At 35.0% G+C, this 230,686-nt stretch carries 176 protein-coding genes, 1 tRNA gene and 1 pseudogene (1 of these 178 running past the window's edge); 88 read left to right on the forward strand and 90 right to left on the reverse strand.

Annotation, left to right across the window (positions count from 1 at the left end; genetic code table 11):
- The 6 genes from ACNQGH_RS00305 to ACNQGH_RS00330 form a co-directional block, all read right to left on the reverse strand.
- On the reverse strand, window positions 1–1,821 hold the 5' portion of the coding sequence (locus ACNQGH_RS00305) for a TonB-dependent receptor (protein WP_417953990.1). It extends 321 nt beyond the left edge of the window; 1,821 of the gene's 2,142 nt are visible here — the first part of the coding sequence; its start codon is at window positions 1,819–1,821; the stop codon falls past the left edge of the window.
- A gap of 268 nt (window positions 1,822–2,089) precedes the next feature.
- A complete protein-coding gene (gene arfB, locus ACNQGH_RS00310; protein WP_417953991.1) occupies window positions 2,090–2,494 on the reverse strand; it encodes an alternative ribosome rescue aminoacyl-tRNA hydrolase ArfB in 405 nt (134 codons plus the stop codon).
- Window positions 2,495–2,496: 2 nt separating this feature from the next.
- Entirely contained in the window at window positions 2,497–4,623 is a 2,127-nt protein-coding gene (locus ACNQGH_RS00315; RefSeq protein ID WP_417953992.1) for a DUF4301 family protein, read from the reverse strand.
- Window positions 4,572–5,207 carry a nicotinamide riboside transporter PnuC gene (gene pnuC / locus ACNQGH_RS00320; protein WP_417953993.1) on the reverse strand — a complete coding sequence of 212 codons (636 nt, stop codon included), beginning with the start codon at window positions 5,205–5,207 and terminating at the stop codon, window positions 4,572–4,574. The genes ACNQGH_RS00315 and pnuC overlap by 52 nt, the downstream gene beginning before the upstream one ends.
- Before the next feature lie 14 nt (window positions 5,208–5,221).
- Window positions 5,222–5,938, reverse strand: coding sequence for a phosphoglycerol geranylgeranyltransferase (locus tag ACNQGH_RS00325; RefSeq protein WP_417953994.1), 717 nt, complete (start codon window positions 5,936–5,938; stop codon window positions 5,222–5,224).
- Between the two features lie 37 nt (window positions 5,939–5,975).
- Window positions 5,976–6,608: a 4'-phosphopantetheinyl transferase family protein gene (locus tag ACNQGH_RS00330; RefSeq protein WP_417954401.1), complete on the reverse strand. Its 633-nt coding sequence runs from the start codon at window positions 6,606–6,608 to the stop codon at window positions 5,976–5,978.
- Window positions 6,609–6,839: 231 nt separating this feature from the next.
- Here ACNQGH_RS00330 and ahcY point away from each other — a divergent pair, with 231 nt between their 5' ends.
- The 3 genes from ahcY (at window position 6,840) to ACNQGH_RS00345 (ending at window position 9,395) form a co-directional block, all read left to right on the forward strand.
- Entirely contained in the window at window positions 6,840–8,156 is a 1,317-nt protein-coding gene (ahcY, locus tag ACNQGH_RS00335) for an adenosylhomocysteinase (RefSeq protein WP_417953995.1), read from the forward strand.
- Between the two features lie 220 nt (window positions 8,157–8,376).
- The gene (locus tag ACNQGH_RS00340) at window positions 8,377–8,847 is read left to right on the forward strand and encodes an RNA polymerase sigma factor (RefSeq protein ID WP_417953996.1); all 471 of its coding nucleotides are present in this window, start codon (window positions 8,377–8,379) and stop codon (window positions 8,845–8,847) included.
- 2 nt (window positions 8,848–8,849) lie between these two features.
- Window positions 8,850–9,395 carry a hypothetical protein gene (locus ACNQGH_RS00345; protein ID WP_417953997.1) on the forward strand — a complete coding sequence of 182 codons (546 nt, stop codon included), beginning with the start codon at window positions 8,850–8,852 and terminating at the stop codon, window positions 9,393–9,395.
- A 102-nt stretch (window positions 9,396–9,497) separates the two neighbouring features.
- Here the strand turns inward: ACNQGH_RS00345 and rpmA are convergent, their stop codons facing one another.
- The gene (gene rpmA / locus ACNQGH_RS00350) at window positions 9,498–9,764 is read right to left on the reverse strand and encodes a 50S ribosomal protein L27 (RefSeq protein WP_026709571.1); all 267 of its coding nucleotides are present in this window, start codon (window positions 9,762–9,764) and stop codon (window positions 9,498–9,500) included.
- Window positions 9,765–9,787: 23 nt separating this feature from the next.
- Window positions 9,788–10,210, reverse strand: a complete 423-nt coding sequence (rplU, locus tag ACNQGH_RS00355; RefSeq protein WP_291248821.1) for a 50S ribosomal protein L21 — start codon at window positions 10,208–10,210, stop codon at window positions 9,788–9,790.
- 255 nt (window positions 10,211–10,465) lie between these two features.
- Here rplU and ACNQGH_RS00360 point away from each other — a divergent pair, with 255 nt between their 5' ends.
- Both ACNQGH_RS00360 and ACNQGH_RS00365 read left to right on the forward strand, forming a co-directional pair.
- Window positions 10,466–11,791, forward strand: coding sequence for a M16 family metallopeptidase (locus ACNQGH_RS00360; RefSeq protein ID WP_417953998.1), 1,326 nt, complete (start codon window positions 10,466–10,468; stop codon window positions 11,789–11,791).
- A 13-nt stretch (window positions 11,792–11,804) separates the two neighbouring features.
- Window positions 11,805–13,220, forward strand: a complete 1,416-nt coding sequence (locus tag ACNQGH_RS00365) for a M16 family metallopeptidase (protein WP_417953999.1) — start codon at window positions 11,805–11,807, stop codon at window positions 13,218–13,220.
- A 97-nt stretch (window positions 13,221–13,317) separates the two neighbouring features.
- Here ACNQGH_RS00365 and ACNQGH_RS00370 read toward each other — a convergent pair whose 3' ends face one another.
- Window positions 13,318–14,184 carry a DMT family transporter gene (locus ACNQGH_RS00370; protein ID WP_417954000.1) on the reverse strand — a complete coding sequence of 289 codons (867 nt, stop codon included), beginning with the start codon at window positions 14,182–14,184 and terminating at the stop codon, window positions 13,318–13,320.
- Between the two features lie 107 nt (window positions 14,185–14,291).
- Between ACNQGH_RS00370 and ACNQGH_RS00375 the strand changes: the two genes are divergently transcribed.
- The gene (locus ACNQGH_RS00375) at window positions 14,292–14,678 is read left to right on the forward strand and encodes a heavy-metal-associated domain-containing protein (protein ID WP_417954001.1); all 387 of its coding nucleotides are present in this window, start codon (window positions 14,292–14,294) and stop codon (window positions 14,676–14,678) included.
- Window positions 14,679–14,770: 92 nt separating this feature from the next.
- Here ACNQGH_RS00375 and gldD read toward each other — a convergent pair whose 3' ends face one another.
- The 4 genes from gldD to mutY are packed head-to-tail and all read right to left on the reverse strand — an operon-like array spanning window position 14,771 to window position 18,178.
- Entirely contained in the window at window positions 14,771–15,331 is a 561-nt protein-coding gene (gldD, locus tag ACNQGH_RS00380) for a gliding motility lipoprotein GldD (protein ID WP_417954002.1), read from the reverse strand.
- A gap of 6 nt (window positions 15,332–15,337) precedes the next feature.
- A complete protein-coding gene (locus ACNQGH_RS00385; RefSeq protein ID WP_417954003.1) occupies window positions 15,338–16,630 on the reverse strand; it encodes a gliding motility-associated protein GldE in 1,293 nt (430 codons plus the stop codon).
- Between the two features lie 23 nt (window positions 16,631–16,653).
- On the reverse strand, window positions 16,654–17,094 hold the full coding sequence (locus ACNQGH_RS00390; RefSeq protein ID WP_417954004.1) for a single-stranded DNA-binding protein: 441 nt from the start codon (window positions 17,092–17,094) through the stop codon (window positions 16,654–16,656).
- Window positions 17,095–17,140: 46 nt separating this feature from the next.
- On the reverse strand, window positions 17,141–18,178 hold the full coding sequence (gene mutY, locus ACNQGH_RS00395) for an A/G-specific adenine glycosylase (RefSeq protein ID WP_417954005.1): 1,038 nt from the start codon (window positions 18,176–18,178) through the stop codon (window positions 17,141–17,143).
- Between the two features lie 133 nt (window positions 18,179–18,311).
- Between mutY and ACNQGH_RS00400 the strand changes: the two genes are divergently transcribed.
- The 5 genes from ACNQGH_RS00400 (at window position 18,312) to ACNQGH_RS00420 (ending at window position 23,397) form a co-directional block, all read left to right on the forward strand.
- Window positions 18,312–18,602 (forward strand): HU family DNA-binding protein, encoded by a 291-nt coding sequence (locus tag ACNQGH_RS00400; RefSeq protein WP_016989051.1) that lies wholly within the window; start codon window positions 18,312–18,314, stop codon window positions 18,600–18,602.
- 311 nt (window positions 18,603–18,913) lie between these two features.
- The gene (locus ACNQGH_RS00405; protein ID WP_417954006.1) at window positions 18,914–20,458 is read left to right on the forward strand and encodes an Rne/Rng family ribonuclease; all 1,545 of its coding nucleotides are present in this window, start codon (window positions 18,914–18,916) and stop codon (window positions 20,456–20,458) included.
- A 312-nt stretch (window positions 20,459–20,770) separates the two neighbouring features.
- The gene (locus ACNQGH_RS00410) at window positions 20,771–21,484 is read left to right on the forward strand and encodes a phosphatase PAP2 family protein (RefSeq protein WP_417954007.1); all 714 of its coding nucleotides are present in this window, start codon (window positions 20,771–20,773) and stop codon (window positions 21,482–21,484) included.
- Entirely contained in the window at window positions 21,485–21,862 is a 378-nt protein-coding gene (locus ACNQGH_RS00415) for a GtrA family protein (protein WP_417954008.1), read from the forward strand.
- The gene (locus ACNQGH_RS00420; RefSeq protein WP_417954009.1) at window positions 21,862–23,397 is read left to right on the forward strand and encodes an ArnT family glycosyltransferase; all 1,536 of its coding nucleotides are present in this window, start codon (window positions 21,862–21,864) and stop codon (window positions 23,395–23,397) included. The genes ACNQGH_RS00415 and ACNQGH_RS00420 overlap by 1 nt, the downstream gene beginning before the upstream one ends.
- Before the next feature lie 16 nt (window positions 23,398–23,413).
- On the opposite strand, the gene ACNQGH_RS00425 is transcribed toward ACNQGH_RS00420, so the two are convergent.
- Window positions 23,414–23,857, reverse strand: coding sequence for a nucleoside deaminase (locus tag ACNQGH_RS00425; RefSeq protein ID WP_417954010.1), 444 nt, complete (start codon window positions 23,855–23,857; stop codon window positions 23,414–23,416).
- A gap of 38 nt (window positions 23,858–23,895) precedes the next feature.
- Here ACNQGH_RS00425 and ACNQGH_RS00430 point away from each other — a divergent pair, with 38 nt between their 5' ends.
- Window positions 23,896–25,677: a 1-deoxy-D-xylulose-5-phosphate synthase gene (locus ACNQGH_RS00430; RefSeq protein ID WP_417954011.1), complete on the forward strand. Its 1,782-nt coding sequence runs from the start codon at window positions 23,896–23,898 to the stop codon at window positions 25,675–25,677.
- A 36-nt stretch (window positions 25,678–25,713) separates the two neighbouring features.
- Window positions 25,714–26,754 carry a DUF3078 domain-containing protein gene (locus ACNQGH_RS00435; protein ID WP_417954012.1) on the forward strand — a complete coding sequence of 347 codons (1,041 nt, stop codon included), beginning with the start codon at window positions 25,714–25,716 and terminating at the stop codon, window positions 26,752–26,754.
- Window positions 26,755–26,758: 4 nt separating this feature from the next.
- Here the strand turns inward: ACNQGH_RS00435 and dgt are convergent, their stop codons facing one another.
- Window positions 26,759–28,105, reverse strand: a complete 1,347-nt coding sequence (dgt, locus tag ACNQGH_RS00440; protein WP_417954013.1) for a dGTP triphosphohydrolase — start codon at window positions 28,103–28,105, stop codon at window positions 26,759–26,761.
- Window positions 28,106–28,304: 199 nt separating this feature from the next.
- On the reverse strand, window positions 28,305–28,766 hold the full coding sequence (locus ACNQGH_RS00445; RefSeq protein ID WP_417954014.1) for an Lrp/AsnC family transcriptional regulator: 462 nt from the start codon (window positions 28,764–28,766) through the stop codon (window positions 28,305–28,307).
- A gap of 155 nt (window positions 28,767–28,921) precedes the next feature.
- On the opposite strand from ACNQGH_RS00445, the gene metE reads away from it, so the two are divergent.
- The gene (gene metE / locus ACNQGH_RS00450; protein ID WP_417954015.1) at window positions 28,922–31,246 is read left to right on the forward strand and encodes a 5-methyltetrahydropteroyltriglutamate--homocysteine S-methyltransferase; all 2,325 of its coding nucleotides are present in this window, start codon (window positions 28,922–28,924) and stop codon (window positions 31,244–31,246) included.
- A gap of 63 nt (window positions 31,247–31,309) precedes the next feature.
- Here the strand turns inward: metE and ACNQGH_RS00455 are convergent, their stop codons facing one another.
- From ACNQGH_RS00455 to ACNQGH_RS00470, 4 genes are all read right to left on the reverse strand, one after another.
- Window positions 31,310–31,804 carry an RDD family protein gene (locus ACNQGH_RS00455; RefSeq protein ID WP_417954016.1) on the reverse strand — a complete coding sequence of 165 codons (495 nt, stop codon included), beginning with the start codon at window positions 31,802–31,804 and terminating at the stop codon, window positions 31,310–31,312.
- Between the two features lie 243 nt (window positions 31,805–32,047).
- On the reverse strand, window positions 32,048–34,462 hold the full coding sequence (locus ACNQGH_RS00460; RefSeq protein WP_417954017.1) for a ribonucleoside-diphosphate reductase subunit alpha: 2,415 nt from the start codon (window positions 34,460–34,462) through the stop codon (window positions 32,048–32,050).
- A 207-nt stretch (window positions 34,463–34,669) separates the two neighbouring features.
- The gene (locus tag ACNQGH_RS00465; RefSeq protein WP_417954018.1) at window positions 34,670–35,647 is read right to left on the reverse strand and encodes a ribonucleotide-diphosphate reductase subunit beta; all 978 of its coding nucleotides are present in this window, start codon (window positions 35,645–35,647) and stop codon (window positions 34,670–34,672) included.
- A gap of 263 nt (window positions 35,648–35,910) precedes the next feature.
- Window positions 35,911–36,477 (reverse strand): DUF3109 family protein, encoded by a 567-nt coding sequence (locus ACNQGH_RS00470; protein ID WP_417954019.1) that lies wholly within the window; start codon window positions 36,475–36,477, stop codon window positions 35,911–35,913.
- A gap of 258 nt (window positions 36,478–36,735) precedes the next feature.
- Here ACNQGH_RS00470 and ACNQGH_RS00475 point away from each other — a divergent pair, with 258 nt between their 5' ends.
- On the forward strand, window positions 36,736–37,314 hold the full coding sequence (locus ACNQGH_RS00475) for a MarC family protein (protein ID WP_417954020.1): 579 nt from the start codon (window positions 36,736–36,738) through the stop codon (window positions 37,312–37,314).
- 323 nt (window positions 37,315–37,637) lie between these two features.
- A complete protein-coding gene (locus tag ACNQGH_RS00480) occupies window positions 37,638–38,243 on the forward strand; it encodes an FAD-dependent oxidoreductase (RefSeq protein ID WP_417954402.1) in 606 nt (201 codons plus the stop codon).
- A 20-nt stretch (window positions 38,244–38,263) separates the two neighbouring features.
- Here ACNQGH_RS00480 and ACNQGH_RS00485 read toward each other — a convergent pair whose 3' ends face one another.
- From ACNQGH_RS00485 to ACNQGH_RS00495, 3 genes are read right to left on the reverse strand one after another with little or no spacing between them, the layout of a single operon-like run.
- The gene (locus ACNQGH_RS00485; protein WP_417954021.1) at window positions 38,264–39,838 is read right to left on the reverse strand and encodes a S41 family peptidase; all 1,575 of its coding nucleotides are present in this window, start codon (window positions 39,836–39,838) and stop codon (window positions 38,264–38,266) included.
- A gap of 1 nt (window position 39,839) precedes the next feature.
- Window positions 39,840–40,271: a deoxycytidylate deaminase gene (locus tag ACNQGH_RS00490; protein WP_417954403.1), complete on the reverse strand. Its 432-nt coding sequence runs from the start codon at window positions 40,269–40,271 to the stop codon at window positions 39,840–39,842.
- Between the two features lie 4 nt (window positions 40,272–40,275).
- Window positions 40,276–40,869: a HupE/UreJ family protein gene (locus ACNQGH_RS00495; RefSeq protein WP_417954022.1), complete on the reverse strand. Its 594-nt coding sequence runs from the start codon at window positions 40,867–40,869 to the stop codon at window positions 40,276–40,278.
- A 189-nt stretch (window positions 40,870–41,058) separates the two neighbouring features.
- On the opposite strand from ACNQGH_RS00495, the gene ACNQGH_RS00500 reads away from it, so the two are divergent.
- The gene (locus ACNQGH_RS00500) at window positions 41,059–41,490 is read left to right on the forward strand and encodes a TerB family tellurite resistance protein (RefSeq protein ID WP_417954023.1); all 432 of its coding nucleotides are present in this window, start codon (window positions 41,059–41,061) and stop codon (window positions 41,488–41,490) included.
- A gap of 51 nt (window positions 41,491–41,541) precedes the next feature.
- On the opposite strand, the gene fbp is transcribed toward ACNQGH_RS00500, so the two are convergent.
- On the reverse strand, window positions 41,542–42,561 hold the full coding sequence (gene fbp / locus ACNQGH_RS00505; protein ID WP_291247646.1) for a class 1 fructose-bisphosphatase: 1,020 nt from the start codon (window positions 42,559–42,561) through the stop codon (window positions 41,542–41,544).
- 170 nt (window positions 42,562–42,731) lie between these two features.
- Between fbp and ACNQGH_RS00510 the strand changes: the two genes are divergently transcribed.
- From ACNQGH_RS00510 to ACNQGH_RS00530, 5 genes are all read left to right on the forward strand, one after another.
- Window positions 42,732–43,211 carry a GNAT family N-acetyltransferase gene (locus ACNQGH_RS00510; RefSeq protein WP_417954024.1) on the forward strand — a complete coding sequence of 160 codons (480 nt, stop codon included), beginning with the start codon at window positions 42,732–42,734 and terminating at the stop codon, window positions 43,209–43,211.
- A gap of 28 nt (window positions 43,212–43,239) precedes the next feature.
- Window positions 43,240–44,496, forward strand: a complete 1,257-nt coding sequence (locus ACNQGH_RS00515; protein WP_417954025.1) for an aspartate kinase — start codon at window positions 43,240–43,242, stop codon at window positions 44,494–44,496.
- An 83-nt stretch (window positions 44,497–44,579) separates the two neighbouring features.
- Complete coding sequence (locus tag ACNQGH_RS00520; RefSeq protein ID WP_417954026.1) at window positions 44,580–48,008, forward strand: hypothetical protein; 3,429 nt, start codon at window positions 44,580–44,582, stop codon at window positions 48,006–48,008.
- Window positions 48,009–48,094: 86 nt separating this feature from the next.
- Window positions 48,095–48,766 carry a hypothetical protein gene (locus tag ACNQGH_RS00525; protein ID WP_417954027.1) on the forward strand — a complete coding sequence of 224 codons (672 nt, stop codon included), beginning with the start codon at window positions 48,095–48,097 and terminating at the stop codon, window positions 48,764–48,766.
- Between the two features lie 176 nt (window positions 48,767–48,942).
- Window positions 48,943–50,004: a glycosyltransferase gene (locus tag ACNQGH_RS00530; RefSeq protein ID WP_417954028.1), complete on the forward strand. Its 1,062-nt coding sequence runs from the start codon at window positions 48,943–48,945 to the stop codon at window positions 50,002–50,004.
- 132 nt (window positions 50,005–50,136) lie between these two features.
- Here ACNQGH_RS00530 and phoU read toward each other — a convergent pair whose 3' ends face one another.
- The 9 genes from phoU to ACNQGH_RS00575 all read right to left on the reverse strand — a co-directional run bounded on the left by phoU (window position 50,137) and on the right by ACNQGH_RS00575 (window position 59,081).
- Complete coding sequence (gene phoU, locus ACNQGH_RS00535; RefSeq protein ID WP_417954029.1) at window positions 50,137–50,799, reverse strand: phosphate signaling complex protein PhoU; 663 nt, start codon at window positions 50,797–50,799, stop codon at window positions 50,137–50,139.
- Window positions 50,800–50,882: 83 nt separating this feature from the next.
- Complete coding sequence (pstB, locus tag ACNQGH_RS00540) at window positions 50,883–51,641, reverse strand: phosphate ABC transporter ATP-binding protein PstB (protein WP_417954030.1); 759 nt, start codon at window positions 51,639–51,641, stop codon at window positions 50,883–50,885.
- A 48-nt stretch (window positions 51,642–51,689) separates the two neighbouring features.
- Window positions 51,690–52,634, reverse strand: coding sequence for a phosphate ABC transporter permease PstA (pstA, locus tag ACNQGH_RS00545; protein WP_417954031.1), 945 nt, complete (start codon window positions 52,632–52,634; stop codon window positions 51,690–51,692).
- A gap of 3 nt (window positions 52,635–52,637) precedes the next feature.
- A complete protein-coding gene (pstC, locus tag ACNQGH_RS00550) occupies window positions 52,638–53,846 on the reverse strand; it encodes a phosphate ABC transporter permease subunit PstC (protein ID WP_417954032.1) in 1,209 nt (402 codons plus the stop codon).
- 83 nt (window positions 53,847–53,929) lie between these two features.
- Window positions 53,930–54,763 carry a phosphate ABC transporter substrate-binding protein gene (locus ACNQGH_RS00555; RefSeq protein WP_417954033.1) on the reverse strand — a complete coding sequence of 278 codons (834 nt, stop codon included), beginning with the start codon at window positions 54,761–54,763 and terminating at the stop codon, window positions 53,930–53,932.
- Between the two features lie 77 nt (window positions 54,764–54,840).
- Window positions 54,841–55,674: a phosphate ABC transporter substrate-binding protein gene (locus ACNQGH_RS00560; RefSeq protein WP_417954034.1), complete on the reverse strand. Its 834-nt coding sequence runs from the start codon at window positions 55,672–55,674 to the stop codon at window positions 54,841–54,843.
- A 31-nt stretch (window positions 55,675–55,705) separates the two neighbouring features.
- Window positions 55,706–57,058, reverse strand: a complete 1,353-nt coding sequence (locus tag ACNQGH_RS00565) for a hypothetical protein (RefSeq protein WP_417954035.1) — start codon at window positions 57,056–57,058, stop codon at window positions 55,706–55,708.
- Window positions 57,059–57,200: 142 nt separating this feature from the next.
- The gene (locus ACNQGH_RS00570; RefSeq protein ID WP_417954036.1) at window positions 57,201–58,328 is read right to left on the reverse strand and encodes an ATP-binding protein; all 1,128 of its coding nucleotides are present in this window, start codon (window positions 58,326–58,328) and stop codon (window positions 57,201–57,203) included.
- A 69-nt stretch (window positions 58,329–58,397) separates the two neighbouring features.
- The gene (locus ACNQGH_RS00575) at window positions 58,398–59,081 is read right to left on the reverse strand and encodes a response regulator transcription factor (RefSeq protein ID WP_417954037.1); all 684 of its coding nucleotides are present in this window, start codon (window positions 59,079–59,081) and stop codon (window positions 58,398–58,400) included.
- 227 nt (window positions 59,082–59,308) lie between these two features.
- On the opposite strand from ACNQGH_RS00575, the gene ACNQGH_RS00580 reads away from it, so the two are divergent.
- From ACNQGH_RS00580 to ACNQGH_RS00595, 4 genes are all read left to right on the forward strand, one after another.
- The gene (locus ACNQGH_RS00580) at window positions 59,309–62,110 is read left to right on the forward strand and encodes a TonB-dependent receptor (protein WP_417954038.1); all 2,802 of its coding nucleotides are present in this window, start codon (window positions 59,309–59,311) and stop codon (window positions 62,108–62,110) included.
- 195 nt (window positions 62,111–62,305) lie between these two features.
- Window positions 62,306–63,496 (forward strand): hypothetical protein, encoded by a 1,191-nt coding sequence (locus ACNQGH_RS00585; protein WP_417954039.1) that lies wholly within the window; start codon window positions 62,306–62,308, stop codon window positions 63,494–63,496.
- Between the two features lie 117 nt (window positions 63,497–63,613).
- Window positions 63,614–63,952: a T9SS type A sorting domain-containing protein gene (locus ACNQGH_RS00590; protein WP_417954040.1), complete on the forward strand. Its 339-nt coding sequence runs from the start codon at window positions 63,614–63,616 to the stop codon at window positions 63,950–63,952.
- A gap of 159 nt (window positions 63,953–64,111) precedes the next feature.
- Window positions 64,112–65,092, forward strand: coding sequence for a LuxE/PaaK family acyltransferase (locus ACNQGH_RS00595; protein ID WP_417954041.1), 981 nt, complete (start codon window positions 64,112–64,114; stop codon window positions 65,090–65,092).
- 33 nt (window positions 65,093–65,125) lie between these two features.
- On the opposite strand, the gene ACNQGH_RS00600 is transcribed toward ACNQGH_RS00595, so the two are convergent.
- The 6 genes from ACNQGH_RS00600 to tyrS form a co-directional block, all read right to left on the reverse strand.
- Entirely contained in the window at window positions 65,126–67,471 is a 2,346-nt protein-coding gene (locus ACNQGH_RS00600) for a glycoside hydrolase family 2 TIM barrel-domain containing protein (protein WP_417954042.1), read from the reverse strand.
- Window positions 67,472–67,489: 18 nt separating this feature from the next.
- Window positions 67,490–68,563, reverse strand: a complete 1,074-nt coding sequence (locus ACNQGH_RS00605) for a glycoside hydrolase family 53 protein (protein ID WP_417954043.1) — start codon at window positions 68,561–68,563, stop codon at window positions 67,490–67,492.
- Between the two features lie 191 nt (window positions 68,564–68,754).
- The gene (locus ACNQGH_RS00610; RefSeq protein WP_417954044.1) at window positions 68,755–70,209 is read right to left on the reverse strand and encodes a RagB/SusD family nutrient uptake outer membrane protein; all 1,455 of its coding nucleotides are present in this window, start codon (window positions 70,207–70,209) and stop codon (window positions 68,755–68,757) included.
- Between the two features lie 18 nt (window positions 70,210–70,227).
- On the reverse strand, window positions 70,228–73,362 hold the full coding sequence (locus ACNQGH_RS00615; RefSeq protein ID WP_417954045.1) for a SusC/RagA family TonB-linked outer membrane protein: 3,135 nt from the start codon (window positions 73,360–73,362) through the stop codon (window positions 70,228–70,230).
- Between the two features lie 557 nt (window positions 73,363–73,919).
- Entirely contained in the window at window positions 73,920–77,993 is a 4,074-nt protein-coding gene (locus tag ACNQGH_RS00620) for a hybrid sensor histidine kinase/response regulator transcription factor (protein ID WP_417954046.1), read from the reverse strand.
- Window positions 77,994–78,288: 295 nt separating this feature from the next.
- Entirely contained in the window at window positions 78,289–79,584 is a 1,296-nt protein-coding gene (tyrS, locus tag ACNQGH_RS00625) for a tyrosine--tRNA ligase (protein ID WP_417954047.1), read from the reverse strand.
- A 91-nt stretch (window positions 79,585–79,675) separates the two neighbouring features.
- On the opposite strand from tyrS, the gene ACNQGH_RS00630 reads away from it, so the two are divergent.
- Window positions 79,676–80,665: an NAD-dependent epimerase/dehydratase family protein gene (locus tag ACNQGH_RS00630; protein ID WP_417954048.1), complete on the forward strand. Its 990-nt coding sequence runs from the start codon at window positions 79,676–79,678 to the stop codon at window positions 80,663–80,665.
- Here the strand turns inward: ACNQGH_RS00630 and ACNQGH_RS00635 are convergent, their stop codons facing one another.
- The 3 genes from ACNQGH_RS00635 to ACNQGH_RS00645 are packed head-to-tail and all read right to left on the reverse strand — an operon-like array spanning window position 80,666 to window position 83,204.
- Window positions 80,666–81,115: a DUF4296 domain-containing protein gene (locus ACNQGH_RS00635; protein ID WP_417954049.1), complete on the reverse strand. Its 450-nt coding sequence runs from the start codon at window positions 81,113–81,115 to the stop codon at window positions 80,666–80,668.
- 10 nt (window positions 81,116–81,125) lie between these two features.
- A complete protein-coding gene (locus ACNQGH_RS00640) occupies window positions 81,126–82,466 on the reverse strand; it encodes a dihydroorotase (RefSeq protein ID WP_417954050.1) in 1,341 nt (446 codons plus the stop codon).
- Window positions 82,467–82,478: 12 nt separating this feature from the next.
- Window positions 82,479–83,204 carry a polyprenol monophosphomannose synthase gene (locus ACNQGH_RS00645; RefSeq protein WP_417954051.1) on the reverse strand — a complete coding sequence of 242 codons (726 nt, stop codon included), beginning with the start codon at window positions 83,202–83,204 and terminating at the stop codon, window positions 82,479–82,481.
- A 105-nt stretch (window positions 83,205–83,309) separates the two neighbouring features.
- On the opposite strand from ACNQGH_RS00645, the gene ACNQGH_RS00650 reads away from it, so the two are divergent.
- The 3 genes from ACNQGH_RS00650 (at window position 83,310) to ACNQGH_RS00660 (ending at window position 85,384) form a co-directional block, all read left to right on the forward strand.
- On the forward strand, window positions 83,310–83,981 hold the full coding sequence (locus ACNQGH_RS00650; RefSeq protein ID WP_417954052.1) for a DUF4271 domain-containing protein: 672 nt from the start codon (window positions 83,310–83,312) through the stop codon (window positions 83,979–83,981).
- A 13-nt stretch (window positions 83,982–83,994) separates the two neighbouring features.
- Window positions 83,995–84,744, forward strand: a complete 750-nt coding sequence (locus ACNQGH_RS00655; RefSeq protein ID WP_417954053.1) for a uroporphyrinogen-III synthase — start codon at window positions 83,995–83,997, stop codon at window positions 84,742–84,744.
- Between the two features lie 169 nt (window positions 84,745–84,913).
- Window positions 84,914–85,384, forward strand: a complete 471-nt coding sequence (locus ACNQGH_RS00660) for an Lrp/AsnC ligand binding domain-containing protein (protein ID WP_417954054.1) — start codon at window positions 84,914–84,916, stop codon at window positions 85,382–85,384.
- A 101-nt stretch (window positions 85,385–85,485) separates the two neighbouring features.
- Here the strand turns inward: ACNQGH_RS00660 and ACNQGH_RS00665 are convergent, their stop codons facing one another.
- Both ACNQGH_RS00665 and leuS read right to left on the reverse strand, forming a co-directional pair.
- Complete coding sequence (locus ACNQGH_RS00665; protein WP_417954055.1) at window positions 85,486–86,175, reverse strand: zinc metallopeptidase; 690 nt, start codon at window positions 86,173–86,175, stop codon at window positions 85,486–85,488.
- A gap of 194 nt (window positions 86,176–86,369) precedes the next feature.
- Window positions 86,370–89,234, reverse strand: coding sequence for a leucine--tRNA ligase (gene leuS, locus ACNQGH_RS00670; RefSeq protein WP_417954056.1), 2,865 nt, complete (start codon window positions 89,232–89,234; stop codon window positions 86,370–86,372).
- A 326-nt stretch (window positions 89,235–89,560) separates the two neighbouring features.
- Between leuS and modA the strand changes: the two genes are divergently transcribed.
- From modA to truB, 10 genes are all read left to right on the forward strand, one after another.
- The gene (gene modA, locus ACNQGH_RS00675; protein WP_417954057.1) at window positions 89,561–90,334 is read left to right on the forward strand and encodes a molybdate ABC transporter substrate-binding protein; all 774 of its coding nucleotides are present in this window, start codon (window positions 89,561–89,563) and stop codon (window positions 90,332–90,334) included.
- Window positions 90,331–90,735, forward strand: a complete 405-nt coding sequence (locus tag ACNQGH_RS00680; RefSeq protein ID WP_417954058.1) for a TOBE domain-containing protein — start codon at window positions 90,331–90,333, stop codon at window positions 90,733–90,735. Before modA ends, ACNQGH_RS00680 begins: the two co-directional genes overlap by 4 nt.
- Entirely contained in the window at window positions 90,728–91,402 is a 675-nt protein-coding gene (gene modB, locus ACNQGH_RS00685) for a molybdate ABC transporter permease subunit (RefSeq protein WP_417954059.1), read from the forward strand. The genes ACNQGH_RS00680 and modB overlap by 8 nt, the downstream gene beginning before the upstream one ends.
- Window positions 91,402–92,277 carry an ABC transporter ATP-binding protein gene (locus ACNQGH_RS00690; RefSeq protein WP_417954060.1) on the forward strand — a complete coding sequence of 292 codons (876 nt, stop codon included), beginning with the start codon at window positions 91,402–91,404 and terminating at the stop codon, window positions 92,275–92,277. Before modB ends, ACNQGH_RS00690 begins: the two co-directional genes overlap by 1 nt.
- A 224-nt stretch (window positions 92,278–92,501) precedes the next feature.
- Window positions 92,502–92,849 carry a winged helix-turn-helix domain-containing protein gene (locus tag ACNQGH_RS00695; RefSeq protein WP_417954061.1) on the forward strand — a complete coding sequence of 116 codons (348 nt, stop codon included), beginning with the start codon at window positions 92,502–92,504 and terminating at the stop codon, window positions 92,847–92,849.
- 139 nt (window positions 92,850–92,988) lie between these two features.
- Entirely contained in the window at window positions 92,989–95,556 is a 2,568-nt protein-coding gene (locus tag ACNQGH_RS00700) for a TonB-dependent receptor (protein WP_417954062.1), read from the forward strand.
- Window positions 95,557–95,686: 130 nt separating this feature from the next.
- Complete coding sequence (locus tag ACNQGH_RS00705) at window positions 95,687–96,562, forward strand: cell division protein FtsX (RefSeq protein WP_417954063.1); 876 nt, start codon at window positions 95,687–95,689, stop codon at window positions 96,560–96,562.
- A gap of 22 nt (window positions 96,563–96,584) precedes the next feature.
- On the forward strand, window positions 96,585–96,827 hold the full coding sequence (locus tag ACNQGH_RS00710; RefSeq protein ID WP_417954064.1) for a DUF3098 domain-containing protein: 243 nt from the start codon (window positions 96,585–96,587) through the stop codon (window positions 96,825–96,827).
- Complete coding sequence (locus ACNQGH_RS00715) at window positions 96,828–97,628, forward strand: undecaprenyl-diphosphate phosphatase (RefSeq protein ID WP_417954065.1); 801 nt, start codon at window positions 96,828–96,830, stop codon at window positions 97,626–97,628.
- Window positions 97,628–98,326 carry a tRNA pseudouridine(55) synthase TruB gene (truB, locus tag ACNQGH_RS00720; RefSeq protein WP_417954066.1) on the forward strand — a complete coding sequence of 233 codons (699 nt, stop codon included), beginning with the start codon at window positions 97,628–97,630 and terminating at the stop codon, window positions 98,324–98,326. Before ACNQGH_RS00715 ends, truB begins: the two co-directional genes overlap by 1 nt.
- A 358-nt stretch (window positions 98,327–98,684) precedes the next feature.
- Here the strand turns inward: truB and ACNQGH_RS00725 are convergent, their stop codons facing one another.
- Entirely contained in the window at window positions 98,685–99,287 is a 603-nt protein-coding gene (locus ACNQGH_RS00725) for a thioredoxin family protein (protein ID WP_417954067.1), read from the reverse strand.
- Between the two features lie 105 nt (window positions 99,288–99,392).
- On the opposite strand from ACNQGH_RS00725, the gene ACNQGH_RS00730 reads away from it, so the two are divergent.
- The 3 genes from ACNQGH_RS00730 (at window position 99,393) to frr (ending at window position 101,581) form a co-directional block, all read left to right on the forward strand.
- On the forward strand, window positions 99,393–100,172 hold the full coding sequence (locus ACNQGH_RS00730) for a patatin-like phospholipase family protein (RefSeq protein WP_417954068.1): 780 nt from the start codon (window positions 99,393–99,395) through the stop codon (window positions 100,170–100,172).
- A 68-nt stretch (window positions 100,173–100,240) separates the two neighbouring features.
- Window positions 100,241–100,948, forward strand: coding sequence for a UMP kinase (pyrH, locus tag ACNQGH_RS00735; protein WP_417954069.1), 708 nt, complete (start codon window positions 100,241–100,243; stop codon window positions 100,946–100,948).
- Between the two features lie 69 nt (window positions 100,949–101,017).
- A complete protein-coding gene (gene frr, locus ACNQGH_RS00740) occupies window positions 101,018–101,581 on the forward strand; it encodes a ribosome recycling factor (RefSeq protein ID WP_143387583.1) in 564 nt (187 codons plus the stop codon).
- 126 nt (window positions 101,582–101,707) lie between these two features.
- Here the strand turns inward: frr and xylA are convergent, their stop codons facing one another.
- From xylA to ACNQGH_RS00790, 10 genes are all read right to left on the reverse strand, one after another.
- Window positions 101,708–103,033: a xylose isomerase gene (gene xylA / locus ACNQGH_RS00745; protein ID WP_417954070.1), complete on the reverse strand. Its 1,326-nt coding sequence runs from the start codon at window positions 103,031–103,033 to the stop codon at window positions 101,708–101,710.
- Window positions 103,034–103,037: 4 nt separating this feature from the next.
- A complete protein-coding gene (locus tag ACNQGH_RS00750) occupies window positions 103,038–104,525 on the reverse strand; it encodes a xylulokinase (protein WP_417954071.1) in 1,488 nt (495 codons plus the stop codon).
- Between the two features lie 3 nt (window positions 104,526–104,528).
- Window positions 104,529–105,530, reverse strand: a complete 1,002-nt coding sequence (locus ACNQGH_RS00755; RefSeq protein ID WP_417954072.1) for a GntR family transcriptional regulator — start codon at window positions 105,528–105,530, stop codon at window positions 104,529–104,531.
- A 245-nt stretch (window positions 105,531–105,775) separates the two neighbouring features.
- The gene (locus ACNQGH_RS00760; RefSeq protein WP_417954073.1) at window positions 105,776–107,524 is read right to left on the reverse strand and encodes a RagB/SusD family nutrient uptake outer membrane protein; all 1,749 of its coding nucleotides are present in this window, start codon (window positions 107,522–107,524) and stop codon (window positions 105,776–105,778) included.
- Between the two features lie 28 nt (window positions 107,525–107,552).
- The gene (locus ACNQGH_RS00765) at window positions 107,553–110,744 is read right to left on the reverse strand and encodes a SusC/RagA family TonB-linked outer membrane protein (RefSeq protein WP_417954074.1); all 3,192 of its coding nucleotides are present in this window, start codon (window positions 110,742–110,744) and stop codon (window positions 107,553–107,555) included.
- Window positions 110,745–110,763: 19 nt separating this feature from the next.
- Entirely contained in the window at window positions 110,764–112,236 is a 1,473-nt protein-coding gene (locus ACNQGH_RS00770) for a fasciclin domain-containing protein (protein WP_417954075.1), read from the reverse strand.
- A 40-nt stretch (window positions 112,237–112,276) separates the two neighbouring features.
- Window positions 112,277–114,076, reverse strand: a complete 1,800-nt coding sequence (locus ACNQGH_RS00775) for a fasciclin domain-containing protein (RefSeq protein WP_417954076.1) — start codon at window positions 114,074–114,076, stop codon at window positions 112,277–112,279.
- 11 nt (window positions 114,077–114,087) lie between these two features.
- On the reverse strand, window positions 114,088–115,599 hold the full coding sequence (locus ACNQGH_RS00780) for a RagB/SusD family nutrient uptake outer membrane protein (protein WP_417954077.1): 1,512 nt from the start codon (window positions 115,597–115,599) through the stop codon (window positions 114,088–114,090).
- A gap of 18 nt (window positions 115,600–115,617) precedes the next feature.
- Window positions 115,618–118,902: a SusC/RagA family TonB-linked outer membrane protein gene (locus ACNQGH_RS00785; protein WP_417954078.1), complete on the reverse strand. Its 3,285-nt coding sequence runs from the start codon at window positions 118,900–118,902 to the stop codon at window positions 115,618–115,620.
- Between the two features lies 1 nt (window position 118,903).
- On the reverse strand, window positions 118,904–121,117 hold the full coding sequence (locus ACNQGH_RS00790; protein WP_417954079.1) for a fasciclin domain-containing protein: 2,214 nt from the start codon (window positions 121,115–121,117) through the stop codon (window positions 118,904–118,906).
- 1,197 nt (window positions 121,118–122,314) lie between these two features.
- On the opposite strand from ACNQGH_RS00790, the gene ACNQGH_RS00795 reads away from it, so the two are divergent.
- The 12 genes from ACNQGH_RS00795 to ACNQGH_RS00850 all read left to right on the forward strand — a co-directional run bounded on the left by ACNQGH_RS00795 (window position 122,315) and on the right by ACNQGH_RS00850 (window position 148,500).
- Window positions 122,315–122,935 carry an RNA polymerase sigma factor gene (locus ACNQGH_RS00795; RefSeq protein ID WP_417954080.1) on the forward strand — a complete coding sequence of 207 codons (621 nt, stop codon included), beginning with the start codon at window positions 122,315–122,317 and terminating at the stop codon, window positions 122,933–122,935.
- A gap of 73 nt (window positions 122,936–123,008) precedes the next feature.
- Complete coding sequence (locus ACNQGH_RS00800) at window positions 123,009–124,124, forward strand: FecR family protein (protein ID WP_417954081.1); 1,116 nt, start codon at window positions 123,009–123,011, stop codon at window positions 124,122–124,124.
- A 154-nt stretch (window positions 124,125–124,278) separates the two neighbouring features.
- The gene (locus tag ACNQGH_RS00805; protein ID WP_417954082.1) at window positions 124,279–127,653 is read left to right on the forward strand and encodes a TonB-dependent receptor; all 3,375 of its coding nucleotides are present in this window, start codon (window positions 124,279–124,281) and stop codon (window positions 127,651–127,653) included.
- Between the two features lie 12 nt (window positions 127,654–127,665).
- The gene (locus ACNQGH_RS00810) at window positions 127,666–129,303 is read left to right on the forward strand and encodes a RagB/SusD family nutrient uptake outer membrane protein (protein ID WP_417954083.1); all 1,638 of its coding nucleotides are present in this window, start codon (window positions 127,666–127,668) and stop codon (window positions 129,301–129,303) included.
- Window positions 129,304–129,509: 206 nt separating this feature from the next.
- Entirely contained in the window at window positions 129,510–132,881 is a 3,372-nt protein-coding gene (locus tag ACNQGH_RS00815; protein WP_417954084.1) for a VCBS repeat-containing protein, read from the forward strand.
- Between the two features lie 730 nt (window positions 132,882–133,611).
- On the forward strand, window positions 133,612–134,643 hold the full coding sequence (locus tag ACNQGH_RS00820) for a glycoside hydrolase family 43 protein (protein WP_417954085.1): 1,032 nt from the start codon (window positions 133,612–133,614) through the stop codon (window positions 134,641–134,643).
- Between the two features lie 110 nt (window positions 134,644–134,753).
- Window positions 134,754–137,090, forward strand: coding sequence for a beta-galactosidase (locus tag ACNQGH_RS00825; RefSeq protein WP_417954086.1), 2,337 nt, complete (start codon window positions 134,754–134,756; stop codon window positions 137,088–137,090).
- A gap of 389 nt (window positions 137,091–137,479) precedes the next feature.
- Window positions 137,480–139,321 (forward strand): NPCBM/NEW2 domain-containing protein, encoded by a 1,842-nt coding sequence (locus ACNQGH_RS00830; protein WP_417954087.1) that lies wholly within the window; start codon window positions 137,480–137,482, stop codon window positions 139,319–139,321.
- A gap of 23 nt (window positions 139,322–139,344) precedes the next feature.
- Window positions 139,345–141,561, forward strand: coding sequence for a glycoside hydrolase family 43 protein (locus ACNQGH_RS00835; RefSeq protein WP_417954088.1), 2,217 nt, complete (start codon window positions 139,345–139,347; stop codon window positions 141,559–141,561).
- 7 nt (window positions 141,562–141,568) lie between these two features.
- The gene (locus ACNQGH_RS00840; RefSeq protein ID WP_417954089.1) at window positions 141,569–144,181 is read left to right on the forward strand and encodes an alpha-L-arabinofuranosidase C-terminal domain-containing protein; all 2,613 of its coding nucleotides are present in this window, start codon (window positions 141,569–141,571) and stop codon (window positions 144,179–144,181) included.
- Window positions 144,182–144,273: 92 nt separating this feature from the next.
- Window positions 144,274–146,646 carry a beta-L-arabinofuranosidase domain-containing protein gene (locus tag ACNQGH_RS00845; RefSeq protein ID WP_417954090.1) on the forward strand — a complete coding sequence of 791 codons (2,373 nt, stop codon included), beginning with the start codon at window positions 144,274–144,276 and terminating at the stop codon, window positions 146,644–146,646.
- 150 nt (window positions 146,647–146,796) lie between these two features.
- A complete protein-coding gene (locus tag ACNQGH_RS00850) occupies window positions 146,797–148,500 on the forward strand; it encodes a GH39 family glycosyl hydrolase (RefSeq protein ID WP_417954091.1) in 1,704 nt (567 codons plus the stop codon).
- A gap of 73 nt (window positions 148,501–148,573) precedes the next feature.
- Here ACNQGH_RS00850 and ACNQGH_RS00855 read toward each other — a convergent pair whose 3' ends face one another.
- Entirely contained in the window at window positions 148,574–149,446 is an 873-nt protein-coding gene (locus tag ACNQGH_RS00855; RefSeq protein ID WP_417954092.1) for an AraC family transcriptional regulator, read from the reverse strand.
- Window positions 149,447–149,636: 190 nt separating this feature from the next.
- Here ACNQGH_RS00855 and ACNQGH_RS00860 point away from each other — a divergent pair, with 190 nt between their 5' ends.
- Window positions 149,637–150,236 (forward strand): hypothetical protein, encoded by a 600-nt coding sequence (locus tag ACNQGH_RS00860; RefSeq protein WP_417954093.1) that lies wholly within the window; start codon window positions 149,637–149,639, stop codon window positions 150,234–150,236.
- Between the two features lie 68 nt (window positions 150,237–150,304).
- Here ACNQGH_RS00860 and ACNQGH_RS00865 read toward each other — a convergent pair whose 3' ends face one another.
- Window positions 150,305–151,306, reverse strand: a complete 1,002-nt coding sequence (locus tag ACNQGH_RS00865) for a Gfo/Idh/MocA family protein (RefSeq protein WP_417954094.1) — start codon at window positions 151,304–151,306, stop codon at window positions 150,305–150,307.
- 507 nt (window positions 151,307–151,813) lie between these two features.
- On the opposite strand from ACNQGH_RS00865, the gene ACNQGH_RS00870 reads away from it, so the two are divergent.
- On the forward strand, window positions 151,814–152,551 hold the full coding sequence (locus ACNQGH_RS00870; RefSeq protein ID WP_417954095.1) for a hypothetical protein: 738 nt from the start codon (window positions 151,814–151,816) through the stop codon (window positions 152,549–152,551).
- Between the two features lie 120 nt (window positions 152,552–152,671).
- Here ACNQGH_RS00870 and ACNQGH_RS00875 read toward each other — a convergent pair whose 3' ends face one another.
- The 19 genes and pseudogenes from ACNQGH_RS00875 to ACNQGH_RS00965 all read right to left on the reverse strand — a co-directional run.
- Window positions 152,672–153,388 (reverse strand): DsbA family oxidoreductase, encoded by a 717-nt coding sequence (locus ACNQGH_RS00875; protein WP_417954096.1) that lies wholly within the window; start codon window positions 153,386–153,388, stop codon window positions 152,672–152,674.
- Between the two features lie 180 nt (window positions 153,389–153,568).
- The gene (locus ACNQGH_RS00880) at window positions 153,569–154,939 is read right to left on the reverse strand and encodes an NADH-quinone oxidoreductase subunit N (protein ID WP_417954097.1); all 1,371 of its coding nucleotides are present in this window, start codon (window positions 154,937–154,939) and stop codon (window positions 153,569–153,571) included.
- Window positions 154,940–154,951: 12 nt separating this feature from the next.
- A complete protein-coding gene (locus ACNQGH_RS00885) occupies window positions 154,952–156,394 on the reverse strand; it encodes a complex I subunit 4 family protein (RefSeq protein ID WP_417954098.1) in 1,443 nt (480 codons plus the stop codon).
- Between the two features lie 9 nt (window positions 156,395–156,403).
- Complete coding sequence (nuoL, locus tag ACNQGH_RS00890) at window positions 156,404–158,299, reverse strand: NADH-quinone oxidoreductase subunit L (RefSeq protein WP_417954099.1); 1,896 nt, start codon at window positions 158,297–158,299, stop codon at window positions 156,404–156,406.
- Between the two features lie 6 nt (window positions 158,300–158,305).
- Window positions 158,306–158,626 carry an NADH-quinone oxidoreductase subunit NuoK gene (nuoK, locus tag ACNQGH_RS00895; protein WP_035668725.1) on the reverse strand — a complete coding sequence of 107 codons (321 nt, stop codon included), beginning with the start codon at window positions 158,624–158,626 and terminating at the stop codon, window positions 158,306–158,308.
- 1 nt (window position 158,627) lies between these two features.
- Window positions 158,628–159,167 carry an NADH-quinone oxidoreductase subunit J family protein gene (locus tag ACNQGH_RS00900; RefSeq protein ID WP_417954100.1) on the reverse strand — a complete coding sequence of 180 codons (540 nt, stop codon included), beginning with the start codon at window positions 159,165–159,167 and terminating at the stop codon, window positions 158,628–158,630.
- Window positions 159,167–159,712, reverse strand: a complete 546-nt coding sequence (locus ACNQGH_RS00905) for a NuoI/complex I 23 kDa subunit family protein (protein ID WP_417954101.1) — start codon at window positions 159,710–159,712, stop codon at window positions 159,167–159,169. Before ACNQGH_RS00905 ends, ACNQGH_RS00900 begins: the two co-directional genes overlap by 1 nt.
- 107 nt (window positions 159,713–159,819) lie before the next feature.
- Window positions 159,820–160,872 (reverse strand): NADH-quinone oxidoreductase subunit NuoH, encoded by a 1,053-nt coding sequence (gene nuoH / locus ACNQGH_RS00910; protein ID WP_417954102.1) that lies wholly within the window; start codon window positions 160,870–160,872, stop codon window positions 159,820–159,822.
- A complete protein-coding gene (locus ACNQGH_RS00915) occupies window positions 160,865–161,914 on the reverse strand; it encodes an NADH-quinone oxidoreductase subunit G (RefSeq protein ID WP_417954103.1) in 1,050 nt (349 codons plus the stop codon). Before ACNQGH_RS00915 ends, nuoH begins: the two co-directional genes overlap by 8 nt.
- Before the next feature lie 18 nt (window positions 161,915–161,932).
- Window positions 161,933–163,300, reverse strand: a complete 1,368-nt coding sequence (gene nuoF / locus ACNQGH_RS00920; protein WP_035668736.1) for an NADH-quinone oxidoreductase subunit NuoF — start codon at window positions 163,298–163,300, stop codon at window positions 161,933–161,935.
- 1 nt (window position 163,301) lies between these two features.
- Window positions 163,302–163,832: a complex I 24 kDa subunit family protein gene (locus ACNQGH_RS00925; protein ID WP_417954104.1), complete on the reverse strand. Its 531-nt coding sequence runs from the start codon at window positions 163,830–163,832 to the stop codon at window positions 163,302–163,304.
- A 75-nt stretch (window positions 163,833–163,907) separates the two neighbouring features.
- On the reverse strand, window positions 163,908–165,146 hold the full coding sequence (locus tag ACNQGH_RS00930) for an NADH-quinone oxidoreductase subunit D (RefSeq protein WP_417954105.1): 1,239 nt from the start codon (window positions 165,144–165,146) through the stop codon (window positions 163,908–163,910).
- A 35-nt stretch (window positions 165,147–165,181) separates the two neighbouring features.
- Entirely contained in the window at window positions 165,182–165,703 is a 522-nt protein-coding gene (locus ACNQGH_RS00935; RefSeq protein WP_417954106.1) for an NADH-quinone oxidoreductase subunit C, read from the reverse strand.
- 4 nt (window positions 165,704–165,707) lie between these two features.
- On the reverse strand, window positions 165,708–166,256 hold the full coding sequence (locus tag ACNQGH_RS00940) for an NADH-quinone oxidoreductase subunit B (RefSeq protein WP_417936640.1): 549 nt from the start codon (window positions 166,254–166,256) through the stop codon (window positions 165,708–165,710).
- A gap of 124 nt (window positions 166,257–166,380) precedes the next feature.
- On the reverse strand, window positions 166,381–166,746 hold the full coding sequence (locus tag ACNQGH_RS00945) for an NADH-quinone oxidoreductase subunit A (RefSeq protein WP_417954107.1): 366 nt from the start codon (window positions 166,744–166,746) through the stop codon (window positions 166,381–166,383).
- 236 nt (window positions 166,747–166,982) lie between these two features.
- Window positions 166,983–167,177 carry a cold-shock protein gene (locus ACNQGH_RS00950; protein WP_007137066.1) on the reverse strand — a complete coding sequence of 65 codons (195 nt, stop codon included), beginning with the start codon at window positions 167,175–167,177 and terminating at the stop codon, window positions 166,983–166,985.
- A gap of 126 nt (window positions 167,178–167,303) precedes the next feature.
- A complete protein-coding gene (aspS, locus tag ACNQGH_RS00955; RefSeq protein WP_417954108.1) occupies window positions 167,304–169,055 on the reverse strand; it encodes an aspartate--tRNA ligase in 1,752 nt (583 codons plus the stop codon).
- A gap of 124 nt (window positions 169,056–169,179) precedes the next feature.
- A complete protein-coding gene (locus ACNQGH_RS00960) occupies window positions 169,180–169,356 on the reverse strand; it encodes a hypothetical protein (RefSeq protein ID WP_417954109.1) in 177 nt (58 codons plus the stop codon).
- A gap of 304 nt (window positions 169,357–169,660) precedes the next feature.
- Window positions 169,661–170,064 (reverse strand): annotated as a pseudogene (locus ACNQGH_RS00965) (aromatic amino acid lyase); the annotation flags it as partial.
- Window positions 170,065–170,167: 103 nt separating this feature from the next.
- Between ACNQGH_RS00965 and ACNQGH_RS00970 the strand changes: the two are divergent.
- Window positions 170,168–171,409 (forward strand): NAD(P)/FAD-dependent oxidoreductase, encoded by a 1,242-nt coding sequence (locus tag ACNQGH_RS00970; RefSeq protein WP_417954110.1) that lies wholly within the window; start codon window positions 170,168–170,170, stop codon window positions 171,407–171,409.
- 277 nt (window positions 171,410–171,686) lie between these two features.
- Window positions 171,687–172,052 (forward strand): toxin-antitoxin system YwqK family antitoxin, encoded by a 366-nt coding sequence (locus ACNQGH_RS00975; protein WP_417954111.1) that lies wholly within the window; start codon window positions 171,687–171,689, stop codon window positions 172,050–172,052.
- Between the two features lie 78 nt (window positions 172,053–172,130).
- On the opposite strand, the gene ACNQGH_RS00980 is transcribed toward ACNQGH_RS00975, so the two are convergent.
- The 9 genes from ACNQGH_RS00980 to ACNQGH_RS01020 form a co-directional block, all read right to left on the reverse strand.
- Window positions 172,131–172,835: an NUDIX hydrolase gene (locus ACNQGH_RS00980; protein ID WP_417954112.1), complete on the reverse strand. Its 705-nt coding sequence runs from the start codon at window positions 172,833–172,835 to the stop codon at window positions 172,131–172,133.
- Window positions 172,836–172,980: 145 nt separating this feature from the next.
- Window positions 172,981–174,666 carry a sodium/sugar symporter gene (locus ACNQGH_RS00985; RefSeq protein ID WP_417954113.1) on the reverse strand — a complete coding sequence of 562 codons (1,686 nt, stop codon included), beginning with the start codon at window positions 174,664–174,666 and terminating at the stop codon, window positions 172,981–172,983.
- A gap of 383 nt (window positions 174,667–175,049) precedes the next feature.
- Complete coding sequence (gene galE, locus ACNQGH_RS00990; protein WP_417954114.1) at window positions 175,050–176,069, reverse strand: UDP-glucose 4-epimerase GalE; 1,020 nt, start codon at window positions 176,067–176,069, stop codon at window positions 175,050–175,052.
- 48 nt (window positions 176,070–176,117) lie between these two features.
- The gene (locus ACNQGH_RS00995; protein WP_417954404.1) at window positions 176,118–178,340 is read right to left on the reverse strand and encodes an alpha-galactosidase; all 2,223 of its coding nucleotides are present in this window, start codon (window positions 178,338–178,340) and stop codon (window positions 176,118–176,120) included.
- Between the two features lie 234 nt (window positions 178,341–178,574).
- Entirely contained in the window at window positions 178,575–180,092 is a 1,518-nt protein-coding gene (locus ACNQGH_RS01000; RefSeq protein ID WP_417954115.1) for a RagB/SusD family nutrient uptake outer membrane protein, read from the reverse strand.
- Between the two features lie 11 nt (window positions 180,093–180,103).
- Window positions 180,104–183,178: a SusC/RagA family TonB-linked outer membrane protein gene (locus ACNQGH_RS01005; RefSeq protein ID WP_417954116.1), complete on the reverse strand. Its 3,075-nt coding sequence runs from the start codon at window positions 183,176–183,178 to the stop codon at window positions 180,104–180,106.
- A gap of 159 nt (window positions 183,179–183,337) precedes the next feature.
- Window positions 183,338–184,390: a UDP-glucose--hexose-1-phosphate uridylyltransferase gene (locus tag ACNQGH_RS01010; protein ID WP_417954117.1), complete on the reverse strand. Its 1,053-nt coding sequence runs from the start codon at window positions 184,388–184,390 to the stop codon at window positions 183,338–183,340.
- A 1-nt stretch (window position 184,391) separates the two neighbouring features.
- The gene (gene galK, locus ACNQGH_RS01015; RefSeq protein WP_417954118.1) at window positions 184,392–185,561 is read right to left on the reverse strand and encodes a galactokinase; all 1,170 of its coding nucleotides are present in this window, start codon (window positions 185,559–185,561) and stop codon (window positions 184,392–184,394) included.
- A 224-nt stretch (window positions 185,562–185,785) separates the two neighbouring features.
- Window positions 185,786–186,811: an aldose epimerase family protein gene (locus ACNQGH_RS01020; protein WP_417954119.1), complete on the reverse strand. Its 1,026-nt coding sequence runs from the start codon at window positions 186,809–186,811 to the stop codon at window positions 185,786–185,788.
- A 131-nt stretch (window positions 186,812–186,942) separates the two neighbouring features.
- On the opposite strand from ACNQGH_RS01020, the gene ACNQGH_RS01025 reads away from it, so the two are divergent.
- From ACNQGH_RS01025 to fsa, 3 genes are all read left to right on the forward strand, one after another.
- The gene (locus ACNQGH_RS01025; protein ID WP_417954120.1) at window positions 186,943–187,941 is read left to right on the forward strand and encodes a GntR family transcriptional regulator; all 999 of its coding nucleotides are present in this window, start codon (window positions 186,943–186,945) and stop codon (window positions 187,939–187,941) included.
- A gap of 412 nt (window positions 187,942–188,353) precedes the next feature.
- Window positions 188,354–190,393 (forward strand): transketolase family protein, encoded by a 2,040-nt coding sequence (locus ACNQGH_RS01030; protein WP_417954121.1) that lies wholly within the window; start codon window positions 188,354–188,356, stop codon window positions 190,391–190,393.
- 33 nt (window positions 190,394–190,426) lie between these two features.
- Entirely contained in the window at window positions 190,427–191,083 is a 657-nt protein-coding gene (gene fsa, locus ACNQGH_RS01035) for a fructose-6-phosphate aldolase (RefSeq protein WP_417954122.1), read from the forward strand.
- 189 nt (window positions 191,084–191,272) lie between these two features.
- Here the strand turns inward: fsa and ACNQGH_RS01040 are convergent, their stop codons facing one another.
- On the reverse strand, window positions 191,273–191,962 hold the full coding sequence (locus tag ACNQGH_RS01040; RefSeq protein ID WP_417954123.1) for an NUDIX hydrolase: 690 nt from the start codon (window positions 191,960–191,962) through the stop codon (window positions 191,273–191,275).
- A gap of 354 nt (window positions 191,963–192,316) precedes the next feature.
- Between ACNQGH_RS01040 and ACNQGH_RS01045 the strand changes: the two genes are divergently transcribed.
- The 17 genes from ACNQGH_RS01045 to ACNQGH_RS01125 all read left to right on the forward strand — a co-directional run bounded on the left by ACNQGH_RS01045 (window position 192,317) and on the right by ACNQGH_RS01125 (window position 215,489).
- Window positions 192,317–194,458: a beta-galactosidase gene (locus tag ACNQGH_RS01045; protein ID WP_417954124.1), complete on the forward strand. Its 2,142-nt coding sequence runs from the start codon at window positions 192,317–192,319 to the stop codon at window positions 194,456–194,458.
- A gap of 503 nt (window positions 194,459–194,961) precedes the next feature.
- Entirely contained in the window at window positions 194,962–198,006 is a 3,045-nt protein-coding gene (locus tag ACNQGH_RS01050) for a SusC/RagA family TonB-linked outer membrane protein (protein WP_417954125.1), read from the forward strand.
- Window positions 198,007–198,036: 30 nt separating this feature from the next.
- Window positions 198,037–199,599: a RagB/SusD family nutrient uptake outer membrane protein gene (locus ACNQGH_RS01055; RefSeq protein ID WP_417954126.1), complete on the forward strand. Its 1,563-nt coding sequence runs from the start codon at window positions 198,037–198,039 to the stop codon at window positions 199,597–199,599.
- Between the two features lie 80 nt (window positions 199,600–199,679).
- A complete protein-coding gene (locus ACNQGH_RS01060) occupies window positions 199,680–201,227 on the forward strand; it encodes an alpha-N-arabinofuranosidase (protein ID WP_417954127.1) in 1,548 nt (515 codons plus the stop codon).
- A gap of 11 nt (window positions 201,228–201,238) precedes the next feature.
- Entirely contained in the window at window positions 201,239–202,849 is a 1,611-nt protein-coding gene (locus ACNQGH_RS01065) for an arabinan endo-1,5-alpha-L-arabinosidase (RefSeq protein WP_417954128.1), read from the forward strand.
- Between the two features lie 85 nt (window positions 202,850–202,934).
- Entirely contained in the window at window positions 202,935–203,930 is a 996-nt protein-coding gene (locus ACNQGH_RS01070) for a glycoside hydrolase family 43 protein (RefSeq protein WP_417954129.1), read from the forward strand.
- Between the two features lie 10 nt (window positions 203,931–203,940).
- A complete protein-coding gene (locus ACNQGH_RS01075) occupies window positions 203,941–204,933 on the forward strand; it encodes an arabinan endo-1,5-alpha-L-arabinosidase (protein ID WP_417954130.1) in 993 nt (330 codons plus the stop codon).
- 72 nt (window positions 204,934–205,005) lie between these two features.
- Window positions 205,006–206,991 carry an alpha-L-arabinofuranosidase C-terminal domain-containing protein gene (locus ACNQGH_RS01080; RefSeq protein ID WP_417954131.1) on the forward strand — a complete coding sequence of 662 codons (1,986 nt, stop codon included), beginning with the start codon at window positions 205,006–205,008 and terminating at the stop codon, window positions 206,989–206,991.
- A 168-nt stretch (window positions 206,992–207,159) separates the two neighbouring features.
- Window positions 207,160–208,851 (forward strand): ribulokinase, encoded by a 1,692-nt coding sequence (locus ACNQGH_RS01085; RefSeq protein WP_417954132.1) that lies wholly within the window; start codon window positions 207,160–207,162, stop codon window positions 208,849–208,851.
- Window positions 208,844–209,539 carry an L-ribulose-5-phosphate 4-epimerase gene (locus ACNQGH_RS01090; RefSeq protein ID WP_417954133.1) on the forward strand — a complete coding sequence of 232 codons (696 nt, stop codon included), beginning with the start codon at window positions 208,844–208,846 and terminating at the stop codon, window positions 209,537–209,539. The genes ACNQGH_RS01085 and ACNQGH_RS01090 overlap by 8 nt, the downstream gene beginning before the upstream one ends.
- Window positions 209,540–209,629: 90 nt before the next feature.
- Complete coding sequence (gene araA, locus ACNQGH_RS01095) at window positions 209,630–211,144, forward strand: L-arabinose isomerase (protein WP_417954134.1); 1,515 nt, start codon at window positions 209,630–209,632, stop codon at window positions 211,142–211,144.
- A gap of 19 nt (window positions 211,145–211,163) precedes the next feature.
- Window positions 211,164–212,345, forward strand: a complete 1,182-nt coding sequence (locus ACNQGH_RS01100; RefSeq protein ID WP_417954135.1) for an aldose epimerase family protein — start codon at window positions 211,164–211,166, stop codon at window positions 212,343–212,345.
- 509 nt (window positions 212,346–212,854) lie between these two features.
- Window positions 212,855–213,265: a helix-turn-helix domain-containing protein gene (locus ACNQGH_RS01105; protein WP_417954136.1), complete on the forward strand. Its 411-nt coding sequence runs from the start codon at window positions 212,855–212,857 to the stop codon at window positions 213,263–213,265.
- Between the two features lie 197 nt (window positions 213,266–213,462).
- The gene (locus ACNQGH_RS01110) at window positions 213,463–213,696 is read left to right on the forward strand and encodes a DUF4062 domain-containing protein (RefSeq protein ID WP_417954137.1); all 234 of its coding nucleotides are present in this window, start codon (window positions 213,463–213,465) and stop codon (window positions 213,694–213,696) included.
- 70 nt (window positions 213,697–213,766) lie between these two features.
- Complete coding sequence (locus ACNQGH_RS01115) at window positions 213,767–214,048, forward strand: hypothetical protein (RefSeq protein WP_417954138.1); 282 nt, start codon at window positions 213,767–213,769, stop codon at window positions 214,046–214,048.
- On the forward strand, window positions 214,041–214,742 hold the full coding sequence (locus tag ACNQGH_RS01120) for an AlbA family DNA-binding domain-containing protein (RefSeq protein ID WP_417954139.1): 702 nt from the start codon (window positions 214,041–214,043) through the stop codon (window positions 214,740–214,742). Before ACNQGH_RS01115 ends, ACNQGH_RS01120 begins: the two co-directional genes overlap by 8 nt.
- Before the next feature lie 150 nt (window positions 214,743–214,892).
- Window positions 214,893–215,489: an ATP-binding protein gene (locus ACNQGH_RS01125; RefSeq protein WP_417954140.1), complete on the forward strand. Its 597-nt coding sequence runs from the start codon at window positions 214,893–214,895 to the stop codon at window positions 215,487–215,489.
- 1,300 nt (window positions 215,490–216,789) lie between these two features.
- On the opposite strand, the gene ACNQGH_RS01130 is transcribed toward ACNQGH_RS01125, so the two are convergent.
- Window positions 216,790–217,512: a CPBP family intramembrane glutamic endopeptidase gene (locus ACNQGH_RS01130; protein WP_417954141.1), complete on the reverse strand. Its 723-nt coding sequence runs from the start codon at window positions 217,510–217,512 to the stop codon at window positions 216,790–216,792.
- 403 nt (window positions 217,513–217,915) lie between these two features.
- On the opposite strand from ACNQGH_RS01130, the gene ACNQGH_RS01135 reads away from it, so the two are divergent.
- Window positions 217,916–218,464, forward strand: coding sequence for a hypothetical protein (locus tag ACNQGH_RS01135; RefSeq protein ID WP_417954142.1), 549 nt, complete (start codon window positions 217,916–217,918; stop codon window positions 218,462–218,464).
- 187 nt (window positions 218,465–218,651) lie between these two features.
- Here ACNQGH_RS01135 and ACNQGH_RS01140 read toward each other — a convergent pair whose 3' ends face one another.
- Window positions 218,652–219,992 carry a hypothetical protein gene (locus ACNQGH_RS01140; protein ID WP_417954143.1) on the reverse strand — a complete coding sequence of 447 codons (1,341 nt, stop codon included), beginning with the start codon at window positions 219,990–219,992 and terminating at the stop codon, window positions 218,652–218,654.
- A gap of 991 nt (window positions 219,993–220,983) precedes the next feature.
- On the opposite strand from ACNQGH_RS01140, the gene ACNQGH_RS01145 reads away from it, so the two are divergent.
- The 4 genes from ACNQGH_RS01145 (at window position 220,984) to ACNQGH_RS01160 (ending at window position 224,032) form a co-directional block, all read left to right on the forward strand.
- Window positions 220,984–221,661, forward strand: coding sequence for a recombinase family protein (locus tag ACNQGH_RS01145; protein WP_417954144.1), 678 nt, complete (start codon window positions 220,984–220,986; stop codon window positions 221,659–221,661).
- Between the two features lie 368 nt (window positions 221,662–222,029).
- Complete coding sequence (locus ACNQGH_RS01150) at window positions 222,030–222,227, forward strand: hypothetical protein (RefSeq protein WP_417954145.1); 198 nt, start codon at window positions 222,030–222,032, stop codon at window positions 222,225–222,227.
- Window positions 222,181–222,477, forward strand: coding sequence for a hypothetical protein (locus ACNQGH_RS01155; protein ID WP_417954146.1), 297 nt, complete (start codon window positions 222,181–222,183; stop codon window positions 222,475–222,477). Before ACNQGH_RS01150 ends, ACNQGH_RS01155 begins: the two co-directional genes overlap by 47 nt.
- Window positions 222,470–224,032 (forward strand): recombinase family protein, encoded by a 1,563-nt coding sequence (locus ACNQGH_RS01160; RefSeq protein ID WP_417954405.1) that lies wholly within the window; start codon window positions 222,470–222,472, stop codon window positions 224,030–224,032. The genes ACNQGH_RS01155 and ACNQGH_RS01160 overlap by 8 nt, the downstream gene beginning before the upstream one ends.
- Here the strand turns inward: ACNQGH_RS01160 and ACNQGH_RS01165 are convergent.
- Window positions 223,986–224,065: transfer RNA gene (locus ACNQGH_RS01165), tRNA-Leu, on the reverse strand. The two genes, ACNQGH_RS01160 and ACNQGH_RS01165, sit on opposite strands and share 47 nt — an antisense overlap.
- Before the next feature lie 220 nt (window positions 224,066–224,285).
- Here ACNQGH_RS01165 and ACNQGH_RS01170 point away from each other — a divergent pair.
- The 3 genes from ACNQGH_RS01170 (at window position 224,286) to pth (ending at window position 226,788) form a co-directional block, all read left to right on the forward strand.
- On the forward strand, window positions 224,286–225,227 hold the full coding sequence (locus ACNQGH_RS01170) for a ribose-phosphate pyrophosphokinase (RefSeq protein ID WP_417954147.1): 942 nt from the start codon (window positions 224,286–224,288) through the stop codon (window positions 225,225–225,227).
- Window positions 225,228–225,315: 88 nt separating this feature from the next.
- Complete coding sequence (locus ACNQGH_RS01175; RefSeq protein WP_417954148.1) at window positions 225,316–225,927, forward strand: 50S ribosomal protein L25/general stress protein Ctc; 612 nt, start codon at window positions 225,316–225,318, stop codon at window positions 225,925–225,927.
- A gap of 234 nt (window positions 225,928–226,161) precedes the next feature.
- Window positions 226,162–226,788, forward strand: a complete 627-nt coding sequence (pth, locus tag ACNQGH_RS01180; RefSeq protein WP_417954149.1) for an aminoacyl-tRNA hydrolase — start codon at window positions 226,162–226,164, stop codon at window positions 226,786–226,788.
- Window positions 226,789–226,837: 49 nt separating this feature from the next.
- On the opposite strand, the gene ACNQGH_RS01185 is transcribed toward pth, so the two are convergent.
- On the reverse strand, window positions 226,838–229,519 hold the full coding sequence (locus ACNQGH_RS01185; protein WP_417954150.1) for a zinc-dependent metalloprotease: 2,682 nt from the start codon (window positions 229,517–229,519) through the stop codon (window positions 226,838–226,840).
- Between the two features lie 207 nt (window positions 229,520–229,726).
- On the opposite strand from ACNQGH_RS01185, the gene ACNQGH_RS01190 reads away from it, so the two are divergent.
- Complete coding sequence (locus tag ACNQGH_RS01190; RefSeq protein ID WP_417954406.1) at window positions 229,727–230,656, forward strand: bifunctional riboflavin kinase/FAD synthetase; 930 nt, start codon at window positions 229,727–229,729, stop codon at window positions 230,654–230,656.
- Window positions 230,657–230,686: the final 30 nt, after the last annotated feature.

Consider the following 230,686-nt stretch of genomic DNA (forward strand, 5'->3'; position numbering starts at 1 on the left):
TGGTGAATATGCAATATCAGTAGTTCCGTAATTTTCACCTTCAACAGCTAAATCAATGTTCTTATTAGCACTTAAAGTAAAATTAGGACGAATGATAAATTGCTGCGATATGGCAATTGTAGCATCAACTTCTAATCCTAAACGATAACTTTTTTCACTGTTAGAACGAATTGGACTTCCTACATCATCCAATTTTCCAGTTAATATCAATTGGTCTTTATAGGCCATGTAATAAATATTGGAATTAAATTTTACTTTGTCAGCAACGTATCTCCAACCCAACTCAAAGTCATTTAACTTTTCTGGCTTAGCGTTTCCGCCTTCATAATCCGTTCTGTTTGGCTCACGATTAGCTCTCGCATATGAAAAGTATAGCTTATTATTAGTATTGATATCAAAATTCAATCCTGCCTTTGGGTTAAAGAAATTAAAATTATCATTTACTGAACCTGTTTCGAAACTATTAGCTTTATAATGCACATTTCTAAGTTGCAGATCTCCAAATAAACTTAATCCCTGTGTTATTTGATAATTTGCTTTTGCAAAAACATTCCCATCGGTTTTGGTTGCAAAATCATCATAATAATGATCTCCCAATTCACTTTGAGAAGCGTAACGAGCCCAAATTACTTTTCCAAAATGATCTCCTTCATATTTGTTATAACCGCCACCAAAAATGACATCCAGTTTTTCAGTTGTATAATTTGCAGAAAATGTAGTTCCATAGAAATCATTATCCAACCATTTTTGACGGATTAAATCTGTTGTTGTTAAAACTCCTATCGGCTGCAATCCATAATCAGAAAAATCAGCGTCCTCTTTATAATTTTCATAATACCCTTTTCCTTTAGTATAATGAAAAGCTAAATTCGTGCTCCAATTATTGGAAACTTTTTCGTTCCAATGCAATTGATAATGATCTTGTTGGTAATTATCTGTTTCGTTATCATAATATCTCGTATTACCGAACTCATCTGTAAAAATCCCTGCTGAATTAAACGTTCTGTCGCTAATTAAAGTAGCTTCATCAATTCCATTCCAGGATTGATATGTTTTTTCTTTTCCTCCAAAAGCCAATGCTTTTATCAAAGTTGTTTTACCAACATACGTTCCTTGAAGAAAATAAGATTTTAAATCCGATGCAGCTCTGTCAATATAACCATCCGATTTCAGCGCAGACAAACGTCCCGCCAGTTCAAAATGATCATTAATTAATCCTGTGCTGAATTTTACAGTATGCTTTCTCGTATTAAAACTTCCAAAAGAGTTTGAAATTTCTCCTGTGGCTTTATCAGAATAGGAATCAGTCAACATATTTAAACTCGCACCAAAAGCACCTGCTCCATTTGTCGAAGTTCCCACACCACGTTGCAGTTGCAGACTCTCCACTGAAGAGGCAAAATCTGGCATATTCACCCAATAGGTCCCATGACTCTCCGAATCATTATAGGGAATTCCATTGATAGTGACATTTACTCTTGTTGCATCGCTACCACGAACGCGGATTCCGGTATACCCCACTCCATTTCCAGCATCGGAAGTAGTGACAACTGACGGCAAATAATTCATCAAAATTGGAATATCCTGTCCCAAGTTTCTAAATTTGATTTCTTTTTTATCCAAATTACTAAAACTAACCGGAGTTTTTGAAGTAACACGAACTGCTGAAACCAAGACTTCATCGAGTTGATTTACTTTGGTTGTGTCTTTGACTTGTGAAAAGGAATAAAAGGACGATAGGAAAAAAACAAAAGACATCAAAAATTTTGAACTTTGTGCCCTTGCGCCTTTGAGGTCAATAAAATAAAATAAAGTGTTCATCCGTAAAAAGATTACGAATAAAAGGGGGAATTATTCTTTTGTTACATTAATAAATGATTGTTGCTACAACAAATAAAACAGTGTCTATACTATTTTATTTATCATTTTTTCCCTTGACAACATTACTTGTCCAGGTTCTTTGGGTATAATCTCAGCTCGTTATTTAGAGCACCCCTTTGAGACGGTACAAATTTAGAAAAGATTTTTAGATATTTAGATTCTTTGACCGTTAGATTTGGAAAAATAATTAGAACCTAAAAAACCCAATTTAATTTAAATCTGGTCTCCTGCGATTTTTCTTAACTTCCGAAATATTCTTTTTATCTTTTATTCGTTTTCGAATGACCGACTTCGGAATTTTGGTAGGCTTGCGCTCCTTGGGAACATGTAAACCATCTTTAATTATCTCCAAAAATCGTTTGATTACAATTTCTTTATTTTTAAGTTGACTTCGATCTTCATCGCAATTCAAAATCAAAACTAAATCCGTTGTTAGTCTCGACGACAATTTGGTTTCCAGCAGCAATTTTTCTTCTTCGGTCAACGCTTGTGAGTTTCTCAAATTAAAAGTTAAAACTACTTTAGAGGAAACTTTGTTTACATTTTGTCCGCCAGCACCACTGCTACGAACGGCTTTGAAACTTAATTCTGATATGATTTTTTCTTTTTCCAATTTTATTGAGGCTGATGTGCCGATTTTAATAAATCATTTACGCTTTTTACCGGATTGAATGTAATTAAAGGTACTTGAACAAATAGTGTAAGCCAGTTTGCCATGGCTCCATTCCATAAACCCGGCAATTCATATGATTTAATAGCTCTCCCTAATGTATTTTTCTCTACTATAAATCCGCTGTTATGATCTACAAACTGTGTTAGGTTAAATTTCTCTTTTTTATAATTTTTAAGTCCACAGACCAAATCAACAGGATTAAAATGAGTAGCACTATCGAGGATTTTCTTTTGACTCTCATTCGATAAATCCACTTGGGAACTTTCAACAATCTGCAATGAAACTGAGTCTTTTTCATCTCTTACCCAGAAAGGTCCCCCACCGGGTTCCCCTTCATTTTTTACCATTCCACAAACTCTGATTGGTTTGTTTAAAATAGCTCTAAGTCTGATCATTTTATTTTCCAAGCTAAGTTTGCAAAAATCTTCCGGAATTCTAATATTTAATTTTTCAGTCAAAAAAAGTAAAATATTATCGCTGGTTTCTTGCTGGTTTTCGTTAGTATCGATGGCACGTAAATAGTTGAATACTTGCTGCTGCACTTCTATTAAAATCCCTGCTAATGCTTTTTTATATAAGGTGATTTTTTGAATGTTATTTTGAATTACGTTGTCAATGTTTTTTATAAAGACAATATCGGCATCCTGATTATTTAAATTATCAATCAAAGCACCATGACCTCCCGGTCTAAAAAACAGCCGCCCGTTTTCATCCCTAAATGGTTTATTTTCAAAATCTACCGATAGGGTATCCGTATTCTTGTTTTGATAGGAATAGCTGACACTTATAGTTGTCTCAGATTGTTTTTCAATTGGGTCTTTTATTGCATCAATTATACTTTCAAATTGATTTTGATGGACTTCAGAAACCGTGAAATGCAAGTGGGAATTATTATTTGAACTGCAGTAGTATGCACATTCATACAAATGTTCTTCTAAAGCTGTGGCAATATGGGTTTTGTATTTATGAAAAGGAAGTACTCCTTTTGGCTTACTCGCAAAATCAAAATAATCTTTAGCTAAAAGCAACTTTATGAAATAATAATTTTTGTAATCTCTATCGAGTGCATCAAAATCAGGAAATTCTTCTCTTAACTTTTTATCAATTAACTTAAAAAATGGAAATTTTTCTAAGCCCACTATAAAAATAGACAACTCTGTATCTTTTTTTCTATTTATATAAGCATTGATCGTCTCATTTTCAATATCAAAATCTTTCAGAAAGGCAATCAAAAACTTAAACATTCTACTTGCGGCCCCTGATGCCGGAACGAATTTTTCCAGTTTTAAATCCGATTTGGTTTTATCAAAAATCGCTGCTTTTTCTTTGAAATCGCTTTCTGATAATTTAAAAATACCATTAAACAAAGTTGCAGGCGCTACTAAATTACTCGTTGCTATTCCATTCCGGAAGAAACCCAATTGTTGTTTGATATTCTCCAATGGGACTCCATGCTCGTAGATTTGCACAAAATCAATAGAAGAGAATCCCACCTTTTTGGCTTCTGTTAAATCATTAAGAATCGAAATGGCTTTGCTTAATCTTCTGTTCTTGTCTCCCGAAAGAGTGATAAACGGTTTTTTATTGTCAATTAAGGATTGTTTAAAAACGGCAAATACGGATTCTCTGTTCTCAGCCATGTCCCTCAAATCATCTTTTTCCCAAGGCACGTCAACATCCGTCAGAAAAAACAAATCGTATTCATGGGCAAGAGCCGCCTGTTCCAATATTGGATCACAATAGTTATAATATATTTCCGAGAAAACCTTGGTCAACATCAAATTAGTATCACAAAAAAGATACTTATTGGCCAGTAATAAATGTTCGTTTTCCAATTTGGTTTGACCATAAGCAATAGGTAACATGTCATCAATACTACAGATGTCCTGAGTTTCATCCCATTTTACCTGAAGATAATCTCGTGCAAATTCAGGAACCCACTCCGTTTTATAATATTCGGAGAGTCCTTTTGCTAATGTAGTTTTGCCTGTACTTTCGGGACCGAAGAGGGCAATTTTTATAATTTCTGTAGTTCCGTTTTTTGAGAACTGTCTAAGGTTTTCTTCCATTCTAAATAACCGTAAACGGCGACAATTGTAAATACTAAATACTGAAAACTTGTAAAAGTAAAACCTTTTATAAAATACAAGGGAATGGAAATAATATCACCAATAATCCAAAATATCCAATTTTCAATTTTCCTTTTTGCCATCAACCACATTCCAATAAAGAAAATACCGGTTATAAAGGTATCAACATAAGCATACCAAGTGGTAAATTTATCAAAATAGAGATAAACCGAAACCACAAATGCAACTGTAAATATAAAGATAATTATGGCAATTCGTTTTTCATAATTAGAAATTACCGAAATGGGAAACGCTACTGTATCTCCTTTTTTCCGTGTCCAATGGTACCACCCATAAATGCTCATTACAAAATAATAGCCATTAATCATCATATCACCCCATAAAGTCCATTTCCACAATAAGTAAACATAAATCGATGTACTTATTAATCCGGTTGGGAATACTAGAATATTATCTTTTTTGGCATACCAGACACTGAATAGCCCAAAAATTACAGCTACAATTTCCAGAACAATGTCGAATGTTGAGTAATCGCTGTATTGAGAAAAAAAATATTCTATCATTAGACCATTGTAAATTACTTATTAAAAAAATTCATATTCTTTTCAAAAGCGGTACCTATGACTACTAAATGAGCACCTGCGTTGTAAGCGTTTTGAATTCCCTGCAAATCTACAATTCCACCACCAACTAGTAATGGAATTTCAATATTTTGAGCAACTTTTTTAATCATTTCAAGAGGAACTGCTAATTTTGCACCACTTCCCGCTTCCAGGTAAATCAATTTATTACCCAGCATTTCACCGGCTTGTGCGGTTTGAATTACATAATCCGTATTATTTCTATCCAATGGTTTGGTCTCACTGACACGTGCTACCGCAGTTTCATTGCCGCTTTCTATCAAAATATATCCAGTGGAAATAATTTCAAGTTGGGTTTGTTTTAATATGGGTGCGGCTTTCACCTGATGTTCGATTAAATAATCGGGGTTTCGCCCTGAAATTAGCGACAGAAACAAAATGGCATCGGCCTCTGTTGATATTTGAGACGGATTTCCGGGAAAAAGGACAATTGGCAATTTTATTTGTTGCTTTAAGCGAATAATTAATTCATCAATTATATTAATTGTAACCAGGCTTCCGCCAATGAAAATATGTGTTGCTGGCGAATGATTGATTTTTGAAATTAAATGATCCAGGTTTTCCAAAACCACTTTATCGGGATCCAGAAGAATGGCAAGTAACTTTTTATTCTCGCTTTTTGCTTTTAAAATGCTGTTATAGATCTCTGTCATACTTTTTTACCGCTACTGCGCTAAGTCGCCGTGTATTTTAATTTTGAAACGCATAAACTAAACTGAAATTTTCAATTTCCTCAAAATGAATTTTAAAATCCTTTACTAAACTATCAAAGTGAAGTTCGGCTATAGTTTGTTTAACTTCTAATTCGAAAGCATTGACTTTGATATGATCTTTGAAACTGATTCCCTTTTCGTTTCTGATTTTAAAAATCGCTTCTTTGGCACCCCAAATCACCGTCAATTTCCGAACGTATCCTTCCTTATTTTCGGATGACAAAAATTGAAACTCTGAGTCACAAAATTTATCAGCGATACGGATAATTTTATCTCTTTGTAATTCGATGTCGATTCCTACTGTTTCATCGCTTATAATAATAGCCGAAAAATCATGCGAATGCGTTATGGAAATGTGTTTCTCCCCTTTGAGATGTGGCTTACCGAATTTGTCATAATACAAATCTAAATCTGTATGACCTGTTTCCTGCAATAATTTGCGAACACTGAGGAAGGCACGTTGATGCATTTCAGATTTCATTCCTTCAAGCCGGATGCGATTGGCATTGTTTAAAACTACTTGGCCCAATAATTCCTCGAAGGTTTCGGTTACTTTCCAAACAAGGATTTGAGTGGTGGAATTAACATGTATGTTTTTACAAAGTGGCATCGTGTTATGGTCTTGTTTTTTTAGTCTCGTTAGTAGCGACATGCTTCTTTCACACTTTTTTACATGGAAAAAGATATAGCGAATAATGGAAAATAGCTCCTAATAAAAATTATTTAGTTAATGTTCAAAAGATTAGAGAATTAAACAATTCATAAATCTTTTAGAAAACAGTAAAATTCTAAAGTTATTACGTAAATTTGCAAAAAATTTACAATTACAAATATACTATAAATGAGTACTACAACTATGCCTTTTGTGGCTTTCAAAGTTAAAGACATTTCTCTAGCGGCTTGGGGAAGAAAAGAAATTGAACTAGCAGAAGCTGAGATGCCAGGTTTAATGGCGCTTCGTGCGGAATACAAAGACGAACAACCACTTGCTGGTGCTCGTATTGCAGGATGTTTGCACATGACAATTCAAACTGCGGTTTTGATTGAAACGCTGATTGCTCTTGGTGCTGAAGTAACTTGGAGTTCTTGTAACATTTTCTCTACTCAAGATCAAGCTGCTGCTGCTATTGCTGCTGCAGGAATTCAGGTTTATGCCTGGAAAGGTTTGAATGAAGTAGATTTTGACTGGTGTATTGAGCAAACATTATTCTTTGGCGAAGACAGAAAGCCATTGAACATGATTCTTGATGATGGTGGAGATTTGACCAATATGGTTATTGACCGTTTCCCAGAATTGGTTGCCGGAATCAAAGGATTATCTGAAGAAACTACAACCGGTGTTCACAGACTTTACGAAAGAGTAAAAGCTGGAACATTACCAATGCCAGCTATCAACGTAAATGACTCGGTTACTAAATCAAAATTTGATAACAAATATGGCTGTAAAGAAAGTGCTGTGGATGCAGTACGTCGTGCAACTGACTTGATGCTAGCCGGAAAAAGAGTAATCGTTTGTGGTTACGGCGATGTAGGTAAAGGAACTGCCGCTTCTTTTAGAGGTGCTGGATCTATTGTTACCGTTACTGAAATTGACCCAATTTGTGCGCTTCAAGCAGCTATGGATGGTTTTGAAGTTAAAAAATTAGATACTGTTATCGCTACAGCTGACATTATCATTACAACTACTGGAAATAAAGATATCGTTTTGGGAAGCCATTTCGAAAAAATGAAAGATAAAACTGTGGTTTGTAACATTGGTCATTTTGATAACGAAATTGACATGGCTTGGTTAAACACGAACCACGGCGCATCAAAAATTGAAATCAAACCACAAGTAGACAAATATACTATTGCTGGAAAAGACATTCTTATTTTGGCTGAAGGTCGTTTGGTAAACCTTGGTTGTGCTACAGGTCACCCAAGTTTTGTGATGAGTAACTCATTTACCAACCAAACGCTAGCTCAAATCGAATTGTGGAAAAACAGCGCGGCATACAACAATGACGTATATATGTTACCAAAACATTTAGATGAAAAAGTGGCTATGTTACACTTGGCTAAATTAGGTGTTGAACTAGAAACGTTACGTGACGACCAAGCAGAATATATTGGAGTTCCAGTTGAAGGTCCATTCAAACCAGAATATTACAGATACTAGAGGATTTTAAATTGTTGCTTGACAATTTATGATTTTAGACTTAAAACCCTTGCAGTGATGCGAGGGTTTTTTATTTCTGTAAATTAGCCTGAATAAAGGGCTGTGCCATTGTTTGTTTTAAATATTAATTTTAAAATAAAAAAGCTACTACTGTAAGTTTTTCATCTTTTTATCAACCAATGGGTAAAATAGAAATTATGAAGAAAGTAAACAATCAATTATGAAAGATCAATTTACAGACGAAATATTCCCCCATCAGGCATTGATTCATAAGATTTGCCGAATGTATAGGGATACTCCCGAAGACCAGGAAGATCTTTTCCAGGAGATAATCTATCAACTTTGGAAATCCTATCCTAAATTTCAAGGCAAGTCTAAAGTATCGACCTGGATGTATCGTATAGGATTAAACACAGCCATGGCATCATTCAGAAAACCCAAAGTCAAACTACTGTATTCTGATGCTCTTCCCGAGAAAAACATCCTCCCGGAAGTCGCAGAACCTTGGCGAGAGGAACTTCTATTTTCGGCCATTCGCCAACTGAGTGAAGACGAAAGAGCACTTATTGCACTTTACCTAGACGATCTAAGCTATGTCGAAATTGCAGAAATCGTTGGGATTTCAGAAAACAACATTGGAGTTCGTTTGAGCAGAATTAAGAAAAAACTAAAAGTAATTTTAAATACATAATTATGGAATTAGAAAACTTAAAATCAGAGTATCAAAATGCAGGGAAAGCACTATTGAGCAAAGAAAACATTCAAAAAATGATTCTTGAAAACAACCATCCTGTATTAAAAGGCATCAGAATACAACTGCTAACAGAAACCGTTCTTTGGGCTATTTTCCTAGCGGTATACTACAATATTTTTGATGGACACTTAAAATCCCCTCTTTGGAACGTCCTGCTTGTGGTATCGGTTATTTTTATACTGGTACATAACGTATTGGGGTTTCAAATCATAAACAATCCGATAAATGGAGAGACCATTCTTGAATCGCTAAAAAATTACCAGATCAAAGTTAAAAACTATGCTGTTATTTCTATAGCTACGCGAGTACTTGCCATTGCAATACTCTTGGGCTACTTTATCTCAACCATAGCATTTACGAAAGAAAAACTGCTCTCCTTAGGATTTATTTCTCTTATTATTCCTGTTCAAATTTACTTATTACATCGGGTTTGGGCAAAAAGAAAAAGTAGAATAAACAACATACTTCAGAAGTTGAAAGAATAAACAGCTCGTTAGAAATCTACACAATAAACAAATTAATTTTCGTACTAATATCAAAAAAACCCGTTTCTTTCGAAACGGGTTTTTTAATAATTAAAAAATCAATTATGCTTCAACTTCAAATGGAAGGATAGAAACGTATGATTTATTATCTCTTTTCTTTTGGAACTTAACAACTCCGTCTACTCTTGCGTGTAGTGTGTGATCTTTACTAATGTAAACGTTTTCACCTGGATTATGTTTTGAACCTCTTTGTCTTACGATGATGTTCCCAGCAATAGCAGCTTGACCACCAAAAATCTTAACACCTAAACGTTTTGATTCTGATTCTCTACCATTCTTAGAACTACCGACACCTTTCTTGTGAGCCATGACGTATTAGTTTTATTTTGTTATTATTCTTGTGTATCTTCTTTTTTAGCTTTAGCTACTTTTTTCTTAGGAGCTTCTACTTCTTCTGTAGTTGCTTCAACTGCTGCTTTCTTAGGAGCTGCTTTCTTAGCACCAACACCAGTAATACCTTCAATTACAATTTGAGTAAGATATTGTCTGTGACCGTTTCTCTTTTTGTATCCTTTTCTTCTTTTCTTTTTGAAAACGATAACTTTATCTCCTTTTAAGTGTTGTAACACTTTAGCTTCTACTGAAGCACCTTCTATAGCTGGGGCGCCTATTGTGATTGTACCGTTATCATCTAACAAATAAACTTTATCGAAAGAAACTTTCGAACCTTCTTCATTTGCCAAACGGTGAACGTAAACCTTTAGGTCTTTGCTTACTTTGAACTGTTGCCCTGCTATCTCTACGATTGCATACATACTGAATTGTTTTAATAATTTTTAAGGTTGCAAATATACAATTAAATATTTATCCTGCAATCCCTCAGGCAAAAAAATACTTTAGCTATTTTAAACTTTGTTTTTCAACAGTTTATCTAATTTCAAAACACCCTTAATTCAACCAAAATCTGTTAAAATTAACCGAAACTTTAAATCATCAGACAATCATGATTAAAAAAAAGTATTTTTGAGGTATAAATATTTTTCGTTTTATCTAGAAATGTATTAATCTGTATGAAAAAATTAATAACAATATTAAGTACTGCGCTTATGCTGGGAGGAATAGCTTCGGCTCAAAAAATAGCTTTCGAAGAATATGATTTAGACAATGGCCTGCATGTGATATTGCATAACGATCCTTCGGCACCAGTTGTTGTGACTTCCGTAATGTATCATGTGGGCTCCAAAGATGAAACACCGGACAGAACAGGATTTGCTCATTTTTTCGAACATCTTTTATTCGAAGGAACTGAAAATATCAAACGCGGGGAATGGTTTAAAATCGTCACTTCAAATGGCGGAATAAATAACGCCAACACTTCGGATGACCGCACCTATTATTATGAAGTATTTCCTTCTAATAATTTAGAATTGGCACTTTGGATGGAATCCGAAAGACTAATGCATCCTGTAATCAATAAAATTGGCGTTGACACTCAAAACGGAGTCATAAAGGAAGAAAAAAGAAGTCGTTACGACAATCAGCCTTATGGCAATATTATAGGAGCTGTAAAAGAAAACATGTTCAAGAACCATCCGTATCGTTGGACTACAATTGGTTCGATGGAACATTTGGATGCAGCCACTTTAGAAGAATTTCAGGCTTTTAATAAGAAGTTTTACATTCCAAACAATGCCGTATTGGTTGTAGCAGGAGATTTCGAAAAAACTAAAGCTAAGGAATGGATTCAGAAATATTTTGGATCAATCCAAAAAGGAAAAGACCTAAAAAAACAAACTTTTGTGGAAGAACCCATTACGCAAACCATAAGAGCAACCTACGAGGATCCAAACATTCAGATTCCAATGATTGTGGCTACCTATAGAACTCCTTCAATGAAAACGAGAGACGCCAGAGTTTTGGATTTGATATCGTCTTATTTAAGTGATGGAAAAAGCTCTAAATTATACAAGAAAATTGTTGATGAAAAAAAAATGGCGCTACAAATAGATGCTGTTGGCTTTAGTCAGGAAGATTATGGTATGTATATTTTATATGGACTACCAATGGGAACGCACACTTCTGCCGATTTAATAAAAGAGGTTGATGAGGAAATTGTAAAAATTCAGACCGAATTGATCTCTGAGAAAGATTTTCAAAAATTGCAAAATACGTTTGACAATCGCTTTGTAAACAAAAATGCTACTTTAGAAGGAATTGCTGAAAACTTAGCTACTTATCATTTGCTGTATGGCGATATCAATTTGATTAACACAGAAATTGATTTATTACATTCAATTACGCGTAAAGAAATTAGAGAAGTGGCTAGGAAATATTTAAATCCAAATCAAAGACTTATTTTGGATTATGTTCCTTCAAAAGCAGAGATTCGAAATTAAGCCATTTTCAATCATGAAAAAAACAACTATTCTATTACTCATTTTGTTTATAACAGGAACCATGCAGGCACAAAATCGTCCACAACCCAAACCTGGAGTTTCTCCGGTAGTCAATATAAAAAAACCACAAACCTTTATTTTGGATAATGGTTTAAAAGTAATGATTGTAGAAAATCACAAATTACCAAGAGTAACTTTCAACCTTGCATTAGACAACGCACCATTTGCAGAAGGCAATAAAAAAGGTGTCGATGAATTATGCAACAACCTGATCGGAAACGGAAGCATAAAAATTGCAAAAGATGCTTTCAATGAAGAAATTGATTTTTTGGGTGCCAGCATCAACTTTAGTTCACAAGGCGCTTATGCCAGTTCTCTTTCTAAATATGCAGGAAGAGTCTTGGAATTAATGGCTTCCGGAGCATTACACCCAAAATTCACACAAGAAGAATTTGACAAAGAAAAAGCTAAATTATTAGAAGGACTCAAAGCTCAGGAAAAAAGTGTCCCTGCAATTGCCAACAGAGTCGTTGACGTGCTTGCCTTTGGAAAAAACCATCCTTCCGGAGAACCCATGACCGAAGAAACACTTAAAAACGTAACACTTGCTGATATAGAATCCAATTATCAAAATTATTTTGTTCCCGAAAACGGATATTTAGTGATTATAGGAGATATTAAATATGACGACGTAAAACCTATTGTCGAAAGACTTTTCGGTTCATGGAAAAAAAGAAGCACACCAAAGTATACGTATGCTGATCCGCAAAATGTACCCTTTACCCAAATCAATTTTATTGACATTCCCAATGCTGTCCAATCAGAGATTTCAGTAGTGAATACCGTGAATTTAAAAATGAAAGACCCTGATTTTTTTCCCGCTGTAATAGCCACTTATATTCTTGGCGGAGATTTCAACAGTTACCTCAATTTGAACTTAAGAGAAAAAAATGGCTGGACTTATGGCGCAAATGCAATCATAGGCTCTGGGAAATACGTCACAAAATTGAGATCGGCCTCCGCTGTAAAAAGTGCCGTTACAGATAGTGCCGTTGTTGAGTTCATCAAAGAAATTAAAAAAATCAGGACCGAAAAAGTCTCCGCAGAAGCACTTAAAAATGTAAAAGCCGGATATATAGGTCGATTTGTAATGCAAGTAGAAAAACCTCAAGCAATAGCACGTTACGCCTTAAACATAGAAACCGAAGATCTCCCTGCTGATTTTTATGAAAATTACATCAAAACCATAAATGCAGTTACTCCAGATGATATTCTTCGTGCGGCCAATAAATATTTTCTTTTGGATAATAGCCGAATTATAATTGCCGGAAAAGGATCGGAAGTGATTCCCGGATTGGAAAAACTAAACATCCCTATATTCTATTTTGACAATTATGGAAATCCGGCAGAAAAACCCGTTTATAAATAAAATCAGTTGTTTTGTTTTAAAAATCAACAAAGGCTATCCTAAAAGATAGTCTTTGTTTTTTTACTAATTACAACAGCGGAGATACGTAATTTGCAAACTACTTTTTTGCCGATAAATAAACTCCAATCAAAATGATAAATGCCCCAAAGAACTGAACAGGGGTCAGCATTTCATTATCTAATAACCCCCAAAAGAAAGCAACTATTGGAATTAAATACGTTACTGAAGTAGCAAAAACAGGCGAAGACATTTGGATTAATTTAAAGAAAAGAATATTCGCGATTCCAGTACCCACAACTCCCAGAATCATGATAAACAGAACCGAATGTTGTACGGTATCGACATGAATCACATCAAAAAAACCAGAAAAAAATAGAATAAGCAGTGTGGGTAACGATAGAAATGCAAAATTTCCGGTAGTAATACTCAACGGACTCAAATCAGACAAATGTTTTTTTAATAAATTGACGTTTATTGCGTAGCAAATAGAAGCGACTATAACCAAAATTGTGTAATAATAATTTTGCTCCGGATGATTTATGGCACCGTTAAAAACTAAAAGTATACTTCCTACAAGACCTATAAAAACACCCCAAACCTGACTTCTTCTGAAATTTATTCCAAAAGCCATTGCTCCCAAAATCAAAGTATTTAAAGGAGTCAAGGAATTAAGAATCGCGGTTATCGAACTATCGATTTCAGTTTCGGCAATAGCGAAAAGATATGCCGGAGTGAACGTCCCAAACAACGAAGTAAGTGCGATATATTTCCATTTTTCTTTTGGAATTTTCGCTAAACTTTTAAAGCCTATGAATAACAGAAAAATGGCAGCAAACAAGATTCGCAAAGAACCTAATTGCAAAGCAGTCAAACCAACCAACCCCTTTTTTATTAAAATAAACGAACTTCCCCAAATCAAGGCAAGAATCATCAAGTAAATCCATTTCAATTGTCTCGCATTCATAAAATCTAATTTTGCCTCAAAATTGTAATAATTTTATGAAATACAGCTTCTTTTTTTTTATTAATTTTGCAGCTGATAATTAGACCTTTAATTTAAATCCAATAAAAATGAATTTCACAAAATCAATAGCAACAGCAGCATTCCTTACAGGTCTTTTATTTGTAAGTTGTAAAAAAAATACCGTAGAAACTACTCCAACTGTGATGACTTCAACAGAAACTACTGCGCCGAAAGTCAAAAAAGAAATCGCAGCCGTTAATTTGCAAACAGCAAGTTTTAAAGTAGAAGGAATGACTTGTGCGATTGGTTGCGCAAAAACTATAGAAAACGAATTATCTGACCTGGATGGCGTACAAAAAGCCACTGTGGATTTTGATAAAAAACTGGCAACTGTAACTTTTGACAAAACCGTTCAAAATCCAGAAAGCCTGACTAAAGTTGTGGAAGCAACGGCTGACGGTAAAACATATAAGGTTTCGAATATGAAATCGTAATCGAAATTATTTCATTTCATAAAAAACTTCTCAACTGAGAAGCTTTTTTTATAGGTCTAACAATACTTCCTCAGTTCTTTTAAGTATTTATCTTATTTCCACTTTAAGGTTTCCATTAATCTTTGCATGTCATTTTTAACGTAACTTGCTGCTGGCATAATAGAATCAAAATTAGGTTTAGCATAGAAATAAATAGAGCCGGTTACAAAATGTTTTATACTGTCCGTTGCATAAAACTGTGAATTAGTCGCCGCATTCCCATCAACCTGATAAAACATACCATACACCTTTTTTTGAGGGTTTAAATATGGCTGTTCTAATATGTCATCTGCCTTTATAACATGCTCATAAGTAAGTTTTTGAGCATCCCGCAACAATTTATTAATATTATTATTCACTGGCTTATAAGTCAGATAAATAGTGGCTTTCATTTTTGGATACGTAATGGTAAATCCACACTCTTTTTCTCCTTTGATAACAGCCTCCGAATTCATCTCGAAAGCAAAGGGACATTCATTTTCGAAATTTACATATTTTGCTTCCGGATAATCCAATCGTAAATAACCTGATGGTTTTGGCACAACATCGTCTTTGCAACTAATGCTTAAAAAGGATAGTAGTATTGTTGAAAAAGTGATTATTTTTTTAAACATTTTTAATTATTCAATCGTTACTTTTATTTGTTTAATTCGTTTTTTATCTACCGCTTCTACCACAAACTGGCAGTTTGCAAATGTTATCTTCTGATCTTTTTTAGGAAAATTCCCTAGAATTTCAAGTATAAATCCAGCTAATGTTTCCGCTTCTCCTTTTTTAATTTCGAATAATTCTTCATCTACAGCAATAATTCTATAGAAATCTTTGAGGTTTATTTTTCCTTCAAAAAGGTAATTTTTATCATCAATTTGAGAAAAATTGATATTCTCATCATCAAATTCGTCACTGATATCACCAACGATTTCTTCAATTACATCTTCCAAAGAAACCAAACCAGAAGTTCCGCCATATTCATCAACTACAATGGCCAAATGACTTTTCATACTTTGAAAATCTTTCAACAAATTGTCCAATTTTTTATTTTCAGGAACAAAAAACGGCTCTCTTAATAATGACTTCCAATCAAATTCACTTGTATTAATGTGCGGGAGTAAATCTTTCACAAACAAAACGCCTTCGATCTGATCGATATTGTCTCTATAAACAGGTATTCTGGAATATCCCTTTTCAATAATTTTTGGACAAATAACTGAAAACGACTCGTCTATTTCCAAAGCAAAAATATCAATTCTGGGACTCATCACCTGTTTCGTATCCGTATTTCCAAAACTCACAATTCCTTCTAATATCTTTTGTTCATCGGAGGAAGTTTCATCCGTTGCTGTGAGTTCTAATGCCTGAGACAATTGATTTACAGAGAAGTTTGTTTTTTGTTTTCCTAGTTTATTATGCAAATACACCGTGGCGGCTCGCATAGGCAAACTTAAAGGGGAAAGCAATTTATCAAGCACTGCAATAGGATATGCAATCAACTTGGCAAACTTAATATTGTTTCTGCTCGCATATACTTTTGGCAAAACCTCTCCAAATAACAACAGTAGAAAAGTAACAACAATTACTTCAAGAATAAATTTTAAAATAGGTGAAGCCACTGCAGCAAACAGGTTTTTTCCAACAAATGAAAACAAGATAACAACTCCAATGTTGATGAAATTATTAGCGACAAGAAGCGTAGCTAAAAGCTTTTTAGGTCTTTCCAAAAGGTCAGAAATAATTTTTCCTTTTGAAATGTTTTCATGCAATGTTTCGTCAATGTCTTTTTGAGACAACGAAAACAATGCGACTTCTGCTCCTGAAACTATTGCGGAACAAAAAAGTAAGGCAAATATCCCAACAAAACCAAACACGAAGTCAGTGTCTATGGCGTAAGCAAAATAACTGGGCTCTGGGTCCAAATTAAAAAAGATTAGTTAAACAATCAAAACGGCAAATCATTGACTGGCAAACCGTTGTTTTGCGCGTCAAAGTTAGTATTTTTTACGGATTCCGGATTTTGAATTTGTTTATTGTTCTCGTTATCCTTCTTCGTAGATAAAAAAGTAAACTCGGTCACTTGAATTTCTGTTGTATATTTAGTAGATCCGTCTTCAGCTTGCCATTGACGTGATTTTAATCGGCCTTCCACATATATCTTATCTCCTTTTGAAAGATACTTTTCACAAAGTTCAGCCGCTTTATTACGCACGACCAAATTATGCCATTCCGTAGAAGTGATCTTTTCATTGGTTGTCTTATTAATATAGATTTCGTTTGTCGCCAGCTGAAATCTACCGATACAATTTCCTCCGTCAAAATAATGCATTTTGACATCATCGCCAAGATGACCAATCAACATAACCTTATTCAACGTCCCATTCATAATAGTAGAATTGTATTTCTATCAAAGATACATTTTTTTAGAAACTTTATAAATCCTTTTCAATAAAATTATGAATCGCAATTGGGAAGGGAAATGCTTTTAAAGTTGCAGCATCTATTCCGTTTTCGATTGCTCCTTTTATAGTTACTTTCCAAAACTTGATATGCAAATGTTGGTGCGATAACTTATGAATGATACTCTTTTCATTACACTCCATTATACTGACAACACCATTATTTGTAAAGAATTCCTTTTGAACACGTTTCGTAATAAAATCAAAACCCTCTACTTTTTCAGTTTCAATCAAAGGGAATTCATACAAATTGTGCCAAATTCCTTTATCAGTTCGCTTTTGAATTATTGTATTTTCATTCTCATCACTGACAACCAAATAATTAAAAAAGCGATTCCTTACTTTCAGTTTCTTAGACTTTACCGGCAACTGATCTACTTTGTTTTTTTGCAAAGCGGCACAACTTTCATTAAAAACACAAATACTGCAATTAGGACTTTTTGGAACACATTGCAAAGCACCAAACTCCATGATGGCCTGATTGAAAATGGCGGGATTGTCTTTCGGTATTAATTCAAAAGCCAAAGCGGCGAATTCCTTTTTGGCGGAAGCAGCACCAATATCTGTTTCGATATCAAAATAACGCGACAAAACCCGAAACACATTTCCATCAACAACAGGAACCACTTCATTGTAAGAAAAAGAAGCAATTGCAGCAGCAGTATATTCTCCAATTCCTTTTAGTTTCAACAAGTCCTTATAAGTAGTAGGAAAAATACCTGACAATTCATCCGCTACATGCTGAGCCGTTTTGTGTAAATTCCGTGCACGAGAATAATATCCCAAACCTTGCCAAAGTTTCAAAACTTGCTCTTCATCGGCTTTCGCCAAATCAAAAACAGTAGGAAACGCGGCTGTAAAAGACAGAAAATAAGGCATCCCTTGGGCGACTCTTGTCTGCTGCAGCATAATTTCCGACAGCCAAATAGGGTACGGATTGGCAGTATTTCGCCAAGGCAAATCGCGCTTGTTTCGTAAATACCATTGTATTAACAAGTTAGAAAAAGTCATGTTTTAATTATTTGTTGGCAAAAGTAAAAGTTTATGTTATTAAAATTTAATGAATTAGCTTGAATAATTGTTTTTTAAATTCCTATATTTGCAAACTCAAAAAAATAGTACAACATAATAAATAGGAAAGAAAATGACGAAAGCAGATATCGTAGCAAAAATTTCAGAAAAATTAGGTCTTGAAAAAGGAGATGTGCAAGCAACTGTAGAGACTTTTATGAATGAAGTAAAAAATTCATTAGAAACTGGAGACAATGTTTATTTAAGAGGTTTTGGAAGTTTTATCGTAAAAACTAGAGCTGAAAAAACAGGTAGAAATATCTCTAAAAATACAACAATAAAAATTCCTGCACACAACATTCCAGCCTTCAAACCTGCAAAGGTTTTTGTTGAAGGAGTGAAAATAAACAACGAAGCAAAATAATATTAATTAATCATAAAATCTTCAAGATATGCCAAGCGGTAAAAAAAGAAAGAGACATAAGGTAGCGACTCACAAACGTAAAAAAAGAGCGAGAGCTAACCGTCACAAAAAGAAAAAGTAGTTTTAAACTACTTTTTTCTTTTTAAACGTTCATTGAAATTTGGAAAATTAGACATCAGACATACGAAGGCAGATTACAGGTTTAACTGCCAACTGAAAACTGCCAGCTAATTCTCCTACCGGGTTCAATACCTGTTAAAATATTGTTTAATCCATTTGTTCGCTTCGGCGAATAGATAAAAATTTACAGCGTGAATAAAGAATTAATCATTAGATCTAGTTCTGATGCAGTAGATTTTGCCTTATTAAAAGATGGAAAACTAATTGAATTACACAAAGAAGAAGAAAAAAGCAACTTCCAAGTTGGTGATATTTTTATTGCCAAAATTAGGAAACCCGTTGCTGGACTTAATGCTGCTTTTGTAAATGTAGGCTTCGAAAAAGATGCTTTTTTACATTATCACGATTTAGGTCCTAATTTATCTTCCCAACTGAAATTCATAAAACTTGTAAGCGCAGGTAAATTAAAAGATTTCTCCCTAAAAAACTTTCAGTTTGAAAAAGAAATAGACAAAGATGGTACTATTACTGATGTATTAAGTGCCAATCAATCTATTTTAGTACAAGTCGTCAAAGAACCAATATCTACTAAAGGTCCAAGAATTAGCGCTGAGCTTTCTCTTGCCGGAAGATTTATAGTTTTAGTTCCGTTTTCTGACCGTGTTTCTATTTCTCAAAAAATAGAAGACAAAAAGGAAAAAGAACGCTTGAAACGATTGGTACAATCCATCAAACCAAAAGGATTTGGTGTTATTGTTCGCACAGTAGCCGAAGGCAAAAATACAGCCGAATTAGAAAAAGATTTGCAGAACCTGCTAAGCAGATGGACTGCAATGTGTAAAAAATTACCAACTGCTCATCATCCGTCCAAGGTATTAGGAGAACTCAACAGAGCATCTTCAATATTAAGAGACGTATTTAATGATACCTTTAGTGGTATTCAAATTGATGATGAAGAGTTGTTCAACCAAACGAAGGATTATCTGCAAGAAATTGCACCTTCAAAACAATCCATTGTTAAGTTTTATCAATCAAATGACACGCCAATTTTTGAGAAATATAACATAGAGAGACAAATCAAAACTTCTTTTGGAAAAACAGTATCCATGAGTAAAGGGGCTTATCTTATTATCGAACATACTGAAGCTTTGCACGTTATAGACGTAAATAGTGGAAACCGTTCTAATAAGGCTACCAACCAGGAAGATACAGCCATGGAAGTTAATATGATTGCTGCTGCTGAAATCGCAAGACAATTGCGTCTTCGTGATATGGGTGGTATCATTGTAGTTGATTTTATCGATATGTCTAATCCAGAAAATCGCAAAGTTTTGTTCGAATTCCTAAGGGAAGAAATGAGCGACGATAAAGCAAAACATAAAATCTTACCTCCGAGCAAATTTGGATTAGTTCAAATTACAAGACAAAGAGTAAGACCAGAAGTAAATATTAAAACTAGAGAAGAAGATCCAAACAATGAACATGGAGAAATTGAAGCTCCAATATTAATCATTGATAAAATTGCTTCCGATTTAGAAAGAGTTTTAAAAAACCACAAAGAAGTTGTCCTTAATGTACATCCATTTGTGGCTGCATACCTTACCAAAGGTTTTCCATCATTACGTTCAAAATGGTTTCTTGAACATAAAAAGTGGGTGAAAATCATACCTCGTGACGCTTACACGTATTTAGAATATCATTTCTACGACAAAAAAGAAAATGTTGTTATAGAATAAATTAAACCGCCTTTCGTAAGATTGGCGGTTTTTTTATGTCTTTTTTTTTAGAAGCATTCAGGTTCTCCGAATCTTCGATATCTAGCTATTCATCTACAAAAACAGACTCCAAAGATCCCAATACATTGAATTTCATTTTTGCGTTTTCTCAATTTACTTATAATCAATCATTTAATAAAAATAAAACAGCTGACTCATCGAAACTATCTCTCCGCTAACATTAGTTTTACGATTTGATTTTATTTTTATAATATTTAATTTCGATTAAGAGTACAGCAACCGGTTAATTTTGCGAAAATATATTTTTTAAAAATGAATGCACTTTTGATCATACTCCATAAAAACAGTCTGTTTTATAAAATTAATTTGCTGTTGACAATAACTATTGCTGTTTCTTTGTGCGTTCTTTCAAGAACTGAAGGTTTTATTTTTTTGAATAGTTTTCACACACAAAATTTAAAAATCTTCTTTCAGAATATCACTTTTTTGGGAGATGGTATGTTCACTTTTTTAGTTAGTTCACTAATCCTTGTTTTTTTTAAAAAGCATAGAAAACTAGCTTTACTTTTAATACTGGCTTACTTAGTCTCCGGTTTCTTTTCCCAAATTTTCAAAACAATTATTACTGCACCTAGGCCAAGTGTATATTTTGCAGCCCATAAATATAAATTTTATTTAGATACTTTTGTGAACAGTAGAGTGGGATTTCGTAGTTTCCCTTCTGGCCATTCCGCTTCTGCTTTTGCAATGGCCACAATTTTTTCCACTTATTTTACAAGTAAACGCATTAGTGTTTTTTCATTGGCCTTTGGGCTTTTAATAGGATATTCCAGAATATATTTAGCCCATCATTTTTTAATAGATGTATTTGGTGGAGCCTTAATAGGGATTTTGTTTGCCTCTTTGTCTGTAGTTTGGTACGATACAATTAGTTTGAAAATTATCAAAATAGTTACTAAACAAAGCCGTTTAATACTAAAGCCTTGGGGCACTACTTTTCCGAACTCTTCAATAACCAACGGATAAATGGATTTCATTATATTTATAAAATTTGGATTGGTTGGTTTCACAGGTCTTGTAATCGATTTCTGCATTACTTGGTTTTGTAAAGAAAAATTGCGACTAAATAAATATGTTGCTAACGCCTTGGGATTTTCATTCGCCGTTGTAAACAATTATATTCTCAACAGATATTTTACTTTTCACAATAACAATAGCCATGTTGCATCTCAGTTTCTTAGTTTTTTAATTATTTCAGTTATAGGTTTTGCATTAAATACAATTTTGCTTTATTTGCTTCAAAAAAACACTAAAATAAATTTTTATGCATGCAAAGTAATCGTTACAATTCTTGTGATTATATGGAATTTTAGCGCAAACAAACTGTATACCTTTAAATTATAATGATAGAAAAGTACAAGCTATTTTTACTGATATTTATCGCCACTGCAGTTAGGGTGATCACTGCAATTACAACAGGGCTAGGCAACGATGAAGTTTATTACCTTACTTATGCCCAACATTTACAATGGAATTATTTCGACCATCCACCTATAGTTGCCTTACTTATCAGATTGACAACATTCAATTTGTTTTTTACAAACGAACTTTTCATTCGTTTAGGTTCGATTATTTTAGCAGGAGTTAACACCTATTTGATTTATACGATTTGCAAAAATATAAAGAATGAAAAAGCAGGTTTTATCGCAGCTTTATTGTTTACTGCTTCTTTTTATTCGAGTATAATTGCAGGTGTTTTTATTATGCCTGATTCCCCCCAATTATTTTTTTGGACGATCGGCATTTCTTTACTTATCAAAATTGTATCCGCTACCAAAACGGATAAAAATCTAAATTATAATCTTTTACTTTTTGGATTAGTTGCTGGCCTGTGTACTATGAGTAAAATACATGGCGTGTTTCTATGGTTCGGTTTTGGATTGTATATTTTATGTTATAAAAGGGCGCTGCTGGCTAATAAACACCTCTATCTTTCGGCATTAATCACTATAATAATTATTTCACCCATATTAATCTGGAATATTAATAATCATTTCATTACCTATACTTTTCATAGTAACAGAGTTTCCATTAACAGAGGTATTAATCCCAGTAGTTTTTTTAGAGAATTTTTTGGAGGTATTTTTTACAACAACCCCATTAATTATTTTTTGTTTATTATAGCACTAATTGCGCTTTGGAAAAACAAAACCAGTATCTCAACGCCAATCAAAAGAATACTTCTTTTATTAAGTATTCCATTAATTTTTTTGCTGCTTTTTATGTCATGGTTCAGAGATACGCTTCCACATTGGTCCGGACCTGCATTTATGGCATTAATCATACTCACGGCTTGTTCCCTTGCTGATGAAGTACAAACTTTAAAAAATAAAAATCTAAGATTACATACATTAGCCCTTTCTTCTTGTATTTTCATACTGGCAATAACAATTTCCGGAATTCTGTTAATCAATTACTTTCCGGGCACCCTTGGGAGTGAAAAAGAAAAATCGTTTGGCAAAGGTGATGTTACACTGGATATGTATGATTGGAATTTCTTTATGAATGAGTTTAAAAAAATATACAAAAAAGACATTCAATCAGAAAAAACGACAACTACTTTTATCATTAACAACAAATGGTTTCCAGGTGCACATATCGATAATTATATTGCACAACCGTTGCATTTAGATTTTATTGCTGTCGGAAAATTAGAGGATATCCATACCTATGAATGGCTAAATAAATACAGAAAGAAACTAAAATATGGCGATGACGCCTATTTTATTACCGTTTCCAATAATTTTAGCGATCCCCGTGAGCAATACAAAATGATGTTTAAAAAAATTAACACGCCTGTAATTATAAGACAATTCAGAAATAAAAAGCATGTCAGAAATATGCTTGTTTATTTGCTTGAAGGATATAAAGTAAAATAACTGTTGTCCTATCTAATCATTCTCTTCTCTTAACAAAAAATCGCTTCATTAAGTCCGAAGCTTCCTCAGCCAAAACTCCCCGAACAACAGTCGTTTTAGGATGCAATTGCGTTCCCATTTTTGTAAAACCTCGGTTTTCATCGGTTGCACCAAAAACAATTTTCGAAATCTGACTCCAGTACAAAGCGCCCGCACACATTTGACAAGGCTCTAATGTCACATAAAGTGTACAACCAATTAAATATTTGCCTCCCAGAAAATTTGCGGCGGCAGTAATAGCCTGCATTTCGGCATGAGCCGTTACGTCAACGAGCATTTCGGTAAGATTATGACCTCTTGCGATCACTTTATTATCAATAACAATAACAGCTCCAACAGGAATTTCATCTTTTTCAAAAGCCATTTCAGCTTCCTGCAAAGCTTTTTTCATAAAATATTCGTCGGTGAAAGGATTTATCATAGGTACAAAAATAAGAATTCAATTCGTACATTTGCTTCATGTCAGATAATTTACTTTCAAACATAAATAACCCAGCCGATTTACGCTTACTCGAGGAAGCCCAACTTCCTCAAGTTGCTCAAGAGTTACGTGATTTCATTATCCATATCGTCTCTGTAAAAGAAGGACATCTCGGCGCAAGTCTCGGAGTTGTAGAATTGACGATTGCATTGCATTATGTTTTTGAAACACCAAACGATTTATTGATCTGGGACGTAGGCCATCAAGCCTACGGACATAAAATACTGACCGGAAGAAGAGAAAGTTTTCATACCAATAGACAATTAGGCGGAATTTCAGGTTTCCCAAAAAGAAGTGAGAGTATTTATGACGCTTTTGGTGTAGGCCATTCCTCTACTTCTATTTCAGCAGCTCTTGGAATGGCAATTGCTTCCAATTTGAAAGGCGATTACAATAAACAGCACATAGCCGTAATCGGAGATGCTTCCATCGCATCAGGAATGGCTTTTGAAGGCCTAAATCACGCGGGAGTGACCGATGCTAATTTGTTGGTAATTCTTAATGACAACGCTATTGGAATTGATCCAAGCGTAGGTGCATTAAAAGAATACCTAACTGCTGTAAAAGAAGGAAAAAACCCGAGACAAAATAACATGATTAAGTCTTTGAATTTTAATTATTCAGGACCAATAGACGGACATGATCTTTCTGCAGTAATCAAGGAATTAAAGCGGTTACAAAAAATTAAAGGCCCAAAATTCCTCCATGTTACTACGACAAAAGGAAAAGGATTGCAACAAGCTGAAGAAAATCAGGTGAAATACCATGCCCCTGGAAAATTTGATGCAAACACAGGTGAAATCCATCTCAAATCCGAAGAAAATTTGCCTCCAAAATACCAAGATGTATTTGGCTTGACGCTATTAGATTTAGCTAAAAAAAACGAAAAAATTATTGGAATCACCCCTGCAATGCCATCAGGAAGCTCCTTGAAATTCATGATGGATGCATTTCCAAAACGTGCTTTTGACGTGGGAATTGCCGAACAGCATGCAGTGACTTTAGCAGCCGGAATGGCAACACAAGGCATGATTGTTTTCTGCAATATTTACTCTACTTTTTTACAAAGAGGTTATGATCAGGTGATTCATGATGTGGCTTTACAGAATCTACCAGTAATTTTTTGTTTAGACAGAGCAGGCTTAGTTGGCGAAGACGGCGCAACACATCACGGTGTTTTCGATTTGGCGTATTTGCGTTGCATCCCAAATATCATTGTTTATGCTCCAAGGAACGAAATAGCATTGCAAAACATTCTATATACTGCACAATTGGGATTAAATCAACCTATTGCCATTCGTTATCCGCGAGGTCGAGGTCTCATACCAGATTGGCAAACTCAATATCTTGGAAAGTACGAAAAAATAGAAATTGGAAAAAGTATTTGCCTTAAAGAAGGTTCGAAAGTAGCCGTTTTATCTAATGGAACAATTGGTAATAATATCACTTTGGCTATAGCCAAAACAAAACATCCAACAACCATTGCACATTATGATTTTTCTTTTGTCAAACCACTAGATGAAAATGAATTACATTCCATTTTCACTACCTTTGCAACTATAGTCACAATAGAAGACGGCGTAATAAAAGGTGGCTTTGGAAGTTCAATCCTTGAATTTGCATCCGAGAATAATTATAATTCAAAAATAACCGTTCTTGGCATTCCTGATGAATTTATCGAACAGGGAACTGTTGCCGAACTACAACAATATTGTAAAATTGACGTTAAAAGTCTTGAAATACTTTTTTCAAGTTATTAAAATAATTATTTTGTACCCTTAAATTAATACTTTTTTATGAAATTACTATCCCAAGTCTTACTCTTCCTTTCGCTAACAATTTCTATAAATAGTTTTTCCCAAGAGATATCAACAACACCAATAACAGCAGGGCTTATACCATCAACAACACTGGTAAAAGTAACTGCGATGGAACCCCTGACAGTTGCACTAAAAATATACCCGCCGATTCCTGTTTATACCGTATCACCGTGGACAAAAAAAAATAGTTTAGGTTTCTACCTCTCCGAAATTGCTTTTGTCAATTGGAGTGCCGGTGGAACAAACTCCATATCTGGATTGCTTAAAGGTGATTTCACAAGAGTTTACGCCAGAAAAAATCGCAAATGGGTAAACGAACTTATTATTCGTTATGGTTTAAACAAACAAGATGGAATCGAAATAAGGAAAACCGAAGATGCAATACGATTTAATTCCTCATTTGGTTATCGAAATGACACTCTTTCTAATTGGTATCACACCGCAAAATTTAACTTCAGCTCACAATTTTCAAATGGTTATTCGTATCCAAATACAGAAATTGCCAAATCAAAACCTTTAGCTCCGGCCTATGCTTTTATGGGGATGGGAGCTGAAAACACGAGTAAAGATAAAAACAGAATATTCTATATTTCACCTTTTACTTTTAAAACGACATTGGTTTTAGATCAAAAATTAGCCAATCAAGGTGCTTTTGGTGTTGAAAAAGCGACTTATGACAGTAATGGAATTTTAATTTCTGAAGGTAAAAAATCAAAAACCGAACTTGGTTTTTTGATGACCAGCTTCTATAAAAAAGAAATTGCCAAAAACATCAATATAGAAAATCGTTTGAGTTTATACTCAGATTATATCAATAAATTCGGCAATGTAGATGTCGATTGCGATTTAACGGTAGACCTGGTAGTAAACCAATATGTAAAAGCAAATATAGGAACGCGACTAGTTTATGATGATGATATAAAAACCAAAAAAGAAATTGATGGAAATCAAGTTACTGAAGGTCCAAAAGCGCAACTAAAACAACTCTTAGGTGTTGGAATAGTATATGTTTTCTAAACAATTACGCTTTTTTTCTCCCATTAATAGTTTCAAATAATTCGAGCGCATTTCCATCGGTTAAAAGCGAAACATAATGACAAATATGGAGTAACCTTCCATAAAGGTTTTCTTTTTCCAAATGATGTTTCTCGGGTAACATTTTCATGATTAAAGCATCATAGTTTGATGCCTCTCCGATGAATTTATTATTGAAAGCCGTGATGAACGTATCCAACAAAGTTTGTATGATTTGATAACCGACGATTTCTTTCTCAATAACTTCACGACTTTGGTAAATATTTTTGACGCTAATTTTAATGATATCATCCATCTGTGCTTTGTACTTGCTTTTATCCATTAAAGCATATGGAAATTTACCTTCCAGAATTAATGCTTCATTTTCGATAAAAACTTTCACTGCATCATTAATTAAGCTGCCGATTGCCAAAGCGCGCAAATAACTAATTCTGTCTTCTTTGGTTTCTAAAGTCTTATATTTAGAAGTATCGATGCTGTCTTTTACCAATTTTATTAAATATTCCAAAGCAAAATCCTCGGAAACTAATCCTAAATTGATTCCGTCTTCAAAATCAATAATGGTATAACAGATATCATCTGCCGCTTCTACTAAATAAGCTAATGGATGCCTTTCAAAACCAATATTATCTCCTGATTTATTTGGCATTAAACCCATATCACAAGCCACATCCTGAAAAAAAGCTTTATCAGTTTGAAAGAAACCATATTTTTTATCGGCTATATCCTTGGTTGGTTTTTTCGGCAAACTTTCCTTTGGATATTTCATAAAAGCGCCAAGAGTCGCATACGAAATTCGCAGTCCCCCTTCTATTCCGGGACGACTGGCAGTCAGTACTGAAAATCCATTCGCATTTCCCTCAAAATCGATTAAATCCTGCCATTCTTTTTCAGTAAGCCGGTCTTTGTATTGCTGCCCTTTTCCAATGGAAAAATATTCTCCGATTGCTTTTTCACCCGAATGTCCAAAAGGAGGATTTCCAATATCATGAGCTAAAGATGCTGCAGCAACTATAGCCCCAAAATCATTCATGTGATACCCGTGAACTTCTTTCAAATGCGGATATTTTTCTATTATTTTTTTACCAACCAATCGTCCTAAAGAACGACCAACAACTGAAACTTCTAAACTATGTGTCAATCTGGTGTGCACAAAGTCAATCTTTGACAACGGAATAACTTGCGTTTTATCCTGTAAACTTCTAAAAGCGGACGAGAAGATAATACGATCATAATCAACCTCAAAACCCAAGCGGGTATCATCTTGTTCTACACGTAATCTTTTGCCCTTGTCGCCTTGTCGTCTTAGTGATAAAAGTTGTTCCCAGTTCATGGTTTTTTTTTAGGATTTGTTTTCAAAGATACAGAAATAGATATATTTTATAAAGAAAAGAAGCTTTGTAATTCCTTCTGATCAAACTCTTATGCTACAGTTTAATTTTGGCTTGGAATTAAAAAAACCAAAGCCAAAAAACAACAGTTAAATTGTTGCTGCCAAACATCCAAAAAAGACGGATCAAGTTTATAAACAATCAAATTGCCAATGCTGTACTATGCTTAATTTCTCCCATCACAAAAACACTATGCGTATTTCCTATATTCTCAATAGTTGATAATTTATTCATCACAAAATCTTGATAACTAGACATATCCTCCACCAAAATCTTCAACATAAAATCATAGTCCCCTGCAATATTATAACATTCTATAATTTCTGAAAGTGCTACAATATCCTTTACAAAATTACTCCCCACATTTCTCGCGTGTTCCTTTAGTCGTACATTACAAAAAACGATCATACCACGATTTAATTTTTTCTTGTCTAACAAAGCAACATACTTCATAATATAACCATCTCGTTCAAGCCTCTTTATACGCTCATAAACCGGCGTGACCGTTAGAAATAATTTACTGGCTAGCTCTTTGGTATTGATATTCGAATTCTCTTGCAGCTGTCTCAAGATCTGTAAATCTATATTGTCTAAATTTTCCATAGTGTATTTTACTGTTAAAAGTCTTTTTCAAAGTATAATTCAGAACTAAAACCTGCCATATATCCATATAATACTTTTATTCACTGAAATAGTGAGCTAATTTAAGTTTAAAAATCCAAAATAATAACTTTGCCTAGTAAAAAATACTATACACAATGAAAACAAACAATCTAGGTTATCCGAGAATTGGTAGCAACAGAGAATTAAAAAAAGCCTGTGAATCGTATTGGGCAGGCAAAACTTCAATAGAAGAACTTTTGGAGACAGGAAAATCCATTCGAAAAGAAAACTGGCAATTGCAAGCAGAAGCCGGAATCGATTTAATCCCTTCTAATGACTTTTCGTTTTACGATCAAGTATTGGATGTATCGCTTACTGTCGGGGCCATTCCAAAACGTTATCAAGAATTGGCCAAAACAAACTCCGCTATCGATTTGTATTTTGCAATGGCGAGAGGTTCGCAAAAAGACGGACAGGATGTAGTTGCCATGGAAATGACAAAATGGTTCGATACCAATTACCACTATATTGTACCGGAATTCACAAAAGATCAAGAATTTAAATTATTCTCCGAAAAAATAATAGATGAATTCAAAGAAGCCAATGCTTTGGGGGTTACGACAAAACCAGTGCTTATCGGACCTGTTACTTATTTACTTCTTGGAAAAGAAAAAGAAGAAGGTTTCCATCGAATTGACCTTATCAATAAGTTACTTCCTGTTTATTTTGAAATTCTTCAAAAACTGGAAAATGAAAATGTAGAATGGATTCAATTTGACGAACCGTTTTTAGCTTTGAATTTGACCGATAAAGAAAGAAGTGCCATCACTTATGTGTATACCGAAATCAACAGACGCTTCCCTAAAATCAAACTACTACTTGCTAACTATTTTGATTGCTTTGGTGAAAATCTTGAGACCGTTCTTGCTTTACCTGTTCATACTTTGCATTTGGATTTGGTACGTTGCCATTCCCAATTGGACGATATTCTCGAATCGGGAAAATTATCAAGCAGTGTAAATCTTTCACTTGGTGTTGTGGATGGGAGAAATATTTGGAAAAATGATTTCAAAAAATCCTTATCTCTTATCAAAAAAGCAACTGATGCACTTGGCAAAAACAGAATCTTAATTGCACCATCATGCTCTCTGATTCACTCGCCATGTGATTTGGAATTAGAAACTAACAATGCGACACTAACTCCGGAAATCAAGCAATGGCTGGCTTTCGCCAAACAAAAAACAGAAGAAATAGTGCTGCTTAAATATTTCGCTTCGAATGAAATAGTCACTGGTAATTCTATTCGTTTTGAAGAAAACACGCTTGCTAATGAAAATAGAAAAACATCAAAATTAATTCATAATGATGCGGTTAAAAATCGCGTTGTCAGTATTACAGCTGGTGATGATCAACGAGAAAATCCATTTTTCATTCGTAGAAAAAAACAAATAGACGTATTAAACCTTCCTTTATTTCCTACCACAACTATTGGCTCTTTCCCGCAAACTACCGAAGTAAGAAATTGGAGAGCGAAGTTCAAAAAAGGCGAATTAAACCAACAACAATACGATGATTTACTCGAAAAAGAAACCGAAGAAACGATTCGTTTTCAAGAAGAAACTGGTATAGATGTATTGGTTCACGGAGAATTTGAACGCAATGACATGGTGGAATATTTTGGGGAGCAACTCGATGGATTTACTTTTACCAAAAACGGTTGGGTACAAAGTTACGGGAGCCGATGTGTGAAACCACCGGTTATTTATGGCGATGTATCCCGTCCGAATCCAATGACTGTGAAATGGGCTGAATTTGCACAATCGCTCACACCAAAATGGGTAAAAGGAATGCTAACTGGTCCTGTAACTATTTTGCAATGGTCCTTTGTGCGTAACGATCAACCGCGCTCGAAAACCTGTACCCAAATTGCATTGGCGATTAGAGATGAAGTAGTCGATTTAGAAAATGCAGGAATTAAGATTATTCAAATTGACGAGCCTGCTATCAGAGAAGGATTGCCTTTACGAAAAGAAGAATGGGCTACCTATTTAGATTGGGCTGTAAAAGCTTTTAGAATTTCAGCAAGTGGCGTAAAGGATGACACACAGATTCACACCCACATGTGCTATAGTGAGTTCAACGATATCATCCAGAATATCGCTGACATGGATGCCGATGTAATCACCATAGAATGTTCACGTTCACAAATGGAACTATTGGATGCTTTTGCCGATTTCAATTATCCAAACGAAATTGGACCAGGCGTTTATGATATTCATTCGCCTCGTGTACCTTCCAGCACTGAAATGGTAAAATTATTAGAGAAAGCATCGGCTGTTATTCCTGTCGACCAACTTTGGGTCAATCCGGATTGCGGTTTAAAAACCCGTCATTGGGACGAAACCAAAAAGGCTTTAATCGAAATGGTGGCCGCGGCTCAACAGATGAGAATTGCAGTAAATAACATTGCAACGGTATAATTCAATCCAAAAAACCTAGTAGATTTAAAAATTTACTAGGTTTCCTTTTTAAACGAAAAACTATTAGACTACAATTTCATCGGATGGATTAAACAATTTCATTTTTGCAATAAACTCATGCTTTTTCACTACATAAGTAACAGATAACGTATCGTGCCACCCTCGTGAATCACCAGTTAAAAATGAAAAAGGCTCAAAAGGAATTAATCTGGATACTGTTCTTATAATAATGCTTTTCATATGGGGTTTTGAACCGTCATGCTTTACAACAGTTGTTTTAGTATAATACTTAGCAAAGGATCTCGAAAAATACATTTCGGTAAGTCCATAGTAAAAAAACAGAATAACAAGTCCAAAAAATAAATTTTCAATTAGAGTCAATGATTTAACCCAATTAGAAGCAGCATAACTATTGGTTACATCTCCAATTATATTTATGGTGGTGCCAATACTGATCCCAATAATATAAATAATCAGTAAATCGATAATGAAATTTAGGAGACGCTGGCTTTTGGAAGCTAATAAATCATCTGTAACGGTAAATTTTTTATTTTCCATAGTAGTTAGTATAAAAAAAACGATTTACTTATAAATGATAACCATCTCAAATATAGTGAATTATTTACAAATTTTAAATGTTAAAGCTTGATATTTTAGCTCCAATTGCAGTGGAAATTCATTTTTCTTGTTTCTTTTTACGAAAAAAAACATTGCAACGAAAAACGCAAAAACACCTCCAAAAAAAAACAGTTATCATTACAATAACTGCTTTTATCTTTTATCAAATTGACAAATTATAATTTACGAGCCGCACATTTCACATTCGTCCGGACCGGCATTTTTCGCTAGTTCAATCATTGCTTTATATTCTTCAGCAGTCATCTCTACTTGTTCCGCTATTACAGGAACGGCCACTGGCTGTTCTTGAATTTCAATTGGCTCTGCTTTTTTATCATTGTTCAATGTAAATTTAATCGCATCTACCGCAGCTTTTGTTCTTAAATAATACATTCCCGTTTTTAATCCCGATTGCCAAGCGTAGAAATGCATTGATGTCAATTTAGAATAATTGGCATTTTGCATGAATAAGTTCAATGATTGTGACTGATCGACAAAATAACCACGTTGACGGGACATATCGATAATGTCTTTCATTGACATTTCCCAAACTGTTTTGTACAATTCTTTCAAATCTTGCGGAATATCCAGGTCCTGAACCGAACCGTTATTTCGCATTAATTCTTGTTTCAATGTTTCGTTCCACAAACCACGTTCCACTAAATCGTGCAATAAGTGTTTATTCACTACAATAAATTCTCCCGAAAGCACCCTTCTGGTGTAAATATTAGAAGTATATGGTTCGAATGCTTCGTTATTACCCAAAATCTGAGACGTCGAAGCAGTTGGCATTGGCGCAACTAACAATGAGTTTCTAACTCCGTGTTCCATCACTTCTTTTCTCAATGAAGCCCAGTCCCAACGACCTGATAATTCCTCATCTTTCATTCCCCACAAATTGTATTGGAATTCTCCTTGAGACATTGGCGAACCTTTGAAAGTAGAATAAGCCCCTTCTTCTTTTGCCATTTCCATTGAAGCGGTAACCGCTGCAAAATATAAAGTTTCGAAAATTTCCTGATTCAATTTTTTAGCTTCATCACTTGTAAATGGCAAACGCAACATAATGAAAGCATCAGCTAATCCCTGCACTCCCAGACCAACTGGTCTGTGACGCATATTTGAGTTTTCAGCTTCTTTTACCGGATAATAATTTCTGTCAATAACTTTATTCAAGTTTCTGGTTACACGTTTCGTAACGGTGAACAACAAGTCATGATTGAATTTTTTGTTTTCCACAAACATTGGCAACGAAAGTGAAGCCAGGTTACAAACCGCGATTTCATCTTTAGAAGTATATTCCATAATCTCCGTACACAAATTCGAAGAACGAATCGTACCCAGATTTTTCTGATTTGATTTTCTATTGGCTGCATCTTTATACAACATGTATGGCGTTCCAGTTTCAATTTGCGATTCTAGAATTTTCTCCCACAATTCATGCGCTTTGATGGTTTTTCTGCCTTTTCCACGTTTCTCGTAATCAATGTACATTGCTTCAAATTCTTCGCCATAAACATCATACAATCCAGGACATTCATTAGGACACATCAACGTCCAATAACTGTCTTCCTGCACTCTTTTCATAAACAAATCTGAAGTCCACATCGCAAAAAACAAATCTCTAGCACGCATTTCTTCTTTTCCTGTATTCTTTTTCAAGTCTAGGAACTCAAAGATATCCGCATGCCAAGTCTCAATATAAATAGCAAAACTTCCTTTACGCTTTCCTCCACCTTGATCTACATAACGTGCCGTATCATTGAAAACACGTAACATTGGAACAATTCCGTTTGACGTTCCGTTAGTTCCACGGATATAAGAACCGGTCGCTCTTACATTGTGAATAGAAAGTCCAATTCCACCTGCTGATTGAGAAATTTTTGCCGTTTGTTTCAACGTGTCATAAATCCCGTCAATGCTATCATCTTGCATTGCCAAAAGGAAACAAGAAGACATTTGGGCTTTTGGAGTTCCAGAGTTGAACAATGTTGGCGTAGCATGTGTAAAGAATTTTTTCGACATTAAGTCGTAGGTCTCTATTACAGATTTTAGATCGTCTAAGTGAATTCCAACAGACACACGCATTAACATATGTTGCGGGCGCTCTACGATTTTACCGTTTATTTTTAGTAAATACGATCTTTCCAAAGTTTTAAAACCAAAATAATCGTAGTTAAAATCTCTATTATATATGATATGTGAATCTAAGAATTCAGAATTTTCCTGAATCACTTTGAATACTTCATCCGAAAGCAATGGCGCATCCTGACCATTTCTTGGATTAACATACAAGTACATGTCTTTCATCGTTTCTGAGAACGATTTTTTAGTATTCGAATGTAAATTGGAGATCGCAATACGAGCAGCTAATTGAGCATAATCCGGATGGGCAATAGTCATCGAAGCAGCAGTTTCGGCAGCAAGATTGTCCAATTCTGATGTAGAAACACCATCATATAGACCTTCAATAACACGCATTGCTACTTTTACAGGATCAACTAATTCGTTCAACCCGTAACATAATTTTTTTATTCTATCCGTAATCTTATCAAACATTACCGGCTCTTTGTGGCCATCTCTTTTTATTACATACATATAAGCTTACATTTTAATTATTATTGAAAAATTCAATCATTGAAACGGGAATTTCAATTCTTAAATCGTTTGTTTTACATTCTGGAGTCAATTCCGCTATCCGTTGCAATCTTTTATTAAAAAAAATAAAAGCATTCCTGTCCTATAGGGGCTGACCTAACTTCGCTATTTTGTTTTTTTAATCTAAAATTCGACTTCTGCTACAAATTAAAAATCAGCGTCAAAGGATATTTTTTGAGCATCACCATCAGTATTCATAACCCCGGCTTTTTGATATTCGGCCACTTTCTTTTCAAAGAAGTTTGTTTTCCCTTGAAGCGAAATCATATCCATAAAATCAAAAGGATTTGAGGTATTATATTCTCTGTCGCAACCTAATTCTACTAATAATCTATCCGCAACAAATTCCAAATACTGCGTCATTAATACCGCGTTCATTCCTATTAAACTCACAGGAAGAGACTCGGTAATAAATTCTCTTTCAATATTCAAAGCATCAACTATAATTTCTCTAATTCTTTGTTTTGGAACTTTATTTACCAAGTGGTGGTTGTGCAAATGGACCGCAAAATCACAATGAACACCTTCATCACGAGAAATCAATTCGTTAGAGAACGTCAATCCTGGCATTAACCCACGTTTTTTCAACCAATAAATAGAACAAAATGCTCCCGAAAAGAAAATTCCTTCCACCGCTGCAAAAGCAATTAATCGCTCCGCAAATGAATCCGATTCAATCCATTTTAAAGCCCAGTCTGCTTTTTTCTTAATAGCCGGAAAAACTTCTAAAGCATTGAACAGTTCATCTTTCTCTGCTTCATCTTTCACATAGGTATCAATCAACAAAGAATACGTTTCACTGTGAATATTTTCCATCATGATCTGAAAACCATAAAAGAATTTCGCCTCGGCATATTGTACTTCGTTGACAAAGTTTTCAGCCAGATTTTCATTTACAATTCCGTCAGAAGCAGCAAAAAAAGCAAGAATATGTTTCACAAAATAACGCTCCTCATCAGAAAGTTTATTATTCCAGTCGTTTAAATCTTGCGACAAATCGATTTCTTCTGCAGTCCAGAAACTAGCCTCCATTTTCTTGTACCATTCCCAAATATCGTGGTGTTTGATAGGAAAAATTACGAAACGATTTTTATTTTCTTGTAAAATTGGTTCAACTTGCGCCATTATAATTATTTATTTTTTTTGAAATTTTAACGAAATTTTATACATTCTGCGGATTACAAAGATTGTGAAATATTGCCGAAATTAAAAGCCAAACTTATTCACAATCAGACCTAGTTTTTAACAAATGAAAAAAAACAGGACATTTTCATACAAACCACAAATGACTAAATATCAGTTATTTAAAATTTAAAAGAGAACGCAAAGCTCCGTAAAATATAGGATTTTTAAAACAGCAAACAAGAAAAATTTATTTTTTTTCGGGTTTATTTTTTCATGTCCAAAGCTACTTTTTCAAGCTCTGCATACCAGTCTTCCCCAAACTTTCTAATCAGCGCTTCTTTAACAAATTTGTAAACAGGAACTTCGAGTTCCTGACCTAAAGAACAGGCTTCATCACAAATATCCCACTTGTCGTAATTGACAGCGGCAAACTCGGTAAAATCTTTTACACGAATAGGATATAAATGACAAGAAACTGGTTTTTTCCAGTCAATTATTCCTTGATTATATGCTTGTTCGATACCACAAAGTGCTGTTTTACCGTCAAAAATCACATAAGCACAATCTTTATTATCAATTAGCGGTGTTTCAAGATCACCATCTGTTCCTGTCACCCAAGTTCCTTGTGCTTCGATAGCGGCAATTCCCTGTTTACGAAGAAACGGTTTTACTTTAGGATAGATCTCTTCTAATATCTTAGTTTCCTCAATGCTCAATGGAGCTCCAGCATCTCCATCTACACAACAAGCCCCTTTACAAGCTGACAAATTGCAAACAAAATCTTTTTCGAGTATGTCTTCTGAGACGATGGTTTTTCCTAATTGAAACATTCTTTTGAGGCTGTGATTATAAAGCGCAAAGATAGTCAAAGTAAATTGTATTTTTTTAGATAAACCCCAACTTTAACTTTATTAGAAAACAGCGTAACAAATCAACAGCAACAAGCTAATAATAAACACAATATAAAAAATACTGATGAAAACAATTGTTCTTTTACAATCAGTAAAAAACTGTTTAAATAAATCGCCAATACCATTCTATTTTATCCAATAATCTGTCGAAAAGTTTAACTTTGTAAATAAAAAGCTATGATCGGATTTGACATTAGAGAAATTATTACCGTAAGTATGGTTCTTTTTGCTGTAATTGATATTATTGGCACTATTCCCATTATCATCGATTTAAGAGCAAAATTTGGACATATTGAATCCGAAAAAGCATCTCTGGCCTCCGGAGCAATTATGATTGTATTTCTTTTTATAGGCGAAGAATTTTTAAATCTGATTGGTATTGATGTTCATTCATTTGCAGTAGCAGGATCCTTTGTCTTATTTTTTTTAGCACTGGAAATGATTTTAGGCATTCGGTTGTATCGTGATGAAGCTGCCAGCTCTGCCTCAATTGTTCCAATCGCTTTCCCACTTGTTGCTGGCGCAGGAACCATGACTACTTTATTATCATTGAAGGCAGAGTTTCAAACCATCAACATTATCATTGCCATCATTTTAAATATCATCCTGGTTTATATCGTTTTAAAATCATCCGCTAAAATCGAACGAATGTTAGGAGAAAATGGCCTCGGAGTCATCCGTAAGACTTTTGGAGTGGTTCTTCTTGCCATCGCTGTTAAATTATTCGCTGCGAATGTTAAAGGTTTGTTTGTCTAAAATAAATTTTCATAAATTTACCCCGTAACACAATAATATAAAATAATTTGATTTTATTTGGACTTAAATTCCCAACAGAAATATTCCTAACCAATTTATTTTTATATTAAAAACAAAAAATCTTATGAAAATCTTTACTAACATTTTGATAGTTTTAGCAGTTGCTTTAATTATCTTTAATATTACACGTCTTGATTTCAACCATCTATTTCAAGGCGAAAGCATGTACGCTCTAATTGGAGTAGCAGCTTCATTTTGTGCCGTTCTAATACTTGTAATCTTTAGAATGTCAAAAGAAATTGAAAAAAAAATGCATGACTGATATCTTTGATGTTCTAATTATTGGCGGCGGCGTTTCTGGAATGTCATGCGCACTCGTTTTGGGCTCCGCAAAAAAGAAATCTTTTGCTACTGATAAGAAAATTGGCATTTTCACCCATCAAAAAGCATCTGCTCTGCAAGACGCATTATTGAATAATGCTTACGGAATCACTACAGGTAAATTAGGATCTGAATTATTGACCGAAAGTGTTCAGCATCTTTCAGAAACCTATCCGGACATTAAACAAATTCCAAATGAAAAAGTAGTGAAAATTGAAGGCATGTTTCCTGAATTTACAGTAACTACAAACAAGAACTCCTACAAAACCAAAACAATCGTCACAGGCATTGGATCCGCAAATACTTTTGCAATCGAGGGACTAATGCAATATGTTGAACCACATCAAAAAGCACTTCCTGAAAAACAAAGAATCCAACTCAAAAATAGCGACCATAAAGTTGCTAATGGGATTTATGTCATAGGAACTTTAGCAGGCTGGAGAAGCCAATTGGCCATTGCTGCCGGAAGTGGTGCTGCTGTCGCTACTGATATTCTAACGTTATGGAACAGCGGCATACAAACGCATTGTCACGATAGTATAAGATAGCACATTTGAGATTTCATCCCCTACTTCTGATTTAAAACCGTTTTAATCATCGCATCTTCTTTCAATACAATTTCATAATAATACTTTTCACCATACAATTGTCTCGCAAATTCAGCGGCAACGTAGCGTTTTACTAATGATTTACTTTTTCCAAATTTCAGATCCAGTCCGTTTTCGAAAATATACTTTTGAAAAGAATTGAAATACTTATCAGTTGCATTGATTTTAATCATGAATTGCTGAAAAGACAATCCTTTAAAAGCATTTCTATTTTTATCTAATTGTTCAAATACAAAATGCCCTACTACTCCTGATTGTAACAAATAAGCGGTGCTTTCATTTCCGTGTTCTACTTCTAGTGGCACAAAAACATCAGGAACAATTCCACCTCCACCGTATACGATTTTACCTTTTTTAGTTTTAAATTTCAAAGAATCCGAAACTTTTATACTGTCTTTTTCATATAATTCCCCATTTTCGAAACGACTATCCGATTCTTTGAAATACGCCTCATTCCCTTTAGAATAAGGCTTTTGAATCGATCGACCCGTTGGCGTGTAATATCTGGCAATCGTTAATCGAACTGCTGAACCATCATCAAAATCCATTTCGCGTTGCACCAATCCTTTTCCAAAAGAACGTCGGCCTACAATTGTCCCTCTGTCGTTATCTTGAATAGCTCCAGCCAGAATTTCACTCGCTGATGCGCTATTTTCATTAATCAATACAAATACATTACCACTTTCGAAACTTCCCTTTTCCGTTGCAAAAATTTTATCCGAGTTTCCTTTTTTGCTTTTAGTAAAAACAATTAATTCCCCATCTTTTAGCAGTTCGTCAGCAATTGCAATTGCTTCCTCCATATAACCGCCACCATTATCCCGAAGATCAATCACTAATGACCGGGCACCTTGTTTTTTCAATCCTGCCAGCCCTTTTTTAAACTCGCCATAAGTGGTTTCGGCAAATCGATTTATTTTTATATAACCCGTATTATTTTTCAAAAGCATGGAAACATCAACGCTTTTCAAAGGAATAACATCCCGTTTTACTATTAATTTAATTTTTTTACGTTCTGATTTTCTGTAAACAGTAAGTTCAATTTCGGAACCTACAGTCCCTTTTAATTTAGAAAACAAACTGTCATTAGGCAATTTACGTCCGAATAATTGGGTTTTATCAGCATATAAAATCCTGTCCCCCGCTTTTATACCAGCTTTTGCCGAAGGTCCATTTTCAACCGGTTTTATTATAGCTACAGAATCATTATACATATAGAAATTTACGCCTATACCTACAAAATCTCCTTTCATGCTTTCAACAACTTCAGCTTGCTCACTTGGAGGAATATATACAGAATGCGGATCCAATTTTGCCAGAATATTATCAACGGTAAGATTTACGATAGAATCGGTATTGACATTATCGACATATTCGCTATCAATAAAATCAATAAGTTTATTGAGTTTATTTTTGGAACTGCTTTTAGAGAAAAAATGATTTTGATTTGAATTATCCAATAACCCACCAAGCACAACTCCTATAGCAAGAGCCACACTGATAATTATAGGCAGGTATTTATTATCCATTTTCATTTTATTCTTCTAATACCGGAATATGTTCTACTTCTACTCCCGCTTTTATCAAAAACTGAATTCCTGAATCATCGCGATATCCATTGTGATACACCACTCTTTTTATCCCAGACTGATGAATTAATTTACTGCATTCTTTGCAAGGCGAAAGCGTAATATATAATGTTGCTCCTTCACAAGACTGCGTTGATCGTGCCACTTTGAGAATTGCATTGGCTTCAGCATGCAACACATCCCAACGTGTTAAACCTGCTTCATCTTCACAACAATTTTCAAATCCAGTTGGCGTCCCATTGTAACCATCGGAAATAATCATTCGGTCCCTTACAATGATAGCACCCACTTGCTTTCTTTTGCAATAAGACAAAAGTCCCCATTCAGTGGCAATTCTAAGATACGCTTTATCGTACTTATTTAACTTTTTTTCGTCCATTATTTTATCTAATCCAGATTTCATTTTCAATAATCATTGGTAAAACTACTCCTATTATAAATGCTGACAGCACCAAAGTCCAATCGCGTTTAGAGAATCTAAAAACAGTTTGAACAATATAAGACAATACCAGCACAACAAAAACCACACTAATTTGAGCTGCTTCTATCCCTAATGCAAATTCACCCAAAGGCAATAGTTTAGAGGTTGCACTTCCTCCCAGAATTGATTTAAAATAGTTTGAAAAACCCAAACCATGAACAATCCCAAAGAAAAGTGTTATAAAAAACACCAAATTTATACTTTCTTTTTTACTGGATTTGCCAGCCGTGAAAAGATTAAACAGCGCTGCGATTAATATCGTTATTGGTATTAGCAACTCAACAACACTCACTTTTATGGCGATAATACCAAAAACGGAAAGTAGTAAAGCCAGCGTATGTCCAATTGTAAAAAGAGTTATTAAGAGTACTATTCGCGGCCAATCCTTGAAAGAAAAAGGAACGGCTAATGCTATTAAAAACAAGACATGGTCATATGCATGAATATCCAAAACGTGTTTTAATCCTATTTGAAAGTAAATCCAAAATTCCGACATAGGTAATTTATTAAATTGATAAGGGGCTGTAAACTTACGATTAATTTTGAAAATGATTGTTTTGAAAATACAAATCATTCCTTAAAAAAAGATTTAAAATTCTTCGATTAACAAATCATAATTTTAAATAAAATTAAAATCAATAATTTAAAAATAGATTTATCTTTGTAAGATAAAAAATTAATAATTATGTCATTTTCAGATTTATTTGATAGCGAATTCAAACAAAGAAATAAGGGTCATTTTTCAGCCATAGTTCGTGTAGCACTTGCCGATGAAAAGTTTGCTCCAGAAGAAAAAATGTTTTTAGATAAACTGGCCGTAAGACTAGAAATTTCTCCAGAAGAATATACAGAAATTTTAGAAAACCCATTAAAGTATCCTATTAATGCTCCTTATTTGCACGAGCAAAGACTGGAACGTTTGTACGACTTAGCCCGAATGGTTCATGTTGATCATCAATTAGGGGACAAACAAGAATTATTGTTAAGGAAAATTGGAGTAGCATTGGGCTTTAACGCCGAAAACGTGAATTACATCATAGCCAAAGCATTATCATTGGTTGATAAAAAAGTGGATTTAGATGCATTCCTTTTCGAAATGCAAAATATGCATAAATAAAAATCATAAAAAAGCTCCCAAAATTTTCGGGAGCTTTTTTTATAGTTGTTTTTAGTACTTGCTCAATTTTGCTTTATGCATGAAATCTTCTGCCTTCTCTACCATATTATAGCTTCCGCAGAAAAAAGGAACACGTTGGTGTAATTCAGTAGGCACAATTTCCATTATACTTCCAAAACCATCAGAGGCTTTACCGCCAGCTTGTTCTACAATGAAAGCCATTGGATTACATTCATACAAGAGACGTAACTTTCCTTTTGGAGCTTTCGAACTTGTTGGATAAATATAAATTCCGCCTTTAATCATATTTCTATGAATATCAGAAACCAAACTTCCTATATAACGTGATGTATAAGGTCTGTCTTCCTCTTCAAGCTGACAATATTTAATATAATCTTTTACTCCTTGCGGAAAATGAACATAGTTTCCTTCATTGATAGAATAAATGTTACCATCTTTAGAAAACTGCATATTTGGATGTGATAAATAAAAGGTTCCAATCGCCGGGTTTAATGTAAATCCATTTACGCCATGCCCGGTAGTATACACCAGCATTGTTGACGTTCCATAAATCACATAACCTGCAGCAACCTGATTGATACCAGGCTGTAAAAAATCTTCAATAGTAACTGGGGTCCCAATTGGTGTAACTCGTCTGTACACTGAAAATATCGTTCCTACAGAAACATTCACATCAATATTTGAAGATCCATCAAGAGGGTCCATCAAAACCACATACTTATTGTTATGACTTTTATCACTTCCTTCTACTGTAATAAAATCATCATTTTCTTCAGAAGCGATTCCGCATACAATTTCACGGTTAATTAAAGTTTGAATAAAAATATCATTGGCATATACATCAAGTTTTTGCTGGTCCTCTCCTTGTATATTTTGTTCCCCAGCAGCACCAATTATATCTACTAGTCCAGCTTTGTTTACTTTATAGTTAACCACCTTTGCGGCCAACCGGATAGAATTGATAATCCGGGATAATTCGCCTGATGAATATTGAAAAGCATTTTGGTTTTCGATGATAAATTCCCCTAGTGTTCTGTTGCGTTCTTCCATTAAGAAATCGTTGTAGTTAGTTTGAAGTCACAAATATCGGATTTTTTGTGAAAATGAATTGAATAATATTTACTTAGTTTGGCAGTATTGTATATTTGCTGATAAAATAGTTGAATAATGTGTAGAAAATGCTTTATTTTGAGCAATTCAACCATTAAAAATAAGAATTTATGAATATCAGAAAAGGAAATCCCGAAGACATGGAAGCGGTATTAGGACTTATTCAAGAGTTAGCAGACTTTGAAAAAGAGCCTGATGCAGTTCTTATCACCGTTGACGATTTGGTTCGCGATGGTTTTGGTACAACTCCTTTATTTCATGTTTTTGTAGCCGAAGTGGAATCAGAAATTGTGGGTATTGCTTTGTATTATTATCGTTATTCTACCTGGAAGGGAAAGATAATCCATCTGGAAGATTTAGTGGTAAAAGATAAAATGCGCGGAACCGGATTGGGCTATGCTTTGTATTCTGAAATCATCAAGCAAGGAAAAAGAGATAATGTTCGAAGAATTGACTGGCATGTCCTTGACTGGAACACTCCTGCTATTGAATTTTATGAAAAATCAGGAGCAAAAGTTCTTAAAGATTGGCATGTGACACAAATGGATGAAGCAGGAATTAACTATTTTGTAGATAATAGATTGAAATAAAATTACAAATTTTTTTGTTTAAGAAAGTATGAGAGTATTCAAATTTGGTGGTGCTTCTGTAAAAGATGCTGCAGGGATAAAAAACGTATATGACGTTTTACAAAAAGTAGGTTATGAGGATGTATTATTGGTTGTTTCTGCAATGGGGAAAACTACGAATGCCCTTGAACTAGTGATAAAAAATTATTTTGATAAGTCGGCTGAATTAAATTCATCTGTTCAGGAAGTAAAAAAATACCACAATCAAATTCTGATGGATTTGTTTGAAGAAGAAAAGAACGAAGTTTTTACTGCGGTAAACAATCAATTTTCTGACCTAGAATACTTTTTAGCACATAATAAATCGCCCAATTATAATTTCGTTTACGATCAAATCGTAAGTTATGGTGAATTGATATCTACCACTATCCTGAGTCATTTTATGAGCTTTATGGGAATAAAAACGCAGTGGCTGGATGTGCGAAATTTTATAAAAACCGATGCTACTTATAGAGATGCGGAAGTAGATTGGGAATTGACACAAAAGAATATTGCCAAAAACGTAAAAAGAAAAATATTAAATATTACTCAAGGGTTTCTGGGTTCTGACGAAAATAACTTTACTACTACTTTAGGTCGTGAAGGTTCCGATTATACTGCTGCAATTTTTGCTTATTGCCTGAATGCGGAAAGTGTAACTATCTGGAAAGATGTTCCTGGAGTTATGAATGCTGACCCTAGATATTTTGAAAATGCAAGTTTACTAAACCAAATTTCGTACCGTGAAGCGATTGAATTAGCTTTTTATGGTGCTACGGTTATCCACCCGAAAACCTTACAGCCTTTACAAAAAAAAGAAATTCCTTTGTTTGTAAAATCATTTATTAATCCTTTATTACCAGGCACTCGTGTTGCCAAAGGTGCCGATTTAGAGCCTTACTTACCTTGTTTTATTGTCAAAAGAAACCAACTCCTGATTTCGCTTTCGTCAATAGATTTCTCTTTCATCATGGAAGAAAATATCAGCGAAATTTTTGCTTTGTTTCACCAATTTAAAATAAAAGTGAATTTGATTCAAAATTCCGCAATTAGCTTCTCCGTTTGCGTTGAGGACAAATTTGAAAATTTTAAAGATTTGAATGCTATTCTTTCGAAAAAATTCAAAGTGGAATTTGACGAAAATGTTACTTTATATACCATTAGGCATTTTAATGATAAAGCCGCAGCAACTGTTGAAGAAAACAAAACTGTTTTACTGAAACAAGTGAGTCGCGAGACCATGCAGATCGTAACAAAAGAAAGTTAGAAAATCTTTTTATTGTAAAGTTTCTACTTGTACTTATTGTTTTACAGAATACACTACTTTTGATCCATAGACGTTATTTATCTATGTTGAAAAAACTAGTGTTTTTGTTTGTAATAATGTGCTTTTCCGGACTACAAGCCCAGGAAACTAACTCATTATACAAAACAAAAAAAATCCCCGTTGCTCGTGATACCATTCATCTTGAAAATGAAAGCCTCAATTCCAGTTTTTTCAAAGTGCTTGATGCCAATAACAACCCTATAGACACTGCATTTTATAAAATAGATTTCCAGAAAGCAATCTTGCTTTTTAAGAAAATCACTCAAACATCAGATTCTATAACGGTTCACTATCTCAAATTTCCTGAAATCCTAACCAAAGAATATCGTTTTTACGACCCCAGCCGAATGGTAAGCAATCAAGCCGCTTCGGGGAATTTATATAAAATTGAAACCAATCCAGTCAAAAAAAACATCCCCTTTGACGGATTAAACACCTCTGGAAGCATCACGCGTGGAGTTACTGTCGGCAACAATCAAAATACCGTTTTAAATTCAAATCTAGATTTACAAATAACAGGAAAATTATCTGAAAAAGTGAGCCTCAGGGCTTCATTGCAAGACAGTAATATCCCGTTGCAAGATGGTGGCTATTCCCAAAAGCTAGATCAATTTGATAACGTTTTTATGGAGCTTTTTAGTGACAAATGGAACATTAGAGCAGGAGATGTCTTTCTTGAAAACAAAAAAACGCAGTTCCTTAATTTCAATAAAAAAGTACAAGGGCTCTCCACAGCTTTTGACTTTGGAACGGAAGACAATAAAACCAATGTTTTTGCATCGGTAGCCTTAGTAAAAGGTCAATATGCCAAAAGTAATTTTGTTGGTCAGGAAGGCAATCAGGGTCCGTATAAATTAAAAGGTCAAAATGGCGAATTGTATGTCCTTGTCATTTCAGGCTCGGAACGGGTTTATGTAAACGGAATTGTATTGAAACGAGGTGAAAATAATGACTACACCATTGATTATAATGCGGGAGAAATTGTATTTACTCCACTTTTTACCATTACTTCCGAAATGCGAATCGCAATCGAATACCAATATTCAGATCGAAATTACTCTCGATTCGTAACTTATGCCGGAGCTTCACATGAAAATGAAAAATGGAGCTTTGGAGGCTATTTGTATTCCGAAAGTGATTTGAAAAATCAACCCTTACAGCAAAACCTTTCTCAAGAACAAGCCCAGATTTTAGTGGGTGCAGGGGACAATCCGGATTTGATGACCGCACCTTCGGCTTATGCGGATTCCTATTCTTACAATAAAATATTGTACAGAAAAACAACAATTAATTCGACAGAAATTTTAGAATATTCAAACAATCCCGAAGACAGATTGTTCAATGTGCGATTTACTTTTGTTGGAACAAACAATGGAAACTACCTCTTAAAAAATGCAGCTGCTAATGGCCGAATTTATGAATATACCCAACCAATTAATGGCATTCCACAAGGAAATTATGAACCAATAATACAATTAGTGGCTCCAACAAAAATTCAGGTGGCCACCTTTTCAGGAAAATACAAACCGACAGAAAAAACATCATTTAATTATGAAATAGGAATCAGCAACAATGACAAAAATATTTTCTCTTCGTTAGATGATTCGGAAAACCAAGGATTGGCAGCTAAAATGAATGCGAAACAACGCCTGCTTTCAAAAAGTTGGAATATTGATGCTTTCGCAAGTTATCAATTTATACAGAAAAATTTCAGATCTGTAGAACGTCTTTACAGCATCGAATTTAATCGAGATTGGAATTTAGGCATTACAGCTACAGGAAATCAAAGCTTATTAGTTTCGGGCTTACATTTCGAGTTAAATCCAAAAGCAAATACCCAAAACAACGGATTGATAAACTATCAATTTGAAAAATTGGATTTTTCAGAAAGTTTTTCGGGAAGCCGCCATTCTATTGACGGAGAATTTAAACTGCGAAACTGGATTGTTCAAAATCATGGTAGTTTCTTAAAAAGTGATGGTGTCGAATCATCTTCAAAATTTTATAGAAACCAAACTCAGACGCGTTATCACTTTAGCAAGAATTGGATTGGCACCAGCCTAAGATTAGAAGACAATCAGGAAAAAATAAAAGCTACAAATCAATTTTCCACTTTAAGCCAAAGATTTACTGAATACAGTTTTTTCGCGGGGCGAGGCGACAGTTCTAAGGTTTTTGTCGAATTAGGTTATTTAAGACGGAAAAATGACAGCTTACAGCATGGATTGCTTCAGCGTGTCAATGCATCCCAAACCTATTTTTTAAAATCGAAACTAATTCAAACAAAGAAAAATGATTTAACCGCTTATGTGAATTACAGAGTATTTGATTTTGCAGATCCAACAAAGAAAAAAGAATCCTCTTTAAATTCTAGAATCGTGTATACGGATCGTTTTTTCAATCAATTGATTCAAAGCACAACGGTCTATGAAACCAACTCAGGAAGTATACCCCAACAGGAATTTACGTACTTGGAAGTTTCGGCAGGACAAGGTGTTTATACGTGGAACGACTATAATGCTAACGGAATTCAGGAATTGCAAGAATTTGAAATTGCTCCTTTTATCGATCAGGCAAAATACATTCGGATATTCTTACCGAACAGAATTTACATAAAAACACATCAAAATAAGTTCTCCCAATCCCTAACTATAAATCCAAATCAATGGCAAAATGAACTTGGCTTAAAAAAATTACTATCTTATTTTTATGATCAGGCCTCCTTTATAACTGATCGAAAAATAAAAAGTGAAGGCAATAATTTCGAATTAAATCCTTTTAGTGCGTCTAAAAAAAATGTCTTAGGATTGAATTCCAGTTTCAGGAATAGTTTGTTTTATAATCGAGGGAAACAAAAACATTCTGTAACCTATACCTATTTGCAAAATCAAACGAAGAATCTGTTATCAATAGGAACTCAAGAAGCAAAAAACAGTTCTCATCAACTACAATATACCAACTTATACAAGAAAAGCTGGCTGTTAAATTTTTTCGCAAAAACAATTCAAACCGCTGTTGAATCTGAAAATTTCCCTGAAAAAAACTATACTATTAACGGATATGAATTGGCTCCAAAAATCAGTTATTTATTCTCCAAAAACACCAGTTGCGACTTATTTTATGAATTACAAAACAAAAAGAATCAGATTGGCATTTTAGAGCAGCTGGTACAAAATCGCTTCGGAACTTCCTTTTCTTATTCCAGCGACAAAAAATTCACCATGAATGGAGAAGTTTCCTTTTATCACAATAAATTCACTGGAAATGAATTCTCTTCTGTAGGATTTCAAATGTTGGAAGGATTGCAAACGGGACAAAACATGACCTGGAGGTTATTGCTACAAAAAAATCTGACACAATTTTTAGATATAAATTTGAATTATCAAGGAAGAAAAAGTGAATCCAGCCAGACCATTCATACTGGAAATGTGCAACTAAGAGCTTATTTTTAAGTTTTTAGCTTAATTATTCAGAAAAAAATTATTAAATTTATTCTAAATAATCTATTGATAACACCAACTTTAAAAACACTAACATCATGAAAAAATTATTGTTCCTATGTTTTGTATTTATTTTATCTGGAAACTTTTACGCACAAGAAACAGCTGCTGAAAAGAAAGCTGCAAAAGCAAAAACCGAAAAAGCAGCAGCTGCAAAGACAAAAAAAGAGGCAAAGGCGAAAGCTGCCAAAACTGAAAAAGTAGCTGAAGCAAAAGCTGCCAAAGCTGAAAAAGCAGCTACAGCGAAAGCTGATAAAGTAAAAAGCGAGTCAAAGTCCAAAGCGGCTAAAACTAAAAGCGATGCAAAGGAGACGGCCTCTAAAACTGAAAAAGCGGCAAAAGACAAAGCCGACAAAGTAAAAAATGAGACAAAATCCAAAGCCACAACAACTAAAAAAGAAGCTAAAGACAAAGCAGAACAAAAGGCAAAAACTTCAAAAGCGACAGCAGACAAATTAGACGCTAAAGTAAAAGAAAAAGCGGCTGTAGGTAAGACTAAAGCTAAGGTTACCGAGACCACCGCCAAAGTAAAAGATGCAGGTAAAAAAACAGAAAAAAAAGCTGTAAAAGTTAAAGAAACCAATGAAAAAGCCCCAAAAGTACCGGATAGGATAACTGGAGAATACAATGGTAAAAAAGTATATACAGGTCCCAGAGGTGGAAAATATTACATCAACAAAAACGGAAACAAAACCTATATCCAAGAATAATATTTTTTAATTGTAAAAAAGAGGCTGTTCCAATAAAATGAGCAGCCTCTTTCTATTTAACAAATTACTGAATACATTTTCCGAAATAAATTAATAGTTTGGTAATGCCTTAGCAATATAAAAAACCGCTTGTTTGAGTAACTTTCAAATTTAAAATAACGAACCAATATCGCTAAATGGATTTGAATACTAATAAGACTATTTTGATTGCTCCATTAAATTGGGGCCTGGGTCACGCTACCCGCTGCATTCCTGTTATTAAGGCTTTACAAGACAATAATTACATCCCAATAATTGCTTCCGATGGTATTGCACTGGAATTATTGCGAAAAGAATTTCCCTATTTGCGAACACTGGAATTACCTTCATACGAAATAGAATATTCTAAAAATGGCAAAAACTTCAAATGGAAATTATTGCAAAATTGCCCAAAAATGATTGAAGCCATTTGGGCTGAAAAAAAATTAGTAAAGAAATGGATTAAGAAATATTCCATTGATGGCGTAATATCTGATAATCGGCTTGGGGTATTTAGCCAAAAAGTACCTTCGGTATTCATGACACATCAATTGAATGTAATGACGGGGAATACCACATGGATTACCAGTATGCTTCATCAGCATATTATAAAAAAATATGCTGAATGTTGGGTTCCGGATTTGGAAGGAACCCCAAATTTGACGGGCAAATTAGGACATATAAAAAAGGCAGATTTTGTAACTAAATACATTGGACCATTAAGCAGATTGCAAAAGAGAGAGAGTCCAAAAAAATATGATTTGATGGTCATTTTATCTGGACCCGAACCTCAACGAGGCATGCTGGAAGATAAATTAAGAACCGAAGTCCTGAAATATAATGGGAAGGTAGTTTTTATAAAAGGGATTATAGAAAAAGACCAAATAAAGGAACAAATTGCCAATATCACCTATTATAATTTTATGAATACAAGACAACTCGAACAAACTTTTAACGAAAGTGATACCGTATTATGCAGGTCTGGGTATACCACAATTATGGACTTGGCAAAACTAGACAAAAAAGCTTTTTTCATTCCTACTCCCGGCCAATATGAGCAAGAATATCTGGCAAAAAAATTAAAAAAAGAAGGCTTGGTTCCTTATGCGGAACAAAACGATTTTACAATCGAAAACCTTGAAGAAATTGAGTTATACAAAGGTCTGCCACAATTGGAAACAGCATTACACTGGAAAACCTTGTTTCAGATTTTTGAATAGAATCAATAATTGCATTTTTTTACAATGAAAAAACACACTAATTAAAATACTTTCAAAGTATATAATTAGTGTGTTTTAAAAAAATAGCTGAATTAACGCTGATTATCTGTATCGGATCAATCCTCCAATTTCTTATCTCCAAATTTTTTCGTGTTTGATAATTTTGGCATTAATCATGAAATAAACATACTCTGCAATATTGGTACAATGCTCAGAAATACGCTCTAAATGTTTTAAAACAATCACAAGATTTGTTCCTGAAACTACCGTCTTAGAATTTGACTTCATTTCATTGATGATATTATGTATTGCATCGTCACATTCATTTTTTATGGTATTATTCAAAACGAAGATCTCACCAATCGTGTTTTCATCACGCGTCAGAAAACATTCATTCGTTTTTATTGTGATCACCTCAACGTGTCTAGCTATATCCGTAATATTAAACTTAACAATTAGGTCATGTTTATCTTTAATGTTCTTAGATTTTTTTATGATGCTTATCGCCAAATCGCCTATTCTTTCTATCTCATTGCTGATTTGCATCGCCGACATAATAAAACGTAAATCAGAAGCGACCGGCTGTTGCAAAGCAAAAATACTTTGACAAATCTCATCAATCTTAACATCTAATTTGTCTATCTTATTTTCTGTTTTTTTTACTTCTTTACCTTCAACAATAGGTTCTGACAGCAACGCATTTACCGAGCCTCCTACCTGATTTTCTGCAAGTTTCCCAATTTTTATGATTACATTCTTTAGTTTTTCTAATTCTATTTCGAAGTGTGACGCCATATTTTTTTATTTAAAATTAAAGATTTATAAAATTTACAAAACCAGATCAAGACTAAAAAATCCTGTTCCAATTTGCGCACTTTTTATCCAAATCTTCCTGTGATATAATCTTCCGTTTGTTTTTGCTCTGGTTTAGTAAATATAGCATTAGTTTTACCAATTTCGATCAATTCCCCTAAGTAAAAAAAGGCAGTGTAATCACTAGTTCTCGCCGCTTGTTGCATGTTATGGGTAACAATAATTATGGTGTACTGCTCTTTTAATTCATGAACCAACTCCTCGATTTTCGAGGTAGATATTGGATCCAAAGCACTTGCAGGCTCATCCATAAGAATAATGTCTGGGCTTACAGCCAATGTTCTTGCAATACAGAGTCTTTGTTGTTGTCCTCCTGAAAGTCCTAAAGCTGAATCTCCTAGTCTGTCCTTTACTTCCTCCCAAATAGCAGCTTGTTTCAAAGAAGTTTCTACTATTTCGTCTAATTGGGTTTTGTCTTTTATCCCATTAATTTTCGGACCATACGCAACATTCTCATAAATGGATTTTGGAAATGGATTTGATTTTTGAAAAACCATTCCAATTTTTTTCCTGATATTAACAACATCAACGTCTTTATTATAAATATCAACGCCTTCCACAAGCATATTTCCAGTTATTCTCACATCCGGAATAAGGTCATTCATTCTGTTGATACATCTAAGAAAAGTAGATTTCCCACAACCGGAAGGACCAATCAAAGCAGTTACTTTGTTAGCCGGAATTTGCATTGAAATCTCCTTTAATGCTTTTTTTTCTCCATAGTACAATGACAAATCATTTACTTGAATTTTTATGTCTTTCATGTCTTTTTTATTATGTCTAAAATATAATTTATTCGGTAGATTCCAAAATTATTTTGCCCTTCTTCTAATTCTAGATCTAATAATTACTGCAATTACGTTTAAGGATAAAGTAAGGATTAACAGTACTAATGTTGTAGCAAACTGTATCGGCATTGTTTTTTCCACATCAGATGATTGCGTTGCCATAATATAAATATGGTATCCCAAATTCATAAATTGATCGCTCAAAGAGCCTGGTAAAGTTGCCAGATAGTAAGCTGCTCCGGTAAATAAAATAGGAGCTACTTCACCCGCACCTCTGCTTACTGCCAGAATTGTCCCTGTCATAATCCCAGAAATAGATCCCGGAAGCACCACATTTTTTATTGTTTGCCATTTTGTCGCGCCTAATGCCAAACTTGCCTCACGCAATTCGCGAGGAATAGTTTTCAGCGCTTCTTCTACAGAAACAATAATAACTGGTAAAGTAAGTAATGCCATGGTTAAACTAGCCCAAAGAATATTGGGTTGTCCCCAATGTAATTCCCCTCCATTAAAAGCTTTATCAACTCCACCTCCTACAAACTGGATAAAAAATCCAAGACCAAAAAGACCAAATATTATCGAAGGCACAACGGCTAATGTTCGTACAGAAAACCGAACTGCTGCCGCAAATTTTGAATTTTCTTTTGCATATTCTGTCAAATAAATAGCAGTAATCGTCCCGAAAGGAACTGCAGCAATCGACATGACGACAACCAATATGAAAGTACCTATCAAAGCGGGAAATATCCCTCCTTCAGTCATACCATTCGTTGGAAACGAACTGATAAATTCCCATGAAAATCTTTCACGTCCTTCATAGATTATAATCCCCAGTATAATAAAAAGAATAGTAATAATAGTGATAACTGCAAGTTGAGTAATCCCAATAATTAATTTCCCTTTTATGTCCGAACCCTTTTTCTTAGTTGAGAAAAAAGAATTTTCTGTTTCGTTTATAGTTGTGTTCATGATTTATTTACCTTGGAATTTTTTAATTAATTTCCCTTTTACATAGAACTCTGCAACGGCATTTAAAGCAAAAGAAAAAATGAAAAGTAATGAGCCAATAAAAAACAGAACGCTATAGTGGGTTTCACCAAAAACAGTTTCGGCCATTTCAGCTCCAATTGTTGCAGCAAAAGTTCGCACACTTTCAAAAGGATTTGAAGACAATAAAGCTGCATTTCCTGTAGCCATTAATGCAATCATAGTTTCCCCAAAAACCCTGCCTACTCCCAAGAGTAACGCGGCAAAAATTCCTGGTGTAGCAGCTGGCAATATGACAAAAAAAGCAGTTTGCCATTTACTGGCACCTAATGCTAAACTTGCCTCAGTAAATGTTTTTGGTACTGCAGAAAGTGCATCTTCAGAAATGGTATAAATGATTGGTATTGCAGCTAATGCCATAGCAACTCCACCTACAAAAGCGTTTAATCTTGATTCGTAACCAAAGACGTCCTGAAAGAAAGTTGCCAAAACCATCAAAGCGAAAAATCCAATAACCACCGATGGAAAAGCGGCAAGCATTTCTATGATAGGCTTAATGATTTCCTTTGTTCTTTTAGATGCAAAGCAAGAAGTGTAAAGTGCAGCCAGGACCGATATAGGGCCCGCAATAAGCATTGCGATTATCGTAACTTTTAAAGTTCCTATAAGCAAACCTAAAAGACCAAATCTTGGATGCTCGGAAACAGGAACCCATTCCGTTGTAAAAAACGTACTCCAAGTCTTATCAGCTCCATCATTATCCGCTGTAACCGTGTCCGGTTTTTCTTCCGAGGATGCAATAGCAGGATCTGCTTTTACATCGCCATAGCTCTCCGGCTTTAAGTCCTCCTGAGTTGCCGGCTCTGAACCGTAGGTTTCTGGTTTTAATTCCTCTGTAGGTGCAGCACCATAAGATTCCGGTTTTAATTCTTCAGCGGGTGCAGCACCATAGGATTCTGGTTTTGAACCTGAATCAGAAGCTGTTCCTATTTCCGTTTTTACGGTCTTGTCTTTCCCAAAATTAAAAATTGGCAGGGACTCTTTAAAAACAAAAATGAAGATTAAAAAAATTATTGCAATAGATAAAAAAGCAATCGAAGATATAATTTTTTCGGCTAGAAACTCAGAAAGCCTGAATTGCTTTTTCAAACTCTCTTTTGTGAAACTTTGATTTCTTGGAAATTGGGAATTCATTTGATTTATTTAGTAATTCATATGTATTTTTAATACAAATATCTCCCATTAAACATTGCAGAAAATGAGAGATATTTTAAATACTATTTTAACGGATAGTACCCTACACTTACAATAATTTTTTGTCCCTCAGGGCCAAGAATCCAATCCAGAAAAGCTTTCGTTTCTCCGGTTGGTTTTGCTTTCAGATACATATACAAATACCTTGAAATTGGGTATGTCTTGTTTTTTATGGTAGCGGCAGTTGGCAAAAAACCTTTACTTTTAGCATCTTTTTTTACTTTACAATCTTTAACCCCTTCTGCATAAGCAGCTCCTCCATATCCAATACTGTACTTATCTTTCTTAACTGAATTCACAATGGCAGCGGTCCCAGGCAAAGTTTGACATGTTGGAGAAAAATCAGTTTTCACAACATGTTCTTTGAAGAATTCAAAAGTCCCTGAACTGCTCTCTCTTCCATATAATCTAATTTTCGCATCCGCTCCCCCTACTTGTTTCCAGTTTGTTATCTTTCCAGAAAAAATATCTCCTAACTGCTGTATTGTCAGTTCCGAAACACTATTTCCCTTATTAAGAAACACAGACAAACCATCTTTAGCACAGGCAATCTCAACACCGCTTGTTTTGTATTTGGACTTTAATTTTGCTACTTCCGATGATTTTATAGGACGACTCGCATTGGCAATATCCGTAGAACCATTTATAAGAGCCGCTAATCCCACTCCTGATCCTCCCCCAGTTACCTGGACGATTGCACCGGGATGTTTTTTCATATAAATTTCCGCCCATTTTTGGGACAAAATCACCATTGTATCTGAACCTTTTACCGTAATCTTATTCAAACTCGTAAAAGAAAAACCTAAAGCCATTACTAACAATAAGGCAACTACTAATTTTAATTTTGCTGATTTCATTTTTGCGTTTTTAGGTATTTAAGACCAAAAAATATCCCTTGCCTGAAATAGCCTGACAAGGGATAAAAATTTAAATGTTATTTTAGAGGAAAATAACCAACAGAGGTAATTATTTTTTGTCCTTCTGGACTTAAAATCCAATCAATAAAAGCTTTAGTTTCTCCTGTTGGTCTTGATTTCAAATACATGTACAAGTACCTTGTGATTGGATACGTTTTGTTTTTTATAGTTTCAGCGGTTGGATAAATCCCTGGGCTTTTATCGTCCTTCTTAACTTTACAATCTTTAACGCCTTCTGCATAGGCAGCTCCACCATAACCTATTCCGTATTTATCTTTTTTTACCGCATTTACAATTGCCGCAGTACCTGGTAAAGTTTGACAGTTTGGAGAAAAATCAGTTTTTACCACATTGTCTTTAAAAAATCCAAAAGTTCCTGAGCTATTCTCTCTACCGTATAATTTTATTCCGGCATCTGCACCACCTACTTCTTTCCAGTTTGTAATTTTACCGGAAAAAATTTGACCAATTTGTTTTAGGGTAAGTTCCGAAACACCGTTAGCTTTATTCAAATAAACTGACAATCCGTCTTTTGCACAAGGAATCTCAACACCTAATGTGCTGTATCTTGCTTTTAACTTTTCCACTTCAGAAGCTTTGATAGGACGACTTGAATTTGCAATATCAGTTGATCCATTTATCAACGCTGCAAGACCTACTCCGGATCCACCACCAGTAACTTGAATCGTTGTTCCCGGATGTTTTTGCATGTATACTTCAGCCCATTTTTGTGATAAAATAACCATGGTATCAGAACCTTTAACTGTTATTTTATTTAATGAAGTAAAAGAAAATCCTACTGCCATAACAACCAATAAAATAGCTGCTAATTTAATTTTTGTTGTTTTCATTTTATTTTTTTTATTGTATTAAAATCTTGAATTAAAATCCAGCTTGAATTCTAATTGTAAATGTGTTATCTAATTTATCTTTTATATAATCACCACCAACTGTGGTACTTTTTTCATTAATTGGCAAACTATAACCTGCCACAATTTTCACATTATCATCGTAAAAATATTGCCAAGAAAATGACCAGTTATCATACTTCAAATCTTCTTTAATAGTCACTGTATTTCCTGCTAAATGTCTGTTTGGATCCCAGCTATCATATCGAATAGCGACTTGATTGCTTTTTCCAATATTTTTCACCAAAGTTGCATAGTAACCTGAAAAATCCCGGATACCATTAAAATTAAAACTAGGATTACTGTTAGCAACTGGCAATGCTGTAGTTGATTTTTCTCCTGATATTATTCCAGAAATATATTCTCCTTTAAGAGACATTCCTCCAAGAAAATCATAGTAAACTCTCATTTCGCCACCAAACCATCTTTTTTGGAAACTATCCCCTACTTTAGCCGTGAAATCCTTATTATTTGCATCACTAAAGGTTCCGGCTTGTAAAACAGTTGTATTACCTAAATACGTATGAGCTCCTAAATCAATTCCCAAACCTTTAGAAGGAAACTTAAAAGAATAAACCCCTCTGATCATGACGTCTTTCTTGTTATCTACGTCTCTAAGATTATTTGTCAAAGAACCTTCTCCATAATTTCCGTTAAAAACTGCTAACTGAAACTTAAATGGAATCTCATATTTAGTTTCTAAATCCATTTCGATTTTTGCCCCTAAATCTCTTTCCTGCGGATACAAAATTCCTGACATTCTGCTTCTTTCCAACAATTCTCTTGAGCGAGAAGAAAACTCTACTTCATAACTCGTTCTGTTGAACTGTCCTAAAAATAATTTGAATGTTTGCATCCATCGATCATTTAACTGAACATAAGCATCTCTTAAAGTAACTTTATCAAAAGCATAATCCGGTTGAATTACAAATACCGCACCAGTAACTGGCTCATAGGTTAATTTTACGCGTGCTCTTCTGATAAAAAAAGTGTTTTTTATCGGCACAGCAGTTGTAGATGGTCCTGGTCCAATATTGTCTTGATAATTATACATTTCGTACTGCGCCTGTAAGTATCCAGAAAATTTAATTTTGGTTAATTTTCCCAAATCACTATCCATAAGCGAAAGTCTTTCGTCTAAACCTGAAAATTTCATGGAATGTTCATCGATAGATTCCTTTAAAGATTCTATGGTTACTGTTTTAACTGAATCAATACTGGTCTCTAAAGAATCGACTGTTACTGCTTTAATAGTATCACTCTTAACATCTTGTGCATTAGCCAACACTGAAGTCATAACTAAAACTGCAAATAAAATTTTTTTCATCGTTGTTATATGATTAATTTTTTTGCAAAGGTGATACAGTTATGTTACGCTAATGTTAACAAATTATTATGTTGGTGATAAATTATCGTTTCGTTAATGTTTCCAATCCCTATTTGTAGGATTTCTTTATAGTAATTCAGATTTACTGCTTTTTTAGTTTATTAATTTTAAGTGCTTTACTTAGAATTTGATCTGGTTCAGGCTCTATTTTTTTTAATCTTGCCTTCTCAATGGTAAAGGAAAATTCAGAGCCAATTCCAAACTCACTTTCTACATATATTTTTTCTTTATGCGCTTCTATAATGTGTTTTACAATTGCCAACCCTAAACCTGAACCTCCCTCTGAACGTGACCCACTTTTGTCTACTCTGTAAAAACGTTCAAAAAGCCTTGGGATATTTTGTTTCTCAATTCCTTCTCCATTATCGGTTATTCGAACCAAAATCTTTTTCTTGGTTAAATTGACAACGGCAACTTCAGTAAAACCACCCTCTTTACCATACTTTATGGAATTTACAATTAGGTTTTCAACGACTTGTTGTATCTTGTCTTTATCCCCATGCACGAAAATAGGCTGTATGTGATAATTCTCGAAAGCCAGCGTAATTTTCTTTTTATCGGCTTTCATTTCCAACAAATCAAAAACGTTTTGTATCAATTCCACAATATCAAATTCAGAAAAGTCCAGATTCAAATCACCCGATTCCAGTTTGGTAATCATATCCAAATCTTCCACGATATAAATTAATCGCTCTACTCCTTTTTCGGCACGTTTTAAATATTTTTTCCGAACCGCTTTATCATCCATTGCTCCGTCAAGAAGAGTAGACAAATAGCCCTGAACCATAAACAAAGGGGTCTTAAGTTCATGCGAAACATTCCCAAGAAATTCTCTTCGGTATTCTTCCCGAATCTGCAGCATTTCGATTTCCAGCTTTTTATCGGTGGCAAACTTCTTAACTTCTCGCGTCAGGGTTTCCATATCAGTAGTAATAGGCTGATTTATAAAAGTACTGGATTCCAATAACGAAACATCATCATATATTTTTTTTACGCGTCTGTAAATAAACCGTTCGACACGATATTGCAAAACCAAAAAAGAAAACAAATAAATGATCAGAAGACAAACAATTCCAAATAACGATAAATTATTTACTTTCGAGCCAAAGAATAGTAGTACCATTAGCATAACAAATCCAGTAGCAAAAAGGCTAATGAATAAAGCAGACTTTAGAGCAAACTTATAGGTTTTCTTAAAATTTATTTTCATCGATTTCACATCTCGCTTTGAAAGCGATCAGAATTTTGCAATTTATTTTTCTTATAAAAGTAGGTGTAATTACACTTCAAATTTATATCCTACTCCTTTAATGGTTTTGAATAAATCTTCCCCTATTTTCTCTCGTAATTTTCTGATGTGAACATCTATGGTTCTTCCGCCGACTACGACTTCATTCCCCCAGACTTTATCTAAAATTTCATCGCGTTTGAAAACTTTTCCAGGCTTTGAAGCCAACAAGTAAAACAATTCAAATTCTTTTCGAGGCAAGGCAATCTCCACATTGTCTTTTCTTATTTTATATTCTTCCCGATTGATCTCGATTCCTCCTACGTTAAGCGTCTCACTGTTTTGCTCTTGTTCTTTCACGCGTCTTAACAATGCTTTTACCTTGCTGACCAGTAGTTTTGGCTTTATAGGTTTTGTAATATAATCATCGGCACCAGCATCAAAACCAGCCACTTGAGAATAGTCTTCACTTCTTGCCGTAAGGAAAGTAATAATCACATTATTCAGTTCCGGTATTTTTCTAATATTTTCACAGGCTTCCATTCCATCCATCTCCGGCATCATTACATCCATGATGATCAGGTCCGGCAATTCTTTTTTGGCTTTTATAATAGCTTCTTTTCCGTTTGCTGCCGTAAATATCTGATATCCCTCCTGAGTAAGATTATACCCTACAATTTCTAAAATATCCGGCTCATCATCAACTAGCAAAATCTTTGTGTTTCTTTTTTTCATAAATAGAAAAATTATATTAATCTGATGGAATCTACCCCTGAAGATGTTCAGTGATTTTTGATTCCGATTGTAAATATAACAATAAAAGAATCGTTTAAAAATCACATTAACCGTAATTTAATATGTTAACGATTTAATAATACACACGAAACTAAATGGTAATAATCAAGTAACTTTTACTTTACAAAGCGGACATTACTTTGCATAAAAATAAAACATACAAAAAAATGAAATTTAGAATATTGTTTATAGCATTATTAATTACAACTTTTTCTTATTCACAGTATAAAGGTACCATTTCCGGAATCCTAACTGACAAAGATGCTAACAATCAATCATTGCCATTTGCAAACGTACTTATAAAAGGAACCAATATAGGAACTAATACCGATGTTGATGGTAAATATACTATCGCTATGGTAGCGGGAAATTATACTGTTCAATTCAGTTTCTTAGGTTACGAATCTGTAGAAATTCCCGTAACTGTAGTAGCAAATGAAACTGCAACAGTAAATCAAGCTATTGGCTCAGGAAGCTATAAATTAGACGACGTTGTTATAAAATCTAATGTAAGCAGAGAAAAAGAAACTGCATTGCTGCTTGACCAAAAGAAGGCAGTTGTAATAAAACAAAGCATTGGTGCCCAAGAAATGGCTCGCAAAGGAGTTAGCGATGTAGAGGAAGGCCTTACAAAAATAACAGGAATTACAAAAGTAGGCTCAAGAGGTTTATTTGTACGTGGACTGGAAGACCGCTACAATAACTTACTGATAAATGATTTAGCTGCACCGACCAACAATCCTTTCAAAAAAATAATCCCATTAGACTTATTTTCTACTGATATCGTAGGTGTTATTGAAGTATACAAAACTTTTAACCCAAATATTTATGGTGATTTTGCCGGAGGAACTTTTAACATTCAAACCTCTAAAGGTTCAAAAAGCATAACTAAATTGAATGTTGGAATTGGCTACACTGTAAATAACAATTTAGAAAAGTTTTTAATTTCTAAAGATGCCAATTCCACAAAAGGATTCTTTGGTCTGACCGGAAACGACAGAAAACTTCCAGCATTACTGGGAAACACCCCTTCAAGCTACACGCTTACTGCTGATCAATCTTTAAGGTCTTTTAAAAGTGGATTTGATGTTTCAAAAATTAACAGTCCTTTAAATTCAAGTATTGGTTTTCTTCATTCAGAAAAATTCAACCTGAAAGACGACAAAACTTTTTCTTATTTACTTTCCATCAATTTCGACAACAATTATTCTATTAGAAACGGAGTGGAAAGAACGTTCACCAACAATCCTTCCGGATTTACGTATAGAAACGACTTCGACAATACAGAATACCGATACAAAACATCATTGTCTTCTTTGGTAGGATTGAATTATACTACAGACAGATTAAAACTTTCTTACAATACGCTTTTTATCAGAACCACTGAGAATTTAATTAAAGATCAATTTGGAGTTGCTGATTCAAACTCAAGCAACAATAACACTTTAATTAGAACCAATCAATTAGATGAATCTAATTATTTAAACAACCAGTTATTGGGTGAATATGCTTTGAATGAAGATAAAAGTCAAAATATAAAAGCGGCAGTTTCGTATGCGGTTACTAAATATGCACAACCCGACAGAAAATTCTTTTCAGGAACAAGATCAGGAACAGACGACATATTAGTTTCTGTTGCCGGAAATAATTTCATCAAACAGTACTTGGATATTTCTGGTGATTCCTATTTTTCAGGATTGGGAGAATACACTTTGAAATTTGGCAAAACTGAAAAAAATAATATTTTAACAGCTGGATATAATGGAAACATGTCTGATATGACCTCATCATATCGTTTTATAACACCAATAAACAATAGTGCTCCAAACAGCTTCAGCACACCATTGAATACGGTAGACACTCAATTGAATAACTACATTACTTCAAATGCTGTTAGTTTTAGAGAAAGTTCCAATGCAACGTATCAGGCAAAACTAAAGGAAACTGCTAATGCCGGTTATGCTAACTTACTTTACAAATTTGGAGAAAAATGGGAATTGAATGGCGGAATCCGTTTAGAAAGTACCCTGAGAGAAACAAAGTACAGAACTCAAGGTTCTTTCTCAGACCCATTTAAAACTTTAAAATACGACAACTTGTATATTTTACCCGCTTTAAATGTGAAATACGGTTTGAACGAAAATTCGAATCTGCGTTTTGCCACTGGAAAAACATATACAAGACCGGTAGTAATGGAATCTTATCCTATCGAGTATATCAATGCTGACGGAACATCAACAAAAGGAAATCCATTTTTAAAAAATAGCAACAACTACAATGTTGATTTAAAATATGAATTATTCCCAACATCAAAAGAAGTTTTTGTACTTGGATTGTTTGGTAAAAAAATCGATCAGCCTATCGAAAGAACATTCATATCTAATGCTGCAAATTCAACCATCACGACTTATTTAAATTCTGACAATGCGGTTTTGTACGGAGCAGAAATTGAACTTCTATTCGATTTTGCAAGAATAAACGAAAGTCTATCCGATTTCTCTTTTGGGTTCAACACTTCTTTAATGCACACGAAAGTAGATGTGAAGCCAACAACTACTGATAGTGACGGCAATGTGACAACATCAATTGAAACTTTTAAAACGAGAGAACTTCAAGGAGCCTCAAAATGGTTAATCAACTCCGATTTAAAATACCAATTCGACTTAAGTGAATCTTGGAGTAACACCGTTTCATTAGTTTATTCAGTATTTGGAAAAAGAATTTATGCTGTGGGAACGGGAGGACTGGATCATATTTACGAACTGCCGGTTCAACAGTTGGATTTTATTTGGAGTAGCAAATTATCAGATCATTTTGATTTAAAATTTAGTGCTGATAATCTACTTGATCCTATGCGAAAATCCGAACAAGGAAATAATGGAACTTCAATTATAGTTGAAAATTCGAACATAACAAACAGCTATAAAAAAGGAAGAGGGTTTTCTATAAATTTAGGATATACTTTTTAACATAATAACACATAACACCAAAAGCTCTATTTATTAGGGCTTTTTTTATGTTTAAAACTCACATAACACCCTTAACATTCCCTTCACATTCTGGTGGTTTTTTAGTAACCGTATTGTAATATTCCCCTAACACCTTTTATGAAGCTATTCCATAATTTTGACAAAAATATAAAACAATAAATAATACAATAAACTATGAAAACTAAATTTTTTGCTTTAGCACTTGCTACAGGGTTATTTCTAAATTCTTGCTCAAGTAGTGATGATCCAACTCCTGTTACACCACCAGCAACAGGCGAAATCACAGGTACAATAACTGCAAATAAAACTTTTGCATACGGAAATTATACTTTAAAAGGTATTGTTAAAGTTGCTTCAGGAGTAACCGTAACTTTCGATGCCGGTTCTACAATTACAGCTAATAAAACTACTGGAGACAACGCATTAGTTGTTTTAAACGGAGGAAAATTAAACATCAACGGTACAGCTGACAAACCAGTTGTATTTACAGAGGCATCTGCAATTCCAGGTTCTTGGGGAGGAATCATCATATATGGTGACGCTCCAATCAAAGCTATTGGTGGTGTGACTACTTCTACTTCAGAAGATGGAAATGCTTTACCATACGGAGGAACAAATGCTGCCCACAACGGAGGTTCATTAAATTATGCTAGAGTTGAATATGCGGGAGCAAAACTAGCTGACGGAACAAAAGAAAATAATGGATTTACATTTTATTCAGTAGGTTCAGGAACAACATTAGACCACTTAGTTTCTTACAAAGGTGCAGATGATGGATATGAATTTTTTGGAGGGACTGTAAGTATGACAAACGCCATTTCTTATGGTAACTACGATGATGCTTTTGACTGGCAAGATGGATGGCAAGGTCAAAACAACAGTAACTGGTATGCTTACCAAACGGGTAAAGGGAATTTCGGAATGGAAGTTGAATGTTCTAACAACAACAATGCATTCTTTCCAAAAGTAACTAATATCACTTTAAAAAGAGAAGCAGGGTGTGTGCCAGAAGTTGCTGGTGATGTTCAAGTTGATGCTTTCCAATTCAAAAAAGAAGGAAATGGAGATTACAGCAACATCATTATTTCAGGATATGGAAATTACACTGAAGGAACAACTGTTTACAACGGTGCTGCAGTAAAAATCCAAGATGCTACTACAAACACAAATCAAGTTAATGGATCAAAATTAAAATTAACTAATGTGACTATCTCTTCAACTACACAAGTTGTACCTGTAGGAGCAACTTCAGCGATTGTAGTTAATTTCCCAGTTGGTAATTTTACATCAACTACATCTGCAACAGGTGCTTCATTGACTGCTGGCACATGGGCATCAGTTGGTGGCACTAGCTTGATTAAATAATTTGAACTAAAATATAATGTAATATAATAGCTAAACACCTCTTTTTCTGAGAGGTGTTTTTTTTTGTGGTACAATATTTGAAATATTTTTTATATATTTACATAACAAATTTTTATCATGGCAAAAAACTACTTTTATATTACTATCTTATTGGTTTTTTTCTTTTCCATGAGCCTCTCCGCTCAAGAGAATAAGCAACAGCCAAGAACACAAGAAACTGCTTCGATAGAGGGTCTAAGCTTGTACCCAAATCCCGTAAGCAATGGTAAGGTTTACATTTCTTCAAAAAACGACTCAGATAAAGAAATAATTATCTTTGATGTTTTAGGAAAAAAAGTACTCCAAACAATAATTAGTTCAAGAGAACTAAATGTCTCAAATCTTACTTCAGGTGTTTATATCATCAAAATCAATGAAAATGATGCATCTGCTACGAGAAAATTAATTGTACGATAATATATAATACAGCACTGACTAATTTAAAAGTTCCAATTCCATTGGGGCTTTTTTTATACTAAACAATACTGGCTTTTATCAATGAGAGTAAAGCGCTTGTAAAGACTTTGAGTGTCTAAGCGCATATCTATTTTTTACTTACTTTTGTAAAAAAAATTCTTGATTACAACTACCGATATATTTGCCCTTTCGAATCAAAAACAATTTGAAAAAACAGCCTTAAAAGTGTTTCGTTTTCAATATGAAAACAACTTGGTCTATCAAGAATTTTGCGATTTTCTAAAAACAGATACTCACAAAGTAAAATCATTATCTCAAATTCCCTTTTTACCTATTCAGTTTTTCAAGAGCCACCAAGTAGTTTCTAATACAGACGCAATTGAAGAAACATTTACCAGTAGCGGAACGACCGGAATGCTTACCAGTAAGCATTTAGTAACTGACGCTTCCCTATATGAGGAAAGTTACCGCAAAGGATTTTCTCAGTTTTACGGAAACATCGAAGATTATGCTGTTTTGGCTTTACTACCTTCTTATCTTGAAAGAGAAGGTTCTTCGTTGATTTATATGGTGGAAGATTTAATTGCACTTTCCAATCACCCGGAAAGTGGTTTTTACCTGCACAATCATGACGAACTTATAGCGAAACTAATTGCATTAAATGAGGCAGGACAAAATGTCATTTTAATTGGTGTCACTTACGCTTTATTGGATTTGATTGAAAAACATCGTTTTCAACTGCAGCATACCATAATCATGGAAACGGGTGGAATGAAAGGCAAACGAAAAGAAATGATTCGGGAAGAATTACACGAGCAATTGTGTAAAGGATTTGGCGTTTCGGCAATTCATTCTGAATATGGAATGACCGAATTACTATCGCAGGCCTATTCTTTAGGAAATGGCGTATTTGAATGCCCTTCCTGGATGCAAATTCTCATTCGCGATACCGAAGATGCTTTAACCTACATTCCAGACGGAAAAACAGGAGGAATCAACGTAATCGATTTGGCTAATATCAATTCCTGTTCTTTTATCGCCACTCAGGATTTAGGCAAAAAAAATCCCAACAACTCTTTCGAGGTATTGGGACGTTTTGATAATTCTGATATTCGAGGTTGTAATTTGATGGTGCTTTAAGATCTATTATAACAGTTCCATAATATTCCTACCTTAATCAATTTTTACAGTATCAGGTTCCAAATTTGTTCCAGATATTGTTATTGCAATCGGTTTTTTTAGATTCTTTGTTTTAAGAATAACCGTCGCAATTCCTGCTTCGGCCTTTACCGGATTTTCACCAATTAATTCTGCATTTTCTCCGCTTAAAGCAAAAGTTACTTCGTCCGTTGCCGTTCGAACAATGGTTCCATTCCTATCGGTGATCTTAGCATACACAAAAACCATGTCTGGAGAATTCGTATTGATTACTTTTGACGAAACATCATAACTCAATTCCATTTTCGCAGCACTTTCTGGAGTTTTTACAACATTTGAAACCACTTTTACTCCTTTAATAAACCCTTCGGCACGCAAGGTTCCGGGAACAAATTTATCCAGTTTGAAAATAAATGGAGGATGGGGCAATGCATCACTGTTACCATTTAGAAATGGTTTTTCTTTGGTTACCAAAACATCATTTAAATACAATGCCACTTCATCACAATTACTATAAACAGTCACATTCAACGGAGAATTCGCTGTCCAATAATTCGCTATTTGTACCATTGGTCCAGATACTAATTTAGTATCCAAAGTTATGGCTGCATTGCGCTGACTTTGGTAAAAAGAACAAGCAAATTTTGGAATTCTGAAAATATCGCTTATTCCTGAACTCTCCAAATCATTGGCGTATCCGCGATTGTAATCAAACATCACCCAGTTTGCTTCTCCAATAGTCTGCGTTCCTTTTCTATTCGAATTGGCTGCTTCCTGAAAATTATAGGCTTGCTGCAACAATCTTTTTTCTCCATTGCTACGCAACTGACGGGAAGTTCTTTCGTCTACTTTCAAATTTGAAAATTCCTTTTGATTGAATCCTGCATTCTGTGCATAGTATTCCCAATCACCATATTCAGCTATGAATATTTTTCTATTTCCTTTGCTATATTTTGTCCAATAATCAGGTGCCTTTGCATGTTGACGCGCAGGAATAAACAAGTCGTAATTATCGTTGTCAATCCAACTAGCACTGTAATTATGGGGAAAAGGCAATTCTTCTTTTAAGGCTTTCGTTGCTTCTTTCATAAAATTTTCACTCATTGCCGTTTCATTCAGAGAGGCTTCCCAAAAAATAATACACGGATGATTCCTGTCTCTTCTTGCCATATCCCGAATATCCTTGATCGCATTTTTTTGAAAGGTTTCATTCCCGAAAAACTGCCAGCCTGTTAAACTGTTCATCACTAAAATTCCCAATTCATCACAAGCATCCAGGAAGGCTTCAGCATGCGGATAATGAGATAATCGAACAAAATCAAAACCAGCATTTTTAATTTTTACCGCATCACGATACTGCGCTTCATCAGAAATAGCGTAACCTAAATAAGGGTATTCCTGATGTTCGTTTGTCCCTGTGATATATAACTTCTCATCGTTCAGATAATAACCGTCGTCCTTTATTTCGGATTTTCGGATTCCCACTTTTTCTGAATAACTGTCAATTATTTTGTTATTTGAAATTACCTGAACTTCTAAACTGTATAAATTGGGATTTGAAACAGACCATAATTTAGGGTTATCCACCACAATACTCTGCGTGATTGCTTTATCTGAATTGGCTTTTATCGCAACTATTTTTGATTTAAATTCCAGTTTTCCTCGTTCTTTATTGGTCAGAATAAATCGCAGCGAAATATCGGTTGCCACAGCGAATTCATTTTTTAGATGAACCTGAACTGTTCCTAAAGCCCTGTTTTTACTTATATTGTCAAAGTTCACATAAATTCCGCCACTTGCTTTTTTATCAGCCTGAACCGAATTAGTGATGTATACTTTCGCTGTTGAAATAAGATACACATTTCTGTAAATTCCACCATAGTAATTAAAATCCAAATCCTTTAATGGTTTCCCCGGAAGGAATTCTGGATTATCTTCATTGTTGACTTTGACTTTAATCAGATTGTCTTTTTTCGAATTTAAATAAGCTGTGATATCAACCGTAAATGGCAAATACCCACCTTTATGATTAATTACTTTTTGGTCGTTTATCCAAACATCGGCTTCCTGCATTACTCCTTCAAAATAAAGGAAAATTTTCTTGTTTTTGAAATCCCCGACTTTAAACTTTTTTTGATACCAGGACGTCCCCTGGAACTGATTATTTACCACCAATGGCTCAATTTTATCAGTGTGCGGAATTGTTATTTTCTCCCAATTGGAAGCTGTTTTTTCTTCTCTTCTGAACTCCCAATCCGAACCAAAATTGATTTTTGTTCTTGACTGAGAACTGGCTTTTTCAATAGAAAAAACCAAGAGAATGATCAGTGAAAAAATAATTTTTTTATTGATTATATTCATAGGTTTGAGTAATTATATTTATTTAAAAGCATCTAAAGCCGACGATGGTTTTCCATCAGATTGCCATGCATTTAACTGATAGCCGCTCCAGCTTTTCTCTCCTTCAGGTTCCCAATAAATTACTCCCAGGCCTTTATTAGCTGGCACCTTTTTTACTGCGTCAATAGCGGCAACTAACATATCACGTGTGTTTTGGACTAAAGTATAATCTCCCCCAACCTCAACTATCATAACCTCTTTATTGTATCTGGAAACCATATCATTCAGATTATTGGCTAAATCTGTAATGGTTTTTGTATAATCACTTTTTATCCAATACGGATAATAGGACAAACCAATCACATCATACTTTACGTTATTGACTTTTGCATTATCAAAAAAGGTTCTAAATCTGGCATTGTTGTTTCCTTCATCAAGATGAACAATAACTTTGATCGCTGGATTGATTGCTTTTGTTGCTTCATATCCTTTATTGAGTAATTGTGCCAATTGAGTCCAATTTGTGGTGCTCCCCTCTGGCCATAACATTCCTCCTGGAATTTCATTACCAACCTGCACCCATTCTGGAGTTACCCCCACTGATTTTAGTGCATACAACACATCAAAAGTATGCTGATAAACATCGTTTAATAATTCTAAAAAACTATGCTTGGTCCAAGCAGCCGGTTTGGTTTGTTTTCCGGGATCAGCCCAAGAATCACTGTAATGAAAATCAATCATAATGCGCATTCCCATTTTTTGGGCACGCACAGCCATAGTTACAGTTTCTGCTGCACTACAATGTCCACTAACTTTATCATTTGATGGATTTACCCAGACCCTAAGACGAATCGTGTTGACTCCCCTGTCTTTTAACAGTTGCAAACAGTCTTTTTCTGAGCCATCAGCATCATAAAATTTATATCCTGTAGCTTCCATTTGCGGAAGCCAGCCTACATCAGCCCCTTTTGAAAAGGCAAAAGTTGTTGGATTCATTGGCACTGTTGGCACCGTAAGAGTTATTTCTGAATTTTGCGCATTACTACAGGAAAAAGTTGCCAACGTCATTAATGCTATGAAAGTCAATCTTAATCGTACAAGTATTTTTTTCATATCTATTTATTAAAAGCCTTCATTACATTTACTATTTTTATTACTAAAATCATAAAAACTTGATTTTAAAAAAAGCATACTACTTTTCAAATATTAAAACCCAAGAAATTGGGTCCGCTACATTAAAAACCTGCAAAGCTACTTTGCAGGAATCTAACTACTAACCAAAAAATAAAATTTAAATTAAAGCATTAATATCCTTCATTTTGTTCAAGCCCTTCCGTTAACTGAACTTGTAAAGCCGGTTTTGGAAGCCATTTGTTTTTTTCAGAAACATTTGGATATAAAGCAGCATTCACTTCTACTACCATTTTCTTTCTAACTAAATCAAACCATCTCTTATTTTCAAAAGCCAATTCCCATGCTCTTTCTGCAATGACAGCCTTATCAAAATTGGTTTTGCTCATTCCTGAAGGTAAATCAATACCTACATTCGGTACATTAGGATCTAAATGATTTGCTCTTCTTCTAACCATATTGATGGCTTTTAGTGCATCTGCAGAAGGCCCGTTTTCAGACATATTTGCGGCTTCGCCATAAATCAATAAAACTTCCGCATAACGATACATCATGACTGCACCCTCCCCGTCGTTTCCAACTCCGTCTCCGCCATCTCTATACTTAGCAATGAAGGGCTGTTTTGGATTATTATCTAACCAGGTAGATCCATCCGTAAATTGAGTATGAAACGAGATGTTTTTTCTATACCCATTCGGGAAAGCGTTATAAAATCGGGCTTCTGAATGAAAGTCACCCCAACCCCATTCAACAGATGGCCTAGTAGCAACATGCAAGTGACTTGCAGGAATCCATCCGCCACTTGATATCCCATAGAATGCAAAAATAGATTCTTTATTAGTGAATTTTTTAGATACCTTCCATAAATCCGCAAAATCAGGTTCTAAACTATACACCCCCATATCCATAACTTCTTTGGCTTTGGCTTTAGCCAATGCATACATAGCCGGATCCTCAATTGGCCAACAAGCCATAGTCAAATATACTTCTGCCAAAAGGGTTTTGGCGGCTCCTTTGGTTGCTCTACCCTTGTCTGGGAATGAAACAGGCAAACTTTCTTCAGCAAATTTAAGATCTTCAATGATGAGAGCATAAATATCTGCTACAGGAGATTGTCCTACTTTATCTGCTTTCCCTTGATTTTCGAAAGTAATCAGAGGCACTTCTCCAAAATATTGAGTTAAATGAAAATAATCAAAGGCTCTTAAAAATCGCGCCTGGCCCTCAAATTCATCTATTTTTGCCTGTGGTATTCCAGAAGCTTTTCCTGCATTACCAATAATACTGTTGGCATTTGTTATCGACTTATAAAACATAGCCCACAATTTGTTGTTCACATCATTGGACGTAGTTTCGGTAAAATTATCGTATTGCTGCCATCTGGGAGCACTTGCACCAATGTCATCTGCACCAGCTCCACCACATAAGGGATCTCCAAAATCAAATCCTGAATAAGCACCAAAAAGGGGTTGGTAAACACCTATAACTGCTGACTCGAAATCTTTTTCACTACTAAAAAAAGTTTCAGGGGAAAGTAAACTGGATGGTTTCTCTTCAAGATCGACACAAGCCGTAAACATGCTAAATGAAGCTAATGATACTATCGTTATTTTTATTATTTTTTTCATGTGACTAATTTTTATTTATTAAAATTTTACGTTCAGGCCCAATGTCAATACTTTTTGAGTTGGGTATGTAGCTAAATCTATTCCACCTCTGGTATCCACACTAGTACTAGCTTCAGGATCAAATCCTGAATATTTAGTAATGGTAAATAAATTAGTTCCGGTAGCGTAAATCTTGAAAGAACTTATTTTTAATTTATCGATTAACTGTTTGGGTAAATAATACCCAAGTGAAATGTTTTTGATACGTAAATAAGAACCGTCTTCAATCCATCTGCTTGTTTGTTGTCTTGGAAATTGTTTACTTCCTGTAAAAGAAGGCACATCGGTATTTTCATTTTGTTTAGTCCAGCGATTTAATATTGCCGTGCTGGTGGCATCAGAATCAGATGTAGTAATATCAGTTCTGACTCTGGAAAGATTATAAATATCATTCCCTTGCACTCCTTGAACAAACACATTAAAATCAAAGTTTTTATACGTAAAAGAGTTATTCCATCCATAGGTAAAATTAGGCTGTGCATTACCTATGTTTATAATATCATTATCGTCAATAACATTGTCGCTATTTTGATCTACAAATTTTGGTGCACCGGGGAAAGCTCCATATAAAGCGGCTTGGCTTGCTTCTGAAGTTTTCCAAACACCCGCATATTCAATTCCTCTAAACAAACCTATTGCTTGTCCTACTTCTAGAAAAATGGTATTGTCAAATCCAGGCAGTCCCGCACCTCCAAGAGGGATTTCTGTAAGACCTTCGTTTAGAGCCACTACTTTATTTTTGTTTTTTGCAAAAGTAAATGCTGATTCCCATATGAAATTATCAGTAACAACAGGTTTAATACTTAGATACAATTCTATTCCTTTGTTTTCTACTTCACCTACATTTCTTAGAACATTTCCATTACCTCCACCTGCTTGGGGTAATGGTACATTTAACAACAAATCCTTTGTGCTTTTCTTGTAATAATCGGCAACAACAGCAACTCTGCCTTTGAAGAGTTTTAAATCAACTCCAACATTAGACTGAGTGGTTTCTTCCCATTTCAAATCTGGATTAGCTAAACCTCCTAAAGAAACTCCAGTAGATAAATTCACTCCATTAATTGGATAAGAAGCTCCTGTATTTAAACTGGCGAATGATTGATAAGGAGAAATCGCTTGATTACCCGTAATTCCATAAGTTGCTCTTAACTTCAAGTTGGTGATCACTTTATTATCCTTTAAAAAATCTTCATTAGTTACATTCCAGGCTAAAGCAGCAGAAGGGAAATAACCCCATTTATTATCTGCTCCAAAAACTGATGAACCGTCGGCTCTTGCAGTTAATGTCACTAAATATTTGCTTTTGTAACCGTAATTAATTCTACCTAAATAAGATTTTAAAGTTCTTTCATTTCTTGTAGAATAAGGCACTTGAGGATTAGAACCTAGTCCTAAATTATTATAGGACACCCCATCTGTTAGAAAACTCCTGGAACCGGACCAATTTTCATTAAATTCTTCTGATTGCTGTTCAAATGCTGCTGTCAAATTCAAATTATGATTGTTAAACTGTTTGGTATAATTTACCAAATTGGTGTTTTGTAGTGTTAAAAATCTATTATTTAAAATCCCTGCACTTTCAGTATCTCCGCCATTGGTTGGTTTGGAATTTAAATACTCATTGTTTTCTCTATCTAACAATCTATATCCTCCACTAACGCTAAATTTCAAACCATCAATAATTTCATAATCAAGACCAATATTGACACTTGTTGTATTAACAAAATTGTCTCTTATTGGTTCTACTGCAAGAGCCAATGGATTGAAATTTGTTGGAGGACCTGCTCCACCACCTGGCTGAGTATACTTTCCGTTTTCGTCATACACTGATTTGGTAGGCGAAAAAATTAGCGCAGAGAATACAGGACTCCCTCCATTTCCAGGATTAAAAGAGTTTAAGGCAGTTGGATGATCTGTTTCTTTTCCCAAAAACAGATTAGTTTTTAATTTTAATTTTTTAGTAATGTCTGCATTTAAGTTACTTCTTAAAGAGTAACGCTGATAAGAAGAACCTTTAATGATCCCTTGATTATCCAAAAGATCTCCAGAAACAAAATAGGTTAAAGCATCACTACCTCCACTAACAGAAATATTGTGATTTTTTGAAATTGCACTTCTAAATATTTGATCTTGCCAGTCCGTTCCTTTCCCCGAAGCAAACCCTGAAATATCTGAACTAGAAAACACGGGGAATAAACTAAATTCTGCTCGATTAGCGTTTAAAGTGTTTGCATAATCTAATGGATTCATTAGATTAATTTTATTTCGAACATTGTGTGAACTCATATAAGTACTATAACTAACGGTTGCTTTTTCTCTTTTACCGGTGTTAGTTGTAATAAGAATTACTCCATTAGCTCCTCTTGAACCGTAAATTGCCGTTGCTGAAGCATCTTTTAAAACTTCAACAGATTTAATGTCATTTGGATGCACAGAAGAAAGATCTCCACCCTGAAAACCATCAATGATTACAAGAGGATTATTTCCACCATTGATTGAATTTGCTCCTCTAATTCGGATAGATGTTGATGAATTTGGTGATGCATCATTGTTTTGAACCGTTACTCCTGAAATACGACCTTGCAAAGCTTGGTCTACCCTAGAGATAGGTAATGCCTGTAAATCTTTTGCCTGCAGTGAAGCTACAGATCCCGTGATATCACTCTTTTTTTGAGTACCATATCCTACTACTACAACTTCATTAAGACTGGAAGCATCTTCTTTTAATACTATCGAAAGGGATTTTTGCCCATTAACCGCGATTTCTTTATTGATGTATCCTAAATAAGAAACTATTAGAATCGCATTTTGATCGTCTACAGTTATAGAAAATTTACCGTCAAAATCAGATTGACTTCCATTTTTCTTGCCTTTTTCAACAATGTTAGCTCCAGGCAATGGCATTCCTTTATTGTCTAAAATAGTTCCTGACACCTTCCATTTTTCTTGCAATGGAGCGTTTTTTAGATGTACTCCTTTATTATCTTTTCCAACTATTTTAGCATGCATACTGAACACAGAAGCTAATAATACGAATGTTAAAATTTTTATTTTAAAATTCTGCTTAGAGAAGTTTAATATAAAAAACCCATTTGTTTCTGTTTTTTTCATAATTAATTTGTTTGGTTGTTTTTAGTTAATTTGTTGTTTTTAAAAATTTTTAAAAAAATTTTCATTTCATATTTAATTCAGTTTTGGATTAATTAAAGTGATTCTAAAACGTTGCAATTTAGTTTTAGCGTTAAAAATCGGAGGGGAATTAATTCGTCTTTGTAGGGAGACAAAATCGTTTTATCGGGAAAAAATACCAGTAAAATTAAGGATACAAGAAAAAAAAGCTATTTTTAAAATTATTATTGTTTTTTTTTAAAATCACAACTGCCCCAAAGCCAAAACAAGTTAGACATGCAACTTTTACAAAAACTTCAATTTTAGTCCTCACCAAGTAAGATTGAAGTATTAAACTAGGAAAGAATTAGTATCAATTTTCATTTGTAAAATAAAAATTGATACTGCTTTTGGCACTATAATCTGGAATTATATTAATTAGGTAAGGATAAAAAATAGTTGGCGAATTTTAGGTTTCACCTTATACAGAATTTCTATTGGAATTAAAAAGTAAATTATTTAGATAATTATCTAAATAATTTCAAAATCTCAATAATTGTTTAATCATTTAAATAAGAGGAAGGATTTTTGCCAAAGCGTTCTTTAAATAGCTTGCTAAAATATTTACGATCAGAATACCCTACCAAATAGGAAACCTCAGCTACTGTATTTTCTTTTTTTAAGAGCAATTGTTTTGCCTTCTTTAATTTATATTCCCGAATATACTCGACAAGCGACATACCTGTTAAAAATTTAAGTTTTTTATAAATTACGGAATGGCTCATGCCCAAATGTTTAACTACTACATTTACAGAAAAATCATTACAATCTATATTTTCCTCAATTAGTTTTCCTAGATTCTGAAGAAATGCAAGATCTGATTTGTTTTTGGTTAAGTCTCCGATAGACATAAAATCCTCTGAACGGAATATTTCATGTAATCGTGCTCTGTTTTTTAAAATATTTTTAATTCTGGCACGAAGGAGCGACTCATTAAAAGGCTTTGTAATATAATCATCCGCACCCGTTTCAAAACCCGCCATTTTATGCATAAAAGAAGCTCTGGCGGTTAAAAGTATGACTGGTATATGACTCGTACTACTATTAGATTTCAAATTATGGGTTAACTCTATTCCATCCATTACAGGCATCATGACATCGCTCACAATGAGATCCGGCAATTTCTCCAAGGCAATTTCTAATCCTTCTTTTCCGTTGGAGGCTTGTAAAACAGTAAACTCATCAGAAAAAAGTTCGACAATATAGTTACATATATCCGCATTATCTTCTACAACAAGTAACGTTTGTTCTTTGATTACAGGAACATCAATAGCAGCATAACTTTGCTCAACTATTTGTTTATTCTCTTTTTTACTGGTAAAATAATTTTCAATAAGTTCATCATTAGTTTCATTTCCTCCTATTTCATCCTCATTAAAATAAGAATTTCCTTTTTTTAACCTGATTATAAATGTACTGCCGGAACCTTTTTTACTTTTAACCGTTATTTCTCCGTGATGCAGCTTAATAATTTCATTTGAAATAGTTAACCCTAATCCAAAACCGGCTCCATTGACATTATTGGAATCATTGGCTTGATAGAAACGATTAAATATTTTCGAAAGATGTTTCTTTGAAATCCCAACTCCTTCATCCACTAATTCCAACTGGACTTTTTCTTCTGTTTCTGTAACAAAAAGCTTTATGGTGCCTCCCGTGTTTGTAAATTTTAATGCATTAGAAAATAAGTTATAAAGTACTTTTTCCATCTGATTTTTGTCAAACCATAATTCTATCATTTCGCTTGAGGATTCAAACTCAAATTTGATGTCCTTCTGATAGGCAAATTCCTTAAAAGACAGATAAATCTCCTTGCTAAACTTGACCCAATCCTCTTTCACAACATTTAATTTGATTTGGTGATGCTCGAGCTTTCTAAAATCCAGAAGTTCATTCACCAGATTAAGTAAATATTCTCCATTTTTTTTAATGGTTCCAAAAGGATTTTTCTGATGGTCTTCAGGAAAATCATTGGTTTTTAATAATTTATTTATGGAACTCAAAATCAGCGTTACCGGAGTTCTTATCTCATGGGAGATGTTCGTGAAAAAATCTTGTTTTAAATTATAGAGTTCTATGTCTTTTTCGTGCGTGAATTTCTCGAATCTTAAATCCGCTTTCATTTTTTCCCATGAAATAATGTATTTTATAAAAACGTATAAGATTAGGATAATCAAAAGAGCATAAATCAAAAAAGCCCACCATTCTAACCAAAAAGGTTTTAATATTTTAATATTTACGGCACTATATTCCTTTGTCCAATCACTTCCCAATTCTCTGCTCCTAACTTTAAAAATATAGCTCCCTGGTGAAAGATTAGTGTAAGTAGCCGTACCATCTTTACCTATCGATCGCCAATTTCTATCAAAATTGTCCATCTTAATCTGGTACTCACAAGTAGCAGAGGATGGAAATTGCATTGCTGCAAATTCAAAAGTAATGACATCCTGGTCATATTCTAAAGTTATATTTTTAGTAAAAGCAATATCATTTTTTAATATTTCGTCTTCCCCTATTGCAACTTCTTTGTTGAAAAGTTTAAAACTTGTGAATTTTACGCTTGGGGTTATATTTTTAACCTTGATTGTTCCAGGATTAAATTTAATAACTCCTTTAGAACAACCAAAATACAGCATCCCTTTTTCGTCTTTGAAACAAGAATTGATGTGATAATCCCCTTTAAGATTTGAAAAGGTATTAAAGTTTTTTGTTTTATAATCATAGTTAAAAATCCCTTGTTTAGTACTAAACCAGATTAACCCCTTGTTATCTTCTATAATTGCCGTCACGGTCTGATAACGGACATTTTTATAATTTTCAAAACGATTAATTTTTTTGGTCTTTTTATCCAAAAGATTAATTCCTTCCCCAGCGGTTCCAATCCATAAATTCCTTTTGGTATCTTTTAAGATGCTATAAACATAATCACTGCTAATGGAGTTTTGATTATTCCCTAAACTTTTATAAACTTTAAAACGGCTGGTTTTTGTATCCAAGAGATCAACTCCACCACCAAAAGTAGCCAACCAGATTAAATCTCCATCTTTTTGAAGTGAGATTACATTGTCGCTGCTTATAGAAAATGGATCTCCCGTTTTCTTTTTAAAACTTTTAAATTCTTTTGTTGTTACATTATAATAATTGAGTCCGCCTCCCCAAGTAGCTATCCAAATATTGCTTTTTTCGTCTTCAACAATATAACGCACATCATTGTAACTTAAAGATTTAGAATTTGCTATATCTTGTTTGAATTGTATAAAAGAACCCGTTTTGTAATTAAAATTAACCAGACCATTCACAAAGGTTCCAATCCAAAGAGTTCCGTTCCGTGCCTCTTTTATGTACTGAATATAATCGTCTCCTATTGAATTCTTTCGCTCACTATTATATCGCTTTACGGTATTCGTTTTTTCTTCTAAAACAGCCAATCCTTTTCCGTCTAATCCCATAAAAAAAGCATCCTTATTTTTATAAACAGACAATACTGAGATTGGAGTTCCTCCTTTATCGGTGCTGGGCAAAAAAGTATAGTCTTTATTAAAACTTAATACATCAACACCATTCCATGCAGTTCCTAACCAAATATTAGAATTCTCATCTTCCATGATATTATATATGGCATTACTGGAAATTGAGGATTCTAATTGGGAGTCATTTGTATAATTATAAACAATTGGCTTTGCACTATTTGCATTGGTTATTTTAAAAAGCCCATTGCCATCTGTTCCGATCCATACTATTCCATTTCGATCCTTTTTTATGCACCGTACGATCGTAATCATTTTACCTATTCCATAATTCTTTTTTTGAAAGTTTAAACTATTTACATCTAATGTCAATAATCCGTTTCCACTCGTACCGATTAGAATTTCATCCTTATTTAAACTGCTTATGGAATGTATGTAATCTGGTGAAATAGTGCTTGAAGAATTAATGCGTACAAACTCACCTGTTTTGCGATTGAATTTATTTAAACCGCCTCCAAAAGTACCTATCCAAAGATTTTTATTTGCATCTTCATAAATACTTCTAACGTCATTATGACTTAATGATTTTTTATTGGCAGTCTGAAACTTATAGCTTTTAAATGTTTTTTTTCTTTCTTCAAAAAAGGAAAGCCCATTTTTTGTTCCTAACCAAATCGTTCCTTCTGAATCTTCAAAAAGAGTATTCAATTCATTGGAAGGAATAGAACGATTGTCATTGGAAATGTTTTTGTAGGCAACAAATTTATCATCAGAAGGATTGTATAAATTTAAACCTCCCCCCAAGGTAGCGATCCAAATTTTTCCATTATGATCTATCAGTAAATCAGAGATGTCATTTGCGCTTAAAACACTATTTTGTTTATTGTATGTTTTTATTTTGTTGCCGTCATAACGATTCAACCCATTTTCAGTACCAATCCAAACAAAACCATTTTTTTCCTTTACAATACTTCTGACTCTGTCATTAGAGAGCCCGTTGGTTTGATTTATTTTATTAAATATAACTTGCGACTGACTGAAGCAAGATATGGAACCAAATAGTATAGAAAGACTTAGTAGAAAAAAAAATATTTGTTTTGTTTTCAATGCAAAATTTAATTAAAGGGTTTCCCAGAATAAAAAATTGAAATGTATTATTTAGAAAAATATCCTTGCGGAGAAGTTTGTTCTAATTAACAAATATATGCATTTGAATCCTGTATGTATCTTATTTTGCTAATAATGAATTTTAACCTCTACTATTTAGATAAGATGTCGAGAACACAATTTATCTAAATAAAATTGCAGGTTTTTTAGGCAAAAAAAATCCCAAAAACTCTTTCGAGGTATCGGGACATTTTGACAATTTTGATATTCGAGGTTGTAATTTGATGATTCGTTACTATACCACGCTAACCACAAAATAATTTTTCTTCCCACTTTGCAACAATACAAACTGATTGTTGATTAAATCTTTGGCAGAAAGCAGAAAATCTTCTGCGACTTTTTCTTTATTTACTGAAATAGAATTTGCTGTCAAAGCGCGTCTTGCCTCACCATTCGATTTAAAAAAACCTGTTTTTTCATGCAAAACCGTAACTATACCTATTCCTGCTTCAATTTCGTTTCTTGCAATTTCCGCTTGTGGAACACCTTCAAAAACTTCCAAGAAAGTCGCAGCGTCTAATTGTTTCAGATCAGCTGCAGTTGCATTTCCAAAAAGAATATTCGAAGCTTTAATCGCTTTTTCTAAATCTGCAGCTGAATGAACAAAAACAGTTAACTCTTCCGCTAATTTTCTTTGTAGAACTCTTAAATGTGGCGCTGTTTTATGTTCCTCAATCAAAGCATCGATTGTTTCTTTATCTAAAAAAGTAAAGATTTTAATATATTTCTCTGCATCAACATCCGTGGTATTCATCCAAAACTGGTAAAATTTATATGCTGAAGTTTTGTCAGCAGTCAACCACACATTCCCTCCTTCTGATTTCCCAAATTTTGTACCATCCGCTTTTGTAATTAACGGGCAAGTCATTGCATACGCTTTTGCTCCATCGTGATTCATTCTTCGAACCAATTCGGTTCCTGTAGTGATATTTCCCCATTGGTCTGAACCACCCATCTGCAACAAACAATTGTATTCTTTATGCAAATGGTAAAAGTCATACCCTTGAATTAACTGGTATGTAAACTCAGTAAAAGACATTCCTTCACCTTCACCTGACAATCTTTTCTTTACCGAATCTTTGGCCATCATATAATTCACTGTAATTCGTTTACCGACATCACGTGCAAAATTGATGAATGACAAATTCTTCATCCAATCGTAATTATTAACTAAAATTGGCGCATTTAGGTCTTTAGAATTGAAATCCAGAAATCGGGATAAGACCTTTTTTATTCCTTCAACATTATGATTTAAAGTTACTTCGTCAAGTAAGTTTCTCTCATCGGATTTCCCAGACGGATCTCCAATCATCCCAGTTGCACCTCCAACCAAAGCTATGGGTTTATGTCCAAAATTTTTCAAATGAACTAAAAGTATTATTGGTACTAAACTCCCAATATGCAAGGAATCTGATGTTGGATCAAATCCTATATACGTAGTTGTCATTTCTTTTAAAAGTTGCTCTTCAGTTCCAGGCATTATGTCGTGAACTAAACCACGCCATTGTAATTCGGAAATAATATTTTTCATTTTATAGTAATCAATTTTCACAAAGATAGTTTTAATTGCATAATTTGAAAATCTATCGCTATAAAATCGAACAATCCGTTATCTTTACCAAATGATTTTAGTCACAGGAGGAACGGGTCTAGTAGGTGCACATTTATTGCTTCATTTAATTGAAAGCGGGGAAAATGTCCGTGCTATTTATCGCAATGCAATAAGCATAGAAAAGACTAAAAATCTATTTAAGCTATACCAAAAGTCTGCTTTATTTGGTGCTATCGAATGGATTCAGGCTGATATTACCGACATTCCTGCATTAGAAAAAGCATTTGTGGGGATCGATTACGTTTATCATTGCGCCGCTTTGATTCCTTTCGATCCAAAAGACGAGGAATTAGTTCGAAAAACTAACATTGAAGGAACCGCGAATATTGTCAATTTCTGTATTGCCAAAGCGATAAAAAAACTCTGTTTTGTAAGCTCCATCGCCGCCCTTGGAGATCTTGCTCCACACGAAAAAGTGATCACAGAAGAAACGGAATGGAATCCCGAAAAGCCGCACAGTGATTATGCCATTTCTAAATATGGCGCGGAAATGGAAATATGGCGTGGACAACAGGAAGGATTAAAAGTGATAATTCTAAATCCGGGTATTATTATTGGTCCTGGTTTTTGGGAACAGGGGAGCGGACAACTTTTTATGAAAGTCAAAAAAGGACTATCATTTTATACGCTGGGAAGTTCTGGATTTGTAGCTGTAACTGATGTAATCCGAATCGCGATACAGTTAATGAAAAGCGAAATTCAAAACGAACGATTTATATTAATTGCAAAAAATATCATTTTTCGAGATATCTTGAATAGTATTGCCGATGCTCTTCTTGTAAAAAGACCTACCATTCACGCCAAACCGTACTTGCTGAAAATCTTATGGAAAACAGACTGGATCGTATCAACTGTTTTTATGAAAAAAAGACAACTAACGAGCGATACTGCAAAAGCATCCTATTCTAAAAATAGGTATTCCAATGAAAAAATCACCACTGTTTTGAAAACTGAGTTTTCAGACATTCATCAATACATCAAAGAAATTTCAGCGCTGTAACTAAAGCCTTTTTCTTTGGTTGATTTCTAATGAATCTATCAATTTACTTGTTGGTGCAACTGGTTTTGCAACTGTTTTCTTCTTCTTCTTGTTCTTTTTTGCTTCGGCCTTAATCAAAGCAGCTACTGTTGTTTTATTTTTAGTCAGCCTTGTATTTACCTGATCAATAAGGTTAGCATATCCTTCATAATCAGAAGCATAATAGGCATTGCTTTTAATAAATTGCAGGCTGTCAATTTTATACTTTTTATAAATATACTTTTTTGGATTTATTTTAAAAGTGTCCAAAGAGGCTGGATTTTGGAATTTAACCGCTTCCAATAACGATAAATCATACATAATATTAACCATAACCTCTTTTTCTATAAGACGATTTGGTTTTTTTACGACCTCCTCCTTACAGCTTATGAGCATGGAAACAATTGCTAAAAGGCATATTATTTTCTTCATCCTTTGCATTTTATCGGTCGAATAACAAGCGTTTTCCAGCACGAATTTCTTTTACTTTGAACGCTGTATACACTAATTGTCCGTTTACAAAAGTATGTGTTATTCTGGATTTAAAAGTAAATCCTTCAAATGGGGACCACCCGCATTTGGCCAGGATATTTTCCTTTTTGACACTCCATGGCAAACCTGAATTTATAATAACCAAATCGGCATAATAGCCTTCTTTTATAAATCCGCGTTTCTCAATTTTGAAAATCTTAGCCGGATTATGGCACATTTTTTCCACAATTTTTTCAATACTGATTTTACCTTGGTGATAGGCTTCAAACATTGCCACAACAGCATGTTGCACCAAAGGTCCACCCGAAGGAGCTTGCAGATAGGGTAGTTTCTTTTCTTCCAGTGTATGTGGCGCGTGATCTGTCGCAATCACATCAATTCTGTCATCGAGTAACGCTTCCCAAAGTGATTTTCGGTCATTGGCTGTTTTTACTGCCGGATTCCACTTAATTAAATTGCCTTTCGTAGCATAATCATCATTGGTAAACCATAAATGATGAATGCAAACTTCGGCAGTGATTTTCTTGTCTTCCAATGGAATTTTATTGGTAAACAAATCCATTTCTTTCGCTGTAGAAAGATGAAAAATATGCAAACGTGCGCCTGTTTTCTTAGCCAAAGCAATTGCTTTTGACGAGGAAATATAACACGCTTCTTCACTTCGAATAAGATGATGAACCGTTACAGGTACATCCTCTCCAAATTCTTCTTTGTACTTTTCTAAATTATTTTTGATAGTCGCTTCATCCTCACAATGAACCGCAATAAGCATAGGCGTACTAGAAAATATCTTCTCCAAAGTTGCTTCGTTATCCACCAGCATATTACCCGTTGATGAACCTAAAAATATTTTTATTCCCGCAACATTCTTCGGATTTGTTTTTAGAACTTCTTCTAAATTATCGTTTGTTGCGCCCATCATAAAAGAATAATTAGCATAGGATTTCTCCGCAGCAATTTGATATTTTTCTTCTAATATTTCTTGGGTTACCGCATTTGGAATCGTGTTAGGCTGCTCTATGTAAGAAGTAATTCCTCCGGCAACCGCAGCTTTTGATTCCGATTCAATATCACCTTTGTACGTAAGCCCCGGTTCCCTAAAATGAACCTGATCGTCAATAGCCCCCGGCATTAGGTAATTCCCTTCGGCGTCGATGATTTTACATTGAGAAGACTTAGCACTTATACTTTCTGCAATTTCAACAATTAAGTCATCTTCAATTAGTACATCGCCTTCAAAAATCGTTCCCTCGTTTACTATTTTAGCATTCTTAATTAAAATCCTGTTCATCGTATCTTCTGCTTATAATGTGTTGACTAATTTTTTTAATCTAAGTGAAATAACCCCAAAAATGGCTTCTTTAATAATTAAATTACTCATTTTGGATTGTCCTTTTGTTCTATCCGTAAAAATGATAGGAACCTCAACAATCTGAAATTTTTTACAGTAAGTCCTGTATTTCATTTCAATTTGAAAAGCATAACCTACAAATTTTATTTTATTTAAATTGATGCTTTCCAGCACCTCTCTTTTATAACATACAAAACCCGCTGTTGCATCATGGATTTTCATTCCTGTTATAAAACGTACATAAACAGAGGCAAAATACGAAAGTAAAACACGACTCAAAGGCCAGTTAACCACGTTTACGCCAGTTACATAACGTGAACCAATTGCCAAATCAGCATCTCCTAAATGACAAGCGTCATACAATTTTTCTAAATCATGTGGGTTATGCGAAAAATCAGCATCCATTTCAAAAATAAAATTATATTTACGCTGCAAAGCCCATTTAAAACCATGTACATAAGCGGTTCCTAACCCCGATTTCTTAGCTCTTTTTTCTAAAAACAATCTGTCTTTATATTCAGACTGAAGCATAACTACTCTATCCGCAGTGCCATCTGGCGAATTATCATCAATAATGAGAACATGAAAAGGCTTGTGTTGTGAAAGCACCGTTCTAATTATGCCTTCGATATTTTCAATTTCGTTATAGGTAGGAATTATAACAATACAATCGTTCATATTTTGAGTAATTTCAACGCAAAAGTAAACTTTTTATGCCATTTGATTCATAATAAATTTATAATAAAAAAGAATGATGCAAAAAATTAGTAATTTTGCATCCCTATGATTGAACATACACTTCATCCAAGAATAATCGAAAATAAAGACTGGGCCACACTTTTATTTGTGTTGTCGTTTGCTATTATTGCTGTCACTAAATCCGTTTTTGAAAATCGTTTTGGTGATTTTGCAAATTTGATCTTTTCAAATAAATACAACAAAATATATAGAGACAGCAGCCATCTTAAAAGCGGTTTTACCGTTTCGTTATTTTTTGTTCAGGTTATTTCCTTTGCCTTTTTCATTCAACTTTCACTGAGTGCGTTTGGACATGCTTCAAAAACAGATTGGATCCTTTATATTCAAATAATCACTTTTATTATCTTTTTTATTTTATCGAAATATCTAATAGAAAAAATTATTGGCACCGCATTCGATATGGAGGAATTTGTAGAACAATTTAACCTTCAAAAAGTGACTTATAGAACCTATATTGGATTATTTATACTTCCAATCAATATTATTCTGTTCTATTACGATACAATCTCAAGAAATATTCCATTATTTATTATTGCTATAGTATTGATAATAAATCTATTAGCATATATTATTTTAATAAAAAACTATCAAAATTTAATATTCGGTAAGTTGTTTTATTTTATTTTATATCTTTGCGCTCTTGAAATAGCTCCCTATTATTTTTTGTATTATTGGCTTACAAAAGGGAGCGCGTAGAAAATGTTAAAATATGAAAGTGAAAACAATTTTGGTGTCACAGCCCGAACCTAAAGTGGAAAATTCCCCTTACTTTGAGCTTCAACAAAAGCATAAAGTTAAAATTGATTTCAGACCTTTTATTCATGTAGAAGGCGTTAATGCAAAAGAGATCAGACTTCAGAAGATCGATCTTAATCATTACACGGCAATTATTTTGACAAGCAAGAATGCAGTTGATCATTTCTTCAGAGTTGCTGATGAAATGCGTTTTAAAGTACCTGAAGGATTAAAATATTTTTGCCAGTCTGAGGCAATTGCTTTTTATCTGCAAAAATATGTAGTGTATAGGAAACGTAAAATTTACGTAGGTCCTAAAGATTTTGCTGATTTGTCTCCACTGATAAAAAAATACAAAGACGAAAAATTCTTATTACCTGCTTCAGACCAATTAAATGCAGACGCACCAATAACGCTTAATGCATTAAAAGTAGACTGGACTCCAGCTGTTTTTTACAAAACAGTGATGAGTGATTTATCTGATTTAGCAGATGTATATTATGATGTTTTGGCTTTCTTTAGTCCAACTGGAATAAAATCATTGTTTAAGAACTTTCCTGATTTTGAACAAAACAATACCAGAATTGCGGTTTTTGGAAGCACAACCCAAAAAGAAGCTTTGGATCATGGATTACGCATAGATATTATGGCTCCAACTCCTGGAACACCTTCTATGACTATGGCTTTGGAAAAATACATTGTAGAAGCAAATAAAGGAAAATAAAAAATTACTTTTCGAAACAAAATTACAAAAAGCCACGACCACAATCGTGGCTTTTTTAATGTCTTGACTTTTAATTAAAACCAAGTACTTGTTTTTGTTGCTTGTTTTTTATTTAAATTTGATTCTGAATTAAAACCAAATTTGCCTTTTTAGTTTAAAATAACAACTTATGAAAATCAATTCTCTTACAGTAGAAATAGATGGCATCGATAAAGAAATTTTACGTAACCTGATGGAAGATGCGCGAAAACCAATTCTTCAAATCGCGAACAAAATAGGGATTTCAGGAGCAGCCATTCACCAGCGCTTAAGAAAACTGGAACAATCTGGCGTAATCTCAGGTTCAAAATTTACGGTAAATCATAAGATCCTAGGTTACAACACAATGGCATTTGTTGGAATTTACTTAGACAAAGCGGCTCGAAATCCGGAAGCCGTGAGAGATTTGAAAAAAATTCCCGAAGTATTGGAATGTCATTATACTACTGGAAACTGGTCGATATTAATTAAGATAATTTGCCGCGACAATGAACATTTAATGCATTTGCTCAACACAAAAATCCAGGCAATTGAAGGCGTTTCCAGAACAGAAACTTTCATTTCTTTAGACCAACAAATTGACAGACAAATTCAGCTTTAGCTTTTGATTTCATCGATTAATCCTTAAATTTGATTATTTGACACAAAAAATCCGTCTGGTTTTTTAAACAAGACGGAGTATAACTATTGTTAAAGTATTTATTAATCTCTCCTACTGCCTCCCATATAAATCGAAATGTAATATAATAGGGTTGCAATTGACCCCAAAGCAGCAACTACATAGGTTCGTGCAGCCCATTTTAAAGAATCTTTTGCTCCCGCCTGCTCTTGTTGCGTCAACATTCTTTTATTTTCCAACCAAGCCAATGCGCGATGACTCGCATCATATTCTACCGGCAAAGTAATAACAGAAAACAAGGTCGTTGCTGCAAAAATCACGATTCCAATTAACAACAACTGAGGAAAGGTTTTAATCATTAAAATCCCGGCCAGTAAAATCCACTGCATATATGTTGAAGCAACATTTACAATTGGAACCAATTGAGAACGCATGGTCAGCCATCGATATCCTACAGCATGCTGTACTGCGTGACCGCATTCGTGAGCTGCGACAGCAGCAGCTGCCGCATTGCGTTGATTATAAACCGCTTCACTTAGATTTACTGTTTTATCCAAAGGATTATAATGATCCGTTAATTGCCCCGCAACCGAGATTACTCTCACATCCCGAATTCCATGATCGGCAAGCATTTTTTCGGCAATTTCAGCACCGGACATTCCATTTTGCAATTGTAATTTCGAATAATGTTCAAATTTACTTTTCAGTCTTGAACTAACTAACCAGCTAAAAAGCATAATTGCTCCAGCAAGAATCAAATAACTCATTCCCATATTTTTGTTTATTTTTTAATTTTAAAAGTTATAAAAGTAGCATCAAATTACGAACCAATTTCATAAAATGTCATTTTGGCATTTCTTATTATACGCAAAATCAAAAATGTTAAAGAATAATTGACAAAAAAAATCCAGATCCCAAAAATGATTTTGGAATCCAGATTTTAATATAGTCCTAGAAATGATGGTATTTACCCAACCAAGTTGATGATTTTCCCGGGAACAATAATCACCTTATTTGGCATTCTTCCTTCCAATTGTTTGATTGTTCTTTCTTCTTTCATAACAATTTCCTCGATTTGTTCCTTGGTTAGATCCAAAGGCAAAACCATAGTAAAGCGCATTTTTCCGTTGAAAGAAACTGGATATTCCTTGCTGCTTTCCACCAAATGTTGCGCATTGAATATTGGAAAATCAACGGTTGCTATCGAACCGGAATTTCCTAACAACGTCCATAATTCCTCTGCAATGTGCGGCGCATATGGCGAAATCAAAATCGCTAATGGTTCCAGAATCGCACGAGAATGGCAGTTTTGAGTTGACAATTCGTTCACACAAATCATAAACTGACTCACCGATGTATTGAAAGAGAAACTCTCAATATCTTCTGCCACTTTTTTAATGGTTTTGTGCAATGATTTTAAGTTGTCTTTAGTCGGTTCATCATTACTGACAATCAAACCGTTATCATCAAAATACAGGCGACAGAGTTTTTTCAAGAATCCAAAAACTCCCGAAATCCCTGCCGTGTTCCAAGGTTTCGCTTGTTCCAATGGGCCTAAGAACATTTCATACAAACGCAACGTATCCGCTCCGTATTCGTTACAAATATCATCTGGCGTAACTACATTGTATTTGGATTTTGACATTTTTTCGATTTCGCGGCCTACAATGTATTTTCCGTTTTCTTCAGTGATAAATTCAGCATTTGCATAATCCTCTCTCCAGCTTTTGAATTTTTCGATATCCAATTCATCTGAAGTATCAACCATTGAAACATCGACATGAATCGGCTGCACTTTTTGTCCATCAATTTTATTTTTAGAAACATATGTATTTGTTCCGTCTAATCTATAAACAAACGCACTCATCCCCAAAATCATTCCCTGATTAATCAGTTTTTTGAACGGTTCTTCAGTTGGCGCAAAACCTTTGTCTTTTAGGAATTTGTTCCAAAAACGAGAGTACAATAAATGCCCGGTAGCATGTTCGCTTCCACCAATGTACAAATCGACGCTTTCCCAATAGGCTAACGCTTCTTTACTGGCAAATTCATCTTCATTGTGCGCATCCATATAACGCATCCAATACCACGAACTTCCCGCCCAACCTGGCATCGTATTCAATTCAAGAGGATGAATTGTTTTATTGTTTACTAAATCCGTATTAACTACTGAATTCGTTTCCGTATTCCAAGCCCAAACCAAAGCGTTTCCTAAAGGCGGCAAACCTTCTTCGGTTGGTAAATATTTCTCTACTTCAGGCAAGATGACTGGCAAATGTTTCGCGTCAATCATCTGCGGTAGGCCATTCACATAATATACCGGAAATGGTTCTCCCCAATAACGCTGACGGGAGAAAACGGCATCCCTTAAACGGTAATTGGTTTTTCCTTTTCCCTGGTTTAATTTTTCTAATTCCTCAATCGCTTTCTTAGTCGCTTCCTTGTAATTCAATCCGTTTAAGAAATCAGAATTAGCGATAATTACATTGTCTTTAGATCCATAAGCAACCTCAGAAATATCGACATTTGCAAAAATGTTTTTAATTTCCTGCATTCCGTTTTGACCTTTGAAAAAATTAGCAAAAGCATAATCTCTTTCGTCGCCACAAGGAACCGCCATAACGGCGCCTGTTCCGTAACCTGCCAAAACGTAATCCCCAATCCAAACCGGGATTGGCTCTTTGGTAAATGGATGTTCTGCATAAGCACCTGTGAACACCCCTGAAATAGTTTTCACATCGGCCATGCGTTCTCTTTCGGAGCGTTTTGCGGTTTTTTCTATATAGGCTTCCACTGCTGCCTTTTGTTCCGGACTTGTAATTTGCGAAACCAATTCGTGTTCTGGTGCCAATGTCATAAAGGTAACTCCAAAAATAGTATCCGGTCTGGTGGTAAACACCGCAATTGTGGCTGCTGAGTTTTGAACATTGAATGCGACAGTCGCTCCAACGGATTTTGCAATCCAGTTTCTTTGACTTTCTTTAATACTTTCGCTCCAGTCAATATCATTTAATCCCTGCAACAAACGTTCCGCATAAGCCGAAATTCGCATACTCCATTGTGTCATCTTCTTGCGTACAACTACAAAACCGCCACGTTCTGAAACGCCATTCACAATTTCATCATTTGCCAAAACAGTTCCTAATCCAGGACACCAGTTCACTTCAGTCTCGGCCAAATACGTCAATCTGTATTGCAGCAAAATTCGCTCCTGTTGTTCTTTTGTGAAAGTATTCCATTCATTTGCTGAAAAACCTTCAATAGCATCATCACAAACTGCATTAACACCTGCGTTTCCTTGTGTTGTTAAAATCGAAATTAAGGTTGAAATATCTTCTGCTTTATCGCTGTTTTTATTGTACCAGGAATTAAATAATTGGATAAAAATCCACTGCGTGTGTTTGTAATAATCCGGATTTGAAGTACGCACTTCCCTGCTCCAATCGAATGAAAATCCAATTTTGTCCAGTTGTTTTCTGTATCCCGCAATTTTATTTCCTTCCTTATCCGTTCCTCCGTCAATATTTACCGAAGTCGTATCTTCCGGACGCTGACCCGTTTGAATAGCATATTGTTCCGCAGGCAGTCCAAAACTGTCATAACCCATAGGATGCAGCACATTAAAACCTTGGTGTCTTTTGTATCTTGAGTAGACATCAGAGGCAATATATCCCAGTGGATGTCCCACATGCAATCCCGCTCCTGATGGATAAGGGAACATATCAAGTACGTAATATTTAGGTTTTGTTGAATTGTTTTCAGCTTTAAACGTTGCGTTGTCTAACCAATATTTTTGCCATTTGGCCTCTATTTCGTTCGGATTGTATTTCATTCCTATTTCTTAATTGTTTTTAAATGGAGTTATGCTATTGCCTTACTCAAGTCATTTTTATAAAAAGTTATAAAATGAGCAAAAAAAAGGCTCAATTTTATGATGACTATTTTTAGCTGACAAATTTACGTTTATTGTACATTGTACCAAAGCAATTTCTTTGACAAAGACAGAAAATAAATAAGACAATTCAATTTTGACTAAGTAAAAATACTTACATTTGTGATTAAGAAAATATTTTTCTTACCGTTTTGTTTTTCATTATGTTTTTAAAAACACAATGATTCAGTACTTTCGCCAAGTAATAAAAACTAAAACCAGTGGCAATGAAGATAAACAAACTACTTTTTTTAACGGCATTAATTCTCGTACTACCTACATTTAGTAGTATCAGAGCCCAGCAAAAAATTACTGTTGTTGCGGCTGCAAATTTAAAAGTCGCTTTAGATTCTATTACAACTGTTTTCAAAATTCAGAATCCAAATGTAGACACTCAGGTTATTTATGGTGCTTCTGGGAAATTGTTTGAGCAGATTTCTAACGGCGCTCCTTTTGACTTATTCTTTTCAGCTGACATGGATTACCCCAATAAATTGGAAGAGAAGAAATTGACTGTTTCTAAAATTAAAATGTATGCTGTAGGAAAATTGGTGATCTGGAGCAAGAAAACAGACCCAAATAAAAAGAAAATAAATTGTCTTTTGGATGCCAACATCAATAAAATTTCAATTGCCAATCCAGCCACTGCTCCTTATGGCGAAAAAGCTGTTGAAAGTATGAAGTACTATAAAATGTATGAAAAAGTCAAGAATAAATTGGTTTTTGGCGAAAATATCACTCAAGCAGCACAATTTGCAACAAGTGGCGCCGCAGATATCGGAATAGTCGCTTTATCGCTTGCCCTCGCTCCGAATATGAAAAAAGAAGGAGGTAAATATTATATTATTCCCGAAAAAAGTCACAAACCTTTGGAACAAGGTTGTGTAATTCTGCAACATGCGAAAGGAAATTTGAGCGCAGCCAAATTTTACAATTTTATTTCCTCGAAAAAAGCAGCAGCTATTTTAAAGTATTACGGATATTCAACAAAAACAACATGAATACACTAAACGGAACCATCACAGCAATTCAGTCACACGAAGGATTATCATTAGTGAAAGTAAAATCAGGCAACACCATTTTCACTTCAATTGTTCTTGATACTCCAGAAACTGTCAGTTATCTGCAACTAGACCATTCGGTAAAAATTATTTTTAAAGAAACAGAAGTAATTATTTCTAAAGATTTTAATCCAAATATCAGCATTCAAAATCGGATCCTTTGCACCATTCAATCCATAAAAAAAGGTGTTATACTCAGCCAGATCAATTTATTATCAGATAAAGAAAGTATAAAATCCATCATAACAAGTAATGCCTGCGACCAATTAGCACTAAAAGAAAATGATGCCGTAATGGCATTAATAAAAACAAACGAAGTAAGCCTATCACCCAATGATTGATTTAGATCCAATAGCACTCACGGCAAAATTGGCTTTGATCACGACGCTGATTCTCTTCATTATAGCAATTCCACTCTGCTATTGGCTGACGTATAGCCGGTTTCGGTTTAAAGCAGTGATTGAAGCAATAATAAGTTTACCCTTGGTGTTACCACCGTCTGTTTTAGGATTTTATATCCTGATTGCCTTTAGTCCTGAAAATGCTTTTGGAAAATTTTTATCTGAATATTTTGATTTACGATTGGTATTCACTTTTGAAGGATTAATACTGTCATCCGTTTTATACAGCTTGCCTTTCATGGTCAATCCTATTCTTTCGGGATTAAAAAACATACCCGGCACTTTACAGGAGGCTTCTTTTACCTTGGGGAAATCGAGGTTTACAACCATTATAAAAATCATTCTTCCCAATATTCGTGCTTCATTACTAACAGGAATCATAATGACATTTGCGCATACCATCGGAGAATTTGGTGTGGTTTTAATGGTAGGCGGCAGCATTCCAAAAGAAACAAAAGTAGTTTCCATTGCCATTTATGACGAGGTGGAATCAATGAATTACCATAACGCCAATGTTTATGCAGGAATACTATTTATATTCTCTTTTTTAATTCTGTTAACCGTTTATTTAATTAACAACAAGTCCCGAAAACCAAATCTTTTTTAATGATACAGTTTAATGCTTATAAAATGCTGCAAACAGCTGATGGTAAATTGCCTTTGGATGTTTCTTTTACGGTTGAAAAAGGGCAGTTTCTATCCATTTATGGAAATTCAGGAGCTGGAAAAACAACCATCCTCAGAATATTGGCAGGACTTACTGAGGTTGAAAAAGTAGACATTGAAGTAGAAAATGAAGTTTGGGATAATTCCCAAAAAAAACACCATCTGTCCGTTCAAAAACGTTCCATTGGTTTTGTTTTTCAAGATTTTGCATTATTCCCAAACTTAACCGTAAAGGAAAATTTAGAGTTTGCTTTGCAAAAAAACGATACTACCCAAATTGTAGCCGAACTAATGGAACTTATGGAATTAGAATCCTTACAAAACAGCAAACCACAAAATTTATCTGGTGGACAAAAACAACGTGTGGCATTGGCAAGGGCAATTGTTCGGAAACCAAAAATTCTCTTATTAGACGAACCGCTCTCCGCTTTGGATGATGAAATGCGCTTTAAACTCCAGGATTATATCCTCAAAATACACCAGCACTATCAATTGACAACGCTGATGATCAGTCATACTATCTCTGAAATATTCAAGCTGTCAGACAAAGTTATTATTCTTGATAAAGGAAAAATAGTAAAAGAGGGTATCCCAAGCAGTGTGTTTTCTGAAGAAAAAATAAGCAGTAAATTCAAATTGACCGGAGAAATAATTAGCATTAACAAAAGTGACATCGTTTATGTAATACAGGTACTTTCAGGCAATACTATTGTAAAAGTAATCGCTACCGAAGACGAGATAAAAGACTTTAAAATAGGTCAACAGGTACTGGTGGCTTCCAAAGCTTTCAATCCAGTGATACAGGTCATTTCATAAACCCAACATTCCAAACCCATAGAATATTGAACAACAAGTACTTATACAACAAAAAAACGAAGTCGATAAATCAAAGCACCTTTAAGTTTTCTATTTTAAAAAAAATAATTGAATTCTAAGTAAAAATACTTACGTTTGTAAAATATTTCTAAGTATTTAAGATCGATTAAAAATTAAATGGTAAGAACTCAATTGCTTTTCACTATATTTTTTAAAACATACTGATGGAAGAAAATAAGAAATACAGCATAGCAGTCAGAATTTGGATTGAAGAAGCTGATGGCCCTTTTTTAGGCATTGGCAAGATATGGCTACTGGAGAATATCGCAAAAACGGGTTCAATCACTAATGCAGCCAAAGAAATGAAAATGGCGTACCGACAAGCTTGGCAATTGGTTGAAGAAATGAACAAACGTGCCGAAAAACCACTGGTAGAAAAATTACTTGGTGGCAAAGGTGGCGGCGGCGCCCGATTGACCAAAGCCGGAGAAAAAGCCATTCAGACTTTTTATGAACTAGAAAAGAAAATTCAAGATTTTGCCAGAAAAGAAACGTTGAATTTAAAATTTTAAAAAATTTAAATAGCACTATTCTTTTTAAAACACACTGAGACAAACCGAGCACTTAATGAATTTAAAAAAATAAACTATACATCCAAAAAATCTAACTAGCAGTATTCCTTTTAAAACATACTGATGAAGACCCCCTTTTATGAAATCAAAATTATACCTGACCTTAGCACTACTAAGCTTAAAAAGTGTTGCCCAATCACAAAAAGAAAATTCAAAAACAAGTCAAGACAGTATCAAAAAAGAAATACTAAAAGAAGTAGTCGTCACCGCTTCCCGCACCAAAGAAACATTTTTACGATCTCCCATAAGTATAGAACAATTAAAATCGGCTGATGCAAAAAACATGGGCTCCCCATCCTGTTTTGATGCACTTGAAAACTTAAAAGGAGTACAAATTATCACACCAAGTTTAGGTTTTAAAGTCATAAACACGAGAGGATTTGCCAACACAACCAATGTTCGGTTTGCTCAATTAGTAGATGGCATAGACAATCAGGCACCCCATTTGGGAGCCCCAATTGCCAATGCTCTTGGAGCGAACGACCTTGACATCAATACAATTGAAATCATTCCCGGAACGGCTTCCGCTTTATACGGAATGAATGCCATCAACGGATTGGTCAATATTCAAACCAAAAACCCGTTTGAACAACAGGGATTGAGTATTCAGCAGTTAACCGGAGTCAATCATGTTGGACATGTAGACCGTTTCTCCCCACAGCTTTTCACCCAGACCAATTTACGCTATGCTAAAGCAATTAATTCCAAAATAGCTTTCAAAATAAACGGTTCTACAACTACAGGAACGGATTGGGTAGCCGACGACAGAACCGATTTGGCTCCGAATAGTAATGCTTCAACTAATTTATACGGCCCTAACAATCCTGCTTTTGACGAAGTGAATGACTACGGTAACGAATCGGCAAACCGAAGAACATTAACCCTGAACGGTAAAAAATATGTAGTTTCCAGAACAGGTTACAGAGAAACCGACATTGCAGATTACAACATCCAAAACTACAAAGGCGATGTGGGCTTGTATTTCCATCCTAAGAAAGGACAGGAATTAGCCATAACCTATAAAGGTGCTTTAATAAATACGGTCTACCAACGTTCGAATCGTTTTAGATTAGAGGATTATACTTTACATCAATATAGCATCGATTACCATACCAATATTTTTCAGCTTCGAACCTATTTAACCCAGGAAAACACGGGAAAATCATATAATATGCGTTCTCTGGCAGAAAACATGGATCGGGCTTACAAATCAGACGATCAATGGTTTACCAATTACACTGCAGCCTATAACAATGCGATAACCAATAGATCAGCCATTGCAGAAGCTCATAAAATAGCTAGAGTAACATCCGATCAAGGAAGATTTATTCCCGGCACTGAAGCTTATAATCAAAAGAAAGAAGAACTGATCAACATCAACAATTGGGATTTTGGTGCCGCTTTGCGTGTAAAATCGTCTTTAGCGCATGCGGAAGGTTTATTTAATTGGGATAAAGCTTTTGCTGACCTTTTCAAAAAAATTAACGCACAACTCTTAAGCGGTTTTGATTACAGAACCTATATTATTGTTCCCGATGGAAATTACTTTATAAATCCAGTTGATAATGGCAAAAACCTAACCTATGGCAAAACAGGCGGATTCACGCAATTAAGCAAGGATTTATTTGATAAAAAATTACGCTTGAGCGCAACCCTTCGCGCAGACAAAGCCGATTATTTTGATGTGAAATTTACGCCAAGAATCACTGCCGTATTTTCTCCGAAAGAGGAAATTAACTTTAGAGCTTCTTACCAAAGCGGTTATCGATTCCCGAGTATTTTCGAAGGATTTTCTAACGTTAACAGCGGAGGTGTAAAACGAGTGGGAGGATTGAAAATAATGTCTGACGGGATTTTCGAAAATTCGTACACAAAAGCATCCATCGACAAATTCCAGGCACAGGTAACCAGTGACATCAATACCCTGGGACTCATACAGGCAGCGGCAATTGATAAAAACAAGGGCATTATCCAGAAAAACCCGTACACCTATTTACAACCTGAATTTGTTCGTTCTTTCGAATTTGGATTTAGAGGAGTTGCCCTAAATCAGAGTTTGTTTATCGACACCGATTTCTATTACAACTCGTATGAGAATTTTATTGCACAAGTGGAAGCAAGCATACCTAACTCCACAGATCCTACTCTTATCCCAACGGCTCTTTATTCTAAATCTACACAAAGTCGTTACCGTTTGTGGACTAATTCTAAAAGTAAAATTTACAATTATGGGGGTAGTCTAGGATTGAAATACAAATACAATGCTGTTTTTTCGTTTTTAGGGAATGTAACCTACACAAAATTGGATCGAACGGATGACAAAGATGGATTGGAAGATGGTTTTAACACGCCTAAATTTATGGTGAATGGAACAGTCCTAACAGAAAATTTATGGAAAAACCTTGGCGCAAGCGTTACCTGTCGCTATCAAAATAAATATGATTATGTTTCTTTCCTTGTTAGCGGCGAAGTACCTGCCTACTGGTCGATGGATGCGCAAGTAAATTATAATTTTAAAAAACCTGGTGTAACTGCTAAACTGGGTGGGACTAATTTTCTTAACAAAACGTACTACTCTATGTTAGGCGGACCTTCAATTGGTGGATTGTATTATTTATCACTGACCTGGAATGTTGATAAAATCTAAAAAAAGTGTCTTTAAGAGATTGGTTTGCTTTTGAAATTTACGTTTATTGTACGAAAGTTAAAACTTTGGGCGTTATTAACTTTAAATAAAGAAATTCTTTATTATTTTTACCCCATAATTTAAGTAAACTATGAGTTCTTCCTTTGATAAATTTCAAAAACGCAGATTAATTTCCTCTTATTTTTCGGTTGTACTAAGTGTATTCTTGGTATTATTCCTATTAGGAATGTTAGGATTTTTCATTATAAATTCTAAAAAACTAGCTGACGATTTTAAAGAGAAAATTGCCATGACGGTGTTTTTCAAAAACGATGCTAATGATAGCATTTTGAAAGCTTTCGGAACCGAATTAAAAACGGCTCCTTTTGCAAAATCATTCGTTTATGTCACCAAAGAAGCTGCTGCAAAGCAACATACTGATATTATAGGTGAAGATTTTATGGAATTTCTAGGCGAAAATCCGTTGCAAAATTCCTATGACATTCACTTAAAGGCTGACTATGTGATCAAGGACAGTATTGCAAAAATTGAAACCCAACTACGGAAAAACGCTATGATTTCGGATATTGTTTATGATAAACAATTAGTAAATCTGGTCAATGACAATATCAAAAAAGTGAGCATGTGGATTTTAATAATCAGTGGATTTTTTACTGTTATCGCCGTTTTATTAATCAACAGCTCTTTACGCTTATCGATACATTCTAACCGATTTATCATCAAAACCATGCAAATGGTAGGCGCTACTAAAGCCTTTATCAGAAAACCATTTGTCATGCGAAGCATAAAACTGGGAATGATTGGTGCTGGTTTAGCCATTTTGGCGTTGATCGGTGTTCTGGTTTACGTTCAAACTAATTTCCCCGACCTTGGCATTCTCGATGACAAATTATTAGTTGGATTGGTTTTACTGGGTGTTTTGGGTATTGGTGTTTTGATCACTTGGCTGAGTACTTATTTCGCAACACAACGTTTTTTGAACTTAAGAACAGACGACCTTTATTAACTGCAGCATTTAAAAAAACAGCATGAAAGATAACGACCAAAAACAAGAATTCCTTTTTGACAAAATAAATTATAAAATTCTATTAATTGGGATCGGAGTAATTGCATTGGGATTTATCCTAATGTCAGGTGGCGGAAGCAATGATCCAAAAGTATTTAGTGAAGCAATCTTTGATTTCCGAAGAATTCGTCTGGCTCCAACAACCGTTTTAATTGGTTTTGGAATCACCGTTTATGCCATTGTGACTAATCCAAAAAAAGTATAAATGAATACTTTACAAGCTATTATTCTTGCTATTATTGAAGGGATTACTGAGTTCTTACCCGTTTCTTCAACGGGACACATGATTATCGCATCTTCATTTTTCGGTATTGCACACGACGATTTTACAAAGCTTTTTACCATCGTGATCCAGTTAGGAGCAATTCTTTCAGTGGTAGTTTTATACTTTAAACGTTTTTTTCAATCCTTTAATTTTTATTTCAAATTATTGGTGGCATTTATTCCGGCGGTAGTTTTCGGATTACTTCTCAGTAAAAAAATAGATGCCTTATTAGAAAGTCCTGTTACTGTTGCAGTTTCTCTTCTGATAGGAGGAATCATTTTATTGAAAGTCGACGACTGGTTTACTGTCCCGAACGTTTCTTCTCCGGTTAGCAAAGAAATAACATATCTTCAAGCATTTAAAATTGGATTGTTTCAATGCCTTGCTATGATTCCAGGTGTTTCACGCAGTGGCGCCAGTATTGTAGGGGGCATGTCCCAGAAATTATCTCGAACTACCGCAGCCGAATTTTCATTTTTTCTTGCTGTCCCAACCATGTTAGGCGCGACTGCAAAAAAATGTTATGATTACTATAAAGACGGCTATGTATTGACGCACGATCAAATCAACTTTCTTATCATTGGCAACGTAGTGGCATTTGTTGTGGCACTTTTAGCAATAAAATCCTTCATCGGTTTTCTGAGCCGAAAAGGATTCAAACTATTTGGTTACTATAGAATTATAGCTGGAATCGTATTATTGATAATCCACTTTTTCATTCATCCCTTGACCATTATTTAATGACAGCTGAAGATTTTCAAAACGGACAAATCATACTCATTGACAAACCTTTGCATTGGACTTCCTTTCAGGCCGTGAACAAATTAAAATGGGCTTTAAAAAGCAAGCTGGATCTTCCAAAAAAATTTAAGATTGGCCATGCCGGAACCTTAGATCCTTTAGCGACCGGATTGCTTTTAGTCTGCACTGGAAAATTTACCAAAAGAATCACAGAACTTCAAGGACAAGCCAAAGAATATACCGGAACATTCTATATTGGAGCGACAACGCCTTCCTATGATTTAGAAACCGAAATTGACCAGACATTTCCAATTGAACATATTGACGAGGCTTTAATTCTGGAAACCGTAAAACAATTTCTGGGGGAAATAGACCAAAAACCACCCATTTACTCTGCTATAAAAAAAGACGGTGTTCGCTTGTACGAACATGCCAGAGCAGGAGAAACGGTAGAAATTGCGACAAGAAAAACAACCATACATGAATTTGAAATTACCAGAATCGCACTTCCTGAAGTTGATTTCAGGGTAGTTTGCAGCAAAGGAACGTACATTCGTTCGCTGGCTTTTGATTTTGGAAAAGCCATGAATTCAGGTTCCCATTTAACCGCTTTACGCCGAACAAAAATTGGAGACTACAATGTAAACGACGGAATGGATATTGATGCCTTTGAACAAAGCCTAGCCCCTCGATTGTAATCAAAAAGCAAAAACACATGACAAATCCAAAAATTGAATTTGCGATGTGTTTTTTCTAAAATTAAAGTAGTTTTACTTCATACGCTTTTTTTTGTCTACTTGGCTTCGCCATTGGTTTAATAATGAGTTATGTTTTTACCGCCAAACAGCAAACACGATAAATAATCATAAAACCTTTCAAATAGCTTTTTCATAACAATGTTTTTTTAATTGTGAAACAATAGTAAACACCATAAAAAAATAAACTAAATAGTAGACATGGTTGGCAGTCACTAAATTACAATTTTTTTTTTGATATAACAAAAAAATAAACTTAATTCTTTTATATAAAAAAACGCATAACTATCCTCGTTTTGCATTAAAGATTTTGCAGCAGGGCAATAATTTCTTCCTGAGTACTTAATCCTTTATCTTTTAAATACCATAATTGTAATTCTGTTTTGGTTTTTTCATCAATCACTCCAAATTCCTTTTTATAATCATCAATCAAATCCTTCGCACCTTTTGGTCTGGGTCCCCAACTACCAAGCACGCTTCCAGTTTCTCTGTCAATTACAATTAGTTTAGGAATTGCTCTCTTTTTATTGGTCAAAAACAATTTCATTAATTCCTCATTTTCATCTCGTAAAACAATTTTCATTTCTATTTTATTCTCAGAGACAATTGTCATTTGATTTAAAATAGGCAGTATCTGCGCAGCATCTCCACACCATCCTTCGGAGATCACCAACCAAATGTACTCTCTTGTCAGATTCTTTAATTTTAGACTATTTTCCTCTGGAATTCTCATTGTTTTATCCAAACGATCCATACGGGTTCCATTCAAAGAACTGTAACGTGTCAACTCTTCCGATTGTTCATTCCCAGTTGATTTTCCATCAAATAATAAATCAGAAACTAGTTTTCTATATTCTGAATACGAATGACTGTTAAATAATGCTTTAGCTATTGGGATTTTCATGACAAATTATTTATTTACACAAAGTTACCATAAAATTGGGGTATAAATAAGACATCTATCCCTTTCAATTGCACAAAAAGAGTAATTTTATAACAAATAGTAAAGATGGATTTAAAAACAAAATCGATAGGATTAGTGCTTTCCGGCGGAGGCTCTAAAGGAATAGCACATGCTGGTGCAATTAAATTCTTGGAAGAGAAAAATATCTATCCTTCTCGAATAGCCGGGACGAGTGCTGGATCAATTGTTGGCGCCTTGTATTCCTGGGGAAAAACACCCGACGAAATCCTGGATTTTTTTAAGTCCATATATCTTTTTCATTGGAAACATTTTACTTTCACAAAAGCAGGTCTGATCGATTCTGAATCTTTCAAAAATTATTTTCATGCTATCTTTAAGGATGCATTACTGGAGGAACTAAAAATTCCAATTCATATTACAGCAACTGATATGATCAGAGGAAAACTAAAAATATTTGGTTCTGAAACAACTATTATTGATGCCATTTTAGCTTCATCAGCCTTTCCAGGAATTTTGTCTCCCTATGAAATTAAGGGAAAATTATATAGTGATGGTGGCATATTAAATCATTTTCCCACAGATATTTTACAGGGCCAATGCGATACCGTCATTGGCGTCTATGTAAGCCCGATCCAAAAAATTGAAGCTAAGGATTTAAGTTCCATAAAGGCCGTAACAACCCGCGCTTTTGATATACTTTCGGCAAATTCAAATATGCATAAATTTAACATCTGTGATTGGGTTATCGAACCCAAGGATTTGTGTCTTTACAGTACTTTTGAAACCAATAAAATTAAAATGGATGCAATCTTCAACATTGGCTACGAAGCCGCAAAAAAATCCTACGGAAAACTTAATTTATAAAATTTAAGCAACACTTTTTTTAAAAAACAGAATATGTCTATATTTGCACCAATCAACTCAACACAAAAATGAAATACAAAAGAATTCTTCTAAAACTAAGTGGCGAAGCTTTAATGGGCGACTTGCAATACGGAATTGACCCTAAAAGATTAGCTGAATATGCTGACGAAATCAAGCAAATTCATAATAAAGGTGTAGAAATAGCCATTGTAATAGGTGGTGGAAATATTTTTAGAGGAGTTGCCGGAGCTAGTTCAGGAATGGATAGAGTACAAGGAGATTATATGGGAATGCTTGCCACTGTTATTAATGGAATGGCTTTGCAAGGCGCATTGGAGGACAAAGGGATGAAAACTCGTTTGCAGACGGCTTTAAAAATGGAATCAATCGCTGAGCCTTATATTAAAAGAAGAGCGGTTCGTCATCTTGAAAAAGGGAGAATTGTGATTTTTGGTGCAGGAACAGGAAATCCTTATTTTACAACAGATACAGCTGCCGTTTTACGTGGTGTAGAAATTGATGCCGATGTAATTCTAAAAGGAACTCGTGTTGATGGTGTTTATGACTGTGATCCTGAGAAAAATTCATCCGCAGTAAAATTTGACTTCATCTCATTTGATGATGTTCTTAAAAAAGGATTGAATGTAATGGATACGACAGCATTCACATTAAGCCAGGAAAATAAATTACCTATTGTGGTTTTTGACATGAATAAAGTAGGCAATCTGTTGAAAATTTGCGAAGGAAAAAACATAGGAACAGTAGTAAATATATAGTTAATGGTTCTGACTTTATGTGTTTGGAGAAACCAAACACATAAAGTCCAAAACCCAAAACCTAAAAAAATGACCGAAGAAATTGAATTTATATTAGATAGTACTAAAGAATCTATGACGGGTTCTATTGCGCATTTAGAGAAAGAATTTTTAAATATTCGTGCCGGAAAAGCATCTCCTGCCATGTTAGGAAGTGTTTTTGTCGATTATTATGGATCTGCAACACCGCTTTCACAAGTGTCTAAAATCAGTGTTCCTGATGCAAGAACAATTACGTTACAGCCTTTTGAAAAAAACATGCTGCAAGTAATCGAAAAAGCAATTATGGTAGCCAACATTGGTTTTAACCCGATGAATAATGGCGATGTGATTATCATAAGCGTTCCGGCATTGACTGAAGAAAGAAGACGTGAACTTGCCAAACAAGCCAAAGTAGAGGCTGAAGACGCTAAAGTAGGTATTCGAAATGCAAGGAAGGATGCCAATACTGATATTAAAAAATTAGAAAAAGAAGGAACATCTGAAGACATTTGCAAAAGTGCAGAAGAAGAAGTTCAAAACTTAACCAACAGTTACATCAGAAAAATAGATGAACTTTTAGTTTCAAAAGAAGCTGAAATTATGAAGGTTTAAGTTTCAGAATCTTAACTAAACAGCGCTGTTTCATTGGACAGAAAACAATTAATTAAACAGTTTCAAGATTATTTCTTGAAACTGTTTTTTTTTGTGATTTTAATTTTAAAGTCTTTTTGTTGGGTTTTATAGGTATTGGTTTATAATATTTTCAAAAAGTTCCTGTTTCCCACTCTGTAGTGAAAGCTCTCCATTTTCTTGAGCAATTTTGTATAAAGCTTGTAAATCTAACTTGCCATTCTCAAAATCTTTCCCTTTTCCTGAATCGAAAGAGCTGTATCTTTCAGTTCTTAATTTTTCGTAAGGAGATGAAGTAATAATTTTGTCTGCAGTCAGTAACGCTCTTGCAAATGTATCGGCACCGCCAATATGAGCAAGAAAAACGTCTTCCATATCGGTGGAATTTCTTCTGATTTTAGCATCAAAATTAACACCTCCACCTTGCAAGCCACCTGCCTTCAAGAAAACCAGCATCGCTTCTGTTGTTTCTTGTATGCTGTTTGGAAACTGATCCGTGTCCCATCCATTTTGGTAATCCCCTCTGTTGGCATCAAGGCTTCCAAGCATGCCTGCTTTCGCGGCCACTTCTAACTCATGTTGAAAAGTATGTTGTGCCAAAGTAGCGTGATTTACTTCAATATTAATTTTAAAATCTTTATCTAAACCATATTCACGTAAAAATCCAATTGCGGTTGCAGAATCAAAATCGTATTGATGCTTCATCGGCTCCATTGGTTTTGGCTCAATAAAGAAAGTTCCTTTAAAACCTTGCGCTCTGGCATAATCCCTTGACATCGTTAAAAATTGAGCCATATGATCCAATTCTCTACCCATATTTGTATTTAACAAAGACATATATCCTTCACGTCCTCCCCAAAACACATAATTCTCACCATCCAATGCAATGGTAGCATCCAAAGCTAATTTTACCTGACCACCAGCTCTTGCTAATACATTAAAATCAGGATTTGTTGCAGCGCCATTCATATAGCGCGGGTTTGAAAAACAGTTTGAAGTTCCCCAAAGAAGTTTAATCCCCGATGCTGATTTTTTCTCTTTTAAATATTCTGTAATGGCAGATAGACGTTTTTCTGATTCAGCAAAAGTTGGTCCTTCTTCGATTAAATCATAATCGTGAAAACAAAAATAATCGAAGCCCATTTTACTGATGAATTCAAATGCAGCATCTGCCTTATCTTTTGCAGCTTGAAGAGGGTCTGATGATTGATCCCAAGCAAAATTTTGTGTCCCCGGACCAAATGGATCCCCACCTTGCCCACAGAATGTGTGCCAATAAGCAATTGAAAATCTAAAATGTTCGCGCATTGTTTTACCAGCTACCACTTGATCCGGGTTATAGTATTTAAACGCCAGAGGATTATCTGATCCTTTTCCTTCAAACTGAATTTTTCCTATTCCTTTGTAATATTCCTGATTCCCTAAAACTATCATTTTGTTATTTTTTTTGTGTTACTATTAATTCTAATTCTTTTTTCCAATGTTTATATGCCTTCTCATAAGGTTCCTTATTTTTTAAAGGCACAAATGTCATTACATGATCATTTTTAGTAATGCTTGAGCCAAATTTTTCAAAGTCACCATCTGTCAATCCTACCGCTCTTGCCGCTCCTACCGCTCCTGTTGTATTGTAAATTTCTATTTCGTGCCCAATCAAAGTTGCAACGGTATTTGAAAAAATTTCTGATCGAAATAAATTATCATTGCCTGCTCGAATAACACCAATTGTGGCATTGTCCTGCTTTAAAATTTCCATTCCATAAACAAATGAAAAAGCAATCCCTTCTAAGGAGGCTCTAAACAAATGGGCATTGGTATGGGTATTTAGATTTAGATTTAAGAAGTGAGTCCCGATGTTTTTATTGTTGAACATTCGCTCTGCTCCGTTTCCAAAGGGAATGACAACAACTCCTTCGGAACCTACTGAAATTTCCGAAGCCTTTCTATTCATCGATTCATAGGTTTCAGTACCCGTATTGTTTCTCAACCATCGGTATTGAATTCCTGCCCCATTGATATTTAGCAACTTCCCAATCCTTGGTTCTGACTTTTCATAATTTACATGTACAAAATTATTCACTCTTGTACCTTTTTGTTCCGATAAACGATCGGTTACAGCATAGAATACTCCTGAAGTTCCGCCTGTTGCCGCTACTTCGCCAGGATTAAGTACATTTAATGACAATGCATTGTTGGGCTGGTCTCCAGCCCTGTACACCACAGGAATACCCACAGGTAGCCCCACTTCTTTTGAAGCTCGCTCATTTAAAAGCCCTTGATTTGTGAAATTTTCAACAATTGTTGGCGTCAATGATTGGTCTATTCCGTAGTAATCCAATAACCAATCGGCAACTTTATTTTCTTTATAGTCCCAAAGCATCCCTTCGGACAATCCATTTTTGGTAGTTGTTATTGCTCCGGTCAGTTTACAAGCAATAAAATCTCCCGGTAACATGTACTTGTATATCTTTTCATAAATAGCCGGTTCATTTTCTTTTACCCATTTTAATTTAGAGGCTGTAAAATTACCCGGTGAATTCAATAAATGAGCGGCACATTTTTGTTCTCCTAATTCTGCAAAAGCTTTGTCTCCAATTGCTACAGCCCTGCTGTCACACCAGATTATTGCATTTCGCAGCGGGTTGCATTTTTCGTCAACGATAACCAATCCATGCATTTGATACGAGATACCAATGCCCGTTATCTTAGAAGCATCAACATTAGACTCCTTAATGGCTCTTTTTGTTGCCACGCAAATATGTTGCCACCACATTTCGGGGTCCTGTTCTGCCCAATTCGGGTGTAATGACACAATCTCCATTTCATTTTGGGGTTCGTGTAAAACAACTATTTTTTCACCCGTTTTTGCTTCTACCAAGGCTACCTTGATCGAAGAACTTCCTATATCATATCCTATATAATACATAAATTACAATGATTCTCTTATTATTAAATTTGTTGACACATAATATTGCATCGGTTCATCTTTTGTAATAAATTCGGCACCTTTGGTTCCTAATTCATTAAAATCAGTAGAAATTACCGAAACTCCTTTATAAATGAATTTTTTCATAGGGGTTTCATTGTAAGATAAAAAACCCACATCTTTTCCTGGTTCAAATTTTTTTTCCCGACATTGTTCTAAGAATATCCCAAGGATCCTGTCACTTACACTTATGTAAGCCTTATTTTTTTCTATATTGAAATCTTTGGGATCAGTAATAATCTTGTATTTAAAATCAAATTCTTTACAAAATTCCTCAAAAAAAGTAACGGTCTCTATTGGATGATTCGTAAAAGTTGGATATACGAAATCAATCTCATCATATTTTCTAAATAAAGCAACAGCCCCTTTTAAAGATTCAAAAAAGGCTTTTCCAAAATCTTGAAAAACGTAATTATTTTTAGGTTTTGAATGGATATTCCAATCAATTAATAAGAGCTTGTCATTTGCAATAGTAGACAAAACAGAAGAGACCCCTTTGTGATCAAAATTCATCACAACATATTTGTAATATTTCCCAATACTATTGTTTATGATGCTTTCAAAATTATCGATGTTATAGTGATGAAATTGGACATCCGTAATAATATTATCAGGTAAATTATTTACAAATGAATGATACAAAACTTCTTTATAGGCCTTGAATGTATCCAGTACCAACAAGACTTTTCTAGTTTCTCCAGCAACATAATACCCTTTATTGGGAACTGACTCAATAACTCGCTGTTCCTTTAAAATCGAATACGCCTTAAATACCGTATCTCTTGATAGCTGATTTATTTTACAAATACTGTTTACCGATGGCAATAAATCTCCTCTATCTAAAATGTTTTCCGCTACGGCATCATTAATAGAATTTATTATTTGCTGATATTTAGGGATATCGCTATCGTGATTAATTAATAACTTAAAGTTTTTCTCGTTCATAATAACCGTACTGTTCTGTTCCGGTATGCTAAAGTAATTATTTTTTTTAAAACACAAATAATTATCTTAAATATTTTTTTTATTTACACCTTTTAAATTTATAGATTAATCCAAATGGCCTAAGAATTGGATTCTTTTCCAAATAGTATTACAATAAAAAACCCATAAAATGCAAATAGTAAAGTTGCATTTTATGGGTTTTTATTATTTTAACTCCATCAGAGTCAAAATAAAATTTCATTTTATTACCAATTAAAAGGTAAATACCAGTTGTTTACATTCATCAATTTAGAACGTACTTCACTTGCTTGTGAATTACCTTCCTTACTAAGTTTATCATAGATTTTATCAGCTAAGAAAGCTGGATCGTTTCTACGTCTGGCAATACGAACTAAATCTTCCCAACGGTTTCCTTCGTAAGCCAAATCCAAAGCAGCTTCATCAATGATGTTATTTTCAATTGAAATTAAACTATCCCCAACTACTGCAGCTCTTGTTAAATAGGCACGGCCCCTAATACCTCCACCACGATACCAATTACTTCTATAGTAAGGAAATTCTCCTTGACGAGCATCAAAATCATAAGGAAAACCTGACTTAGTCTTCATCGCATTAGTCACATCAGCAGTAGAACTACTAAGTGCCCCACGATTATAAGCACTTTTTATACCATAATTTAAAATGGCATCAGCAATTCGATGTTGATTATTTCTATTTGCAGCTTCAGCATAACGCAAATGCAATTTTTCTGCACGATATAAAAACCAATCTCCTTCGGTTTTAAACTGATCTGCAACAGTTTCATATTTGTAAAGGTATTTCATAATCACAGGATCACCACTTACCATCTTATAAGTGAATTTTGAACCACGCGCATCATAAGGGATACCGTTACTTTGGGTATTACTATTCCAAAGATCGATAGCACGTTGCGATGGTTTAGCCAAATAATTACCCGACGTTTTTGAAAAAATAGCGATAAAAGGATTTGCGGGTGCAAACTTACTATCAAAAGGCAATGACCAAATCCATTCGGTATTCCATACAGCATCTTTACTTCTAGCAAAAATAGACCTCCAACCTTGTGTATCAGTATTAAGCAAAGTAGTCACATCTGGACTTCTTGTGTAATTAACAAGTAAATCATTATTACCACTACCAGCAAAATTACTTATACGATAAGCCTCATAACGCTCAGTATCACTTCCGCTAGTAGATGCAGTCTCTAAAACGTTTTTATAATAGGAAGCCGCAGCTAAATAATCTCCTTTCCAAAGTTCTAAATCTCCTAATAGACACTCCTTATTAATAAAGAATTTTGCTGTATAATACCCATCAACAGTAATTACTAAACTACTTCCTGTTTCATATTGTTTTTTATAATTAAGCCCCTCTGTAAAAGTAACCAGCTTATCCACAAGTTGACTAAGAGGAATTCTTGGATATTTACTTATATTTTTAACGTCATCTAAAGTTTCAATAGGTTCTGTGATATAAGGCACACTTCCAAAGTGTATCCCTAATTGCAAGTAAACCCAAGAACGAATGCATCCCACATCGGCGTAACGTTGCTCGTACTGCGCCTGTGTAAATTTCTTATTAGCGAGCATGATGTTGAAATTTTTAAGCGCATCATTACAATTTTGAATTACTTCATAAAATTGTTTCGGATTAATATATGGATTTTCTGCCGTTTCATTATGCTCAGACAATTCCTTTAAGTAAGGACTTGAATTTCTTGTTGTAGTCATTAAATCCGCGCGCATTTCGTTAAGAATTACGTGCTTTTCTGCAAGAGCCATGAATTTACCATAAATCCCTATTACGGCAGCATCAGCATCAAATACATCTCGATATACTTGAACTCCCGTAAGCTTATCCTCGGGTTGCACATCCAGATAGTCTTCACAAGAGCCCAGGCTAAGTAGCAGCATCATAACCGATAGTATGGATAGGATGCTTTTTGTTATTTTTGTTTTAATTGTTGTTATCATCTGTATGTTATTTCTTTAGTGTAAATAATTAAAGTCCTAGACGCAGTCCTAGTTGTACTGTTCTGAATTGAGGAGCTAAACCTATATCTGTTCCTTGTCCAAATATAGATGAAGTGGCACTGAATTCAGGATCATACCCAAGATATTTAGTAAACGTAAACAAGTTATTAGCACTGGCATAAAGCTTGATATATTTAACGTGCTTCATGTCGTTTACAGCAAAATCATATCCTAACACTACCGTTTTAAGTCTTAAATAAGAACCGTCTTCAATCCATCTGTTTGAAAATTCAGCATTTCCCATTGGATCTCCCCAAGTTGCTTTTGGAATATCAGTTTGTTGTCCTTCTGCTCTCCAACGATTAGCAACAGCAGTACTTTGGTTTTCGTATCCACTCATTTTTTCCAGATTGTAACGCAATCCATTATAAATGTCATTCCCAATCGAGAAATTAAACAATCCCTGAAGACTAAAACGCTTGTAAGTAATATCAGCGGAGAAACTGCCTACTAAATCTGGATTAGGATTACCAATCACCATACGGTCCTTGTTATCAATTACATGATCATTATTAGTATCTGTAAATCGCATATCACCAGCTGTAAAAGGAATTAATTCACCATTTGACAAACGTTTATTTAAACCAGCTGCAGTAGCTTCGGCAGTAGTACTATATACTCCGGTACTATTTAAACCATAGAATAAATTAGCATCTTTCCCTACTGATGTCAAATAAGTAGCTCCAGCAAATTGAGTAAGTATATCACCATTTGGCAAGCTTTGAATTTCGTTTTTGTAACGACTTAAATTCAGATCAAAATCAAAAGTAAAATCAGCTGAATTAATAACACGTGCTTTCAATGCCAATTCGGCCCCTAAAGTACGCATTGCCCCACTATTGGAAACAGCATAATCAAATCCACTTGAATTACTAACTGTTTCATAAATAATCATGTTCTCAGTTTTATTGGAAAACACATCAAATGAAGCATTAATACGCTCATTCAATATACCTAAATCAGCACCTAAATTGAATTTTTTTACCGTCTCCCATTCTAAGTTTGGATTTCCAATATTTCCTCTTACCAGACCTTGTACACCCAATAAATTTTGAGAGACATAGTATTGTTGCGCAGTAAAGTTTCCTATATCATCATTACCGCTATGACCATAACTAGCTCTAAGCTTTAAATAATCAATAGCCTTTAAATTTTTCATAAAGCCTTCAGATGACACTAACCAAGCTCCCGTTATGGAAGTCATAAGTGCAAATTTATCAGCCCCATCTGACTTTTCATCTCCAAATCTACTTGATCCATCAACCGCATAACTTGTTGTCAAGAAATATTTGTGACGATAGTTGTAATTTGCGCTGGCATAAATATTTAACCAATTCCATTCTCCTAAGGCTCCTCCTACTTGACGTAGCAAGTTAGATCCAGCACTTACACTTTTAAAATCATCCGTAGAAGAATTGTAACCTAAACCTAAATCACTTTCTGATTTATTACTTTGAGTTCTAATTCCAAAACGTACCTCTAAGTTGTGGTCATCATTGAAATTTTTAAAGTAGTTAGCATAAGTATCTGTATAAAGACTTTTGTAACTTTGAACTTCACTTCCTGAACGATTCGTTCCTATAGCAGTGGGAAGAACAATATTTGCTACTCCATAATCTGGAATAAAGAAGGTTTCTCTTTCTTTATTAAATGTTAATCCTAAGATAGAACTAATATTCCAAGCCTTATTTAAAGCATAGTTGAATTTAAAATTACCAAAGAAGCGGTAATTATTATTAGTTCCAAAACCATTCTTTAAAATCGCATTTGGGTTACTTGCATTAAAATAATCTACATCCGCTAAACTCGGTGATACTTCACCAGCGTCATCAATATTATGGTGATATAAAAATGGTGACTTGGTAAGTGCTAAATACATTGGACTGGTTTTGTATGCAAATCCTTGATCCCATTGATTCTGAATATTATTGATAAAAGATAAATTAGCATCTACAGTAAGTTTCTCTGTTAATCTTAATGCTGCATTTAAACGAGTACTAGATCTTTTTGTATTGGTTTTATCAACAATCCCCTTACTATCAAGATACCCTACAGACAAACCAAACTTTGCTATATCATCTCCTCCACGAACTTTTAAAAAATAATTTTGATTTGTACTTGCCTTAAAAACTTGATCTTGCCAATTCGTATTATTGTGATATTTATAATACCCTACAGAACCTACATTATCGTTCATATAAGGCAAATCGGCAATCTGCTGTTGTGATAGACCACGAGAGGCTTCTAATTGAGATAGATGAGTACGGTAGCTATCTGCATCAAGCAAAGGCAATTGATCAGGAGCTTGATTTACTCCTCCATACATAGTAAAATCAATTTTAGTTGATAGTTCAGTAGCACGAGTAGTAGTAATATTAATTACTCCATTAGCTCCTTTAGTACCGTATAGGGATGATCCATCTTTAATAACAGTTACATCCTCTATGTCTTTAACATCTATATTAGACAAAGGAGAAGAAATATTATTTTGTACAATTCCTGAACCATAATCTTCATCATCATAAATCATTCCGTCTACAATAATCAAAGGTTTGTTAGTAGCATACAATGAATTAAAACCACGTAGTGATAAATAGCTACCCGCTCCTGGAGTTCCAGAGTTTCTAACAGTGTTTAACCCTGCCACTTTTCCTTGAAGAAAACCTCCAACAGATTCATTTACAGAACTAGACCATTGATTTTTTTTAAAATTCACAACGCTATTTGCACCCGTATTATCATATTGTATTTTCTCTCCTGATGGAAGATTAGCTATTTGATAAGCAGGAGCATAATAAGGCTCACTTAGGAATATTTCTATTCCTGATTCTTGTTTCTTTAAAGCGTATACTTTAGTTTGAAAATCTTCACTACTAATTTTAAGTATTGCTTCTAAATTTGGCACTCTAATTTCAAAGCTACCATCATCATTAGTAATGGCTGCTGAAAATCCCTCCACAGCAATGTTAATTCCTGATAAAGCAACTTTGGTTTTTGCATTTTTGACAACGCCTTTAACTAAAATTCCTTTTACTTTTTTATTTATGGTAGTGATTGCAGTAGCAGTTGAATCCTGAGTCGCTTGTCCATACAATGGCACATAGAGTTCTCCGGCAAAAAACATGCTTACTAGGCAGGTTAGTTTTATAATTTTTAGCATAACTATTTTTTATAGAATATTATTTAAGGACAGGAACAAATTTCAAATAATCAAGAGTGAGGGAGTTGTTCCCGTTTGTGGTATTATTAGCCGCGATTAATGAAATCAAATCAATATTACGCGCCTTAGTTAGTGTGATATCGCCAATATATACTTCATTATAAAAATTGGCTTGAACACTTATAGGACCTAAAGTACCAATTACATCAGAAACAGTTCTACCATTATTGTCCATAACATATTTTCCAGCAAATCTTAAACTTTGTTGGACCACATTCGTTTGGAAATCGTTTATAGCTCTCCAATACACTTTATAAGTAGTACTGTATAAATCTTTCGCATCATAATCCAACATAAACATTGCCGTACCTGGGTTTTGCACGATGACATCATTGAATAACAAATTTAATGGATCTTTTTTATCGCGATAATAAATCGCATTACGGCCTCCATTAAAATAAGTATTATTCTTTTCTCCTTCAATTTTTGTGGTAACTAAACGTTTATCTAGACGAACATCTACTTTTTTCATTATATAAACTATACCATTACTTAACTGTATTGGTTCACCTACAATTTGTGTTTTGTCAATAGGAACTTCAACACCAAATCTTGAAGTTAAAGTTGCTGGCAATTCATTCAATTTATAGGCTTTAGGAAAAGCCATATCTCTTAATGTAAAATACTTAGAATAAATTGCTGTTGAATCAGTTGTAGGAACATTTGATGTTTTAATCAAATATGGTTTCATCTTATCCACTTCGGCATTATACCCGGCGTCTTGCATCAAGAAAAAAGTATAAGAATTTTTCTCGTTATTCAAATTATACACATTTCTCAAATACGAATTAGATAATGAATCTGCAAGATACCCAGGAGCTGCGCCTACTTTAGCATCAATATCAGCTTTATAAATACTAAAATTTTTTAAGCTCAATAAGTAATCGCTCGTTGCCGAAACACCTGCTTTAGAATTGATATACTGCCAAATGTTCAATTTAGGAGTAAGTGCTTTATTAATGATGTGAAACACTCCATTAGCCGCATAGTGATCCGCTGTTACAATAGTAGCGTCATCAATCATAGTACTTCCTCTGAATGTTAAGTATTTATCACTGAACATTTTTATTTGTGTTTTCTCCCCACTTCTTACAGAAGAATAAGCAGTTAAAGCAATATGATTTGCAACAAATTGTTTAAGTGCCTTAGCATCATTAAGAATGGATTTATCCAACTGATAGATAGCCTCATTAGTAGGAGCAAAAACGGTATATGTCTTAGATTCAGACAGGATTTTGTCATATCCCGTTTGAACGAGTAACGCTCCAAACAGGGATACTTCAGTTGTATTTGTAATTGCCTCGCTCAGATTAACACCTAGATTAGCATCGCCATTATTTTCACGATCATCCCAAGGATTAGAACAAGAGACTAAGGCTATAGTTAACAAACTAACCAATAGTCTTTTATAATTTAAATTTAATACGATCATTTTTACTTGATTAAGTTTGTACTTGTACACTTTTATAATTTTAATAACCACTATTACTATTATCGCCGTTTGTGGCTTCTGCTCTTTGAACTAAATTACTAGTCCCTGATACTGGAAAACCTTTTTTAAATTTTGGCCATATTTGATCCATTTCTACTGGACGAAATTCAACCATATCCAGCCTGTCTGCATCAGCTGCACTACAACCTGAACAAGCATCTGTAGTAAATTTAATTTTATGCCTTCCTGTTGTAGGTACTTCTACAATACCTACAAGTCTACAATTAACATTATCTGCTTTAACAAATGGAAATATATAACGTTTGTAGCCTTGCGACTCTAACACTCTATCAGTTATTCCCGTTGTAGTAGAAGAAGGATCATTTGCAAATTCTAAATGATTGATAATTCTAGAGGTTTGCACATCATCAAAAAACACCTTTGTATTAGTAGAAGCTTTAGAACTTGCTGCACGATAAGAAACCCATATTTTATAACGGCCTTTAATAATTACTGGGGTCTTAAATTCAATATCATTCAAACCTCCTGTACCAGTGCGAAAACGAAAAATATTAAAAAGATCCCCATTAACTGCTCCACTATAAGGTTGCCAAGACATAGTATACGTTGTATTTCCTGTCCAGGTAACATCACTAAGTCCTCCCATTACGAAATTGAAAGCTACTCCTCCAGTTTTTCTGTAATTAGCAACATTTGCAGCCATTTCTGGTTGATTACATAAATCAAAATAAACGGGTGATGCAACACGCTTTTTAATTGAGAAATTTCCATTTACATAATGCAATACTCCATTAGAAGAAGTCTCATCACTACTGTTTCTTATAATACCAATCCCTTTTTCAAGTACTCCATTAAAAACATCCTGATTCAACAAAATATCTTGTTTAATTAATTTTGAACTAATTACTTCTAATGGAGCCTTAGTTACAAACACTGAAGTTGTTGCAAAATCAGCTAAATAACTCAAACTAGGTATTATACGATATTGCACATACAAATTCAAACTATCAGCAGCTTTGGTAGGATCTCCTAAATGACTGTATCTTAGTTTTAAATTATCTAAAGTATTTAATTTAATTGTAACATTATTTTTAGGATTTTTCCATGTAGTATTTTCAAATACTGCATTGGATTGAGCTAAAACGGTTAAAAAACTACCAACTTTATTACCGTCGTAAGTAATCGGTTGGTTTAGTTTCTCATACCATCCAGTAGCTTTTAAAACTTCCGTAAACAAAGATAGATTTGGATCAGCTGCTATAGTCTGTGCTAAAGTTTTATCGGCAACACGCAACACTTTATCAATAACATGGATCACACCATTCCCTACTGCTACGTTAGAAGCTACAATATTTGATGTTTTATTGATAGTTATACTAGAAACGTCATTGCTATTAGCTGCTCCAGTTATTAAATATTGACCCTGTAAAGTAGGCGTTGCAATTTTTCCATCAGTAAAGTCAGTAGTACTAATTTTTTTATCTAAAATATGCAGTTTAGCTATATTTTGTAAATCTACTAATGGCACATCCTTTAATGAAGTAGCGCCAACAGCTGTTAAATATTGCTTTACAGCATCATTAGTAGGAAGAAATAAGGTATACGTACCATAAGTATTCATAAATGATGCGTAATTAGTAATATCCAGAATTTCTAAAAACATAGAATAATCTGGATTAGCTCTTAAATATTCGGTTATATTAAGAGTTTCATCAGTACTTTGTTTTATTTTTTCAGGTGTACAGTTCAGAAACACTATAGTTATAAAAAACACTAAAGTAAGTCTCAATAGGCTAGGCAATCTTAAAAATCTTTTCATGACTTATTTTTTTATTTATAAAATGGATTTTGTACAAGTGCTTTATTAGTATAAAGTTCATATGTATTAATAGGTAAATAGTGACTGTTTGGATCCCTTAATTTTGCAATAATTGATTGTTGTAAATTTGCTGGTGCAGTTGCGACAGCTAAATCAATTAACAATTGTTTACGTTCGTATTTATTAGCACGGGCAACACGCAATAAATCATACCAACGTTTTCCTTCAAAAGCAAATTCACGGGCACGTTCAGCTAATATATAATCAATAATACCATTAGTATCAATTGAACCAACAGTTTGTGATGTTTGTGTAAGGGCTTTACGTTTTAATCGAATCTCATTAATAATACCAATTGCAGCTAGCCCATTATCATTCCCTCCTATTCTTGCTAAAGCTTCAGCTTGCATCAACAACACATCAGCATAACGATACACAAACCAATGCGTATCTGAATCTTGCAAGGCTTTTCGATCATCACTATTTAAACCAGTGAATTTATAAATTTCGCCTGTTGCGCCAACCAATGATGCTCTATCCCCACGAATATCTTTTTTATTAACGGGATCATTAAAATCAATTCCAAAAACATTATCCATCAAAAGTCCATCAGCCTTAAATTCTGGTCTTTGTAAAAAGATATTATAAAATGGTCCTCGATTAGATGTGGTGTATTGAAATTCAAAAATACTTTCAGTCGAATTTCCTTTAGCAAATACGGTATTAAACCAAGTACTAGCCGAAGCTTCTATCAATTTAAATTTTCCTGAACCAGTTACCTTTTTTGTAGCTGCTAGAGCTGATGGATACTCTTCTGTCCATAAATAAACATCCGCTAACATTGCATTAATAGCGTAAGTTGTTATACGCCCTTTGTTTGAAGCAATATCTCCATAATCTTCAACAGCATATTCATCAGCTTGTTTCAAATCTTTAATTACCTGCGCAAAAACTTCACTTTGAGTACTAGTCGCTATTTGAAAATTATCTTGATCACTTAAAGTAGCCGTTAATTTTAATGGTACATCTTTAAAAGTACGAGCCAATGTAAAGTACAAATACCCTCTAATTGCCAATGCTTCCGAAAGAAAATGTTTTAATTGTGTATCCGTTAAGGTTGGATCCTCCTTTTTAACCGCAGGCGCTAAATCAATTACGGTATTACAATAATTGATCGTTCTGTAAAATGCAGCCCAACTAGTTAAGTCATTAGATGGAAGGATATTAGTATTAATAATATCTCTCTCATCCTCAGTTACATATAGATCTTCAACTACCATACCGCCTCTCAATTCCCCATACATAAATAAATATTGAGTCATTGTTAAATCTCCCACTCCTGGAGGAGAACTTAACATCGAAGCATAGATCCCTATCACAGCGGCCTGTATATCCTCTTTAGTTTTCCAGAATTCATCACGAACAATTCCATCCTGAGGACGTAAATCTAAATAATCATCGCACGAACTTGCCGAAACGAAAAGTATAAAGATTGCTAATATTGTTTTTATTTTAGTTTGCATAAATCAAATATTTTTTATTTAAAAACGAGTTGTAAGACCAAATGTGAAACGTTTAGTAGGTGGTGTAGCAGCATTATCTACAGCAATACCAAAAGGACCTTTTCCCATACTTACCTCAGGATCTTGACCTCTATATTTTGTAAAAGTGTACAAGTTATCAGCTGTTAGATAAAACCTTAAATCTTCTAAATTTAATTTTTTCAATAGATTCTTTCCTAAATTATAACTAACTGTAACTGAACGAAGACGAACAAATGAAGCATCTTCTACATAACGATCAGAACCCAACCAGTTATATCCCGCACCATAAACAGCTCTTGGCATATTAGTCACATCTCCTGGATTACGCCATCTTGCTAAAACAGCTGTACTTTGATTACTATATCCATACATATTTGTAGTTGCCATGTCAGTTCCATTAATAATATCATAGTTTAAACGATACGTAAAGAATAGTAATACTTTAAATTGATTATTAAAGCTTACTGATGGTCCAAATCCTCCCGTTAGTTTAGGATTACTATTTCCTAAATAAACTACGTCACGACTATCAATGTTTCCATCTTTGTTGATATCTTCATAAATAGCGTCTCCAGGTTGAAACACATAATCCGTATTAGGATAATTGAAACGCATCAATACTTCTTGGCCATTAGGTCCTACAATCACATTCCCGCCAGCATCTCTGGCTTTTGTTGCCTCAAGATCAGTATAAACTCCTTTAAATTTATATCCATAAAACGAACCAAAAGGATTATCAACTTGAAGAAAACGCTTAAACTCCCCATTTCTATCCGTATTTCCAAATTCACTTGGATAATACTCAGAGATCTCTTTAATCACATTTTTATTACCCGAAATATTAAAATTAAAATCTACTTTCCATTTTCCTGATTTATACGGAGTAGTATTAAGACCAATTTCCCATCCTGTATTTTCCATTGATCCCACGTTTTGATCAGAAATATTATTAAATCCTGAAAGGGTACTTAAAGCAAGATTTTCAAAAAGCAAATCTTTAGTAGTATTTTGATATATTTCAGCATCAATAGACAAACGTTTTTTAAACAATTGTAAGTTGAAACCTAAGTTTTTACCAACTATTGTCTCCCAACGTAAATTACTCAATTCCATATTTATTGGGACAACCCCATTAACTCCTAAATACTGGGTATCATAGTTATCATAAATATTAAAATAACGATAATCATAACGAGGTGCTCTGCCTGAATGTCCATAACTAAGCCTCATACTTAAATCATCTACAAAATCAAATTTCTGCATAAATGATTCACCTGAAATTCTCCAACGTGTAGATACAGAAGGGAAATAACCATATCTGTTATTAGCACCAAATTTTGAATTACCATCAGCACGCAAACCAACATTCACAATATAACGATCTAACAAACCATATTGAGCACTTAACACTGCACCAACACTTCTAGATTGACTATTACCCGTAGACAACACCAAATCCGAATTTTGTGTTCTAGATGGATTTGACGGATCTGTCAATAGAGACGAAGCCGTATTAGATGTTAATGCTTGATGCGATGTATAACGAGAATCATTAGATTGTAAGGACAAAACAGTTTGAAAAGTTTGGTTTTTCCCTATAGTTGGTGTATAAACAAAATTGGTCTTTGTAACAATACTAGAAGCATCAATATCAGCATCAGAAGCTCTATTCACCACTGTTTCTGTAAAAGGACGACCCGTGGCATTTTGCGGTAAAAAAGTTTTCGCCTTGGTACTGTTAAAATCAAATTGCAAATCAAATGTAGAAATTAATTTATTAGGAATAATATCTACATTAACATTAAAGTGAGGCACTATACGATCTCCTACTTGATCATTAGTTGCATACTCAGCCATAGCAAGTGGATTATAAGTACCTGCATAAGTACCTTGAACGTTTGAAGCCGGTGAAAAATAGTTTGGAGTTAGATTTCCCATTGCATCATATTCATAAATGCTCATGTTAGGCATTTTAGTGTAAGCAACACCTCGTAATCTATCTTTGTCATCACCGCTAAAATTATTTACATAATTACGTTGTGTATCGGTATGCGTATAAGACAAATCCATTTTAAATTTAATACGATCTGAAACTACATAATCTAAGTTTAATCTGGCATTCATTCTTTCTAAACCAGTACCTACAGTCACCCCTTTTCCCTTATAATAACCCACTGAGCTGAAATACCTTGCTTTTTGTCCACCACCTTGTAATGATAAATTGTGTTCTCCCGTAAAAGCTGTTTGAGAAATAGCATCTACCCAATTGGTGTTTTGACTATAGTTCTTATAATAATAAACTTCTTGTGGATCGTACTGAAATTCTTTAACATTTAAAGTATTCAAAGGCACCCCATTTCTATTCATATATTCTTCTGGAATCAATTGTGAGTATTGATCTCCATTTAACATTGGAATAGTTGGTGGTAACTCAGCATAAGTTCCTTTAAAAGTATAGGTTATTTTTGGTGCGCTAACTCCCCCACGTTTGGTGGTAATCAATAAAACTCCACTGGCAGCACGAGCCCCCCAAATAGCAGTAGCGGCAGCATCCTTTAAAATAGTAATCGTTTCTATATCTGAAGGTGCAATATTTAATAAAGCCGCATAACCTTGCTCGTCAGCAGAACCAAAGTTAAAATCTTGAGGAATTGTAGTTTCGAATGGCATACCATCAACCACTACCAAAGGGTCAGAAGAACCAGTAATAGAAGAAGTACCACGAATACGTATTTGCATACCAGCACCTGGATCTCCACTAGTGGCTGTGATATCCACACCAGATAAACGTCCTTGTAAAGCTTCATCAATAGATGCCGCTTGAGTATTTTCTAAATCCGCAGCATTGATACTAACAGCACTGGTAGTTCGATCACGATCAGCAATTTTCATTAATCCATTATCTGATCCCTTACTAGAGGTAACAACAATTTCCTTTAATGATTCAATACTGGAAACCAATTTAATCTTAATAGATTGTCTGCCATTAAGAGGCACACTTTGAGATTTATAACCAATAGTTGATATAAATAATTTATTCTTTGGATTTACACGTAATGCAAAATTTCCATCAGAGTCAGTTATCACTCCCCCTACAGTACGGTTTTCGCCATCCTGTTCTACAACAGTTGCTCCAGGAATACTTAGATTATCTCCTGCATCTAATACCTGACCACGAACCAAAATAGCTGTAGTAGGCTGTTGCGCTAATGCCGGTATAGCTGTCAGCAAAACAAGGGCAATTGTAAAACTGTAAAATATATTTGTAATTTTTTGTTTCATTTTATTCCGTAAATTTAAGATAGTTGTCTACTAAATGGATTAAGGATCTATCTGCTAAGTTGTTACTACTGGCTGAAATAAAATTAGCAGCTGGATTGCTTCCTGAATTATCTTTAAATGATAATGTCCCAGGTGTGCTAATTATTTCAACATAAGTTTTATCCCCTTGAGTATTTTTTCTTAATGTTTCATACTGCCCAATAACAAGTCCGTCACTTGAAGCTGTCTTATTAGATATGATATGGTAACGGATAAAATCGGCAATCAAATCTCTTTCTCCCTGTATTATTGTAGCAGGATTAGCAGGAAGCACTTTAGCTGTTACTGCTCTTGCAATAGCCGCAGTATTGGGCACTATAAAAGTATAAGATGTACCTAAATCAACTCCCTCAATTTTACCAGTACTTGCGGTATATATTGAAGAATTTAATAGATATTGATAAAAGTTATTAAATTGTGTATTACTTGCTGCTAAACGCTTAATTACCAAACCTTGTAATTCCTCAGAATATTGAGGTAGATTATCTACATAATAAGCTGTTCCATTTTGTTGTACTTCTTTTCCTGTAACATTAACAGCAGTAGCACCTGGAATAACATTACCAGCTGCGTAAATTTTGTTATTGCTCCATTTTATGTATTCACCCGGAAGATCACTATCTCCCGTACGAATAATTCCTGAAGTAGTGGCAATATTATTTAACTCTCCATTGGGTGTATAAACGATACAATTGTAAAAAAGTCTTAATAATCTATTTCTAGCATTACTTCCTGTTATAGTTGCTCCATTTGCTGGAGAAACATAAACCCAATATAAATGGTTCGCATCGTATTCATAACCTAGACTTCTCAATATAGCATCAGATGGCAAGAAAATCGCAAATTTTTTATTTATATTACTGATCATTTCCTTGTAACCTGAACCGTCATTATATATTCTAGTTGCAAAACTATACTTAGGGTCTAAATAAGCCGAAGTATAAACACTATAAAATAAATTTGATTTTTGAACTATGTTAGAACCATAAAAAAATCCGTTACTTAAAACTTTTTTATCCGTAATATTACTATTGAAATCAAATCTTAAATCCTCTTTTAAACCATTAATAAAATTCCCTTTCATACTTGGCCACACCGCACCTTGTACCATGTGTGCATTTATCAAATCTTGAAAAACATATCTAGGCAGTTTATCAAGCGAAGGGTAATTCTTAAGTAAAACAGTATTTATAAAATTCTGCAAAACAGCATTTTCAGGAACAATCATAGTATAAGCATCAGCTTGACCATCATTATCCTCTACTTTTAGATAATTTTCATTATTAGGTGCAAATACTAAAGAAGGATCATAGACCTTAACAAAAACATCATCCGATTTTCCACTATAATTACGATAAGTGGTTGTAGCAGTTTGATTAAAAACATAACTAACTAAATTATCTTCTATAATTTTACGAAAAACACTGTAATTACTATTTTGTTCTAAATACTGATCTATATTCTCTAATGGAAGATTTACTTTATCTAACTCATGAATAAATCCATTTTCGGCAATAATATCCGCCTCAGTTACTTTTGAATCTAAAACATTAAATCCTGTATATTCTTTGCTAGGATAGAAATAATTAAAATCATAAGAACTTAAACCTTTAGCTGTAAAATATTCCTTTGTAAAATAAGTAATATACTTATTATTATTATCTCCCGAAATATAGTTGAAAGAACTATTACGGTTAGAGCCTACTATCACTTTCGGTTGACCATTTATCGTTTTAGTCAGAAATCCATCATAAAATGCTGTTCTTCTTCGAAAGGCATTATCTAATACCCATCCTTTTGATGATTGATAGTCCGAAAGCTGTTCTTCTCGAAAGGCATTATATATGAGCGCATATCTCACAATTTTAGCGGCAGTAACGGAATCAATACTGCTCACGTTTGAAATGCCTTTTTCTTGAAAGAAACTGGAGAACGCCGCATCATTAGGAGCCATCATAGTCCAATATCCTGCTTTACTTAAGATATTTTTGTAACCTGCTTTTTCTATTAGAGCAGTCAGATTTTTGAAATTGCCACGCGTCTCCAGTTGTTGGTAAATAGGTGCTTCAAGACCTGCTGGACGGGCATAGTACTCATCAAATACGTCTCGACTACAACTGGACAAAAAAGCCAGAAACGGAAGGACAAGTAAATAGTAGTGTATTTTTTTCTTCATTATAGATTAACGTATAAAGTTGTGAACAAATATTTATGCTTTTTTTAACTATTTTTTATTACTATCTAGGTTTTCAAATTTATAAGTTCAGCTTGCTACAACTATCCTGTCCCATCCTGTTTTTTTTTGTGTTTTATAAAAAAAAGGTTAATTAAATATTAATTTCATAATCTATTAACTGTTATTGCAACAATATGGGAACCCTTGTATTTATTAGGGCTGAGCTTATTAGCTCCTTTCCAGTTTTAAGCGTAAAAATCACACTTAAATAATTTAACATTTTTTTTGTAATTCAGAAAAAGGAGACAGATAAATGGAATAATTATAGATTATAGAACTTTTTCATAAGTAAAAAAATACAATTAGTAAGATTTTTACTTAATTATTAGGAATATTTGTCAAAATGACCTTTATAAATACAGCAGCTTTACCAATTTTATCTCCAAAAAACGTTAATCGAAATGTGTATCGTTTTGCTAAAAAACCTTCCATAAAACACAAACTGTTACAACCAATCAAATAGCATTTTTTTAATCGAACCCCTTCGGATTGACAAACAGAAATAAATACTTAAATTAAAAACACGGTGATGGTAATAGGATGAAATTCCTTTTTCTTCTTTTTTTCCTTGTTAATTACTCCTGTTTTGCTAACTAAAACACAAAATAAAAAATAAAAAAAATGAATTTTATCGGCCTCCGGTAATTTTAGCCATAACCTGCATCAACAGGTAATTTGATTTAAAAATCGCCAACGGCTACATTTTTTCAGGTGATGGCATTCGGTCCACTAAATAACCGCAATAACAGGTAGCGTAAAGGTTTTTACGACTAAAAACAAGAAGAATTGATTGCACCTACTAACCAAAAACACGCTGCCTCAACGTACGGACAAAAGTCACTTTAGAAGTACAGCACGCTTGTACAAAACAAAGTCTTTTATAAAATGGACTGCGATTATATATAGCGCCAATTTTTTGGCATTTCGGATGATACTCCTCGACCAACTATCCAAGACACCACTCTCACAAAACAACACTATCGAACCCTTTAAAAAAACACATATAAAAAACACATATCGTAATTTATTTATGATTTTTATAGATTATTTGTTAAAAGTGTTATATTTACACTTTTAAATCATTTCATCAAAAACATACCCTTTAACTCTATTTTAAAAAACCAATATCTTAAAATTTTGAAAAACCAAGTATTACATACCGATACGATTACCGACTCCACTCTTTGGAGTAATCTGAAAGTAGGTGATGAAAAGGCTTTTTCATTACTTTTTAAAAAATATTACGGGAATTTAGTGCAATATGGAAATTCTCTTTCTCCTTTTACTGAAAAGGTCCAAGATTGTGTACAAGATGTTTTTACGGATATCTGGGTTTACAGACAATCCTTAAATGATTCCGTTATAGTAAAGGCGTATTTATTATCTTGTGTCCGCAAACGCATTGCAAGGATACAGGAGCGAGATCATATTTTTCGTCAAACTACTTCAACGGATTCCATTAAATTTCTGTTTGAGTTCTCTATTGAGCATCAGCTTATTTTAGATGAAGCTACTGCCAGTAAAGTATCCCAACTCAATAAACTATTGAATGATTTGCCTGCACGACAAAAAGAAGCCTTATACCTTCGCTACCATCAAGGGCTTACTGTCGAACAAATCGCTGAAATTCTACATGTTAATTATCAATCTGCAAACAATTTACTGCACCGTGCTTTACTAAACCTTCGCAAAGAATGGAAAGGCAATAGCACCCCTATTTTGTCAATACCACTATTCTTTTTTATTATTTTTCAATAAATCAAAAAAAAATATAATTTAAATGAGTATGTAATAAAAAAACTGTCCTCTATATCAGAGTAACACTTTTTTAATGCAACAACGTAACAATTATACCGAAATAGAAGATTTTTTAGCCGACACCTCATTCCAATTGTGGGTCCGCTCAAAAAACGACCCACAAGGCTGGGAAGAATGGACTTTGGAAAATCCCAAACGAGCCAAATTGGTCGAAGAAGCCCGATTGTGGTTATTAGCCATGAAAGTTGCTGATAACAATTTGTCACAAACAGCTATTGAATCAGCTTTAGAAATCACTTGGTCAAAAATAGACAATAAGGATATAGAAAAAAAAACGATCCAAAGATCTGTAAAAAAACTATGGCAAAATTACTGGCTGAAAGGAGTTGCTGCAGTTTTTATCTTTGGTTTATTGTCAGGTTTGGTTTATACCAATTACTTTACTTCTGGAAACGTGACAACAAATTACGATGCGATTATCCATGAACACGGCGAGGGTCTTGTAGAGCAGACAAACAATTCAAACAAGCCACAAATTATAACCTTATCCGACGGCAGTTCCGTTTTACTTCAACCAAACAGTAAGTTGAGTTATCCTAAAATTTTTGCTAAAAACGAGCGAAAAGTATACCTCTCAGGTGAAGGTTTTTTTGAAATCAGCAAGAATCCCAAAAAACCATTTTTTGTATTCGCAAATGAAATCGTCACAAAAGTTGTGGGAACGAGTTTTAGGATAAAAGCATACAGTAGTGAACCAAATGTCGAGGTACTGGTTCGTACTGGTAAAGTAAATGTAAGATCCAATCAGTTAATTACAAATTCAAAAGAAAAAGAAGTTGTTTTGTTACCAAATCAAGCACTACGATTTACGCGTCAGAATCTTACTTTTAATAAAATCACAGATATTACTCAAGACGAATCCCTAACTCACAGTTTAGGTAATATTGAGCAGTTAAGTTTTGAATTTACGGATATTCCTGTAGCCCAAATCTTCAAAACCATTGAGCAGGCTTATTTAGTAGAGATTGATTTTCCAAAAAACAAACTAAAAGAGTGTCGTCTTACAACGTCCCTTAGTGATCAGCCGTTACCGGAAAAACTAAAAATCATCTGTAAATCTATCGGAAACAATTCCAATTATGTGATGAATGGTAACCAAATTATTATTTTATCAAATGGATGCAACTAAATTTAATTTGCCTATGTAAAAAGAAATAAAAAAAGCGTCGAAATGCTGTAACATATTCGACGCCTGAATAAAATCAATTTGCTCTCTGTAAAGAGCAATTTGTACTGTTCCTTAAATACCCAGTTAATAGTATTAATCAAAACAACCCAAAATTATGAAAAAACCTGTTGTTAAACAACGATTACTCATTCGAATCATGAAAATAACATTATTTCAATTTGTCTTGGCGCTTGTATTTTCAAGTGTCACCATGGCAAACAGCATGAAAGGACAAGAAAAATTAGACACCAAGGTAACCATTACCATTACCAACATGACCCTGGAGACGGCATTGTCTAAACTTGAAGAATCCACCCATGTGAAGTTTTCGTATAATTCGAGAATGGCTCAATTAAACCAAAAAGTAAGTATAAAGGCCAATGAGGAATCCTTATCTACCGTGCTAGCTCGAATTTTGAAGCCGCTAAATATTGGGTATACCGAAGTTAGCAATCTAATTGTATTACAAAAAGAAAGCGTTCTTGACGAAAATTCAACTGCAGATCAAACAAAAAAAAATCAATTCGGAGCAGTCGTTTCAGAAATCACCATTAAAGGTAAAATTACTGACAAACAAGGGCTTCCCTTGCCAAGTGCTACTGTACTTGTCAAAAATTCTAATAAAACTACCACTGCAGATTTAGATGGTAATTATACTATTAATGCTTCAGAATCTGACATTTTGATATTTTCATATATTGGATTTACCTCTAAAGAAGTCCCTGTTTCAGGTCAAAAAATGATTAATGTTGTGTTAGAGGAAGACATCGCTAAACTAGATGAAGTTGTAGTTGTTGGGTACGGTACTCAAAAACGTAGTAAAATCTCAGGCGCTGTTTCTGAAGTGAGTCAAAAAGCAATTGCTAGAAATCCATCCGCTAATTTAAGTAATTCATTAGTTGGACAAGCAACAGGTATAATAGCTACGCAACGTTCTGGAGAACCTGGAAAAGATGATTCAAATATTTACATTAGAGGTATTGGTACAATTGGTGATTCATCACCTATTTATGTTATAGACGGTATCGTTCGCTCCTCTAGTGATTTTTCACAATTAAGTTCAAGTGAAATTCAGTCTTTCTCGATATTAAAAGATGCTGCAAGTGCGGCGGTTTTTGGAATACGTGCAGGTAACGGTGTAATTCTTGTGACAACTAAAAGAGGTGCGGAAGGAAAAATGCAAATCGATTTTAATACTAGTTCTGGGGTTCAAGAGAGAACTAAAAATCCTGAATTCTTGAATTCCTATGAATATGCAACACTATACAACGAGGCCTTAGCAAATGATGGAAAACCAGCGCAGTATTCGCAAGATGACTTACAAAAATATCTTACTCATAGTAGTCCGGATACACATCCTGATTCTGATTGGTTTTCTGTTTTAAAGAAAACAGCTTTAATGCACAATTATAACCTTTCTGCAACTGGTGGAACAGACAAAGTACGCTATGCAACATCTTTTGGTTATTTAAAACAAGAAGGAATCATTCCTTCTAATGACTTTAAAAGGTATAATTTCAGATCTAATATAGATGCTAATGTTACAAATACTACTAAACTGTCGTTTGACGTTTCTGGTAGAGATGAAAAAACAAACAATGTAGCATCAGAAGAGGTATTTAGATGGATGTCAGGAATACCTAATAACCGTACTCCAATACAATGGTCAAATGGTGAATATTCTAATGGCCCGTCTTATTTAACTTTACCTGAGAATGGCTATAGAAAAAGAAATATACAGGCATTTCGTGGCCGCATGGAATTAGAACAACAATTGCCGTTTATTGAGGGTTTGTCCATAAAAGGTATTGCTTCTTACGATAAAACCCTTACTGATAATAAAAACTGGACTTTTACTAAAATTCCTTTTTTTAACAGACTTTCGGATGGAACCTTTGTTCAGGCAGCAAATGGACCAACTTCATTAATCCAAAATCATTTGGATGAACAATCGGTTACTTTAGAAACACATTTAAATTATAAAAAAACTATTGGAAAAAGTGATTTAACTGGACTGGTATTATACACTCAAACAAAACAACTCTGGAATTTTTTAGGGGCATCTCGAGAAGGTTATACCTTAGCAATTGACGAACTAAATTTTGGAGCTGCTGCTAATCGTAACAATAATGGTTATTCAGGAAGTAGCGGAAGACAAGGCGTTGTTGGAAGGGTAAACTGGTCTTATGACGACAAATATGTTCTTGAAGGGAGTTTTAGAGCAGATGGTTCAGAGCAATTTGCTAAAGGCAACCGTTGGGGATTTTTCCCCTCTTTTTCTGCAGGTTATGTAATTTCAAATGAATCCTTCTTGAATAATTCTTCAACAATTGATTACTTAAAGATTCGCGGATCCTATGGAGTATTAGGAAATGATCGATTAAGAATAAATAATCAGGATCAACGGTTCCTTTATTTACAGTCTTACAATGTAAATGGTTCAGCGGTTTTTGGTGATGCAAATGTACAACAGGCTATCGTTGAAGGTCGCTTATCAAATCCAAATGTAACTTGGGAAACTGTTAAAAAACTTAATATCGGTTTTGATGCCACACTTTGGAAAGGAAAGTTAACTGCCACTGTTGATTACTTTTTCGATAAAAGAAGTGATATTTTGGCGGATAGAAATCTTTCTGTTCCTAGTCTTCTTGGAGTAGGATTGCCTATTGAAAATTTAGCCAAAGTTAACAACAGAGGGATTGAATTCACCGTAGGACATAAGAATAATATAACCGAAGACTTACACTATTCAATGAGTGCAAACTTAACTTTTGCGAAAAACAAAATTGTTTTTATTGATGAAGCTGCATCGGTAAACCCAAATATTAAAAGAACTGGCTTGTCTCTTAATACTCAATTTGGTTATCACGCTATTGGATTGTTTCAAACCCAAGCAGAAGTGGATGCTGCTCCTACTCAACTTGGAAATACAGGCCCTGGGGATATTCGTTATGAAGACATTAACAGCGATGGTAAAATTAATGATCTTGATAGAGTTGCAATTGGTAAGTCTAATACTCCTGAGATTATCTTCGGTTACAATGGAAACATACAATACAAGGATTTTGAATTCTCATTTTTATTTCAAGGGGCTACTAATGTAAACCAATATTATGCAGGAGAAGGGGCCTGGCCATTCTTTGTAGGATCCAATGCCTTAAGAGCAAATTTAGATCGTTGGACTCCCACAAACACCAACGCCAGCGAGCCTCGTGTGTTAGTTGATCCAACCAATCTGAACCATGCTGAATCTTCATTTTGGATGAAAGACGCATCTTATTTACGTCTTAAAAATGTGGAATTAGCGTATAGTCTTCCAATACAAGCATTGAAACTACATTTTGTACAAGGTGTGCGTATTTATATTAATGCAAATAATGTAGCCACATGGTCTAAAATAAAAAACTATGATCCAGAAAACGGAAATGGAAGAGGATGGGATTATCCTCAGTTTAGAATTTGGAATGCTGGAATAAACTTTAAATTTTAAAAAAACATTAAAATGAATATAATAATTAAAAAATCATTACGATTTGGATGGGCATTTATGTGCATCTCAATATTTTTTAGCTGTGAGAAAGATATTCTAGATCAATTACCTAAGGATTCGCTTACAGGAGAAACAGTATGGACGGACCCGCAAGGGGCGACTCAGTTCGTTAATGCAATTTACGGACAAATGCCATCGGGGTTTGACCGTAACTACCAAGGCTGGGGAAAAGGTCTTTACTTACTTGATGGCGCATCTGATGATGGGGACGTTGGGATGCCATGGACTCATTCTAACGAATTACAAAGCGGAAACTTTTTACCCTCTAATGTTCCTTGGGGCGAAACTTGGGGCGATTATTATGGTTTAGTTCGAAAAACAAATGTTGCTTTAGAGAATTTGGGAAAACTTCAAAATGAATCACTTAGAAACCGACTTCTGGGTGAGGCCTATTTTTTGAGAGGGTTCATTTATCATGAGCTTTTAAGATTGTACGGAATGCCAGCTGTAGGGGGAGAACCAACTGGAGTGCCTCTTATAGATAAAAGTTTAACACTTCAAGATGATTTTAAGATCCCTCGATCTACTTATGACCAAGTGGTTAATTTTATTGTAAGTGATATGGAGAAGGCTGCTGCCATGCTTCCTAAAAAAGGGCAAATCGAGGCTGGAAGAGCAACTTCAGGAGCTGCCTATGCACTAGAAAGTCGTGTTCTGCTTTATGCAGAACGTTGGCAGGATGCTGCAAACGCAGCAAATAAAGTTATAAATACTAATTACACATTGTTCAGTGATTATAGAACCTTGTTTCTGACTAAGAACAATGATGAAATCATTTTTGCTAAGAAATTTCAAGCCCCTGATAAAGTTCATTTTGGAGTGAATAACGGATTTGATGTTATTAATTCACCGCCATCAATTCGGGGAGGTAGTGATGCTGGATGGGGAGGTAATGTCCCAACACAGAATTTTGTTGATTCCTATGATATGATTGATGGGAAATCGCAGGCAACTTCTCCTTTATATAATCCCAACAATCCCTATGTAAATCTTGATCCGCGATTTGAAGCAACTGTAGTCCATAATGGATCTACTTTTCGCGGACGTGTAATCGAATTGTTTGCTGGAGGTGCAGACGTAACAGGCAGAGCAGAGGATACCAAAACGGGTTATATTCTTCGTAAATTTCATGAGGAACAATACACTCTTTATACAAAAAGTAGTGATCAGGATTGGATATTTATTAGATATGCTGAAGTGTTATTGAATTACGCTGAAGCAAAAAATGAAGCTTCCGGACCAGACCAAACAGTTTATAATGCAATTAATGCGATAAGAAAAAGAGCTGGAATTCCAGACTTGGTAACAGGGCTTTCAAAGGATCAAATGCGCGTCAAAATTAGAAATGAACGCAGGATAGAATTAGCTTTTGAAGAGCATCGGTTTTTTGATATTCGCAGATGGAAAATTGCTGAAAGTTTACTTAACGGGCCTTTGTATGGCATGAAGATGACTAAGACGGGGAACACCATTACCTATACCCGTTATCCGTTTGAAACAAGAGGTTTCCCTTCTAAATTATATGTATTACCAATTCCACAGTCAGAGATTGATAAAAATCCTGCTGCTAAGCAAATTAATGGATGGTAAATTTCATATGAGGCAATAAAAAATGATAGCTGCTGATTAAAATACCAGCAGCTATTTTGATTTGTAAAACGGAGCGTGCAATTCGTTATATAGTTACTAAAATCGAAATAATATTTCAAAAAAAATGTTACGCACTTTGGATCGTTTAATTGAAATTATCATCAAAAAATATGAACCTAAAAAAATTAATAATAAACATTTTGATCTTGTCTTGTTTTACAATTGTAACAGGCTGTAAAGAGGAGGATAACACCTTATTTGTGCCTTTAGAGGGTAGCCAAACTGGTATTTCATTTACTAATACAGTTATCGAAACAGCAACACTTAATATAATGCAATATGAATACCTTTATAACGGAGCTGGCGTTGGCGTTGGCGATTTTAATGGTGATGGTTTAGCTGACATCTATTTAACAGGAAATGCGGTTGAAAACAAACTCTATATCAATAAAGGAAAATTTAAATTTGAAGATGTTACCAAATTATCCGGTGTAGAAGGAAGAAAAGGATGGAAAACAGGTACAAGTATAGCAGATGTTAATGGAGACGGTCTACTAGATATATATGTTTGTTATTCAGGTTTAGGAACTAACGAAGATCGAAAAAATCAACTGTTTATTAATAAAGGGACTAATAAGAATCATGTACCTAAATTTGTGGACGAAGCCGCTGAATATGGTCTTGATGCAAAAGGAAGTTTTAGTACTCAGGCAGCTTTTTTTGATTATGATCGAGATGGAGACTTAGATATGTTTCTCTTGAACCATTCAAAAACCTTTTATTCTCCATTTTACAACAGTACAAAGTTACGCAATACAAGACATCCTTTTTTTGGAAATGCTTTGTATAGAAATGACAATAATCATTTTGTGGATGTTAGTCAAAGTGCTGGTATTTTTGGAAGTGGTTTAAACTTTGGATTGGGAATAGCAATAAGCGATTTCAATCAAGATGGTTTGCCAGATATTTACGTATCTAATGATTATGATGAGCAGGATTTTTTATATCTTAATAAGGGAGACGGGACATTTATGGATGTTACTAAAAAGTCCTTTGGCCACCTATCAAAATATTCCATGGGGAATGATGCAGCAGACTTGAACAATGATGGACGTGTTGATTTGATTACATTAGATATGCTTCCCGAAGATAATTATAGACAAAAATTATTAAAGGGACCTGATGAATATGATCGTTATCAATTGGCAATAGACAATAATTACCACAAACAGCAAATGCGTAACATGTTGCAGTTAAACCAAGGATTGGATCAAAACGGAATACCTGTATTTAGTGAAATAGGCCAACTTGCAGGTATTTCAAATACAGATTGGAGTTGGGCATCCCTAATTGCAGATTTTGATAGCGATGGTAAAAAGGATCTCTTTATTACCAATGGATATTTGCGGGATTATACCAATAAGGATTTTATGAAATATGAAGTTAATGACGCTATGCAAAAAGCAAGGACACATGGCAAAGAGTTATTTGACGATAAAGGGAAGAAGGAGTATGCCAGCGTTATTTATGAGTTAGTCAAAAAAATGCCTTCGACCAAAATTCCAAATTATATATTTAAGAATCAAGGCAACGCTACATTTAAAAACGTTACCAATCAATGGGGTTTTTCTACTCCTACTGTTTCAGCAGGAGCTGCTTATGCAGACTTTGATAATGATGGTGATTTGGATTTAGTGATTAATAACACTAATGAGCCCGTTGGAGTTTACAAAAACACTGTAGAAAAAGAGAAAAATAATTTTATACGAATAAAATTAAGAGGAAAGGATAAAAATACTTTTGCTCTAGGTGCAAAGGTTTGGGTCTATACCGATTCTTCCGTTCAATTTCTCGAAAACTATAACACCAGAGGATATCAGTCATCGGTAGATCCCGTACTTTACTTTGGATTAGGTAAATCCAATAAGGCATCTATTAAAATCCAATGGCCAGATGGGAAGATTACAGCTGAAAAAAATATTAAAATAAATAGACTTCTCCAATTTGATCAGACTAAATCAAAATTCAACTTAGAAAAGAAAAAAGAAGAAAAGACTACTATTTTTAAAGACGTTACAGAATCTCTTGGGATTAAATTCGTACACCAAGAAAATGGTTTTGTTGATTTTAAAACAGATCGACTCGCCCTAAAGCAAAGTTCTAAGTCTGGACCTAAAATGTCAGTTGCAGATGTTAATAACGATGGAATTGAAGATGTTTTTATAGGTGGAGCATCAGGACAAAGGGACCAACTGTACCTCTCTCAACCAAGAGGATTATTTGCTGAATCAAGTAATGACTGTTGGGAAAAAGATAAAGATTTTGAGACCACAGCTTCAGTGTTCTTTGATGCAGATGGCGATGGTGATAAAGATATATATGCAGTCAGCGGCGGAAGTGAACTCCCATTAGGATCTTCCAAATTAATGGACAGACTTTATCTAAACGATGGACAAGGCAAGTTTAAAAAAGCTCCTTCAGATGCTTTACCACAGGCATTTTCAAACGGAAGTTGTGTAGCCGCAGGCGACTATGACGGCGATGGTGATGAAGATTTATTTGTAGGAGGAGGTGATGTTCCTGGACATTATCCCTTATGCGCGCTAGGTGGAATTTTGAGAAATGACACCAATCGTTCAACAGGAAAGGTTAAATTCACTATTACAACAAAAGAAGTAAATCCAATATTACGCCAACCTGGACTCACTACCGATGCACTCTGGATAGATATCGATAATAACTCATCATTGGATCTTGTTTTAATTGGAGAGTGGATGCCTATCCGTATATTTCTCAATAAAAAAGGAAAATTGGTTGAAAAAACAGCTGAATTAAATCTTTCAAAAACTAATGGACTATGGCAGAGTATCGAAAAAGCCGACATGGATGGAGATGGCGACGTTGATTTAATTGTTGGAAATATCGGATTAAATATGCCTTTTAAAGCTTCGAAAACGGAGCCTCTTGAAGCTTACGTTGGTGATTTCAGAGGAGATGGAGTGTTAACTTCGGTTATTAGCAGCTACATACAAGGAAAAAGGTATCCGATTGCTTCACTCGATGAAATGCAAGACGCTTTTCCGTTCTTAAAAAAGAAATTCTTGAAGTATTCCCAATATGCCTCGGCAACATTGGACAATACTTTTCCTGCGGAGCAGTTAAAAAAAGCCACTCACTTAAGTGTTTATCAACTTGAGAGTCTATATTTAGAAAACAAAGGGGGGAGCTTTAAAATTCATTCTTTGCCTATAAAAGCACAATTTTCTGCCATGCAAGGAATTATTGTTCAGGATTTTACGGGAGACAATAAAAAGGATATTCTGTTGGCGGGCAACTATTACCCGTTTAGGGTACAAAATGGACCTTGCGATGCTGGAAAAGGATTACTATTGGAAGGGAATGGACATGGAGGCTATAAAATAATTGAAAACAATAAACTAGGTGTTTGGATGGATGGAGATGTAAGAGATTTAAAATTATTGAGAGGAAATAATAAAATGTATGTAATCATATCAAAAAATAATGATAAAACTCAAGTAATCCAGTTAGTCCATTCAAACAAAGCATTGCTGCATTAATACAGTGAGCCGGGCAGGAAATTGAATAAGAAGTACCTATAGATGTGATTCCGCTTAAATCAGGATCAATTTTACGATGAGACCTTTAAACTGCTTTAACTGGTAGGGTTTATCACTAAGGATAAATATAAATCTTGAAGTAATGAAAAAAGAACAGCGATCTGGATAACATTACTTACTGAAAGAATCATTTTTCTATTATTATTCAATTTCTTTTTCAGCAGAAAGATAATTTGTTTGTCTTTTGGTAAGCCCAAATTATTTTGAATCGAAATGATTTTGATAGCTTCTTAAAGAAAGATAAACTGGTAGGTACTAGTATGCAAAATAGAACAATTATTTTAATTTTGATATTTCACAATAAAACATTAAAAATAACGCGTATATCCTATTTCGCTGTAGCTTTTTTTAACAGATTTATTTAATATCAAATAATAAAGTTGTTATTGTTATGAAATTAATAAATAAAAAAATGGAGTAAACTTGGGAGCTTAATTAATGGATCTCCAAAAACAGATGAGACTTTTGAAAAAAAAGAATCCATCACAGTTGTTTAAAGGATAAATGTCTTTGTTGGAAATGACATCCTTCTCAGGTCATATTTTAAAAAACACGAATTATAACAAATAGTGCGGCAGGTTAGGGATCGTTTGACAGTACCAACGAAACCGGGAAGAACTTCCTAAGATTGTCCGTGCTTACATAGAAGTATAAACCCTAAAAAAACATTATGAATAAATATACTATCACAATTCTCTTACTCTGTTTTTATTGCTTTACCGGGCAACATCTTTTCTCCCAAAAAAATACTTTCATTGAGCCCGGAATGGAGATGAAAGATAGTAACGGTGAACTTATTGATGCGCATGGAGGTGGTATACTTTATTACAACAAAACATACTATTGGTATGGTGAAGTAAAAAAAGGAAAAACCTGGTATGTCCCTAATTCTAATTGGGAAAACAATAGGGTTAACGCAGGTGGCGTGTCTTGTTATTCATCAAAAGACCTTGTCAATTGGAAGTTTGAAAACATTGTACTGCCTGCGGAAAGCAAAGATAGCACCCACGACCTGCATTTCTCTAAGGTCATAGAAAGACCTAAGGTACTTTATAATAAAAAGACAAAAAAATTTGTAATGTGGATGCACATCGACTCGCAGGATTATAGTTATGCCCGTTCAGGTGTAGCAATAAGTGACACTCCAACAGGTTTGTTTAAATATCTTTATAGCGAGCGCCCTAACGGCACTATGGCAAGAGATATGACGATTTTTTTGGATGATGACGGCAAAGCATATCATTTTTACTCATCAGAAAATAATGCAACAATGCATGTTTGCTTGTTAAGTGATGACTATTTATCACATACTAAGTATGAAAAAAGAATATTTATAGATCAAAGCCGTGAAGCGCCAGCTGTATTTAAATATAATAACAAATATTATCTTATCAGTTCAGGATGTAGTGGCTGGTCACCAAATGCAGCATCTTATGCCGTTGCAGATAATATCATGGGAGATTGGACAATGCATGACAACCCCTGCTCAGGTCCAGATGCCAAAAACACATACCATGCACAAAGTACTTTTGTTTTACCTTTATATGGCAAAAAATCGAATGCTTTTCTTTTCATGGCAGACAAATGGAATAAAGATGATTTAAAAAACTCCCGTTATGTTTGGCTTCCATTGATTATGAATAGGCAAGGCGTCCCGGAAATTCAATGGAACGAAAAATGGAATTTTAAAGACATTGAATAATCTCCATAGATAAAAGCGCTTAGCACAACTGCTATTTCAGTAATGAGATTAACAACATACTTATAAAAACAAACACCTCTCTTGTTAAACTACAACAATGATCCTTTCAAATGAAAAAAATTCTATTAATTGCCCTTTTACTATCCAGTGTATTTATGAACTATGGAATTGCCCAACAGCAAAATAAATCATTTACCATTGGAAACAAAGAATTCTTATTAAACGGAAAACCTTTTGTAATTCGTGCCGCAGAGCTGCATTATCCACGTATTCCTAAACAATACTGGGAACAACGAATACAGCTTTGCAAGGCCATGGGTATGAATACTATTTGTATTTATCTGTTTTGGAACCTACACGAACAAACACAGGATCACTATGATTTTACAGGACAAAATGATGTGACGGAATTTGTACGCCTAGTAGAAAAAAACGGCATGTATTGCGTGGTTCGTCCCGGACCTTATGTATGTGCTGAATGGGATATGGGAGGGCTGCCATGGTGGCTCCTAAAGAAAAAAGATATTCGTTTACGCGATCTTTCTGATTCATTTTTCATGGAACGTACCCGAAAGTTTTTTAAGGAGGCAGGAAAACAGCTTGCTCCTTTACAGATACAAAACGGAGGAAACATTATAATGGTACAGGTGGAGAACGAATATGCTTCCTATGGATCTGACAGTGCCTATATGGAAGCCATCAGAGATAATGTAAGAGAAGCTTTCGATAAGGTACAACTATTTCGTTGTGACTGGTCTTCCAATTTCAATAAATACAAATTAGACGGTGTCGCCACAACTTTAAATTTTGGTGCAGGCGCAAACATTGACAACGAATTTAAAACTTTTCAAGAAGTGTATCCCAATGCTCCTTTAATGTGTAGTGAATATTGGACAGGCTGGTTTGATCATTGGGGAAAACCTCATGAAACTCGTTCTGTTGAGAGTTTTATAGGAAGTTTAAAGGATATGATGGACAGAAAAATCTCATTCAGCCTTTATATGGCTCACGGAGGAACGTCTTTTGGTCAATGGGGCGGTGCAAATGCGGCTCCATATTCTGCAATGGTATCCTCTTACGATTACAATGCACCCATAGGAGAACAAGGCAATACCACCGAGAAATTTTTTGCTATTCGCGACCTATTAAAGAATTATTTACAGGAAGGTGAAACTTTGGGAGAGATACCTCAAGCGATGCCGATTATCGAAATCCCAACTTTCGAATTAAAAGAAAGTGCCTCGTTATTTGCTAATTTGCCTGTAGCCCACAATACAGAAAACATCCAGCCAATGGAAAATTTTAATCAGGGTTGGGGACGCATTCTCTACAGAACTAAATTGACTCCCTCCCCTGTAAAACAAAAAATAATTATAACAGAACTTCATGATTGGGCTACGGTATTCATAAATGGCAAAGCCATTGGAAAATTAGATCGAAGAAAAGGCGATACTACAATTGAAATTCCGGCTCTTACTGGAAATTCACAATTAGACATTTTAGTTGAAGCTACAGGCCGGGTAAATTACGGAAAAGCTATTCTTGACAACAAAGGCATAACAGAAAAGGTAACCATAACCAATGGTAAAACCACAAAAGAATTAAAAAACTGGCAGGTCTATAATTTCCCTGTTGACTATAAATTTCAAAAAAACGTCACCTATACAACTGCAACAGCAACCGGTCCGGCATGGTATAAAAGCGCTTTTAACCTGACTAAAACGGGCGATACTTTTTTAGACATGAGTACTTGGGGTAAAGGAATGGTTTGGATCAATGGCCATAATATTGGTCGTTTTTGGAAAATTGGCCCGCAACAGACTTTATTTGTACCTGGTGCCTGGCTTAAAAAAGGAATAAATGAAATCATTGTTCTGGATGTCGACAAACCAGTAAGCAGAAAAGTGGCAGGTTTGTCTAAACCCATTTTAGATAAAATAAATATTGACGAATCCTTATTGCATAAAACAGCAGGACAAAAACTTGATCTTTCTGCAGAAACTCCTGCATACACAGGGACTTTTACAATTGAAAACGGCTGGAAAGAGATTCACTTTTCTAAACCGTATAAAGGAAAATATTTCTGTCTCGAAGTATTGAATTCACAAAAGGAAACCGATCCCCTTACTACCGTTTCAGAATTGGAATTAATAGGAGCCGACGGAAAAATAATACCGGTCTTAAAATGGAAAATCGTTTATGCCAGCAGTGAGGAAGTTACTTCAGGAAACTATACTGCAGATAAAATTTTTGACCAACAGGAATCCACTTTTTGGCAAACCCAGTCTGTTGGCGCAAAAACATCGCATCCGCATCAAATTGTAATTGATTTGGGACAGGTTGAATCCATAAAAGGCCTCCGATACTTACACCGATTTGATAATAAAACAGAGGGCATGATAAAAGATTACAAGGTGTTCATAAAATTGGACCCATTCAAATTATAGGACAAATTGCATTTATGTTAGCTGCATTATCCTAAAAAACAATTGAATCGGGGAACTGAATTATATAGAGTCCCCGATTTATTTTTCCATTGTTTTAGTCTGATTCCATTTTCCTTTTTAATACTAACAAATTCTTAGTTTTCATACCTGCCGCCAAAAGCATAATCAAACTTAAATTGCTAGACTCCTAATTTACAGCCTACTTTTTTATCATGTTGATTTGTTTACATCCTTTTTTTAATTATATTTACAAATGTTAAAAACACACTTATAACAGATTTATAGCACAATAAAAAAAATAAAAGTTCATCATACTATACATTGATTCCTTAAAAACAACAAAATAGATAAAGTGTTTCAAACAATTACAATCACAAAAAATTATGTTAATGATTCGATCTAAATTTAATAAAATAGCGTTCGCTTTCTTATTCTTTTCCCTCTCCAACTATACGGTTCAATCTCAGGAAAAAGAATTTCATAGTTGGGCGGCAACTCCCCCTATGGGATGGAACAGCTGGGACTGCTTCGGTCCTACAGTCACAGAAGCAGAAGTAAAAGCCAATGCTGATTATATGTCCAAATATCTAAAGCCCTATGGATGGGATTATATTATAGTCGATATTCGATGGTATGTTGGGAATGATAAAGCACATGGATACAATGAAAAAGATCCAGATTATGTTCTGGATCAATACGGTAGATTTTTACCTGCAGTAAACCGTTTCCCTTCTGCAGCGGGAGGAAAAGGTTTTAAACCGTTAGCTGATTACCTTCATAAAAAAGGATTAAAGTTTGGCATCCATATTATGCGAGGCATTCCTGTAATAGCTGTAAAACAAAACTTACCTATAAAAGGTACAACTGTGACGGCAAGAGATATTTATTCTGAAAAAGACCAGTGCAGCTGGTTGCACGATATGTATACTGTGGTTCCGGGCAAGCCAGGCGCTCAGGAATACTATAATTCCCTTTTTGAGCTCTATGCATCATGGGGACTCGATTTTGTTAAAATAGATGATCTTTCCTCCCCTATTTATTTTGAAGAGGAAATTAATATGATTCGTAAAGCCATCGATCGCACCGGACGTAAAATTGTATTGAGCACTTCTCCCGGAGAAACACCAATTGCACACGCCGATCATGTTCAAAAAAATGCAAATATGTGGCGTACCGTCGGAGATTTTTGGGATAGCTGGCAACAATTAAAAGATCATTTTGAAGTCTTTGAGCGTTGGAACAAATGGCGTTCCTATGGTGCCTATCCCGATGGCGATATGCTACCGCTTGGCCGTATTGGTATCAGGGCAGAAAGAGGAGATCCTCGCATGACCGCTTTTACCAGGGATGAACAATATACCTTAATGACCTTGTGGAGTATTTTTAAATCCCCTCTAATGTTCGGGGGTAATCTTCCGGACAATGATTCTTTTACACTCTCTTTACTAACCAATAAGAATGTTCTGAAGATTTTGAATGAAAGCACCAATAACAAGCCTCTTTTCACGGATAAAGATAAAGCGGCATGGATTGCTGATGAACCAGGCACGACAGCTAAATACTTAGCGGTCTTCAACACAGCCGATCAACATTTAGTAACTGAGGAAAAAGCACTTTGGAACAGTGGAGTGATCTCAAAAATGACCCCTGGTCAAAGTGCGGCAGCCGACATTACTATTACCGGTGCAAAAAAACTGTATTTGGTAGTGAATGACGCTGGTGACAAAACCGACTGGGATCATGCTAACTGGATCGAACCGACCCTATATAATGGTAAAGACTCCCTTAAAATCACTAGTTTAAAGTGGATAAAAGCAACATCCGGATGGGAAAAACCAAAGGTCAACCAAAGTGTTTCCGGCAATAGTCTCACCACAAATAAAATCAAATATAAAAATGGTATCGGCACGCATTCCAATTCAATTATAGAATTTGACGTACCCGAAGGCTATACCCGCTTTAAAGTACTTGTTGGATTGGACGAAGCTTGTGTCGCTCAAAATACCGGCGCTACAGTTAAATTTTTAGTATTTACCCAAAACCCTTCAGGGCCTCCGCCTCCACCGACTGCAAAAATTCCGGTAAATCTGAAAAATAGCGGCCTTTCGGGTAACTATTTAATCACCGATTTATGGACAGGAAAAGTAGTTGGTGAATTTTCAGGTGAATTTGCTCCAGAAATTAATCGTCATGGAGCTGGCTTGTATAAAATTGTTAAAATCTCAAAATAGTTCAATCTTATTTATAAAAAAACATGTATTGTAATCCAAAAATATCCCCGAAAAACAACACTTATAAATGGCTGGCTTTATGTTTAGCCTTGAATACTCTTGGACCCGTGACAGGACAGCAGGTTTCTAAAAAAAAACCACTCCAATCTGAAATAACGCCTCCAAATAAAAATAATAGTGCCTACCTATTTACCTACTTTACAGGCAATTCAAAAGAGGAAGAAGCGATTCGTTTTGCCATCAGCAACGACGGTTATAATTTCAGGGCATTAAATAACAATATGCCCGTTATTAGCTCAGACCAGATCAGCTCTTCAGGAGGTGTGAGAGATCCACATATTTTGCGCGGGGCGGACGGAAAAACCTTTTATATGGTAGTAACCGATATGGTTTCTGCTAACGGCTGGGATTCAAACAGGGCAATGACATTACTCAAATCTTCTGATCTGATTAACTGGACCTCAACTGTGATTAACATTCAAAAAAGATTCCCTGGAAATGAAAACCTGCTTCGTGTGTGGGCACCGCAAACCATTTACGATGCAAAAGCCAAAAAATACATGATATATTGGTCAATGAAAAATGGCAAAGACCCAGATAAAATTTATTATGCGTACGCCAATGCTGATTTTACTGATCTGGAAACAGCTCCAAAACAATTGTTCTTCAGTCCTACAAACGGAGCATGTATCGATGGCGATATTATTTTTAAAGATGGTAAGTACCACCTTTTCTTTAAAACAGAAGGTGAAGGTGCCGGGATTAAAATCGCCATTTCAAATCAACTCACTGAAGGATATGTTTTACAAGACAAGTATGTACAGCAAACCAAAGATCCAGTTGAAGGTGCCGGTGTGTTTAAACTAAATAACAGCGATGATTATATCCTAATGTATGATGTATACACCAAAGGAAAGTATCAGTTTACCAAAACAAAAGACTTAGAGCATTTCACTGTTGTAGATCAGGAAGTGACGATGAACTTTCATCCAAGACACGGAACTGTTCTTCCGATCACTGCAAAAGAAGCCGAAAGGTTAGAAAGCAAATGGGGCAACGCAGCAGATGTTATCTCTTCTGCAAATGCAAAAGAAATTAAAAAAATAAACACAAGAATTGATGCCACAAACAAAACGGCCTATCTTTCTGTCAAGCCCAATACAAACTTGAATGCGTTTAATCCGTCATTCCTGTCTTTTCCAGGTATCCAGATACAACCTAACACTCCTCAGAATTTTAATTCGGGACCTGTTCAATACACCATCTCAATCAAAGGTCAATCCTCACAAACCTGGTCTGTTCATGCCGTAGAAAATCACAATCCTGTACTGGAAGGATACTACGCTGATCCCGATATTATATACGCCGAGAAAACCGGAAAGTTTTACCTGTATCCGACCAGTGACGGATTTAACAATTGGTCCGGCACCTATTTCAAAACCTTTTCATCAACTGACCTTGTCAGTTGGAAAGACGAAGGCGTTATTTTAGATCTTCCTAAAGACGTGAGCTGGGGAAAGAAAAACGCATGGGCCCCCTGTATTACAGAAAAGAAAATAGGAGATCACTACAAGTATTTTTTCTATTTCTGTGCTGCGCAGAAGATTGGCGTTGCTGTTTCCGACCATCCTACAGGACCGTTTGTTGATTCAGGAAAACCTCTAATTGACCAGTATCCTTCAGGTATCAGCCGTGGTCAACAGATTGACCCGGATGTATTCACTGATCCCCAAACTGGAAAAAACTACTTATATTGGGGCAATTCTTATATGGCTTGCGCTGAACTCAATGAAGACATGGTTTCCATCAAACAGGAAACGATCAAAGTAATTACTCCTAATAATACGTTCCGTGAAGGCGCCACTGTTTTTTTCAGAAATGGCAAGTATTACTTCCTCTGGTCAGAAGATGATACCAGAAGTGAAAACTATAAAGTACGCTATGGAACTTCTGATAGTCCAATAGGAAAAATAAATGTCCCTCAAAACAACCTGGTAATAGCAAAAGACGCAGCAGCCGGCATATACGGAACCGGGCATAATTCAGTTATTCAAATTCCCGGAAAAGACGAGTGGTATATTGTATACCATCGTTTCAATTATCCAAAGGGAATCACCATAGGGGAATCAGCAGGATATAATAGAGAAGTGTGTATCGATAAACTGGAATTCAATGATGACGGCAGTATAAAACAGGTAACACCGACCCATAAGGGAATTAAAGAAATCAAATTCAAATAATACGATTATGAAAAAAACATTCTTTTTTCAAAAACAAAAAAAGCACCTTCTAGGATTATTACTTGTATGTCTTTCTGCATTGTCAGCTTACGGCAAGAATCCGGCTTCAGCCTATATATTCTCCTATTCCTCCGGAAAAAGTTCCGACGGACTTCATTTCGCCTGGAGTATCGATCAAATTAACTGGCATCCCATAGGCCCCCAGTATAATTATATACGTTCCGACTATGGGAGATGGGGATCTGAGAAAAGAATGGTTTCACCACTGCTATTTCCTGGTCCAGATGGACAATGGCATTGTCTCTGGAGTCTGAATGAAAAGGACGGGACTTTTGCTCATGCTACGTCCAAAGATCTCATAAATTGGGGCCGTCAGTCCTACCCTGTTGTCCTTGCTGACAAAAACTGCCTGATGCCTGAGGTAGCTTACAACCAGGAAAAAGGCGAATATACCATATCGTGGCTGAGTAAAGTTAAAACAGAATCGAAGGCCTGGTACACGACAACCAAAGATTTTAAAAAATATTCTGAAGCCGCAAACATCCCAATATCGGAATACAAAAACACGCGCAGCACTATCGTTGTATCCGGAAAACCTGAAACTGGGTCGATAAATAAAGTAGCCTGGTACATTATTGAAGAGCTGATCAAAACCCAACAATTGTCAGCCTATAAAAATCAACTATGGTTAGAAACCGCCAAAACGGATAGTGAACGTTTTGCTGGCTTGAAGCCTGTAGATGCGAAGTTCACCATGGATGTGACAAAAAGTAAAAAAATCAGCAATTCGTTGTTGGGAATCTTTTTTGAAGACATCAATTATGCAGCCGATGGTGGTCTATATGCTGAACTTGTTCAAAACAGGGATTTTGAATATACCCTAAGTGATACAAAAGGCAGGGACGCAACCTGGAACAGTACTAAAGCATGGAGCTTAAAAGGCGAAACGGCCAGCTACGTCATCGACTCGATAAACCCTATCCATCCAAACAACAAACATTATGCAAAGCTTTGGATTAAACAAGCTGGAGCAGCATTGGTCAATGAAGGTTTTGATGGTATTGCAGCCAAGGCTGGCGAAAAATATGATTTTTCAGTATTTGCTCGTAGTACGGCTGGTAAAACTGGAAAAATTCTTGTCCGTCTGGTTGGCAAGAATGGTGAAATCTATGGTGAAGCGACTACCCAATCGATTGCTGCCGATTGGAAAAAATACAATACGACAATTACAGCTAAAGCAACTATAGCCGATGTCAGTCTGGAAATCATTCCGCAAATGACAGGATCATTAGACCTGGACCTGATTTCTCTTTTCCCCCAGAAAACATTTAAAAGTCATAAAAATGGATTGCGTGCTGACCTGGCCCAACCTCTTGCAGATCTAAAACCTCGTTTTATGCGTTTTCCCGGGGGCTGTGTTTCCCACGGTGACGGAATTGCAAACATCTATAATTGGAAAAATACCATCGGCCCACTCGAAGCACGAAAACCCATGCCTAACCTTTGGGGCTACCATCAGACTGTTGGTTTAGGGTATTTTGAGTACTTCCAATTTTGTGAAGATGCGGGAGCTGAACCATTACCCGTTATAGCTGCAGGTGTGCCGTGCCAAAACTCGGCAACTGGAGGTGCCGGGCAACAAGGAGGTATTCCTATGTCCGATATGGACAATTACATCCAAGACATACTGGATTTGGTAGAATATGCCAACGGGGATGTAACTACCCCGTGGGGCAAGAAACGTACTGAAGCTGGACATCCTAAACCTTTTAACCTGAAATATGTCGGTATAGGCAACGAAGACCTTATCACTGATATTTTTGAAGAACGTTTTACAATGATCTTCAAGGCGATCAAGGATAAACATCCTGAAATAACTGTTATTGGGACCGTAGGTCCGACGTTTGAAGGCACCGATTATCAAGAAGGATGGGATATCGCTACAAAACTAGGTGTGCCAATGGTAGATGAACACTACTATCAATCACCGGGCTGGTTTATCTATAATCAGGATTATTATGACAGCTATGACCGTTCGAAACCCAAAGTATACCTTGGCGAATATGCAGCGCACCTGCCTGGAAGACCAAACAATATCGAAACGGCCTTGGCTGAAGCATTATATCTGACCTCACTGGAACGTAATGGCGATGTAGTAAGCATGACATCCTATGCTCCATTATTGGCAAAAGACAAACATACGCAATGGAATCCCAACCTGATCTATTTCAACAATACAGAAGTAAGACCAACAGTAGGCTATGAAGTACAGAAACTCTACGGTCAAAACGCAGGCGACCAATATATCCCGAGCGAGATTACCCTTTCAAACAATCAGGAAAATGTAAAAAACCGTATTGCCATATCTGTTATTCGTGACACCAAAAGCAATGATATGATCGTAAAACTGGTCAACCTCCTGCCTGTTGCAGTCAATTCATCGATTGACCTGAAAAATGGCAACTTTGAAAGCAGGGAGGCAGTAAAAACGGTATTGAAAGGTGATCCAATCGACAAAAACGCGAAACCAGTGGTTTCGACTTGTTCCGTTTCAGAGTTAAGTAACGCTATATTACCGGCATACTCATTCACTGTATATCGTATCAAACAAAAAAATTAACAGACTATAACTATAAAAGTTAAAAGCATACAAAACCAACCTGTCAGGGAATTAAGTCTGTTAGCTTTAAATATATAAGATTTAAAAAAATCATGATGACAAATAGTATTAAAAAAACGCTTTGGCTTGGACTTATAATAATATCAAACGCTGTCGCTTATGGGCAGTCAGCCAAACTTCGGAATTTTCCGCTAGCATCAGTCCGTTTACTTGAAGGCCCCTTTAAAGCTGCTCAACAAACCGACATGAAGTATATTTTAGCTCTTGAACCTGATCGGCTACTTGCACCTTATTTAAGAGAGGCCGGTATAGAATCAAAATCAAAAAGTTATGGTAATTGGGAAAACACAGGTCTTGATGGTCATATAGGCGGACACTATCTTTCGGCTCTATCAGAGATGTATGCAGCAACCGGGAGTAGGCAAGTAAATGAAAAACTCAATTACATGCTTTACTGGCTGGAAAAGTGTCAGCAAAAAAATGGCAATGGATACATTGGAGGTGTTCCCAGAAGTAAACCATTATGGGATGAGATAGCCAAAGGAAAGATCGATGCCGGAAGTTTTTCATTGAATAACAAATGGGTGCCGTGGTATAATATCCACAAAGTATATGCAGGGCTTATTGATGCCTATACCCTAACCGGAAATGAAAAAGCCAAGAGTATGCTTATCAAACTTTCCGACTGGTGTCTGAACCTTACGGCAAATCTGTCAGATGATCAGATCCAACAAATGCTTCGCAGTGAACATGGCGGTATGAATGAGGTTTTTGCAGATGTCTCGGCTATCACAGGGGATAAAAAATACCTGAGTTTAGCACAAAAATTTTCTCACAAAGTCATTCTTAATCCCCTTTTGAACAATACCGATTCCCTCAACGGACTTCACGCGAATACTCAGATTCCTAAAGTAATTGGTTTTATGCGTGTTGCCGAAGTTTCCGGCGATAAACAATGGGCAAATGCAGCTACCTTTTTCTGGAACACTGTTGTAAATAACAGAACCATTTCTATTGGAGGAAACAGCGTCAGAGAACACTTTAATCCTGCAAAAGATTTTTCTTCTATGCTGGAATCGAGAGAAGGTCCTGAAACGTGTAACAGCTATAATATGCTTAAATTGAGTAAGCATTTATTTCTTTCTGACCCCTCTTCCCGTTATATGGACTACTATGAACGCACTATTTATAATCATATCTTGTCTTCTCAGCATCCTAAAGGGGGATTTGTTTATTTCACTCCTATTCGGCCTCGTCATTACAGAGTATATTCAGAACCACAACAATCTTTTTGGTGTTGTGTAGGTTCAGGTATGGAAAATCATGGAAAGTACGGCGAAATGATCTATGCCCATGATGACCGAAATCTCTATGTTAATCTTTTTATCTCATCTACCCTTGACTGGAAAGAAAAGGGAATTAAAGTAACGCAAAGCACTAAGTTCCCGTTTGAAGAAAAATCTTCAATCAAATTAACTTTAAACAAGCCTCAGAAATTTGCCATTAAATTCCGTTATCCTTCATGGGTGGAGGCTGGCAAGTTAAAAATAGCTGTTAACAATAAAGAAATGAGTATTAAAAAGGATTTGTATTCCTATGTTTCAATTGAACGCAATTGGAAAACGGGGGATGTGATTTCAATTATTTTACCAATGCAGACTAGAACAGAGCAACTTCCGGATAAATCTTCCTGGATTTCTTTTGTACATGGCCCTATAGTGCTTGCAGCAGTTACGGACACAACGGATCTAACCGGCCTAAGAGCTGATGACAGTCGAATGGGACATATTGCCAATGGACCTATTTACCCTATAGAAGATGCTCCTTTGCTTGTTTCCAACAACACTGATTTAGCAGTTTCATTGCAAGCGGTAAAAAATAAACCGTTTACTTTCACCGCTTCTGATCTTATTTATCAGGAAAAATACAAGAACCTGCAACTGGTTCCATTCTTCCAGATACATGACGCGCGATACATGCTTTATTGGCCGTTTACAACAAAAGAAAAATTGCCTGAAATACAAAGGGCTATGAAAGAAAGAGAAGAGGCACAAATGAAATTAGAAGCTCTGACAGTTGATGTGGTTACTCCAGGAGAACAACAACCCGAATCAGACCATAATTTCAAAGGAGAAAAAACGGATACTGGAATTTTTAAAGAACGTCATTACCGTTATGGGCAAGGCTCCTTCAGTTATGATTTAAAAAATTCACTTTTAGAGGCCCGTAAATTACGCATTACCTATTTTGGTGCTGACAAAAATAAATATTTTGATATTTATGTTAATGATATTTTGCTATCATCCGTAAATTTAGACGGATCGGAAGGAGACCAATTTAGAGATAAAACAATCGAACTTCCTTCCGAAATTCTTAGTGGGAAGTATACAATTTTACAAGTAAAATTTAAAGCAAAACCGAATTCTACTATTACCGGTATTTACGAGGTACGCTTATTGAAATAAATTCAAAATTAAGTATACCCAAAGCCCCTTTGGCTGGTATCAAGGTCTGATTGTTTATAAAAATTGTAATTTAAAATGAATAACTATCCAACTCAAATGAGAAAGGATCAACAGTATTGATACCAACTGATTAACAAAAAAACAAAAAAAATGATCCTAAAAAGTAAAGTGGCAGTCCTTGCCTTTATAGTCGTATTTCTATGTAACTGTTTAAGACCCGTTTTTTCGCAAACTACAGAAAAACCCGTTGAAGTAAAAATAATGCTGAACAAACCGGTCGGCAACATGTATCCAATGTGGTCATGGTTCGGTTACGATGAGCCAAATTATACATACATGAAAGATGGAAAGAAGTTACTGACTGAACTGGCAGCACTTTCCCCTACGCCGGTATATGTTCGGACGCACAGTCTGCTGGTAAGCGGCGACGGTGTTGCCGCCCTTAAATGGGGCAGCACGAATGCTTACACGGAGGATATCAACGGCAACCCCATCTATAACTGGAATATTATCGACAGCATTTTTGATACCTATATCAAGCGCGGTATGAAACCACTTGCCCAGATTGGATTTATGCCACAGGCATTGAGTACACATCCGGAGCCCTATAAACATTTTTGGAAACCTGGCGATCCCTACGGCGACATTATGACGGGCTGGGCCTACCCGCCAAAAGACTACAATAAATGGGCTGAACTGGTATACCAATGGGTAAAGCATAGCGTGGAACGCTATGGCAAAAAAGAGGTAGAAAGTTGGTACTGGGAATTGTGGAACGAACCTAACGGTTACTGGAAAGGTACCATGGACGAATACTTTAAACTGTACGATTATTCAGCTGATGCCGTGAAAAGAGCACTTCCAACTGCCAAGATTGGTGGTCTCGATATCGCTGGTACCAAGAGCGAGAGTGCCCAAAAGTGGACGAACGCTTTTTTGCAACATTGCATCAGCGGTACTAATTACGTAACAGGCAAAAGAGGTGCGTCCCTGGATGCTTTTCTTTTTCATGCCAAAGGAAACCCGAAATTAGTAAATGGCGTAGTACGTATGGATATGTCGACGCAATTAAAGGACATTTCTACCGGGTTCCTGATAGTATCATCTTATCCAGAAACCAAGAATCTACCCGTCATCATTGGTGAAAGCGACCCCGAAGGATGTGCCGCTTGTGGCATGGCTACCAACCCACAAAATGCTTACCGCAACGGCACGATGTACAGTAGCTATACTGCCGCATCGTTTGCCAGAAAATACCTGTTAGCCGATAAATATGGTGTCAATTTCCTGGGTGCCGTTTCCTGGTCGTTCGAATTTGAAAACCAGCCCTGGTTCTATGGCTTTCGTGATTTAGCTACCAACGGGGTTGACAAGCCTGTATTGAATGTATTCCGTATGTTTGGCAAAATGAGCGGCAAACGCGTAGCTGTACAAAGCAACCGGATGACGCCATTGCAAGAGATTGTGGACAACAGCGTACGTGGCGAGCAGTCTGAAATAGGAGCACTTGCCAGCATTGACAGAAAAACAGCTGGTATCATGCTATGGAACTACCACGACCTTGACCAGTTGGGAACCGTGGAGCCTGTTCGGATAAACATCAGCGGTATTAACGCCAAGAAGGTAACACTCACCCACTACACCATCGATAGCCAGCACAGTAATTCATACGAGGTATGGAGAAAAATGGGCTCGCCTCAAAACCCAACGCCTGCACAAATAACAACACTAGAAAAAGCTGGTCAATTGCAAACCGTTGGAAATCCAAAAAAACTAGACGTGAAAGCAGGCAACCTGGTGGTTGACATCGCTATGCCCAGACAAGCTGTATCACTGTTGAAACTCGACTGGTAGGCTATTCTCATAACATCTGCATCGTTTGAAGTAAAGACACATCTGACGCAACTATTACCATCTAAAAATCACATTACTTAAGAACAGATCTAAGTTCCTGACGGTATTCTGAGGCACTTTTACCTGTGAATTCTTTGAACGATTTATTAAAATAACTGAAGTTATTGAAACCACTTTCATAACATATTTCCGAAATACTAATCGGTTTTTCGGCCAATAACTTGGACGCGTGAACCAAACGGTAATCATTTACAAACTTTGTAAACGTTTTATTGGCTATTTTTTTAAAATACCGGCAAAAAGAAGGCACAGTCATACTTACCAATACAGCAACTTCTTCGAGCGTAATGTGTTCCTGAAAATTATCTTTCACATAATTAAAAACGGTATTGATACGATCATTATCCTGCATCTGCATTTCCATAGAGAAGCCCTTTGCATTTAAAACTACGCTTTCGTTGGATAGTTCGAGTTCATTTAAAATTGACAACATACTCAACAACCGCTCTAATTGAGACTGTTCTTCCATGGCTTCAATTTTTGTACCTATTGCTTTCTTTGTTTCTCCCAAGAATGAAATTCCTGATTTGGCTTGATTAAATAAGTTTCTGATATTTTTCATTTCTGAAATTTTAAAAAAATCATCTCCAAGAAAGTCAGGCTTCATTTGTATAACCGTTTCCTTTTTATTACCCGTTTCTTCATTAGTAAATCCGCAATGAGGTAAATTACTTCCTATTAAAATCAAGTCTCCGTCATTATAATAGGAGATATGGCTTCCTACTTGCCGCTTTCCAGAACCTCCGTTAATATAAACCAATTCGATTTCAGGATGATAATGCCAGTGGTTAGCATTATTGTTCGCATTTTCTACATAATTAGAGAAAGAAAATGAACTTCCAAAAGAAGGTGTAATGATTTCCAAGTTTGCTAGTATAGGTCTCATGTTCCAGAATTTTAGAATTAATGTAAAAATACCTAAAATGCGAATACTATAGCTTTTTTTAACCTTTATCGATTTCGTAAAAGATAAAATAGCACATAAATTAGAAAATCCTGTACTATTCATAATGAATCTCATAGGATAATTTAGCATCAGATAAATAATCAATTATAAATCTAAAACATTTACTATTATGAAAAAGATTGTAAAATTTAGTTTAATGCTAGTCGCAGTAGCATTAACTGCCGCAGAAGCACATGCAGGGAACGCTGATTTCTCGTTGGATTTAGAAAAAGCAACAGGAAAGACTGTACGCTTTACTTTAAGAGAGATCAAGAAAGTCGACTTGTCGATTTATGACACCAGTGACAATTTAATTTATCAAGAAAATGTTACTTCTGGCGATAACATTAACAGAGCATACGATTTAACGGCTTTCCCAGACGGGGTATATTACTTACAAGCTGAAAGCGACCTTAAAATCGCAAAGTATAAAATTGAGGTTGTTGGTAAAGTAGCCAGGTTATCTGCTGATGCCATTTCTGAAGTTTACAAACCCGTTTTGGTGAACAAAAACGGAATAGTAACACTTAATCTATTAAACTTAAACCAAACTCCTGTTACTGTTAAAATTTATAACTCAAACGATACAGAGCTCTATAATGAAACCTTGCCTGCCGAATTGAATGTCGGTAAGATGTTTGACTTAAGTAACATCAAGAAAGACAGATGTACGTTCGTGATAACTTCTAATGGCAAAACTTTTGTCGAAACAATTGACACCAACTATTGATTAAAAAAATTGTAGTATTGAGGAGGCTGTCTATTTTGGGATAGCCTCTTTTTTTGTTTTGAACTATTTTAAAAATGTAAAAGGTTCCCTATAATCTTGTCCATGACCCAGCTCGTATGTGCAGCAGTTAATCCTGTTGAAGGATGTTCGCTGTTTCCTAAAAGGTGTTCCCGAATTTGGTTTATATGGTGCAACTGAATATTTTCTGGATGCTCGATAAAAAGCGTTGTTTGTCCTTGTTCGTTAGAAAGCACCAAAGGCTCCTGGTCGAAGACAGAGAATGTTATTTTTCCTTTACTTCCAAAAATCTCGACTTTATCTTCTCGCTCAAAGCAACCAAAATTCCAACTTCCGGTACCTGTAATTCCGGATTCATGAAGCCAACAAGCCGCCACTGCATCTTTAGCTGAATACAATCGCTGCTGATTAACACTAATCCCCAACACCTCTTTTATATTTCCTAACAGATGAATGAACAAATCCAATCCGTGACTCGCTAAATCATCAAAATAGCCGCCAGTAGCTATCTCGGAGTCGGTTCTCCAGTTATATTCTCCTGATAAATCCTGAGGTGTTACGGGCTTGCTTAAATGCCATCTTATATGTCTGACATCACCAATAGCCTTATCGTCCAGCCATATTTTTATTTGTTCAAAACGAGGAAGTGTACGTCTGTAATACGCAACAAACAAAGGGATATTATTTTCTTTAAAGGCTTCATAAATTGCAAGACTATCTTGGTAATTTGATCCCAATGGTTTTTCGATACAGCAGATTTTTCCGGCCTGAGCCACTTTAAGTCCGTAATATTTATGAGTATCCGGAGGCGTCGCAATATAAACTGCGTCAATTTCAGGATCATCAATTAAGTCTTCTCCCCTAGTATAAAATTTACCAATCCCATGTCTTTTAGCATAATCCGCTCCTTTATCAGCATCTCTTCGCATCACCGCTTCGACTTTAAATCCTTCCGTTTTCTGGTACGCGGGACCGCTTTTTACTTCAGTAACGTTACCACATCCCAATATCCCCCAACGAATTATTTTTGCCTTTTCGCTCTTATTAACCATTCCCTATAGTTTTTAAACTAATGCGATTTATCGCACTATTTCATTTTTTTAAGCCAATTTCATCACACGCTCCCCTATTCGTATATAAAAATACGCCGTTAAGGTCAAAGTAAATTTAAATATTTATTAGACAAGTCAAAGCCTTCAATATATTTATTTAAGTGAAAATTGAAAATAAAAACAATTTACAATCATAGCTATGCTGTACGATCACAACTATTCTTACTTGTCGAATCCTGTAAAATGACAAACTAAAATACCATAAAAAAGGAATTGTACTAAAAAAACACTTAATCTTAGCTCTAGAGTAAAATTATTATCACTTCTTTTAAAAAAAAAATAAAACATTGATTTAAAGTCATTTAAACAAAAATAATCGTTCGATAGTCTCATGAACAAAACCACGATTCTAATTTTTGGCATGCTACTTGGATATACCTAATCAAATAAGTAAAAAAGCGAAAGCCGAAAAGCTCAAGAGTAGGCAAAACTCAAATTATATTCATTATGAAAAAAATTACCCTTTTAGTAGCTAGTATCTTCCTTATTGGAGGTGGTGTAGCGAATGCAGCAGAAAAAAACAATTTTTCTCTCGAAAGAAGATCGCCTGTTGATTTTAGAAATGCGGAACCAATTGTGTTCACCGAAAGAGGAATCGAATTTTTTGTATTTCCTGACGGACAATTTGATTTCAATACACGTCCCTCTACCGGCAGCGACATGTACTGCAAATCAAACAGAAGAGGTGGTATCAATAAAACTTACGGTGCGCCGGCAAATTTTAGAAACGAAAATTATGGCGTAAAAGTGGAGCACGATAATTTTGGCAAAGTAAGACGTATTGGAAATGTGTTTATCAACTATGATTCGAACGATAGAATTAAACGAGTTGGTTCAGTATACATGAGTTACAACCGCTACGCCTTGGAACAAGTAGGTGGATTACAGATTATCTACAACCGTCGTGGTCAAATTGTCGATATTGTTGGAAGTGTAAAAGGAGGTAGAGCGAATGAATACAGCCAAAATAATGGCAATAACGATCGCGACTATAGAAACGAACAAAATAACAATTCCGATCGTGACTATAGAAATGACCAAAATAACAATAGCGGTCAGGATTATGGAAACAACCAGAATTCAAACGATCAGGATCAGTACTATTACAAAAGCGATCGTACAAATACAAAAAAAGACACTAAAGTATCAGGAAGTGTAGATATTAGAATAGATAAAAGAAGTTAGGTTGCAAATAGATTGTTAGTTTTTAAAAAAGTCCCGCTGGTATTCGTACCAACGGGACTATTGTTTGAAGTTATTTCAACTTACCATGTAATAAATAGTATATCCAACGCAACTTATTCTTTAGTCACAACCATTAATATCGCAACTATTCTCAGTTGCCGTATTCAGCAAAGTTACTTTCGATTCAAATGTACCTTCTTTCCACACTTTTTCTAAAGTTTGTAGAAAAGCAACTGCGGGTTGTGCTCCGGAAATCGCATATTTACTGTCAAAAACAAAAAAGGGAACGCCCTGTACACCTATTGAATTCGCTTCTTTAATGTCTTGCCCAACTTCATTTGCATATTCATTGGAATACAACACTTTTTTTATTTCTTCAACTTCCAGTCCGACTTCCAAACCTAATTCAGCTAATGTATTTAAATCATTAACATTCTTGCCCTCGGTTAAATATGCTTTAAATAATACTTCCTCTAAATCATTCGCCAGATTGTGCTTTTTGGCCAAATGCAATAAACGATGTGCATTCAGAGAATTCGCAAGAACTGCTTTTTCAAAATGAAAATCCAATCCTGCTGTTTTTGCATTTTGAGTCATGTTATCAAGCATGTTTTGTGCCCAATCATAGTCTTTTCTGTATTTTTCCGCTAAATGTTCGACCATATTATCCTCCGCAGATGCAATAAAACTAGCATCTAATTGAAAGCTTTTCCATTCAATTTCAACAGCTTCTTTATGTTCAAAAAGCTGTAACGCTTCTTCCATTCTTCTTTTTCCTATATAACAAAATGGACACATGATATCCGACCAGATTTGAATTTTTAATTTATTTTCCATCTTTATTTATTTACTAAGCAATTAGTCATTTGTATATACAAATGTAATAAAAACAGATAGAAACTGATCGGGCATTATACTTTTATTGGGAATTAGTAGCTCGGCGTTAGTTCAAAAGTGTTCATAAAAAAACCATCAAAATTACTCTTGATGGTTTTATGTCTATTTTTAACTTTTCTTTTAGGCCAATAAATCCAACACTAAAGAGGGGAACAGACCCAATGCGATATTCAAAACAATTGCTACAACAGCAACTGCATAAATGATAACCGGTGTTCCTTTTCTTTCTTCGTTTGGTTCTTTTGAATACATCGCCAGAATCAATTTAAAGTAGTAACCGACGCTTATAATAGAATTCACAACTGCCACGATTACTAAAGCTAAATAACCTGCCTGAATCGTTTGACTGAACAAAACCAATTTAGCAAAGAACCCGGCAAAAATTGGGATACCTGCCATAGAAAGTAAAGCTGCGGTAAGAACAGCTGCCAACAATGGATTCGTTTTTCCTAAACCGTGAAAATTCACAATATCTTCGTTATCTCTATTTTTACAAACGTATAAAATCACACTAAAAGCCGCGATTCCTGATAAAGAATAAGCTGATGCATAATACAACAAACTACCTGCTGAAGTGGATAAACTCAACAAAGTCATCAACATAAATCCTGCGTGCGAAACTCCTGAAAAAGCCAACATGCGTTTCACGTTCGTCTGTCTTAAGGCCATAATATTTCCAACTGTCATCGAAGCCATGGAAATAACGACTACAATAATTTTGAATGACTCTGAAATATCAGCATTCATAACGTAAAGTAATTTGTATAAAGTCGCCATAGCAACTACTTTTGCCAAAGTGCTCATCAATGCAGTGGTCAATGCAGGAGAACCTTCATAAACGTCCGGTGCCCAAAAATGAAAAGGAACAGCAGCAACTTTGAACAACATTCCTATAGTTACCAATATAATTCCAATTGGAAACCAAATTGGCAATTCAGCCGATTGCGATAATTCACTGATCTCAGTAACATCAAAACTTCCCATCGCTCCGTAAATTAAACAGATACCAAAAAGAATGATTCCCGAAGCAAAAGATCCCATTAAGAAATACTTCATCCCTGCTTCGTTACTTTTTAAATTCATACGGTCACTTGCAGCAAGAATATAAAGCGCTATTGACAACACTTCAATTCCTAAAAAGAACATCGCTAAGTTTCCAAAAGATACCATCGCCACTGCTCCAGCCAACAAAAAGACTTTTATGGCAATGAAATCAGAAATTTTAGACTGATGATTTTCGTAAAAATTATGTCCTAAAGCCACTAAGAAAATAGTAAGCACAATAAACAAAGAAGAAAACACAGTTGAAAATTTACTCACAATAATCATATTGTTATAGTAACCCTGTGTAGAATTAAATTCAGATATGGTTAAACCAAGAACCCCCAATAATCCAATAATTGTTATTGGAACAATGGCTTTCCTCAAATTAAAAATTTCAAATAAAAGGCATAAAACACCTAATCCTATTATAGCTATTAATGTATTCATTTTTTATTTGACTTAGTTAATTCGGTTTATTTGAGTTAAAATTTCTTCCAGACTTGGGGTGATCAAATCAATGATTGGTTTTGGATACATTCCAAAAAAGAACAGGACAGCAATTACAATTAGCAAAGTTATTCCCTCATTGCCAGTTACATCAGCAAAAAGTTTTGAATTGGTTTCACCTAACATGGCATGTTGAAACATTTTCAACATATAATACGCTCCTAAAATTATAGTTGTCCCTCCTAAAACGGCAAAGCAAATATTAATTTGAGAAAGACTATACAAAACAGTGAATTCTCCAACAAAGTTAAAAGTAGATGGTAAAGCGACTGATGCCAAAACCAAAATCAAAAACATTGATGTAAATTTTGGCGTTTGAGCACGAATACCTCCCATTTCAGCAATTGCTCTGGTCTCATACCTTCTGAAAATAATCTCAGCGACAAAAAACAATCCAACAACCACAAAACCGTGTGCAATCATTTGTAAAACTGCTCCACGTAATCCGTCTAAAGTCAACGTGTATGTTCCCGCAGCTATTAATCCAACGTGTGCCAAAGAAGAATACGCTAATAATTTTTTTAAATCTTTTTGTCTCAGCGCTACGATTGAACCATATATCACACCTGCAATTCCAAGTCCAATGAATACGAACATATATTCTTTAGCGGCGAGCGGCGCGAGCGGCAATTGCCAACGGATAATGCTGTACAATCCCATTTTTAGCATGATACCAGACAAAAGCATGGTTCCCACAGTTGGTGCTTTTTGATATACATTAGCCTGCCAGGTGTGAAAAGGAATTAATGGGATTTTAATAGCATACGCCAAGAAGAAAGCCAAGAATATCCATAATTGTTCGGTTGCCGATAAATTCAATTTGTATAAGTCTTCTAATAAAAGACTACCTGCCTGCTGGTACATATAAACGAAAGCCACAAGCATAAATAAGGATCCTGCAAGCGTGTAGATAAAGAATTTCACTACTGCTTTTTTACGCTCTTCTGTGTCTCCGTTACCCCATAATAATGCAATGAAGTAAATAGGAATCAAAGACAATTCCCAAAAAATATAATATAAAAGACCGTCTGAAGCTAAGAATGTTCCTGTCATTGCGAACGACATAAACAGGATTAAAGCGTAAAATGATTTTGAATTTTTATATTCATTTCCAAAAGAAGAGAAAATAATAATTGGAGTCAAAGCCGTAGTCAATAAAAGCATTGCCAAGGAAAGTCCGTCAGCTTTTAAAGCAAAAGAAATGTTAGGTTTTGTAATCCACTGTTTGATGAAACTTATATTTTCACCTAAATTATAGTGATTTAATAATACAATGGAACAGCCTGCAGCAGCCAACCCAAAGAACAAAGCCACTTTTGAAGCTAGTTTATCGCCTGCAAGAAAAGTTGCAAACGCACCAACTAAAAGTATAATTAATATTAGAGATACATTCATAGTATAAGATTATTGAGCTAAAAATAAATAAGAAACAATGGCACAAAGCCCTAATACGAAAACAAAAAGATAAAGTCCAATACTTCCATTTTGTATCTTCTTTCCTTGATAACTTATTTCGTTAGTTACTTTTCCGAATCCAAAAACTAAAGCTGATAAAGCTGTTTCCACATCATCTCTGAAAAATTTAGACAATCCGTTTATTGATTTTACAAACAAGTAATTGTAAATTTCATCAACATAATACTTATCATAAAGCACTTTAGAAAATCCTCTAATTTCAGCATCTTCGCTCGGAACGGTATTTTGTTTGATATATTTAGCGTAAGCCAAACCAATTCCTACTAATCCGCCCACAACCGCAATGGCCATCAACATGTATTCTGTGCTTCCCAAATGGTGTTCAGCATTCAGCAATTTAGGCAAAACAGGAGTTAAATACCCATTCAGCCAGCTGTTTCCTGGCAAACTGATTACCCCCCCTATTGCTGCCAATACCGCTAAAACAATTAAAGGAACGGTAATCAAAGCAGGACTTTCGTGTAAATGGTGTTTTTGTTCTTCAGTTCCTCTGAATTCCTGGAAGAAAGTTACAAACATCAATCTAAACATATAGAAGGCAGTCATTATAGACGCAACTGAAGCAACAATCCATAATGGAATAGTATGTTCGAAAGCAACTAATAATATCTCATCCTTAGAGAAAAACCCTGAGAACAATGGAACTCCAGAAATCGCTAATGCAGCAATTAACATAGTAATAAAAGTAATTGGCATTGCTTTTTTCAAGCCACCCATTTTACGCATGTCTTGTTCTCCGTGCAAAGCGTGAATTACAGAACCTGAACCCAAGAACAAACAGGCTTTGAAAAAAGCATGCGTGATTACGTGGAAAACAGCTACTTCATAAGCACCTAAACCCAAAGCTAAAAACATTAATCCCAATTGTGAAACAGTTGAATAAGCCAAGACTTTCTTAATGTCGTTTTGAACCAATCCAATTGTGGCCGCTACTAAAGCAGTAACTGCTCCAACAATCGCTATTATGTCATTTACTAAATGCATGCTCGGCAAATCAACACTGTATAAAAAATTTAATCTGGTAATCATAAAAATCCCCGCAGTAACCATTGTCGCTGCGTGAATCAATGCCGAAACCGGTGTTGGTCCAGCCATTGCATCCGGTAACCAAGTATACAATGGTATTTGTGCTGATTTCCCACAAGCTCCAATAAACAGAGCAAAAGCGGCAACACCAATCCAGTAGTTATTTAAATTTGTTGCCGTTGTAATTGCAGTTTTTAATGTAGCAAAATCTAACGTATTGAATAAACTTGCAAGAATAAAAATTCCAACTAACAAACCCAAATCTCCGATTCGGTTCATGATGAACGCTTTCTTAGCTGCATCATTAAAGTCTTGGTTTTTATGCCAGAATCCAATTAGCAAATAAGAACAGAGACCTACGCCTTCCCATCCAATGAACATTACTAATAAGTTACTTCCTATTACTAAAGTGATCATGAAGAATACAAACAGGTTCAAATACGCAAAAAACTGTTGCATATTTTCATCATCATGCATATAACTGATAGAGTATAAATGGATTAAAGATCCGATTCCGGTTACGAAAAGCAACCATAAAATTGACAATTGGTCCAATTGAAATCCGAAATCCACTCTAAAATTACTGATTTGTATCCAGTCAAAAAGAGCAATGCGAATTCCCTCCGGTTGTGCTGAAATTCCAGTGAAGAAATAAGCGGTAGCAATAAAAGAAACCACAACAGAACCGGTTCCTATTATTCCGGAAAGAGATTTTTTCAGACTTTTTCCAAAGAAAATATTGATTAAAAATCCTAAAAAAGGAGCAAGAACTAAAACTAAAGCTATATTGGTATTCATTTCCATTTATCCTTTTAAGTTTTTTAAATTATCTATAGTAATTGACCCTAAATTTCTAAATATTGAAACTAAAATTGCTAATCCTACCGCAACTTCTGCAGCAGCAACAGCCATCGAGAAAAACACAAAAACTTGTCCTTGCGCATCTTGATGATAGGTAGAAAAAGCCACAAACAATAAGTTTACTGCATTCAACATTATTTCAATTGACATAAATACGATAATGGCATTTCGTCTGTATAACACTCCAAAAACGCCAATACAAAAAAGTATCACGCAAAGGAATATATAATTTTCTATCCCTATTTGATTTAAAATATTGTTCATCTTATTTTTGCAGTTTTTCTTTTTTAGACAATAAAACAGTCCCAATCATGGCAACCAAAAGTAATATAGAAGCAAATTCAAAAGGAACCATATATTCGTTTAGGAGAATTTTCCCCAATACTTTAATAGATTGAAAATCTTCGCCAGTTGCTACGTACTCACCGACGATAGGTTTTGAGTTTATAAAAATTAATATAAGAACGATGCATATCAAACAAAAAGAAACGATAGCGCCCAACCGTGTAATCCGGGGTCTATGAACTTCTTTTTGCTCATTTAAATTCATCAACATGATGGTGAATAAAAATAAAATCATAATGGCTCCAGAATAAACAATAATGTGAACAATTGCGAGAAACTGCGCATTCAATAACAAATAATGTCCTGCAACGGAAAAGAAACAAATCACTAAATAAATAGCACTGTGAATCGGGTTTCTACTGAAAATTGTCAAAAATGCAGTGGCTAATGTAATAAGAGATAAAACACAAAAAATAATTTGTATCGGTGTTGCATTAGCTAAATCAGGTATATGTATCATTAATTAGCGTTTTTAAGTTGAGCGTTTTTCATTGCAATATCTAGCGGCATGACCAATTTGTCTTTTCCAAAGATAAAATCTTCTCTATCATAACTGGAAGGAACCAACACTTTTGAAGTCGTTAGATAAATTGCGTCTTTCGGACAAGCCTCTTCACACAATCCACAAAAAATACAACGTAACATATTGATCTCGTAAATCGAAGCATACTTCTCTTCTCTGTACAAATGTTTTTCATCTCCTCTGCGCTCTTCCGCTTTCATAGTGATTGCTTCTGCAGGGCAAGACAATGCACACAAGCCACAGGCCGTACAGTTCTCACGCCCTTCTTCATCGCGTTTCAACATATGTTGACCACGATAAACCGGGCTCATTTCACGTACTTGCTCTGGATATTGGATGGTTACTTTTCGACTAAACAAGTGTTTGATCGTAATAACCAACCCTTTGATTATCGCAACCAGATACAATCGTTCCCAAAAAGTCATCTCTTTATTAGAGACTATTTTTTTTCTTCCCGATAAGGATATACTTTCTATTGACATTTTTTATTTTTATTTGAAGCTTAATCCTATTATTCGTTTCCATTTTTTATTCACCGCGGTGAATAAAACATTTCCACTGCTATCAGGGCTGGTGCTTTTCAGTACTATTAAAATCCTAAATAAGTTGCAATTTCACTTCTCAAAATTACAATACCGGTAATCATAATATTGATGATCGATAGCGGAATTAAAATTCTCCATCCCAAATGCATCAATTGATCGTATCTAAATCTTGGAATAGTCCATCTTACCCACATGTAGAAGAAAATGAAACTGCATATTTTTGCAAAAAGAGCAATAATCCCAATAACATTGGCAATATTAATACCCCAATTCTCAACAGCCCAACTCATTCCCGGATAATTATAACCCCCAAAGAATAAAACGGATAAAATCGTTGAAGAGATAAACATATTCGCATATTCAGCAAACAAATAAAATCCCATTTTCATTGATGAATATTCGGTATGGTATCCTCCAATTAATTCACTTTCACATTCCGCTAAGTCAAACGGGGTTCTGTTTGTTTCTGCAAAAGCACAAATCAAAAAGATTAAAAATGACAATGGCTGATAAAAAACATTCCAATTCATTCCTGCCTGTTGGGCTGAAATTTCTCTTAAACTCAACGTTCCTGTCATCATCAGCAAAGCAATCATCGAAAGTCCCATAGCAACTTCATAAGAAACCATCTGCGAAGCAGCACGAACTGCACCCATCAAAGAGAACTTATTATTAGATGCCCAACCACCAATCATGATTCCATAAACTCCAACAGATACTACTCCAAAAAAGTACAATAATGCTACATCAATATCAGCTGCCTGAAGTAAAATATCTCTTCCAAACAAATGAAAACGATCTCCCCAAGGAATAACTGCACTGGTCATTAAAGCGGTACTCATTGCAATTGCAGGACCTACAAAAAACAAAAATCTGTTTGGCGTATTTGGTTCAAATTCTTCTTTCGAAAATAACTTTAGCCCATCAGCTAGCGGTTGAAACAAACCCATTGGACCTGCTCTGTTCGGACCAATTCTATCTTGAAGCCAAGCCGCAACTTTACGTTCTGCCCAGGTGGAATACATCGCCATAAGCATTGTAATAGCAAACACTACCACAATAATTACGCTTTTATCTATGATAAGTGTACTATTCATTATTTCCCAGACTTTTTTGATTAATAATGTCTTCTTCGGTTAATGGAATTTCCACCATACTTATTTTCTTACGGTCTTCTTCTCTGCCTAAAAGGATATTCTCTTCGGTAGCGATTTCAACTTTTTGCAGTTTTCTATTGTATTTATTTTGATTGATAACTGAATCTTTTTCGAATGCTCTGGGCCCTTCGATAATCCAATCTTTTATGTCTTTGTGGTCAAAACGGCAACCATTACAAATAAACTCTTCTACTTCATGGTATTCGTCTTTTCTTCCGGTAACACGTTGAATTTCATCACCAAACATCCAAACAGTAGTTTTCCCGGAACAGGTAGGACAGTCTCTGTGTGCATTATAAGGTTTGTTAAACCAAACTCTAGATTTGAATCGAAATGTTTTATCAGTCAATGCTCCTACAGGACAAACATCAATCATATTTCCAGAAAACTCATTATCAACCGCCTTAGAAATACAAGTCGATATATTAGAATGATCTCCTCTATCCATTACTCCATGAACACGATCGTCAGTCAATTGATCTGCAACCATTACACAACGGTAACAAAGAATACAACGGTTCATGTGTAACTGAATATTCGGACCAATATTTTCTGGCTCAAATGTTCTTTTTTCTTCGATGAAACGCGTTTCTGATTTACCGTGTTCAAAGCTTAAATTTTGCAAATCACATTCTCCTGCCTGATCACAAATCGGACAATCTAATGGGTGATTGATCAATAAAAACTCTGTTACTGATTTTCTTGCTTCTTGAACTCTCGGTGAAGATTTACTATTCACTTCCATTCCGTCCATACAACCTGTCACACAAGATGCCATTAATTTAGGCATCGGTCTTGGATCGGCTTCACTTCCTTTTGCCACTTCCACTAAACAACAACGGCATTTTCCACCGCTCCCTTTTAGTTTAGAATAATAGCACATTGCGGGCGGAACTACTTCTCCACCTATCATACGTGCTGCTTGCAGGATTGTTGTTCCTGGTTTTACTTCTATGCTTTGACCGTCTATGGTTACTTTCATTTTCTGAAATTCTTGACTTTATACGATTACTTTAGAAACTAAATGCTTTACTTTTTCAAAAGGTTCAGCAACAAAATGGTCTCTATTTTTAATTTTTTCCGGGAAACGGATATGGTATTCAAACTCATCCCTAAAGTGACGAATTGCTGCTGCCACCGGCCAAGCTGCTGCATCACCTAATGGACAAATTGTATTTCCTTCAATTTTACTTTGAATGCTCAAAAGCAAATCGATATCTTCTTCACGACCGTGACCATTTTCTATTCTGTGTAATACTTTTTCCATCCAGCCTGTTCCTTCACGACAAGGCGAACATTGTCCACAACTTTCATGGTGATAAAAACGAGAGAAATTCCATGTATTACGAACAATACATGAGGTATCATTGTAAACGATAAATCCACCTGACCCTAACATTGATCCTGTAGCAAATCCACCGTCACTTAACGATTCGTAAGACATCAAACGATCTTCCCCAGCGGCTGTTTTATAAATTAAATGTGCCGGTAAAACAGGAACAGAACTTCCTCCCGGTACAAAAGCTTTTAAAGGTCTGTCAGAACTCATTCCTCCTAAATATTCATCAGAATTCATGAATTCGTAAACACTTAATCCCAATTCAATTTCATAAACACCCGGGTTTTTAATATGTCCCGAAGCAGAAATTAATTTAGTTCCGGTTGAACGTCCGATACCAATTTTAGCATATTCTGCACCTGTATTATTAATAATCCAGGGCACAGCAGCAATCGTTTCTACGTTGTTAACAACCGTTGGATTTGCCCAAAGACCTGAAATAGCTGGAAATGGTGGTTTGATACGAGGATTTCCTCTTTTTCCTTCCAATGATTCAATCAATGCAGTTTCTTCTCCACAGATATAGGCTCCGGCACCACAATGAACGTATAAATCCAGGTCATAACCTGAACCTAATATATTTTTTCCCAAAAACCCAGCTGCTTTTGCTTCGTTAATGGCTTTTTCTAATATTTTATAGACCCACATATACTCTCCACGAATGTAGATATAAGAAAGGTTTGCGCCCAAAGCATAACTTGAAGTAATCATTCCTTCAATCAATAAATGAGGGATAAATTCCATCAAATAACGGTCCTTGAAAGTTCCTGGCTCAGATTCATCGGCATTACAAACCAGATGTCTTGGTTTCCCTGATTTTTTATCAATAAAACTCCATTTCATTCCTGCCGGAAATCCTGCTCCGCCACGACCCCGTAATCCTGAAGTTTTCACTTCTTCTACAACCTCGTCTGGTGTTAATGTTTTTAAGGCTTTTTCTACTGAAGCATAGCCCCCGTTTTGACGGTACACTTCGTAAGTTTTAATTCCTGGAATATTTATTTTATCTAATAATATTTTTTGTGACATATTATTTATCGTGTAATATTATTTTATCGTTTTTGCAATCAGCAATTAATTGATCGATTTTTTCTTTGTCCAAATGTTCTTTGTAAAAATCGCCTAATTGCATCATTGGAGCGTAACCACAAGCCCCCAAACACTCAACACCTCTAACTTCAAACAGACCGTCTGGAGTTGGCTCACCCACTTTCACTCCTAATTTCTCACAGGTATAATCCATCAAATCTTCAACCCCATTCAAACAACAAGGAGAAGTCTGGCAAAATTCAAACATGTATTTTCCAATCGGTCTTTGGTTGTACATCGTATAAAACGAAACTACTTCGTAAACCTCTATCGGTTTAATCAAAAGAATTGCGGCCACTTCATTCATTAATTCAATACTCAACCAATTCTCGTGAGCATCTTGAACTTCATGTAAAACAGGTAATAATGCCGATTTTCTTTTATCTTCAGGATAATGACTTATCAATTCATTGATGCGATTCATCAATGCTTCCGTCATATTTATTTCTTGTTTGTGATACGTTCTTTCCATTTTTATTTTTTTTGCCACAAAGGCACAAAGTCACAAAGTTTTATTTTAAAATCCGAAATCGTTAATCAATAACCATTATGCGTCTAGTTCTCCAGCAATAACATTTAAACTTGACAAAATAACAATTGCATCCGATAGCAATGAACCTTTAATCATTTCCGGATACGCTTGATAGTAAATAAAACAAGGTCTGCGAAAATGCAATCTATAAGGGGTTCTACTTCCGTCAGTAACTAAATAAAAACCTAGCTCTCCATTTCCACCCTCTACCGGGTGATAAATTTCAGCAACGGGAACAGGAACTTCCCCCATCACAATTTTGAAATGGTAAATCAGCGATTCCATGTTTGTATAAACATCTTCTTTTGGTGGAAGATAATAATCAGGGACATCTGCATGGAAATCATTTCCTTCAGGCATTTTTGCTAAAGCCTGACGAATAATACTCAGACTTTCCCAAACCTCTGCATTACGAACACAAAAGCGATCGTAAGTATCTCCAGATTTCCCAACAGGAATAATAAAATCAAAATCTTCATAAGAAGAATAAGGTTGCGCTACCCTAACATCATAATCAACACCCGCAGCACGTAAATTCGGACCTGTAAATCCGTAAGCCATAGCTTGTTCAGCTGTTATTGCTCCAACATTTACAGTTCTGTCAATAAAAATTCTATTTCTTTCGAATAAATTCTCAAATTCTTTCCAAGCTGCCGGAAATTCCTCTAAAAACACATCTAATTTTCTAAAAGCTTCTGGTGACCAATCTCTTTCGAAACCACCAATTCTTCCCATATTCGTAGTTAACCGAGCTCCACAAATTTCTTCGTAGATCTCATACACTTTTTCTCTAAATTGGAAAACATATAAAAATCCGGTATAAGCTCCGGTATCCACACCAAGAATTGAATTACAGATAATATGATCTGTGATTCTTGCCAATTCCATTACAATTACCCGTAAATATTGTGCTCTTTTAGGAACTTCAATATCCAACAATTTTTCCAATGTCATCCACCACCCCATATTGTTTATAGGCGATGAACAGTAGTTCATTCTGTCAGTAAGCGGTGTAATTTGGTAAAAAGGGCGGTTTTCAGCAATTTTTTCGAAAGCTCTGTGAATGTAACCAATGGTGGGTTCCGCTTCTAGAATTCTTTCCCCATCCATCAACAAAATATTTTGAAAAATACCGTGTGTCGCTGGGTGAGTCGGTCCTAAATTCAGAATAGAAAGCTCGCTTCCGTCTTCGTTTAGCTGCTCTTTTATTCTTTTAGCATATCGATGCTCTGGTGGCAATAATAGTTCTGACATTTATCTAATGTGAAAAATTATAATAGTATGTGTTTTTAATAATTGTCTGTGGTTCTTCCAAAGAAACGGTCATCTTTGTCAGTTCTTCCGCTATCTTCCATCGGAAATTCTTTTCGCATCGGAAAAGAAATCATTTCATCCATATTCAAAATACGTTTCAATTGTGGATGACCAATGAAGTTTATCCCATAAAAATCAAACGTTTCTCTTTCCATCCAATTTGAACTTAAGAAAATGTTGGATATTGTTTTTATTTCTGGGTTTTCACCGTTGATAAATGCCTTGATTTTAATTCTTTTGTTTTCGTACCAATTGTGCAAATGATAGACAACGGCAAATTGATGATCAACATCATTGTCAGGATAGTGAACCCCACACAAATCGGTTAAAAAATGAAAACGCAATGTAGGGTCATTTTTCAAAAAAAGAATCACAGCTGTAATTTTATCAGCAGCCACTTCAAATGAAAATATATCTTTTTCCTGCTTGAATTCGAAAACAGCTGAATCAAATGTTTCGACTAATTTTTCTTGGATTTGTATCGTTTCTAGCGCCATTATTTTATTTGATATTATAAGAAGCTAATAATTCTTGGTATTCCGGAGAACTTCTTCTTCTTACAGATTCATTTCTTACTAATTCTTGCAATTTCATAACACCATCAACAATTTGCTCTGGTCTTGGCGGACAACCCGGAACATACACATCAACAGGAATCACTTTGTCAATACCTTGTAAAACAGAATACGTGTCAAAAATCCCACCTGAACAAGCACAAGCACCAACAGCGATTACCCAACGAGGTTCCGACATCTGCTCATAAACCTGACGTAAAATCGGCGCCATTTTTTTTGAAATTGTTCCCATTACCATAAGCATATCCGCTTGACGGGGAGAGAAACTCACTCGCTCAGATCCAAAACGCGCTAAATCATAATGCGAAGCCATTGTAGCCATAAATTCAATTCCGCAACAAGAAGTTGCAAAAGGCAAAGGCCACAATGAATTAGCGCGAGCCAATCCCACTACATCATTCAGTTTTGTAGCGAAGAAACCCTCACCAACAACACCTTCTGGCGGCTCAACCATATTTATTTTAGAATCGCTCATCTTGTAAAATTATGAATTACGAATTATGAATTGTGAGTTCATAATTTAAATTTAAAAACATTCTTATAAATACATTAGAAACCGGAATTTTTGTAATTCGTAATTTCTAATTCGTACTTAATTTTTATTCCCATTCCAAAGCTTTCTTTTTGATAATGTAGAAAAAACCTACCAAAAGCAAAAGCATAAAAATCACCATTTTTACCATCCCTTCCATTCCCAATTCTTTGAAATTGATTGCCCATGGGTAAAGAAAAATTACCTCAACATCAAACAAAACAAATAATATAGCAACAAGAAAATATTTAACCGAAAAAGGAATCCGGGCATTCCCCACAGATTCTATACCACATTCAAAGTTTTTATCTTTGATTTCAGAGGTCCGTTTTGGGCCTAATTTCCCAGAAATAAGTATTGTTCCAACTACAAAACCCACAGCTAAAACAAACTGCATTAAAATAGGAATATAATTTAATTGATCGGACTGCATAAGTATGTTTTTTTCGTGCAAAAATAAGCCACAAAGATAGGTTTCAAGGAATTAAAACACAAGCTAAAAATTGAAATTAATTTCTTTGGAAATATGGTTTTCTTGCAATTTTTAATGATTATAAATAATTCCGCATTTACAGCACCCCTTTTTCACAATAATGCAAAAAAAAACGTTCCGAATAAATTCGGAACGTTTTAAACATTCGTAGGCAAAAAAAATTAATTTTTTTATGCTTAGATCACTGCTACTTTCGCAGCAACTTTTCCTTTTCTTCCTTCTTCTTCTTCATAGCTAACTCTGTCACCTTCGCGCAATTCTTCCGCGTTGATTCCTGATGCATGAACAAAAATGTCTTTTCCTGTTTCTTCGTCTGTAATGAATCCGTAACCTTTAGATTCATTGAAAAATTTAACTGTACCTGTACGCATTGTAATAGTAATAATAATTTATAATGAAGCAAATGTAATATTTAATATAATACGAAAGTCATTCTTCGCTTTTTATTTTGTAAAAATATTGATATTCAACCTTTTCTAACAAATTTAAACGACAAACTACACTAAGTCAATTTTTATATGCAACTCTTTTAACTGTGATTCGTCTATAATAGATGGTGCATCTATCATAACATCTCTTCCCGAATTATTTTTCGGAAAAGCAATAAAGTCGCGAATGGTTTCCTGACCTCCTAAAATCGCCACTAATCGATCCAATCCAAAAGCCAGTCCTCCATGTGGCGGCGCACCAAACTGGAACGCATCCATCAGGAATCCAAATTGCGCTTTGGCTTCTTCTTCTGTAAAACCTAAATATTTAAACATCAACTGTTGTGTTGCTTTATCATGAATACGAATCGATCCGCCACCAATTTCATTTCCATTCAAAACCATATCATAGGCATTCGCGCGAACTTTTCCTGGATTTGTTTCCAACAAATGCATGTCTTCAGGCTTAGGAGACGTAAAAGGGTGATGCATCGCATGATAACGACCACTTTCTTCATCAAATTCCAATAAAGGAAAATCAACAACCCAGAGCGGTGCAAATTCAGTTGGTTTTCTCAGACCTAATCTTGTTGCTAATTCCATACGCAATGCACTTAACTGCCCTCGTGTTTTATCGGCTGGTCCAGAAAGAACAAAAATCATATCTCCCGGCTGAGCTCCTGTGGTTTTTGCCCAATTACTTAAATCATTTTGATCGTAGAATTTATCTACTGATGATTTAAAAGTTCCGTCTTCATTGCATTTTACATATACCATTCCTGAGGCACCAACCTGAGGACGCTTTACCCATTCAATTAACCCATCAATTTCCTTACGAGTATAATTTCCAATTCCGGGAACGGCAATTCCCACCACTAATTCAGCAGCATTAAAAACTGGGAATTCTTTGCTTTTCGCAACTTCGTTTAACTCCCCAAATTCCATTCCAAAACGAATGTCCGGTTTGTCATTTCCATATGTTTTCATCGCATGTTCGTAGGTCATTCTAGGGAATCTATCTACTTCGATACCTTTTATTTCTTTTAATAAATGCCTGGTCAGTCCTTCGAAAATATTCAAAATATCTTCCTGTTCCACGAAAGCCATTTCACAATCAATCTGCGTAAATTCAGGCTGTCTGTCAGCACGTAAATCTTCATCGCGAAAACATTTCACAATTTGGAAATATTTATCCATTCCACCCACCATTAATAACTGTTTAAAGGTTTGTGGCGATTGTGGTAAAGCATAAAACTGTCCTTCATTCATTCGGGAAGGAACAACAAAATCTCTGGCTCCTTCCGGAGTAGACTTGATCAAATAAGGCGTTTCCACTTCACAAAAATCCAAGTCTGAAAGATATTTACGCACTTCCATCGCTACTTTATGACGGAAAAGCAAACTGTTTTTCACGGGATTTCTTCTAATGTCAAGGTAACGATATTTCATTCTAATATCTTCTCCCCCATCTGTTTCATCTTCAATAGTGAAAGGAGGGGTAAGCGAAGCATTAAGAATATTCAACTCTGTAACCAAAATTTCTATTTCGCCTGTCGGAATATTTTTATTTTTTGCTTCACGCTCAATAACAGTTCCTTTTACCTGAACTACAAATTCACGCCCTAAGGTTTTTGCTAATTCAAAAACTTTTTTATCAGAACGACCTTCGTCGAAAATTAATTGCGTAATTCCGTAACGGTCACGCAAATCAACCCAATTCATAAATCCTTTGTCACGAGATTTCTGAACCCAACCCGCAAGTGTAACTTCTGTATTAATATGTGAGGCGTTCAATTCACCACAATTATGACTTCTATACATAATCAATTATTTATTATAAGCCCGCTTATTTAAAGGGCTCGTAAGTGTGTAGTTTTACAAAGTATATAAAACCGTAAAAATTTTCTTCGGCAAAGATAGAAAAAAGGACTCTTATTTGAGTCCTTTAATTTGAATATCCAATAGATGTTTGATAAGATATTGTTTCTTTCTCCAAGTCTGGTAAATCTAATTTATTAGCCTTTTCATATTTCAACATAGCCCCCTTGGATAGGCCTAAAATCCTTCTAGCTTCCTTAAAATCAACAGAAATAATCTTATCATCGCTTGCCTCTTTTTTCATTTTACACTTTATTTATAGTGTTATAGGCAAGACTCTCTCAAAAGTTTTAAAATATTTCATTTTTTTACTCGGCTAATCAAATGTGACATTGGTATAGACAATCTTAAGTCAAGCTATACGTTATTGTCTAACATTAAATAAGTACTTCCATGACAGAACAAATTAAAAAAGCTATAAAACAAACCTGTTTTCAATATCAAATTGAGAACTATTTAAAACCCAGATGGCCCCATTGATGTCGATGACAATGTTGATCTGTTTTAGAGAAATCTATCCAATCTGCCGTTGAAATTCCGCCGAGTTATCCGCCATGTTCAAAAATCAAATGAATGATATCTTTGTTAATCAATGCTGCCATCAGATGAATTACTGACGGATGAACACCAGAATTCCCTAAAGAAAGCGCATTTAATTGTGCCAGAATTGCAGCTTTTATACAAATGGCATTTATTGGCTTTCCAGTTCCCGAAGAATGACTTCTGATTAAATTGTATTGTAATTGTATCTATCCTCATCTTTAATTCGGTATTGAGCCATAGGTCCAAAACCAGTATTAACGCCGTAAATAACTTTATTTTCAGAGAATTCTTTTAAAAATCAACCTTTCATTTATCCTTTTTAATACAACTTTGCTGCTTTCAATTTGTTTATTTCCAAGATTATTGACTCGAGTTCTTTTAGACTTAAATATTCATTTATAGTGCTCATGCAAACCTTTTTGATTATACTGGATTAGGTTTTTTTTTTCAAAATAAATGTAGTATTTTGACGGTGGCAAATGTGATGCAATAATCAATTATAATATAACAATATGTTAAAGGAGTTTGTAGATGTATTAATCATTGGGGCTGGACCTTCAGGATGTGTCTCAGGATCTCATCTATTCAACAACAACATCAAGGTTAAAATCGTGGAAAAAACAAAATTTCCAAGACTTGTTGTAGGGGAAAGTTTAATTCCTCGCGTGATGGATCATTTTGTAGAAGCAGGATTATTTGAAAGTCTTAACGCAATGAATTTCGAAAAAAAACTTGGGGCACGATTTATAAGAGGAGAAGAAATTTGCGTTTTCGATTTTAGCGATAAATTTTCGGAAGGCTGGGATTGGACTTGGCAAGTGCCAAGAGCTGATTTTGACAATACAATGGCGCAAGAAATTATTAGAAAAGGAATTGATCTAGAATTCGAATCAGAAGTCATTTCCGTTTCTTTTGAAGAAAAAAATTCTAAAACTATTGTAAAAGACAAAGAAGGAAATCTTAAAGAAATCAACGCTAAGTTCATAATAGATTCTAGCGGTTACGGTAGGGTTTTGCCACGCCTTTTAGACTTAGACACGCCTTCAAAACTGGATCCTCATTCTTCAATTTTCACACATGTAAAAGATATCAATAGACCTAAAGGCGAAGAAGGAACATTAATTTCTTTTGATGTTTTAGAAACCGAAGTATGGCTTTGGGTCATCCCTTTCTCTAATGGAAATACAAGTTTAGGCATTGTTGGCCCAACTGATTTTATCAATTCGCTTTCAGAAAATAAAAATAATTCAGAAGCTCTGAAGAATGCTATTCAACTTTCAGACTATTATATTGATCGTTTTGAGGGAGTTGATTTCTTGTTTGAACCCGTAAAATTAGAGAATTATTCCCGTTCTGTAAAACAAATGTATGGAGACGGTTTTGCCTTAACGGGGAACAGTTCGGAATTTTTAGATCCCGTTTTTTCATCAGGAGTAGCTTTTGCTACCGAATCCGGAATGCTTGCCGCAAAACTTTTCATAAAAGAATCACAAGGAATCAGTGTCGATTGGGAAGAAGAATTTACTATCTATATGAAAAGAGGGATTACCGTTTTTACCACTTATGTAAAAGAATGGTATACTGGAAACCTGCAAACCTTATTTTTTCATCAACCGGAAAACCCAGATGTAAAACGCAAAATATGCGCTGTTCTAGCTGGTTATGTTTGGGACGAAACCAATCCTTTTGTTAAGAAACACCATAATTTAATTAAAAATATGGCTCATTTGGTGGAAATGAAAAAAGCACAATAAGTGCTTCAGCATGCTCTCAGCTACAATTACGACTCCTACATATAATCCAAATTTTGATTGTTTCAGCTGTTCGCACTATGGGATCCCGCGCAAGTTTACGACTAATTATCAATAATGAATGGAGAACGGTCAATTTTTACACCATTGTTTTTTATCGCAATTTATTTTCCAATGTTAAGCTTTTGTCTAATGTTATTAAATTGTTACGTAAAAGTTTTTTTAATGTAAAGTATTCGTTAAATTTGGTAAATAAATATGAAATATTAAAACTCCAGATATGAAAAAATGTATTATTTTAGTAGCAATATTGTTCTCAGGGATGGTTTTCGCACAAGAATCAAAACCAGTATTGGAGCCTTTTGGCAAAAAGGTCAGAGCAACTTACTTTTTTGAAAATGGCCAAGTGCAACAAGAAGGTTTTTTTGAAAATGGAAAACTAGAGGGAATTTGGGTTTCTTTTGATGAAAAAGGAAACAAAATTGCATCAGGTGAATATAAAAACGGGATTAAAGCCGGAAAATGGTTTTTTTGGTCCGAAAAAAATGACAATGGTTTTACTAATTTAACTGAAGTTGATTATTCTAACAACAGAATAGCTTCCGTTAAAAACTGGAAACAAGAAGCATTAGTTAACAGAAACTAAGGATTAATTTTTACTTTATTAAAAAAGCTTTCGCCTAAAACGAAAGCTTTTTTAGCTTTTTCCCGTCGCTACAAAATACTATTCGTTAATGTATTGACTGGAAACAAAATTTAAAAAGGTTTTAAAACCAGCACTATATTTTTTTAAATTTACAGTGTAATAAAATGCTCCTTTTTTTGAATTGAGCATGTCTTTGTCTTCCAGCTTTACCAACAATTTTGTAGACAACAACTTCCTATTGAAATTCCCCTTATCAAATTCCATATTATAAACTGCCTCGTAAAGACTTTGCAATTGCGGCATGGTAAACTTATCCGGCAACAATTCAAATAATAGCGGATGCAGCGCAGCCTTATAGCGCAATTTTTCTTTGGCCAGTTCAACAATCGCAGAATGGTCGAAAATTAATTCGGGTAATTGATTAATAGAAAACCAAGCAGGATGATAATCTTCATTGATTTGCTGATTGTATTTTTGAATATCAATTAAAGCAAAAAAGGCAACAGAAATGATTCTCTCTGCGCCACCTCTTTTGGGTTCCGAAAAACAATGCAACTGTTCCATATACAGGCCATCTAAGCCGGTAAGACCTTTTAGTACCCGAACTGCTGCCGCTTCGGCACTTTCATCATCTTCTAAAAACCCTCCTACTAAACTCCATTTCCCCTTAAATGGTTCAAAACTTCTCTTTATTACCAACAATTTTAAATCCTGACCATCGTATCCGAATATGATACAATCGACTGCAAATGAAAAATTCTTCTTTTTTAAACGACCCTCCATACCAATTAAATTTTACATACGCCTTTAAAACCAAAAGCCCTTTAGTTAAACATTTCAATTTGATTATCACTAACTGAAAAGCTTAACTAAACGGCATTGATCTGATTACAATAGTAATCAAAAAACTAGTTCTTTAAAAATAATATTACCAAAACTTAATATATAATGCACAAATAATTAATAATGTGATTACGATCAACACTGTTGTCTGTGGTTTCAATTTAAACATTTCAGTATCCAGTTCAAATGCTTTAGGATTTACTTTTGGACCAGCAAAACTTATTCCAATCATAAGAAGCATGGTAAATATAAATGATAACCCCATACAGATATGAAACGGTATTTCAAATCCACCTTTCCCATTGCTGTAAGCTGTGTAAAGCAATGTTTCATTACCAAATAAAGCCGGCGCAAATTCATTGAATAAAACAGATAATAAAAACCCGGCTATAACACCTACTATTGCTGCAGTACCAGTCGTTCTTTTCCAGAACATACCAAGGAAAAACATTGCAAACACTCCCGGACTAATAAAACCCGTATATTTTTGAATATAAGTAAAACCTCCCACACCACCAATTCCTAACAAATCATTCCATGTAAACAGGACAGCAAGAACCATTGCTCCAAAAACTGCAATTCTTCCTATATTTACCTGACCTCTGTCAGTCGCATCTTTTTGAATGTATTTCTTATGAACATCCAGTGTATAAATAGTCGAAATACTATTTACTTTACCTGCTAAAGAAGCTACAATAGCAGCAGTTAAAGCAGCAACGGAAAGCCCTTTAAGACCCGTTGGCAAGAAAGTCAACACGGCAGAATAGGCCCCATCTTTACCTCCAACCAATTGTGGTAAATGTCCATTTTCATACAAAACGTAAGCAGCAATACCGGGTAACATAACAATAAGCGGCATTAATAATTTTAAAATACCTGCAAACAAAATACCGGTACGGGCAGTTTGCAAATCAGCACCCAATGCTCTTTGAGTAATGTACTGGTTACAACCCCAATAATTAAGATTGATAATCCAAATACCAGCTAAATAAGATAACATCCCAGGGAAAGTAAGGTATTTATTGATGTCATTTTGAGATGAAGTTGCAGTTGGTTTAGGGATAATCATTTTGAAATGCTCTGGAGCTTCTCTCATCAATACTTTAAAACCAGCAATCGCATTTTCGCCCACTCCAAAATAGTGTCCAACAGTAGTCAAAGCAATATAAGAAGTTACCAGTCCTCCGATTATTAAAACTGCTACCTGAATTACATCCGTATAAGCAACCACTTTCATACCTCCTAAAGAGATCAACAAGGCAAAAACGGCAAGCCCAATCATAATGGCATGTAAGTATTCTCCGCCAGCCAATCCATTGATCGCTACAGCTCCCAAATATAAAATAGACGTTAAGTTTACAAATACATACAAGAACAACCAAAAAACTGCCATAATTAAGGCAGTGGATTCATTGTACCTTGTTTTTAAAAATTGAGGCATGGTGTAAATCTTATTTTTTAAATAAACAGGAATAAACCAAACCGCTACAATAATCAAAGCAATAGCTGCAATCCATTCATAAGCAGCAACAGCGATTCCTAAAAAGAATCCTTCTCCACTCATTCCAATAAACTGTTCTGCGGAAATATTAGAAGCAATTAAAGAAGCTCCAATCGCCCACCATGTTAGTGTTCCTTCTGCCAAAAAATAAGCTTTGGCATCGTGTTCATTTTTTTCACGTTTGCGATAAATGGTATATCCATAAGTGGACACCACAATAAAATAGATAAGAAAAACTGCGTAATCCGCAAAAGCAAGGTTCTGGTTCATGAGTAATTTGTTTTTTAGAAAATTAATATAAATAAACGAGAATATTCTCGTGGGTTATTAGTTTTTTTTTAATAATAGTCGCACCGTTTTTAAATTTTGCCATTTTATTTATCACAGTGCAACATTCTTTGCGTAAAAATATTATAATTTATTATAAATTATGATATCTGCTTTAATTTCATAATTATTTTATGAATTGCGAAAGTCAAAAGTAAAATAAAAAAATTTATTTACATCACTTACAAATGTGTTTTTTACATTTATTACTGTTAAATAAGTTAAATTCTAAAAACAATGGAATCAACCCCTCTATTTTACAGCATCGTTTCACAAACTATTCAGTGTTAATCAATTGATTCGATCCCTTTCGAGCAGCTCCTAAATCAATTTTTATTTCTGACCTTTTGTTCCCATTTCCAGGCACTTGCTATGCCTTCTTCCAAAGTTGATTGTATTTTCCAACCAAGAACACTATTTGCTTTGTCTGTATTGGCATAAGCGGAAATCACATCCCCTTCCCTTCTATCAACAATTTTATAGGGTAATTTTTGCCCGCTGACTTTTTCGAAAGCTTTAATCACTTCCAAAACAGAGCTTCCCGTGCCGGTTCCAAGATTAAAAGTCTCTATCTTATCTAGATTCTTTTTATTTACCAACCGCTGCAAAGCAATAACATGTGCTTTTGCTAAATCGACAACATGAATATAATCCCGTACACAAGTTCCATCAGGGGTTGGGTAATCATTTCCGTAAACCGATAACTCTTCTCGCAATCCAATTCCCGTTTGTGTAATAAAGGGCACTAAATTTTGCGGTGTTCCTATGGGTAATTCTCCTATTTCTGTTGACGGATGCGAACCAATAGGATTAAAATAACGCAACAAAATAGCATTTATGCCGCTTACTTTTGTAACATCAGTAATGATTTCTTCACCAATTTGCTTCGTATTCCCATAAGGTGACATTGCCGGCTTAACTGCAGCATTTTCATTAATAGGCATTATTTCAGCCTGACCATAAACGGTGCAAGAAGAACTAAAAATAAAATGGGCCTCCGGTTTTTGTTGTAATTCCTGAAGCAAATAGATTAACGTATTAATGTTATTTTCATAATATAATAATGGGTTACCTACACTTTCACCTACTGCTTTAGAAGCTGCAAAATGGATTATGCCAGAAACATCAGCATGCCTTTTGAAAAAATCCCCAACCGAAGCTTTCTCTCTCAAATCCAGCTTTTCAAAAACAGGCATTTTATCTGTTATCGCTACTATTCCTTTTAAAACATCTTCAGATGAGTTAGAAAGATTATCTATAATTACAACTTCAAATCCTTCATTTTGCAATTCGACCACGGTATGCGAACCAATAAAACCTAAACCTCCTGTAACTAGTATTTTCATAATTTATCTTTATAATGAACAAACGCTATTATTAATATTCCGATTATCCTATTTCACTTCATTAATTTCCAGCACTACGCTTGTTCTTTGTAAAGTAACATTCGGGTTTACACCAACTTTCATCAAAAAATCTCCTGTATACTCCTTGTCAGAAAGGATTAATGATGTTGTTCCGGGGTACAGGTTAATTTCTTTAACCGTGTATTTTTTCTTTGGATCCAATCCATTTAAAACAACTGGTCTTTGGGTTGCCGTCATTTTAAAACGGTTATTCACCAGATAATTAAAAACAATTGCTCTACTCTTATTTGGATTAACATACATCAATGCTGAGATATCATTTTCATGAGGATTTAATAAACGATATAAATCGCCATGCCATACAATATCTTTAAAAGAATTATAATTGGCAATTGCCTGTTTACAGAATAATTTATCCTTTTCATTTAAATGGCTTGCTACAATATCAAACCCTAATTTACCCATACTCGCTACATCAATTCTAAATTTCAGCGGTTGTTTTCCCCAGTCAGTAACATGATTATCGGTGGCTATAGCTGGAAAGAAATAAGAATAATCCCATTGCATAAATATTCTTTCCACAGGTTCAGTATCATCGCTCGGCCAGAATTCCGTGAAATATTTAAGCAATTCATAATCGCCACGACCGCCTCCGCCAGAACACAACATCATTGGTACTTTAGGATATTTGGCTCGAATTCGTTGCAGTACTTTATACAAACCTTTCGTATAGTCAACGTACAAATTAGATTGAGGAATTCCTTTTTTATTGAGATAAGCTGAATACGCATTGTAAATAACGGCATTGCAATCCCATTTTATAAAAGCCAATTCAGGATTCTTTACAAACAGATTGTCAACGATTCCAAAAACAAAGTCCTGCACCTGGGGATTCGATAAGTCAAGTACCAATTGATTTCTATAATACACTTCAGGTCTTTCGGGCTGACGGATTACCCAATCCAGATGCTTTTCATATAATTCACTTTTTGGATTTACCATTTCGGGCTCAATCCAAATACCAAACTTAACACCTTCCTTTTTTGCTTCTTTGACTAAATAACCCAGACCATGCGGCAGTTTTTTGACATTTTCCTGCCAATCGCCAAGACCGGCATTGTCATTATTTCGGGGATGTTTATTTCCAAACCATCCGTCATCCAACAAGAACATATCTACTCCTAAGTCTTTTGCATCTTTGAATAAGGCTGTAATTTTGTTTTCATCAAAATCAAAGTAAGTCGCTTCCCAATTGTTCAATAAAGTAAGCCGCTCTCCTTGACCATCCAACAATCTGTATTTCCTTGCCCAGTCGTGAAGATTTCGACTCGCTTCGCCCGTTCCATGATTTGATAAAGAATACACTAAAGCCGGGGTCTTAAAAATTTGATTTGCAGGCAGGGAATATTCAGAAGCATATGGATTAATTCCTGCAATTAGGCGAAGATTTTTATAGGAGTCTATTTCAAAATCCAGTTTAAAGTTACTGCTCCAGGCCAGCTGACCCAATAAAACCGTCCCCTCATTTTCTGAAGCAGGTTTACCAAATGAAATCATGAAATTCGGTGTTTGCAAAAGCATGGCCCTTGTTCCCAATTTAGAATCTATGGTTCTTATTCCTTGTAGAAGCTTTGATTCTATGGGTTGCATTTCTTTTAAATATTCTCCTTGAAAACTGGTAAGATAAAAGTCTTTACTGGTGAAATATAGATTAGCGGAAGCAAATTTTTGCAACAGGACCGGTTTCTTTTCACTGTGTTTTATCTCAGTCCATTGCTCAATTATATTTTCTTTTTCCCAAACTTTATAACACAAAGTAACCTCAAACGGATAAAGAGAATCCTTTAAAACGATACGTGTGAGAGATGAATTCTCATCTATTTTTTCCTTTTTATGACTAACATATTTCAGTTCTAACGAAGGATTTCCATCCGCATGTTTAACTTGTATAGCCGGTTCGGAAAAATTCCATGTTCCTGCCGGCGTATAGGCTGAATTGTAGATTCCTGCATTCGCATCATTAAAATCATAAGCATCAGCAACAGACGAATATTCACTTTCGTCACCTAGCGGTTTACCAAAGTAAATAGTTTTTAACCTATTGGTGTTGTCCGTTTGCAGCAGCATCAGATTATTATTGGTTGCAATAGGAATTGTCACTTTTTGCGCCGACAGACTAATGACACTAATCACAAAACACAAAGTGAAAACACATTTTTTATTAAAATAGAATTCTAGTTTTTCTTTCATATTTATTATTCTTAACACCGTTCTCCTAATATTGGTTCTGTTTTGCAGTTTAAAATTATTGCTTTCTTCTGTATAACGGATTTTCAGGATCATATTATTTCTTCTTGATAAACATTAAAGATATCAAATGTTTTATAAGACATGACAAATGATTAATTCACTATAATATAGCTCATTAACCATTTGACAAAATCTTATTCTAATCTTTTATTAATTTAAAATATACAACCCTTATTACCAATTGGCATTTTGTGTCATTTTGGGGTTATTATTTAACTCACTTTCCGGAATAGGAAAGTAGTTGTATTTAGCCGAGTAATTAAGATAACCGCCAACTTGACTTTCTTTGATTACTTTTTCCAAAGTACCCCATCTTCTTAAATCATACCAATGAATACCCTCACGCGCAAACTCAACATTTCTTTGATGCATAATCTCAGTCATCATTTGGGTTTGATTCCATCCCGTCATTACAATAGCGGCTAACTTCGCTCTGTCTCTTATTCTTTTAACTAAAGGAATAGCTTCAGCTGTTTTTCCTTGCATCGTTTTAGCTTCAGCGAGCATTAAAATTACATCGGCATAACGCATTGCATATTCATTCAATTCTGATTTCCAATCTCCTTCATCATTATTCCACCAGTTTTGATTTTTTCTTATCCATATATCAGTCGCCTTAAACTTAGACGTGAAATTAGAATTGTAATACACGCAACCCGGATAATCCCATGCCAAAGTAGCAAGAGCTCTAGGATCAAAACTACCATCCGTCGTTTTCTCTTTGGTCATAGCCTCTAATAATTTTTTGGAAGGTAACAACTCAAACCATCCTCCAACTTCTCCTGGCGCCAGTTCCTGAGCCATTGTGGTTGCTCTGGTTCTTTCTGATGGATTTCCACCCCAAATAGTAGCACCACCTTGCCTGCTGAACTGAATTTCAAACACTGATTCCTTACTGTTTTCATGTTTACCATCAAATAATTGTGCATAATCATCCAAAAGACCAAACCCATTTGCAGTTTCGTTATTTACTAACTTAGAGAATTGCTCTTCGGCTTTAGCCCAATCTTTTAAATATAAATACGATTTTCCAAGGTACGCGATTGCCGTATTTTTCGTTACTCTGCCTTTTAAAGCAGAAGGATAGATTTCAGGTAGAGGACTTGTTGCTGCCGCTTGAAAATCTGCAATTATCTGTTTCCACACTTCCTCTTCCGTTGATTTTTCTTTAAAATAATCTGCCGATTCTTTTACTAAATCTGTAAAAATTGGAACACTCCCAAATTCATTTACTAAATTAAAATAGTTCAATCCTCTAAGAAAAGTAGCTTCAGCAACGATTTGCGCTCTTTTTGTCTCATCAATATTTTTGATTTGAGGAGCATAATTGATTACTTGATTTGCACGAAATATACCAATATACATTGCTTTATACATTCCGGTAGTCTCACTGGTACTAGGCGTATTTTTATAGCTGGAAACTGCATAGCGCCCAGGCACATCATTTCTTGCAACAAAATTTTCTGTTCTGTTCTCTTTTAACTGCATTGCTTGTATTTCCCAATAACCCGCGTTATTGTTATCTACCAATACATTGTAAACCGTTGCTAAACCAGACTCCAAATCCTCAGGAGTTTGCCAGAAAGAACCGGTTGTTACTTTACTAGGGTTTTGTAATTCGAGGTTATCGGAGCAAGAACTTAGCAAAGCTAGTCCTCCCATAAAATATAATATAATTAATTTCTTTTTCATTTTTCGTTGATTTAAAAGTTAAGTTGCATACCAAAAATAATAGTCTTGCTTAATGGATACGATTTATAATCGATCCCTCTACCTCCAAGTCCGTCAGCCGAAACATCTGGATTATATCCTGTATATTTAGTAGCAGTAAAAAGATTATCTCCTGCAACATAGAAACGACATCTCTCAATTTCTAATTTTTTACTTAAATTATTAGGAAACGTATACCCAACTTGAATGGTTTTTATTCTAAGATAAGAACCATTTTCAAGGAAACGATCGGAGTAATCAGCCCCATTATCATTTGGATCATCAATATTTAATCTTGGGAAATTCGAGTTTGGATTAAAAGTAAATGAATTTAAGGTTGAACTAGCGTAATTCGTATTCGCTTTTACTGTAGCTAAGTCTGTATTATTTCCATTGTATATTTCATTTCCTTGAATCCCTTGAGCAGCAACAGTAAAATCAATTCCTTTCCAATCCGCCTGAACACGTAATCCATATTCATAATCAGGAAAAGCACTTCCTCTAAATTGTCTGTCTCCCGCATCAATTTTTCCATCTCCATTAAAATCAACATATCTGATGTCTCCTATTGCTGCTCTAGGCTGAATAGGATTGCCATTTACATTATGTGCATCCAGTTCCTCCTGTGATCTGAATAATCCATCAGTCTTAACAAGGAAAAAAGAATAAATAGGATATCCTACTTTACTGTAAGTCACTGCCGATCCATGAAATGATCCACTAGAACCTGCAAGAATCTGACTTCCGGTACTCAATTCTTCAACACGGTTTTTTACACTTGAAATATTAGAAGTTATTGAGAAATTAACTTCTCCAACTTTTTGATTATAGGTTAATCCCATCTCAAAACCTTTATTTGAAACTTTACCGGCGTTAGTATAAGGATCATTACTAGATCCAACAGACAATGGAATTGGCACACGTAAAAGTAAATCTGAGGTGTTTTTTTGGAAGTAGTCAAAAGTATAATCTAATTTACCATTCCATAAACCTAAATCCAAACCAACGTTGGCAGTCGAAGTCGATTCCCATTTTAATCCAATCGCAGGATATTCTGTTTGGATATTACCTATCCAAAGCGTATTAGGCTCTCCTACACCATAACTTATTCCTGATGTAATTGATCCAAGATACTGATAATCTCCTATTTCTTGATTTCCTAATATACCATAACTCGTACGTAACTTAAGTTCAGAGACAGGTAAGTTTAGGTTTTTGAAAAAATCTTCTTTTCCTATTCCCCATGCTGCAGAAATTGAAGGGAAATTTCCCCATTTATTTTCTGGGCTAAAACGAGAGGAACCATCACGTCTAAAAGTTGCCGTAAGAATATATTTGTTATCATAAGAATATATTGCACGTCCAAGATAAGAAATCAATTTATTCTCAGTCGCATATCCGGAAATAGATGGTTGCTCAGCACCTGCCAAAACAAATATACCATCAGGCATTCCTTGTACCGATCCTGAAATAGCACGGAAATTATTTTCATAAATCGTATGACCTACTAATAAATTAACGGAATGCTTACCGATTTTTTTTGAGTAATTTAAAGTGTTTTCAATTTGATAGTATTGGTTTAACTCACTTCCTTCCGCCAAAGTATTTTTTAAATTCTTGAAGAACCCACCCACTTCATAACGTGGTGTATAGTTATAACTCTTATGCTCAGAAAGCGTTACTCCTACATTTAATTTATATTTAAAGCCATCGAAGAAACTTGCTTCAGCATAGGTATTAATTAATGCCTGGTAGTAATCATTTTTTACATCAAAAAGATTCAAAGCCGCTACTGGATTAAATATATCCGTAACCGCACCTGACGCTCCGCCATATCCGCCTACTGCATCCTCATTATAAATTTTAAACCCAGGAATCATCGATATCGCAGCTCCAAGAATATTTCTTCCCTGCCCTGGCATGCCTGGCAAATCATTTCTTTTTTCTTTGGTCAACATTACTGTTTCACCAATTTTAAAGATCCCTTTCTTGTAATCCGATTTAACTCTTAAGTTAACACGGTCATAATTGGTTTCCTTTATAACTCCTTCTTGATTAAAGTAGCTTAATGACATATTATATTTTAAATTATCTGATCCTCCAGAAAGCCCTAATGAATAGTTTTGTGTAGGAGCAGTTCTAAATATTTCATTCTGCCAATTAATTCCCGCACCAGGAACTTCAGGATTTAGAGCAATGTCTAATGGTAATTTTCCTGCAGCACTATAAGCAGCAGTACTTACCTTTGCCCATTCTTCCTGATTTAACAAATCTAGCTTTTTGGTCACACTGGCAACACCATAAAAAGAATCAAAGCTAACTTTCATCTCTCCTTTTTTTCCACTCTTTGTAGTAATCAAAATTACACCGTTTGCAGCTCTTGACCCATAAATTGCAGCAGCAGAAGCATCTTTCAAAACTTGAATTGATTCAATGTCATTTGGGTTAAGGTTATTCATTGATGCAACAGCAATATCATCAACCAATATCAAGGGATTGTTATTGTTTAATGATCCGGCACCCCTAATCTGAATTCTCGTTCCGGAACCAGGAGCTCCCCCTCCAGACTCTACGGTAACACCGGCAATTTTACCTTGTATTGCACTTCCTAAATTGGTATTGCTTTGAGAATCCAATTGCGCAGCTTTTAATCCTCCAACGGCTCCTGTCAAATCACTTTTTTTAACAGTACCATATCCGATTACCACTACTTCTTCTAATGTATTATTTTCTTCTTTGAGTGAAACATTGATCACTTTTCTGCCTGCAATGGCTTCTTCTACTTTAACATATCCGATATACGAGAAAACTAATGTAGCATTAGGGTCAGCCACATTTAATTTATAATTCCCATCACCGTCAGTCATAGTTGCATTTGCCGTTCCTTTGACAGCTACAGAAGCGCCAATAACGGTTTGGGAGGTCTTTTGATCAACAACAGAGCCTGTAATTGTGTTTTGAGCCTGTAAACTGATACACGAGGTTATAATGATTATTGACAGCGTGAGTTTAGATGTCAGGAATGTTTTAATCCTTAACAGCTGATTTACGTTCTTAATGGTTTTCATAAATTCATGGTTTTTAAAATTGGTTGGTTAATAATTTTTTTTATCTAATTCTCCTTTTAAGAAAAAACAAAAGAGTAGCAGTCCTCCTTGTAAAAGAAAGAAATTGAAATTGAGCTATAAATCAATTCATTCGGAATTCCTACCGCCTTTTGTTTTAGTTTAAGAGGAATGCTTATAATGAGGTCCTGCTAAGTTTTTTAAAATTTCAGCACTTTTCTCAGGGGTAATATCTCTTTGTGATTCGCCTAGCATTTCATATCCGACCATGAATTTTTTTACGGTTGCGGAGCGTAACAATGGTGGATAAAAATGCATGTGAAATTGCCATTCCAGATGTAGTTCCCCATCAGTTGGCGACTGATGAATTCCTGACGAATACGGAAATGACGTTTCAAAAAGGTTATCATATTTTGTAGTTAATTGCTTTAAAATCGTCGCAAAAGCAGTTGTTTCGGTTTCAGTAAAATCAGTAATTTTCCCAAAATGGCGCTTGCTGATTACCATCGTTTCGTAAGGCCAGATTGCCCAAAAAGGAACCAACGCTACAAAATGATCATTCTCAATGACAATACGTTCGTTGCGTTTTAATTCTTCTATCAAATAATCCTGCAAAAGCGAACTTCCATGTTTATCGAAATATGCTTTCAGATTATTTTGTGTTTTCTCTACTTGGCTGGGTAAAGAAGATTGTGCCCAAATTTGTCCATGCGGATGCGGATTGCTACATCCCATAACACTTCCTTTGTTTTCAAAAATCTGAACATGATTGATATAATCTATTTTGCCCAAATCGGTATATTCTTTTTGCCAAGTATGAATGATGTCTTCAATGGCAGCAACAGGCATTTCCGGCAACGTCAGATTGTGTTTTGGTGAAAAACAAACCACTCTGGAAATTCCTCTTTCTGGTTGTGCTTTGAAAAAAGTTTCACTTTTATTGTCTTCAAATGCAATTTCTTCTTGCTTTAAAGCAGCAAAATCATTTTCAAAAACAAAAGAGTTTTCATACGTTGGATTTACCTCTCCGTTAGCTCTGACATTCCCCGGACATAAATAACATGTTGGATCATATTCTGGTAAAGAGTCTGAGGAAACCGTTTCGTTCTGTCCCTGCCAAGGACGTTTAGAACGATGCGGAGAAACCAAAACCCATTCGTTGATTAGCGGATTATAACGTCTGTGCGGATCTTCGTTGATATCAAAATATTTCATTCTAGTTATTTTTATAAAGTGATGTCCCGTTACCGATTTTAACATCATAAATTTTTAATTCTATTCCAAAAGTGTCAAAATAAAGTGCTGAAAGTTTCTTTTTAATAGCCTCTTCATGCCCCTTTTTTATCAGGTTGATTGTACAACCGCCAAAGCCTCCACCCATTAATCGGGAACCAACAACAGCTTCTTCATTTTTAAGAGTGGCAACGATCATGTCCAATTCGGCACAACTCACTTCATAATCGACTGATAATCCTTGGTGTGTTTCGAACATTAATCTGCCTAAAGTTTCGATATCTCCTTTATCCAAAGCTTCACAGGCTTGAATAACACGCTTAATTTCTTTTACTGCAAAAAGGCTTCTTTTAAATACATTTTCACTCATCTTGTCCTTGACGCTTAGTACTTGACTTTCGGTACAATCTCTAAAACTGTTTACTGCCGGGAAATTATTTTTTAGGATGGAAAGTCCCTCTTCGCATTCTTCGCGTCGGGTATTATATGCCGATGAAAACAAGGAATGTTTTACATTACTATCGAATAAAATCAAAGAATAATCACTAAAATTGGCATCATGGTATTCATACTCCAAAGTTCGGCAATCAATCTTTATCACTTTGTTTTCCTGTCCCATGACACTCGAAAACTGATCCATTATCCCGCAATTAATACCAACCCAGTGTTCCGCTTTTTGTCCCATTAAAGCGATATCAACTGGCTTAATATTCAAACTAAATAATTCATTTATTCCAAATAAAAAACCACATTCTAAAGCTGCTGATGATGACAAACCCGAACCAACAGGGATATTACTGCTAAAAACACAGTTGAAACCTTCAAATTCAAATCCATTGATTTTCAACTGATTGACCACACCGCGAATATAATTGGTCCAAACAGTTTCCGTTAATTCCATCGGACTGCTAAGATCCATTTCAAACTCATCAGTAAGATCTATCGCAATTATTCTAGACTTATTAGAATTGTTTTTTTCGAAAGCAAAACAAATAATTTTGTCAATCGCTGCCGGTAAAACATAGCCGTCATTGTAGTCGACATGTTCACCAATGATGTTAATTCTTCCCGGAGAAAGCACTATTTTTTGTGGCTCAGCGCCAAATGTTTCTTTAAAAAAAGAAGCCGTTTTTTTAATTAAAATATCATTCATTATTTAGAAATTGTAAGTGTTCCATTTTGCAATCGTTCGGAACTTGACGTTATTTTTATCTATTTTTTTAATTTTGAAGGTTCAATCTTTGCAGTAGGAGAAATCGTTACTTTCACCCAATAAGAAAGCTCTTTTTTCTTTATGTTTCGGAATCAACTTCATTTTTTGAGTACAATAAAAATTTTAAGCAAATAAAAAACCGTCATTATTATAATTATTTTTTATCAGAAAGATTGAAACTTATAAATCGTTTTATGATGATAGTTCTCGTCTTTTTTCAAAACTGAATTTGGAAAATGTTCGTGATTGGGTGCATCAGGAAAATTCTGCGTTTCAAAACAAATTCCGCTAAATGAATGGTAATCTATATTTTCTTTTCCTTTTACAGTATTAAAACAATTCCCTCCAACATAAATATGAACAGCAGGTTGATTCGTATAAACCGCCATTTTTAGATTATTCTTTTTATTAAAAAGCGAAGCCGAAAACTCGTTTTCTTTTTCTAAAACAAACGTAGTGTCTATTCTTGAAGGGCATTTCTTTGGCTGACTAAAATCAAAAGAAGAATCAGCAGTGTTTAAAAACCTTCCAGTTGGAATATTTCCTTTTGTCGTCTCCAACATTTTTTCGGAATTTACAATCAATTCCTGTTCTGAGATATCAGATTCATGGCCATCCAGATTAAAATAGCTGTGATGCGTTAAATTCACAATGGTATCCTCAGTAGTATTAGCTTTGTATTCTATAATTAATTCGTTTTCCTCAGATAAAGTATAGGTTAACTCAACTGAGAGATCTCCAGGATAATTCTCTTCATTATTTAGGCTCAAATAGGATAAAGTTATCGATGGGTTTCTACCTTCATTAAAATTTTCAATCTTCCAAATCTTTTGGCTGAAGTTCCCCTTTCCACCATGTAACGAATGATTATTATTGTTTTTATTTAAATAAATTTTTTTTCCATTCAAACCAAAAGTACCCTCATTTATTCTTCCCGCATATCTTCCGACTGTTGCTCCAAAATAAGGAGCGCTTTCTAAACCAAAGGATTCTATATATGCTTCTAAAGTATCAAACCCCAAAACAACATCTACAACCGCTCCGTTTTTCAATGGCATTTTTAATGAGGTAATCGCAGCACCATAATTAATAACCTTCAATTGCATTCCATTTCTGTTAGTTAACTCATAAGAATCAACAACTTCGCCATCGGGCATTAAACCAAACAATTCCATTACAGAGTCAATCATAAAATGTGATATGTATTTAATTTTTATTGTTTTTTTATGAAATATGAAAAAACAAAAGTAAAATAATTATTTCCACAAACATACCAGTACCTACCAGTTTTTATTATATTTACAAAAAAATCATTTATTTTATGAAAATCATCAACGTTCAAAATAAACAGGGTGTGCCAAAATACAAGCAAATTATTTCTTCCATTGAAAAATCCATAGAAGAAGGCCATTTAAAAAAGGATGAAAAACTACCCTCCATAAACAAAGTATGCCTGGAATTTTCATTGTCCAGAGATACTGTTTTACAGGCTTATGACGAGTTGAAAAAAAGGGGAATAATCTACGCTATTCTTGGAAAAGGGTACTATATAAAAAGTACAGAAGTCAGAATAAAACAGCGGATATTTTTACTTTTTGAGGAACTGAATATTTTCAAGGAAGACCTCTACAATTCCTTTTTAGAAAACATTGGAAAAGACGTTCAGGTAGATATTTTCTTTCATCATTTTAACATTCAGGTTTTTCGAAAACTAATAAATGACAGTAATGGCAACTACACAAAATACATTATAATGCCTACCAATTTAGTTGATGCAGCTTCCATTATAAAAACCCTACCAGTAAATGAAGTAATCATATTAGACCAAACCAATTCCGAATTAAAACTCTATCCGGCTATTTACCAGAATCATACAAAAGATATTTATAACGGCTTACTAAAAGGAAAACCTAAATTAAGCAAATATGAAAAACTGATTCTGATTTTCCCAGGATTCAGGGAACCATTAGGAATGAAAATGGGTTTCGAGAAATTTTGCCAGGACTACGCTTTCAATTATGAAGTCATCACTGAATTTAAGAATCGGGAAATAAAAAAAGAGGAAGTTTATATTATTCCAAGCGATAGGGATTTAGTTCTTGTGATTGAAAAAGCAAAGCTTCAAAATCTAAAATTGGGTACTGATTTTGGTATCATTTCTTATAATGAAAGTCCATTAAAAAAGATTGTGGAAAATGGTATAACCACAATTTCAACAAACTTTGAAGCCATGGGAAAAATTTTAGCAGAGATGATCCTGAACGGAAAAAAAGAACAAATAGAAAACAGGAGCGCCTTGATTATCAGGAATTCTTTGTAAAAAAATAATTCTCTTATTTGCATTCATAATTTAAAAAAAATAGAAATGCAGTTTTTTATTGGCAAAGAAAATGTGATTTTCACTTTAAAAAAGCAAGAAAAATAATTTATTTGTTATTGTAAAATAAATTTGCATACATTTGCAAATGTATTTTTTACACTTATTATTAATTGCTACGTTAAACCCTCAAAAATAGCATTTTATTTAATGGTCTTAGGAATACAGATAACAATAATTAAATACAACAATACGTTTTTAAAGCTATTCGCACGCTAGTCTTGAGGCAACCTTTTCAATCAAATCTAACCCATTTGAAAATGATTTAGAAGCTTTAGAATTTTATGTTGGCCTGCCTATAATAAAAACGAATCATCTATTTTTTTAAATTACAAGCAACTATTATAATTAAATTATGAATAAAAAAATTGACCAATTAGCCGCTGATAATATAAGAGCACTTGCCATTTCTATGGTAGAAAAAGCAAAGTCGGGACATCCCGGAGGTGCTATGGGAGCTGCTGATTTTATGCACATTTTGTATACAGAATATCTGAATTTTGACCCAACGGAAATGGATTGGACTTTTAGAGATCGTTTCTTTATGGATGCTGGACATTTATCTGCATTAATGTATTCCCAATATTTTTTATTGGGCAATTATAAAAAAGAAGATCTTCAAAATTTTAGGCAATGGGGTTCGGTGACACCAGGTCATCCTGAAGCAGATGTACTTAGAGGCATCGAAAACACCTCAGGACCTCTAGGTCAGGGACATACTATGGGCGTAGGAGCCGCAATTGCAGCAAAATTTTTAGATGCAAGATTTAAAGGACTCTTCAATCACAAAATATACGGCTTCATTACCGATGGTGGCGTACAGGAAGAAATTTCTCAAGGGGCCGGGAGAATTGCGGGACATTTAGGATTAAACAATTTTATTATGTTTTATGATTCTAATGATGTGCAGCTTTCGTCTATGACCGATGAAGTTACCTCCGAAGATACAGCAATGAAATATGAAGCTTGGGGATGGAATGTAATAACTATAGATGGTCACGACCATACGCAAATAAGAAAAGCGCTGAACGAGGCTCATGAAGAATCCGAAAAACCCACTTTGATCATTGGAAAAACAATTATGGGTAAAGGAACCGTTACGGCAACTGGCGACATGTATGAAGGAGAATGTGAATTGCACGGAAAACCAATTGGTGAAACCAAAGCAGATTATATAAAAACAATTATCAATCTCAATGCAAATCCTGAAAATCCATTTGCTGTTTTTGAAGAAGTTGAAACACATTATGCGAAAGTACTGGCGATAAAAGCTGAAAAAGCAGCTTATAAAAAACTTCAAATTAATACTTGGAGAAAAGAAAATACAGCGTTGTCCCAAAAGATGGATTTGTTTTTATCCGGAAAACTACCAGAATTAGATCTAAGCAGTGTTATTCAAAAACCTAATGCAGCCACTAGAGATGCTTCTTCTGCTGTTCTGGCTTATTTAGCAGAGCATGTGGAAAACATGATTGTTTCTTCGGCAGATTTATCGAACAGTGATAAAACAGACGGTTTTCTAAAAAAATCATCCATCTTGAAAAAAAATGATTTCAATGGAGCCTTTTTACAAGCCGGAGTTGCGGAACTGACCATGACCGCTATTGCAAATGGCATCGCACTTCACGGAGGTGTTATTCCTGTAGTGGCAACTTTTTTCGTATTCTCCGATTATATGAAACCTGCCATTAGATTAGCAGCTATTCAGGAACTTCCGGTAAAATATGTTTGGACACACGATTCATTCCGAGTGGGTGAAGACGGACCAACACACCAGCCTATTGAACAGGAAGCACAAATCCGTCTGATGGAAAAAGTAAAAAACCATTCTGGAGATCAGAGTTTATTAGCGCTACGTCCTGCCGATGCTATAGAAACTTCAATAGCTTGGAATATGGCATTAAACAATACCAAAACACCAACAGGTCTGATTCTTTCCAGACAAAATATAAAAGACATTCCTGCCCAAGGAACTTCAAGGTACCAGGAGGCAACTGAGGCGACAAAAGGAGGTTATTTAGTGAAATCTGTGCAAAATCCTGACATTACCTTAATCGCAAATGGATCGGAAGTTTCCACACTTTTAGGAGCAGCTATTCTATTGGAAAAATCTAAAACTCTAAAAATAAACGTAGCGTCAATTATATCAGAAGGTTTATTCAAACAACAATCAAAAGCATATCAAGAAAGCATCATTCCAAAAGGCAAATTGGTCTTTGGACTTACCGCAGGACTTCCCATAAATCTTGAAGGCTTGATTGGCGATAGTGGAAAAGTGATTGGATTAGATCATTTTGGCTATTCCGCACCTGCAAGTGTATTGGACGAAAAATTCGGATTTACAAGTGAACATGCTTGCGAAGAAATCCTTAAATATATTGAAGAAAGTAAATAAATAAACAACCAAAAAACTAAACAATAAAAAGACATGAAATTTTTTATCGACACCGCAAATTTAAAAGACATAAAAGAAGCCAATGATTTAGGGATCCTAGACGGCGTAACCACCAACCCATCGCTTATGGCGAAGGAAGGAATTACGGGAGCCGAAAATATTATTGCCCATTATGTAAAAATATGTGAACTGGTAGATGGCGATGTCAGTGCCGAAGTAATCTCAACTGATCTAGCAGGAATGATTGCCGAAGGAGAAAGATTAGCAGCTTTGCATCCTCAAATCGTGGTGAAAATCCCGATGATTAAAGAAGGCATAAAAGCTATAAAATACTTTTCGGACAAAGGAATAAGAACCAACTGTACTTTAGTGTTTTCTGCAGGTCAAGCATTGCTTGCCGCAAAAGCCGGAGCCACTTATGTTTCTCCTTTCATTGGCAGGTTAGATGATATTTCAACTGATGGAATGGCATTAATTGCTGAAATCAAATTGATTTATGACAATTACGGTTATGAAACACAAATTTTGGCTGCATCAGTACGTCACGTCATGCATATTTTGAATTGCGCAAAAATTGGAGCTGATGTAATAACAGGGCCATTAAGCGCTATTGAAGGATTACTAAAACATCCACTTACAGACAGCGGCTTAGCTACTTTCTTGGCGGACTATAACAAAGGAAATCTTTAATCATTCAGCACTACCCCTATTTAGCCATTTTATATAATACGGTAGTCTAATTAAAAGAAATAATCGCAAATCTTGAAATTGTAGTAAATCAAAGAAAATACGATTATTTGCATCGATTTTAGTTATACAAAAAAAGGAAGTCTCGAAAGCTTCCTTTTTTTATGTTCTGAAAACAGTCCAGAATTATTTTTATAAATTCAATACGAAATCATTCAATAACTTCGCATCGTATTTTTCTTTGTCAAAGGTATATAAATACGATCCTTTCCTGGAAGACATCATGTCTTTCTCTTCTAATTTCACAAGAATGTCTAACGAATTTATTTTACTGATAAAATTTCTCTTATCCAGTTCTTTACTTAAAATAGCTTCATATAATTCCAGCAATTGGCGCATGGTAAATTTTTCAGGTAAAAGCTCAAATCCAACCGGTTTTATGGAGGTTCTGTAACGCAATCTTCTAATGGCGTGTTCTACCATAGAATCATGGTCAAAAATTAATTTCGGTGCTTGAGCAACACTAAACCATTGTGCGTGATAATTTTGGATTAATTCTGCATTGTGGTTTTCAATATTAATTAATGCATAATAGGCAACCGAAATTGTTCTTTCCACAGGATCACGATTGATTTCACTATAAGCGTATAATTGCTCCATATATATATCGTGAAAACCAGTATATCGATTAAGTATTCTTATTGCTGCACTATCCAGTACCTCATCTTTTCTAAGAAATCCCCCTATTAAAGACCACTTGCCTTTTTCAGGTTCAAAATCTCTTTTGATCAGAAGTATTTTTAATCCTTCTTCATCAAATCCGAAAATAATACAATCTACTGCTAATAAAACCTTGTCAGCAGAACTATAACTATTTAACATACTACCTTTTTTTAGGGTAAATATATAAACTTCCTTTTAGGTTTCATAATTCTATTAATGTATATTTTACACTTCACAATTTAAAAGATCAAAAAACTGGCAACCTGATTGATTTAAATAAACTGCTTGGACCTATAAAGAACCACAAGTTACATTTTTCCGATTACTTTTATTATGGAATTGTGTTTTTAAATTCTAAAAAACAGCCCTTTTTTATTCTATATTAATTTGTCTTTGTAGCTTTTTTTTAATTAAATTTATAAATGTAAAAAATACACTTGACAATTATTTGAACAGAATGAAAACAGACCTCGTTTAAGCAAAAAGGCATAAAAAAATAAACACCGTTTTTTATTGACAAAAATCATCGATTATGCTGCACGCCCTGAACAACAATTTAATTATACCGATACCAAAATGAATAAAACAATCCTTTATTTCTTCTTTATTTTTTGTATGCATACAGTTGCATCCGGACAAAACATCAAAATGGACAAACTTCTTTTTGGGGTTGCTTATTACGATGAATACATGCCATACGACCGACTGAATACCAATATTCAAATGATGAAAGATGCCGGTATAAATGTAGTTCGTATTGCCGAATCAACATGGAGCACCGTTGAACCGCAAGATGGCGTGTTTGATTTCACTCATATTGACAGGGTCCTCAACGCCATGCACAAAGCTGGCATAAGCGTAATTGTTGGTACGCCAACCTATGCAGTTCCTACCTGGCTGGTACGAAAATATCCCGACATATTAGCTATAACTCCAGAAGGTCCTAATAAATATGGTGCCCGACAGAATATGGATATTTCCAATCCAAATTTTCGCAAACATGCTGAAATTGTAATTCGAAAAATCATGGAACATGTAAAGGATCATCCTGCTATTATTGGTTATCAAGTGGACAATGAAACCAAAGCTTATAATACTGCCGGTCCTGAAGTACAAAAACTTTTTGTAAAATACATGCAGGAAAAGTTCAAATCGCTCGATGTCATTAACAAAGAGTTTGGTTTAGATTATTGGAGTAACCGCATCAATAATTGGGATGATTTCCCTTCAGCAGTTGGAACCATAAATGCAAGTCTTGGATCTGAATTCTCGAAGTTTCAGCGTAAACTGGTAACCGATTATTTAACTTGGCAAGCATCGATGGTAAGAGAATACAAACGCCCGGAGCAATTTGTAACGCAAAATTTTGATTTAGACTGGAAAGGACATTCTTACGGTATTCAATCTGAAGTGGATCATTTTGCTGCTGCAAAAGCAATGGATATTGCAGGAGTAGATATTTATCATCCTACACAGGATAAACTTACCGGTATCGAAATCTCTTTCGGAGGAGATTTAAGCCGCTCCATGAAAGGCGGAAAAAACTATCTTGTCCTTGAAACCGAAGCGCAAGGATTTCCGCAATGGGTTCCCTATACCGGACAATTAAGATTACAGGCATTTAGCCATTTGGCAGCTGGGGCAAATATGGTGGAGTACTGGCATTGGCATTCCATTCATAATTCTGCAGAAACCTATTGGAAAGGCTTGCTCAGCCATGATTTTGAGCCAAATCCAACGTATAACGAAGCCAAAACGATTGGTAAGGATTTTGAAAAACTAAGTTCTCATTTAATTAATCTCAAAAAGAAAAATAAAGTAGCTATTCTTTTCAGCAATGAATCATTAACGGCATTCAAGTGGTTCGGATTAGGTTGGGGGAAGGAAAGTTATAATGACATTCTCCGTTCATTCTATGATGCTTTATATCGTATGAATGTTGGGGTAGATTTTATTGATCCTTCAAGTGATACTTTAGAAGACTACAAATTGGTCATTGTTCCTGCTTTATATGCAGCGCCCGATAGTTTATTGCAACGCTTAAATCTCTTTGTAAAAAATGGAGGTCATGTTGTCTATACTTTTAAAAGTGGATTTTCCGATCAAAATGTTAAAGTTAGAACGTCGAAGCAACCAGGCATTATTGATGAAGCCTGCGGTATTAATTACAGTCAATTTACCATTCCCGAAAATGTTTCATTAAAGGAGGATCCATTTAAGGTTGGTGCCGAAAAGAACAAAGTGAGTACCTGGATGGAACTGATTACGCCTACTACAGCAAAAGTTTTGGCTTACTATGACCATCCGGCTTGGGGGAAATATGCAGCCATAACAGAAAATAATTATGGCAAAGGTCTAGCAACCTATATTGGATGTGTAACAAGCACCGCCGTTACTGAAAAAATAGTGGAAGACGCGTTAAAGAAAGCTGATTTGTGGGGATTAGATCAACAAATCTCTTTTCCATTGATTACAAAGTCAGGAGTAAATGAAAAAGGCAAAACGATTCATTACTATTTTAATTACGCAGCAGTTGCAAACTCATTTAGTTACCCCTACAAAGAGAGTAAAGAATTGCTCTCTACAGAAAATGTACTAAAAAACAAAGAGGTTCATTTAGAACCATGGGGAGTAAAGATCATTGAGGAAAATTAATTCGAAATCAGCTTTTAGATCGCTTTACAACAACTGATTTATAGCGTCACAATTAACAAATTGTGACGCTATTTTTTTGGATGTAACTGATATTAAGAACCTGGACAATATTTTAATGAATTTTCTGATTTAAAATTTGGCTATTTACTTAAAGGCAAAAGCTATAAACAAGACTTTTGCCACAATATTAGGCTGGGTTACTAGCCCAAGCAATGTAAAAGTTGACTATTTAGCTTTTAAAAAAAAAAATAATTAAGAAAGGTGATTTTTTATATAATTGTTTGTTTTTTTTTAAAAAGCGTACATTTTAAACAAAGTAATTCTGAAAATCTGCTTTTTTTTAAAAAAATCGCAATATTTAAGTGTCGTTTTTACACTTAATTTACGAGATGTATTTTTTTTCGCGACTTATTTTATCATTTTAATTTGTTTTTGTAGATTTTTTTTAATTAAATTTACAAATGTAAAATACACACTTATAAATTAACCAAAACAAAAACAGAATGAAAACAAACCAAAGATTATTTTTTTATTGCAATTTTTTATTGCCAAGAAAAGAATGGTTACTAGCAATAGCAGTTATGCTATTTTCTACTTATAACCTTTCTGCACAGGAAGCTACACTTATTAAGGGAGTCGTTACGTCCACAAAAGACGCACTGCCTTTACCGGGTGTAAATGTTTTAATAAAGGGTACTAATACAGTAGTTGTTACTGGTTTTGATGGAGAATATTCAATAAAAGCGACGCCAAAAGATGTTCTTGTTTTTTCTTACATAGGATTTGCAAATCAAGAAATTACGGTCGGAAACAAATCTCAACTCAACATAGTATTAAACGATGATTTGAATAAACTTGACGAGGTAGTTGTTATTGGGTACGGGACACAGAAAAAATCAGATCTTTCAGGATCTGTTGGTGTTGTAAACATGGAATCTGCCAAAAAAACAGTAACCTATGATGCAGCGAAAATGCTTCAAGGACAAGTAGCCGGTGTAACGGTGCAATCATCTGGTGAACCAGGAGGATTTGTAAATATCAAAATTAGAGGACTTAACTCGTTTAGTAACAACAATCCTCTTTTTGTAATTGACGGGATGATCGTAGATGCTCCGTTTGATTTTGCACCAGGCGATATAGAATCGATGCAAGTACTTAAAGACGCTTCATCTGCAGCTATTTATGGTGTTCGAGGAGCAAATGGTGTTGTCATTATTACTACTAAAAAAGGAAAAAAGGGAAAACTGGATATCAAATACAAATCGGTTATCGGTTTTCAAAATGTATCTAAAAGATGGTCAGTAACCGACAGAGTAGGATATCAAACCATCACCAGCGCTGCAGAAAAAAATGCGGGATTAAGCATCGCACCTGGAAATGACCCAACAAATCCACTTTATATTAGCAATGTTGATACTAATTGGCAAAATGAGGCTTATGAGACCGGTATTATAGAAAACCATTCGTTAGCATTTAATGGTGGGACCGAAGATTTAGCCTATAACATGAATATGGATTATTTCAAAAACAGCAGTTATATCAAATCACCTCAAGATTATGAAAGACTGTCCATGAATTTGAATTTGAATGGTAAAAAAGCAAAATTCAAATACGGAACTAAAATAGGATTCACACAATCTGACAAAGAAAACTTTAACAGTTATGTTGGAGAATCTGCAATTAGTGCTTTGATAGGCGCTATTCCTACAATGCCTGTTTATGACGAAAACAGATTAGGTGGATACGGAGGTACAGACAATTTAACACAAAGAGCAATATCGCTTAATGTTATTGGATTTAATAACTTAATAACAAACAATGGAAAAAGAAACCGTTTCATTGGCGACATTTGGGGAGAATACGAAATCGTAAAAGGATTAAAATATAAAATAGACGCCAGTTTTGACAGGTTAGATTATCAAAACCGCAAATTTAATCCGCAAAGTGATTTAGGATGGTACTACATTACCACAAAAGAAGAAGCATCTTTAGACGTATCAACTGGTAACGAAACTAAAACTTTTCTCAACAATTTACTAACCTACTCTTTAGATGTTAACAGGCATAAAATTGATGTTTTAGCCGGTTGGGTACAAGAAAGTAAAGACTATTACAACCACTGGTCAAGAGGTGTAGGGTATGATTCAGGTGAAATCAGTAAATTACAGTATGCTGAAGACACTAGTACAGGCGAGTCTCAAACTGCAATTAGAGGTACTTCTTACATAAGCCGACTCAATTACTCCTTTGATGATCGTTATTTGTTTCAAGCGAACTTTAGACAAGACAAATCGTCTCTTTTTAGTGAAAATTACAATACCACTAATGCCTACTCTTTCTCAGGAGCTTGGAAATTGAGCAATGAAAAATTCATTCACCTGCCAGAATGGGTAAACACCATTAAATTAAGAGGTAGCTATGGTAAATTAGGAAACAACACGATTCCTGCGTATTTTTTTGCTACAACAATCAATAGTTTTGCGGGATACGATTTTAATAATCAGTTAGCTCCCGGTACAACAGTGGTAAGTTCATTAGATCCAAATGTACGATGGGAAGATAATAAAACAACCGATGTGGCGCTTGAGCTTGGATTTTTTAATAATGATTTGCAGTTTACCGCAGAATATTATGTTAAAAACTCTACGAATCTTTTAATTGGTGTTCCATTACCATTTTCTACGGGTGCTTTCCCTGCAAGTATTACAACAAATGCTGGTGCAATGAGAAATAAAGGTTTTGAGTTTTCGGCAACGTACAACAACAACCATAATGCTTTCAAATACAGCATATCTGCCAATTTAGGAACCTTGAAAAATGAAGTATTACAAATTGGTATCAATGGAAATCCAATCTATGGTGCCGCTTCAAAAACAGAAGTAGGTAGATCTATGGGAGAAATTTATGCTTACGAAACTGACGGTATTTTTCAAAATGCTGCTGAATTGGCTGCTGCTCCGACACAAACTAATGCTGGAGTTGGGGATATTAAATTTAAAGATATTAATGGAGACGGTATGATCAGTGATCTTGACAGAACGTTTCAAGGTGTTACCATTCCTAAATACAGTTATGGCATAAACCTTAGCGGCTCTTACAAAAACTGGGATCTATCTATGTTTTGGCAAGGAAGTGGCGGAAACAAAGTTTTCAATAGTATCTACCGTAACTTAATGGCTGGACAATATGGTAACCATAGCACTGACATGCTTAACTATTGGACTCCAACAAACACAGCAACAAACGTTCCACGCCCAATTATTGGTGACCCGAATGCAAATGGCAGGGATTCAAATCGATTTATTGAAAATGGAGACTACATAAAGCTGCAAACTATGGAAATTGGATATGAAATTCCATTTGCTACAAAAAGTTTTATTCAAAAAGCTAAGGTATATGTAAATGGTCAGAACCTATTTACTATTAGTAAATACAAAGGAGGAGACCCTGATTTTAACAGCAACGACGGATCATTCTCCAGAGGATATGATGGTGGTTCATTCCCAAATCCTAGAACTGTTTCTTTAGGACTTGAAGTGAATTTTTAAAAACAACCAAACCAATTAAAACGAATCAAAATGAAATATAAAATATTTAATTATCTAGCTGGTTTCTTTTCACTGGCAGTTATAACAACAAGTTGTGTTAACAATGAAGATTTAGTTCAGCTTGACCCCAATAATGATGCCGCAGACTCATTCTGGAAAACGGACCAAGACGCTATAGAAGGTGTGAATGCCGCTTATGGCAGTTTACTAACCGATGGTACTTACATGCGAAGCACTCCTTTATTATTAGACTTAAAAGGAGATGACACCAGAAGTAACAGCCCATGGGATGCAATGTATAATGTTGGTCGTTTCAACTCCAATGTTTCGAATTCTGCCATTTATGGTTGGGCTTATGAAACCTACTATCAAGGTATTTACCGTGCTAATCAAGTTTTGACAAATGTATCCACTATCAATATGACCGATGCAGCGCTTAAAAGCAGAATCTTAGGTCAAGCCTATTTCTTGAGAGGATTGTATTTATTTCATGCGGTAAATATGTTTAAGAACGTACCATTACCAACAGAAATTGCCGCTTTTTATCCTCAAAAAACAGAAGCAGAAGGATGGAAACAAGTTATTGCAGATTTTAAAGCTGCCGCAGATTTGCTTCCTACTTCTTATACCAATGTTACTGGTTTAGATGCAGGTGAAAAAGGGCGCGCCACAAAAGGAGCGGCTTTAGGATATCTAGGAAAAGCGTACTTGTTTACCAAGGATTTCACAAATGCAAAAATTGCATTTAAACAAGTCATTGATTTAGGAGTTTACTCTTTAGTATCTAATTACCGTGATAACTTTACTGACACCAACGAAAACAATTCAGAATCGCTGTTCGAAGTACAATTTAGTAGAAGTGCAGGTGGTGTTGACTTAGGATGGGGTGGCGCTCCTGCCTCTGGCTGGGGAAAAACATCCGCAAGAGCCATCACTTATGGCCCTAGAGCTTTTGGATGGACTGACGTACAACCAACATGGACATTATTTAATGAATACCATGATGAAAAAACTACGGCGAATACAGTAGATCCACGTTTAGATGCCACTATGTTCTATAACAAACCTGGAGGCATGCAACTTTACGGACAAAATTTCGCTACTTTTTATGCAGGAAACCCACAGGATTTAAATGATTTATTTTGTAGAAAATATGAAAATTCGGATGGGAATTATGCAAACGAATTCGATTGGCGTTCCGGCATAAACGAACGTCTGTTACGTTATGCTGATGTGTTGTTAATGTACGCTGAATGTTTAAACGAAACAGGAGATACCCCGGGTGCATACACTTACATTCAAAAGGTTAGAGACAGGGTAGGCTTGAAAAATTTAGCCATTGCAAAACCAGGATTAAGTCAAGCTGCCATGAGAGAGCAAATTGGACATGAAAGATTTTTGGAATTCCCGCTGGAAGGACACCGTTTTGATGACATTCGCCGTTGGGGATGGTTGCAAGATCCAACAAAATTAGCATGGTTAAAATCAAGAGATGTTGAATTTAATTCCTACGCAACAGGAAGAGAATTTTTCCCAATACCGCAATTAGAAATGGATAACAATCCAGGAACAATTCAAAACAGTGGTTATTAATATTTGAATTAATTAAACTTTAATATCATGTGGCATACCTTACAAAAAGGTGCCACGTGATATTATAACTTAAAAACAACATGAAAAAAGCAGTATTACTACTATTTGTTTTTACTTTTTGCAATCAAATTATTGTTGCGCAAAAAGAGATCACAGTACTTTCTATAAAAAACAGTGCAAATGCACCTACTATCAATAAAAATATCTACGGACATTTTGCAGAACATTTAGGAAGATCGATTTACGGAGGCTTTTTTGTTGGGGATACTTCAAAAATACCCAATACAAAAGGAGTGCGTAACGATATTGTTGAGGCCCTTAAAAAATTAAAAATTCCCAATTTAAGATGGCCAGGTGGTTGTTTTGCAGACACCTATCACTGGAAAGATGGGATTGGTCCAAAAGAAAACCGACCAACAATAGTAAACCAATGGTGGGGAGGAACTACTGAAGACAATAGTTTTGGAACTCATGATTTTTTAAACATGTGTGAATTACTTGGTGCAGAACCTTACTTATCCGGAAATGTGGGAAGCGGGACTGTACAAGAACTTTCAGATTGGGTACAATACGCCAACTTTGGAGGTAAAAGTCCAATGAGCGATTTGCGTAAAAAAAATGGCAGGATAGAACCCTGGAAAGTAAAAATTTGGGGAATTGGCAATGAAGCTTGGGGTTGTGGTGGTAATATGAAACCAGAATACTATGCTGGCGAATACCGTAAATATGCCACTTTCATGTCTGATTGGGAAAACACAGGCGGTTTAATGCGTATTGCGTCAGGTGCAAGTGATGCTGATTATAACTGGACAGAAACATTAATGAAGAATATCCCAGGAAATATGTTGGGCGGTGTAGCCATGCACCATTATTCTGTAATAGAATGGAACAAAAAAGGCGATGCAGTAGATTTTACTGAAGGGCAATATTTCACAACCATGAAAGAAGCCTTAAAAATGGATGAGCTAATTACCAAACATGGCGCTATTATGGATAAATACGACCCTGAGCAAAAAATTGCTTTGGTTGTAGATGAATGGGGAGGCTGGTACGATGTGGAAAAAGGAACCAATCCTGGATTTTTATACCAACAAAACACAATGAGAGATGCTGTTTTGGCTGGGGCGACGCTTAATATTTTTAACAACCACGCTAATAGAGTGAGGATGGCTAATTTGGCGCAATGTGTAAATGTTTTACAAGCGGTAATACTTACCGATAAAGCCAAAATGATTGTAACGCCTACCTATCATGTGATGCAAATGTACAGCGTTCATCAAGATGCAAAATTAGTACCAATTGAAATAAATTCACCACTGTATACCTATAACGGCCAAACACTCCCAGCATTATCTGCTTCGGTATCGAAAGATAAAAATGGATTGGTTCATATTTCATTGGTAAATATTGACTCTAAAAAAGAAAATAAAATCGAAATCGACATAAAAGAACTTGGAATCAAAAATGTTTCAGGAAGCCTATTAGCATCCCCAAAATTGCAAGATTTCAATTCCTTTGACAATCCAACAAAAATCCAACCTACTACTTTCAAAGGTTTTGAGATAAAAAAAGGCAAGTTAGTAATAACAGTCCCTCCTTTTTCTGTAATAATGTTAGAAGGAAAATAAAAAATGAAAAAATGAAAAAATCAAATTCCATTTTAAAATTAGTCCCTTATCTAGTGCTTTTTTTAGTAGTTGTATCGGTTAGTAGTTGTTCGAGCAATGATGCCCCTACGCCGGATCCTGTGATACAACCCGTACCGCCAGTGGTAGTTGTACCAGGTTTTCCTGGACCTTCCTACTTAGATAATTACACTTCCATTTCCTCTTGGGGTTCTAATTCACAATGGAATTTGGCTAATGTACACGATCCTTCCGTCGAAAAATGCGGTGACTATTACTATATGTATCAGACGGATGCTTCCTACGGAAATGCTACAGAGGGACATGGACATTTCTTTTACAGACGTTCTAAAGATCTTGTCAATTGGGAATTTATGGGTTCATCCATGACAACAGCTCCGGCTTGGGTAAAGGATTCTCTGAATAACAAAAGAGCTCGTATGGTTCCGGCATTACCCGCAATACAAAATCCCAGCTATGGATATTGGGCACCCTGTGTTAGAAAAGTAGGTGCTAAATACAGAATGTATTATAGTATTGTGGTTACTGAGCCCATTGTAGGAACAGATTACAATACTTCATGGTCAGAACGTGCTTTCATTGGTCTTGCAGAAACCGATGATTTAGCCTCGAATGTTTGGACAGATAAAGGAATGGTAGTTTGCTCTGAGCCTGATGGTATAAAAAGTTACGTCAGAAATGGTGGCAATGATTGGGAAGCTTATTTCAAATTTAATGCCATTGATCCAAGTTTTGTCAGTACCCCGGAAGGCGATCAATACCTGATATACGGATCTTGGCATTCCGGTATTGCAGCATTGAAACTAAATCCAATAACGGGTAAACCGAACCAATTGAAGACCCTAAGCGATTATGGAGTTAAAATAGCGAGCCGCGGAAACAGTCGCTGGCAAGCTTCTGAAGGCCCTGAGATTATTTACAATGCTGTTACCGGTTACTATTACCTCTTTATGGCGTATGACGAACTATCAGTAGCTTACAATACTCGTGTTGCCCGTTCAAAAAGTATAACGGGTCCTTATATAGGAATTGATGGAGGAAATGTAACAACTGGTGCCGAATGTTGGCCAATGGTAACACATCCTTATGCATTTAACTACCATACGGGCTGGGTTGGAATTTCGCACTGTGCCATTTTCCAAAATCCAGACACCAAAGAATGGTTTTATTCCTCACAAGCTCGTTTACCTGAAGGTGTTCCAGGAATTAATGTTTCCAATGCGATAATGATGGGACACATTCGAGCCATACAATGGACGGAAGACGGATGGCCAGTAATCGCCCCTGAACGTTATGCTGCAGTACCTAAAACGACAATTACAGAAGCTTCATTTATAGGTTCTTGGGAACAAATTACGATGAATTACCAATACAAAACCATTCAAAAATCAGTCACTATATACTTGACAGCCGACAAAAAAGTGAGCGGAGGTAGTACAGGAACCTGGTCATACGACAGTACCAATGAAGTGCTCACCGTGAATGGGAATAAATGTAAAGTAAGCGATGCCTGGGATTGGGAAAGCGCAACTCGTAAAGTAACAATTACCTATTCGGGACTTACCCCGGGAGGACTTCCTGTTTGGGGTAAAAAAATAAACTAATTTAGTTCCTTTTGCTATATAATTAAGGAATCCAAACTGCCCTTTCTATTTTAGGAAGGGCGTTTGAATAAAAATGAAACAAAAAATGAAAAGCATATTTTTAATCCTTTTTTCCGTTGTGGTACTTTATTCGTGCAAAACAATTAAGCCAGATGTAGTTAACGCTGCTACGAATGGAGAAAAAACGGGTCTACCCTTACCAATCAACAACCCAATAATTAAAGACAAATACACAGGTGATCCAGCAGCTTTGGTTTACAAAGACAAAGTGTACCTTTATGCAGGTCATGATGAAGCACCAAATGATTTTAATTTTTATAAAATGAATGAGTGGTTGGTGTATTCCTCATCGGATATGGTGCATTGGCAGGAACATCCCGTTCCGCTTAGAGTAACTGATTTTGCTTGGGCAAAATCGGATGCATGGGCAGCACAAGTTATTGAACGCAATGGAAAATTTTATTGGTATATTACTGTTGAACACGGAACTATTAATGGCAAAGCAATAGGTGTTGCTGTATCTGATAGTCCAACAGGACCATTCAAAGACGCTCTGGGAAAGGCGCTTGTTACAAATGATATGACTACTCAAACCAAAATTAGTTGGGATGATATCGACCCAACCGTTATGATTGATGATGATGGTCAGGCCTATTTATTTTGGGGAAACACGGTATGCCATTATGCAAAATTAAGAGCAAACATGACTGAACTTGATGGTCCAATCCAAACTATTGCCTTACCAAATTATACTGAAGCGCCTTGGATTCACAAGCACAAGGACTGGTACTACTTATCGTATGCCTATCAGTTTCCTGAAAAAATTGCCTATGCGATGAGTAAATCTATCAATGGACCATGGGAATATAAAGGAATTTTAAATGAAATTGCCGGAAATTCAAATACCAATCATCAATCTATAATTGAGTTCAAAGGTGTTCCTTATTTTATCTATCATAATGGAAGCATGCAACCCAATGGTGGTAGTTTCAGAAGATCTGTTTGTATAGACAGACTGTATTACAATACAGATGGAACAATGAAACGAATAATTATGACATCGGAGGGTATTCAAAAATAAAAAAACAGACATGAAATTATATACCAAAATACAACCCCTGTTTTTCTTACTGACACTCATGATGACAGCTCCTTCATGGGCGCAGGACATTAGTGTTCACGATCCCGTAATGATTAAACAAAAAGACACCTATTATTTATACTGCACAGGACAAGGAATTAGCGTGTTTAGTTCCAAAGATTTAAAAAACTGGAATCCGGAACCCGCGATATTCAAAGAAAAGCCGGTTTGGGTGGACTCAGTGGTTCCCGGTTTTAAAAATCACATTTGGGCACCCGACATTTCATTTCACAACAACATCTATTATCTATATTATTCGGTTTCCGCTTTCGCAAAAAACACTTCGGCTATAGCGCTGGCCACTAATAGCACTTTAAATCCAAAAGATCCTGCTTATAAATGGGTCGATCACGGAATTGTAATCCAATCGGTACCCAACCGTGATATGTGGAATGCGATAGACCCGAATTTAACCTTCGACGAAAATAACGTTCCCTGGTTGGCTTTCGGCTCCTTTTGGGATGGCCTGAAAATGGTCAAATTAAAATCTGATTTAAAATCAGTAGCCCAACCTGAAGAATGGTTCACCATAGCAAAACGCAAAAGAACTTTTGAATTAGCCGATAGTGATCCTGGAGATGGCGCTCTTGAAGCTCCATTTATATTCAAAAAGAACGGTTATTATTATCAATTTCTTTCCTGGGATTTGTGCTGCCGTGGTGAAAAAAGCACCTATAAAGTAGTGGTTGGAAGATCAAAAAACACTACCGGTCCCTATTTGGATAAAGAAGGAAAACTATTAACTGAGGGTGGAGGGTCTTTATTGATCCAAGGCAACAAAAACTGGTACGGAGCTGGTCACAACAGCGCTTATACTTTTGACGGAAAAGATTATATTGTTTTTCATGCCTATGAAATCAAGAATAATGGCAGACCAAAATTAGAAATTAAAGAATTAAAATGGGATGCCAATTTATGGCCTGTTGTTCAAGAACTCAATTAAAAATAAAAAATCATTAAAGTTCAAAGTTCAATTTCAATAACTTTAAACTAAAAACCTAAACAAATATAAAAAATGAAACCTAATTTAATTACCAAAATTGCCCTTTGCGGCCTATTACTACACGGTATATATGGCAATGCCCAGAAAACGACTCTGGAAGTTAATGTTGCCAGTACAATTACTAAAATTCAGCCAACCATGTTTGGTCTGTTTTTTGAAGACATCAATTTTGCTGCTGATGGAGGATTGTATGCCGAAATGATTAAAAACCGATCCTTTGAATTTGAAACACCACTTATGGGTTGGAAACAGCCGAATAGTGACAGGCATTCCCTGAATAAACAATCGGGCATTGCAACAACGCTTAAAACATTGGAAAATAAAGCCAACCCTAATTACTGTAGAGTCATTGTAAATGACGACAAAGGATTTTCCCTGATCAACGAAGGATTCAGAGGAATGGGTATTAAAAAAGATGCCCGTTACAATCTTTCATTAAAAGCGGCTAATCATAACGGAGCCTTCAAAAAAATCATTGTCCAATTTATTGATAAAAACCAAAAAGTTTTAGGTGAAACTCGTATTACGCCAACATCTACCGACTGGAAAAATTATACTGCACAATTTACGGCTACAGAAACCGAGGCAAAAGCACAATTGAAAATTACCTTCGAAGGAACAGGAACTATCGACCTGGATATGATTTCCTTATTCCCTGAAGACACTTGGAAAAACAGAAAAAATGGTTTGCGTAAAGACATCGTACAGTTATTATATGACATGAAACCAGGATTTTTACGTTTTCCAGGAGGTTGTATTGTAGAAGGAAGAACTTTAGCAAACCGATACCAATGGAAAAAAACAGTGGGTGATGTAGAGAATAGAGAAACCATGATTAACCGCTGGAATACGGAGTTCAGTCACAAACCAGCTCCTGATTATTTTCAGAGTTTCGGATTAGGATTTTTCGAATATTTTCAACTTTCAGAAGATATTGGTGCAACTCCCCTTCCTATTTTAAGTTGCGGAATGGCGTGCCAGTATAATACTGGTGAATTAGTTCCAATAGAAGAATTAGACCCTTATGTACAAGATGCATTAGACTTAATTGAATTTGCAAACGGTGGGATAGAAACGCGTTGGGGCAAACTTAGATCTGATATGGGACATCCAAAACCTTTCAACCTAAAACATATTGGTGTTGGAAATGAGCAATGGGGACCAGATTACATTGAAAGATATAAAATATTTGAAAAAGCCATTAAATCGAAATATCCAAAAATCATTATTGTTTCCGGAAGTGGTCCATCTCCAGATGGAGAATTTTTTGAATATGGCATGCAGGAGCTTAAAAAACTAAATGCCGAAATCATAGACGAACACTATTATAAAAGTCCACAATGGTTTAGAGAAAATGTAACCCGTTATGACAATTACGACCGAAAAGGTCCTAAAATATTTGCAGGGGAATATGCAGCCCAAAGTATTGGTGGTGCAAATCCAAACAACAGAAACAATTGGGAATGTGCCTTTTCTGAGGCCGCTTTTATGACTGGGTTAGAGAGAAATGCCGAAGTGGTGAACCTTACATCCTATGCTCCATTAATGGCGCATGAAGAAGCTTGGCAATGGACACCAGACATGATTTGGTTCAACAATTTACAAGCCTTTGGGTCTGCCAATTATTATGTTCAACAATTGTTTTCAACTAATAAAGGAACCGATTTAATAACCATTACCAAAGACGGAAAACCGGTAACAGGACAAAACAATCTTTTTGCTTCAGCGGTGAAAGATGTAAATACCAAAGAAGTAATCTTGAAATTAGTAAACACGGCTGCTGCTGCACAAGAAGTAAATATAGACTTAAAAGGAAGCAAATTAGCCTCAAAAGGGACTATTATAACACTGACAAGTCCAAATTTACAAGATGAAAACTCTTTTGCTAATCCTAAAAAAATAAGCCCAACACAACACGATTTAAAATTGAAAGGGGAGAAAGTGCAAACGAGTCTTCCAGCCTATTCTGTAACCGTCTTGAAAATAAGCATGAAATAATCGCAATAGAATAAATGTATGATTGACAATTATTATTTATTTTACTCATATACAGCCATTTTATTGATGTTTTGATAAAAATTACAAAATTAAATTAAATTAAGTGTTTTTTATACACTTATAAAATAAATATATTTATATTTGCATGTATCTCAAAAAGATTTTAGAATGAAAAATTACGTTATAGGATTAGACTATGGAACAGATTCTGTTCGAGCGATATTGATAGACACTGAAAACGGGCAAGAATTGGCATCAAATGTTTGCCATTACAAGCGTTGGAAAAACAAAGAATATTGTAACGCCTCTATAAATCAGTTTCGTCAACACCCTTTAGATCATATCGAAGGATTAGAAACCACGATAAAATATGTTGTTGAAAACAGTAATGTAGATCCTTCCCTTATACGAAGCATCTGCATCGACACAACAGGGTCTTCACCCGTACCAGTTACGGAAGACGGAACACCTTTGGCTTTGACAAAAGGTTTTGAAAACAATCCCAACGCCATGATGGTATTGTGGAAAGATCATACCTCAATAAATGAAGCAAATGAAATCAATGAACTTGCCGCTACCTGGGGTGGAGAAAATTATACAAAATATGTTGGAGGAATTTATTCTTCAGAATGGTTTTGGGCAAAAATTCTACACATAGCTAAACATGATGAAGCAGTGAAAAATGCGGCTTACACTTGGATGGAGCATTGTGATTTAATGACGTATTTATTGATTGACAATAAAGATTTAAAATCATTTAAAAGAAGTAGATGTGCAGCTGGTCATAAAGCGATGTGGCATCAAGACTGGAACGGTTTACCTCCTGAAGAATTTTTAGGAAAACTTCATCCTTATCTTGCGGCACTTCGTGGAAGACTATACGATGAATCCTATACATCAGATCTTGTAGCAGGAAATTTAAGTCAAGAATGGGCCACCCGATTGGGACTTACCACAAATACAGTTATAGCAGTTGGAACATTTGACGCACACTCTGGGGCTGTTGGAGCAAAAATAGAAGAACACACATTGGTTCGCGTTATGGGAACCTCAACCTGCGACATTATTGTTGCTTCGGAAGAGACAATAGGCACTAAATCAGTTCGTGGAATCTGCGGTCAGGTTGACGGGTCAGTAATTCCCGGTTTTATTGGTTTAGAAGCTGGTCAATCCGCTTTTGGAGATTTATTGGCTTGGTATAAAGAATTACTGATGTGGCCAACAGATCATTTATTAGCTGCTTCGAATATTCTAAATGAAACACAAAAAGAACAGTTAAGAGAAGAAATTAGTGAAAATCTAATAGTGAAATTAACGCAAGAGGCAGAGAAAATTCCATTATCCGAAAGTGTTCCAATCGCCTTAGACTGGATTAACGGAAGAAGAACTCCGGATGCCAATCAGGAAATAAAAAGTGCTATTTCTAATCTCTCTTTAGGGACAAAAGCACCTCACTTATTCAAATCGTTAGTTAACGCCATCTGTTTTGGATCTAAAAAAATAGTAGACCGTTTTGAAGAAGAAGGTGTAAAAATAAATAGCGTAATCGGAATTGGTGGTGTAGCCAGAAAATCACCCTATATCATGCAAACCTTAGCTAATGTTTTGAACAAGCCTATTAAAATTGCAGCTTCGGACCAAACACCGGCATTGGGCGCAGCCATTTATGCCGCAGTTGCAGCAGGAATTTATCCAAATGTAATTGAGGCCAGTCAAAAAATGGGAAGTGATTTTGATGGAGAATATTTCCCTCAATTAGACAAAGTTGCGGCCTATAACAAGCTGTTGTTAGCCTACGACCAATTAAGTTCTTTTGCAGATCCATCTCTTAAAAAACTACAACAGGAACACTATGTATAAAGATTTAAAACAGGAATGCTACGAAGCAAATATGCAATTGAATGCATTGAATTTAGTAGTCTATACTTTTGGAAATGTGAGCGCGGTAGATAGAAAAAATGGTGTTTTTGCCATAAAACCAAGCGGCGTTCCCTATGAAGATTTAAAACCGGAAGATATTGTTATAGTTGATTTTGACAACAACATTATCGAAGGCAGTATGCGCCCTTCATCGGATACAAAAACGCATGCTTATTTATATAAAAACTGGCCAAACATTGGCGGCGTAGCACACACGCATGCTACTTATTCCGTTGCTTGGGCACAAGCACAAAGAGACATTCCAATATTTGGAACGACGCATGCCGATCACTTAACATCCGATATTCCTTGTGCGGCTCCAATGAGTGACGCGCTTATCGAGGGGAATTACGAACACAATACAGGAATCCAAATTTTAGATTGCTTCAAAGAAAAAAATCTTTCTTACGAAGAGGTAGAAATGGTTCTTATAGGCAATCACGGTCCTTTTGCCTGGGGAAAAAACGCAGCGAAAGCGGTTTACAATAGTAAAGTTTTAGAAGTAGTAGCCGAAATGGCGCATTTAACGTTACTAATTAACCCAAATGCGCCAAGATTGAAGGACTCATTAATAAAGAAACATTACGAACGCAAGCACGGAAAAGATTCCTATTACGGACAAAAATAAATTTTCAAACGAAATAATAGATTTTTCAATACAATTTCTATTCCATCAAAACTTTAAAACAGTAAAACAAAAAAACATTAAACAAAAAAAATGATTGATATATCTCAAAAAGAAATTTGGTTTGTAGTAGGAAGCCAAGAATTATATGGCGAAGAAACGCTAAGAAAAGTAGCTGAACATTCACAACAGATTGCAAAAGGCATAGATGCTTCATCACATATACCGGTAAAAATCGTATATAAAGACGTAGTAAAATCTCCAGCACAAATCACAAACGTATGTTTAGAAGCGAATTCAAACAAAAACTGTATCGGTATTGTCGCTTGGATGCATACTTTTTCGCCCGCTAAAATGTGGATTGGTGGTTTAAGCATTCTTAAAAAACCGTTGTGTCACTTACATACGCAATTCAACGCTGAAATTCCATGGGCATCTATGGATATGGACTTTATGAACTTAAATCAATCGGCTCACGGAGATAGAGAATTTGGTTTCATCATGTCAAGAATGCGTAAAAAACGCAAAGTGGTTGTAGGACATTGGGAAGACGAACGTGTTCAAAAAAAATTAGGCATCTGGTCCAGAGTAGTTTTAGGTTGGGATGAATTCCAAAACTTAAAAGTTGCCAGAATTGGAGACAATATGCGTGAAGTTGCAGTAACCGAAGGAGATAAAGTCGAAGCCCAAATCCGTTTTGGTTTTTCGGTAAATGGTTTCGACTCTTCGGACGTTACAAAACATATTGACACCGTTTCTGATGCCGACATAAACAAACTGGTTGAAGTATATGAAGCATCTTATACTTTAGCTCCGGCCCTTCAAAAAGGTGGTGCCCAAAGAGACTCATTAATAGAAGCGGCTAAAATAGAAATAGGACTTAGAGCTTTCCTTGAAGAAGGTGGTTTCAAGGCGTTTACGGATACTTTCGAGAATCTTGGTTCGCTAAAACAACTTCCTGGAATTGCGGTACAGCGCCTTATGGCTGACGGATATGGTTTTGGTGGCGAAGGGGACTGGAAAACAGCAGCGATGCTCAGAGCGATGAAAGTAATGAATGTAGGTCTTGAAAGCCAAGGCGGAACTTCATTCATGGAAGACTACACCTACCATTTTACACCTGAAAAATCATATGTTTTAGGTTCTCATATGTTGGAAATCTGTTCTTCTATTGCCGATGCTAAACCTTCTTGTGAAATACACCCATTAGGAATTGGAGGAAAAGAAGACCCTGTTCGTTTAGTATTTAATGTAGCTGGTGGAAATGCAATTAATGCTTCATTAGTTGATATGGGTAACCGTTTCAGACTGATTGTAAACGAAGTAGAGGCGGTAGCCCCAATGGCCGATCTGCCTAAACTTCCTGTTGCTCGTGTATTATGGGATTGTAAACCTAACCTGGATATTGCCGCAACGTCATGGATATTGGCTGGTGGTGCCCACCATACAGTATACAGCCAAGTAATTACAACGGAATATATGGAAGATTTTGCCGATATTGCAGGAATAGAATTGCTTGTAATTGATGAGAAAACTACCATTAGAGACTTTAAGGATAAAATCAATGCCAATGAAGCCTACTACCATCTTTTTCAACATGGATTATAATAACTAAAAATAAGTAATTATGAATGTATTAAAACGTTGTATTTATGGTATTTCCATAATAAGTTTAGCAGGTATGAATGTTCAATGTAAACGCGATAAAAAAGTGGAAGAAACGACTAAAGAGGCAAAGGCTACAGAAATGGTAACGATTGAAAAATCCGCTTACGGAACGACTCCAAAAGGCGAAAAAATCGACCGTTACACGCTTAAAAACCAAGAAGGAATGGAAGTGAATATAATCACGTATGGTGGTATTATTTCTTCTCTAAAAGTTCCTAACAAAGCTGGTGTCTCAGAAGAGGTTGTTATTGGTTTTAATTCTTTAGAACAATACATGAAACCCAATCCGTATTTTGGAGCTCTTATTGGAAGATATGGCAACCGAATTGCAAAAGGTAAATTTACTTTGGACGGAAAAGAATATTCGTTAGCTATCAATAATACGCCAAATGCATTACATGGCGGACCAGAAGGGTTTCACAGAGTCGTTTGGACAGCTGCTGAAGCAAAAGGTGGAGACAGCGCTTCATTGAAGTTGAAATACATAAGCAAAGACATGGAGGAAGGATACCCAGGAAACTTAACCGTTTTTGTAACCTATGCCCTTACTAATGACAATTCATTAGATGTACTTTATGAAGCGACTACGGACAAGAAAACAATCGTGAATCTGACGCAGCATTCTTATTTTAATCTGTCATCTGATTTTTCAAAACCAATTTTAAATGATGAAATCACTATCGATGCTGACAAAATAGTTCCAGTAGATGCCACATTGATTCCAACTGGTAAATTAATGGATGTGACTAATACTCCTTTTGATTTTAGAAAACCTAAAGTTGTTGGAAAAGACATAGAAGCTAAAGATGATCAGTTGAAAAAGGGACTCGGTTATGACCATTGTTGGGTACTAAACAATCAAGGCAAAGGAGAACGTTTTGCAGCTTCTGCTTATGATGCAGGAAGCGGAAGATTGCTTGAAGTATACACCGATCAACCAGGAATACAATTGTATACCGGAAACTTTCTAGATGGAACTTTACCAATGAGAAATGGCGGAACGTATGCACACAGAACTGGTCTGTGTTTAGAAACACAGCATTATCCAGATTCTCCGAATCAAAAAGATTTCCCATCTACGGTTTTAAACCCAGGAGAGCATTACAAAACAAAAACAACGTTTAAATTTTCAGTAAAATAAACGTAATAAAAAACCTCTAACTAGTATAGATTTTTTTCTATCCCATAATTAATAAGTTGAATGGTTTGGTTTATCATATGGAATTAGTTAGTGACCCCGGAAATACTATTTCCGGGGTTTTTTATGCAATTTAAGAAGTCGCATAAAACGAGAATAATTTTTTTTGGCTTTTATTATTAGCCAAAAAGTTATCTCCCATTTTAGCAGACCGGAATATTGAAATTAAAAAACTACCTTAATTAGTTTGAAATTCCGTTTAAAAATGGTCGCAGCGTGGTCTGATATTGCAGCCTTCAATTCTTTCTACTGCGAAAATTCAATTGCATTCATAATTTTGGTTTTTACATGTCAAACATTGTTTTTAATTTGTATTTTTGTTTATTACACTGCAAGTAAAGAAGATAGAAGATAGAGTACCATACCGAACCATTCGTAATTGTATCCAACCAAAATTGACTTGTTTTTTACCAATGTATTTTTTTTGACAAAATTTTAAATATCTTTGAACTATGAGCACAGCAATAAAACCAAAACATATTGGCCGAAATATTGGCCGAATCAGAGAGCTAAAAGGAATGAAACAGGAAGCATTAGCTATTGCTATTGGAGTAAGCCAGCAGTCAGTTTCTAATATCGAAGCAAGCGAGAGTATGGAAGAAGAAAAACTTCTGGAAGTAGCAAACGCACTTGGTGTAAGTGTAGAAGCAATTAAAAACTTTTCTGAAGAAGGTGTTATTAATTATTTTAATACTTTCACTGAAAATGATTTCAGTAATAGTCAAGGAGCTAATTTCGCGCCATACAGTTCTAACAATTGCACATTCAATCCGCTTGATAAAGTTGTAGAACTTTATGAGCGTTTGGTTCAAGCCGAAAAAGATAAAACTGAGTACTTGGAAAAATTATTAAAGACTAAATAAACCTCCTGTAAAAGATATATTTAATTCCAATAAGAGACCTTAGCAAGTCTCTTTTTTGTTTGTAGGATTTCAATATATTTTACGACGAATGAAAATCAAACAACAATACAATGGGTAAAACTATAAGTTAAGAGTTAAAAAAGAAATTAATAACAAAATAAGGCAACTAAAAAAAGATACTTTTATAGAGAAGAACAATGGCGAAAAGTAAAAGAAAACTAAAAATAATGGTAGGTTCTACCGTGTATGGTTTTGAAGACCAACTGTCCCAAATTGTAGCGCAATTGCAACTCTTAGACTATGAGGTGCTCAATTCCCACAATGGCAGTATCAAAGTAAATCCAAAATTATCTAATCTCGACAACTGCATCAAAGCAGTCCAAGAGTGCGATTTGTTTTTAGGCATCATCAGACCTTTTTACGGAAGGTAACATAGGTGACAAAAACATTACTTTCGAGGAAATAAAAAAAGCCATCGAACTAAAGAAACCCTACTGGTTTTTGGTGCATCGCGATGTGGTTTTTGCCAGAGAATTGTTCAAATATTTAGCTCTAAAAAGCGGCGACGAAATAGTAGTTTCAAAAAATAAACTCTTCGACCCTAGAACCATTGAAATTTACGAATATATAATCGAAAATCATATTCCAGTGACCTTAAGAAACGGCAATTGGGGACAACAATTTTACCGTTTAGACGAAATGATGACCTACATCAATACACAATTTACCGATAAAGATTTTGTAGAAAACATTTTAAACCATAAACCAGCTAACAATGGATAATAGTTTTATAATAGACAATTTGCTACAGCAACAGGAAGGCGTTCGTTTAGAATTTAAAGCAATGACTAACAAAGAACATATTGCCAAAACCATTACGGCGTTTATCAACACCCAAGGTGGCGATTTGGTTATTGGCATTGATAATAATAAAAAGGTTGTGGGAATAAAAAATGCCGAAAAAGTAAGAGAGAGTTTCCAAAATCTATTGATTGAATTGATTAAACCCAATGCACCCATATCATCACAAGTAATTCGATACAAAAAGAAAGATGTTATTTTGATTAGTGTTTGGGAAGGAGCCAAAAAACCATATCAATTCAAAGGGAAAATTTTTATCAGAGAAAATGACACAACCAAACTATCAAGTAAGGATGTTTTAACATCATTAATTAAAGAACGCAAAGAAGCCGATTTTCATTGGGAAAGAAAAGCAGTTCTGGGCGCAGACCTCAAGGATTTGGATATAGAAGAAATAAATACAACCATTTCATTATACATAGCTTATAAACCTAACAGTAACTTCGAAGACGTTGAGGATTTCTTAATTCAAATGGGGTTACTGCAAGACGGCAATTTAACCAATGCCTGTATCGTTTTGTTTGCAAAACAACCCAACAGATTTATTCCGCAATCACGAATTAGAGTTACTGTATATCCATCAAATAAATCGGGTGACCATTTTTTAAACGATTGAACTTTTGAAGGAAATATTTTTAAAAATATTACAGCAATTCTTAATTTTATTGATATCACCTTCGGCAAAAGCATTATTGTAGATGGCATTTTAAGAACAGAAAAACACAACTATCCATTACTGGCCCTTCGTGAAGGTTTACTTAATGCAATGGTGCATCGCGATTATAATTCAGTAAATGGATTTCTACAAGTATCCATTTTTGCAGACCGAACAGAAATAGCAAATTACGGAGGTTTACCAGACGGAATAACTATTAGAGATTTGAAAAGGGAACACAATTCAATACTTCGCAATCCAGACATTGCACAAATCTGTTTTATTCGTAAATATATAGAAATGTTGGGAAGTGGTACATTAAGAATGATTAACGATTGTAAAAAAAACAATTTCAAAATCCCAGTTTGGACAGATAAAGAAGATATTACTACAGTTACTTTTCCAGAACTTAGTACGAATACTAAATCTAATGAAGGTGTAAATGAAGGTGTAAATGAAGGTGTAAATGAAGGTGTAAATGAAGGTATAAATAATATAACTTTTAAAAATGAAAGTGAAGGTGTAAATGAAGAACTTAATGTCGTTTATAAACTAATAGATAATACCCCCGGATTAAAAGCACCTGATGTTGCTAGACTATTAGATAAAAGCCTTTCAGCAGCAGAACGATATATAAAGAAACTAAAAGACGCTGATTACATCGAATTTAAAGGAGCACCAAAAACAGGAGGATATTTTAAAAAATAATTTAGACTTTCCATCCAACCAATAGCGAGTAAATAAAATAATTACATTTATTAATCTTTCTGCCATTCAATCCAAAGGTTTTGACGAAGCTATTTTTAAAAACAAAACCAATATTAAATTACTCGAGCAAAATCAAAAGACATTATTTGTCTAAACGTTGGCACCACTCAGATTTTGAAACTCAAATTAGAGAGATCGCTCACAATATCAGGAACAAAAATCAAACCCAAACCAATAAACAAGATGGCATTTATCAACAACAGCAGATTAATTTACTAGGGCAATTAAAAATGTAAAAAAACACCACACAAAGTAGTTTGCAGAAAATTAATGGAACAGAAAAATAAATTAACCGTCTAAAAAAAATCTGAAATGTTTCTTGTTAAACGAAAAAAAAAAAAACATCCCTATACCCCGCAAAAAATCGGTTTCCCATTTCTTCACATTCGACGTAAAGCATAGTATGCTAACCAATGTACTTTTAGCAAAATTTTTATTTATCAAAACCTTTATATATCCGTCCCACCAATTGCATCAAATCCACTAAAAATCTGCACCTAATAACAAACATTTCAAAACTTAGCCACCCTTTTGAACACCCTAAAAAGCAAAAACCTCTGAAAATCAATAGATTTCAGAGGTTTTAAGTACCCTTTACGGTTGAATTGTCGAACCATTTTATCGAAGATTTAAAAAAACTTTTTTACGCTTATAAAGAGTTGACCAAAGGAAAGTCGTTTCAGAATGCACAACAGTCCATTCGTAGAATTTAACTGCCTTTAAGTTATTTTACTTCACGCTTACCGCCAACTGTAATATTCCAAGAGGGCATAATTCAGCTATATAACTCTCTTAAAACTCTCTACTGGTTCCTTCAAAATTTACATTCTGATTTACTTTTGTTGTGACACTTTTGAATGAATTTTGCCTTGAGCAAAATGAGCTTCATCACTAAAAGCATCTCACTTTACCCCAGAATAGGGTGCCTTTTTAAATTTTCTATATTTAAGAAAGAATGCAATTCCACCAAAAACAATTACTTGAGGAAGATTTTCAATAAGTTTTAGACTGAAAAGTTCAGGTGTAACAGAATATGAAGACAAATAAATAATATCAAAAATAACTGTCACAACGTTAATTATTAACCAAACAGATAAAAATACTGCAATTAATATTTTACCTGTACTTTTAGTTTTTTTTGAAAAAATAGGAAAAAAATAATTGGTCAAAACAACAATTAAAAACCAAATAAAATAGGGCAAAAATCTTTGAGTTAAGTCGGGTGAAGTCATCTTTTTAATTATTTAATTATGGGATATACGAATACAACGAAGTTATAGAAAAAATGGGAGACAATTGGATATAATAAATTATTGTATCTATTTCTTAAATAACCTAAGAAGAATCCAAGAGGTAATATATACAAGAAAGATAGAAAAGTACCATAAACCAAATGCATTAAATAAAACAAAATACTACTTATTATTATTGAATTTTTTACTGAATAAATAAGTTTTAATTTATCAAAAATTAATCCTCTAAAAAATATTTCTTCGAAAATGGCGGGGAGAGTTGCATAAAAAACAAATCCAATTAACATCTTGTAATCTGATAAATAGACACCATTTTCTATCGGTAATTTACGATTGACCAAATCAAACAAATATCCTTGTAAATTTAAAATCAGTAATGCAAAAACAGATGAAATAATTGCTATTATTAATGTTTTTTTTAAATCAATTTTGCATATAAATAAACTATTAAAATAGTTTTTGCATATAAGAAAAATATATAAACTAATTATAAATGACCTAACAGATACTCCATAAATATTATAATAAGTATTATTTATAAAATGGTACTCAATCAAGAAAATTGAAGCAAGAATTAAGTATAATTTTATTTGTTGAATGGAAATATCATTAATAATTTTTTTACGATTTAAGTCATCATTAAATTTTAAAATAAAAAACAACAACCCATTAACCATCACCAAAAAAAACCAACTAGAAGAATTCATCATAACCAACATTTATAAAAACAAATTTTACCAAATAGCAAGCTAAATGTAGACAATAATACATAAATTAGTATTGATTCTACAAATCGATTTCAAATATAGTGAATATCTTAAATTTACAATTACGGGAAACCTCATTGCTATTCATTTTTAAATATTAACTTTACTCTTAAAAATTGAATAATCAAAATCACCTAGCGAAGCCAACGAACGGACAGAAGAAAATGGCGATATACAAATAAGAACAAAGAGAAATAATCCAAAAAAGCCCAGAAGTTTGTAAAAATTTTAAAAAAGTAAATTTAAAATGAAGTTTTTGCAGTGTGGATATAAAAGGCAATTCATAGATTGAAATTAAACTAAAATATTTACCAGACAATTTGACTGAACCGTTAAAAACCAAAAAATGAATAATGAAATTTTAAATAATGATTATAAAGATTGGATACTATTTGACGGTGTAAATAGGGAAAATTTTGTTTTTGACATTTCTAAGCATAGTGATTTTATATTAAGTTTAGACGATATTAACAAAGCTCGTTTTAAATTAGCTTTAAAAGAAATGCTAATGAATAACACGCTTTCAGAATATAAAAAAGATAAAATATATTTACTTACCAGTTTAGGAAGAGAAGTTTTGGACGCTGGAACTTTCTCCTCTTTTAACCCTCGAATAAATTCCGACTTAAATATAAACGAAAAATTCAGTAAGAATTTAGAATTAAACAAAAGAGCAACGAAAATAACTATAGGGGTGGCAATTGGTACAATGATTATTCTTATTATACAAACATATATTTCTACCAAGACCTCTACAATAAGAATAGAGAAAGAATTGCCAATTAACAAAGAGTTACAAAAAGAATTGCGAGGTATAAATAACACGTTATATCTTCTTCGCCCCATATTAGCGGATTCTTTAAATAAGGAACGTCAAAAACAAACCAAGAAATAGTGCCCATAATATCCAAACTTTCATTCTTTTAAGTGAAGGAATAATTAACTTCTTTTTATAAAAAGAATGGATACTTTTTTTAATTTAGACTGCCTTTTATTGGCTTTGTAGCTGTTGTGGTAATCTGTCTTTTCTAGTTTGTTAAATCTGGTCCTAGTATGTCTTCGGTTTTTGGGCTACCTCATCCTTACCATGTTGCCTGTTTAACGCTGGTTTTAATACCATGCTCCAGAATGATTCGATTCATGCTTTCAGTAACCAGAGTTTCGTCTTTTTCTCTACATATCAACGCATCATAAACGTACAAAACAAAAATATCTTTGTTGTTGAGGTATTTTATCACATCGCTCATAACATCCACTTCAACCTTAAACATTTTTTTTGAAGTAATCTTGTATCCATGTCCTTTTTTGTCGTGGTAAATTCTCGCTAACATATCCGCTTCATTTTTGGAGTAGTAATCAAAAAGAGGTGATTCAGTCATTCCGAACCAATTTTTATTAAAGAAGCTCAAATGCTCGATTTTAATCTTTTTAAGGTCGATACCTGTGCGCTCCGCTACTTTCTGGTGCGTTAGGTAGCCTTCGTTACCATGGTAAAGATTGATGGCTATATTCGGATGTAAAGCCGTACAATCGCACTCCTTTAATTTCTTACCATCAACGGTAATCTCATTACGAATCCAACTTGGCATAAGTGTAAACGAATCCACCACACGACCACCGTTTTTCTCATCACCAGAGGCGGGAATCATAAAGCCTCTGCCAGTTAGAAATTCAAAAAGTTCGATGTTGTCTTCCACAAAGCTTCGATTCTTAATATCTTTCCAGTACTCGTTTTTGTGTTTGTTACGCATAGTCAGAATCTTTCCTTTCTTGGTTCTACAACCATCCTTGACCAACTGTCTACCAATGGTCACCAATTCTTCGGTTGTTGGCAAATTAATTCTTGGATACATCTTTATCAGATTGGAACATATTGGGTTCTCAAGTGCTTCATTTAACTGCTTGTAAAACATTTTGTTTCGGACTTGGATAATACAAGTGTTTTGGATTATGTATGGAATCAGTCCAGCTTTTAGGTAAGTATCCGTTAATCGGAAACTCTTAGATTGTACCCCAACCTCGTAACTCTCATCCACTTCGATAAATGCTCCTATTTTTGTTCCAATCTTCAACGCATTAATTATTCGGGTGTATATATAGGTGTTACCTATAGATTTGGACTGCTGGTGCAATAAAGTTGCATTAAGTGGCTTCCATTTGTCCTCTGTGTAATAACTACTGGCAAGGTTAGAAAGCATCACAAGGCATTTTTCTACTGCTACATCAATATTGCAATCGATTGCTTTAAGTAGTGGCTTACGAACGTATTTTCGTAAGTTGTATTCCGCTTTTTTGGGAATTAATATGGAATTGACATTCGGGAAAAGTAATGCAAATTCGGGCAGTCTGTCATCGTTTTGGAGTAGGTTAAAATCTCCAGTATCACCAGTAAAGGCGATGTAATCTTCGTTTTTAAAGTTCATTAATATTCTCTTATTCTCGTCACCCCCAAAGGAATGTTATACTGCTCTCACTTTTTTACTTGGTAAGAGAAGCTGGGTACATGACCACCCAGCAACCAAGGTATTAATGAGTTATTCTCTCAGAATTGCTTTTTTATTAATAATAGCGATAAGTAGCTATATAGTAAAGTCTATTGAGGAGCCAAATAATGAAAACTCTCTTTTTTTTAGACAGCATAATAAAATAGCGGAAATTGAGCATACCTTCTAATAGTGCTATACTTCTGTATCACCTTATTTTACTGAAAATATGCTCTATTATAATATGATACTATTAAGTAACATAAATGAATATAAACATAGAATAATCAAAGAATGAATGGACTGAAAGAAAAAAATATAAATCCATTACTTAATGTACTAATAGAATAAAATTATAGGTACAAACACCTTATTTAACTGTACCTTATTCACACAGACGCTCAACTTGTCGCTATGAAGGTCAAAATCAAACACCCTCACCCCTCTGTATGCGGACTCCCCCCGCCAACCCCATTGCTTAAAAGGAATTCCGACAATAGATGACAATGTTACCACCCTTCTTTTAGACAAAAAAACGTCTTACATTTCATGCCGTTCAAATATACTTTTGAAATTCTGAAATTTTTTTGAAGAATTTATTTTGAGTCGATATTTATAGATAAAAGAGACCATGAAAATAAAACTTAAACTTTCCCAGCTAAAAAGGATTCTGAAATCGGAACACCTAAAATTACCCATCACATTTAAAGGAGAAGATTTCACCGATAAAGAGTTTTCAGAATTTTCACGATTGTTGCAATCAAAATCACGAGGTTAACACCTCGTTTTTTTTATAGCTAAATTTATCAAAAAACGGGTTAGCCCAGGAAAACCAGGATTTTTCTAGGATATTACAAAAAAGCCTGGAATCTTTGTGGTGTAATAAATCACTAACGGTCGTCTAAGGTTTATTACACTTAAAATTAAAGCTATGAAAAAATTTGTGTCCTATTATCGTGTTAGCCGAAAAGAACAGGAGATTAGTGGTTTAGGGCTGTCTGCTCAAAAAAGCTCAGTCGTAAAATATGTAGAATCACAAGATGGTGTTATTGTACAAGAGTTTACTGAAATTGAAACAGGAACTAATAAGCGTGAACGTATCGAAATCCACAAAGCGATTCAATTGGCTAAAAATGAGAATGCAGTTTTGATAATTGCTAAATTAGACAGATTAGCAAGGAACGTAAGTTTTGTGAGTTCTCTCATGGATGCGGGAATTGAGTTTTTGGCAGTTGACATGCCGTCAGCTAATAATTTTACTATTCATATTTTTAGTGCTCTAGCGGAACAAGAAGCCAAATTAATTGGTTCTAGGACTCGATTAGCTTTAGCCGAATTACGCAAAAGCGGGGTTACTCTTGGTAATCCTAAGAATCTTAATAGTGATGCAAGAGCTAAAGGACTTAAGGCTATTAAAGAAAACGCAATTAACAATGACAGGAACAGACAAGCCCAATCCGTTATTCTAAGTTGTAAAGAAAAGGGAATGAGCTACCGACAAATTGCAGAATATCTCAATCAACTGAACTTCAAAACGAGATACGGAAATCAGTTCATGGCAACAACAGTTCACCAATTATATAGCAGAACACTATTAGAGTCAGCTTAGTACAAAATTAGTATCGTGATAAACTTGAAACTTAACAATCATCTTAGTATATTTGTATAAGTTGTATTGAAGGCTAAAACTGATTCTTATATCAGCTCTTTTTGATAACTTACTCATAACTCGCATGAGGGCAGTTAAACTGTTAAGACGATAACACTTAATTCCCCACTTTGTTTTCCTAAAAGTGGTTTCAGCAAACACAAAATTTACATTGGCATTTTTATGCCCAGAGTATGTATTTCATTTTCGAACTGAACTTTTCAAACATACCATTTATTCAAATCAAATTATGAGGATGATTTGGAGATGTCCCGCTGTGACCAAAAAATAACGATACTACTCCTACCGTCAAAATAAAAAATAGGGAAATGACGACTGAGAAACAAAGTGTTAAGCATTACAGAATGCAAAAAAAATTAAACAAAAACGGAGTGCAATATACGGACGAAGAAATAGAGCTTATCAGAAATGTGCTATATAAATTGGCTGAGGTATATCACTCAAATAAAAATAAAAAATATGACAATAGAAGAATTGAAAGCCAGATTTGGAATGACAATCCATGAGCTTATAGAAATGATTAAATTAGGAAATGTATTTCCTTCTGAATTCGGAATCCTTAGTTTGCCTAACGGTAAATATGCTGAAAGGGCTATGATTTTATTTGAAGACAAATATTTTGTGACATATACGGTTTTAGACAACCATTTAGATATATTTTATCATGAGGATATTGATGTTTTTGATAGAGAATCTCAAGCTAGTGTTTTTTATCAAAATTTAGAAACAAATTTAGATGGAGAGGTATATGAGTAATATAAATGTAATAATATATTGCCGTGTGAGCACGGATGAACAAGCGCAAAAAGGTTTCAGTCTTGAGTACCAAGAAGATTCTCTAAAACGATTCTGCGATGGAATGGGCTATAATATTGTTAAAATATATAAGGAGGACCATTCAGCGAAAAATTTCAATAGACCACAGTGGTCAAAATTAAAAACGTATGTTAAAGCTAATAAAAAAGAAGTTCACAAGGTGTTATTTGCCAAATGGGATAGGTTTTCTCGAAACATCGAGCAAGCTTTAACCGTACTAAGAGAATTCGATTCAATGGGAATCGAATTGAATGCTTCGGAACAGTATCTGGATATGTCAAATCCAGATAATAAAATGGTTCTTTCAATATATTTAACCGCTGGCGAGGTGGAACGAGATAAAATATCAAGTAGGACAATTAATGGAACCTATCAAGCAAAAAAAGAAGGTTATTTTACAGGAAAAGCACCGTATGGGTATGACAATTTCCGTGATGAGTTTAAAAAATCAACATTAAGGCCCAACCAATATTCTTTTTTTGTTAAAAAGGCATTTGATGAGGTTGCAATGAATTTAGAACCAGTCGAAACGATAAGAAAAAGGTTGAGAGAAGAGGGAATGAAATTAGAGAAAAGTGCCTTTAGCGTATTACTGAAAAACATTGTTTATGTAGGGAAAATAAAGGTTCCAGAATACAAGAAAGAACCAGCTATGGAGGTCAATGGGAAGCATGAAGGATCAGTTGATTTGGAAACATTTAATAAGGTTCAAAATGTTTTTAAAGGGAAAAGATGGCATGGACTAAAACCGTCTCATAAGAATCTGGATTTCCCATTACGTGATTTTCTAACTTGTGAGCTTTGTGGTAATCAAATAACTGGAAGTTTATCGCAAGGTCGAAATAAAAAATATGCCTATTATCATTGCAGAGACAAATGTAAAACAAGAGTTTCTGTAACGGAAGCCAATAAAAAAATATCTAATTTGCTTATGGATTTACAAATCAACAGAAACGTAAAAGATTTATATACTGATGTGTTGAAAAATTACGAATCTGAAATTAACGGTAATAAAAGTAATCAGCTAAAAAGCATGTTAGAGCGTCAAAATAATTTGAAAACTAAAATCGAAGGCGCAGAAGATATGTTACTTAATAAAGATATTAGTAAAGATAGATTTGACAACATGATAACCCGAATTAATAAAGAGCTAATGGCTGTTAATGATGAAATTGAAATCATTAGCACTAAAAATGATTCAGTGCGAGATTATGTTGATTCGGGTTTGGAGTTGCTTGTGAATCTGGACCAATTTTTCCTTAATAGTGAATATAGTGGGAAAAGAATTCTAATTGGTTCGCTTTTTACACAAAAAATAATATTCGGTAATGATGAATGTCGAACCACTAAAGTGAATGAGGTAATAGGTGTTTTAACTAGAGATAACAAGGGCTGGGAAGGATATAAAAAAGGAAAAGCCGTCATTTCTGACAGCTTTTCCGCTAATGTACCCGGAGCCGGAGTCGAACCGGCACGGTTTCCCACAGGTGTTTGAGACCAGCGCGTCTACCAATTCCGCCATCCGGGCTTAGCAGACATGAAATAATAAACAATTATCTCAACGCAATAAAAGATGTGATTGTGTTTAAATCAACCATCAATTCCTTTAACACGGTGCAAATGTAAAAAATAATATTAAAAGTTCTACTAAAAATACTTAATTTTTTCCTTTCAGAGTTGAATAAATTTTCTAAATTTGCACCTCGTTAAAAACGGAACTCACAACTAACTACAAAACAACAAATTAAATGTCACACCTAGAACCAGAAGCTAAAATTTTTGCTTGTTCACAAAGTGTCTATCTTGCAGAAAAAATAGCAGAGCAATACGGAATTCCATTAGGGAAAATTACCATGTCTAAATACAGTGATGGTGAATTTCAACCCTCTTACGAAGAGTCCATCAGAGGTTTACGGGTTTTTATTGTTTGTTCTACTTTTCCAACCGCAGATAATTTGATGGAATTGTTACTGATGATTGACGCTGCAAAACGTGCTTCGGCAAGACACATTACCGCAGTAATTCCTTACTTTGGTTGGGCAAGACAAGATAGAAAAGACAAGCCAAGAGTTCCGATAGGAGCTAAATTAGTAGCTAATTTATTAGATGCTGCAGGCGCAACAAGAGTAATGACAATGGATTTGCACGCCGATCAAATTCAAGGATTCTTTGAAAAGCCAGTAGATCATCTTTTTGCATCGACTATTTTCATACCGTATATAGAGAGTTTAGGTTTAGACAATTTGACGATTGCTTCACCAGATATGGGTGGTTCTAAAAGAGCGTACGCTTATTCTAAATTTTTAGAATCTGATGTTGTTATTTGCTACAAACAGAGAAAAGAAGCAAATATTATCGACACCATGGAATTAATTGGTGATGTAAAAGGCAGAAATGTAATCTTAGTAGATGACATGATTGATACCGGAGGTACTTTGGCGAAAGCTGCTGATTTAATGATCGAAAAAGGAGCATTAAGCGTAAGAGCCATTTGTACACACGCCATTTTATCAGGCGGTGCTTATGAAAAAATAGAAAAATCGCAATTGAGCGAATTAATAGTTACCGATTCTATTCCGTTGAAGAAAGAATCAAACAAAATAAGAGTGTTGAGTTGTGCACCTCTTTTTGCTGAAGTTATGCACATGGTGCACCACAACAATTCCATTAGTGGAAAATTTATAATGTAACAAGCGGCACTATGCCAAAGGTTTTATGCCTTAAGCTCACTACATTCACAAAGCATGAATATTATTTAATAACTATATTTTTTTTACAATGAAATCGATTACAATTAAAGGATCAGAAAGAGAAAGCGTGGGCAAAGTTGCGACTAAAGCCTTACGTAATGCTGGATTGGTTCCTTGCGTATTATACGGAGGAAATCAGGCAGTTCATTTCTCAGCAGAAGTTATGGCTTTCAAAAACTTGGTTTACACTCCAAACGCTCACACAGTTGAGATCGATCTTGGAAAAGGAAAACCATTTCATGCCATTTTACAAGACATCCAGGTTCACCCTGTGTCTGACAAGATTTTACATATTGACTTCTTTCAATTATTTGATGACAAAGAAATCACTATGGAAGTTCCTGTAAAAGTAGTTGGAACTTCAAAAGGAGTTCTTGCTGGTGGTGTTTTACGTTTGAATACTCGTAAACTTAAAGTAAAAGCTTTACCAAAAAATCTTCCAGATTTTATTGAAGCTGACATTACTCCACTTGAAATGGGTAACAAATTGTACGTTACGAAACTTGTTTCTGACAAATACAAATTGATTCACCCTGACAACACTGTTGTTGCTCAAGTAAGAATTTCTCGTGCAGCTATGAAAGCAGCTCAAGAAGCAGCAAAAGCAGCGAAAGCACCTGCAAAAGGAAAGAAAAAATAATATTTTTTCAATCATTCAGAAAAGCATCAGTTTTAACACTGGTGCTTTTTTTTTGCGTAATACTTTTTGAAGTACAAACACCTTCCAAAAAGCTTTCCTCCTACTGTCCATTCTATCTTTCCTGCCAAAAACGGATATAAAAGGACACCGCGCATTCGTAACTATTTTATTCGCAATAACAATTTTTCTAAAAATCTAATAGTCCAATACTCTAATTAAGTCTATTTTTGCAGCATGATAAAATGGATTTCAAATTTATTCTCATCAACAAAAATAGAAGACAATACGGATTGTATGAAGAAATTTTTAATAGTTGGACTCGGCAACATTGGCGCCGAATATGTAAACACGAGACACAACATCGGTTTTAAAATAGTCGATTTCTTCGCCAGAAAGGAAGGAATCAACTTTGAAACCGTAAAACTGGGTTCCCTTGCTGAATATAAATTCAAAGGAAGAACTTTTTTACTCTTAAAACCCAATACCTACATGAATTTGAGTGGTAAAGCGGTACAATACTGGATGGATAAAGAAAAGATTCCATTAGAAAACATTTTAGTTATTACGGATGATTTGAATCTTTCCTTTGGAACCATTCGCATCAAACCAAAAGGAAGCGATGGCGGACATAATGGATTAAAGAATATTAATCTTGTTTTGAATACGCAGAACTACACTAGATTCCGTTTTGGAATTAGCGACGAATTCAAAAAAGGAAAACAAATTGATTATGTACTTGGAGACTGGGACGATGCTGAAAAAGCGGCACTTCCGGAACGATTGGAATTAGCTTCCGAAATTATAAAATCATTTGGAACTGCAGGATTGGAAATTACAATGAATGCATTTAATGGAAAATAAAAAAAGGGAAAGGCTATCCAAAACGTTTCTCTTTTTTAGTATATTTTGATTATTCAATCACTATTTTTCTTACCTCTTTTCTATCACCATCAATCACCGTCACTAAATAAAGTCCAGGCTGAATATTTTTCAATTGAATATTTTCGTTGAAATTGGAATTGTTTTCAAATTTCTTTTCGAAAATTTTTCTACCTAATAAGTCGTGTACCGCTACCTTAACCCCACTTGATGAAGCACTCGTAAATTGAATATTGAAATTTCCTTTATTAGGATTTGGATACAAAACAAAATCATTGATTTGAAAATCAGGTGCCGCTAAAGTGAACGTTTGTGTACAAATGGTTATCGACGCCGAATTTAATGTTCCTACATTAGCCTGGTAAGCATCCCGAACTCTCAATGTCCAAGCTCCTTGTTGATTTTGCCCATTAAAAGGGGACAATGGCTCAAATGGAGCTACGGTTTGAGCAGTACTAGTTCCGCAAGCAAGCACACCTCCCAAATCATCATAATTCAATACCAAACTACTATTAGTATCCCCACAACTTCTTTCAAACAACTTCACGGTAGTACCTTGTGGACTTACCACCTCTATTTGTACATCTGACAAATAGGAATGCGTAAAACCTACTGCGAAATTCACATCTGCGATCGTTCCAGTCGAACTGGGTACACTGACTGTTTTACTAGTATAAGAGGCCGATTCAGGTATAGAAAAAGGCGCACTAAAAGCATACGTATTACAAGAGGAAGTAACCGAATATCCAATAGCAAATGATTTACTGTTCAGTGCGTAATAAATATTTGCAGTAGGCTCAATTAAAATTCTACAGTTTTGTGCAGTAATATTTGGAACCGTGATCACTTCCGAACCATCATTTGCAGTAGCCAAAGCTAAAATTGTTGGAAATGTCAATCCACCATCAGTAGAAAGCTTTATATTTACATTTCCAGATCCAGCCAAAGTATTGGAGCCATTTACACTCCAGGTTACTGTTTGTGTCGTTCCTTGAAACCAACTTAAATTTTCTGTGTTTTGTGACGTAACCGCAAATGGACCAACTGCTCCGCTTACATTTACAATCATTTCATCTGTACTTGTTTGAGCCGTTCCAACTGCAGCATCAACATTATCCCTCCCAGTTAACGTAAAATGAAGTGTCCTTGCAATTGTGGAAACCGATTCCCAAGCTGTAGTCAATTTACTGGACAATACCGTACTGTAAGCAGGCATATATCGGATAGGAGAACTACTCGGATACATCGATCTAAAAAGAGGACCGTCTACTTTGGTTGGCAAAGCAATACTGTTCGCTCCACTTGCAGACGTGGCAGAGTCATTTTGTTCCCAACAATAAGTAAGGGTATCCCCATTAATATCCGAACCAGTGCCTGCCAATTTAAAAGCCGTACCATTCGGGATTGTCCAGTCTGAACCCGCACTAATTACTGGTGGACTATTCGTTACTGCTGTACTAGTCGGACAAGTTTTTGAAGAAAGATTATCTTGTATTTGTTTTATGCTTGCATAAGCAAAATAATCATCAGAATTAGCCTGAACATTATAATCCGTAATCCCGGCATAACCCATAATGGTTGATCCGCTTCCTGGCTCAACGCATACTCCTGTTCCTTCCAATTCATAAGAAAAGGTATGATTTGCTCCTAGCTGATGTCCCATCTCATGGGCTACAAAATCTATATCGAAGGTATCGCCCTGCGGTTTTGAATCGCTTGGTGACGTAAAAGCACTTCCTTTTGCCAGTGGAGCAGCAACGGTAGGACTGACACACACACAACCGATACAACCCGAATTACCACCGCCACCCGTAGCTCCAAATAAATGTCCTATATCATAGCTTCCCTCTCCTATCGTACTGGTTAAAGTAGTCTGTAGCTGTTGATTCCATGTCCCTCCTGCTCCGGCAGTGGCATCATCATACGGGTCTGTAACTGCATTGGTATAAATGACAAGATCATCATTTGCAATAAGAATTAATTTTACGGCTAAATCTTTATTGAAAATACCATTTACCCTTGTCAGGGTAGCATTCATACCGCCCAAAGCACCCAGTTTAGTTCCTCCAAAAAAGGCAGTATATTCACCGGTACAGGACAAAGCCAGCCTTAAAGTTTTAAAAAGTCTGTTACTCGCTGAAATTTTATTGGTTTTATTTAATAATTGCTTGTTTAAAGCTACATCTTCGGTTTTGCAGGTAAAAGGCAAACTCCCCCTGGTTCTGTTTTTGGAATTAAAAAGAACATACACCGTTTTGTCTTTAGCATCTTGTTCAATAAATTCCGATCCACTATCTCCCCTGAGAATCATGGTTTGAATTCCCTGTGGTGAGAAACTAAAGTAAAGCGATGCATTTCGGTCTGTAATTCCAATACCGGCATACGCTCTGATATCTTGATATTTTGCCTGTAGCTCCGGCTCAAAGTTAGAGGATTCCCAAACTGAAAACTTTTCCAAAACACCATTCGTATTCGGAATAGAAATTTCAATTCTATTTTCCTTACTTGCTTTGTTATGAAGCGGCTCCAAAGATTGCTTAATAGCAACTTCGTCTAATTTGAACAACAATTCATTATCAGCACTTGGTTTAGCAACGATTCTATCAGAAGCAGCAATCTTATTTTGATCTATTCTTTTCCAAGGAGAACCATTTTGAGCATGGATTAACGAACTAGAAAGAAGAAGAATAAAGAATAGTATAATTTTTCTCATGATTTGAAACATTTAAATATCAAAATTAAAGTATTTAAACTAATGTATAAGTGCATAAGTTAAAATATATTAGATGAACTATTAATTTCAGAATGTCTATTTTTGGTTTTTAAACCATTTTTTTTGCAACCTAAGCGAAAATCAATTCCTCATACCGTTACTTTTAAAATAGATAGTATAAATTTGCACTTTTATAAAACATTTGCTTTGAAGATTTTTCATTCCATAAACGATTTCAGTTCCACAAAAAAAACAATCCTGACTTTGGGCACCTTTGACGGAGTTCATATTGGTCACAAAAAAATTCTGGAAAAACTAATACAAAAAACTAAAAATGAGAATTACGAAAGTTTAGTTCTCACTTTTTTTCCTCATCCCAGAATGGTTTTACAGGAACATTCCGATATAAAACTACTCAACACTATAGATGAAAAAATAGATTTGTTGGAACAAATAGGCATTGAAAACCTTGTAATTCATCCTTTTGACGAGACTTTTTCGAGATTGACTGCAGAAGAATTTGTCAAAACCGTTCTTGTAGACCGATTTCATATTCAAAAAATAATTATTGGTTACGACCATCGATTTGGAAGAAACCGCACTGCTAACATTGATGATCTTATTAATTTTGGAAAACAATATGGTTTTGAAGTAGAACAGATATCAGTTCAGGAAATAAACGATATTTCGGTAAGTTCAACCAAAATCAGGAAAGCATTGCTAGAAGGAAATATGGATTTAGCCAATAAATATTTAGGATATGATTATTTCCTGACCGGAATTGTTGTCAAAGGAAAGCAATTGGGAAGAACTATCGATTTTCCAACCGCCAACCTAAAAATTGAAGAAAACTACAAGCTTATTCCGAAAAACGGGGTTTATATTATAAAAAGTACCGTCAATCAAAAAACCGTTTTTGGAATGATGAATATTGGATTTAATCCGACCGTTGAAGGACAAAGCCAGTCCATAGAAATCCATTATTTTGATTTCAATGAAGACTTATACGATCAAAAAATCAGGGTTTCCATGTTACACAGAATTCGCTCAGAACAAAAATTTGAGTCTGTTGCCCTTTTAAAAGAACAACTTGAAAAAGACAAAAAAACTGCACTAACTTACCTTAATAAAATTTAGCTTTCCTCAAGATTATTTTTTAACACATTT

Source organism: Flavobacterium kochi, from assembly GCF_048286715.1.
GTDB lineage: Bacteria > Bacteroidota > Bacteroidia > Flavobacteriales > Flavobacteriaceae > Flavobacterium.

Bases quoted from the DNA above. Each gene is read 5' to 3' on its own strand.
- ACNQGH_RS01150 (WP_417954145.1), top strand. From the start codon at position 222,030: ATGACGACTGAGAAACAAAGTGTTAAGCATTACAGAATGCAAAAAAAA.
- ACNQGH_RS00520 (WP_417954026.1), top strand. From the start codon at position 44,580: ATGTTGAAAAAACTAGTGTTTTTGTTTGTAATAATGTGCTTTTCCGGA.
- ACNQGH_RS00490 (WP_417954403.1), bottom strand. From the start codon at position 40,271: ATGGACGAAAAAAAGTTAAATAAGTACGATAAAGCGTATCTTAGAATT.
- ACNQGH_RS01010 (WP_417954117.1), bottom strand. From the start codon at position 184,390: ATGAAATATTTTGATATCAACGAAGATCCGCACAGACGTTATAATCCG.
- ACNQGH_RS00650 (WP_417954052.1), top strand. From the start codon at position 83,310: ATGATTGAACATACACTTCATCCAAGAATAATCGAAAATAAAGACTGG.
- rplU (WP_291248821.1), bottom strand. From the start codon at position 10,210: ATGTATGCAATCGTAGAGATAGCAGGGCAACAGTTCAAAGTAAGCAAA.
- ACNQGH_RS00810 (WP_417954083.1), top strand. From the start codon at position 127,666: ATGAATATAATAATTAAAAAATCATTACGATTTGGATGGGCATTTATG.
- ACNQGH_RS00655 (WP_417954053.1), top strand. From the start codon at position 83,995: ATGAAAGTGAAAACAATTTTGGTGTCACAGCCCGAACCTAAAGTGGAA.
- ACNQGH_RS01100 (WP_417954135.1), top strand. From the start codon at position 211,164: ATGAATGTATTAAAACGTTGTATTTATGGTATTTCCATAATAAGTTTA.
- ACNQGH_RS00835 (WP_417954088.1), top strand. From the start codon at position 139,345: ATGTATTGTAATCCAAAAATATCCCCGAAAAACAACACTTATAAATGG.
- pyrH (WP_417954069.1), top strand. From the start codon at position 100,241: ATGAAATACAAAAGAATTCTTCTAAAACTAAGTGGCGAAGCTTTAATG.
- ACNQGH_RS01140 (WP_417954143.1), bottom strand. From the start codon at position 219,992: ATGAACTTTAAAAACGAAGATTACATCGCCTTTACTGGTGATACTGGA.
- ACNQGH_RS00935 (WP_417954106.1), bottom strand. From the start codon at position 165,703: ATGGCGCTAGAAACGATACAAATCCAAGAAAAATTAGTCGAAACATTT.
- ACNQGH_RS01120 (WP_417954139.1), top strand. From the start codon at position 214,041: ATGGATAATAGTTTTATAATAGACAATTTGCTACAGCAACAGGAAGGC.
- ACNQGH_RS00995 (WP_417954404.1), bottom strand. From the start codon at position 178,340: ATGAAAGAAAAACTAGAATTCTATTTTAATAAAAAATGTGTTTTCACT.
- ACNQGH_RS00565 (WP_417954035.1), bottom strand. From the start codon at position 57,058: ATGAAAAAAATTTTATTTGCAGTTTTAGTTATGACTTCAGTGTTGGCT.
- ACNQGH_RS00870 (WP_417954095.1), top strand. From the start codon at position 151,814: ATGAAAAAAATTACCCTTTTAGTAGCTAGTATCTTCCTTATTGGAGGT.
- modB (WP_417954059.1), top strand. From the start codon at position 90,728: ATGATTGATTTAGATCCAATAGCACTCACGGCAAAATTGGCTTTGATC.
- nuoK (WP_035668725.1), bottom strand. From the start codon at position 158,626: ATGAACAATATTTTAAATCAAATAGGGATAGAAAATTATATATTCCTT.
- ACNQGH_RS00345 (WP_417953997.1), top strand. From the start codon at position 8,850: ATGGAATTAGAAAACTTAAAATCAGAGTATCAAAATGCAGGGAAAGCA.
- ACNQGH_RS00805 (WP_417954082.1), top strand. From the start codon at position 124,279: ATGAAAAAACCTGTTGTTAAACAACGATTACTCATTCGAATCATGAAA.
- ACNQGH_RS00555 (WP_417954033.1), bottom strand. From the start codon at position 54,763: ATGAAATCAGCAAAATTAAAATTAGTAGTTGCCTTATTGTTAGTAATG.
- pstB (WP_417954030.1), bottom strand. From the start codon at position 51,641: ATGAAAGACATAAAAATTCAAGTAAATGATTTGTCATTGTACTATGGA.
- ACNQGH_RS01065 (WP_417954128.1), top strand. From the start codon at position 201,239: ATGAAAAAATCAAATTCCATTTTAAAATTAGTCCCTTATCTAGTGCTT.
- ACNQGH_RS00430 (WP_417954011.1), top strand. From the start codon at position 23,896: ATGTCAGATAATTTACTTTCAAACATAAATAACCCAGCCGATTTACGC.
- ACNQGH_RS00950 (WP_007137066.1), bottom strand. From the start codon at position 167,177: ATGCGTACAGGTACAGTTAAATTTTTCAATGAATCTAAAGGTTACGGA.
- metE (WP_417954015.1), top strand. From the start codon at position 28,922: ATGAAAACAAACAATCTAGGTTATCCGAGAATTGGTAGCAACAGAGAA.
- ACNQGH_RS00400 (WP_016989051.1), top strand. From the start codon at position 18,312: ATGACGAAAGCAGATATCGTAGCAAAAATTTCAGAAAAATTAGGTCTT.
- ACNQGH_RS01075 (WP_417954130.1), top strand. From the start codon at position 203,941: ATGAAATTATATACCAAAATACAACCCCTGTTTTTCTTACTGACACTC.
- ACNQGH_RS00580 (WP_417954038.1), top strand. From the start codon at position 59,309: ATGAAATTTAGAATATTGTTTATAGCATTATTAATTACAACTTTTTCT.
- ACNQGH_RS00465 (WP_417954018.1), bottom strand. From the start codon at position 35,647: ATGGCGCAAGTTGAACCAATTTTACAAGAAAATAAAAATCGTTTCGTA.
- ACNQGH_RS00605 (WP_417954043.1), bottom strand. From the start codon at position 68,563: ATGAAAAAAATACTTGTACGATTAAGATTGACTTTCATAGCATTAATG.
- ACNQGH_RS00830 (WP_417954087.1), top strand. From the start codon at position 137,480: ATGATTCGATCTAAATTTAATAAAATAGCGTTCGCTTTCTTATTCTTT.
- ACNQGH_RS01110 (WP_417954137.1), top strand. From the start codon at position 213,463: ATGGCGAAAAGTAAAAGAAAACTAAAAATAATGGTAGGTTCTACCGTG.
- ACNQGH_RS01125 (WP_417954140.1), top strand. From the start codon at position 214,893: ATGGTGCATCGCGATTATAATTCAGTAAATGGATTTCTACAAGTATCC.
- ACNQGH_RS00905 (WP_417954101.1), bottom strand. From the start codon at position 159,712: ATGTCAATAGAAAGTATATCCTTATCGGGAAGAAAAAAAATAGTCTCT.
- ACNQGH_RS00985 (WP_417954113.1), bottom strand. From the start codon at position 174,666: ATGAACCAGAACCTTGCTTTTGCGGATTACGCAGTTTTTCTTATCTAT.
- rpmA (WP_026709571.1), bottom strand. From the start codon at position 9,764: ATGGCTCACAAGAAAGGTGTCGGTAGTTCTAAGAATGGTAGAGAATCA.
- ACNQGH_RS00635 (WP_417954049.1), bottom strand. From the start codon at position 81,115: ATGAAGAAAATAATATGCCTTTTAGCAATTGTTTCCATGCTCATAAGC.
- ACNQGH_RS01025 (WP_417954120.1), top strand. From the start codon at position 186,943: ATGAAAATCATCAACGTTCAAAATAAACAGGGTGTGCCAAAATACAAG.
- ACNQGH_RS00900 (WP_417954100.1), bottom strand. From the start codon at position 159,167: ATGATACATATACCTGATTTAGCTAATGCAACACCGATACAAATTATT.
- dgt (WP_417954013.1), bottom strand. From the start codon at position 28,105: ATGAACTGGGAACAACTTTTATCACTAAGACGACAAGGCGACAAGGGC.
- ACNQGH_RS00340 (WP_417953996.1), top strand. From the start codon at position 8,377: ATGAAAGATCAATTTACAGACGAAATATTCCCCCATCAGGCATTGATT.
- ACNQGH_RS00445 (WP_417954014.1), bottom strand. From the start codon at position 28,766: ATGGAAAATTTAGACAATATAGATTTACAGATCTTGAGACAGCTGCAA.
- ACNQGH_RS00390 (WP_417954004.1), bottom strand. From the start codon at position 17,094: ATGAATGGGACGTTGAATAAGGTTATGTTGATTGGTCATCTTGGCGAT.
- ACNQGH_RS00435 (WP_417954012.1), top strand. From the start codon at position 25,714: ATGAAATTACTATCCCAAGTCTTACTCTTCCTTTCGCTAACAATTTCT.
- ACNQGH_RS00800 (WP_417954081.1), top strand. From the start codon at position 123,009: ATGCAACAACGTAACAATTATACCGAAATAGAAGATTTTTTAGCCGAC.
- ACNQGH_RS00715 (WP_417954065.1), top strand. From the start codon at position 96,828: ATGAATACTTTACAAGCTATTATTCTTGCTATTATTGAAGGGATTACT.
- ACNQGH_RS00410 (WP_417954007.1), top strand. From the start codon at position 20,771: ATGAATGCACTTTTGATCATACTCCATAAAAACAGTCTGTTTTATAAA.
- ACNQGH_RS00475 (WP_417954020.1), top strand. From the start codon at position 36,736: ATGATCGGATTTGACATTAGAGAAATTATTACCGTAAGTATGGTTCTT.
- ACNQGH_RS00885 (WP_417954098.1), bottom strand. From the start codon at position 156,394: ATGAATGTATCTCTAATATTAATTATACTTTTAGTTGGTGCGTTTGCA.
- truB (WP_417954066.1), top strand. From the start codon at position 97,628: ATGACAGCTGAAGATTTTCAAAACGGACAAATCATACTCATTGACAAA.
- ACNQGH_RS00495 (WP_417954022.1), bottom strand. From the start codon at position 40,869: ATGTCGGAATTTTGGATTTACTTTCAAATAGGATTAAAACACGTTTTG.
- ACNQGH_RS00940 (WP_417936640.1), bottom strand. From the start codon at position 166,256: ATGAGCGATTCTAAAATAAATATGGTTGAGCCGCCAGAAGGTGTTGTT.
- ACNQGH_RS01085 (WP_417954132.1), top strand. From the start codon at position 207,160: ATGAAAAATTACGTTATAGGATTAGACTATGGAACAGATTCTGTTCGA.
- ACNQGH_RS01060 (WP_417954127.1), top strand. From the start codon at position 199,680: ATGAAAAAAGCAGTATTACTACTATTTGTTTTTACTTTTTGCAATCAA.
- modA (WP_417954057.1), top strand. From the start codon at position 89,561: ATGAAGATAAACAAACTACTTTTTTTAACGGCATTAATTCTCGTACTA.
- aspS (WP_417954108.1), bottom strand. From the start codon at position 169,055: ATGTATAGAAGTCATAATTGTGGTGAATTGAACGCCTCACATATTAAT.
- ACNQGH_RS00705 (WP_417954063.1), top strand. From the start codon at position 95,687: ATGAGTTCTTCCTTTGATAAATTTCAAAAACGCAGATTAATTTCCTCT.
- ACNQGH_RS01000 (WP_417954115.1), bottom strand. From the start codon at position 180,092: ATGAAAAAGAAATTAATTATATTATATTTTATGGGAGGACTAGCTTTG.
- pth (WP_417954149.1), top strand. From the start codon at position 226,162: ATGATAAAATGGATTTCAAATTTATTCTCATCAACAAAAATAGAAGAC.
- ACNQGH_RS00980 (WP_417954112.1), bottom strand. From the start codon at position 172,835: ATGGAGGGTCGTTTAAAAAAGAAGAATTTTTCATTTGCAGTCGATTGT.
- ACNQGH_RS00725 (WP_417954067.1), bottom strand. From the start codon at position 99,287: ATGAAAATCCCAATAGCTAAAGCATTATTTAACAGTCATTCGTATTCA.
- ACNQGH_RS01105 (WP_417954136.1), top strand. From the start codon at position 212,855: ATGAGCACAGCAATAAAACCAAAACATATTGGCCGAAATATTGGCCGA.
- ACNQGH_RS00680 (WP_417954058.1), top strand. From the start codon at position 90,331: ATGAATACACTAAACGGAACCATCACAGCAATTCAGTCACACGAAGGA.
- ACNQGH_RS01040 (WP_417954123.1), bottom strand. From the start codon at position 191,962: ATGTTAAATAGTTATAGTTCTGCTGACAAGGTTTTATTAGCAGTAGAT.
- ACNQGH_RS00840 (WP_417954089.1), top strand. From the start codon at position 141,569: ATGAAAAAAACATTCTTTTTTCAAAAACAAAAAAAGCACCTTCTAGGA.
- ACNQGH_RS01030 (WP_417954121.1), top strand. From the start codon at position 188,354: ATGAATAAAAAAATTGACCAATTAGCCGCTGATAATATAAGAGCACTT.
- ACNQGH_RS00700 (WP_417954062.1), top strand. From the start codon at position 92,989: ATGAAATCAAAATTATACCTGACCTTAGCACTACTAAGCTTAAAAAGT.
- pnuC (WP_417953993.1), bottom strand. From the start codon at position 5,207: ATGATAGAATATTTTTTTTCTCAATACAGCGATTACTCAACATTCGAC.
- ACNQGH_RS00780 (WP_417954077.1), bottom strand. From the start codon at position 115,599: ATGCAAACTAAAATAAAAACAATATTAGCAATCTTTATACTTTTCGTT.
- ACNQGH_RS01135 (WP_417954142.1), top strand. From the start codon at position 217,916: ATGAATAATGAAATTTTAAATAATGATTATAAAGATTGGATACTATTT.
- ACNQGH_RS00515 (WP_417954025.1), top strand. From the start codon at position 43,240: ATGAGAGTATTCAAATTTGGTGGTGCTTCTGTAAAAGATGCTGCAGGG.
- ACNQGH_RS00960 (WP_417954109.1), bottom strand. From the start codon at position 169,356: ATGAAAAAAGAGGCAAGCGATGATAAGATTATTTCTGTTGATTTTAAG.
- ACNQGH_RS00845 (WP_417954090.1), top strand. From the start codon at position 144,274: ATGATGACAAATAGTATTAAAAAAACGCTTTGGCTTGGACTTATAATA.
- ACNQGH_RS00875 (WP_417954096.1), bottom strand. From the start codon at position 153,388: ATGGAAAATAAATTAAAAATTCAAATCTGGTCGGATATCATGTGTCCA.
- ACNQGH_RS00415 (WP_417954008.1), top strand. From the start codon at position 21,485: ATGGATTTCATTATATTTATAAAATTTGGATTGGTTGGTTTCACAGGT.
- ACNQGH_RS00775 (WP_417954076.1), bottom strand. From the start codon at position 114,076: ATGAAAAGATTTTTAAGATTGCCTAGCCTATTGAGACTTACTTTAGTG.
- ACNQGH_RS00785 (WP_417954078.1), bottom strand. From the start codon at position 118,902: ATGAAACAAAAAATTACAAATATATTTTACAGTTTTACAATTGCCCTT.
- ACNQGH_RS00370 (WP_417954000.1), bottom strand. From the start codon at position 14,184: ATGAATGCGAGACAATTGAAATGGATTTACTTGATGATTCTTGCCTTG.
- ACNQGH_RS01145 (WP_417954144.1), top strand. From the start codon at position 220,984: ATGAAAAAATTTGTGTCCTATTATCGTGTTAGCCGAAAAGAACAGGAG.
- ACNQGH_RS00325 (WP_417953994.1), bottom strand. From the start codon at position 5,938: ATGACAGAGATCTATAACAGCATTTTAAAAGCAAAAAGCGAGAATAAA.
- ACNQGH_RS01080 (WP_417954131.1), top strand. From the start codon at position 205,006: ATGAAACCTAATTTAATTACCAAAATTGCCCTTTGCGGCCTATTACTA.
- ACNQGH_RS00570 (WP_417954036.1), bottom strand. From the start codon at position 58,328: ATGAAAATAAATTTTAAGAAAACCTATAAGTTTGCTCTAAAGTCTGCT.
- ACNQGH_RS00470 (WP_417954019.1), bottom strand. From the start codon at position 36,477: ATGTTTCAATTAGGAAAAACCATCGTCTCAGAAGACATACTCGAAAAA.
- ACNQGH_RS00760 (WP_417954073.1), bottom strand. From the start codon at position 107,524: ATGATAACAACAATTAAAACAAAAATAACAAAAAGCATCCTATCCATA.
- ACNQGH_RS00825 (WP_417954086.1), top strand. From the start codon at position 134,754: ATGAAAAAAATTCTATTAATTGCCCTTTTACTATCCAGTGTATTTATG.
- phoU (WP_417954029.1), bottom strand. From the start codon at position 50,799: ATGGCGTCACACTTCGAAATAGAATTAGAAAAACTAAAGAATGTAATC.
- araA (WP_417954134.1), top strand. From the start codon at position 209,630: ATGATTGATATATCTCAAAAAGAAATTTGGTTTGTAGTAGGAAGCCAA.
- ACNQGH_RS00865 (WP_417954094.1), bottom strand. From the start codon at position 151,306: ATGGTTAATAAGAGCGAAAAGGCAAAAATAATTCGTTGGGGGATATTG.
- ACNQGH_RS00315 (WP_417953992.1), bottom strand. From the start codon at position 4,623: ATGGAAGAAAACCTTAGACAGTTCTCAAAAAACGGAACTACAGAAATT.
- ACNQGH_RS00455 (WP_417954016.1), bottom strand. From the start codon at position 31,804: ATGGAAAATAAAAAATTTACCGTTACAGATGATTTATTAGCTTCCAAA.
- galK (WP_417954118.1), bottom strand. From the start codon at position 185,561: ATGAATGATATTTTAATTAAAAAAACGGCTTCTTTTTTTAAAGAAACA.
- ACNQGH_RS01020 (WP_417954119.1), bottom strand. From the start codon at position 186,811: ATGATTGACTCTGTAATGGAATTGTTTGGTTTAATGCCCGATGGCGAA.
- nuoF (WP_035668736.1), bottom strand. From the start codon at position 163,300: ATGTCACAAAAAATATTATTAGATAAAATAAATATTCCAGGAATTAAA.
- gldD (WP_417954002.1), bottom strand. From the start codon at position 15,331: ATGTTTAAAAAAATAATCACTTTTTCAACAATACTACTATCCTTTTTA.
- ACNQGH_RS00600 (WP_417954042.1), bottom strand. From the start codon at position 67,471: ATGAATATAATCAATAAAAAAATTATTTTTTCACTGATCATTCTCTTG.
- ACNQGH_RS00330 (WP_417954401.1), bottom strand. From the start codon at position 6,608: ATGCCACTTTGTAAAAACATACATGTTAATTCCACCACTCAAATCCTT.
- galE (WP_417954114.1), bottom strand. From the start codon at position 176,069: ATGAAAATACTAGTTACAGGAGGTTTAGGTTTTATTGGTTCGCATACC.
- ACNQGH_RS01005 (WP_417954116.1), bottom strand. From the start codon at position 183,178: ATGAAAACCATTAAGAACGTAAATCAGCTGTTAAGGATTAAAACATTC.
- xylA (WP_417954070.1), bottom strand. From the start codon at position 103,033: ATGATAGTTTTAGGGAATCAGGAATATTACAAAGGAATAGGAAAAATT.
- ACNQGH_RS00755 (WP_417954072.1), bottom strand. From the start codon at position 105,530: ATGAACGAGAAAAACTTTAAGTTATTAATTAATCACGATAGCGATATC.
- ACNQGH_RS00730 (WP_417954068.1), top strand. From the start codon at position 99,393: ATGGATTTAAAAACAAAATCGATAGGATTAGTGCTTTCCGGCGGAGGC.
- pstA (WP_417954031.1), bottom strand. From the start codon at position 52,634: ATGAACACAACTATAAACGAAACAGAAAATTCTTTTTTCTCAACTAAG.
- ACNQGH_RS00855 (WP_417954092.1), bottom strand. From the start codon at position 149,446: ATGAGACCTATACTAGCAAACTTGGAAATCATTACACCTTCTTTTGGA.
- ACNQGH_RS00975 (WP_417954111.1), top strand. From the start codon at position 171,687: ATGAAAAAATGTATTATTTTAGTAGCAATATTGTTCTCAGGGATGGTT.
- ACNQGH_RS00690 (WP_417954060.1), top strand. From the start codon at position 91,402: ATGATACAGTTTAATGCTTATAAAATGCTGCAAACAGCTGATGGTAAA.
- ACNQGH_RS00850 (WP_417954091.1), top strand. From the start codon at position 146,797: ATGATCCTAAAAAGTAAAGTGGCAGTCCTTGCCTTTATAGTCGTATTT.
- ACNQGH_RS00585 (WP_417954039.1), top strand. From the start codon at position 62,306: ATGAAAACTAAATTTTTTGCTTTAGCACTTGCTACAGGGTTATTTCTA.
- ACNQGH_RS00360 (WP_417953998.1), top strand. From the start codon at position 10,466: ATGAAAAAATTAATAACAATATTAAGTACTGCGCTTATGCTGGGAGGA.
- ACNQGH_RS00525 (WP_417954027.1), top strand. From the start codon at position 48,095: ATGAAAAAATTATTGTTCCTATGTTTTGTATTTATTTTATCTGGAAAC.
- ACNQGH_RS00695 (WP_417954061.1), top strand. From the start codon at position 92,502: ATGGAAGAAAATAAGAAATACAGCATAGCAGTCAGAATTTGGATTGAA.
- ACNQGH_RS00590 (WP_417954040.1), top strand. From the start codon at position 63,614: ATGGCAAAAAACTACTTTTATATTACTATCTTATTGGTTTTTTTCTTT.
- ACNQGH_RS00915 (WP_417954103.1), bottom strand. From the start codon at position 161,914: ATGAAAGTAACCATAGACGGTCAAAGCATAGAAGTAAAACCAGGAACA.
- ACNQGH_RS00645 (WP_417954051.1), bottom strand. From the start codon at position 83,204: ATGAACGATTGTATTGTTATAATTCCTACCTATAACGAAATTGAAAAT.
- ahcY (WP_417953995.1), top strand. From the start codon at position 6,840: ATGAGTACTACAACTATGCCTTTTGTGGCTTTCAAAGTTAAAGACATT.
- ACNQGH_RS00615 (WP_417954045.1), bottom strand. From the start codon at position 73,362: ATGAAAAAAACAGAAACAAATGGGTTTTTTATATTAAACTTCTCTAAG.
- ACNQGH_RS01090 (WP_417954133.1), top strand. From the start codon at position 208,844: ATGTATAAAGATTTAAAACAGGAATGCTACGAAGCAAATATGCAATTG.
- ACNQGH_RS00640 (WP_417954050.1), bottom strand. From the start codon at position 82,466: ATGAACAGGATTTTAATTAAGAATGCTAAAATAGTAAACGAGGGAACG.
- ACNQGH_RS00510 (WP_417954024.1), top strand. From the start codon at position 42,732: ATGAATATCAGAAAAGGAAATCCCGAAGACATGGAAGCGGTATTAGGA.
- ACNQGH_RS01160 (WP_417954405.1), top strand. From the start codon at position 222,470: ATGAGTAATATAAATGTAATAATATATTGCCGTGTGAGCACGGATGAA.
- ACNQGH_RS00610 (WP_417954044.1), bottom strand. From the start codon at position 70,209: ATGAAAAAAATAATAAAAATAACGATAGTATCATTAGCTTCATTTAGC.
- ACNQGH_RS00485 (WP_417954021.1), bottom strand. From the start codon at position 39,838: ATGAAAATGGATAATAAATACCTGCCTATAATTATCAGTGTGGCTCTT.
- pstC (WP_417954032.1), bottom strand. From the start codon at position 53,846: ATGAATTCCCAATTTCCAAGAAATCAAAGTTTCACAAAAGAGAGTTTG.
- ACNQGH_RS00765 (WP_417954074.1), bottom strand. From the start codon at position 110,744: ATGCTAAAAATTATAAAACTAACCTGCCTAGTAAGCATGTTTTTTGCC.
- ACNQGH_RS00460 (WP_417954017.1), bottom strand. From the start codon at position 34,462: ATGTATGTAATAAAAAGAGATGGCCACAAAGAGCCGGTAATGTTTGAT.
- ACNQGH_RS01055 (WP_417954126.1), top strand. From the start codon at position 198,037: ATGAAATATAAAATATTTAATTATCTAGCTGGTTTCTTTTCACTGGCA.
- mutY (WP_417954005.1), bottom strand. From the start codon at position 18,178: ATGACTTTTTCTAACTTGTTAATACAATGGTATTTACGAAACAAGCGC.
- ACNQGH_RS00575 (WP_417954037.1), bottom strand. From the start codon at position 59,081: ATGAAAAAAAGAAACACAAAGATTTTGCTAGTTGATGATGAGCCGGAT.
- ACNQGH_RS00970 (WP_417954110.1), top strand. From the start codon at position 170,168: ATGTTAAAGGAGTTTGTAGATGTATTAATCATTGGGGCTGGACCTTCA.
- ACNQGH_RS00770 (WP_417954075.1), bottom strand. From the start codon at position 112,236: ATGATCGTATTAAATTTAAATTATAAAAGACTATTGGTTAGTTTGTTA.
- ACNQGH_RS00530 (WP_417954028.1), top strand. From the start codon at position 48,943: ATGGATTTGAATACTAATAAGACTATTTTGATTGCTCCATTAAATTGG.
- nuoL (WP_417954099.1), bottom strand. From the start codon at position 158,299: ATGAATACCAATATAGCTTTAGTTTTAGTTCTTGCTCCTTTTTTAGGA.
- ACNQGH_RS00880 (WP_417954097.1), bottom strand. From the start codon at position 154,939: ATGAATACATTAATAGCTATAATAGGATTAGGTGTTTTATGCCTTTTA.
- ACNQGH_RS00710 (WP_417954064.1), top strand. From the start codon at position 96,585: ATGAAAGATAACGACCAAAAACAAGAATTCCTTTTTGACAAAATAAAT.
- ACNQGH_RS00560 (WP_417954034.1), bottom strand. From the start codon at position 55,674: ATGAAAACAACAAAAATTAAATTAGCAGCTATTTTATTGGTTGTTATG.
- ACNQGH_RS00630 (WP_417954048.1), top strand. From the start codon at position 79,676: ATGATTTTAGTCACAGGAGGAACGGGTCTAGTAGGTGCACATTTATTG.
- ACNQGH_RS00925 (WP_417954104.1), bottom strand. From the start codon at position 163,832: ATGGAAAGAACGTATCACAAACAAGAAATAAATATGACGGAAGCATTG.
- nuoH (WP_417954102.1), bottom strand. From the start codon at position 160,872: ATGAATAGTACACTTATCATAGATAAAAGCGTAATTATTGTGGTAGTG.
- frr (WP_143387583.1), top strand. From the start codon at position 101,018: ATGACCGAAGAAATTGAATTTATATTAGATAGTACTAAAGAATCTATG.
- ACNQGH_RS01130 (WP_417954141.1), bottom strand. From the start codon at position 217,512: ATGATGAATTCTTCTAGTTGGTTTTTTTTGGTGATGGTTAATGGGTTG.
- ACNQGH_RS01175 (WP_417954148.1), top strand. From the start codon at position 225,316: ATGAAATCGATTACAATTAAAGGATCAGAAAGAGAAAGCGTGGGCAAA.
- ACNQGH_RS00500 (WP_417954023.1), top strand. From the start codon at position 41,059: ATGTCATTTTCAGATTTATTTGATAGCGAATTCAAACAAAGAAATAAG.
- fsa (WP_417954122.1), top strand. From the start codon at position 190,427: ATGAAATTTTTTATCGACACCGCAAATTTAAAAGACATAAAAGAAGCC.
- ACNQGH_RS01050 (WP_417954125.1), top strand. From the start codon at position 194,962: ATGAAAACAAACCAAAGATTATTTTTTTATTGCAATTTTTTATTGCCA.
- ACNQGH_RS00820 (WP_417954085.1), top strand. From the start codon at position 133,612: ATGAATAAATATACTATCACAATTCTCTTACTCTGTTTTTATTGCTTT.
- ACNQGH_RS00750 (WP_417954071.1), bottom strand. From the start codon at position 104,525: ATGTATTATATAGGATATGATATAGGAAGTTCTTCGATCAAGGTAGCC.
- ACNQGH_RS00945 (WP_417954107.1), bottom strand. From the start codon at position 166,746: ATGCAGTCCGATCAATTAAATTATATTCCTATTTTAATGCAGTTTGTT.
- tyrS (WP_417954047.1), bottom strand. From the start codon at position 79,584: ATGAAAAATATTATTTCCGAATTACAATGGCGTGGTTTAGTTCACGAC.
- fbp (WP_291247646.1), bottom strand. From the start codon at position 42,561: ATGGAAGAACGCAACAGAACACTAGGGGAATTTATCATCGAAAACCAA.
- leuS (WP_417954056.1), bottom strand. From the start codon at position 89,234: ATGAAATACAATCCGAACGAAATAGAGGCCAAATGGCAAAAATATTGG.
- ACNQGH_RS00365 (WP_417953999.1), top strand. From the start codon at position 11,805: ATGAAAAAAACAACTATTCTATTACTCATTTTGTTTATAACAGGAACC.
- ACNQGH_RS00790 (WP_417954079.1), bottom strand. From the start codon at position 121,117: ATGAAGAAAAAAATACACTACTATTTACTTGTCCTTCCGTTTCTGGCT.
- ACNQGH_RS00930 (WP_417954105.1), bottom strand. From the start codon at position 165,146: ATGTCAGAACTATTATTGCCACCAGAGCATCGATATGCTAAAAGAATA.
- ACNQGH_RS00860 (WP_417954093.1), top strand. From the start codon at position 149,637: ATGAAAAAGATTGTAAAATTTAGTTTAATGCTAGTCGCAGTAGCATTA.
- ACNQGH_RS01070 (WP_417954129.1), top strand. From the start codon at position 202,935: ATGAAAAGCATATTTTTAATCCTTTTTTCCGTTGTGGTACTTTATTCG.
- ACNQGH_RS01170 (WP_417954147.1), top strand. From the start codon at position 224,286: ATGTCACACCTAGAACCAGAAGCTAAAATTTTTGCTTGTTCACAAAGT.
- ACNQGH_RS00420 (WP_417954009.1), top strand. From the start codon at position 21,862: ATGATAGAAAAGTACAAGCTATTTTTACTGATATTTATCGCCACTGCA.
- ACNQGH_RS01155 (WP_417954146.1), top strand. From the start codon at position 222,181: ATGACAATAGAAGAATTGAAAGCCAGATTTGGAATGACAATCCATGAG.
- ACNQGH_RS01185 (WP_417954150.1), bottom strand. From the start codon at position 229,519: ATGAGAAAAATTATACTATTCTTTATTCTTCTTCTTTCTAGTTCGTTA.
- ACNQGH_RS00425 (WP_417954010.1), bottom strand. From the start codon at position 23,857: ATGATAAATCCTTTCACCGACGAATATTTTATGAAAAAAGCTTTGCAG.
- ACNQGH_RS00660 (WP_417954054.1), top strand. From the start codon at position 84,914: ATGAAAATCAATTCTCTTACAGTAGAAATAGATGGCATCGATAAAGAA.
- ACNQGH_RS00665 (WP_417954055.1), bottom strand. From the start codon at position 86,175: ATGGGAATGAGTTATTTGATTCTTGCTGGAGCAATTATGCTTTTTAGC.
- ACNQGH_RS00375 (WP_417954001.1), top strand. From the start codon at position 14,292: ATGAATTTCACAAAATCAATAGCAACAGCAGCATTCCTTACAGGTCTT.